Origin of the sequence: Schlesneria paludicola DSM 18645 (assembly GCF_000255655.1) — a bacterium.
GTDB classification, from domain to species: Bacteria; Planctomycetota; Planctomycetia; order Planctomycetales; family Planctomycetaceae; genus Schlesneria; species Schlesneria paludicola.
In genome coordinates this window covers 2,573,095-2,738,569 of the sequence record NZ_JH636435.1, presented here as the reverse complement: position 1 = coordinate 2,738,569, position 165,475 = coordinate 2,573,095, and the positions used below count along the sequence as shown (strand labels likewise).

General features: G+C 55.6%; 106 protein-coding genes and 1 tRNA gene. 44 read left to right on the top strand and 63 right to left on the bottom strand.

The genetic code is table 11. The annotated features are described in order from the left end of the window. A partial coding sequence (locus OSO_RS52135) for a hypothetical protein (protein WP_010586582.1) occupies positions 1-196 on the bottom strand: 196 nt, incomplete at its 3' end. A gap of 422 nt (positions 197-618) precedes the next feature. On the opposite strand from OSO_RS52135, the gene OSO_RS0129635 reads away from it, so the two are divergent. After that, positions 619-936: a polyhydroxyalkanoic acid system family protein gene (locus OSO_RS0129635; RefSeq protein ID WP_010586581.1), complete on the top strand. Its 318-nt coding sequence runs from the start codon at positions 619-621 to the stop codon at positions 934-936. Between the two features lie 280 nt (positions 937-1,216). Here OSO_RS0129635 and OSO_RS0129625 read toward each other — a convergent pair whose 3' ends face one another. The 11 genes from OSO_RS0129625 to OSO_RS0129560 form a co-directional block, all read right to left on the bottom strand. Next, positions 1,217-2,125 (bottom strand): D-hexose-6-phosphate mutarotase, encoded by a 909-nt coding sequence (locus OSO_RS0129625; protein WP_010586580.1) that lies wholly within the window; start codon positions 2,123-2,125, stop codon positions 1,217-1,219. A 772-nt stretch (positions 2,126-2,897) separates the two neighbouring features. Further along, the gene (locus OSO_RS45695; protein WP_010586579.1) at positions 2,898-5,807 is read right to left on the bottom strand and encodes a TlpA family protein disulfide reductase; all 2,910 of its coding nucleotides are present in this window, start codon (positions 5,805-5,807) and stop codon (positions 2,898-2,900) included. A gap of 159 nt (positions 5,808-5,966) precedes the next feature. Next, the gene (locus tag OSO_RS0129605) at positions 5,967-7,007 is read right to left on the bottom strand and encodes a prenyltransferase/squalene oxidase repeat-containing protein (RefSeq protein WP_010586578.1); all 1,041 of its coding nucleotides are present in this window, start codon (positions 7,005-7,007) and stop codon (positions 5,967-5,969) included. Positions 7,008-7,071: 64 nt separating this feature from the next. After that, complete coding sequence (locus tag OSO_RS0129600) at positions 7,072-8,427, bottom strand: hypothetical protein (protein ID WP_010586577.1); 1,356 nt, start codon at positions 8,425-8,427, stop codon at positions 7,072-7,074. 8 nt (positions 8,428-8,435) lie between these two features. Then, positions 8,436-9,377: a hypothetical protein gene (locus OSO_RS0129595; RefSeq protein WP_010586576.1), complete on the bottom strand. Its 942-nt coding sequence runs from the start codon at positions 9,375-9,377 to the stop codon at positions 8,436-8,438. Continuing rightward, positions 9,374-10,408 carry a hypothetical protein gene (locus OSO_RS0129590; RefSeq protein WP_010586575.1) on the bottom strand — a complete coding sequence of 345 codons (1,035 nt, stop codon included), beginning with the start codon at positions 10,406-10,408 and terminating at the stop codon, positions 9,374-9,376. The genes OSO_RS0129595 and OSO_RS0129590 overlap by 4 nt, the downstream gene beginning before the upstream one ends. 87 nt (positions 10,409-10,495) lie before the next feature. After that, positions 10,496-13,795, bottom strand: a complete 3,300-nt coding sequence (locus OSO_RS0129585; protein WP_029247618.1) for a hypothetical protein — start codon at positions 13,793-13,795, stop codon at positions 10,496-10,498. 186 nt (positions 13,796-13,981) lie between these two features. Then, positions 13,982-16,198, bottom strand: a complete 2,217-nt coding sequence (locus OSO_RS0129580; RefSeq protein ID WP_010586573.1) for a membrane protein — start codon at positions 16,196-16,198, stop codon at positions 13,982-13,984. Then, entirely contained in the window at positions 16,195-18,177 is a 1,983-nt protein-coding gene (locus OSO_RS0129575) for an N-terminal double-transmembrane domain-containing protein (protein ID WP_010586572.1), read from the bottom strand. The genes OSO_RS0129580 and OSO_RS0129575 overlap by 4 nt, the downstream gene beginning before the upstream one ends. Further along, positions 18,174-19,085, bottom strand: coding sequence for a DUF58 domain-containing protein (locus tag OSO_RS0129570; RefSeq protein ID WP_010586571.1), 912 nt, complete (start codon positions 19,083-19,085; stop codon positions 18,174-18,176). The genes OSO_RS0129575 and OSO_RS0129570 overlap by 4 nt, the downstream gene beginning before the upstream one ends. 283 nt (positions 19,086-19,368) lie before the next feature. Further along, entirely contained in the window at positions 19,369-20,391 is a 1,023-nt protein-coding gene (locus OSO_RS0129560; RefSeq protein WP_010586570.1) for an AAA family ATPase, read from the bottom strand. Positions 20,392-20,901: 510 nt separating this feature from the next. On the opposite strand from OSO_RS0129560, the gene OSO_RS0129545 reads away from it, so the two are divergent. The 6 genes from OSO_RS0129545 to OSO_RS0129500 all read left to right on the top strand — a co-directional run bounded on the left by OSO_RS0129545 (position 20,902) and on the right by OSO_RS0129500 (position 30,721). Continuing rightward, complete coding sequence (locus tag OSO_RS0129545) at positions 20,902-22,242, top strand: DUF1501 domain-containing protein (RefSeq protein ID WP_010586569.1); 1,341 nt, start codon at positions 20,902-20,904, stop codon at positions 22,240-22,242. A 63-nt stretch (positions 22,243-22,305) separates the two neighbouring features. Beyond that, a complete protein-coding gene (locus OSO_RS0129540; RefSeq protein WP_010586568.1) occupies positions 22,306-23,394 on the top strand; it encodes a cellulase family glycosylhydrolase in 1,089 nt (362 codons plus the stop codon). Between the two features lie 680 nt (positions 23,395-24,074). Then, on the top strand, positions 24,075-24,362 hold the full coding sequence (locus OSO_RS45690; RefSeq protein ID WP_010586565.1) for a hypothetical protein: 288 nt from the start codon (positions 24,075-24,077) through the stop codon (positions 24,360-24,362). Between the two features lie 445 nt (positions 24,363-24,807). After that, complete coding sequence (locus OSO_RS0129515; protein ID WP_157605521.1) at positions 24,808-26,592, top strand: DUF3592 domain-containing protein; 1,785 nt, start codon at positions 24,808-24,810, stop codon at positions 26,590-26,592. 254 nt (positions 26,593-26,846) lie between these two features. Further along, positions 26,847-29,015 (top strand): RND family efflux transporter, encoded by a 2,169-nt coding sequence (locus OSO_RS0129510; RefSeq protein WP_010586562.1) that lies wholly within the window; start codon positions 26,847-26,849, stop codon positions 29,013-29,015. 518 nt (positions 29,016-29,533) lie between these two features. After that, the gene (locus OSO_RS0129500; protein ID WP_010586560.1) at positions 29,534-30,721 is read left to right on the top strand and encodes an acyltransferase family protein; all 1,188 of its coding nucleotides are present in this window, start codon (positions 29,534-29,536) and stop codon (positions 30,719-30,721) included. Positions 30,722-30,793: 72 nt separating this feature from the next. Here OSO_RS0129500 and OSO_RS0129495 read toward each other — a convergent pair whose 3' ends face one another. Beyond that, positions 30,794-31,798 carry a zinc ribbon domain-containing protein gene (locus tag OSO_RS0129495; RefSeq protein WP_010586559.1) on the bottom strand — a complete coding sequence of 335 codons (1,005 nt, stop codon included), beginning with the start codon at positions 31,796-31,798 and terminating at the stop codon, positions 30,794-30,796. 262 nt (positions 31,799-32,060) lie between these two features. Beyond that, positions 32,061-34,799, bottom strand: coding sequence for a pyruvate, phosphate dikinase (gene ppdK / locus OSO_RS0129490; RefSeq protein ID WP_010586558.1), 2,739 nt, complete (start codon positions 34,797-34,799; stop codon positions 32,061-32,063). A gap of 1,055 nt (positions 34,800-35,854) precedes the next feature. Between ppdK and OSO_RS0129475 the strand changes: the two genes are divergently transcribed. From OSO_RS0129475 to OSO_RS0129455, 3 genes are all read left to right on the top strand, one after another. Then, positions 35,855-36,226 (top strand): RNA-binding regulator, encoded by a 372-nt coding sequence (locus tag OSO_RS0129475; RefSeq protein WP_010586556.1) that lies wholly within the window; start codon positions 35,855-35,857, stop codon positions 36,224-36,226. Positions 36,227-36,916: 690 nt separating this feature from the next. After that, positions 36,917-39,049 carry an elongation factor G gene (fusA, locus tag OSO_RS0129465; protein WP_010586555.1) on the top strand — a complete coding sequence of 711 codons (2,133 nt, stop codon included), beginning with the start codon at positions 36,917-36,919 and terminating at the stop codon, positions 39,047-39,049. A gap of 374 nt (positions 39,050-39,423) precedes the next feature. Then, positions 39,424-40,407 carry a zinc-dependent alcohol dehydrogenase gene (locus tag OSO_RS0129455; protein ID WP_157605520.1) on the top strand — a complete coding sequence of 328 codons (984 nt, stop codon included), beginning with the start codon at positions 39,424-39,426 and terminating at the stop codon, positions 40,405-40,407. 156 nt (positions 40,408-40,563) lie between these two features. On the opposite strand, the gene OSO_RS45685 is transcribed toward OSO_RS0129455, so the two are convergent. Then, the gene (locus OSO_RS45685) at positions 40,564-41,907 is read right to left on the bottom strand and encodes a hypothetical protein (protein ID WP_010586553.1); all 1,344 of its coding nucleotides are present in this window, start codon (positions 41,905-41,907) and stop codon (positions 40,564-40,566) included. Between OSO_RS45685 and OSO_RS51050 the strand changes: the two genes are divergently transcribed. The 3 genes from OSO_RS51050 to cnbZ all read left to right on the top strand — a co-directional run bounded on the left by OSO_RS51050 (position 41,906) and on the right by cnbZ (position 44,366). Then, the gene (locus OSO_RS51050) at positions 41,906-42,067 is read left to right on the top strand and encodes a hypothetical protein (protein ID WP_157605519.1); all 162 of its coding nucleotides are present in this window, start codon (positions 41,906-41,908) and stop codon (positions 42,065-42,067) included. The two genes, OSO_RS45685 and OSO_RS51050, sit on opposite strands and share 2 nt — an antisense overlap. A gap of 128 nt (positions 42,068-42,195) precedes the next feature. Further along, entirely contained in the window at positions 42,196-43,536 is a 1,341-nt protein-coding gene (locus OSO_RS0129440) for a DUF1501 domain-containing protein (protein ID WP_010586552.1), read from the top strand. Positions 43,537-43,613: 77 nt separating this feature from the next. Then, positions 43,614-44,366, top strand: a complete 753-nt coding sequence (gene cnbZ / locus OSO_RS0129435; RefSeq protein WP_010586551.1) for a 2-amino-5-chloromuconate deaminase CnbZ — start codon at positions 43,614-43,616, stop codon at positions 44,364-44,366. A 192-nt stretch (positions 44,367-44,558) separates the two neighbouring features. On the opposite strand, the gene OSO_RS0129430 is transcribed toward cnbZ, so the two are convergent. Both OSO_RS0129430 and OSO_RS0129425 read right to left on the bottom strand, forming a co-directional pair. Next, entirely contained in the window at positions 44,559-45,308 is a 750-nt protein-coding gene (locus OSO_RS0129430) for a DUF72 domain-containing protein (RefSeq protein ID WP_010586550.1), read from the bottom strand. A gap of 151 nt (positions 45,309-45,459) precedes the next feature. Continuing rightward, positions 45,460-45,870, bottom strand: coding sequence for a carboxymuconolactone decarboxylase family protein (locus tag OSO_RS0129425; protein ID WP_029247612.1), 411 nt, complete (start codon positions 45,868-45,870; stop codon positions 45,460-45,462). Between the two features lie 201 nt (positions 45,871-46,071). Between OSO_RS0129425 and OSO_RS0129420 the strand changes: the two genes are divergently transcribed. Beyond that, positions 46,072-47,388 (top strand): CehA/McbA family metallohydrolase domain-containing protein, encoded by a 1,317-nt coding sequence (locus OSO_RS0129420; RefSeq protein ID WP_010586548.1) that lies wholly within the window; start codon positions 46,072-46,074, stop codon positions 47,386-47,388. Between the two features lie 3 nt (positions 47,389-47,391). On the opposite strand, the gene OSO_RS48780 is transcribed toward OSO_RS0129420, so the two are convergent. The 3 genes from OSO_RS48780 to OSO_RS0129405 form a co-directional block, all read right to left on the bottom strand. Further along, complete coding sequence (locus tag OSO_RS48780) at positions 47,392-51,600, bottom strand: carboxypeptidase regulatory-like domain-containing protein (RefSeq protein WP_083842999.1); 4,209 nt, start codon at positions 51,598-51,600, stop codon at positions 47,392-47,394. Then, positions 51,597-51,983 carry a BlaI/MecI/CopY family transcriptional regulator gene (locus OSO_RS0129410; RefSeq protein ID WP_010586546.1) on the bottom strand — a complete coding sequence of 129 codons (387 nt, stop codon included), beginning with the start codon at positions 51,981-51,983 and terminating at the stop codon, positions 51,597-51,599. Before OSO_RS0129410 ends, OSO_RS48780 begins: the two co-directional genes overlap by 4 nt. A gap of 129 nt (positions 51,984-52,112) precedes the next feature. Then, entirely contained in the window at positions 52,113-52,973 is an 861-nt protein-coding gene (locus OSO_RS0129405) for an aldo/keto reductase family protein (RefSeq protein ID WP_010586545.1), read from the bottom strand. Positions 52,974-53,424: 451 nt separating this feature from the next. Here OSO_RS0129405 and OSO_RS0129395 point away from each other — a divergent pair, with 451 nt between their 5' ends. Next, positions 53,425-54,726: a C45 family autoproteolytic acyltransferase/hydrolase gene (locus OSO_RS0129395; protein ID WP_010586543.1), complete on the top strand. Its 1,302-nt coding sequence runs from the start codon at positions 53,425-53,427 to the stop codon at positions 54,724-54,726. Between the two features lie 240 nt (positions 54,727-54,966). Here OSO_RS0129395 and OSO_RS0129385 read toward each other — a convergent pair whose 3' ends face one another. Next, a complete protein-coding gene (locus OSO_RS0129385) occupies positions 54,967-55,470 on the bottom strand; it encodes a hypothetical protein (RefSeq protein ID WP_010586541.1) in 504 nt (167 codons plus the stop codon). A gap of 312 nt (positions 55,471-55,782) precedes the next feature. Between OSO_RS0129385 and OSO_RS0129380 the strand changes: the two genes are divergently transcribed. The 6 genes from OSO_RS0129380 to OSO_RS0129330 all read left to right on the top strand — a co-directional run bounded on the left by OSO_RS0129380 (position 55,783) and on the right by OSO_RS0129330 (position 60,505). Beyond that, entirely contained in the window at positions 55,783-55,986 is a 204-nt protein-coding gene (locus OSO_RS0129380; RefSeq protein WP_029247609.1) for a hypothetical protein, read from the top strand. Between the two features lie 837 nt (positions 55,987-56,823). After that, complete coding sequence (locus tag OSO_RS0129370) at positions 56,824-57,234, top strand: hypothetical protein (protein WP_010586538.1); 411 nt, start codon at positions 56,824-56,826, stop codon at positions 57,232-57,234. A 490-nt stretch (positions 57,235-57,724) separates the two neighbouring features. Next, positions 57,725-57,798 (top strand) — tRNA-Arg (locus tag OSO_RS0129360). 337 nt (positions 57,799-58,135) lie between these two features. Continuing rightward, positions 58,136-58,681, top strand: a complete 546-nt coding sequence (locus OSO_RS0129350) for a hypothetical protein (protein ID WP_010586535.1) — start codon at positions 58,136-58,138, stop codon at positions 58,679-58,681. Between the two features lie 967 nt (positions 58,682-59,648). Beyond that, the gene (locus OSO_RS0129335) at positions 59,649-60,017 is read left to right on the top strand and encodes a hypothetical protein (RefSeq protein ID WP_010586532.1); all 369 of its coding nucleotides are present in this window, start codon (positions 59,649-59,651) and stop codon (positions 60,015-60,017) included. Continuing rightward, on the top strand, positions 60,014-60,505 hold the full coding sequence (locus tag OSO_RS0129330) for a hypothetical protein (RefSeq protein WP_010586531.1): 492 nt from the start codon (positions 60,014-60,016) through the stop codon (positions 60,503-60,505). Before OSO_RS0129335 ends, OSO_RS0129330 begins: the two co-directional genes overlap by 4 nt. 961 nt (positions 60,506-61,466) lie before the next feature. Here the strand turns inward: OSO_RS0129330 and OSO_RS0129315 are convergent. From OSO_RS0129315 to OSO_RS0129280, 7 genes are all read right to left on the bottom strand, one after another. Next, positions 61,467-62,903 carry a DUF1501 domain-containing protein gene (locus OSO_RS0129315; RefSeq protein ID WP_010586528.1) on the bottom strand — a complete coding sequence of 479 codons (1,437 nt, stop codon included), beginning with the start codon at positions 62,901-62,903 and terminating at the stop codon, positions 61,467-61,469. Between the two features lie 152 nt (positions 62,904-63,055). After that, positions 63,056-65,233, bottom strand: coding sequence for a serine hydrolase (locus OSO_RS45675; protein ID WP_010586527.1), 2,178 nt, complete (start codon positions 65,231-65,233; stop codon positions 63,056-63,058). A 288-nt stretch (positions 65,234-65,521) separates the two neighbouring features. Beyond that, positions 65,522-66,262: a ThuA domain-containing protein gene (locus OSO_RS0129305; protein WP_010586526.1), complete on the bottom strand. Its 741-nt coding sequence runs from the start codon at positions 66,260-66,262 to the stop codon at positions 65,522-65,524. A 40-nt stretch (positions 66,263-66,302) separates the two neighbouring features. Beyond that, positions 66,303-67,352, bottom strand: a complete 1,050-nt coding sequence (locus OSO_RS0129300; RefSeq protein WP_237729351.1) for a prenyltransferase/squalene oxidase repeat-containing protein — start codon at positions 67,350-67,352, stop codon at positions 66,303-66,305. Positions 67,353-67,704: 352 nt separating this feature from the next. Further along, positions 67,705-68,061: a hypothetical protein gene (locus tag OSO_RS0129290; protein ID WP_010586524.1), complete on the bottom strand. Its 357-nt coding sequence runs from the start codon at positions 68,059-68,061 to the stop codon at positions 67,705-67,707. Then, positions 68,048-69,112: a DUF1559 domain-containing protein gene (locus OSO_RS0129285; RefSeq protein WP_010586523.1), complete on the bottom strand. Its 1,065-nt coding sequence runs from the start codon at positions 69,110-69,112 to the stop codon at positions 68,048-68,050. Before OSO_RS0129285 ends, OSO_RS0129290 begins: the two co-directional genes overlap by 14 nt. Before the next feature lie 314 nt (positions 69,113-69,426). After that, positions 69,427-70,794 (bottom strand): sulfatase family protein, encoded by a 1,368-nt coding sequence (locus OSO_RS0129280; RefSeq protein ID WP_202799989.1) that lies wholly within the window; start codon positions 70,792-70,794, stop codon positions 69,427-69,429. Between the two features lie 442 nt (positions 70,795-71,236). On the opposite strand from OSO_RS0129280, the gene OSO_RS0129270 reads away from it, so the two are divergent. Beyond that, positions 71,237-72,241, top strand: a complete 1,005-nt coding sequence (locus OSO_RS0129270) for a zinc metalloprotease (RefSeq protein WP_010586521.1) — start codon at positions 71,237-71,239, stop codon at positions 72,239-72,241. A 272-nt stretch (positions 72,242-72,513) separates the two neighbouring features. On the opposite strand, the gene OSO_RS45665 is transcribed toward OSO_RS0129270, so the two are convergent. From OSO_RS45665 to OSO_RS0129250, 3 genes are all read right to left on the bottom strand, one after another. Next, on the bottom strand, positions 72,514-73,392 hold the full coding sequence (locus OSO_RS45665) for an HAD-IIA family hydrolase (RefSeq protein ID WP_083842997.1): 879 nt from the start codon (positions 73,390-73,392) through the stop codon (positions 72,514-72,516). A 755-nt stretch (positions 73,393-74,147) separates the two neighbouring features. Further along, on the bottom strand, positions 74,148-75,782 hold the full coding sequence (locus tag OSO_RS0129255) for an arylsulfatase (RefSeq protein ID WP_010586518.1): 1,635 nt from the start codon (positions 75,780-75,782) through the stop codon (positions 74,148-74,150). A 363-nt stretch (positions 75,783-76,145) separates the two neighbouring features. Continuing rightward, positions 76,146-76,907, bottom strand: coding sequence for an RNA polymerase sigma factor (locus OSO_RS0129250; RefSeq protein ID WP_010586517.1), 762 nt, complete (start codon positions 76,905-76,907; stop codon positions 76,146-76,148). A gap of 303 nt (positions 76,908-77,210) precedes the next feature. On the opposite strand from OSO_RS0129250, the gene OSO_RS48775 reads away from it, so the two are divergent. The 3 genes from OSO_RS48775 to OSO_RS0129230 all read left to right on the top strand — a co-directional run bounded on the left by OSO_RS48775 (position 77,211) and on the right by OSO_RS0129230 (position 82,420). Beyond that, positions 77,211-80,303, top strand: coding sequence for a serine/threonine protein kinase (locus tag OSO_RS48775; RefSeq protein WP_010586516.1), 3,093 nt, complete (start codon positions 77,211-77,213; stop codon positions 80,301-80,303). Between the two features lie 200 nt (positions 80,304-80,503). Further along, a complete protein-coding gene (gene ahr / locus OSO_RS0129235; protein WP_010586515.1) occupies positions 80,504-81,532 on the top strand; it encodes an NADPH-dependent aldehyde reductase Ahr in 1,029 nt (342 codons plus the stop codon). 33 nt (positions 81,533-81,565) lie between these two features. After that, positions 81,566-82,420: a class I SAM-dependent methyltransferase gene (locus OSO_RS0129230; RefSeq protein ID WP_157605518.1), complete on the top strand. Its 855-nt coding sequence runs from the start codon at positions 81,566-81,568 to the stop codon at positions 82,418-82,420. A gap of 159 nt (positions 82,421-82,579) precedes the next feature. Here the strand turns inward: OSO_RS0129230 and OSO_RS0129220 are convergent, their stop codons facing one another. The 10 genes from OSO_RS0129220 to OSO_RS50440 all read right to left on the bottom strand — a co-directional run bounded on the left by OSO_RS0129220 (position 82,580) and on the right by OSO_RS50440 (position 97,502). Next, positions 82,580-83,920, bottom strand: coding sequence for a PhoH family protein (locus OSO_RS0129220; protein WP_010586513.1), 1,341 nt, complete (start codon positions 83,918-83,920; stop codon positions 82,580-82,582). A 224-nt stretch (positions 83,921-84,144) separates the two neighbouring features. After that, positions 84,145-85,491, bottom strand: a complete 1,347-nt coding sequence (glmM, locus tag OSO_RS0129215) for a phosphoglucosamine mutase (RefSeq protein ID WP_029247604.1) — start codon at positions 85,489-85,491, stop codon at positions 84,145-84,147. Positions 85,492-85,499: 8 nt separating this feature from the next. Then, positions 85,500-87,077 carry a glutamine-hydrolyzing GMP synthase gene (gene guaA, locus OSO_RS0129210; protein ID WP_010586511.1) on the bottom strand — a complete coding sequence of 526 codons (1,578 nt, stop codon included), beginning with the start codon at positions 87,075-87,077 and terminating at the stop codon, positions 85,500-85,502. 289 nt (positions 87,078-87,366) lie between these two features. After that, positions 87,367-87,864, bottom strand: coding sequence for an ExbD/TolR family protein (locus OSO_RS0129205; RefSeq protein WP_010586510.1), 498 nt, complete (start codon positions 87,862-87,864; stop codon positions 87,367-87,369). Positions 87,865-87,866: 2 nt separating this feature from the next. Next, on the bottom strand, positions 87,867-88,349 hold the full coding sequence (locus OSO_RS0129200) for an ExbD/TolR family protein (protein ID WP_010586509.1): 483 nt from the start codon (positions 88,347-88,349) through the stop codon (positions 87,867-87,869). Between the two features lie 77 nt (positions 88,350-88,426). Continuing rightward, positions 88,427-89,302 (bottom strand): MotA/TolQ/ExbB proton channel family protein, encoded by an 876-nt coding sequence (locus OSO_RS0129195; RefSeq protein ID WP_237729350.1) that lies wholly within the window; start codon positions 89,300-89,302, stop codon positions 88,427-88,429. A gap of 193 nt (positions 89,303-89,495) precedes the next feature. Then, complete coding sequence (locus OSO_RS0129190; protein ID WP_010586507.1) at positions 89,496-90,569, bottom strand: tetratricopeptide repeat protein; 1,074 nt, start codon at positions 90,567-90,569, stop codon at positions 89,496-89,498. Positions 90,570-90,644: 75 nt separating this feature from the next. After that, positions 90,645-94,166, bottom strand: coding sequence for a P-loop NTPase family protein (locus OSO_RS0129185; RefSeq protein WP_083842995.1), 3,522 nt, complete (start codon positions 94,164-94,166; stop codon positions 90,645-90,647). Positions 94,167-94,526: 360 nt separating this feature from the next. Then, positions 94,527-95,426, bottom strand: coding sequence for a hypothetical protein (locus tag OSO_RS0129175; RefSeq protein ID WP_083842993.1), 900 nt, complete (start codon positions 95,424-95,426; stop codon positions 94,527-94,529). A gap of 66 nt (positions 95,427-95,492) precedes the next feature. Then, the gene (locus OSO_RS50440; protein WP_157605516.1) at positions 95,493-97,502 is read right to left on the bottom strand and encodes a zinc ribbon domain-containing protein; all 2,010 of its coding nucleotides are present in this window, start codon (positions 97,500-97,502) and stop codon (positions 95,493-95,495) included. A 246-nt stretch (positions 97,503-97,748) separates the two neighbouring features. On the opposite strand from OSO_RS50440, the gene OSO_RS48770 reads away from it, so the two are divergent. Further along, positions 97,749-99,236: an MFS transporter gene (locus OSO_RS48770; RefSeq protein ID WP_157605515.1), complete on the top strand. Its 1,488-nt coding sequence runs from the start codon at positions 97,749-97,751 to the stop codon at positions 99,234-99,236. Between the two features lie 7 nt (positions 99,237-99,243). On the opposite strand, the gene OSO_RS0129160 is transcribed toward OSO_RS48770, so the two are convergent. Beyond that, on the bottom strand, positions 99,244-100,320 hold the full coding sequence (locus tag OSO_RS0129160) for a DUF1570 domain-containing protein (protein ID WP_010586501.1): 1,077 nt from the start codon (positions 100,318-100,320) through the stop codon (positions 99,244-99,246). Between the two features lie 303 nt (positions 100,321-100,623). Between OSO_RS0129160 and OSO_RS45645 the strand changes: the two genes are divergently transcribed. After that, complete coding sequence (locus tag OSO_RS45645) at positions 100,624-100,977, top strand: hypothetical protein (protein ID WP_050986214.1); 354 nt, start codon at positions 100,624-100,626, stop codon at positions 100,975-100,977. Between the two features lie 307 nt (positions 100,978-101,284). Here OSO_RS45645 and OSO_RS45640 read toward each other — a convergent pair whose 3' ends face one another. Further along, positions 101,285-102,304, bottom strand: coding sequence for an FAD:protein FMN transferase (locus OSO_RS45640; protein WP_040592693.1), 1,020 nt, complete (start codon positions 102,302-102,304; stop codon positions 101,285-101,287). A gap of 94 nt (positions 102,305-102,398) precedes the next feature. Here OSO_RS45640 and OSO_RS0129140 point away from each other — a divergent pair, with 94 nt between their 5' ends. Beyond that, positions 102,399-103,442: a formylglycine-generating enzyme family protein gene (locus OSO_RS0129140; protein WP_010586498.1), complete on the top strand. Its 1,044-nt coding sequence runs from the start codon at positions 102,399-102,401 to the stop codon at positions 103,440-103,442. 87 nt (positions 103,443-103,529) lie between these two features. After that, positions 103,530-104,876, top strand: a complete 1,347-nt coding sequence (locus OSO_RS0129135; RefSeq protein ID WP_010586497.1) for a Gfo/Idh/MocA family protein — start codon at positions 103,530-103,532, stop codon at positions 104,874-104,876. Positions 104,877-105,018: 142 nt separating this feature from the next. On the opposite strand, the gene OSO_RS45635 is transcribed toward OSO_RS0129135, so the two are convergent. Together OSO_RS45635 and OSO_RS0129125 are read right to left on the bottom strand one after the other, a co-directional pair. After that, positions 105,019-105,627, bottom strand: coding sequence for a TlpA family protein disulfide reductase (locus OSO_RS45635; protein ID WP_010586496.1), 609 nt, complete (start codon positions 105,625-105,627; stop codon positions 105,019-105,021). Positions 105,628-105,777: 150 nt separating this feature from the next. Further along, on the bottom strand, positions 105,778-107,295 hold the full coding sequence (locus OSO_RS0129125; RefSeq protein ID WP_010586495.1) for a carboxypeptidase M32: 1,518 nt from the start codon (positions 107,293-107,295) through the stop codon (positions 105,778-105,780). A gap of 252 nt (positions 107,296-107,547) precedes the next feature. Between OSO_RS0129125 and OSO_RS48765 the strand changes: the two genes are divergently transcribed. From OSO_RS48765 to OSO_RS0129100, 4 genes are all read left to right on the top strand, one after another. Beyond that, on the top strand, positions 107,548-108,090 hold the full coding sequence (locus OSO_RS48765) for a CBS domain-containing protein (RefSeq protein ID WP_010586494.1): 543 nt from the start codon (positions 107,548-107,550) through the stop codon (positions 108,088-108,090). Between the two features lie 225 nt (positions 108,091-108,315). Next, positions 108,316-110,382, top strand: a complete 2,067-nt coding sequence (gene uvrB, locus OSO_RS0129110) for an excinuclease ABC subunit UvrB (RefSeq protein WP_010586493.1) — start codon at positions 108,316-108,318, stop codon at positions 110,380-110,382. Positions 110,383-110,655: 273 nt separating this feature from the next. Beyond that, positions 110,656-111,465 carry an SDR family NAD(P)-dependent oxidoreductase gene (locus OSO_RS0129105; RefSeq protein WP_010586492.1) on the top strand — a complete coding sequence of 270 codons (810 nt, stop codon included), beginning with the start codon at positions 110,656-110,658 and terminating at the stop codon, positions 111,463-111,465. Positions 111,466-111,540: 75 nt separating this feature from the next. Continuing rightward, positions 111,541-112,143, top strand: a complete 603-nt coding sequence (locus tag OSO_RS0129100) for a hypothetical protein (protein ID WP_040592690.1) — start codon at positions 111,541-111,543, stop codon at positions 112,141-112,143. Positions 112,144-112,173: 30 nt separating this feature from the next. On the opposite strand, the gene OSO_RS0129095 is transcribed toward OSO_RS0129100, so the two are convergent. Then, complete coding sequence (locus OSO_RS0129095; RefSeq protein WP_010586490.1) at positions 112,174-113,454, bottom strand: peptidylprolyl isomerase; 1,281 nt, start codon at positions 113,452-113,454, stop codon at positions 112,174-112,176. 692 nt (positions 113,455-114,146) lie between these two features. On the opposite strand from OSO_RS0129095, the gene OSO_RS48760 reads away from it, so the two are divergent. After that, positions 114,147-115,274, top strand: coding sequence for a TlpA family protein disulfide reductase (locus tag OSO_RS48760; RefSeq protein ID WP_010586488.1), 1,128 nt, complete (start codon positions 114,147-114,149; stop codon positions 115,272-115,274). A gap of 102 nt (positions 115,275-115,376) precedes the next feature. On the opposite strand, the gene OSO_RS0129080 is transcribed toward OSO_RS48760, so the two are convergent. Next, positions 115,377-116,291: a sugar phosphate isomerase/epimerase family protein gene (locus OSO_RS0129080; protein ID WP_390511470.1), complete on the bottom strand. Its 915-nt coding sequence runs from the start codon at positions 116,289-116,291 to the stop codon at positions 115,377-115,379. Between the two features lie 667 nt (positions 116,292-116,958). On the opposite strand from OSO_RS0129080, the gene OSO_RS48755 reads away from it, so the two are divergent. Further along, the gene (locus OSO_RS48755; protein WP_083842986.1) at positions 116,959-118,047 is read left to right on the top strand and encodes a tetratricopeptide repeat protein; all 1,089 of its coding nucleotides are present in this window, start codon (positions 116,959-116,961) and stop codon (positions 118,045-118,047) included. Between the two features lie 37 nt (positions 118,048-118,084). Here the strand turns inward: OSO_RS48755 and purH are convergent, their stop codons facing one another. From purH to OSO_RS48750, 3 genes are all read right to left on the bottom strand, one after another. Further along, the gene (purH, locus tag OSO_RS0129065; protein ID WP_010586485.1) at positions 118,085-119,668 is read right to left on the bottom strand and encodes a bifunctional phosphoribosylaminoimidazolecarboxamide formyltransferase/IMP cyclohydrolase; all 1,584 of its coding nucleotides are present in this window, start codon (positions 119,666-119,668) and stop codon (positions 118,085-118,087) included. Between the two features lie 355 nt (positions 119,669-120,023). Further along, entirely contained in the window at positions 120,024-121,136 is a 1,113-nt protein-coding gene (locus tag OSO_RS45610; protein WP_237729349.1) for a DUF1559 domain-containing protein, read from the bottom strand. 127 nt (positions 121,137-121,263) lie between these two features. Further along, entirely contained in the window at positions 121,264-121,695 is a 432-nt protein-coding gene (locus OSO_RS48750; protein WP_157605514.1) for a hypothetical protein, read from the bottom strand. Between the two features lie 944 nt (positions 121,696-122,639). Between OSO_RS48750 and OSO_RS0129040 the strand changes: the two genes are divergently transcribed. Next, on the top strand, positions 122,640-123,917 hold the full coding sequence (locus tag OSO_RS0129040) for a purple acid phosphatase family protein (RefSeq protein ID WP_010586481.1): 1,278 nt from the start codon (positions 122,640-122,642) through the stop codon (positions 123,915-123,917). A gap of 402 nt (positions 123,918-124,319) precedes the next feature. Here OSO_RS0129040 and OSO_RS0129030 read toward each other — a convergent pair whose 3' ends face one another. Then, positions 124,320-126,380, bottom strand: coding sequence for an ATP-dependent helicase (locus OSO_RS0129030; RefSeq protein ID WP_010586480.1), 2,061 nt, complete (start codon positions 126,378-126,380; stop codon positions 124,320-124,322). Positions 126,381-127,552: 1,172 nt separating this feature from the next. On the opposite strand from OSO_RS0129030, the gene OSO_RS0129015 reads away from it, so the two are divergent. Further along, positions 127,553-129,787, top strand: a complete 2,235-nt coding sequence (locus OSO_RS0129015) for an efflux RND transporter permease subunit (protein WP_010586477.1) — start codon at positions 127,553-127,555, stop codon at positions 129,785-129,787. Positions 129,788-130,067: 280 nt separating this feature from the next. Further along, positions 130,068-134,030, top strand: a complete 3,963-nt coding sequence (locus OSO_RS48745; RefSeq protein WP_010586476.1) for a serine/threonine protein kinase — start codon at positions 130,068-130,070, stop codon at positions 134,028-134,030. A gap of 235 nt (positions 134,031-134,265) precedes the next feature. Here OSO_RS48745 and OSO_RS0129005 read toward each other — a convergent pair whose 3' ends face one another. Beyond that, positions 134,266-136,032, bottom strand: a complete 1,767-nt coding sequence (locus OSO_RS0129005) for a DUF885 domain-containing protein (RefSeq protein ID WP_010586475.1) — start codon at positions 136,030-136,032, stop codon at positions 134,266-134,268. A 642-nt stretch (positions 136,033-136,674) separates the two neighbouring features. On the opposite strand from OSO_RS0129005, the gene OSO_RS0128995 reads away from it, so the two are divergent. Next, a complete protein-coding gene (locus tag OSO_RS0128995) occupies positions 136,675-137,802 on the top strand; it encodes a serine hydrolase domain-containing protein (protein WP_010586473.1) in 1,128 nt (375 codons plus the stop codon). Positions 137,803-137,877: 75 nt separating this feature from the next. Here OSO_RS0128995 and OSO_RS0128990 read toward each other — a convergent pair whose 3' ends face one another. Beyond that, complete coding sequence (locus tag OSO_RS0128990; protein ID WP_157605513.1) at positions 137,878-139,350, bottom strand: hypothetical protein; 1,473 nt, start codon at positions 139,348-139,350, stop codon at positions 137,878-137,880. 55 nt (positions 139,351-139,405) lie between these two features. Then, positions 139,406-140,695: a GspE/PulE family protein gene (locus OSO_RS0128985; protein WP_010586471.1), complete on the bottom strand. Its 1,290-nt coding sequence runs from the start codon at positions 140,693-140,695 to the stop codon at positions 139,406-139,408. Positions 140,696-141,580: 885 nt separating this feature from the next. Between OSO_RS0128985 and OSO_RS0128970 the strand changes: the two genes are divergently transcribed. After that, positions 141,581-142,789, top strand: a complete 1,209-nt coding sequence (locus OSO_RS0128970) for a pyridoxal phosphate-dependent aminotransferase (protein WP_010586469.1) — start codon at positions 141,581-141,583, stop codon at positions 142,787-142,789. A 135-nt stretch (positions 142,790-142,924) separates the two neighbouring features. Here the strand turns inward: OSO_RS0128970 and OSO_RS0128965 are convergent, their stop codons facing one another. The 3 genes from OSO_RS0128965 to OSO_RS0128955 all read right to left on the bottom strand — a co-directional run bounded on the left by OSO_RS0128965 (position 142,925) and on the right by OSO_RS0128955 (position 145,336). Beyond that, positions 142,925-144,058, bottom strand: coding sequence for a VWA domain-containing protein (locus tag OSO_RS0128965; RefSeq protein ID WP_010586468.1), 1,134 nt, complete (start codon positions 144,056-144,058; stop codon positions 142,925-142,927). A 205-nt stretch (positions 144,059-144,263) separates the two neighbouring features. Next, positions 144,264-144,704 (bottom strand): hypothetical protein, encoded by a 441-nt coding sequence (locus OSO_RS0128960; protein ID WP_157605512.1) that lies wholly within the window; start codon positions 144,702-144,704, stop codon positions 144,264-144,266. A 314-nt stretch (positions 144,705-145,018) separates the two neighbouring features. Then, on the bottom strand, positions 145,019-145,336 hold the full coding sequence (locus tag OSO_RS0128955; protein ID WP_010586466.1) for a hypothetical protein: 318 nt from the start codon (positions 145,334-145,336) through the stop codon (positions 145,019-145,021). A 474-nt stretch (positions 145,337-145,810) separates the two neighbouring features. On the opposite strand from OSO_RS0128955, the gene OSO_RS0128950 reads away from it, so the two are divergent. Beyond that, the gene (locus tag OSO_RS0128950; RefSeq protein ID WP_010586465.1) at positions 145,811-146,782 is read left to right on the top strand and encodes a DUF1559 domain-containing protein; all 972 of its coding nucleotides are present in this window, start codon (positions 145,811-145,813) and stop codon (positions 146,780-146,782) included. Between the two features lie 37 nt (positions 146,783-146,819). Further along, the gene (locus OSO_RS0128945; protein WP_010586464.1) at positions 146,820-148,193 is read left to right on the top strand and encodes a hypothetical protein; all 1,374 of its coding nucleotides are present in this window, start codon (positions 146,820-146,822) and stop codon (positions 148,191-148,193) included. 366 nt (positions 148,194-148,559) lie between these two features. Here the strand turns inward: OSO_RS0128945 and OSO_RS0128940 are convergent, their stop codons facing one another. Both OSO_RS0128940 and OSO_RS0128930 read right to left on the bottom strand, forming a co-directional pair. Further along, the gene (locus OSO_RS0128940) at positions 148,560-149,696 is read right to left on the bottom strand and encodes a hypothetical protein (RefSeq protein ID WP_010586463.1); all 1,137 of its coding nucleotides are present in this window, start codon (positions 149,694-149,696) and stop codon (positions 148,560-148,562) included. Positions 149,697-150,067: 371 nt separating this feature from the next. Next, complete coding sequence (locus OSO_RS0128930; protein ID WP_010586462.1) at positions 150,068-151,345, bottom strand: GNAT family N-acetyltransferase; 1,278 nt, start codon at positions 151,343-151,345, stop codon at positions 150,068-150,070. Positions 151,346-151,973: 628 nt separating this feature from the next. Here OSO_RS0128930 and OSO_RS48740 point away from each other — a divergent pair. Continuing rightward, positions 151,974-153,101: a phosphatidylglycerol lysyltransferase domain-containing protein gene (locus tag OSO_RS48740; protein WP_157605511.1), complete on the top strand. Its 1,128-nt coding sequence runs from the start codon at positions 151,974-151,976 to the stop codon at positions 153,099-153,101. A 379-nt stretch (positions 153,102-153,480) separates the two neighbouring features. Here OSO_RS48740 and OSO_RS0128910 read toward each other — a convergent pair whose 3' ends face one another. The 3 genes from OSO_RS0128910 to OSO_RS0128900 all read right to left on the bottom strand — a co-directional run bounded on the left by OSO_RS0128910 (position 153,481) and on the right by OSO_RS0128900 (position 158,572). Next, entirely contained in the window at positions 153,481-154,488 is a 1,008-nt protein-coding gene (locus OSO_RS0128910; protein WP_010586460.1) for a DUF4339 domain-containing protein, read from the bottom strand. Positions 154,489-154,556: 68 nt separating this feature from the next. After that, positions 154,557-157,190, bottom strand: coding sequence for an alpha/beta hydrolase-fold protein (locus OSO_RS48735; protein ID WP_010586459.1), 2,634 nt, complete (start codon positions 157,188-157,190; stop codon positions 154,557-154,559). A 254-nt stretch (positions 157,191-157,444) separates the two neighbouring features. Continuing rightward, positions 157,445-158,572, bottom strand: a complete 1,128-nt coding sequence (locus OSO_RS0128900) for a DUF1559 domain-containing protein (protein WP_010586458.1) — start codon at positions 158,570-158,572, stop codon at positions 157,445-157,447. 982 nt (positions 158,573-159,554) lie between these two features. On the opposite strand from OSO_RS0128900, the gene OSO_RS0128890 reads away from it, so the two are divergent. Then, a complete protein-coding gene (locus OSO_RS0128890) occupies positions 159,555-164,333 on the top strand; it encodes an SIR2 family protein (RefSeq protein WP_010586456.1) in 4,779 nt (1,592 codons plus the stop codon). An 843-nt stretch (positions 164,334-165,176) separates the two neighbouring features. On the opposite strand, the gene OSO_RS45575 is transcribed toward OSO_RS0128890, so the two are convergent. Continuing rightward, the coding region (locus OSO_RS45575; protein WP_010586455.1) for an ATP-binding protein at positions 165,177-165,475 on the bottom strand (299 nt) is incomplete at its 5' end.

Genomic DNA, 165,475 nt, shown 5'->3' with positions numbered 1-165,475 from the left:
CCGTCAAACAGAATTCAATGAGTCCTGACCCCTTTGTTTTCCCCTCAAAGCCGTGAGCTGTCGGAGGAGATGCTTGCAATGCATTTCCGGCAGGACGATCAAACGCCCCCCTGCCCAGTAGGCAGGCGATGGTCAACAACGTCGTGGCGATGAGCGTGATCGAACCGGCCTTCCATTCTTTGAAGACGTCGCCCATGAGTCCACCCTCCCCTCCCTGACTTACATGATTGCATTTGCTCACGATTTTACATTCAAGAGTTCAAACGATATCTCACCTGCACATTTGCGTCCATTTCTCTTGGTTGGGAAGGTATCCGTTCACAGCCCGAAGAGAGGGGGACAGGCACATTTTCCTGGTTCAATTGGAATCCACAGTTCATCAACTAGGTAAGCCTTCCCTTTACCGCAGGAAAATGAGCCAGTCCCCGGGCGGTGAACGGTTACGGTGGGAAGCGGCGCTCTCTTCACCTCTGGCCGCTTGCAATTGCTTCTACGTCCGCTGGAGTACTGACCATTTCCCTGTTGCCAGGGATGCGACTGTTCTTCTGCGAGACTGGCACGAATAATTCAGGGTGCCTGCCTGCAGGATAACCGTCAGCTACAGATCGCAGAGAGCAGATGATGAGCCAGACTATTGTCGTGAACGTGCCGCATCAGTTGGGCAAGGCTGAAGCCAAGCGGAGAATTCAGGAGGGCTTTGCCGCGGTCAAATTCAGTGATCTGCCGGCCATGCTTTCGTTCGAAAAGCACTGGGAGGGAGACCTGTTTCATATCGAGGCGAGCGGTCTTGGGCAGAAGATCTCGGCCATGCTCGAGATTCTTGACGATTCCGTGAAAATCAATATCGAGATTCCCAGCTTGCTGGGGGCACTTGCAGAAATCATCAAATCGGCCGTCACCAAAGAAACGGTCAAAGCGCTCGGACACTCGAAGTAACTCGGGGTGCCTCAATCGAGTACAGTGGTCAAAACGAACGCGGCGGTCGCAACAAACACGATGGCCGCAGTAAAAGGGTGACCGGTCTTTGACAAAGCCAGACCCATTCTGCCGATTGCTTCTCGTCAATTTCCGCTCGACATATTGATGAGGCAATGAGCAGATCGCCAAGCGGCCTGTTGAAGTTAGGGGGACAGGCACCTTGGCGTTCACGATGTCATGGCGTTTTTGACTCTCGTCGGAGCCAGTCCCCGTTACTTCAACAGGCTGCTAGGCTCGCTTATTTCGAGAGACTCACGAGGGCGCGCATTCGGTGTTGTTGGCCAGGAGCGAGATCGACCGCCGAGTCTGCGACGTTACAGGTTTCGATGCAGACCATCTGAGGCCATTCTTCGTCACCGAAATCTGCCATCGCCTTGGCTTTCTGAATCCAGGGATTCCAGATCACGGTGGTCATCGAGTTCTCCTTGGTGACCTTAATCTCACGGTGCAGAGTGGGATCTTTGAGATTCACTGTCGCGTCGGTGTTGAGGTACACGCGATCGGTTTCGGAGACGATCGCGATCGTGCCGGCTTGCGTTTTCTGTCGCTTCTCATCGACCTTGTCGAGGTATTGAACGCCGGCCAAGCCTTCGAGCCGCACCATTTCGACGTTCCCAACGCGATAATAAGTGTGCAACGCTTCTTCGAAACGGATGGCGTTTGTTCCTGTGTTCGAAACCTCCATCTCCAGAACCAGACTGGAACCGAACGTGACTCGGTAGTTCAGGCGAAAGTCGGCTGGCCACCACTTCTTGGTGGCATCATCGCTTTCGATCAACAGGCTGACCGTCACGGCGTCATCGTTTTGGACGATGGATTCGAGCTGCCATGTGGTGATCCGAGCGAACCCATGCAGCGGTGCGTTGGCATCGTCCTGTTTGTTGGAGAACCAAGGGAAGCAAATCGGGACACCGCCGCGAATGGGACGGCTGTCCGTCCACTGCGATTTGTCGCTGACGAAGAGTACGTCTTCATTCCCTGCGGGCTTCCACGACGTCACATGCGCGCCGTGCAGGTAGATCTCGCCTTGGGCGTGCGGCGATGTGACCATGACCTTTGTCAGTTCGCCCTGCCCCGTGACGATCTTGGCAATCCCGGGGATTTCGAATCGCTGATTGAGCTCTGCCACTTCGAATGCGCGCACCATGAAACTGTCCTGCGCGTCACACCTTAGGCTCAGCATCTTGAATTTGCGAGCGTCAAACGCGCCAACAGACAAATGGTGGCGGCGAGGAATGGTCGTGCCGCGTGCTTATGATGCGTTTTTTGCATTGCGTCGCATCAGACAACTGAAATTGCCGCACAAAAGAACGCAAGAACGTCGTGCAAAGTCTCCATGCCGCAGGGACGCAAGGACTTCCAAGACGATCCTCTTGTTCCACTTCGCGTCTTTGCGACTTCGCGTTCAGTTCTTTAAGAAGAAGACGCGCGTCCCTTCTGGCAGCGCATCATGAGTGACCTCACTCGCCCTCCTCCAACCCAGGCGTCACGGGCTTCCAGCGGCGTGTTGAAGTAAGGGGGACAGGCACTTCGGCATTCACGATGTCATGGCGTTTTTAAACTGGTCGGAGCCAGTCCCCGTTACTTCAACAGGCTGTTAGGGAGAGTGTTCGTTGTCGAGACGCTGACTGAGATCGGTCACGGTCAGTCGTCCGAGTCGCGGAAATTGAATTTCCATGAAGCCGATGAGGTTCTTTCTGTCATTAGCGCTTTAGAGCGGAGCACTGGTTCTGAATTGGTCACGCGGTCGCATCGTGATTGTGCAAGATCGGTTCCTAGGCGGCCTGTTGAAGTAAGGGGGACAGGCACCTTGGCATTCACGATGTCATGGCGTTTTTGAATCGGATCGGAGCCAGTCCCCGTTACTTCAACTGACTGCTAGGCGGCCGTGAAGTCCTATGCTTTGGGCCGTTCGTCGCTCACTCTGCTTTTGGTGTCTCATTAGACAGAACCGCCTTGAGCGCGGCGCGAAGTTGCTCATCAAAACGAGCTCCCCCGCCAACGAACAGGCGGGCGACTTTTCCCTCGCGATCAATAATGACGGTTTGGGGAATCGATGTCGCGCCGTACTTTTCGGCGACACGACCGTCGCGGTCTAGAACGACCGTCGTCGACAATTTCAGACGTTCAAGGGCAGCTTTTACTTGTTCCGGTTTTTCTTCCAGGTTGACCGCATACAGCCGGACCCCTTGCCCTGCAAATTCTTCGGTCACCTTGTCGATCTGCGGCATGACCTGCAGGCAGGGGCCACACCACGAAGCCCAGAAATCGAGGATGACGATATTGTTCTTCTGTTCAGACAAACGGAAGGGTGTGCCATCCAGCGTTTTCAAGGAAAAATCCGGGGCCAACTTGCCGACCATCGATGATTCCATGCCTTCGCTTCCGTCGCCGGGGCTGCCTTCTTTGGGGGTCAGCGGATCGGGTGAATGCTTGAGCTTCCATGTTCCGAACGGAAGTTCGGCCATCGCCGCTTCGATCGACGAGCCGACGTACAACTGGTCGATATTCTCTAGATTGACACGGCAGACCCCGAACAGGTCGCTTCGTCCAATCAGTGCGCTGCCTTCCACCTTTTCCGGGGCGAACGTCATCCGATTCCAGTCGCCACCCGTTTTGTCCGCCGACTCGGTCATCGTCCGCTGGAGGGCTTGAACAAGGTTCGTCGTATCAACGGCAGATCGTTCGGGAACTTTGCCGCCTTCCTGCGACATCACTTCGGGATGCAACCAGATGATTCGGGCGATCCGGTCCCGGCGTACGATTTTTCCTTCCAGACGCAGCTCGATCTGTAGCTGAGCATCGTTCATCGAGATCAGCCGTCCTCGCAAGTAGTCACCATCGACCGATCTGATCAACTGAGTGGGAGGATTGTCGCGCTGCATGCGTGGCAGTGTCAGCAAGCGTTCTTTCTTTTTCGGGTCGATTGTTGCCGAACCGGCGTCTGGTACCAGTTCGAGGGCGTGGATCTGACGATGAGAAATGAACGTGGATTCGGACAACGCTGATTTGAAGGTCAAGCCTTCCTCATCAAGTGAAATGGCTTCGCACGCGATCATGTCGCCTGTTTGAAGATGAAGCATCGCTTCGGATTTGCCCGTGACCTTGCCGGGGACATACTTCCTGACGACTCGTGTTGGTTGTCCTTGCGCCCCCGCTGGGCGAGCCTGCGGGACGCGCGGTTTGTTTGCCTTGGGAGACTCTTTGTAGACGATTCTGGCGGGAACACCGGCGCAGAGGGCGCTGGATGTTGAGCTGCCGTCGGGCTGCCAGACCAGGCAACTGGATTCGTCGGGATTGCTGTCGATCAGGCATCCCTGCAACGTCGTTCCACCGGACTCGAATCGTCCGTGCCGAGTCGGCGACGCGGCAGGTTCGCGCTGTTCGACCAGTGATGTAATCGACTGCAGCGTGTTTAAGGCGATCACGATCTCTGCCTCGATTCCGGGGGATTTCAATGTGAGCTGCTGATCGTCGACGCGTACGATGTCACCGCTGACTTTCATCCCGTTCAGATAAACGACGCGGACGGCGCGTGCCGGAATGTCGGTGATATGCGAAAGAAAAACGTCTTGAACCTGACTCTCGGCAATCTGCTGCGTTTCGGATTCGTGACTGACGACGAACTCGTGTTTTTCCGGATCGAACGCAGTCAGCTGCCCGTATAGAATCGTTCCGTCACTGGAATGGATGCGCGATTTATCGACGTCCACCTCGCGGGGAACATCGCCATTCCATTGACTGATTTGCAGTCGCTCAAGTCGGAGATCACCCTTTCGGTTGGTTAACTGGAGACTGCCGAGAATTTGCGGTTTTGCGGTACCGACGGTGAGATCGGCCAGCAACTCGCCATTGGACGAGTAGACGAGGATTCGTCCCGCGGTCTGGTCGAGAAATGCTTGCAGGTGGCAACGCCCTGCCTGCCCTGACAATTGCTGCAGGCGTTCAACGTTGGCTTCACGTTCGGTTTCACGCTGAACGACGAGTTCATTTTCCCAGACTTCAATCCGAAACGCGCGTGCGACGGATTTTGAGTCATTTGCGTCGAACGCCAGGGCCATTTCGAAATCCGGCTGCGCGGACCAGGAAAGCTCGAACTCGATTCGGACCTGATTGGGCAAAGGGAACGTCCGTTGAAGGGTTGTTCCTGACTTATCTGTCAACAAATGTCCGGCGTCTTCCCGCCACGCGCCTGCCTCGCCAGGCACGTTCCACCCTTGCAACCCACTCGGGCCGACGAAAATCAGTTCGCTGCCGCCTGTCCGGCGATAGATCCGTTCAATCCAGGTCCGGTCGACGTCCAGCGTGCCGATCCCCACCACGTCCACTTTTGCGCGCCGGTCATTCAGTTCCAATAAGGAACCAAACAGAATGTCGCCTTTTCCCAATTCGATCGCATAAGTCCCCTCGGGACGCGGCAATGTTGGAGGGGCAGGAAAGTGAACCGATACGACGTGCTTGAGGTCGAACTGAAACGGCAAGGCGAACAAGGGGGATTGCCAGCCGAGACGATTCGATTCTGTCGGTTGGACAAGCTTGCCAGCGACATGATCGCCCTTCCACAAATGCAGCACCGAATGAGTGGCCGCAGGCGCATTGTCTTTCGCAAAGACGGTCGCGTTGTCTTGCGCAAAGACAGTCGCGGATGTCCAGATTGACGACGTTTGAACCAGGATCACGCTCGCAATCAGCGGAGGTGCCCAGCACGCTTGCAGGATGACCGAAGCGAGAGTTCGATGTTTCTCACGCCTGAACGAATCGCGCCTGGCCGTCGTCGCGTCCGGTGCGAGTGTTTGGGAAGCGAAGGCGTGCGGTGATGGCCTGAGCACGATGGCAGTACCTCAAACGAGGGGAAAATCGATTTGATGCAGAATTCGATGCGGATCAGTGATTTGTCGGATGATCGGACGTCAGGAACCGATTTCGCCTGGTCATGATGAGATGTCAGAAGCGTGGCTCGGCCAGTCCTTGTCATTCTCACAATGTGATTAGCGTTCATAAATCGGCAGGAAGCGGTAGTTCAGCGCCAGTGCGAGGCACGACATGGATGTTCCTACCGAGGCGCCCATTTGACCGGGAATACTGCCATCCGCGGCCTGCGATTGCTTGAGTTGTCGAACCAGGAGCTTGTTCCACTTTTCCCAGGCTTCAACATCGCCTTGAAACAGCGCTTGCGCCTGGTAGTAGCGTCCATATTCGGCCCAATGATCCTGAGAGGTGTTCTCGATACGTTGGGTCAGGTATCCGAGCGTCGCTTTATATTGCGAGAGATCTTTTCGACGTGAAACGGCATAGATCAGGGTTGCAATCGAAATCCGCGGAATCGATTCGTCAAATCCTCCGCCGAACTGGCCCGTATAGCCCACCTGCCCTGCTGGCGACGTCATCTGAGTGAAGTACTTCACCGCGCGATCGATTGCCTCGTCCGGGACTTCGATGCCAGCATTGCGTGCCGCGAGCAATCCCACCAGAACCGCGCCGCTGACGGACGTGTCGGCATCCGTCGCGTCGGGGGAATATCGCCAGCCGCCCAGAGGATTCTTTTTCTGCGAGGTGATCGCCGCCCGGACCGCCAGTTCCAGCGACTGTCCGATCGAGCGGCGGTTCTTATCGGCGTCCGTCCAAAGATTTCGATCGTCGACGGCACCGTAAGCCTCGGCAATGGCCAGCATGGAGAAACCATGGTTGTACATGCTGCTGTTTCCTCGCTGTCCCGCGTAGTAGCCGGTGCTTCCATCCTGGCCTGAGATGATACTTCGAATGGCGCGTCGAACATTATTGCTATAGAGCCCGTAGTTGGGATCTTCGCCCGAGGCCAGGAAGACCATCAGGCACAGACCGGTCACTCCAGGACCGTGCTCGCCACCGTTTTTCCAATCCCCCGCTTCGTTCTGGCTGGAGATGAGATACTGCAGACCGCGGTCATAGATCTCGCGGACGTCTCGCGGCACGACTTCCCCAAACCGAGCGGACGGGGCCTGTGCCAGGGCGGACGACGTCAGGGCGATCAGACAGGACGTCACCAGCATGGCGGAACAGAGCTTTCCGCCGAGAGACGTTGATGGGGATGGCATGTGACAAAACCTCACTGGCTTAATCCTTCCATTGATTTGAGGGCAATGTTGCATCTGCGGCCTGGAGGCTTACTGCGATGCCCCCCACGATCGCGGGGAAGTGTCGCGTCGATGGTTTGTGAATCAGACCGTGGACTTTCAGCATCGGGCGGAACTGGTCGATGCGTGCAAACTCTTGCAAAACTTTGGGCCATTGGTTCTCGTCGAAGAGCGGCTTCAATTGTTCATCCGAGAGCTGCGACAACGAGTATTGCACAACAAGATCGTCAAAGTTACCAAACTGCCGCGGCGGTTGAACTTCTTTCAGCAGCAGTTCCGTCACCGCCTTACGCTGCTCGGGGCGAAGGCGAACCTGTCGTTCGACGGCACGCACGGCAGCGTCGATATTGGCGCGATGGCGGGTGAGCAGTAGTGCGGGATCGACGATGGGGGCTGCCCGGTTCGCGACCGGCATCTGGCGTTCATTCGGCCGTTGATTGATCAACCGTGGCTCAAACACACGAACGGCTCTTACTTCATGCTCGACCAACAGAGGCTGTTCGAATTCCTTGCCTTCGGTTTGGGGCCCCCCTTTGAACAGAAGTCGCCCTCGATCTTGAAAATGTGCCAGCATTTTGGACACACGAGGCCATTCGTTCTTGGCGAACAGCGGTTCGAGTTCGTGGCGGGCCATCATTCCGATTCGATACTTCACGAGCAGCAGATCTCGAAAATCAAACGGCTCGTCCGGCAATGTCTCTTGGAAAACCCGCTCGGTAAACTCCTTGTACGTGTCATCGGAAGCGAACGCATGGCGACCGATGACGTCCAGGGACTTGTCAACATTCGATCGATGACGACTTCGTTTCATGTTGTCGATGGTCATTTCGGGATCGATCGATGGGACGCGCGCCAGAAGTGTCTTTCGTGATTTGGCGAAGAATGAGTTTTGATCGAGCAGATTCGCCTGCTGTTTTCTGAGATCTTGAATCTGGCGTAGGGCCATAGTTTTTTGATTATGGTCATTCTCGGCTTGCTTGAGTTCCGTGCGTAGGTCTTCGATCTTGCGAAACAAACGCACCTTGTCGACTTGGGCGGCCATCTCAATTCGATGACGGATTTGTTCAGGCAGGTCGTATCCCCGGCACGCTTCTTCGATGGCGTTGGCAATCGATTTCTCGAGGCGTTCTTTCGCTGCGGGAATGTCTCGGCCGAAGATCATGGACTCTGCGTCAAGAACTTGTGGCGCGGCAATGATCAACCGCTGTTGAAGGAAGTTCGCAGGCGGCGCATTGGGGACTTCCAGAAGGTCATCATCGGCGGACCGCGCGACTTCGGAAATAATTAGCATCGCAGTCAGCCAGAGTCCTCTAGGAGAGATGGGAAACCGATCCATTGCCCGCCTCATTTCAAGTTCTCAGGTTGGGTCGCATCGGCAGGGCCGATAATGGAACCGATCTTGCGAAGTCGCAGGCGGCGCTGTGGACCATCGACTTCGTTCTGAGGAAGCAGGCCCTGCTCGACCAGAAATTGCTCCGTTCCGCGGAATCGCTTCACATGATTTTGCAGCAGCTCCCATTGGCGTGCATCAAGAAGCGACTTCAATTTGGTATCGGGAAGTCGAGAAATGTAATAGCAAACGACATGTTGATCGTAGGGCCCAAAGGCGGCCGGTGGCTGCGTCTCTTCAACGAGCAGGTTCACGATCGCGTCGTGTTGTCGTTCGCGTAACGGCACGGTCTCCTCAATGGACGTCAGCACGATTTCGACGGAGGATCGATAGCGGAACTGGCGACGTTCGCTGACGATTGTATCATACTTGGCGAACTGTTCTTCCGTGAGTGTGGTCTTGACGGTCTTGGCGAAGAACGAATTGGCCCCGAACAATCCGGCGGCCAGCTTCATCTGCAACGGATGGATCTCTTGCCAGATGTTTTGCCACGCCTCTTGATCTTGTTTTCCTTCTCGGTACTTCTTACGAACCGCATCGACTTCGTCGAAATACCGCTTGATGTCGGTGCTCGCGGCGAACGTCAGTTTCTGACGCTGAATTTCGCTCAATTGACAGCAATGATGCATTTCGTCCAATTGCAGTTTCAGCTTCGACTCAATCCGCTGCCGAGCGATCTTGGCGTTCCCATGGGGAGTGAACAGGTTTGCCTCGAGATTCGCTTCATCCATGACGAACTGTTGTGGTGCTGGCTGCACCGGCTTCGCTGCGGGCACATCATCAGGCGCTGCATGCGCAGAAATGACCGAGGCCAGCGCAGCGAGCGTGAGGACCACGAACCGTACACGCCACCCAGGGCCGCGCACGGTCAGCGCGCTGGTTCCCTGGGGCGTCATCGAAAAATCTCCGTCGCCCGGAATCTTAGATTTCCGGGTTGGCCGTCAGCAGGTGAATCGTCCTGGGCTGGCGGTGAATTCCACCACTCGTCATCGAAGTTTTCTTGCCCCTGTACCATTCGCCAGCCGGGATTCACTTTCTGGATCCCCTGCCAGACGGATTTCTGTTCGGTCGTCAGGTGAGGCGTGATGTAGTGATCGGGAATGAGGGGAAAGAATCGATTGCCGTACATCAGTGACATCATGATCCATTTTTCCCATTCGCTCTGCCAGTTGGCGGTCAGCGATTGCGTGATTTTCTCGCGCTGTTCATGCGTCAATAGAAGTTGATCATCCAGCCGCGAGACGACACTTTGAATGGCCGCTCGTTTTCGGATTGCGTTTCGTGCGGATGCTTCGGCGGCGAATCGCGTCCATTGTTCTTCGGTCAGTGATTCTTTCAGTACGCGTGAGATCGCGACACGGATTTGCGATTGAGGCTCGGCGATCGAATTCACGCGGCCCCCTTGTCCGCGTTGTTGTTGCTGCTGCTGCTGTTCTGCGAATTTTCGCGCGGCCGCCTTTAATGCGACATCTGCCTCTGACTTGATCCTGCGGCGTTGCTCTGGAGTCAGTTCACCACACATGAGTCTCACGAATGCCAATTCCGCATTCCGTGTCGGAATGAGCTGTTGGAAATACTGCTCTTGAATTGCTTTCAATTGAATTTCGACATCCCCCGCATTGGCGATGGGGACTGCAGCAGGGGCGGGGACCGCCACGGCGGGGTGGGCGTTCCCGAATAATGCTCGTAGTGGCTGAAAGATCGCGCCCAGATCCAATGGCGGCATCTCTTTCGCCTGTGTTTTCGCCTCCTTCTTGTGGCGGTCCTTTCCACTCACCGACTTCTCTGTGGCAGGTCTTTGTGGTTCTCCCTGCGTTTGGGGTTGAGGATTTCGAGGAATGGTGGGGTCATCCGCGTGGACGCACGGATGTCCGAACCGTCCGGCGAACATCCCCAGACACATTGCGAATGAAAACAGGATCTTCATTCGATAATTCACGTCGATCGCCTTGAAAACAGATTGGCCCGATGCTGACCAGCTGACAAATGGGACTCGCTATCTTGAACGTCGAAACTATTTCGCTGGATCACGTTCCAGTCGATTGAAGTATTCATCCAGTCCCGAGCGGAACTCTTCGGGAAGTGGCGTCCCCGATTCTCCGGTCGTTTGCGAGATTCCGCGATCTTCGCGGACTTCCTTGTCATTGACGCCCGAGCCCACCATCGCCAGGGCAGAATCGCTGGTTGTGCCATTGCCTCCACCGCCCGGGCTGCTTCCCCCTCCTCCACCGGTCTTCGGTTTGATCTTCTTCGACTTCAGCAACAGTTCAATCGCCTCGGTCTCGGCCCCAATCGCATCGCTGCCCGTGCTGGGGCTGGCCAGAATTTCCGTCGCGTCGTCCATGACGACTTCGACTTCTCCGAGGAGTTTGATCTCCTTGAAGAACTCGGTTTCCGCATCGGGCAATTCGCGGATTCTTTCGATCAACTTTGTGACACGTTCGGACAGGGCATCCTGGGCGAGCGACAGCTTTTTCGCTTGATCACCGTACTCTTCCACCGCGACTGCAGCGCGGGCTTGTTCGGCGACGCGGGTCTCTTCCCGCAGGGCGACTTCGGCTTCCAGAATCTGCATGGCTTCCAGCACGATCGACGGCGGCAAACTGGCTTTGGACTTGCAGCCCGGACATTTTCCACAGCAGGCGGGATCAACCAAATCATCCGCCCAGCGATCAAACGTATCGGACCAGAATTCCGCCTGCGCGATCGAAAAGCCTGTTTCCGTGCGGACATCGTCGCTGAGTTGTCGAATGCTGCCGATCGCATCCTGATCTCGCATGTCATCCAGCACGGTTTTGAAACGCTGGTATCGTCGTCGTTCAAAGTACGACTGCATGTCATCCATGATCAGCGAGACCTCGTGACTGCTATCCAGTTCTTGTTTTGAGATCTCTGACAAGGCATCGCGGACGGGGCCGGCTGGTTTTGATTTCTGTCCGAATCCGCCATTAATTTGCTCGCCGATCTTTCCTGCAACGACATACTGTTTGCGAGAAGCTGCTTTCAGTCGTTTGACGAGGGTACTTCCCTCAAGATTCGCCAGAACTTTGTTCAGCTCGTCGGCGATCTTGTCGAACTCGGCGAGCAAGTCCTGTTGGACTTTGATTGCTTCATCCAGCTTTTCCGCTGCGGGGGCTGGTGGCTGGGGTTTGTTGTCGCCTGCCGTCATGATCGTGGTGACAGGCAATGTCAGCCGCGGATTCGATTTGCTCTTGCTGGGTTCTTCCGGCGGACCATCTTTCTTCTTGGCCGGATTCTGCGAGGATTCACCGTCGGCGACGGTGGGAACCGGTGGCTTCGGTTTGCTGTCATCCGGCGTTTTCGGCTCACCGGCGCCTGGGCTGCTGCGCGACTGACCGGCAACCGGGCCGGTTGGTTTCGGAGTCTGCTCGGCAACTGCGGCTGCGGCCTGAGACGATTGTTTCAACAGGTCAGCGACACTCGGCATTCGGTTGCCAGAGATATCGCGCAGGATCTGCAGCATCTCGGCCCATTTTTCGAGGTGGCCGACACCGAATTCGGGGTTCCGCATCGCCTGGCGGATCAGGTCTTCGCCCCCGTTCACCAGTCCCGTAAGGCGGCGGCCATTGGCACGTTCGGCGTTCGACTGGGTTTCGATTCGTCGGCGATTGTCGGGCTGATCAAGCTGCTCGGTCGACAACATTCGCAGTTCCTGGTTCGTGTGATGCAATTGCATTTCGCGATCGCGCACTTCCAGGGACTGTCGATGCCATTTGCTCAGTTGCTCCGTCAACCAGATCGAATGTTGTTCGGCATTTAAAACGTACAGAACATACGGCTGCGAGTACGTGCGAGGGCGTCCCGGGAAGTAGTCTTCCACGAACAGCCGCACACTTAGTGGCTGAGGTTCAATCTCCAGAGTCTTGGCACAGAAGGTGCCTGTCAGTTCCAGCTGTTCCAGTTCATTACCGCCCGCGGCCAGCATTCGTTCACCCTTCGCGCGTTTTGAGACGGCGGGGTCTTCAATCCCTTTCCATTCGATGCCGACCTGTTTCACGCCAAAGTCATCTTGCGCCCGAATTTTGAAGGTGAGTGTTTCGGAATCGATGATCACTTTATTTCGTGGCAGATCCTCACACGAAAGCGAAGGGACTTCGTCTTCGCGTGCATTCACGGTTACAGTCAATGGTTCTTTTCCCATCAACCCAAATTCGTCTTTCCATTGGAACAGGATTTTCTGCGACGCATCAAATGCGATTGAGGGGCTTTGCATCGTGTCTGACGGTGTGGCGGTACTGCTGACGGCGGCCAGTTTGTCATCGGGCCGATCGGCAGTTCCCCAAGTTCCTTCGACAAGGTTGCGATTAGCGGTGGCCGTCAGTGTGGCATTGCTGCCATTGACGACGGTCAGCACTCCGCCTCGAACGTCTTTGTGCAATGTTTGCGGTCGTCCAAGATAGGCAGGTAGATGGATATCGGCGGTGACGTGCGTGAGTTCTGGACGCAGCATTGGTTCCAGGCGGACATGCTGTTGTGCATCGCCGATGTTCAGATCCAGTCGCCCGGCATCGATTTGCGGCGGAAGCGAGAACGCGTACTGCCGTTCGTTCAGCTCCGCCGTGACCGGCAGTTGACTTCCAATTCGGACTGTTCCCCGGGTTGGCTGCCACGGTGATTGATCAACCAGGCGCACGGGGACAACCACCGGTTCTCCGTGCGGCACGACGAGGCGATCGTTCAGGGGTTCGACCTGGGTGAACGTATAGCGGGAAATCGGTTGCCAAGGTGTGACGAACCGGGCCCACGCATTGGAGGCCGCCGTCGGAAACGCGATCAGTACTGCGGCCGCTACGACGGTCGGAATTCCCGCCATCCAGGCCCAAAGCCGATGTCGTGGATGGGGGACCGCATCTTGAAAATTGCGTTTCGCCGCGACTTCAGCGACTTGTTGAATCGCCGCCTCGCACAGGGCACGGGAACGCTGTTGTTCGAGTTCGTTACGAACGAGTTCAATGATCCCCAGCATTTGATCGCCGATACTGGGATGCCGTCGGCTGAGCAGTCGGGCCAATTGTTCCAACCGTCGATGGCACCAGATCCAGCGATGCAGATAAATTGGAACGAACGCACATCCTGCGACTGCGACCGCGAAAATGGCCAGGCGCGCGACTGCGGGCGTATCGATGACACGGTCCAGGCCGAAGACTATCAGGAACGAGACAATGACGCCGAACAATGCTCCGCAAGCCGCTTCGATGGATTTGATCGTCCAAACCCGGCGACGAAAATCATGCAACTGTGTTTGCAGCGATACCGGCAGTTTCAATTCTGAATTCGGCGGTGAGGAACTCATCTCGATTATCTCCTGGAAACCGAACCGATCACAATCTCGATTGTTCGCGTCGTAACTGCGAGGCGAAATCTGCTTGTTCAACATCTTCAGCATCTGTGCAAATCGTGGTGATGGGTCTCAACGATGTCTTGTCGACAAGAACCCTACCGCTTTCGAGATGCTGTTCCATCTGACTTCCACAGATGGCTAAATCAATCCGACAACTTTTCGACCAATCCAGAACGCCCCCAGCAGCAACACCAGCACCGAGGCGACGAACGGATGACACCACAACTGAACTCGACGAACGGACGGCGGTGGCTCCGGCAACGCCGCCAGTGTTTTGAGTACCTGCTCTAGCCGATCAAGCGTCATCGTCTGGCCTTGCGAGACTCGAGCGATCTCTTCCAGAACTTCCGGTCGCGCGGCACGTCCGATTCGTTCGATGGCCGATCCCTGCACAAAGAACGTGGCATCCAGAACGGCACCCGTTTGTTTACACGTGAGCGTGACTTCATGCTTACCAGGCTCTTCTGCCGTGAAGCGTGAAGCGAACGCCCCCCACTCGTCGCCTGAGGACGAAAAGCGAACGGTTTCGGCCTTACCTGACGGAGCGACGATGCGGGCGGTGACATCACCTTTCGGCAATGGTTCGCCGCTTTTTTCCATCACATTGGCACTCAGGGCGATCGTTTGACGAACCTGAGGCTGTTCAGGTGAGTAATACAATCGCATTGTCTCGCCCTTGGCCATGTTCCGCTGATAGGCCATCCAGCGTACCACCTGTCCCCAAAAGCGATAGTGGTATTTGTCTTCGACCCCTTTTCGCCAGCGCCAGGCACCGTCGGTTCCCATAAAGAGAACCTTGCCGGCCCCGAACGTGCGTGTGGCCAATAGCGGTAACCGGCCGAACTCGTTGGAGACGTCTTTATGGACCGCCAGAACTTCGCAGCCGGCTTTGGCACGCAGTGCGGGGGCATACCATTGGAAACCGGGTAATCCTTCCCAGACTTCGATGTTGTCATCTTGGGTATCGGCCAGTTTCGTCAGCAGACTGCGTCGACCCAGTTCGGTCAGTTCGAAGTGACTGGCGGTGCGTGAACCCCAGCCGCCGGGTTGCGAATGATCGAAGACAACCGGACACAGATCTCCCACTTCGCTCTCCACGAGTGATGCCTGTTTTCCCTGCCAACCGGGCATGAACACCAGGCCGCTTGCCTGGTGTTCGACCAATCCCTTCAGCAAGCGGCAATCCTCGGCCGAGAGCTGTCCATCTTCCATGCCCACATCCCCCAGAAAGACGACGTCGAACTTGGAAAGTTCGTCGAGACCTTTCGGGAATTGCTTGATGTAATCTTTGTTGCCGCCCCCCGCTTTACTCAACCCGGGATGAAACAACAGGCACGAAACTTCGACACCCGGATCGCGCGAAAGCGCATTTCGCAGATATCGATATTCCCATCGTGGCAACGATTCGACGACGAGGACGCGCAATTTCTCTTCGCGAATCGCGATTGGCGTCGACAGTTTGTTGTTGTCGGGAACCAGTTCATCGGGCTGTTTCGGGATTTCGAGCGACAGGGTGTAATCGCCGGTGGTCTTCGGCTTCCAGATCAGCCATTCACTGGTGCGGCCCATCGGGGCGATGCGAATTTCTTTGGTGACTTCGTCTCCATCGGATGTTTTCAAGACGACCGTCGTGACATGCTCACGCGGTAGTGTGCTGTCGATGGTGAATGGGATACGAATCGACTTTCCGGTGATGCCAAAGGTCGGCGAGTCGAGACTCAAGAGCTCGACGTCTGGCAAGCGGGATGAGCTGCCGACGGGAATCGTAAAGACCGGGATGCCTTTCAGACGCAGCGCCGATGCCGCCTGGACGGGTGGTTCCCCTTCGTTCCAGTCACCGTCTGACGCCATCACAATCGCCCGCAGATTCTTGAATTGTCGCGGCGCTTCGGCGAGTGGTTCGTTCAAATTCGTACCATGAATCGCCGCACTCGCCGAATTGGGGTCGGCGCCACCGAACGACTGGATCACGACGCTTTGTTTCTGTTGCAACGAGCTCCAGAACTCGGGTTGCGTCAGTTGCTGGATCGCTTCGCGGCGCGTGGTCACCGTCGTCGAAGGTGGTTCCGTATTGGTCACGTCGCGTGTCTCCATGCTGGCCGAATGGTCCCAGAGCACGGCAATCGTCGGCTTTTCTTCAGGACGGAATTCTTCGACCCATTCCGGCTGATTGAACAGTACCGCGACGAGACAGACGATCGAGAATCGCAAAAGTTCCAAAATTCCGATTGAACGTCGGAATCCGGTGCGTTTCCACGCGAGGAAACAAAGTCCCGCCGTGACTGCGACGACCAGGACGGACGCCACAATCACCCATGGTGCCCAGATAAATGTGAGTGAGCGAACAGTGTTCATGCGGCGGCCCTCGTAAGGCGAGCCGGTTTTGGCATGCACAGGATCGCTTCGGCAACCAGTGAGATTAACATTGTCAGCAAAAAGACCCGCCAAATTTCTTGAATGAGCGACATCAGGCTGCCTGCCTGATCATCGACACGCGCAAAGTTCAGGCCTTTAAAGAGTTCTGCCACGCGACCATCCGTCAGGACGCGGGCTTCGTCTTCGATTTCCGGCCGATTGACTGCTAGCAGTCGATCGTTGGAGCTGTACACGCCGCGATGATACAGCGATTCGGTGGAAAGCCCTTGATCGCCCTCGGCCAGCGGCGTCCAGGTTGAAGGGGATTCTCCTGCTGCGTCGCCCGCATTGAGTTGCCGTGCCTTTCCCAGCACGAGTGCGCCCGCTGCGAGCGCCCTTTGCACGAAGGCATACAGAACTACACCACCGCTCGCCATTGACGAATCGCGCGGCGCCGGCGTTGTGGCCCAGAAGTAGACCCCGCCCTGCTTCGTCGGGACGCGTGCCAATAGTGGAGCTCCACCCCTGAGGGTTGCGAGCGGTGTGTGTTCGCCCGTCATTCCGCAGTACTGATGAATCTCCAGTTGGCCGACCGGCAGCGCGGCACCGCTGAGTGTCCGGCTGAGCAGATCTTCGTCTCCGCGCCAGGTCTCGATGGGAATATTGTCATTCGATGCGGTCCAGGTGTCCCAACGCATGCCGAACAGTTCATGCTGAGTCGGATTTCGTGGTGGCAGAAACACAGCCTGCCCCCCCCGATCGACATAATTCTGCAGGATTTCTGCGTCGCCGCCGTCTGGAAGTGACGCCTGCCACAGCACGAGCGACACGGTTTCCCATTCGACGGACTGCAGTTGTTCCACACCAATCACTTCCGCTTCACAGCGGATCGTCGGTTCCGGGGCGATCGCCGCCGCGAGTTGCAGCGGCCGTTCAACCTGGGGATCTTCAGCGACGATGATTGTTCTTCGCGGCGGTGGATTGTCGAAGACAAAGTAGAAATCATCATCCGATGGATTCGCGTCGGCAGGGATCGAAACGCGTCCCCAGCCTCGTTCGCGGGTTTTCTCAAGGGGAATCCGGTGATGCTTGAGTTCGGCGGTCGCACCATTCAGTTCGACGCTGACGACGGAACGAGCCCCTTCGATGTCGAATTCCACCGGCACTGTGAGTTTTTCTTCGTCGGAGCCGTAGCGGGTCAACTTCAATGAGACGACCAGTTCAGCACCGTCGCTTGTCGCTTGTCGACTGACTTCCGTCACCCGGATCGACATATTGGTCGCGGGCAATTGGGGATAGGCCAGCAGATGAAAGCGAACCCCTTGCGGGAACTCGAGAAACGCGTCGCGTAGTGTCGACCAGCGACCGCTTTCGGATGTCCAGTCGTTTTCCCGTAAGTCAGAGCAGACCCAAATCTCGGTACGGCCAGCGCGATTCCCACGAATGTAGTCATGGGCCGCTTGAAGCATCATCGGCAGATCGGCGGGTGAACTGGCGGGGCCGGCGTTCGGTACATTCATCAACGCGGCGGGCGAGTCCAATTCTTGCGGCTCGCGCGAGGTACTTTCAATCAGTACCCAGCGTTCAGAGCCCAGCGTCTGCAACGTGTTGACAAGTTGCTGCTTGCCCGTGTCCAGCTTGGAACCACCCGTTCCCGCTCCACGCTGCTGCATACTCGGCGATCGATCCAGCAGCACGATTGTCGTATCCGCTTTGCCGCCCGCGGTCAGTCCCAGCCAGCCACTCGCCAGCGGTCGCGCAACGGCAATCAGAAGTCCCGCGACGGCCAGCATGCGGAACGCCATGATCAGCCACTGCCGCAGTCGGGAATATCCGCGCGCCATGCGATGGGCGGCGAGCAGAAACATCATGGCCGCCCATTGAATCGTCTGGAACCGCCGTTGGTTGATCAGATGGATAATGATGGGCAGCGCGATCAGTGGCAGCGCCCACAGCATCCAGGGATGCAGAAAGCTCATCGCATCCCCTTGGCTTGGGCCCGGCCGACGAGAAAGCGAGCGAGCACTTGTTCGTAATTCTCGTCGATCGTCACTCGGTGATAATCGACAGCCGATTCGAGCATCACTTGTTTCAGTTGCGTCAGGTACAACTGCAAAGCCTTATCATAACGATCGGCGATATCGTTCGGTTCGGCAAAGATGGCGGGGCCGCCCTCCATATCCAGAAATCGCATCGGACGACGGAACTGAAAGTTCAGTTCGAGCGGATCGAGGAGATGGAACACCGCCGCATCGTGATGACGGAATCGCAGGTGCTGAAAGCAGCCACGCAGCAACTCGGGCTCGATGAACAGATCCGACAGGATGACGACCAGTGCACGCTGTCGAATGGTCTCGGCCAATTCGTGCAGAACGTCGGCCAGCTTGGTTTCCCCCTTGGGTTGCGCCTGCTCCAGCATGTCCAGAATGAGTCGCAAGTGTGCGGCATTCCGTTTGGGGGGAAGGTTTTGGACGATCCCCTTCGAAACGCATGCGAGCCCGACGGCATCCCCCTGCTGGCAGGCGAGGTATCCGAGGGTTCCGGCGATCCGCCGGGCATACTCAATTTTGGTCACCCCCGTCGATCCAAAATTCATAGATCCGCTGGTATCGACAACCAAACAGCACCGCAGATTCGTGTCGGCTTCAAATTCTTTCACATAGAAGCGATCGGATCGCCCATAGGCGCGCCAATCCAGCCGTCGCAAGTCATCGCCCGGGACATACTTCCGGTACTCGGCGAATTCGACGCTGGAGCCGCGATGTGGACTGGCATGGCGTCCCGAGACATTGCCCTGCATCGGTCGCCGCGCGAATAACGGAATCCCCGCCAGCCGTGACAACACTTTCGTGTCAATAAAACTGCGTGACTGGCGATCAGCAAGCATTGACGCCGCTCTCCTTTTTTGCGTTCGCCAAGGTCCACAGGGGGCTCGACGTTTCAACCGATTTTACCGTCGCGCGTCTGGCCACCGCTTCTTGACTTTTCGTGAGAAACGGTTGGGCGTTCGTGTTGTGTGCCACACCTGATTCTTCGTAACGAGGAATCTTCATTCTTGTATGCGACCGGCACTGCCCATTGCACACAAGAATGAACCTGATTGTGGACTCACACGCGACGAAACCTCGGTATGGGGATGAACATCCTGATTGGTAACGAAACCTGCTGAATTATTTTTCTTCCATCGACTCACCGATCAGTCGTTTGACAATCTGCTTGGCGTCAAGTCCTTCGGCCTGGGCGGCGAACGTCGTGATGACACGATGGGTCAGAACCGGTATGGCGACTTCATGGATATCTTCAAGGCGAACCATGTAGCTGCCGTGGAGTGCCGCCCGGGCCTTCGCACCCAGGATCAGGAATTGGACGGCGCGGGGGCCCGCCCCCCAAGCCACCAGCGGCTTCAGCCATTCAGGAGCCGTCGCACCGCGGGGCCGCGTCTTACGGACCAGCTTTGCCGCATATTGGTAAATATGATCCGGTACGGGAACACGACGAACCAGATGCTGATGCTCGATGATTTGCTCGGCCGTCAACAAGTGACTCAACTCCGGCAACGCATCTCCCGTCGTCGTTCGTGCAATCTGGACTTCTTCCTCTTCCGAGGGATAGTCCAGTTCGATCAAAAACATGAAGCGGTCGAGCTGTGCTTCGGGCAGCGGATATGTTCCTTCCTGTTCCACCGGGTTCTGAGTGGCCAGTACGAAAAACGGCGATTCCAGTTTAAAGGTCTTTCCGACGACGGTCACCTTTTGTTCCTGCATCGCCTCAAGCATCGCGGCCTGCGTCTTTGGTGGGGCGCGATTGATTTCGTCGGCCAGCACGATGTTGGCGAACACCGGCCCGCGAACAAATTGAAATTCGCGTCGCCCTTCCGCATTGTCCTGCAGAATGTCCGTTCCGGTGATATCCATTGGCATCAGGTCGGGCGTAAATTGAATGCGGCTGAAGTGCAGCGACATCGTTTCGGCCAGCTTGCTGACCAGCAGTGTCTTCGCCAGACCCGGCACGCCCATCAGCAACCCGTGACCACGCGCAAACATACAAATGGCGAGGCGTTCGATCACATCGTTCTGGCCGATGATGACGCGGGATAGCTCTTTCCGCAGGCGACCATACGCGTCTCGCAGACGATCAATTGCACCAACATCATTATCGCTCAGGCCTGTCACCGGGCTCGTCGAGTCTGCCATGCGAACTTCCTTGAAGTGGACAATTGACGAAAAGCCATTTCAGCGCGGTCGATCCGAACAATTTTCACCGCCGAAATCGATGTGAATGGATCGTCTCGTTCAATTGAACTTAGACAATCAGTCTATACTCATACCAAACAAAATCTGAGAAAAAAAGAGTCCAATTCGCAATATTCAGGATCAATCGAGTCTCGCGGGCGGCTTCGGTTTCTGGAATAAAACATGCAATGAATGTTTGAGAAACGTTTCCATCGAATGCGCGGGGGCTAAGGCGACGTGGCATTGCGGTCCTGCAAGTCTCCCTTCGGTGGTGGCAACGCGTGACGTGAGCCGTGTGCCCCAAATCATGAAGCATGCCAGTCGACTTGACAGAGCGGCATGACGCACAAGAGGATGCTGATGTGATTCTGGCCACGACGTTTTGGAACGCTTTGCATGAGAGTCTCTAAATCCGGCTCTGTTCCGCCCTGCTCCGGACCGATTTCGCGTCGTGAGTTATTGCGTTTTGGGATGGCGGGACTGGGAAGTCTGTCACTGCCGGGGTTGTTCCGTGCCCGCACCGTCACCGCGAGTGAGATGAAACCGCAGGAACGAACAGCACTCATTGTCGTCTGGTTGCCGGGCGGTGCCAGTCACATTGAGACATATGATCCAAAACCCGATGCCCCATCCGAGTTTCGCGGTCCCTTTTCAACCATTCCGACGAACGTCGAGGGTCTGCAGATTTGCGAGCTGCTGCCGCGGCACGCCGCCATTGCCGATCGGTTCACGGTACTACGTTCGCTGGTACATACGGGCTTTTGTCATCAACAAGGGACGCAACAACTGTTTACCGGGCACGAAGTTCGCGAACTGCGAAATCGCCCCGATCATCCAGATTTTTTGAGCATCGCCCATCGTTTGCGGTTTGACAGTCGGCGGACCATTCCGAATTACATCGGGGTTCCCGCCGTCAATTACTCAGGTGCTGCCTATCTGGGGCCCAGCTACGAGCCGTTTGCCGTGACGGGTGATCCGAACGCTCCTGAATTCAAAGTGCCCAATACGGCGGTGAGTGATCAGGCCAAACTGGATCGTCTGGGCGATCGTCTGACTCTGCGGAAGAAGTTCGACCTGTTTCGCCGCGACGCCGATCGATTGGGGAACATGGCGGCTTTCGATTCGTTCGAATCACAAGCCTGGAACATGCTTTCCAGTCCGGCAACGGGCGAAGCCTTCGATCTGTCAAGAGAAAGCGAATCCACGCGAGACCGTTACGGTCGGAACTTGTGGGGCCAGCGCTGCCTCTTGGCACGAAGGCTCGTCGAAGCCGGGGTGGATCTGGTGACGGTGCAGTTCGATGGTCCGCTTTGCGGTCGAATCGGCAACTGGGACGACCATGCCGTAAATCATGATGTCTTTGCCGGAATGAAGCATCGGACGCCGTACTATGACCACGCCGTGTGCTCCTTGATCGAAGATCTCTACGACCGCGGACTGGACCGTCGAGTCATGGTTGTTGTTTTGGGGGAGTTTGGGCGAACTCCGAAAATCAACTACGACGTCAGTACCGGCGAGGGAACCGCCAGTGCCCCGGCAGGAACCAAACAACCTGGTCGCGATCACTGGCCGCGTGCCACGTCACTGATCTTTGCCGGTGGCGGGATTGCGACCGGGCGAGTCATCGGCGCCACAGATTCTCGCGGCGAAGACGTCACCGATCGAATCGTCGGTCGAGGCGATTTTCTTGCCACAATGTACCGCCATCTGGGTATTGACCCCGAACAGGTCGCCTTCACCGATCACTCTGGTCGTCCGATTCCCATTATTCAAACGGGTGCGGCCATTCCCGAACTGGTGTCAGCACGCTAACACACTGTGGCAGTCCCTTCGTTTCCACAGGTTCTCGTATCGCGGATAAGTAAGGTGCCTTTGATGACTGACGTGTCTCCTGTTCTCAATCGACGTGACGCGGTTCGGATCGGCACGGCGGCCCTGGTGGGGGCATTCGTGTCGCAGTCGCCGCCGCTTGCTGCCGCGGAAACAGCCGGACCATCACTGCACGTCTACCCCAACTATGGCTGGTTGCGCGGATTCACCGTCGTTCCGTCGTGGGGGGCTCGCATTGAAGAGGCGTGGTGGCGCTACGATGGGGCTCGGTTCCGGGAAGAAGTCGCGCTGGCCGCGACGGTCCATGCCAATTGTCTTCGATTGTGGATCGACTTTACGGCCTGGATGGCAGATCCCGAGAAGGTGACCGGAGATTTCTTTGATGCGGTCAAGGCGATCGACGAACAAGGGATGAAGACGATGCCCTGTCTGTTCAATCGATGGCATGATGTTCAATGGGACTATGGTGGGCAGTACCTGGACGACCTCACCCGAGACTGGCGCCCGAAACTGGAATATGTACGGACGCTGGTTAAACCTCTTGTGGCGGATCATCGGATCCTGATGTGGGATCTGTGCAACGAGCCCCAGGCGGCGAATCTCAATGAAGACTGGTGCAAACGGGAATATCAGTGGCTGCTCGAAGTCGCTGCGACCGCGCGCGAGTGTGGTGCACGTCAGCCGATCACCATCGGGACCGCGACAGTGGGAGGTGCCTCGAACGTCGACGTCTTTGCGCCTCTGTGTGATGTCATTTGTGCTCATCCTTATGCCCACACTGCGGGAGAGCTTCACGACTTGATCGCCCGGTATCAGGACACCAGTCAAAGGCACCGCAAAGTCCTGCTTGTCAACGAAACGATACCTGGTTGCCTCAATGACCAGCGACGAGCCGAGGTGGCAAAGTTCTATACGGAGATGCTCAGCAAAGCGGGGTTGGGATGGATGGGTTGGGCCTTGCGGGAAGGGAAAGCCATCTCGACTCGACGCGATCGATACGACAGCAACGGCATTAACGGCGAAGGCTTTCATCCGTTTTTCACGAGTGCTGGGAAGCTCCGCGATGGACTCGAGTTTCTTTGTACGAAGCCGACGATTCTGCCTCCCTGGACAGCGGCCAGTGGCACGCGCTGACGAGGGTCTTCGATCTCAGGCGATTCGATGATTTGATGTCGATCTTGTCCGCCGTCTGATTTCTGATGACCGACCTTTCACGTCATCCTGATTTGATGCGATTTTGCTCCCAGTCCGCGCGTCAAGCTCGTACCCGGACAGACGTCGATCAGACCCGCGCGAGGAAAGACGCGAGCATTACTGCTCTGCTTGCGGATCAATTCTTTCCAAATGGAAAGACGGTTTTCGTCGACACTCGTTCATGTGGGGATGGTTGGCATCACCGATTCGCGAAACCGAAGGAGATCGTCTCAATTCCTCGCTGAGGAGTGGGGCTGTCCGCAGAATTGACCGGACGCACCGCCGTGCGGGTGATCTCTCTGTTGGTTCGCTTACAAGTCAGCCAGACTCCGTCAACCACATCTCGACGCTGTCGATCAAAGTGATATGGTTCCAGCGTCGCACGTGTGATGCGGCCACGAGCATCAGCGTGACAAGGGAAATCGATCGCTGATTGAGTCGATCCGTGTGTGCGTCATCGACACTGCGCGATTGAGGTGCCAGCGGATTCGTTGAACGTTGAAACGCTGACGCGACCCGGGTCAAGGTCCCTCTGCTTGACGCAGTGGAAAGACCTGCAGCTTCATGCCTGTCGTTCTCGGAACGATGGAGCTTTTCGATCTCTGTTTCAAGGAGCAATCATGTTCAGTCCCGTGAAGTTTTCGGAGGCTGTTATTCCAATCCTGATGACGTCGGCTGGTCTGGATCGACCATTTCGAACAGGCACGGCGCGCATTGCGAGCATGGAAGGCACGAATGTCTATCACAGCACCGCAAGTGATCCCGGACATGCGAGTTCGCTGGTAACGCCTTTGCACGCAGAGGCCATGTCGAATGACGACAGCGCGATCTGTTCTCACACGACCGCCATTCATATCGAAGTCGTCGGGGACGGCGATTTGCGAGTCTGGGCCACGGATGACGAGTGACGCTTCAATGCGGAATTGACACGTCGATGAACTCGTTGCGAGCAGACCAGCGAGTGATGTTCGCGAACCTCACAGGACCGATTGGCGGTGCCACGAGCCGGTTTGTCGATCGTCATTCAATTGGGGGAAACTTTTCCAATTTGTTCATCGGCGGATCACGATCGAGTGAGTTGGCTTTGCGAGTCTATTGGCTTTGATTGCATCGGCCCGGACCGCCTCAAACTCACTTTTTGCGGCTTGGCAATCCGAGATCCGCGCGCACGCGGGTCTTGTGGATTGTGTTTCTGATTGGTATTCCAAGACGTGGTTTCATTCGAACGAAGATCCGCCCGTAAGCGAATTTCGGTTCGCCGTGAGGTATCGCAAGCGGGGTCGCTACGTCAGTTCTGTCTTCGGGCAATCGTCCCAAAGCCGCGCCACCAGTCTTTTCGCAGAAATCGAGCCCATGCCCGAGACGAAGTCCGCGGCCAAGACGACCGCCACAAAGAAATCCTCGGTCGTTGTCTATTTGCTCTTGGCATTGTTCGGTCTGCCATTCGCCGCAGTGGGGATACTATGCGATTTTCAGGTCTTGCAGTCCGGAGTCAAAGATCTGCGTGTTCAATTCTGGAAAGAGACTCCGTGCACCATCGTGTCGGCGGATCTGCTTGAAGAACCGGGGTCAGAGGCGATTCTCTATCGGGTGAAGGCGACGTATCGATATGACTTTGCGGGCCAGAATCATGTGGGAACTCGCGTCTCAGTTTGGGAGCCCGTCGACAGTCAGAAGTCGTTTCACGAGCGAATCTACGCGATCTTAGACGAGCATCGCGCGGCGCAGAAGCCGTTCCCTTGCTTCGTCGATCCTCATGATCCCACTCAGGCGATTCTGTTCAAAGACAGTCAGTTCTGGATGGTTGCCATGCAGACCTGGATGGGCCTGTTATTCACGGCAATCGGGTTGGGATTGATCAGTGTCGTTGTGGCGAGTTGGAGGGACGAACAGTGGACATCGCACGACTCACAGGGGCCTGCGTGGGCCAGACGCGCGGATTGGAACGCGGGGGAAATCAGGCATTCTGATCGTCGTGCGTCGCAGGTTCTCGTCACTGGCGCGTTTGTGCCACTGATCGTTGGTCTGCCCGGCGCGATCATTGGCGTTCGGGAGCTGATTCACGGCGGGGATGCGTGGGCGGCTGTCGGATTCCTTCCTCTAGGGATTGGATTGCTAATCTTGCGGTCTGGGCTAAGGCGCTGGCTGCGTTGGCAACGGTACGGCGATTCGATCTTTCAGATGGCTTCGGTGCCAGGTGTCGTCGGTGGATGCCTGACGGGCGTCGTGAGGACGGAACGATCTGTCGAGTCTGACGAGGGATTCCGGATACAGCTCACCTGCACTGAAACGGCACGCACGTCATCGGATAGTGATCATCAGGCGACGTCCAAGGTGCTGTGGGATGACGAGCAAACGATTGTCAAAGTGGTCCCGCTGACCGACTCGGATGGAATTGCCATTCCCGTCCAGTTCGTGATTCCCTACGACCAGCCCTCGTCAAACGATGATTCGAAACATGACGAGGTGAAATGGACGATGACGGTGACCTCGATCTCGCCGGGGGCAAACTATCGCAGTGAGTTTGTGGTGCCCGTGTTTCGAACGGATCGTAGTCGTCGAGACGCCAAGCCGGATCAAACCGCGATGGCCCAGTATGCGGCTCCCGTCGAGTCGATGGCCTGGTTGAAGTCTGCGAAACTGACTGTTGAGCCCCTTCCGGAAGGCGGCCATCGATTCATTTTTCCGCGGTCACGGAATCTTGGATTTGCAGCATGCATGATGTTCCTTCAAGCGATTTTTTCCCTTGTGCTGGTCGTGCTCAGCTATCTGTACTGGCACGCGGCATGGCCGTATGTCGCCGGATTGTTCGGTTTCAATCTGATATATGCGGTGATGGATCTCTTATGCTTTCGAAGCGAGATCGACGTGACTTCGGATGGGCTGACGGTTCGGTCAGGGGCATTTTTTATTGGGGCCGATCGTCAATTCGACTCTGGGATGATCCGGAAATTCGCGACGAAATTTGCCGGTTCGGCGGGGAATGTGGCCGCAGTCGATCTCTTTTGCGAACTGAACGACGGGAAGCGCGTGCTGCTTGCCAAACGGATCATTCCCGCACGTGTCGCGGATGAGCTTGTGAAACAACTGACCAAAGAATTGGCCCTGCCCCAGCAACCAAATATTAATGGCGACTGATCGGGCGTGTTGCCCCGTTTCGGGATGTGCAGCAGACCCTCCAAACCGTGCTGTTCGGGGCTTGGGATGTGTATCATGCCCGACACACTCGGACGAGATCGTCAATCTAGGGTGATCAGGCGTTTCTGACAGGGTTTGCGGTTCAAATCTTAGTGGTGTCTCTCAAGTTCGTAAGCGTTGGTCTTGCCGAAATTGATCGATAGAAACGATACTCTTCCGATTCCATCCAAAGCTGTTTCCTCAAGGCCTACCTGATGTCGCGTGGCGAAGGTGAACCGAATGAAGGTCCGTTGAATGCGGCGGAGTTTCTCTGTCGGATTATCAACGAGATTGGTTCGAACATCGGTGCGATCTGGGTGGAGCGCCAGGGGGTGCTCAATCCCGTTCTGACGATTGGTCTGGACGATTGTCAGTTGTTTGAAGGCGTTGAAGGTAAGAAGTTTCTGCAACAGATTCTGGCAGACACCTTGCGACAGGGACGGGCGCAGACATTTGATACCGAGGGACTAATTGAGCCGAAGTCCTTCGGGCACGCGACCTTGTTCGTGGTCCCCCTGCTGATTCCGAATGCATCGCCGGGTGTCATCCTTGTTGGAGAACGTCCCAATCTCCCGCAGCAACAGCGGTTGGGAGTGATGCGCCACATTGATATGCGTTGTCGAGAACTGGCCCGCCAGTTTGCTCGAGCGGCAACGCCCCCTGCCGATCTCGGTTTCGAACCCGATTCGCCGGATGCACCCTCGTCAGCATCACCCCCGACCCTTGATCTCACCGAAGTGCCGACGCTTGAAGCACTGCTACCCGAAGCCCAACCCGACCTGGGGCGCGTTGCGCTGGCTGCAGAACCGTCACTGTCGATGCCTCATCAGCCGACAGCGGCATCGCAGATTGCGCTCGCATCCGCGGTGGCCCCAAGCTCGCCACGCGCGGGAATGAACTCGCGCGCGGTGCTTGACTTTCTGTTGTCGATCCAGCGCAGCCTGGATTTGAATGAAGTGGCCAACGTCGCGGTCAATGACGGGCGAATCCTGTTTGGTGTCGATCGCGTGAGTCTGGCGCTGAATCGCGGGCGGATGGCGGTGATCAAAGCGGTCAGCGGCCAAGAATCAGTGCATCCACGAGGGAACTTGATCCGGACCCTGCGGACTCTGACACGTAAGGTCATTTCGGCGGGTGAGCCCTTCCGGTACGACGGCACGCTGAATGCCGTCCCGAAGGAACTGGAAGAACCGCTGGCGGAGTTCATCCAAGAGTCAGGGGCACGGTTCCTGTTAATCGTTCCGCTCTTGCAACCTGAACGCCTCGTCAAACCGGACGAAGCCTCGGAGTCGGCCAGATCCACTCAGCGGCCTCGCAAGACCATTGGCGCCTTGATTATCGAGCGGATGTCGAGCAGTGAGCCGACTCCCGAATTGAAAAGCACGCTTGATTCCGTCACCGATCATATTGCGGCCGCGACGTTCAATGCCCGCTCACACAGTTCGATCTTTCTCTTGCCGCTATGGCGAACGCTCGGCGGATTCTTCGAGTGGTTACGGGGGCGCCGGCTGGCAATTGCCATCGTCAGCCTGATTGCGCTGGCTGGCGCAGGTGCGGCGATGGTGCTTGTTCCCTGGGAATACCGCGTTGACGCCAAAGGGCAACTGATGCCGATCATCCAGCGCGAAGTGTTCGCGCCATGGGATGGGATCGTCATGGAGTTGCTGGTCGGAGACGACGAGCGTGTTGTTGAAGGACAGCCCCTGCTTCAACTGAGAAATGATGAGCTGGAAGCGGAGATCGTGAAAACGAAGAGCGAAGTCGAAGAGAAACAAAAGTTTCTGATCACTTTGAAAGCTCAGTACGACGACGCCGACAAGAATAATAAGACCGAAGAAAAACTGAGAATGAAGGGGAAAAGCGTTGAAACTCAGGTCGAGCTCGAGGGGGCTCGGCTGCAATACGAGATCCTCAAGAAACGCCGTGATCGGCTGACGGTACGTGCCCCCATTGCGGGGGTGGTCACGACGTTTCAGTTGAAGCAGCTCTTGCAGAATCGGCCCGTTAAACGCGGCGATGTGCTGCTCGAAGTCATGGATGAAACTGGCGACTGGCAGCTTGAACTGGAAATCGCCGAACATCGCGTCGGACGAATCCTGAAGGCGCAGCAGGTGCTCTCGCCGAATCTTGACATTGAATATCGACTGTTAACCAGCCCCGAGCAAAGTTACGAGGCCAAGCTGAAATCCCTGTCAACGCGAACCGTCACAGCAGAGTCCGATGGAAGTGTTCTGGAGGCCCGTGCCGCTCTTGATACCAGCAAGCTTCCTGCGTGTACCATTGGTGCGCAGGTCCGAGCGCGTATCGGTTGTGGACAGTCTTACTTGGGCGACGTCCTGTTCGGGGATGTGATTGAATTCATCCAGAAGTACTGCTGGTGGTAGTCGCACCGCGACTCTGGACGGGCAGATCGCTCGCCCCGCCGTGTGCGCTCTGAGTTTCGAAACCGCGTCAGGGCTTGGTGTCTTTGATTTTAAGCGGCGATTCAAAGAAACCGCCGCTCGACGAGAGCATTTCCTTTGTTAGAAGCTCAGATAAAACTGGCGGGCGGATGAGGCGCAGAATTCATGATGCCGAAAGGCAACATGATGTGGCAAACTCGCAACAGGGATGCAGGACGAGAACGGCACGAACAATCACGATCGTCCGTGCCATTTGACGGAATCCCACGGAGATGTGCTGAGAAGTCGATGTTTCTTGCCGTTCTTGCAAAATCGCGCTGTAAAGTTGTGGCGAGCATCCAACGCGTGGCGTGGCCGGCCGCGTGACGCGGGCTGCTCGTCATCCATTCTGTCTGATGGAGACAGGGGAACTGGTCCTACCACGCTTTGACAACGACATGCAAATCATCACGCCGAGGGGACCGTCCCCCAAACTTCCATCGGACTGCCAGAGCCCTTTTATGGCCCACGAAACATCTCCGATCACGACGCACAGCGCTGCCGCATGTCTCGAGACATGTGTTCCGGTTGAGTCATCGGTCGGGCCTACCGCACTCGATTCATCGAGGCCGCAATGGCTGGATCGTGGGCAAATTCCCGGATTGGATGGTCTGCGGGCGATTGCGGTGTTGCTTGTTTTGATGGTGCATGCGTATCAGACGGTCGGCTTTCCCGATTGGCCTGTCGCCAAAAAGCTGTTTCTTGAAGGCGCTATCGGCGTCGACATCTTCTTTATTCTGAGTGGTTTCCTGATCACCACCTTGCTTGTTCGTGAACTGGAACGCGACGGGCATGTGCAACTGAAACGGTTCTATCTGCGGCGTACGCTACGGATCATTCCCGCGTACGTCTGTTTGCTGGCGGTGGTTGCGATCTGCCAATACGTTGGGTACTTCCAGTTGCAAAGGCGCGACTGGATCGGGGCACTGACTTACACCACCAATTTCCTGTATCACCCGAGTTGGGAACTGGGGCATTCGTGGTCGCTCTCGGTTGAAGAGCATTTCTATCTGCTCTGGCCCTTCGTCCTGTACGCTGGCGGAGTGAAAGCCGCTTGGCGGGCGGGTGTGGGATGTCTGGTCGTCTGCTGGCTGATTCGATGCGGGATTGCGTTTGGCCTATCGAAATATGTTTTGCCCGCAGACTCGGGCTGGCCAGACGTGGCGATTTGCACCGTGATGGCCGAGAGCTGGACAATTACCCGGCTCGACACCATCACCATCGGCAGCTTGATGGCACTTTATTGCCGTTCGACGAATGGTCGCAGCGTTCTTGATCGATTGACCACTTCGCCGAAACTGTGGCTGTTGTTTGTCGTCCTGTGTGTTTCGATCGCCCTGACCCGATCATCCAAATACACACTCTGCGTGGCATATACCGTGAATGGCCTGTGCCTGGCTTTGCTCATGTGGGGCATGATCCGTTCGCAAGTGATTGGCCGGAAGATTCTCAGTAACCCCGTCTTGCGTGTCATCGGCTTGGGGTCTTACAGCATCTATCTGTGGCAACAGCTTTTCATTCATCCACGTCATCCGGGCTGGATTCACGAATTCCCCCAGAACATTGCCTTTGCTTTTGCTGCGGCATTTCTTTCGTTCTGGTTGATTGAGCAACCGTTCAATCGCCTGAAGGATCGCATCGCCAAGTAATCTCACCACGAACCGTAGTGGGCCGCACACCGTGAAATCGAGTTGTGACGCCCGCTTCACGTGACGCGCAAATCATTCCTCTTCCTCTGATTCTGCGTCATGGGAGGGATCGTCCATCGGTTCGAGATCGTGGTCACGGCGATGATTCAAGCCTTTGCTGGCGATGTTGTAGGTGAGGATGGCATCAATCGGGTGTTCAATCAGGAAGATGAATCCGACAACGAGAAATCCTTCAAGGGGATCGTGTCTGGTGAGCTTGATGGCCGCGACGATCCAAGTGGCCACGTAGCCAAACAGTTTGACGAGCGCCAGTCCATAGTGCTTCATGCACACATCGCCCCACGAAGGGAAGATCAGGCTGCGCAGGGCAAGATCGCGCGGCCGCCAGTATTCGGCCCCGCAGTGCTCGCAAAAAAACTCGCCTTTGTGAATCACGTGAAAGCAGCGGCAGCAAAGCGTCTCGCGTGATTGCGACGTGTGCGGCGTGAATTCCAGGCGGCGATAGTTCTGGAACGCTTGTTGAAATATCACCGGAATCGACTGACGGTCGATTTTGGGGAACCCTGTGAACTTCAATTTCTTCTGGTCGTGCAGTTTCAGATTCAAACCGCCGGTCCAGTTCGCTTTGAATTCTAGGATCTCGCTGTAGTAGATCACCCAGAACATCTCGGACGGTTTACCGCTGCTATTCGATCGCATCATGAGCAGGCGGGCATTGGTGAGAACGAGCACGGATTGATTCATGAGCGCGGCGAACGCCCCGAACAAATAGTTTTCAGCGAGCGTGTATTGTACGCCCTTGGCGACGTAAAGAACTTCTTCGTCATCGAACAACATTTTGACGAGCGTCGGTTCCACCAGCCTGATCAGCTTATGCCGCCGCTTGATCTCACCCTTTGCACCCCAACCTGTAACCTTCGGAAACAGGCTGTCGAGCTGATATGCGATCTGATCATTCAACGTCAGTTTCAGTTCACGCAAACGCGTCTCAACCAAATCGGATCGAGACTGCGCCGTAGCAGTGTCTGCCTGGGTGATGCGCGGTAGGCCTTCGTTGAATAACGCGTCATTCGACATGAAGTATGACTTCGAAGTAGTTCAAGAACGACGGAACGGTGACAGCAGGATACCGATTGGAATCGAGTCGCACACTCCATCGACAACAGATCACATCGTCCCGCTACGACGGGCACGCTGGCGATGTTCTCTTCGCGAGGTTTGGAAATCCAAGGCAACGAAAAACCCCTCATCCCGATTTCTCGGAATGAGGGGTCTAATTTTTCCAAGCTCGGTCTTCACGGAAGGACGATGCCGTCTGTGAAGGTCGACCGAATGACGATTACTTGGCGGTTGCCAGAGCTTCTTGCGCCGCAGCCAGACGAGCGATGGGAACTCGTCGTGGCGAACAGCTGACATAGTTCAGGCCGATATCGTGGCAGAACATGACCGAGGATGGCTCACCGCCGTGCTCGCCGCAGATACCAATCTTCAGGTCTGCACGAGTTGCACGGCCGCGATCGACACCGATCTTCATCAGTTCGCCGACGCCTTCCTGATCGATCGTTTGGAACGGATCGTTCGGGATGATGTCGTTTTCACGGTAGAAGCCAATGAACGGCCCGTAATCGTCGCGGCTGATGGCCAGCGTCGTTTGCGTCAGGTCGTTGGTTCCAAAGCTGAAGAACTCGGCGGCAGAAGCGATCTGGTCTGCTCGCAAGGCAGCGCGAGGCACTTCGATCATTGTGCCGACCAGGTATTCCACCTTGACGCCCGTTTCTTTGAAGACCGCTTCCGCCGTCGCGCGGATGATCTTTTCCTGGTGCTTGAACTCGGTCAGATAACCGGCGAGAGGCACCATCACTTCCGGAACGACGCTGATTCCTTCCTTCTTCACCAGGACGGCCGCTTCGAAAATCGCGCGGGCCTGCATGGCCGTGATTTCGGGATAAACGATTCCCAAACGGCAACCGCGGTGGCCGAGCATCGGGTTGGCTTCGTGAAGTTCTTCCACACGTCGCGTGACCGCTTCGATGGTGGAATTCGTCCAGCTTGCCAGCTTCTGAGCCAGATCGGGTTGCTCTTCCAGGTGACGGTCCGAGAGGAACTCGTGCAATGGCGGATCGAGCAGACGAATCGTCACCGGGCGACCATTCATGCTTCGGAACAGGCCCGCGAAGTCCGCTCGCTGGAACGGCAACAGCTTCGCGAGGGCTTTCTCACGAGTTTCCGTCGTTTCGCACACGATCATGTGACGGATTTCGTCGAGATGATCGAAGAACATGTGCTCGGTACGGCACAGGCCGATCCCTTCCGCACCGAACGCCACGGCTTCATCGGCCTGACTTGGTGTATCGGCATTCGTTCGCACACGCAGCTTGCGGTACTTGTCCACCCAGCTCATCAATTGTTCGTAGCGGCGATAGGTCTCCGAAGCTTCAGGCTTCAGCGATTTTTCAACCAGAACCTGGATGACTTCGCTGGCCTTGGTTTGCACCTTGCCTTCGAAAACTTCACCGGTGAAACCATCCATCGAGATGAAGTCGCCGGCTTTCAATGTCTTGCCTGCGACCTTGACGGTGTTGGTGGTGTAGTCGACGTCGATCGCCGAGCAACCCACGATGCACGCCTTGCCCATTTGACGGCTGACGAGAGCAGCGTGCGAGCTGGCCCCACCGGTGGCCGTCAGGATTCCCTTGGCGGCTTTCATACCGCGAAGATCTTCAGGGCTGGTTTCTTTACGAACCAGAACGATATCGATGTTCGGGTTCTTTTCATGGAACTTTTCGGCTTCATCGGCGAACAGGCAAATCACGCCAGAGGCGGCGCCCGGACCGGCGTTGATCCCCTTCGCCAGGAAGCGGCCTTCTTTCGTCGCGGCACTCTTGGAGGCCGGATCGAAGATTGGCTGCAGCAATTGGGCGAGATCGTCTGCGGGGATACGGCGTTTCTGCAGCGCTTCCTTGTCGGTGATCAAACCTTCGTTGACCAGGTCGACGGCGATACGAACGGCCGCGAAACCGGTTCGCTTGGCGTTGCGGGTCTGCAGCATGTAGACCTTGCCGCGTTGAATCGTGAACTCGATGTCTTGCACTTCTTTGTAGTGCTTTTCGAGCTTCTTGCCGATGTCGTTCAATTGGTTGTACGACTCAGGCATGTCTTTCGACAGCGTTTCTTCGATTCGCTTTGGTGTGCGGATACCGGCCACCACGTCTTCGCCCTGAGCGTTGATCAGGTAGTCGCCGCAGAAGCCCGGGGTTCCCAGTGCACAGTCGCGGGTCAGGCCCACGCCGGTCGCACAGTCATCGCCCAGGTTTCCAAAGACCATTGCCTGGACGTTGGCGGCTGTACCCCACTCGTGAGGAATGCCATACGTACGGCGATAAACCATGGCTCGGTCGTTCATCCAGCTACCGAACACGGCACCAATGGCGCCCCAGACCTGTTCCATCGGATCGGTCGGGAAGTCTTTTCCAGCACGGGTCTTGATCAGTTGCTTGAATTCAACGACCAGTTCTTTCAGCTGTGCGACGGACAGCTGCGAGTCTTCTTTGACTCCGGCCTTTTCTCGCTTGTGTTCCAGGGCGACTTCGAATGGATCGCCTTCGGTCTTGTCTTTTGGCTTCAGTTCGAGCACCACGTCGCCGTACATTTGCACGAAGCGGCGGTAGCTGTCCCACGCCGAGCGCTCGTTGCCGGTCTGCTTCGCGAGAGCTTCGACAGTCGTGTCGTTCAAACCGATATTCAGAACGGTGTCCATCATCCCGGGCATCGATTCACGCGCGCCGGAGCGGCACGAGAAGAGCAGCGGGTTGGTTGCCGAACCGAATTCGGCCTTCATCGACTTCTCGACCTTCTTCAGGGCGTCGATGACTTGCTGCTTCAGTTCTGGAGGGAATGTGCGATTGTTTGCATAGTAATAGGTGCAGACTTCGGTCGTCAGCGTGAATCCAGCAGGGACTGGCAGTCCAATCTTGACCATTTCCGCCAAGTTCGCGCCTTTGCCACCCAGCAGGCTTTTCATGGTCGCATCACCGTCGGCCTGGCCGTCACCGAAAAAATATACGTATTGGGTCGACATGTGAAGTCCCTCAAAACCGGCCGCAACTGCGGCCACTGACTTGGAATTAGCCCGCTCGAAATCGAGCCGACTCGGCGGCGACAACTCTGCGCGAACAATCAGCGCTCAAGCGACCGCTCGTTGACGAGGCCGGAACTTACCGTCCAACTCGTCGAACTTCAAGTGTCACTCTGCAATCGCCAGTACCTGTGTGTCAGAACGCGTCGTCGACTGACTTTGGACCACGTTTGCGAGGTTGTCCGCGAGGTATGAATGGTTCGGGACGCGGTTTGAAACGTCAGCCAAGCCAGGTATCTAATGTCACGGATTTCTGGTCGGGATTTCCGCGAATGACAATCTGTCAGAATTTTTACGGAGAAAGTCTCCTGGTTTTCGATGCGTTGAATTCCGCGCCAAACCGTTCGAGATTGCGCTGGCGGGCGGGTTTGCTCGCCGGTCTGTTCACCACCTGGACCTTAAATGCAACTGAATCGGTGTCTGGGGCAATTCAGGAAGCGCAAGCGTTAATTGATATCTGACTTCAGGTTAGTGCGAAGAGTGTGTTTGAGTGGTTGTGAGCGTTGTTGTCAGTGGCGGAGTGAATTTGATATTGCAATCCTGAAAGGTCTTGATCTTGGCCACGTTCCGCGGCGGATTTGCCGCGAGGTTACGTCGAATCACGGCAGAGAAAAACTTGGAGAATGCTCCCGTTTTTCTGGCAAAAACCGAAGAATCAGCGTTTTCTTTTTTGATCTAACGTGCAATAACACTTCTCACTCCGGCGGGCAGGGGCTTGCCGGGGTAGGAAGATGATCGCCACTTCGCACACCGTATTCTTGCTTGCCCGCTGTCCTGAGTCCTCTCTTGCCGCGTCCAAGTCAGTCAAACCCGGTGACGCTCCTCGGCAACCGTCAGGTCCGTTTGCTCTCGAGAAACAAGAAGCCGTCGGGATGGTTTCTTGGCGCTCTCGATGCCGCGGTTTTGAAGTCGCTGATTTGGCGGGAGTCTTCCCTGTTGCAGTATGTAACAGCCTATGACCTGTTTCAGAGAGCCATTAGGGCTCGCAAAGGACGACGATGAGCAAGAATCTGTATGTGGGTAATTTGTCTTACAATTGCACGGCTGATGACCTGCGCGAGCTGTTCAGCCAACACGGCAATGTAAGCTCGGCGCAGGTGGTGTCGGATCGCGAAACGGGCCGTTCACGCGGTTTCGGCTTCGTGGAAATGTCTGACGGTGGCGAAGCAGCAATCGGCGCACTGAACGGAGCGGAGTTCCAGGGCCGAACGTTGACGGTGAATGAAGCTCGTCCTCGCGAAAGCGGTGGCGGTCGCGGTGGATACGGCGGCGGAGGAGGTGGTGGCGGCGGCCGTAGCGGCGGCGGCGGCGGCGGTGGACGAAGTGGTGGTGGTGGTGGCTACGGCGGTGGTGGTGGCGGTCGTTACTAAACCGTAGTTCGCCCCGACTGTTGGCAGTCTTGACGCCTTCCGCCCCGACCGGAAGGCGTTTTTTATTGCCTCACTTTTGCCGCGACATCGCGTCGTACGGGCGTGAGGATAGATGTACAGCCCCGAAGGGCAATGTTGTGCCTCGCCATGTGACACACGTTTCACGTAACTCGCGTGGCGGCACTCTCAACGAACGAGAAAAAACGTTCATCATTTGAAATCGCTCTTCCCGAAATCTGGGTCAATTGCTAGGATAAGTGAACATTTAAGGATGAATGCCGATCAGTGCATGAATGCAGCAGGTACGCTCGCCCTCACGATTTTGCGTGAAGGCACCCGACGTGGCATCTTCGAGTTGACTAGGGAAGTTCGTCGTACTGTTACGATCAATCGCGATTTCACGACGGAATTTTAAGGACTCGCTCATGCTCCGGGAATGCACGATTCGGTCAGTTTGCTAAGGTTCATCGCAGTGGCCTCTCTGTGGTGGACCATCTATTAGCACTCTCGCTCTGGGCGTTTCACGAGGCATTCTTCAACTCTCTTTCGCACAACTCTTGACAGTGGGTCCGTGTGAGTCGAAGCCTTCTAGCGGCTTTGGATGTCACGGAACTGTTGTTCCCCGATTAGGTCTCGGCAGACCGTCTCCGAGATCGCACTGTTCCCCGACCGCGTTTCAACAGCATCACCATGAACCTCGAAAAAGTCCGCAACATCGGTATCTCGGCTCACATTGACTCGGGAAAAACGACTCTTACCGAGCGAATTCTGTTTTACTCGGGACGCATTCATGCGATCCACGAGGTCAAAGGGAAGGACAACGTCGGCGCGACGATGGACTTCATGGAACTCGAACGCGAGAAGGGAATTACCATCACCGCCGCGGCAACGCAGGTGAAATGGGCGGACCACATCGTTAACGTGATCGATACGCCGGGCCACGTCGACTTCACTGTAGAAGTCGAACGCTCGCTGCGCGTGCTCGACGGCGCCATCCTGGTCCTCTGCTCCGTCGGTGGTGTGCAAAGCCAGTCGCTGACCGTCGACCGCCAGATGAAGCGGTACAAAGTTCCACGTATTGCGTTCATCAACAAGATGGACCGTACCGGTGCGAATCCCGATAAGGTCATCAAGCAGATCGAAGAGAAACTGCACGTCACCCCGGTTCCGCTTCAGATTCCGATGGGGCGCGAATCGGCATTCCAGGGCGTGATCGACCTCATCACGATGAAGGCGATCTTCTTCGATGGTGACGATGGCGAAAACATCCGTCACGAAGAGATTCCCGAAGAGTACAAGGAAAAGGCGGTTGCCGCCCGTGCGCACATGCTCGAACAGCTTTCGCTGTTCAGCGATCCGCTGATGGAAATGCTGCTCGAAGAGAAAGAGCCGCCCGTTGACGAAGTTCGCAAGATCATTCGTACGGCAACCCTTGCGCAACAAATCACCCCGGTCATGATGGGCTCGGCCTACAAGAACAAGGGTGTGCAAGAGATCCTCGACGCGGTTACTTACTACCTGCCCTGCCCGCTCGATCGCAAGATGACCGCGATCGACCAGAGCAAAAAGCCGAAATCGGAAGAGGAAAGCAAGGAACCAAACTGGAACCGCGTCACCCTTGAATCCGATCCCAAGAAACCACTTGTCTGCATGGCATTCAAGACGGTCGTGGAAGAATACGGACAGTTGACCTATACCCGACTCTACCAGGGCAAGATTGTTAAGGGCGACAGCTACATCAATACCCGTACGGGCAAGAAAGTCCGTTTCGGTCGGTTGGTGCGGATGCACGCGAACGATCGTCAGGACGTCGATGTCGCCGAAGCCGGTGATATCGTCGCTCTGGTTGGTGTCGATTGCGCGTCGGGGGATACGTTCTGCGGTGATGGTGTGAACTATTCACTCGAAAGCATCTTCGTTCCCGATGCTGTGATTCGTCTGAGCATTGAGCCCGCGAAACGCGACGGTGCCGACAAGCTGGGGAAAGCCCTGGAGCGATTCCGCCGCGAAGATCCTACGTTCCGTGTTTTGACCGATGAAGAAACTGGTCAGACGCTGATCGCCGGGATGGGGCAGTTGCATCTCGACATCTATGTGGAACGCATTAAGCGTGAATACGGCGTCGAATGTATCATCGGTCAGCCCCGTGTGGCGTACCGTGAAACACCGACGAAAGAAGTTGAATTCAACTACAAGCACAAGAAGCAAACCGGTGGTTCGGGGCAGTACGGTCACGTTGTCGGCAAGCTGGTGCCACTGCCAGAAGACAGCGCGATCGCTTACGAATTCGTCAACGATGTCACCGGCGGTCGTATTCCCAAGGAATACATCAAGCCGATCGACGAAGGTTTCCAACGAGCGTTGGTGAAAGGCCCGTTGTGTGAATGTGAAGTCGTGAATGTTCAGATGATCCTGCAAGACGGTAGCTACCACGACGTCGACTCGTCTGAAATGGCGTTCGGCATCTGTGCATTCGACTGTATGCGGGAAACGCTGAAGAAGGCGGCAATCGGTTTGCTGGAACCGATCATGAAGTTGGAAGTGGAAGTTCCCGACGAATTCCAGGGGAACGTCACCGGTCACATCTCCAGTAAACGAGGTGTCGTCGGTGCCACCGAAACGAACATGGGCGTCGCCACGATCGAGGCCGAAGTGCCACTGGCCAGCATGTTCGACTACGCCAACGAACTTCGTTCGATGACGCAGGGTAAGGGAACGTTCACCATGGAATTCTCTCGCTACTCCATGCTGCCGCGTGGTCTGCAGGATGAAGTGGTGGAAAAACGTAAGAAAGACAAAGCCGAACGAGCTGCGATGAAGTAATCGCTCGATCTGCTGAAATGTTCGAATCACAGAGCCCGGCTTGTTCTCAAGCCGGGCTCTGTTCATGGTGTGCCAAACTCGTTCCCTCGTTTTCTGTCGAGCGAAACGGTGACCTGAGATCGTTCTGCACGCTGTTCGTCTTCGCCAAGCCCTGCTGGCAACGCTTCCGACGCATCCGAAATGACGCGAGAGAGGAAGCGTTGCGTCGTTAACAAGAGGTAACGACGGGAAATCCATCTGACCGCGACAACCGCTTGCTGAACCAGTGTAGATCAATCACTGTTGATGCCTATCGCCCCCCTGCACTATCCTAGCAATGCCAAGGTTCGATCACGTCTGCTCATCGTTCTCTGACACGTGGGGGTTCTCCGCCGATGCTCACCGCTGATATGTATGCGCCCGGAAAGATTCGCCTGATCGATGTTCCTGAACCGGTCCTCGATCCGACTCCGCCAGCGGGAATGTCCGGGCAAATCATCTTCCAACCGGAAACGACCTGCTTGTGTGGGTCGGATTTGCCTTACTTCAACGGGTGGGACGAATGGCCGATCGAACAAGGACATTCGCTGCATGAAATGATCGGCACGATCACTGCCACAAACGGCAAGCGATGGCGCGTTGGTGAACGCGTTCTGGCCGTACCGCTGATGCAGCAGGGATTGTCCGAGCGCTTCGTTTTGGATGAAAACCGGGCGATTCGCATTGCGACAAATGTTCCCGAAGAACAAGCACTGATGGCCCAGCCGTTGGGAACGGCCATCTACGCCCTCAAAAAACTGCCGAACATGCTCGATCGGGATGTGGCGATTGTCGGACAGGGTCCGATGGGACAGTTGATGAACGCGGCTCTCAGCAATATGGGGGCGCGTCGCGTGATCGGCATTGATCTCATCGAAAGCCGGCTTCAGGTCAGTCGGAAGATGGGTGCGACCGATACCGTCTGCAACTCCAAGGTGGATGCGGTCGATGCGGTGAAAGAGATTCTGGGCGGAGACCTGCCCGATGTGGTTGTCGAGTGTGTGGGACACAAAGACCAGCAACTCAATCTGTGCATCGATTTGTGCAAACGCGACAGCCAACTGTTGTGTTTTGGTGTTCCACCCCAGTTTCTGAATGGATTGCGCTGGCGCGATCTCTTCTTCAAGAATGTCACCGTTTACACATCGGTAAACCCCGACTTCCACCGCGATTTCCCGCTGGCGATGCGATGGATCGAAGAAGGACGCATCGACGTCGCACCGATCATCACACACACATATCCGCTCGCCAAACTGCAGGAAGCCTTCGAACTGTTCCGCGACCGTAAAGATGGCGCCATCAAAGTCATCGTCAATTTCCCGTCGAGAAAAGCACAGTAAGCTTGCAGCCCACCCCTTTTCTTCTCTGTGTCTCCGTGCCTCTGTGTCTCCCGTCCTCCAATGTGGTCCCTAAGTGCGTTCCGCGTACTTGTGGGGCCAGTGGGGGTGAAAGAGACACAAAGGCACGGAGACACAGAGAAGGCAGAGTTTTCAGCGTTACTTTGCGAGAGATCGTCGGGAATCGATGCCTGGCGCTTCGGGGGTTTCTTCCGTGACGATTTTCCATGAGGCACCCATTTCACGCATCGCCCTGTAGTCGGTCGGCTGGTATATCACGTCCAGTTGCGGGGTTGCCCGCAGTTTGTTCTGCTCGAAGTGCGAATCCATGGCCGCGGCCAGCATCCCCGTCACGAGATGCGTTCGTTCAACGGGGTATGGGGCCTTCCCTTCTCGGAAGAAGACTTGAATGGCGTGCGACAGGGCTTTGAAGAGATTGCGATTCTGCCACGGGCCGACATAAAAGCTGGTTGCCAGCGGTTCCGGATTCCCCGCGACTTTGCAGGCAAAACACCATCGTGTGGCGCTGGCACCGATTCGCACGACGGTGGCTTTCAGGCCATCGCGATAGGTGATCAGGATCACGTGGACCGGATGCTGCTGTCCGGTTGCGGGTTCGACGAATGTTCGCAGCGGCCCGACTTCTTTTCCTTCGGCCGCTTTCATCGCTGCTGCGGCGAGCGATTCATTCCAACGACCCTCGTCTGCCGCCTTCCAGACGGCGTCGCCTTCCAGGACCTGGATCTCTTTAACTCCCGTCTCGCCTCCCTTTCTCGATTCGACCAGCGATTGCAGGACCTCCATCGCGTGGAAGTCATAAGACTCCATCCCACCGCTATGAACGCTGACGGCCTCTTCGATGACTGCCTGGGATGGCATTTCAAATGGAGGGCGACGCTGGGCCAGCGGAACGGAACTTCCGGCCATGAATGGAATCTTGAGTTCCTGCGCGGTCTGCATCATTTCGACCGACCAATCCCACCGATACGAAAGATGTTTATCGTTGAAGACCGGAACCGAGCGGCCGCTCTGACGGAACACTGCGGCGATCTGGTCAAAGAATTCCTTTCGCGGATACATCTGCTGACCGCGTTCGTTGATGGGATATTTTCCATGCTCGCCGATTGAGAGAACGGCATCCACGGCCAGTTTGTCACCGCCACATGTTAGCGCTTCGGCAATCGTGGGGTAGATTTTGATTCCGTACCTCAGAGCGATGTCGCGTGCCAGGTCGCGACCTTCTGGGAATTGGTCGACGTACATGCATGGCACGTCCATCCCCGATTCCGTGACTTGCCCATTGAATAGATAGGGTTCCAGAAAATTCTCGAGAATGACGTGCGCATGGCTGCGATAGGTAAACTCCGTCAAGACGGCCGCCACGCGCGGACGTACCGCCGCCGCTGCCGCCAATTTGCCTGTTCGACCGAGTGTCGCGAGTGATAATGCGCCTGCTGCTGTGCCAAGCCATTGCCGTCGATTCAGTTGTTGAAAGTCGTGCATGAAGGCCTTGTTTCTTTCTGTTGAGCACGGCAAATGGGCTTGCGAACGCAATACTTTTGAAACCTGGCCGCGTTATGGTTTTGTCATCGCTCCGATGCGCGGCCACATCCGTTCCATCGTGACAACAGCAACTGCGCAAGCGAATTCCGAAAAATCATGACATCTTCGTATGTTGATGGGTAGCGACGGGAATGGATCTGAGCCATGATTTCGGATCAAGGAAGTATTCCTGTTTGAGCCGGGTGGCCGAAGTGTGCACTCGCACGAGGAAGCGGGAGAGAGATTGAGATGTTGACGATTCAGGGGCATCGATTTCAGTTGTGTGATCAACTGCCGCGGCGAGACTTCCTCTCGATTGGATCACTCGCACTGGGGGGGCTGACGCTGCCTCGCCTGCTGCGGGCTGAACAGGCTGTCGGCATTCGCCAGTCACACAAGTCGGTGATCATGGTTTACCTGACCGGTGGGCCGCCGCATCAGGATATGGTCGATCTGAAGCCAGACGCCCCGGCCGAGATCCGCGGTGAATTCAAGCCGATTGCCACCAACGTCCCCGGCATCGAAATCTCGGAGCTAATGCCTCGGGTCGCCACAATGATGGACAAGTTCGCCTTGATCCGCTCGATCGTGGGTGCGGAAGAACGTCATTCCTCCTTCCAGTGCGTGACCGGTCGAACTTTCCGTTCACAGCCTCAGGGTGGTTTTCCCGAGCTCGGTTGCGTGCTGTCGCGACTTCTCGGACCCGTTGACCCTTCGGTTCCGGCGGCGATCGATCTGTCGATGCCCATGCAGCATCTACCGTACAACCTGCCCGGTCCTGGTTTTCTCGGATCGGGGCATGCGCCTTTCAAGCCGTCCGGCGACGGGCTTGAAGATATGGTCCTTAGCGGTGCGAACTTGACGCGATTGGATGATCGTCACCGGCTGATGTCCAGTTTTGATGAATTTCGCCGTCGCGTTGATCATCGTGCTGTTGCGGCAAAGGATGACGAACTGACACAGCGCGCGCTGGGAATTCTGACGTCGAATCGATTGGTCGAGGCCCTGGACCTGACACGAGAAGACCCCAAAGTCCGCGAACGTTACGGTCAGGACGATCCCAACTGCCTGCCCTATTCGAACCTGGGTTATCAGGCGCACATGTCCAAATTCCTGACCGCTCGAAGGCTGGTCGAAGCGGGGGCTCGCTGCGTGACGGTCGCGTTCGCCGACTTCGACTGGCACGGAAACAACTTCGTCAACGGACGACGAGTGATCCCGCTCTTGGATCAGGGGCTGGCGGCGCTCGTGTCGGACCTGCACGAACGCGGTCTGGATCGAGATGTCTCTGTCGTCGTCTGGGGAGAATTCGGTCGAACTCCGAAAATCAATGCCACCGCTGGTCGCGATCACTGGCCCAACGTCATGTTTGCCCTTCTCGCGGGCGGTGGAATGCGAACGGGTCAGGTGATTGGTGCGACCAACCGCAATGCCGAAGTCGCAATTGCGCGACCGGTCGACGTTCCCAGCGTCTTTGCCACGCTCTATCACAATTTGGGGATTGATCACACGACGACCACGATACCTGATCTCAACGGTCGACCGCAGTACGTGGTCGACGCACAGCAGCCCATTCCCGAATTGATTTAATCCTGCTCTTGTGAGATCAACCCGCGATCTGATTTTCATCCGTCCGAAGCACAATCCTTTTCACTCCAGAGACACGCATGGCCCTCACCGATCATCCGACTGGCAACTACCGATTCCTGCCAGGCATCGCCCCGTACTCTTGTGGAGTCGTTTCGAGTCCCGGTCATGAAGTCGCGCACGTGACATTTCAACAGCCGGTTCCTTATCGTCAGGGATTTGAGCAGATCTCTCAATTCCTGGCCGCTCGCAACCGACCGAAGGCAGCGCTGTGTGGAATCGAACTCCGCTCGCCCAAGCCGTTCACGTTTCCTGGTTTTGCGGCATTCAATGGCGAGTACGGAAAGATCCTGCAGGATTGGGGCGTTTTTGTGAACGGTGTCAATCCGATCGCACGCACAAATGTCGCACCGGTGCTGGTTCCCCCGACGGAACCCGTACTGTATGGATTTTCGTTCTCACAGCCCTGCCCCGCGAGCCAGCCAGCGACCTTTGTGGTGGCGGGCGCGGGAGAATTGCCCGAGGGCGTTCTCGAACGCGATGGGATCATTGCTCTCGGTGACACCTCGCCCAGCGGATTGATAACCAAAGCCCGTTACGTCATGGACTTGATGGAAGCCCGTCTGAAGGGGTTGGGTGTCAGTTGGTCCATGGTGAATACCGTCGACGTCTACACCGCCCATTCACTGACGCCACTGCTTCCTGAGATCGTCCTTGGCCGAATCGGCGCCGCCAGCATTCATGGTGCACTCTGGCACTACACGCGTCCGCCCATCGAAGAGATCGAATACGAAATGGACCTCCGAGGCACCCGCACGGACTATGTGATCTAACCCCCCCCCGCGCCGCCTTCTCTGTGTCTCCGTGCCTCTGTGTCTCTTTCACCCCCCACTGGCCCCACAGGTACGCTGAACCTGTTTAGGGATCACATTGGACGAAAGGGAGACACAGAGGCACGGAGACACAGAGAATCAAAACCAACTGTGCTATTGCAGGGGCGGTCGGTTCATGACCTCCGGCCGCTGTTATAGAGGTGTGGGGCGACAAAGTTGTGTGAGTTCCATCGCGTTTTCGATGGCGGTGCCAAGTGTCGTGTTATCGAAAATGCACCACGTCGTTTTCCGCGATTGTGACAGGTGTCTCAATTGATCCGCCAGTTGCGTCAAGTGAAACGGGTCATGCTGTAATGAGTACACTCGAGGTGTTCCGGGCAATCGGATGTAAGCGATTTCAGTCCAACCCCCATGGGATTTTCCTCGCCCTGAATGCAACGCATCAGGATTGGAAGCCACGAGAGAGACTCGGAAACTGGCGAGCTGTTGATCAACATCGTCATTGAACCACGAGACATGCCTGGGTTCGCATGCGACGGGAACATCTACCATCCGCCGCAACTGTTCGAAGAATGAACCGACGATGGCGGGGTCGTAGTGAAGTGTGGGAGGGAGTTCCAACAGCAGGCAGCCGAGCCGATCGCCCAGACGGGTGCATTCGGACAAAAATTCCTCAAGCAGATGTCCCGTTCCTCGCAAGCGAGCTTCGTGAGAAATCTCTTGCGGAATCTTGACGGAAAATCGGAAGGAATCCTCCACGCTGGCGGCCCACCGAGCATACGTCGATTTTCGGTGAGGCCGATGAAACGAGCTGACAATCTCGACGGCATTGAAGTGACGTGCATATCGCTCCAGATGACTGTCCTCGCCTGGTAGCTGATCGCGCTGACTGAACGGAATTGACCACCCGGCACAGCCAATCAACAAGTTCCCCACCATCATAAACGCTCTCCGGACCTCACAATGCGACGAGCTTGTTCGTTCGAACATCCTTACCCACGCGCTGGTGATACGAATCGCGTTCCGGTTCTTCAGAAAATTTAGAGATTACAATTTTCGATCGATTCCCGTCAGATCGACCCTCTCGCGGCTACTACTTGGCGATCACGGTTGGTTGCTTGAATTTGTCGTCAACAGGAACCTGATAGCCGTTGGCCAGTCGATTCGTCATGTTTGCGGCGGCAACGACGCTCAGCAATTCGCCGAACATCCCCTGCGTCATTCCTTTGGAGATCGCGGCCGCTTGATGTGAGGCGATGCAATAGTCGCACCCGTTCGTGACGCTGACGGCGATGTAAATAAGCTCTCGTACGAGCGGATCGAGTTCTCCCGGCGAGCCCATCACGTCTTTCAGCGTTGCCCAGGTTCGTTGTAGCGTCGGTGGATGATTGGCAATCGCTTTCCAGAAGTTGTTGATCTCGTTCGTTTGACGTGTCGCGCGGATGTCATCGAAAACCTCGCGGACCAGTCCCTGGCTGTGTTCGTATTCGATAAGCGGCTGCATGGTGTGTTCCTTTGCTGAATCCTCAAAAATCGTCAGAATCGACTTAAGGAAGTTTCGCAGATTGATGATGCTCGTCCAACACTCGACATGGTGGCGTGCTCGTCGATCTGCGAGCCGCATCAATTTTGTTCGACCTGAGACAAGTTTGAGCCTAAAAGCGATCGCGCCCTAGGTACCAGTTCCTGTTTCTGAGGATGTTTGATGATCGTCAATCGTCGGTTTCGCCCGTACTGCTTGGGGCTGGTCGTCGTCACGATTTTCGCGATGGCGATCGGTCTATCACGTCCAACACGCATGGAGCAGGCCACGGCCGATACGCTTCAGGCTGCGGGCCCGCTGAAATGGTTTCGCGGGAATCTGCATACCCATTCGCACTGGAGCGACGGAGACGACTACCTGGAGATGATCACGCTCTGGTATCGCGATCACGGCTACGATTTTCTGGGCTTCACTGACCACAATACGCTTGCCGATCGTGATCTGTGGAAACCGATCGAAAAAACCAAGGGTGGGCAGAAGGCGTATGACAAGCTGAAAGCACGCCTGCCCGACTGGATCGACGAACGCACCACGGATGGCACACCGGAAATTCGGCTCAGGCGGTTTGACGAGGTATTTGCGAAGTTCAATGTCAAAGATCAGTTCCTGCTGATTCAGGGTGAAGAGATCAGCGATGCCTTCGCAAAGCGTCCGATTCACCTCTGCGCGACCAACCTGTCATCCGCGATTCCGCCGATGCACGGATCGAGCGTTGCCGAGGCGATTCAAAACAATGTGGATGCCTTGATCGCTCAGCGCGAACGAACACAACGGCCGATGATGATTCACCTCAATCATCCCAATTTTGGCTGGGGCATCACCGCAGAAGATCTCGCTCCGATTCGTGGAGAAAACTTCTTCGAAGTCTACAACGGGCATCCCGGCGTGAATAATTCGGGTGATCCGATACACGCGTCGACTGAACGGATCTGGGACATCATCAATGCGCGGCGGCTGACCGAACTCGACCTTCCCCTGCTCTACGGTCTTGCCACCGACGATGGCCATAACTATCACGAGATTCCCTCGCGAAAGAGCGAACCCGGTCGCGGCTGGGTCATGGTGCTCGCCGATCAACTCGATCCTGCCGCACTAATTCATTCGCTGGAAGCAGGGCGATTTTATGCTTCATCAGGTGTCACACTCGACAAGATCAGTGTCAATGCGCGAAGCCTTGAAGTGATGGTTCGTCCGGATGCCGACGCAACATACAACATTGAATTCATTGGCACGATGAAGGGGTTCGACCCGACGAGCGAACCGATCCTCGATCAGGAAGGGAACGAACTTCCGGTCACGCGCAAGTATTCCGATCAAATCGGCAAAGTCTTGAAATCCGAGTCCGGAACATCCGCGACATACACCTTCACCGGCGAAGAGCTTTATGTGCGGGCGCGCATCACATCGTCGCGTGCCCATCCGAATCCGTCCGAGGTCGGCGAATCCGAACGAGCATGGACGCAACCCGTCCGGCCGTGATGATCAATCTCGATTCGATTTCTGTGCATTCAGCGTCTTGGTAATCTCCTCAAGCGAAAACGTGTGTGCGGCGATTTTGCCCTTGGGATCGATCAGTACATACGTGGGCAGGAAATCGACTCCGAATTGACGCGGAACGTTCGATTTCGACCAGTCGCCCAGAAACGCTTGCGGCCACGAGATGTCTTTGGACTTGAGTAGCGACCGGGCCTTCTCGGGATTCTCATCCAGGTTCGCGCCGATGACGACCAACTGGTGTGATTGCTCGAACTGTTGGCGTAGTTGTTCCAAGTCATTTATCTGATTCAAGCCGTAATCGGACCAGCTCGCCCAGAAACTGATCAGCCGATACTTCTCCTGTTCCGAGGCGAGGCTGCGCTGCTTGCCGTTTGCATCGGTAAATTGCAGATCGGGGGCCGTGTCACCGACTTTCGCGATGGGGTGCGCCGGGATGACGAACTGACCTAAGTCGACTTGCCTTTGACCGGACTTGATCGAAACAGGAATCACACGTTTTGCGATCGGATGATTGAATCCGCGATCGGACGAACCGTGCAGAGCGATCAACAGGTCGTACTCGCCAGGGGCAACGCCAGAAATGCGAATTTTTCCGCTCGCGGTGGGCTTAACAAGCCAATGGTCGAGCAATCTGAGATATTGAGTCCCTTCGACTGTGCCGAAGAGATATTCGGACCAGCCAAGTCGTTGCTCAAATCCCTTACCCGTGAGCGATGGAGGAGGAACCACGCCGGGCCGCTTTGCAATCAGATAACTGCGCGAGATCTGGTAAGGAAACGTCTTTGGTTGCTGCTCGACGACAAGCTGCCCGGTGATCTCGGCCCCTTCCTCTCCAAACGCGGCGTAGACCGTCTCGCCTGGAGCAGGATTCATGGGAAAGGATCGGCTCGATGTCAGGATCGAATTCTGATTGAAGTGCGTGCGAGGACTAACAGAGCTTGCGGTCGGGGGAATCCGTTCGAAGACGAATCGGCCGTCGGCGTCGGTGACCGTAGTTTGCTGATTGGCAATGTGCGGTATCCCCTTCGCGTAGACATCGATCGTGGAAAAATCGATCGTGAAATCAGGAACTGGCTTGCCAGATTGGACAAGCCGTCCAGTAAGTTTCGCCCATCGTTTGAGGTGAATCTCTCCCGGCACCTCAGCGGCCTTTCGGGTCACTTCGGCGTATCCCTCATTTGCGATAACGACAATTGAGTAATCGTCTCGTTGCGGGACAATCTCAAATCCACCTGCGGAGTCCGATCTGACCACATAGTTCTGCTCTTCAGCACGAATTCTTTGATCAAGATTGTGGATTTTGATTTCCTGACTCGCTGTGCCGATGAAGGCGTTGGCGGCTTTGACTGGATTCCCTTCGGGACTTATGACGCGGCCTGTGTATTTCCCAATCGGTTCGAGTTGCACGTCGAGCACGTCGCTCTTGTCGCCGAGTCGATAGCGGCCTGATGTTCTGAAGACGCGGTAACCGGGCGCCTCGATTTGTAGATCCACTTTGATGTCGTTACGGAACAGACTGTATGCGAACTGGCCTGCAGTGAAGGCGCGCGCATTTGTGCGTTCGAGCAACGAGCTATGTTCGTCGAAGTGGTCCACCGGAATCATGAGAAACCTGTCAATTCGTGTACCGGTCGTCGCGTCACGAACGATTCCCGAGATCGTTGTGGCACGAGGGGCCGAGTTGCGAAGCACGATGGTTTTAGGGCTTGCGTCGCCAGCGACAAGGGTTTGGGATGTCGGTGAATATCCTTCTTTATAGAAGACGTACGAGACGCCATCATCCGGTGCCCAATCCCATACGAACACGCCCTGCCCGTCGGTTTTATTTGGAATCTGCAAATCTAGAGCTTCGGATCGGTTTGAATTGTAAAGGGCCTTTGATTGGCGCCATCGTTCGATCTCGACGTCGACGTCGCTCAACGGTTTGCCTGTCGAATCGACGGCTTGAACTTTCAGCGGCTTGCCCTGTTTCAGTGAAATGTCATAGTCCGGCATTCCCGGCCTGACCGCGATGATTCGGCTATCGGGCATCCAATCTTTGGCGACGACCGTCACGCGAATTCGTCCTGGAGGGAATGCAGGAATTCGGTATCGTCCGTCCGCGTCTGAACGGACTTCTTGTCGGCCGGGTTGCATCACAGGGTCTTCACCCCAGATGACGACCGCATTTGCCACAGGTTGACCTGCCGGGTCAAGGACCCTTCCGGTCACGGAAGTACCGCGTTCGAGCGTAATGGTCGCGGTCTGATTGCGAAGTGCCTCTAACGTGATCTTTTGTTTGTTTTGAATCCCTCCCCAGTGCTGATCGCTAATGTAGTCGGGGTGTGTCAGGAAGAGATTGATCTTCGCATTGGTCTCTGCCGGAACGTTGTCGAGGGTCCATCGTCCCTGATCGTCCGTGAACCGCGGCCCATTGACCTGATCGATCTCCGGACTCTCGCCGTCCGCCAGAGCACCGTTGTACCGGTATTGGTGCTTATTCTCGTTCGCTTCCAGCTCGAAGTGAACTTGAATTCGAGCGTTGGCAACCGGTTGACCATCACTGTTTTTGATGAACCCTGCGATGGTGGTTCCTTTTTCCATCGAAAAGGTGAATTCTGCAGGAATCTGCTGTTCGTCGGGACGTTCCTTCGGCCACCATTCGATGAACAGCGGACAATGCCCTTCCTGGCTGACCCAGACGCGCAGGATCGTGAGCGTCTTTGGTAGCCTGATGATGCAGACGCCTTCGTTGTCAGTCTCGTAGCCGTGGTTGCCGAATCCTTTTTCGTCCGTCCAGATCGAGGCATGTAGTTTGGAATTCGGTAGAGGGTTTCCGTCAGGTCCAACGACGCGAACGCGCATGGCACCTGTTGTGGTGGCCTGTGGTTCGATCAATTCTTGAAGTGGACCTGCATCTGTGGGGAAATCCAGGTGCATCGACATGGATTGAGCCCCCTGGTATGCATCCAGATCATTGAGGCCCGCTACCGCATCTTCTTCGTCGTCCGGCTTCGATTCGTCTGACGTGGAATCGGATTGTGAGACTTGCGAGTCCGCGACCGCCGTTCTTTCTGGTTGCAGGCAAACTCCTGTCACAATGCCGCACAGCAAGAGCAATGTGAGACCCGCCATCCAGCGCGCGGGATGTGCCGGTTCAGGGCGTGCGACTCCAAGAATGCGTTGCAATCGTTCTACGAGCAGTCCACCGCTCGCGGCAGGCATGATCGTCGGCGTTCGCACCCCGGCCACGGCGGCTAGGGCCTTCGCATAGACAGTGCGGTCCTCGGTCAGCCGAAGGGCGAGATCGTCACAACAGTGTTCCCGCTCGATCCGAACCTGGCGGGAGATCCACCAGACACCGGGGTGATAAAATAAGAGAGTTTCGATGGTCGTCTGTAAGAGATTGATCAAGTAGTCCTGTCGCAGCACATGAGCCAGCTCATGTGCCAATAATGCTTCGACCTGATCCGGCGGAAGCTCGAGGATCAGTGAAACCGGTAACAGAATGACTGGCTTCCAGGCCCCAATGACCACTGGTGATTTGACGATCATCGACTGGAGGACTCGAACAGACCGACGCAATCCCAGGTCGAATGCCATGCGAGCGACAGCTTGTTCGATGTGAGCCGTCACGGGAAGAATTGCCGTACGTGTCAGGCGCTTCGCCGCGAACCATGCGGCGCAGTTCCATATCGACAGCAGCAAGACTCCCACGAACCAACTCGCCACAATCAGCGGAAACCACGCATGGCGTGGCCCGAGGTTATTTGAAGGCGGAGCGGTGGTCGCTTCGGCGATGAACGCGTTGACATTATCCGAGATCGGTATGGGCAGTTTCGATTGCTGCCCTTCTGACTCGAGTTCGATGATGGGACGCTCTGCGGCGCCTATTTCGAAAGTGACTCCAATTTGTTGACCTGATAAAACTGGAGTGGTTTCGAGCGGAGGCTGCTGCGTCACGAAGCCCCTTGAGGCTTCATTGGGCTTTGCCGTGCTAAGACACATGACAAATGTCATAACAAGCAGGGACAGGCTGAGACACAGGGCCAGACAGCACACGACTGAGGTGACCTGCGGGCCATGTCGTCGCAAAGCCGGCAATCCCGCGACGAGCACCAGGGTGATCGCCAGCACTTGCCATAGCGAGTGCACAATGGCCCAGCCGAGACTCACGACGAACAACGATTCGAGCCATGTATCGGGCGACATCATTTGAGTCCTTTCAAATTGTCGAACAGTTTTCGAATCTCGGCGAGTTCGTCTGTACTCATCGATTCGGTTTGCACAGCGTGCATCACCAGTTTGCGGACGGAACCGCCAAACACTTTCCGAATGAGATCGCCAACAATTTTCTGTTGTGTCTGCTCTTCAGGGACCGCGGGCGAATATTGCTGGGGTCGCTGCGAGTCATCGCGTTTCAGCAGACCCTTTTCGCACATCACCTGCATCATCTTCAGGGTGGTGGTGGGGCCGCAGGTTCGTTCGGTTTGAAGGACTTCATGCACTTCCCGCACGGTACAGGATTTCAGCTTCCATACGACTCGCAGGATCGCTAGTTCGACATCGTTGGGCTGGCTCGACGGGCTCCGCGGCATCAAGACGCTCCTTGTCAGGATGAACGAATATATTCGTGTCGACGCAGGTTAACGAATATGTTCGTGAAGTCAATCCGAGAGTTGCTCGTTGAGCATCAGGAAAACACGGATTGGATTGGGCTCGCCCGCTCAGCCGATCGCCAGCAGTTCTACCTGGCGGATTTCGTCGGCACTCAGTTGAAAGTCGAAGACGTCAAGATCTTCCCTCATATGGAGCGCATCGGTCGTGCCGGTTAGCGGAAGCATGTCGACGTGCAGCGCAAAGCGAAAGACGATCTGGTTGGCGGTCCGCTGATGTCGTGCTGCAATACCCCGCAGTGTGGGGTGGTTGAGCCATTCCACGTTGGCGGTGAGTAGCGAAAAGCCTTGATAGGTGATTCCATTCGAGCGACAGAATGCGCGTGTTTGTTGGTCCCACCCCTGTACCGCATAGCAGCGGTTCTGGACAAACCGGGGCCGGACCCGTGCTTCGAGACACAGCGATCGCAGTTGCTCCGGCGTGACATTACTGATCCCGAGGACCAGGATGCGTCCTTCGTCATGCAAGGCTTCCATGGTATGCCACGCGTCCCAATCGTCGACGGTCAATCCCACACGCTGTGACGGTCCATGCAGAACATAGGAGTCGAGGTGATCTGTTCCCAAGTGTTCGAGCGAGCTCTCAAAGGATTGCCTGACCTGTTCGGGGATGGACGCTTTGGAATCGTAGGGCAAGCGATGATCTTGCCCTCGCTGAAACGTGAATTTGGTTTGCAGAAACAACTCGTCCCGCGTGACAAGGTTCTGAGAGATCGCGGACTGGATTCCTCGTCCGACGGCGGCTTCGTGGTAATGCTTCCGTTGATTTGCCGTGTCGATCGCTCGAAAGCCTTGTTTCAAAGCAAGTTCGACCAGTGCCTGCGTCCGGTCTTCTTTCCAGGCCGTCCCATAGATGAATGCGGGTTGAGGTTTGGAGCTGGAATGGGATTGTGGTTGTGCGGTGTCATTCATCGAGTGTTTCCGAGTATCGGTCGTGTGGCGCGTGCAGAACGAATTACGTTTGCATCAAACGGATCGGCAAGGGTTTGTGATCGCCGACACGACGAACAACGTGATCGATATTCATATCATAACTGCCGGTCAAATTTCAGATGATCGCAACCGTTCACAGGCCGGGGACTGGCTCATTTTTCCGCGGTCAAGGGAAGGATAACCCTATTGGATGCACCTTGGATTCCAATCTAACCTGGAAAATGTGACTGTCTCCCTCTCTTCGGACTGTGGACGGTTACCAGATGATCTCAGGGCGATGAAGTCATCCTGGATTGTTACAGGACTTTTTCACACGGCTTTCGTATGCTGTTGAACGGTTTTCAAGTACACATCCTTGTGTCATCACGGCGGGTTCTTCCGCAATCGGATCACTAGTTCTCTCGTTCAGACGAAACTCAGGAGATTCTGCATGAGCTGCAAAGGCCTGTTTTTGAACTGTCAGCGTGGACGCAAATTGATTCGTGGGATTTCGTTCTGCCTGGTTGCCAGTTTTGCGGTTTCCAGTTCGTCGTATGGCGACGACAAAGCCGCTGTCGTCCGAGGTGAGGCTTCCAAGGTTCCGACGCGGACGATTTTTGCCCGGCCCGAGGCGAGCAAGCTGACGGGAAACAAGATTCTCGTTGGCGAAGGTGATGCAAAACTTCCCCTGGTTGTTGTTCAAGGCACGCCCTACGAAATGGGACGACAGCTCGGGCAGATCATGCAGCAGGAAATGCACGCGTTTCTTCCGGCCGCCATTAAAGGAATCGCGGATGAACTGAAGGTTTCCGAGGCCGATCTGGTGGAAGTCTGGTCGCGTTCGGCTGCGTTTGCGGATGATCGGGTCGAGCAGGAACTCGCGGGACTGGCGGATGGATCAGGTTTGCCGTTAACTCTGTTACAGGCGGCCCATTCCGTTCCGCTGCTGATGCCTTACTCGTGCAGCAGTATTGCCGTTTGGGGCAAAGCCACGGTCGATGGTCATCTGTACCAGACTCGAAATCTCGACTGGAGCATGGAGGTCGGGGCTCACAATTATCCGGTGCTCGTAATGTACCTGCCTGATCACGGAAATCCTCACGTCGTTCCGACATTTGCAGGGGTGATTGGTGCACATACCGGGATGAATGCCCGTGGAATTGCGCTTGCGGAAATGGGAGATGCCCCAGGCAAAGAAGCCCCATACCAGATTCACGCCCCGCATTTCACTATCTTTTTTCGAACCATGCTGTACGACGCCGATTCGTTGAGCGAAACGCTGAAGATCTTTGGTGCTCAGCCAATGACCAAGCGGTATCACTTTGTGTTTGGCGACGGCCAGAAAGAACACCGGGCCGTCAAGATTCGTGCGCACGCACCAGAAGCTGCCGGTCGACAGGTGGCGATCTGGAACGACAATGATCCCAGTGATGAGTTCGCTCCGAATGTGGCTTCATGCCTGGTGTACAACGACGAAGGCCGCGGCGCTTTTCCTACTCTGACCAAGTCCTACGGAAAACTCGACGGCGAAAAGATGGTCGCACTCGCCAATCAAATCCCCATTAAGGGCGGAAACGTCGTCAATATCGTTTACGACACCACCGCGCTGCGGTTCTGGGTTTCTTACGCCAAAGGCACTCAGGAAGCCTATCTGCGGCCCTACGTCTTCGTGGATTTGAAAACCATCGACGCGAACCACAACGGCACTCCAGATCTTGCGGAGCATGCGAAACAGCCGCTGGCGGCCAAGTGAGTCCATTTCATGCATTGGTCGTCATTGCACACTGCGGCGAACATCAATGATGCTGATCGATTCGAGCGAACGGAGGGGGGGGCGTTTTTGTGTCCCCCTTTCGGCTTGAGATGCTGGTTCGTTCTTTGCGCTCATTAAATTTAAATGTGAAAAGACTGCCCTTCTCGATTGCCGTTGCTCGGGACGGCAACGGCATCTCACTAAAACGAACATCGCGAAAAATTGCGGCAACCAACTCGATCAATTCGCCGGAACTTTGTCTTTAATTCTCTTGAGCACGAACAGCCTTCGGCCGTCATCTTTGGACGTTGTGAACTCTTTTAGAGGCAAGCGACCGATGCAGACCGTGAGTGTGTCGCCATCGTCTGAGAGCTTGTAGATTCCCGTATCCCAATTGCGTACGTCCGTTTCAATCCGTCCCGTGAGGGATGAGTGCTTGTGCTTGAAATAGATCTGATGAGGGTTCCAGGTGTCGTTGATGCTGCCTTCACCGCGAATCTCACGCTTCGAATCACGCCACGTGTAGTTTCCGTGAGTAAAACTCCACTCCTCATCGGATTCAACTTTCTCACCAGAAACTTCGACCTCGGTGATTTTCCAACGTCCCTCAAGTTGCTGAAACAACTTTGTAATACGACCATGATCATCTTTGGCGAGCACCAATCCTGACAAGAGGATTGCTGCAAATGCGATCTGCGCTAGTGTGTGCGCAAGCCGATAGATGACGCGCGTGTTCCACAGCATGACGAATCTCCGCAAACGGCATGTTCAAAACTCCACCGAAATTGTATCTAAGTCATCACGCGTGACACAATGTCTTAAAGTCATGAATTGGACGGGGCGATCCGCGCGGAGAAGGAGGCGGTGGCGTTGAAGTTCTTTCATTCTTGGAAACGTAAGTTTGGCGTCGTCAGTTTGCTGCTGGCATGCCTATGCTTGTCTGGCTGGATTCGGTGCCGGTCGTATGAAGATTGGGGTTTTGTACGAGTAGGTGAAACCGTGTTTCTGATAAGGTCGGACCGCGGAGGGTTCTCATGCAATCGATGGGGTGGACCTTTGCCGAAGCCGCCCTGGTTTGGATCGCAACCCGTGCAACAGATTACGGTTCTGGGTTTGGGAACCGGCGTTGCTCCGCGAGACGCCCTCTTCATCGACTATTCTGTCAGCACCATCCTCTTCACAATTCTGTCCGCTTGCCTGCTGCTCGGTAAGTCGCGACGGACCCAAGAACTCGCAAATGCCAGGAGTGAAACGCCATGACATCGTGACCGCAAAGGTGCCTGTCTTTCTTACTTCCACAGGTTGCTAAACGTTCCCCAATAGATCCCGCCGCCCCAAAGATGAAGCACTGATTGAGCTCCCTCGCTTCAGTGTTGCCGAATACTCAAAATGGTAGTCCGTTCTTAGGCTGGGGATGACACATTTCCTTGACAGAGCACGCTGCCGTCACAACTGTTTTTTATCCGTGAAAATGGGGCTGTCCCCCCTCTGGCCCGTGACGATCCACTCGCCCTTGCGTCCTCCTGTTCGCGATGGCAACCTACAGCGAATGCGTTTCGAGTCATCCGCGAGTCACACCATGCGAGATTTCTTCAGGAGTTGGAAACGCAAGCTTGGCATTGTGGCGCTACTGATCGCGTGCGTTCTGATGGGCGGATGGGCGAGAAGTCGATGCAATCGTGATTGCATTGAGTTGCCAATCAACACTCACAAAACCGTTTTCGGGTTCTCGAGTAACGAGCGGCTTATTCTTGCTACAGAGTTTGATCCGACCATGACAGAGGTGCGGCCATCAGCAAAATGGACGACGCGCGTCATGTCCTCGTATGCGGCCGCGCGATTGAAAAGCGTTGTTCTTCTCAAGGAAAATTTGAACTTCGCCATTAAAGACTTGAGACGTTCGGCAATGGTCGCCGGGAGCACGTCGAGCTCTGGTTTGACGTACGATCCACCACTGGAGAGGGGTTATTCGATTGCGATCTGGATCATTCCGTACTGGTCGATCGTGATCCCTCTGGCCCTGATGTCCGCTTGGTTGCTGCTCAGCAGGCCACTTGGGCGAGGGATTTCGTCGCCACGTCGAGGGGGCGAGTTGCCATGAGTCACTTCAAATGTCCGAAGCGCATGCTTGGCCTGGTGACGCTGGGACTGGCATGCATGTTTGCTACGGGATGGGTCAGGAGTTTACGAGGTCGTGATTGGATCGATTCTCGTCAGTTCACTGGAACTTCTCGCGGTCTTGTTTTCGAGAGCGATCACTCGTCGTTTGCCTTATTGACCGTCGAAGAAATCGTGACGCCGCGGCCTTCAACACCAACAATTGTTCCACCACCAGTTGTGGTGACGAACCCGGACGGCAGCACGTCAACGTCGGTTTATCTGGCTCCCTCCTCAATCGCGGATGCGGCCAGAGAAATTGTTGCCGCACCTTATTGGTCATTCGTGATCCCACTGACGCTGCTGTCCGCCTATCTGCTGCTCAGCAAGCCGCGGGCGAAAGCGAAGTGATCGGATCAGGCGTTGCCGATCAGGATGGTGGACTCCGTCTCTTTCGCAACCGTCTCTCTCTGCTTCGTTTCGCAACGTAGGCCGAGAGTCTTCTTCAGGGACGTCGCGGTAAATCGCGGCCATAGCGCGGACATTATCAGGTTGCTTCGGCTGTGGAATGCCTTCGGAATAGGGGCTTCGCGTGCAGGAATCATTCGACAAGATCTCGGGCAGGCGCACGAGGAAAGTCACCACGGATTTCTGGGTACGCTTCCGGCTTGCAGGTCGTCCCTTTGATCGAGATACTTGTGCCCGGCAGTTGTGGGTTTGGCCCACGGGCCGAAATGGCAAATCTTGTCCCGAACTTTTTTCGTCTATGCCGTTAGGGGGATGGCAGTTCTGGGAAAAGTTTCCAAGACTTGGCTGCTGGATTTGGATCGGAATTTCACGAACCACGTGTCGTGATGGGCCCCCAAATCGAAACGCGAAAAAGCACCTTGAATGCAATTATGCTCCCGTAGCTCAGCTGGATAGAGCGACGGTTTCCTAAACCGTAGGTCGTGGGTTCGAATCCCGCCGGGGGTATTGAGTTACGTCAAATCAAATCGCTACATGTCGCCAATTTTGATTTTCTCGGTTTATCGTCACTTCCGCGTCTCGGCTGGCAAAATTCGGTCGAACTTCCCGGCCGTGCCCTGACGCGTGGACGGAAGACTGTGCGAGTCGATGTCCATCGTCAATTGGATCGACGAGTGGCTAAGCCACTCCTGTACGACTCTTGGGTGAACTCCCGCGGAGGGCGCATTGTGGCGCTCGTGTGTCGCAGATCGTGGAATGTGAACGTCCTGATCGTCATCCCGCTAACGTTGATTTCCGCCTACCTGCTACTCAGCAAGCCACGGATAGTAGCCAAAGTGCCAGCATGAACGGCTATTTCATACCACGGAATCGTAAGAACGGTGTCGTAACGCTGTTCGTGGCGTGCATCGCAATGAGTCTTTGGTTCCGAAGCGATTGGATTGCCGACACGTTCACAATTCCATATCGAGCGGACCATTACTTTCAGATTTCTCTTAGTGCACGCAGCGTGAATCTCGGATTGCTCTCGATCAGCGGAAAGACTGATCAAACCAAAACGCGGCCCTATTTCTGGATGACGGATGCTGCTGAACCTGTGCGATCGATCCCTGGAGTTGGTATCCATGCCACACCGGGCCGAGGCGTGCGTCGGTTCTTGGATTTTGGGGATACCTCAGTCTCGACCGCATTCGAACTTCAACCGTTCAGTGTGTATTTATCGACGCCGACAATGAGGACTGCGTCCGGTGGAGAGTATCCGATTCAGTTTTCTTGCCTGACAATTCCGGGTTGGCCAATCGTCCTTTCGCTGGCCCTTTCCTCCGCCTACCTGCTGCTCAGCAAGTGGCGGGCGAAGCGATCCACGCCGAATCAGGACATCCAGACATGAACGGCTACTTCAAGCCTCTGCAACGCAAACTGGGCGTGATCACGCTGGTGATGGCTTGCGCGTTTGCGGTGGGTTGGTTCAGGAGTCAGTCAGAGAATGATACGGTTGCTTTTCGTTTCCATGACACCGCGATCTACGAAGCGATCTCTAAGCGGGGCACGGTGTGCTTTCAGCATAAGAGTGGCCCCCTGGTTCGCTTTGGGACTCCAAAATTCTTCACGAGTTCAAAGTTTCTGTACCCGCCTTCGAACATCAAATTCGATGACCACCCATTTCAAGGATGTCGAGACGGCACCAAATGGCGTTGGAAGTGGGGTGGGTTTGATATCGGAAAAGGAACTGAATCCCCTGCTCCGCTGAATCTGACTGCTTTTCAGATTCCATACTGGTCAATCGTCCTCCCCCTGACCATTCTCACCACATGGCTATTGCTGTCGAGGCCTCGACCAGCAACGCGAGCCTAATCGCCGCTCGCCATTTCGAATTGAGGACCGTAACGTGAGCTACTTCAAGTCATGGCGACGAAAAGTCGGAGTGGTAATGCTGGCGATGGCGTGTGCGCTCACGGCGGGGTGGATAAGAAGTTCAACGGGGATGGATAATGTTCGATTCGGCGATATCTTGTTTATGTCGATGGATGGGCAAGCACACCTGACTGCAGGCTCGAGTCCTCCTTTCCAACCACTGATTGCGCACTCCAATTCGCGTGAAACAGAGTCGACTGCTGCACGGGCAGTCCAAGATAGGACAAAATGGCAGTTCCTCGGCTTTGCTCGCTCCGAGTTTGACATCGTCGATACGGCGACTGATGGAACGACTTCGAAGATCAAGTGCACTATGTACACCGTGCGTTACTGGTCGATCGTTCTCCCGCTGACCCTTCTCTCCGCATTGCTTCTGATGTCGAAACTGTGACAGACTAAGCGAGTCGAATCACCAATTTCCACCCCGAATTGAGATCGACAGCATGGGCGATTTTTTCAAGCCGCTGCAACGAAAGATGGGCGTGTTGACGCTGGTGTTGGCGTGTGTGCTCACGGCGGGGTGGGTCAGAAGTCCGCATATTGGAGACAAGATCGAATTTCCACTTGGCAGCGGTGAGTTCGTCGTGGCTCGTTCAACGCCTGATGGAATAAACCTTTCGGGCCGTCGGCCGTTGTTCGACGCTCGATTGGTGCAAGTGCTTGCTACGGGATTGCCTTGTACTCTCCTAAGCAATTGGATGACAATTCCCTACTGGTCGATCGTTCTTCCGCTGACAGTGCTCTCCGCCTACCTGTTGCTCAGCAAGCCACGTATGACGCGATCCGTGCCGAATCAGGGCCTCCAGCCATGAACGGCTACTTCAAGCTTCAACGGCGCAAGCTCGGCGTCGTCACGCTGCTGATGGCATGCGTGTTGTTGGCTGCCTGGACCCGAAGTCGAACACATGCCGACTGGATTCTTCTATTCGGCAATACGGTTGTCGTTTCCGGCCATCAGAGCGTTTTTGTATTGAATCGACCCCAGGCAGCGATCGTTACCATTGAATCCACTAGACGAGCCCCTGAAGCAGATTATGGCCCAGGTGCGTCAATGACACGGAGAATCGAGACGGCTTTGGCGTTTCAATACAGTCTTTCGGATCGATTTGGCTGGGGATATGCGACACCCAATGGAATCATCACAAACTTTGGGATAAACACCGGTCACCCTAAACTGGTCAGGGAGATGATCCCCTATTGGTCGATCGTCATCCCCCTGACTCTGATTTCCATCTGGCTACTGCTGTCGAAGCCTCGATCGGCAAGGCGAGCTGAATCACCGCTCACCACTTCGAATTGAGGACCGTAACGTGAGTTACTTCAAGTCATGGCGACGAAAGGTCGGAGTGGTAACGCTGGCGATGGCGTGTATGCTCACGGTGGGGTGGGTGCGCACGATCGGAACAACTGGTGAGCAATACCCCATCGGATCTAGCCTGACCCTCCATTCAGCACATGCCGAAATCTATATCACGAAAATCCGTTATGTTGATAACAAATTCTTGGCCTACCGAGCTGATGACGGTTCACCTGTGTTTATTGAAAAAGGCCCTCGTACGATCTGGGCTGAAGTGCTTCGGTTGCCCTACTGGTCCATCGTCGTCCAGTTGATTGCGTTGTCGTGTTATCTCCTGCTCCGTAATCCACGGATTATGAACAAGCCAAAAGTCCTTGAATCTACACCACCAAGGGGGTGTGACTCATGGTAGGCTCATCAAAAGACTGGCGCCCCAATTTGGGTGGGTGGCTGGCGATGCTCAATTGCGCCGGATGGCTGACAATAATTGCAGTAGATTCACTTGCCGGTCATCGACAAGAATCGCCTTACACGGAGTGCGGGATTGTGCTGGCTTTCGGACTCAGCGTTCCTTTTGCCTCGTTTCTTTTTTTCCCGTCTCCTGGCACGCCCTCACCGACAGTCGAAAGCGTCGCGTTTGGTGCTGCGTTAATTGGTTTGAATAGCTTTGCCTGGGAATATTGCTTCGCGGCAATCTTGCGTTGGATGGCGCGCTCAGGGCAGTCAAGCAGCAGTTAACTGGTGACTCGATTCCGGAATCTTGAATCATGCAAGAATTCTTCAGCGGTTGTCATGAAACCGACCCTCTGACGGAGGGTGTCTGAATTAAAGAACGAATCTCTTCAGACTTCCTGGCACATCAGCGACGCACGCTCTCCGCGTACTGTGTATCTGAATGGTCCGAGGCTGAGTTTGGAGCGACGGTTTAGGAATTCGTCGCTCAACCAATCCGCATCAAGGCCGGTTAGGCGATAATTTCGGTGATCGGTTCGCCGCCGTGTGAGATCCCGATCGGGCGGCCGGTTTGGTCGCGGACGGTCAGGTGAGGATCGATTCCCAATTGCTGGTAAATTGTCGCGACCAGGTCGCCCGGCGAAACGGCGTGGCTGATGGGATATGCCGCTTGTTTGTCGGTTTCGCCGTAGACGAATCCACGTTTGACACCTCCGCCAGCCAGTAGGCTAAAACCGCATTGTGGCCAGTGGTCACGGCCGGCTTTGGAGTTGATCTTTGGGGCACGTCCCATTTCACCCATCACAATGACCAGCGTGGAATCAAGCAGCCCGCGCGAATCCAAGTCTTCGATCAATGCGGGAACGCATTGGTCCAGGATCGGTAAGTTGTAGTCCTTGAGCATCCCGAAATTGTTCTCGTGCATATCGTAGGAGTGCCCATACTTGCCGAAGATCTCGGCGTGGACACTGATAAACGGCACGCCCACTTCCACCAGTCGACGGGCCACCAGCATGCTGGAACCGCTCAGGTTCCGTCCATATCGATCGCGCGTGTCAGCGGATTCTTGCGAGAGATCAAATGCGTCACGTGTCTTGCTGGAGGTCAGCATGTCGAATGCGGTCTGCTGAAACAGGCTCAGTCGATCGATTGAGCCCGACTGCCGCGTTTTGGCGAATTGTGTGTCGAGTTGATCAAGCATCGATCGGCGACGGCTGAGTCGATTCACCGTGATGTCGGGCAGCTCGTCGACAGACGGCAATTGCGGGTCACCGATGGGAAGGACCGGATCGTAGAATTTGACTGTTGGTTCGCGTCCGAATTTCGGATCGCAGACGGCGAATAGCGGGTCGTACTGGCTGCCGAGAAAGCCGCCATAGGGGCCGGGGCGACGCAGGCCGGCGTACATCGAACTCTCGCCCCACCCGGGATAACAAGGCAGGCAAACCGCTCCGGGCAAGTTGCGTGGGCCCAGTCCTAGATACTGGCAGATTGCACCGACATCCGGTGGATCAGTGGGATCAGCCTTCAATTGTCCGAAATTGCCGCCGGTAAAGCCGGTCATGATCGGCAACGGATTGTGCGCGTTGTAGCCGTGGCTGACCGTGCGGATCAGTGTCGTCTTGTGCATCAGCTTTGCCACGTTCGGCAAATGCTCACAGATTTGCAGTCCGTCGACGGATGTGGCGATCGGCAGGAACTCACCGCGCACTTCGACGGGTGCGTTCGGCTTCAGATCGAACATATCCATCTGACTCGGACCACCGAGCAGATTGAACAGCACGACTGACTTCGCGCGACCGGGGCGCGTTGTTGCCGACGACTCCGTCGCTCGCAAATATCCCGGCAGACTCATGCCGGCAAAGAGTGACAATCCACCGACGCGCATGATTTCGCGTCGCGTGACCCCATCGCACAGTTTTGCCGAATCGCCGAGAACCGTCAGCATGCGATGCCTCTCATGAATGACAGCCGAACATATCAGCGATAGCTTATCATAAGATCGGCAGGTTGACAGCCACAGCTTGCGATGGATCTGCGATTCCTTGCGAGCGACTGAGGTGATTCTCGCGAACCGGCCAAAATCGAATGAATGTGCCCCTATTTCCCGGTCGGCAGGAATGGGCGAACGGCTTCAGCAAGGACGCGGTAGCCGTCAGGGTTTAGATGAAGCATGTCCGGTACGAACAGGTCTTTTCGGGCCTGGCCTTGGCTGCCAAGCGTGATATCGAATGCGTCGACGAATCCTACGCGAGGAAGATCCAAGGCGGCTTGCCGGATCAGCGCATTCAGGGCGCGATATTTGTCTGTTTCACCCCATCGTGAGGGGGCCGGACTGACTGCGATGTAGTAGATCTCGGTCTTTGGCAGACGAGAATGAACTTTCTGCACGAAGTCGACAAAGTCCGAGGCCACTTCTGCGGGGGTGCGTCCTCCGTGGATGTCGTTTCCACCGGCCCGCAGATAAATCTGTCTTGGCTCGTAGGGAAAGATGATGCGATCCGCAAAATGGGTGGAATCAACAATTTCAGAGCCGCCAAAACCGCGATTGATGACTTTGTGATCGGGAAAGTCTTCTACCAACGATTTCCAGAGCAGGATCGTGGATGACCCGATAAACACGATTCCTCCTTTTGGAGGCGGATTGGTTTGGTCTGCCTGTTCGTAGGCCGCGATCGCTTTCTCCCATTTGGCGAAATCATGGGGTGGTCGCGACCCAGAGGTGTTGGCTGGCGCTGCGACCAATTGAACTTTTTCGGGTTCGATCGGTTTCACATCGGTGGTGAGCGGCTTCGCTGCAGCGGGAGCCACTTCACCCGCGATCCCCAGAGCTTCGAATTCGTGCTTGGGGCCGAACTCCAAATTTGGCTTAGAGTGGCAACGAATTTCGTTCCCATCAAATTTCAAAGTGACCGTCGTGACGAACGGTGTTTCGACGAAACAGAGTTTGGCTGTAAAGGTTCCCGGCGCGGTCCATGCCCCGCATGCGGCAACAGGCTGTTCTGGCATCAAACCCCAGCGGGTTTTTCCCGCCACCCAAGTCTTCCGCCCGCATTGGATTCGATGCTCGACGCCATCGAAGCGTGCAACGAGGGTGACATCGCCGCTGTCATCGCCCAAGTCGAGTGTGATCGCTTCCAGCTTGCTGGGACTCGGGGAGAAGACAAACTTCTTCCCCGAGACTTTCGCGGGCTCGGCGGTCCCTTCAACTTTGCGCAAGGCCAAGCCGCGCAGAACATTTTCAAGTTTCCCGCGTGCGTCGTCGTCGGCTGGAAGTGTCGAATCCTTGATGGCAGGCAGAAGTTTGTCCCACACTAAATTCAGCACTGCCTGCATATCTTTGACGCCACTGGTGATGGCGATGACCGCGTCCAACTCGGGCAGGACGATGCAAAACTGGCCGAAGGCACCGTCGCCTCGATAGGCCCCGTGACGGCCGCGCCAGAACTGATAGCCGTACCCATGGTCCCAGTCACTGACAGGATCGCTGCCGGTTGCGGTTTGGCGCGACGTCGCCTCGGCAATCCACTCGGCGGGAACCAGTTGCTTGCCCTTCCACAGCCCTTTCTGAAGGTACAGTTGACCAAAGCGTGCGATGTCTTCGGTGCGGAGATTCAGGCCGTACCCGCCGATGCTCATCCCTTGCGGGCTATTGTCCCAGGTCGGGTTTTCGATCCCCAGCGGTTCGAACAGGCGCGGCTTCAAGTATTCGTGCAGGGTTGCGCCGGAGACTTTCTGGACGATGGCGGACTGCATGTGAGTTGCGGGGGTGTTGTAGAGGAAGTGCGATCCGGGCTTGAATGCGACGGGATGCGACAGGAACGTTTTCACCCAGTGTACGTCGTCGGCGCGTGAGGGTTCGGTCTGGTGTCCTGTCGCCATTCGCAAGAGATCGCGAACCCGCATCTTCTTCAGATTTTCGCTCGGTTCCTTCGGGGCGTCGTCGGGAAAGAAGGGAAGGACGAGATCGTCGATGCCCAGTTTTCCTTCGGAAATGGCGATTCCGATTGCGGTCGACGTAAAGCTTTTACTGAGTGAATACAGCGAGTGACGCGCCTCCGCGTGGTACGGTGCCCACCAACCTTCGGCGACGACATGACCATGTCGCACCACCATGATGCTGTTCAGTGAATCGAATTGCTGATCAGCGGTCTCGACAAACTTGAGAAGTTCAGCCGATGAAACGCCTTGGGATTCAGGTGTGCTACGAGGCAGGCCTTCTGCGCGACTGACCGTCAATGTCGCCATTACCAACAGGATGCTGCAAAAGAACTTCATAGACGCAGTCTCGTGAAAGTTGAAGTCGTTGGACAAACGTACTCACCAATGGACCTGGCTCAACGTATCGTGAAGGCGGGGCAGGCTCGACGCAAGCGTAAACCCGACATGGGTGAGGCTTGTCACCGTTCACAGCCCGGGGACTGGCTCATTTTCCCGCGGTAAAGGGAAGGCTTACACTCGTTGATGCACCGTGGATTCCCATAGACACTGTGGATTCCCATCGAATCGGGAAAATGTGCCTGTCCCCCTCTCTTCGGGCTGTGAACGTTCACGTGAGGCTTCAATTCAGGGAGTTTTCAATTCCACATCGCGCTTGGCGGTCCAGAACAGGGCATTGGCCAGCATTCGACGAAAGTCCGTTTCCTGGAACGTTTCTTCACCTCCAAGCGAGGTGTAGAAAAGTCGTCCACCGTGATGAGTTCGCGTCCATGCTAATGGCTCAGTTGGCTGGCCGGGGATCGTGCCATTCAAGAGCACCTGAATGTCAGCGGCATGGTCCGAATTCTTATAGAGCGACTCGGGCGCCGCGGTGAGTTTTACTCCCGCCAGGATGGGATGTGTTGCGGCGTTGCCCGCAATGTCGATGTTTGTGACCGGCCCATTTGCGTGGTGATTTTGATAGTTTCCGCCCAGAATCTGGCGATCAAACTCTAACCAGGTTTGAACGGCGTGGCTGGCGGTGCGAACACCGACCAGGGGACGACCAGAGGTCACATATTTCTGGAACCGTTCCAACTGTTCACCCTTCAATTTCATGCGTTTGAAAAATACGAACGCGACATCGCAATCCTCCAGTTGTTCCAGCCCTGGTAGATCGTCGTCAGCAACGCGAACAAGACGCGTCGTTGTCACGTTGTAGTTCTTCTCAAGAAATGTCTGGAAATCGGGCAAGATCTTCTCGGAATGGTAAGTCGGACAGCCGGAGAGAAAACAGACTTTCAAGGGTTTCGAATTTTCGGCCGCATTGATGAATGACAGCATCAAGCTCCAGATGAAGGCGACCATGAGCACTGGCAATTTCTGCATCGGATGTTCCTGAAGTGTGACAGTTCGTGCGTCGCGCGAATCACGGCGCTGATTCTTGCGTTGGGGGCAATGCGATTGCGAGCGCTGTCGTGGCCCAACTGGCTGCCGCGATGGAAATGAATTGATCCTTCCCGTGAGGGTATCCGGATTCAAAATAGGTTTGAAATGGTTTGCTGTGAGAAACGACGTGCCATGAGCCATCGTCCAGTTGGTTGGAAATCAGGTACTGAAGTCCGCGGCGATACGCTGGGGCTGTTGTGCTGACGCCGCCGACATCATGAAGTGCGACGAGCGTTGTACCCGTGGCATAGGTGTCGCTCGTCATCTCGCGCGTCTGACTCCACCCACCATCTGGTTGTTGGGTGGTCACAAGATCCTGCGTGGCCTGTTGAAGGACGTCGCTTGGCGCGTCGATTAAGGCGAGAGCCCGCAGCCGAAAGACGCGATCTTCAGTGTCGGCAGGTAATGTCCTGAGCAGCCAGTTTCGTACTCGTTCCACCCGCGCTTCGATTCGTTCGCGTTGCTCCGGCACTCCGAACACTTTCAGGCCCCGAAGTGCGACGTATGTCGACGTGAAATAACTTTGCTCGGCCGGCGGTCGATTGGCGTCTGATTCCCAGTGCTCCTGGTCGTGTTGTTTTATCAAGAGATATTCGACGACGGCGGCCGTGGTGTCATCCGGCTTCCAGCCTCCTTCATCGAGAGCCCACAGGGCGTAGCCCGCGGTATCGACCTGCCCCCCTTGCCCTTCACCGGCGCGATATCGATCTTGATTACGTCCCAGAAAATCGAACGTGAAGCGGACCTGCTGCTGGATATGTTTTGTATCGATTACAAAGCCACGTTTCTCGGCAGTTTGCAGGGCCATGAGCGGCAGCCCCTGATTGTGGCAGTTGAAACACTGCTTTCGGAGCTCGAGTGATCCTTTTGCTCCCCTTTCCAGCAGCGGCACTGATTTGAGAATCGCGGTTCGAATCGCATCGTCGCTCAATTCGGGTTCAGCAGCGCGAGCGATGTCCGAACCCTGCAGCAGGCAGAGGGCTAGTGATACGACGACGATCTGGACAGATTCGATCGGGTTTATCGTCACAACTCTCATCAGACGGAATGGACTCGATCACATCCGCGGCAGCGGAAATTCGTCTGCCATGAAGATATCGCTTGGTGAGTTGAATTTGAAACACCAGCGATGCGCGAGCTCGAAGTCGTTGATGAGAGCGAATGGAATCGTCTGCCTTTCAGTCATGCCCGCGAGTTGCTTGGGGCCCATGAAGCAATCAAAGCCGCGTGCTCGTTTCTGGTCACGCAATCGATGGTATCCAACGAAATGGAATCAAGAACACGGGGATGGCGTGTTGCTTCTCAGTGTTTGGAGAGTCGATTACAAACAGGCAAACGACGGGTGTCTTCGCGCGGTTGACACCCGTCGCTTGAGGTCTGGATTATGATCCGCGGCGCTGGGCGAGCATGAAGTCGTACAGCGTTTTGGCGGACGATTCCCATTGGCCCGACTGTGCCTGATGGATGATCGCGTCGAGTTTTTTTGCGGCGGACTTGGGGATCGATCCTTCGTCGCGATACGAGTCAAGACGCGTCGCGCAGTCGCTGAGACGCTTTGAATCACGGGTCGTCAGTGCGGTGAAGAGTGCGTCGACCGTTGTGAAGACCTCTTCGTTTGACGTCAGTTGTGGCTGCGACCAGAGTCCGCGAATGAGAAGTCCCAGCAATACCACGGCGAGCACGCTGGCGGCGATGATGATGACGCGGCGGCGGTCGTCGGAGGAATCAGTTGTCCCCATTTACGACCTCATTTCCATTTCGTGTCGAGAGCGCGACCCACACATTGCCGTCCGTGAAGGCGGTGTAGTAGCGAACCGATCCGTCACCGAACAAGACGTTGCAGCCCGCGCCGTGTTCGCCCCACATTTCATCGGTGTGGCCAAAGGGATTGTTGGGGGCGTGGATGATCACTTGTGGATGGTCGTGGACGTCGGGGCCGCTGTGGCAACCGACCAGATCCGTGGCACCATTGTTATCCGATGCCCAGGGCCGCAAATCGAGCCGCGGTGAAACAACCGCGGTGGGGACGACGCCGACCCAGGTGTTATTGCAGAGAATTGAACTACGTTCGCCAATAAAAATGGTGTTCGACAACCCGTCCGTGACGTCGGCGATTCGTGTGTGCGAGTTCGGATAGAACGGACCGTCAATGATGCAATCGGGCGCCCCAGGAACAGGCTCGGGGGTGTCATAGTTGTAACAGTAGGCTGTGACACGTCCCCAGGGCTGATTGATGCCGGCGTTGGTCACGTAATGGCTGTGCGAGAAGAAGATGTTACTGCCGTCTGATCGAGTCAATGGGACACCGTGCCGATTGTCCGCGCCTTCCCTCTGAATGTTGAACCCGTCGCTGCCGCCCGTGGCGGACGGGCACAGAAACGCGGCCACTTTGGTGCGGGCCGGCAGGGCGTTCACGGGCGCCCAGCAAGGTACGTTCATGTCGAACGTGTTGTACAAATTGGTCTGCTCGAGGAATGGCAGAATCGTGACCCCCCACGCGAAGCCGGGAGGCGCGACACGGTGGTCGTCTCCGTAGGTGACTCCGAACGAGGTTCCATCCAGATAGGGGTTGAGAATGCACGACGGCGGAAAGACGCGGTGCGTACTTTCATAGTTGTGAAGTGCCAATCCAATCTGTTTGAGATTGTTCTTGCATTGAGTTCGGCGGGCTGCTTCACGGGCCTGCTGCACCGCAGGAAGCAACAAGGAAATCAGGACGGCGATAATCGCAATCACCACCAGCAGTTCGATCAGCGTGAACCCCGGACGGGTTTGTTTGGTCTTACTCATTCGTTTTACCACAAGAAAAGCATGTTTTTGCAGAACTCAAATACGATTTTGAGTACTCAAAATCTCTGGTTAGCAGAGTATCCATCGAACTGGTTCGCGTCAAGTCGAACGAAAACTTGGGGGCACTCAATGAGGATGGCGGAGTGGTGGCGTTCCGCGCATGACTCGCTATTGGAGTTCAGGACAATCGGCGTCAGTGACCGTGATGACCGGATTCCAATTTTGGTGAGGATGGCGGCGGGATTGAACTGTGATTGTCGCCGAAAATCACAACTCGCACTGCGTACGCACCCCAGTTTTGGGCGTGCCCTGCTCTACGGCGTATCGGGTGACGTACCTGCCTGCGGATTCCAGCGTTGATCGAGTAATCGGCTCAGCTCCGCGACCTGAGCCGCGTCGGATGCGGCTCGATTCAGTCTCTCGTGCGGATCGAGCTTTACCTGATAAAGTTCTGGGCTTGAGCCGGACTTCATGGGAACGATCAGTTTCCAGTCGTTGTGGCGAATCCAGCGATGGGTGACACTCAAACGGGGCTTCCCCAGCTCGACGCAGTCGTGGAAATAGATCTCACCGAACACGTCGTGGCGCTCAAGTGTTTTGCCCTCTCGGACAACGGGCAGCAGATTGAGACCAGGCAGGACTTGCGGGGCGGCGGCTCCGCAAGCCGCGAGAATGGTGGGGGCGAGATCGATTGTCGAGACGAGTTCCGTTTTGCGGCTGGCGGCGATCCAGCCAGGGCAACGCAGGATGACTGGGGTGCGTACTCCATCTTCGTAGGGGGTGTTTTTGCTTCGTGTCAGGAATTGTTCGCCGTTTCGGACAGGTCCGTTTGTCTGCAGCCAGCCGTTGTCGACGACATAAACGATCAAGGTGTCCTCGCGCAGTCCATGATCATCGATCCATTGGACGAGTTCGCCGCAAGTTTCATCAAACCACTCGCACATGGCCCAGTACTTGGCGATTTTGGGTTCACGGCCTGCCACTTCGTATTTCTTGAGAATCCGTTCGGGTGGATCGTGCGGCTCATGTGGCATCATCGGCGCATACCACACGAAGAAAGGCGAGTCGCCACACGACGAGATAAAGTCATAGATCGGTTTCATCGTTTTTCGGCCGATGACCAGTCCATCATCTCCGTGCCGGCCTTTGGTGGTTAAGCCTTGGGTAAATCCCCCGTTGGAATAGTGCCCTTCCCAGAACTTGCCGGACTGAAAGCTGCGATATCCCCGATCCTTGAGCAAACGTGGAATTGTCGGGGCGTCACGCAGGAATGGCAGCATTTCGGACCGATCGACGCCTTGCGGCGGATCATTGCAGCAAATCTTGTGTTGGCTGGCATACAGGCCGGTCAGCAAGGTCGCGAGACTGGCCCGGCACAATGATGTTGGTGTATAGCCACTGGGGAAAAGTGCGCCCTCGCTGGCGAGCCGATCCAAGTTCGGGGTCTTGATCGCTTCGTGACCCATGAAACCGTAATCGGTCCAGCCCATATCGTCCCCGACAATCAGCACGACATTTTTGGGCTTTTCGGCCTGCACGGCCATCGTACTGACGAAGATTGCCCACCCCAAGGTTGCGATTCTGACGAAACGATTCCAAAACATCGGCTGGCTGCTGTCGGCGTCACAAGGGCGATCGATAGAAGTCGTACCCACAAATGCCGCGTCGTCTCGTTGCACCATTATTGTCCTCGTCGAATTCGGAATCTCGAAGATCACACCAGACCGATTCATTTCGATTTATCTTGGCCCATTTCGTTAGTCCCTGAGCCAAAGGCGACGGCGGCCTTCTTTCTACCATTGCTGGTCGGACAACATGCGGATCGTGAAACGAATTGAAAACCATCTTCGTTGTTGGCTCATTGTGAAACGAAGATGGTGGACTGTGGAAATCATTAAAATGAGAATGAACAGTCTTGGCGACGCCAAGGCCAGTCAAGATATCGAAATCGAGTGACCGACGGTGTGGCACTGCCGCACGGCAGCATCTCTCAAACAGCACCTCATATGCGGGTAAACTGCGCTTCACAGTCGGATCATATGGACAATTGGCGCATATGGCAGTACGTTGCGACGACATTTCCGAATTGCACTTCCGATTTCCCTTTCAAGAGGAGGAACGGCCATGGTCGCGGCACCCGCAGTACTTGAGTACAAAGTCAGCGGAGAGACGACAACTCACACGGTGATGGGGCCTGCTTACTTCAACTCATTCTTGGATACAACCGGTATCAGTTCGACAAAAAACGCGACGCTGACGATCACCTTACGAATCGGGATGTGCAAGATCGGTCCGGGCACAGATATGGATGATATGGCGAAGTGGCCGCGTGGCGCGACGAATGGGCGAGTGAAAAATCTGTGGGATAACAGTTGGACCATCTGCACGGAATGGAACGATGCCAGCTACAACCAGTTTTGTGCACAGGTGAAGAAGGAAGCCGAGTCATTCTGGAGTTGCTCGGACGCCGCTTGGGGAAACAAGGGAATCACGCTGATCAACATCTCCAAGGATTGGAGTGGGTTGGATGTCCCGCTGGGAATCAACGCCACGCATCAGGCGAACGTAGAATGTGATTTTCATATCGAGTGGGCCAAGTCCGCCTCAGACGCGCATATTCTGATTTACGCGGCCCGGCTGCCCGAGGGCGCGTCAAAGATCTGTTCCTGGATGACGCCTGGAAAAACAAATCGTCCCGGAAAAGGTTTTTTGAGCACCGGCAGTCTGACTCTCGAAAAGTCGGGCTATTGCGGCGCATATACCACGGGCGGAATTTGTTCTTCCAACGCCGTTGTTGCACATGAGATTGGTCATGCGCTGGGGCTGCCGCATATTGGTTTGATGAACGTCGGCAGCACATGCACGCGTGAGATCCAGGGCGGAAAGATTGATCGCATTCTGCGTGCCCTGAACCTCAAAGGTTACGACGGAAACATTGAATCGTGTTACGCGGGAGAATCGCCGGCGGACACGGCCAATGTGATGGGGAAAGGCAGCACGATCAGTATTCAGAACACCGATCCTTGGCGAATTCGTATCGCCCAGCACACGCACACGCCGGTGGGTGATTGGGCCGTGGTTCCTGATCGTTGGGGGCCAATTGAATTGGCGCGATTTAAAAAGCTGTAAGAAACGACGCTGGTTTGGATGAGGAATTGGAATGCGCGTCGAATGCGAGGGCCTTCTGCGTCACGCAGGATAGTTCGAGTGTTGACCGGCGTGTAGAAAAAAGGGGGACTGGCTCCGCAAGGTGCCTGTCCCCCCTTTTTTCTACCTGATGCAGCTTGGATCGGCATTTCCTTCGGTGTTTTTTAAACGGAGCACGGTGAAACGGAGCACGGTGGCGAGGCGTGATCCTCTGCCACCGTGCTCTGGAAGTCCCATACGCGTCGGAGCATCCCCTACATCTGAGCGACGGCGGCGCCGGTGTAGATCCGTCGTGATTCGAACGTGAGCGGAGTCGCCACTTTTTCTGCGCGGGCGAGGTGGTTGGGCGATTGCCAATCGTTTTCGTCGAGCAGGTCCAGCAGTTCCGCCAGAGACGAGATAATCAGGTCGGGCCGGTACGCGTAGCGGGACAGATCTTCCAGTTTGGCGCCGCCGCTGAGGACCAGCACGGAGTGAAAACCGAGCTGTACCGCGCCGAGAATGTCGGTTTCCATTGTGTCGCCGATCATGGTTGTTTGATCAGTCATGAGCCCAATTTCTTTGCGGGCAGCACGCATCATGATGGGGCTGGGTTTGCCGACGCTGAACGCTTTGACGCCGGTGGCCACTTCCAATGTGGCGACCAGGGCGCCGCAGCCGGGGCGCATCCCACCGTTTTGAGTCGGGCAATTCGGGTCGGGATTTGTCGCGATGAGCTTCGCCCCGTGCATGATCATTTGCACGGCGGCTTCGACCATTTCCAAGTTGAATGTCCGTCCTTCGCCCACAACAACAAAGTCAGGATCATGATCGACGATGGCAATGCCGTTCTGATGCAGGGCGGTCAATAGTCCCCCTTCACCGATGACGAATGCGGTACCCGAGGCCTTTTGCTGGGCGAGAAAGCGGGCCGTCGCCATGGCGCATGTGAAGATATGTTCTTCTCCGACTTCGATGCCCAACCGTGCCAGCTTCGTCACGACATCCAGTCGGGTACGCTGACTGTTGTTGGTCAGAAAACGGAACGGGATCTTTCGGCGCAGCAATTCGGCGATGAACCGATCTGCACCAGGAATGAGCTTTGCCCCACGGTAGAGGACTCCATCCATGTCGATCAAATACCCGTGCTTCATAATCAAACTTCTTTCAAATCAAAACAAAGTCTGCTCGCGTCCCTTCAATGAAGGGACAGCCCACGCTTCGCCACACTTTTTCCGCGCCGAGCCAGCGCGAGGAATTCCGGAATTGCTCATTCAGACTGACGTTCACATCCTTGTCAGACCTCACGGCCTGTTTCTCGGTCGCTTGCCCGACGCGCGGAACGCGCGAAGCGTTGGCAAGTCGATCTCATCTGACATACGTTTCGCCGATTGGGAACAATCAAATCCTTTTTGTATGGCCAGTCTCGGCGTACTCCGTTCAGGAGGAGTCTCAGAACGGAAAGCAATTCGCGCGCCACAACGAAATGGATGTTGCGGGCGACCGCGATCAGGCTTCGTCTGTGACGCGTAGAGTAGTAGCTGATTGAGAAGATTTTGCGACCAGAACTTCAAATTCAGAAGAAGTCTGGTGAATTGTCGCAACAATGGTTCAATCGAGATGTCAAAGGCTTTGCTTGAAGCCGACGAGAATGGCTCCTTCGCCTTTCCACACTTTGTAAAACCGGCAGGCCGCGCTGAGCATGACAACGAATGAGCGCTCAAATTCCGCAGGAGTGTCGCAGGAGTGCGCTCGCCAATTCAGATGTGATCTGCGCGCGGGTCACCGTTGGGGGCGGACTCTTCTTCATCGGCAACGGGTTGTCTGGTGGCGAATGACTCGCTGGGCGTCGCGCGCTGTCTGTGATGAAAATGCGTCTGTCCTCAACGCGTGGTGTTCACTGAGTTGATCAATCTTTGGCATCCTTCGGTAAGTCACGTTTTGCCAGTTCCTGGAATTCCTCGAGCTTGGATTTCCACGCCTGTTCCATCTGTCGAACCTTGCCGGGCAACTCTGCTGCCAGGTTGTGCGTCTCACTGCGATCGGCATTCAAGTCGAACAGTTCCCACGGCCCCTGCTCTCCCCATGAAACCAGTTTCCAGTCACCAATTCGGATGGCTCGATTGCCCGAGTGATACCACCACAAGAAGTCGTGCGGCACACCGACGTCACGTGCCAAAGCCGGAACGAGACTCTTGCCCGGCGGTGCAGGAACCGGATCGCCATTCCAGGTTTCAAACCGATTCGCTCCTGTCACTTCAAGAATGGTGGGAACCAGATCGATCAGATGCGACGCCGTTCCACGCAGTTCCCCCGTGGTCGTGAGTCCTTGCGGCCAATGCACAATCAAGGGCGTAGCGATACCGCCTTCATGAACCCAGGACTTGTGCATGCGAAACGGTGCGTTCGAGACGGTTGACCAACCCGGCCCCAATCCCAGGAACGATTTCGCCGATCCGGCCGGAACCGCGGGATCGTGGCCATCGCCACGGATGAGCTGTTCGGCGCTGGCGCCATTGTCGGACAGAAAGAAGATCAAGGTATTCTCGAGGACATCCATGGCGCGCAACTGATCGATGACGCGCCCGACCTCGCGGTCCATGCGATCGACCATGGCCGCATGAATGGCCATCTTGTCGGCCTGAAACCGCTTCTGTTCCTCTGTAAGATCCGTCCAGGCCACAGCGCGACCAATCTCGCCCGGGCCGATGCGCTCTCTCAATTCGCTCTCAGGAGGATTCCAAGGCGGAGAGGTCTTTTCGGCACGTGGTGCCAGTTCGCAGGAAAGAAGCCCCAGTTCTCGCTGTCGCGCAAATCGACGTGCGCGGATCACGTCCCACCCCTCCGTGTAGCGATCTTTGTATTTCGCGATGTCTTCGGGAAGTGCGTGTAACGGAAAATGGGGCGATGTGAAACAAAGGTAATGGAAGAACGGCTTGCTCGCATGTTCGAGCGCATGCTCGCTCAGGCATTTCAGGCAGTGGTCGGCGATTGCCGTCGTGGCGTAGTACCCTGAACCAAGCTCAACCGGAGGGAGCGGTTTGTCGTCTTCCGTGTGAAACTGTGGCGAAAAGAATCGGTTGTGATCGTCGAGCGTGTATGCGTGATCGAAGCCATTCTTGAGCGGCAATCCGTCGATATGCCACTTCCCTGAGTGATAATTGCGATACCCGATGTTCCGGAGCATTTCCGGAAGCAGTCGCGCCCATGCGGGGCGGTTCGCGCCTCCACCGGCACTCGGCAACTGAGGCAGCGAATCACGCCGGACTTGTTGTGCGTAATATCCAGTCATGATTCCAGCGCGGGTCGGCCAACAGCGCGCCGTGTTGTAGAACTGAGTGAACTTCAGTCCGCGGGCTGCCAACTGATCGAGGTTCGGAGTTTCAATTTCACCTCCGTAGCAGCCGAGGTCCGAAAATCCCAAGTCATCGGCCAGGATGATCACCACGTTCGGGGGTGTCTTGTCGGCGGCAAGGACAATGCCGAGCAACGAAGACCAGACAAATAGACCAATCGACAATCGGAACACGGCGGAAGAGTTCATACAGCATCCTGGATCGAATTCACCTGACGCTACTCAGACAGTCAGAGTTGTCGGTTCACGGTGAGGCCGGATTTTACGCGGTCACTGTGAAGATGTCTTGCGTGGGCCGTGTTGAAACGAAGGTGAAGACGAGGAGTGGGGACTGGCTCCGTCAGGTGCCTGTCCCCATTCCTCGTCCTCATTCCTGTGCTCCCGCAGGGGAACGCCCCTTGCGATCTCGGTTTCTGCAGAGTGAAAAGGAGATCTGAGATTCTCTTGCACTCGACTTCTGGGCATACGAAGCGTTCCCAAGTTCCCGCTTGGTTGAAGCACAGGGGCTGAGATAAAGGGGACAGGCACCTGGCGGAGCCCGTCCCCTTTATCTCACGACGAACTGAGTGCGATGAAGAGTTGTTGCAACTCATCCTCGACTTCGCTGGGGCTGGCGACTGTCTGGGCGATTTCATTTCGCAGCAGGTCCCGATAGCGTTTGCGAAGACGGTGTGTGGCGACACGGATGGCTGAATCCGTGGCGTTGAGCTTCTCCGCTGCATCCGCGTAACGAGCCTGTTCACGGTCGGTCGACAGATACGGTTGCAGCGTTTCGAAGAGTGATAATTTGCCCAAGTCGATATACTCATCGCGCAGTCGCTGCAGAACCCGATCCAGAACCGCAAGTGCCCAGCGTCGCTCAAATTCGCGTTCAGGCGTCAGGTGATGTCCCGGTTCCATCTGATACTTCGATTCACCGGATTCCCAGTCGAATGCCCGCACATCCAACGAGAGGATGGCCTGTCCCCCGCCCCGTTTGAGGGTGTTTTTCCGATCCCATTCATTGGCGAAAAAATGGTTCACCGCGGCCAGCAAGAATGAACGGAACCGGCCCCGCGCCGGATCGACGCTGTCGAGGAATGCCTTTTCCAGAAGCTTGGCAAAAAAGCTTTGGGTCAAATCTTGGGCTTCGTGGCTATTGCGACTTCGTCGCCGAAAGAGTGCATAAATTGGATACCAGTAAGCCCGACACAAATCGGCCAATGCCTCGTTGGCACCGACGAGCGGTCGTTCTTTCGCTTGCAGGACAAGGCTCCAACGTGTCGTTGCGAACCGTGGAAAACGTCCCTGAGCGACGGGAAAATCGAAGGGCATGACCACACCTTGGAATTGGCATCAGGTTCAATGTGAATCACACCATAAACGTTTCTGACGTCGGCGACTACATCGTGTCTCGATGATGTTGAAATCAAGGAGACGAACTCTACCAGGTGCCAGTCTCGTTGATTTCAACACCAACAAGCATCCCGGCTTGCCGAAGATCGATTCGCAAGTGGCCGCAATTTTTTCACTTCTCGTGTAACGTTTGTTGAAATTCACTTCTTTTAATTGGTAGAGCGTTTGAAATGACGTTTGAAGTGAACCGATCGTGATGGATCTTTTTGTTGGAAGCGGACTATGAACGATGCCACGAGATGTGCGCAGTGCGGATGTGACGTGCCGGTCGGATTTCCGCCCGGTGTTTGTCCGACCTGTCTGCTGAAACAGGCAATGTCCCCCAGCACATTCAATAGCGCGGCGGAACGTCGTTCTCCGTCGAATCGGCGGTGGATCCCCCCCTCGCCTGCCGAACTTGCCCCGCGCTTTCCCCAGCTTGAGATCGTCGAGTTGCTGGGCCAAGGGGCGACCGGTGCTGTCTATAAGGTGCGGCAACTCGACCTGGATCGCTGGGCCGCGTTGAAAATTCTCTCGGACGAGGTGGCCGAAGATTCGTCATTTGCCGAGCGGTTTCAACGTGAAGCTCGTGCTCTGGCGCTGTTGGGGCATCAGCACATCGTCATCGTCTATGAATTTGGACAACGAAATGGGGTCTATTTTCTGCTGATGGAATATGTCGATGGTGTCAATCTCAGACAGGCCATTCGTGCGCAGGAGATCACGACGCAAGAGGCGCTCGCGATCGTCATGCAGATCTGTGACGCCTTGCAGTTTGCGCACGAAGAAGGTGTCATCCATCGAGACATCAAGCCCGAGAATATTTTGATCGACAAACGGGGCCGCGTGAAAATTGCCGACTTCGGGTTGGCTAAATTGTTGGGACGTTCGTTTGAAGTTCCGACACTGACCGGCACGCATCAGGTCATGGGCACGCCGGTGTATATGTCACCTGAGCAGATGGAAGGCACGCGTGCCGTCGATCATCGCGCGGATATTTTTTCGCTGGGCGTGGTGTTTTATGAGTTATTGACGGGCGAGCTGCCATTGGGCCGTTTCGCGCCGCCGTCGCAGAAGTATCAACTGGATGTGCGGCTAGACGATGTTGTGCTCAGGTCACTCGAGAAAGAGCCTGATCGTCGTTATCAGAAAGCCAGCGAAGTCCGTCACGATATTGATTCGATCCGCACGCAACAGCCCGTCTCGTTCGTGCCTCCAGTTCGATCCCGTTCTCTGATGCAGGGATGGCAAAGCTGGCAGGTGCGAACCGCCCTGTTGGGACTGCTGCTGGTCGGCATCGTCGTTGTCGCCGACTTGATCGAGCCCAATACCTCGGATCCGCAAAATCGGATTTTGACATCAAAGGGCATCGGCAATCAGGTGGCTCATGAAGCAAATCTGCAACACGGGCCAATGATGGACTTTATTCAAAAGTCCGGTCAGGCACCCGTTCATCATTTGGGGGGGGGCGGTGGCGGGATGTTGGGGGCTCGTCTGGGTGGCGACGAGGAAGATTTCTTGGCCAGGAAGCGGCCAGATACAAAATGGAGCGTCATGGTTGTGCAATTCGACGAAGGCAATGCCAGCTTGAATTCTCGCGTGGATGGGGCAAACTGGGGATTCGTCGAGATTACTGAATCGCAACGCATGACGATCGATCGAATCCTGACGGAAATTCATCAGAAGTATCTGGAGGTCGAGAGGCAACACACTCATCGAGTCATCCATGAGGATGGGACTCAGGAATCGATTATCTCCGACTTGTCCCTGGACCGAGCGAAGTTGGAACAGGAATTTTGGTTGATGGTGGATTCCGAGTTTTCGGCCGAGCTTCAAAGATTCATTCGTCGGGTGATCCCGCTCTACAGCGACGTTCAGCGGCAGCAACCCGAGATTTTCATCAATAGCTTGAGAGACGCGGATGGTACGTTCTATCAGGGGAAAGGGTCGCTCGAAGGTGAATTGATCTTTCCATTCAAAATGAGGGACCCGCAGATCTTGGGCTGGAGACAGGTTGGGCAGGAACTGCATGTTTCCATCAAACGCACGGCCACGGGATTTCGCTGGAATCTGACGTTCAAGTTCCGTGAATTTGTTGATACCGGCGAGGCTCGGGTTTTACCCGTCGGACTGCGTCGTTTTTGGAATGCCACGAACATTCCCCAAACGAATTTTTCAAAGCCGCCTCTCGGCAAGGCCGCGCCGTTTTGGGAGGAAGATTCAGATCTGCCTCTCAAAACTCACAATCCGTTAGAATTGGACGAGTTCGATGACTACAAGCGACGGATGAAGCTGGACTCGTATCATGAGGCTGCCGAATCAATTCCTCAGTTGGAATCGTCCTTCGATGGCGACGGTTCTGCAATCGCGCACCCTGATTCGGCGGACTTGAGTGACGTTCTTGACATGACCGACTCCAACCGCGGTGTCGATCTTGGGGCTTCTGACGACGTTGCAAAACCTGTCGGTCAAGACAACACAGACATCGGACTTTACGATGATGTTGCCGAACCGCTCGATCAAATCGATTCAGAAAAACATCTGGACAAGAGCGACGTGTCGCTCGGTCTGGTGCTGGAAAAGCTTGATCATTGGATTCTCGACGATGTCGATCTGCCTCAATTCAACCGTCAGATTGATGTGCTGCTGGTGCGCTATCCCAAGCCCCTCGATCAAGGGGCCGTTCGTCTGAAGGCGGTTCAGGTCATTGTCAGACATGTCCATCTGCAGCATTCAGGAGACTTCTCGAGTCACATCCCAGAGATCTACAAGCATGCCATGGAAGGACTCAAGCGACTTAGAGACCCATCCGAACGCAGTGAGCTCTTTCTGATACTGGGCCAAATCGCGGGCCGAGCGCCTGAGTTTCTTGAAAATCGAGCGACCTCGGCGCGTTGGTATCTGAAAGGTTACGCCGAACTGCTGCCGTTTCAGCTTCCTGAGGCAATGCCTCCATTGCCGATTGTGGAGGAGCGGGCCGCGGCCGTCGCATCTGCACAGTCGCCAGAGAATTCGACGACAAACGAGGCCTTGGCAGAATCGGGCACCGTTAGTGAACTAACTTGGGAGCAAGTCGACTTTGAAGTGCGCCGCGAGATTCTGGAAAAGAGGCGAGCGCAGGTGGAAGTCACTCGCGGCTTAGTCGGCCGGCGGGATGAATATGTCGCAGGCATAAAGGCGCTGGTGGTTCGAAGTCGTCAGTCCGACTCTCCCCCCGATGATCAATGGCTTGAAAAGCTGGCGATGTCGATCTTGCCGACAATGGAGGACGTCACACGGTTGATCGAATCGATTGGGACGGACCCTGAAGGATCAGTCGACGCTCGCCAGAAATGACATTGGATACGAGCCACCGACTTCTTGAGCCGAGTGTGTGACGGATTTGTCTGTGGAGGCCAATACGAACCGCTCAGGCGGTGCGGTCAGGGGTCGGTTGAGCGGATTCCGATTGGTCGACGTATTCAGGATGGCTATGATCTCGTGTTACCGGACCGGATGGCGGTCCGCGTGTGTCACCTTCGCGAGAAGAGAATTCTATGGCCACCACATTCAAAGCCTATGCCGCCACCGAAAAAGGGGGCGAATTGAAGCCGTTCGAATTTGATCCTGGTCCGCTTGGGGAAGATCAGGTGGAAATCGCGGTCAGCTATTGCGGGGTTTGTCACTCGGACCTGTCGATGCTCGAAAACGATTGGGGGATGAGCAGGTATCCATTTGTGCCGGGCCATGAAGTTGTCGGAACCGTGGTTGCGGCGGGGCCCCGGGCCAAGAATGTCAAAGTGGGTGACCCGGTTGGGCTTGGTTGGTCCTCAAGCAGCTGTCTGTCGTGTGACCAATGTTTGTCAGGTAACCATAACCTTTGCTCGACAACGCCAGGTGCCGAGGCAACGATCATCGGACGTCATGGCGGATTCGCGAACCGTGTGCGGTGCCATTGGGTATGGGCGACGCCGCTGCCAACGGGGCTAGATCATGCGAAAATCGGACCATTGTTTTGCGGCGGTGTGACCGTCTTCAATCCACTCATTCAATTTGGTGTCAAACCAACCGATCGAGTGGGAGTGATTGGAATTGGCGGCCTGGGACATCTTGCCCTACGATTCCTCAATAAATGGGGCTGCGAAGTCATCGCATTTTCGTCGAACGAATCCAAAACGGAAGAGGCCAAATCTCTTGGCGCACATCGAGTCGTGAACTCACGCGATGCCAAGCAATTGGCTTCCATGGCGGGCCAACTGAATTTCATCCTTTCGACGACCAATGTGCCCCTCGATTGGGAAGCGTACTTAAAGTGTCTCGCGCCCAAAGGACGTTTTCATACCGTGGGAGCGATCCCCGAGCCCATGTCGATTCATGCGTTCTCACTAATTTTTGGCGAAAAGTCCGTCTCTGGCTCGCCCACCGGAAGTCCTCGTACGACGAAGCTGATGATCGACTTTTGTGCCCGTCATCAGATTGAGCCGGTCACAGAACTGTTCCCGATGTCCAAGGTGAACGACGCTATCGAGCATCTTCGCGCGGGGAAGGCCAGATATCGGATCGTTCTGAAGAACGATATTGCGTGATGTCGTGCCCGCTCGCTGGAACGATCGTCCTCGGTGAGTTCACAGAAGGGGCAAATCGGGCGGATGAAGCCACCGGGACGGGTGCCGTTAGACTCTAAGGCGGCGATGACACGTGACGGTCAAGGTGCCTGTCCCTCCTCTCAATGTCGAATGGCCGCTATGGATCGCGTCGAAGACCACTATCGGAATTTTTTGGCTCCGTCATACAGTTGGATGAGCGGTGGGTTTGAGTCGAAGCTGGCTGAGAACGTTCAGTTTTTTGCATCAATTCTGGGCAAACCCATAACTCATACGACTGCTCTCGATCTGGGGTGTGGCTCGGGCTTTCAGTCAGCGGCTCTCTTGTCCTTGGGGTTCGATGTTGTCGCCGTCGATTCCAGTGAAATATTGATTGCGGAACTTCGCGAGCGTACGGCAGATCCGAAGTTAACCACTTTGATTGCGGACTTTCGACACGCCAGCATGTATGCGGAATCTGGTCCTTTTCAAGTGGCGGTGTGTATGGGAGACACGCTCGTGCATCTCGCGACTCTGGAAGAAGTCTTGCAAGTTCTGCGAGACGTTTTTGCCGCTTTGATCCCACAGGGCTGGCTTGTCTTGGGTTTTCGCGATTTGACACAGGAACTGAAAGGAATTGATCGAGCGATTCCCGTTCGATTGGACGAACACCAGTTGATGTCGACTTTCCTGGAGTTTGAACCCGAACATGTCGTTGTGAACGACATGATGTTTGTGCAGCAGGACGGTCGCTGGACGATGTCGAAAAGCTGCTATCGCAAGTTGCGACTCGCACCTGCGGTGGTGATTGAGCATTTGGAGCGGATTGGATTTCATTCGATCGAGCTTAAGTCCGAACGCGGGTTTTGCACGATCGTTGCGCGGCGATGAAAGGCCGTGGACGGAAGACGGTGCTGACGGTCTTCACAATCAGCGGCCGACCCGTCTCTCGTGAGCAAACCCGGCGCGCCAAGCATCGTGATGCGTTTGGTCACGGCCGGGGATGAATTGGATCTTGGCGATTGTGAATGCGCCACAGCAAATCGAGTCTTACAGCAAGTTGCTGGCGAGTTCGGCAAGGGCTGAGCGTTCGCCTTTTTCCAGCGTGATGTGAGCGTAGATCGACTGTCCCACCATGCGATTGATCAGATAGGTCAATCCGTTGGACAGCGAATCCAGATAGGGATGATCGATCTGCTGGATGTCGCCGGTCAGCACAATCTTGGTTCCCTCCCCTGCTCGCGTGATGATCGTCTTCACTTCGTGCGGAGTCAGGTTTTGGGCTTCATCGACGATAAAGAACACGCGTTGCAGACTGCGACCGCGAATGTAGGCCAACGGTGTCACTTCGAGCCGATACTTCACGAGCAGATCGTCAAGTTTCGTACGCACATCGGATTCACCCAATTGAGCGCACACGACAGCAAGGTTGTCGTAAAGCGGCTGCATGTATGGATCGAGTTTGGCGTTGACGTCACCAGGCAGAAAACCGAGATCGCGATTGCTGAGCGACACGACGGGGCGTGCGAGCAGCGTTTGTCGATATCGGGACCGGCATTCCAATGCTGCGGCCATCGCCAGTAGCGTTTTTCCAGAACCCGCTTTGCCGCCGATCGTGACAAGCTTAATCGAATCGTCCATGAGCGCGCTCAGCGCGAACGCCTGTTCGGCATTGCGGGGTGTAATCCCCGATGCGGAAATCTTCTCGAGCCGCGAATAGACCTTTTCATCGGAATGGTATGTGGCGAGGACTGACTTTGAACCATTGCGCAGAATGAAATTCTCGTTGGCAATCGGATCCTCCACCATCGGCAAGTGCGTTGTCGGGACGTCACCGCTGGCTGTGAAGAATTGGGAGATTACGTCGGACGGCAGATCAACGACCAGCCGTTTGCCGGTATATAGCTTTTCAAAGCTTTCGACCTTGTCGCTGTTGTAGTCCTGGGCCGGTAAGCCCATGGACTTGGCTTTCAGCCGCAAGTTTGTGTCTTTGGTGACCAGGATCACCGAGCGTGGTTGCTCGTGGTCTTGAAGCGTCAGGGCGATATCGAGAATGCGATGGTCTGGTGCATCGCTGAAGAACGCTTGCCGTAGCTGTTCACCGTGGTCCCCTCGCAGGACGACGCGAATCCGCCCTAGTCCCGAACCCAATGAGGTGCCTTCTTCTGAGAAGACGTCGCTGGTAAGTTCATCCAGTCGGCGAAGAAACGCACGGGCCTGGAAGTTGATCGCCTCGTTCCCCTTCTTGAACTTATCCAGTTCTTCGAGAACCGTGATGGGAACCGCGATGTCGTGTTCTTTGAAGTTCCAGAGGCACCCGGCATCGTGCAGAATGACGTTCGTATCAAGTACAAACAGCTTCGAGCGAGCGCTCGGCAGAGGTGCCGTCATCAAGTCCTCCTTGACCAAGTGTCATCCGCGATCCGCGGTTCCAGAGATCAAGATTCTTCCCCGGGAAGAACTCTGATCGAACTGGAGGTGACTGTCCGTTCCGTCTGGTCAAAAGGCTAAACGGATCACGTCAATCGGTCAATCGAGTTCCCGACAAATCCACCAGAACAGATCCGTTCTCGTGGATTTGAAGTGGGCGCAGCCTTGCTATTGAGCGGCCTGCTTCACTGCGTTGCCTGTTTGGCGAGTTCCACTGCTTCCGCACAAAGAGCCTTTGCTTTGGAATCATCCGGGGCTTCGGCAATGACACGGATGATCGGTTCGGTATTGCTGGCGCGAACCTGGACCCAGCGATCGGGCCAGTCGAGTCGCAAGCCATCTCCTTCCGTGGCCGTGGCGGTGGCATACGCGGATCGCAACGCGGCACACGCTCGATCGACACGTTCACGCGGACAATGCAGCTTATCCTTGACGATCGTGTAGCGAGGCAATGAATCGACCCAGGCCGCGAGGGGTGTTCGGCGGACGACCAATCCATCGAGGACATAAGCCATGCTGACAAAGCTGTCGCGGACGTATCCGACGTGCGGTTCGATGACGCCTCCGTTGCCTTCGCCACCGATGAGTGCGCCAACTTCCAGCATCTTCGCCACAACGTTGGCTTCGCCCACGTGCGAGCGATGAAACTGGCATCCGTGTTTGGCCGCCAGATCCGCCGTGACACGACTGGTTGAGCCGTTCACCACAACGGCCCCCTTCTGTCGTGAAAGGACATGATCGACGGCGAGAGCCAGTGTCAATTCTTCGCCGATATAGCGGCCAGTGTTGTCGACGATGGCCAGGCGATCGGCGTCGGGGTCCTGTGCAAACCCGACGTCCGCACCGTGCTGAACGACGGCCTTCATCAGCGTCGTCAGGTTCTCTTTCAACGGTTCGGCCGGATGTTCGAACTGTCCGTCGGCGGAACCGCCCATCACGATCACTTCGCAGCCGAGGTTACGCAGCAATTGCGGTCCCAGCAGGCTGCCAGAGCCGTGATTGCAGTCGAGCACGACCTTGAAATGTCGGGCCTTGATCGCGGCGACATCCACGAGCTTGAACACCCGACGCTGATGTTCGCTGGTCGGATCGGCCACAATTTCGACCGTACCCAGTTCGGACCAGCCGCGGTACCGAGGTGTGCTGTTGATGACACTGAGAAGTTGCTCACCAGTCGCTTTGTCAAAGACCGATCCACGTGGCGAGAACGGTTTCAATCCGTTCCATTCGATCGGATTGTGGCTCGCCGTCAGTTGCAACCCGCCCGCGGCGTCCAGCGCCGTCACCATCACCCCGCAGGTGGGGGTGGAGGCGATTCCCAGGTCGAGCACTTTGCAGCCAGTGGCCAGCAGTCCCGACAGCACGGCGTGCCGCAGCATTTCTCCAGTCGAACGACCATCGCGTGACAGGACCACTGTTCCGCCGTTGGCCACGGTCCCCAGCGACGCTGCAAACCGCGTCACGTATTCCGGATCCAACCCGTCGCCGATGATCCCTCGTAAACCAGAAATACTCAGAATGCGTTCGGCCATGTGATCCGTCACTCCCATTCGATGGTGCTGGGTGGCTTTGAGCTGATGTCGTAGACGACGCGGTTCACTCCGCGAACCTCGTTGATAATCCGGGTCGAAATCCGCTGCAAGACGTCGTGGGGCATCGGGTACCAGTCGGCCGTCATGAAGTCATCGGTCGCGACGGCTCGCACTGCGATCACTTCTTCGTATGTTCGGCCATCGCCCATCACGCCTACGCTTTGGACGGGCAACAACACGGCGAAGGCTTGCTGAATCAGGCGATACAGTCCTGCCGACCGCAATTCTTCCAAGACGATGGCATCGGCCTCACGCAGCTTGGTCAGGCGGACATCGGACAGTTCACCCAGGCAGCGGACGCCCAATCCCGGGCCGGGGAATGGGTGACGCCAGACCAATTCTTCGGTCAGGCCCAGTTCCAGACCCATACGGCGTACTTCGTCTTTGAACAGATCCCGCAGTGGTTCGATCAGTTCGAAGCCGAGCTGTTCAGGCAGTCCGCCGACGTTATGGTGGGCTTTGATTGTTGCGGCCGGACCATCAATGTTCGCGCCGGATTCGATGACGTCGGGATATAACGTGCCTTGTGCCAGGAACTTCGCGTCCTGGATCGATTCGGCTTCTTTGCGGAAGACGTCGATGAAGACGCGTCCGATGATTTTCCGCTTTTGCTGAGGATCGGTGACACCGGCCAGTTCATCAAGGAACTGCTTCTTCGCGTCTACCACGTGCAGGTCGGTCTTGAAGTGGTTTTCAAAACGATCTCGGACCTTGTCGGATTCGCCTTTTCGCAGCAGACCGTTGTCCACAAAGATGCACGAGAGTTGTGACCCAATGGCCTTGTACAGAATGGCCGCGACGACCGACGAGTCGACGCCGCCGGACAGACCACAGATCACGCGGTTCGCGCCGACACGGGCCCGAATCGACGCGACTTCGCGGTCGATCAGCGAACTGATTTTCCAGGTTCCATGACAACCGCAAACTTCTTTGACGAAGTTGGCCAGCAGTTGGCCGCCATGTTCGGTGTGCGTCACTTCGGGGTGGAATTGCAGTCCATAGATCGCTTGTGAACGATGTTTGACGGCGGCGAAGGCACAGGTTGAAGTACTCATCAGGGAAGTAAACATTCCTGCGGTGTCTTCGATCTGGTCACCGTGGCTCATCCAGACGGTCATTGACGCGGGGAGGCCCGTGAGAAATGGGTCGGCGGCAACGATCTGGCATTGGGTTCGGCCGAATTCTCGTTTCGAGCCCGGCGTCACGCGTCCGCCGAGGGTCTGACAGGCGAGTTGCAGGCCATAGCAGATCCCCAGGATCGGGATTCCCAAGTCGAACAACCGAGCATCGACGTGCGGGGCGTTCTTTTCGTAAACACTGGCTGGGCCACCGGAAAGGATCAATCCTTTCGGTTTCAGTTCACGGATGCGCTCGATCGGCAGATCATGTCGTACCAACTGACAGAACACATTTTGGTCGCGAACGCGGCGTGCGATGAGCTGCGCCGTTTGGCCACCAAAATCGAGGACGAGAATGAGCTCTTCTTGAATGGACGGGAGTCCGTTCGAATCAGCCGGGACAGTCATAAAACCAAAACCGTTGAGGGGGGATCACAGGCCCTGCACCGGGTCAGGGGGAAGGGGCCAATTGTATCGACCTGACGGCTGAACGTGAACCGCACGCGGGGCGGGATTCTCGGGAATGACTTCCGAGCGGGTGGCGAGGCGAGGAATTCTTATCTCTGTAATTCGCCTGTCTTCTCTGCGTCTCCGTGCCTCTGTGTCTCGCACCCCACCGCTGGGTCCACCTGAATGCAACGCGTACTTCGGGTACTCAATGGGTCGGCAGGAAGACGCAGAGAAGACAGGCAAAGGACTATGTTTTGGGTTTGTGGGGGGCGGCGAATTTAATCTTTTCGACGTAACGAGCGATCTGTTTAGTGTTTGGATCAAACTTGCCGGTGCATTTCGAGATGGCACGAACGACGTATTTGTACTGCGTTTCAAAGTCGGCATCGATTTCGACTTCGACCTCTTTGGTCAACGGATTTCCGGGTCGACCGATGTAGGTCAGGATTTCCTTATTCAGTTGCTCGAACGCGGCGTCGTCATTGCCCAGATTTTTGGAACCAAAGGTAATCTGAGTCAAATTTCCATCGCGATCGGAATGCAGGCCGACCTTGATTTCAGGCAGGCCCTGATCGGCGGCGGCGGACGGCGGACCGATGGGCATGTTGATGTTGAAATTGCCCTCGGGCGAGACAATCTTCAGGTTCAACATGAAGAAGATCAGCAACTGGAACACGATGTCGATCATCGGTGCCATGGGAATGTCGACTTTGGATGGACCAGACCAGCGCTTGCTGAATTTCATGGTTAGATCTCCTCCGCTGTCGCGCGAAGCGAGAACTTGGAAAAGCCCGCGTCCTGGCATCGTTTGATCAATTCTTGCACCAGTCCCGTCGGGATCTCGGAATCGGCTCGAATCAAGACCGTGACATCCTTGATGACGTCGGGGCCGTGCAGTTGTTCCATCACACGACGTTCTGTTTCCAGATCCTTCGAGATTCGTCCCACTTCTACGTATCGTTCGTTGTAAAAGATTTCCGGGAATGGTTTGATGCGAGAACCCGTTTGCGGATCACGCTGGTAGCCATAGTTCAGCACCAGTTCATGTTCGGGTTTGACGACGGGGGGCTTGGCGAGGGCATCTTTGGGAAGTTTGACGCGTTCATCTGCCTTGGTGTTCTCAAAATTGATCGCAATCATAAAGAACGTCAGCAGTTGAAAGACGATATCGATCATGGGGGTCATATCTGGTTCGGTAAACCCCATTTCGATTTTTCGCATCTTCAACATGGTCCCGGTCTCCCTACGCGCCCGTGTTCCGTCGTGCAACGAATTCGTGCTCGTCGCTTCTCACATCCTTGTGGTGATCATTCGGAGCGTGGTGCACTCGGCGCACCTGCTGGTGCCGCACCACCTGGACGGCCGGCTGCGGTCGCGGGTTTGGTCATTCCCTGGAAATTCTTCATCAGGTTGTCGGCGACGAAACCGCATTCCATCAGGAACCGGGCCAGGCGATTCTTGTAGAGCGAATAGAAGATGATCGCGGGAATGGCGACGACCAGGCCTTCCAGAGTCGTAAAGAGCGCGGTTGCAATTCCGTCAGCCAGTTCCGACGGCTTGGGGGATGTCGTTGAATTGGCGATCACCTGAAAACTGAGCACCATCCCCTGCACCGTTCCCAGTAGTCCCAGCATGGGTGCGATGGAACCGATCAATGCCAGATAGCCGATTTTGTGTTCCATCGACATCGTTTCGTCTTCGCCGACCTGCTGCATCTGTTCGACGGCTTCTTCGTAACCTCGCGAGAGACGACCCATTCCGGCGGCCAGAATGCGGCCAATGAACGAGTCACTGGATTTCGCGGATTCGTAAGCGCCCTGATAGTCTTTCGCCTGCAGTTGCTGTTCAAATTCTTCAATGAACGAGGCGGGAAGATAGTTCTCGCGGCGAAGTTGCAGCGCGATCATCATGATAATCGCAACCATCGCGAACGAGACCAGCATGATCAGAAAGCCAAAGATCCCGGATGCGCGAATCATCCAGCTCAGGAAGGTCTCGGGCAGCTTCTTCGCATCGGGCGACTTTCCGTCGGCGCCCGGCTTAAAGTTGTCATCGACTGGCGTCGACTTTTCCAGCTCGTCCTGAGCGTGCGATACCGATGGCCACGGAGTGACAGACATCCCTCCCACGAGCATCGCAAGAACCAAACACCACCAACGGCTGTAAACGATCGTCTGGTTCATGGAGATCCCTTTCACAGAACTCATTCCTTTTTTGAGAGCGTCGCCTTCCAAGCTTCGCCAGTTTACCGATTCTAAATGTCCGATACCGTGGTTGCCAACTTACTGGCACGGTGAAAACGGGGACTTCGCACAGTTTCAACAAGGAAGAATGGTGTCACAAGGCGATTCGGAGAGTGGGCATCGGTGTCGGAGGCTATTTTTCTTCGCTTCCATCCAGCTTTTTCCGCCATTCACTATTCGGGTAATTCTGGACAAGTTTCGCCGCCGCATCGGCGCTGCGTTCGGGGTGCTGCAACTGTTTCCAGACCCGACTGAGTTGATAAAGGGCTTCGGCGTGAAATTCACCCTCTTTAGGAAACAGAACATCCACATGCAGAAATGCGAGAGCGGCTTCCTTATTCTTGCTGCTTCCTAACCCCAGCAGTGCCTCACCCTGCAGGACGTAGGCCTCGGCCTGAATTGCGGAGTCTTCCACGGGGCCTTTGTCTGTGACGACATCGAGAATCTTGAGGCTGTCGTCGTATTTGGATTTCAGCAGAAGTCCGCGGGCTTGTCCGAGCATCGCTTCATACTTGCGAGCGACTTCAGCCGGCGATTGACCTGCCGCCTTCGCGGCCGCTTCGAAACTGGCAATGGCCTCGTCGAGCTTTCCTTCGGTGACTTCAACCCGAGCTTCCGCGATCAGGGCCGCCAGTCTGAGTTCATTCCACGGAGCCTTCTTCAATGTTTCGGCCGTGGCCCGGACGCCTGACGCGTCTTTGGTGAGAAGTTGTAATTGGCTGAGCAACAACATCGAATCGTAATAGCGGATATGTTCCGAATATGTTTTTTGCACTGATTGCAGTTTTTGGATCGCGGCGTCTCGCTTGTCCGGATCGGTCAGCGCCTGTTTCCCCTGGATCCGAGCGAGCACATATTCGAATTCCCCTTGCAGGAAAGGACTGGGCGATTTGGCGTCAGCTTTGGCTTTGGTCAGACTCTGGATCGCGGCATCATAGCGCCCGCCATTTTCGTGGGAATAGGCAACCTTCAAGTCGGGCGTGGCGGCTCCCCATTCGATCACTGCGATCTCATTCGCCTGAATGATCTCTTCGCCTTGCGGACGTTTGAGCGTCAGTTCGGTTTTTGTCATCGCCGAAATATCGCCGTTGACGCGTTTGGCATCACCTTTCTTGGTGATGATGTCTGTTGCCGCTTGAACGGATGTCAGCGACAGAATCAGGATTGTTGCGGTCAGACACACGATTCGATTCGACAGCATTGTCATATTTCATCTTCCACACTGCGAAGCAAAGGGCGGTTTCAGAGGCGAGTGAGTGTCAGGTCGAGACCGGCGATCTCGTCACTCGGTGCGTGGGGGTGAGGGTGGTCGAGGTCGAGGCGGCTTTGGGGCCGGTACCTGCCCTTCAGGACGCGTGGCCGGTCGCGACGGAGATGTTTGCGCGGGGCCGGCTGATGGGGGACTCGACGGTTTGGCTTCGGGTTTCGGCCGAGGCTTTGGCGTCGAGGGGAACGAGAATGCGGGGGTGTCTTCGTCATCCACCGCAATCCCCGTGAATGCCGCCGTCGATGCCGCAGCAGCCGCACGTCGAATCGACGATTTGGACTTCGGCTTTGGTTTTCGACTGGCCTGGATGACCGCTCCAAAGACGACAATCCCGGCAATGACGCAGCCCAGGAACATCATCCAAGTTGTCGAGTCCATTGAACGCGCCGCGGTTGCGTTAGGTGCGACAGTCTCCGTGGAGCTCTGTTGTTTTGGTGAATGGGGCGATGCTTCGGCTGCGTCTTTGTCTGCAGGTAAGGCCGACACGATTTCTTCATTTCGCGGCAGGTCGACGACCTTGCGGCCGAGCTCCTTCATCGTATCACGGTACAGACGATTCAATTTTTCCCGTTGTTCGTCCGGTAGCGATTTCATGATGGACGCGGAACCGACGAGTTCCATCGCGCACAGTTCCAGCGTTTTCTGCTTCTCTGCCGCGGGCTGTCCTTTGGCAAATTCGAATCGGCAGGCAGACACGTTGTAACGGGCATCCAGAAAGGCTTCGACCATTTCCGGCCGATCCGAAAAATTCTTTTGCTGCTGAATTCGCTTGGCAATTCCGCCCCAGCCCCACAGCCCAATTTCGCGCTGCCCCACGATCGCCACGATGAACTTTTTGGGATCGCTTTCTTTTCCCCAATCCTGATAGACCGACGCTCCTTCCATCTGCGTTCTCAGGTCATTGCCGCGTGCCTTCAGCACTTCCGTCAGCAATTTTTCCGCGTCAGGAAAGCTTCGCTTAAACCGTAGGCATCGAATCAGCCGCACCTTGACGTTGAGTAACTGGTCGGGTGTCGCGAAGCTCGGATCTTTCTCTGCACGCGTGAAGATTCCCTGGAACGCTGCAGCGGCCCGGTCGTAATACGAGGCTGATTTCTTGTGATCGGTCGCGATTTCGCCCAGGGCGATGAACGTTTCACCGATCCAACTGAGCGAGCCGATCGTCTGCCCCTCCTGCTTTTTAGACATATCATCCAGGAACGATTCGAATGCTTCGCGTAGTTTCTCGAAGCGTGCGGTTTCGCCATTGCTGCGGAATCGTTCCAGCTCGGTTTTCAACATCCGGCCGAGACCCACATACAGGTCTGTCAGATCGGAATTGGTGTCACCCGCTGCGATCGCTTCCAGAGTTTGCATGGTCTGCCGGGCGTCGTTCAGCTTATCCGCGCCCATCCCGATATCGGCGCGCAGCAACAGCGTGTAGACACTTTTGGCGACGGAACGACTTTGAATTCCCTTCTCCGGCCGCACGCTTTCATCTTCGACGGTGATCGCCTTGACCACGGACTGCGGATCGTCTTTCAGCAGTTTTGCGGCGGCCGCTTCCTGACCCTGGTTGAGCAGAATTTCTGCCAGATAGATTTTCGCACTAACGAGTTCCTGCGGGACAGAGCCCTCGACGGGTAGCGTCGCCGACAGTCGCGCGATACCGTTTTTCAGGTAAGTCTCGGCGGATGCCTTCCAGTTGGACAGAATCTCGGTGGTGGGGCGCGCCGTGGGCGTCTGTCGTGTCGCAGCGCCATAGGCGGCCCAAAAGGCCTGACCCGCAGACAATTGAGCTTCCGGGAATTTCGGGTCGCTCTCTGGCACCTTGCTGAACCATTGAGCCGCTTCGATCGGTTGCTTGGCCGATCGATAGAGACCGCCGAGAACCATTCGTGCTTCATTGGCGCGTTCGCTTTCCGGCCAGCGGTCAGTGATCAGATTTGCGGCTTTGATGATCAGCCACATGTCGTCCATTTTCCGTTCGGGCTCAACTTTATGTTCGTTGTACTCCTGCACGAACGCCGCCATCGCCATGTGTGCCGCATCAATCGCGATGCTCGTATCGTCCTCTTTCGACGTTCGAGCAATGTACTGGGCCAGAATCGCCGCTTCGTAGTTTTGATGAAGGTGGTATTTGGTATGGGCGAGTAGTAATCGCGCGGTTGAAATGTCTTTCAAACTGTCGCGGCGGTTTGCCAGTGCCAGCGAGAGTTCCAGATTTCGTTCGGCGTCGCTAAGCAGATTCTTCCAGTCCTGCTGCAAACGAGCCAGGTCTTCTGCGGCAATCCGCGACTTCGTGCCCTCATCGAGTTCTTTTCGAACTTCCATCGCCGAGTTGAATGCCTGTCGCCCCAACCCATAGGCTGCATCAAAGTCTTCCGGCTTACGCTCTTTGCCGCCCAGTTTCGTTTGCATCCTTTGCATCATCGCAAGCGAAACATCTTTGTATTCACCGGGGAAACGATTGATCTGCTGCGCGACGGTTCTTGCCTGTCGCCAGTACCGTTCCTGATCCGGCTTGGGAAGACTTCGATTGTCACCGAGAGCCTCGTAAGCACGCGCCTCTTCCCACTGAATTCCCAGGCCGACGGACGTTCGTGAATCCGTCGCGTTCTTTTTCTGCCAGTCTTCCGCCAGATCGATTGCCAGCTGGTAGTCGCTGCGCGCGTACAGGCAGATCAGTTTGAACTGCAGGGTCTGCGATTTCAGGCTGCGAAGCGACGGGTTGTCGCCGGGATGTTCGAGCAGTTCGTTGTAAATCCCAAGTGCTTTCTGCAGATCCCCTTGTTCTTCGAAACATTTTCCCTGCCAAGCACGGGCCGTCAGTCCCCCGACGTACGTTCGGTACTTCTGGTGCACCGTTTCAAATTCATCGGCCGCCCGGCCGAGCAATTGTTTGAACTCGCGGGCCGTTGCATCGTACGTCTGTGCTTCCTGATACGTGCATTTTGCGAGGCTTAGGGACTCGTGAACCAAGTTTCCCAGGATCGCTTCGCGCTCGGCGTATTGCGTTGGTTCTTTCTGTTCGTCGATGAAGACAGGATATTTTTTGAGGGCGGCGTCATGTTGATCGAAGGCGGTCTTCAAGACGTCACGCGCTTTCGCGACGAGCTCGCGACCCCGGCGCTGGAACGGCAGTTTTGATCCTTTGTTTGCGGGCGACTTCGACTGAAAGATCTCGACGTCGGCCTTCTGGAGCAGGATCTGGGCTCGATCGGAATTGGCGTCGGCGGTGCGGGGATGATCCGGATGTTCGCGCACGAACTGTTCGAGGTAGGCCAACGCCTGGTCGAGCTGTTCTTGCTGCTTTTCAGGATTGCGGAGTGCCTTGGCCGACTCGCGCAGTGTCACCGCCTTCTCGTAGGTCAGAACCTGACGGACGTCATCGGGGACGGAAGCACGTTGTCCGAGTTGATCCAGATAGAGAATCGCATAGTCAAAATAGCCTCGCTCGCGCAGCCCACGGACGAAGTCGAGATACCGCTCTTCCGCGTGCACCGCCTGCGCGAGGACCACGATCAGGATCGAACTTATCAGCAACCGCAAGTTCATCGATTGAACCTTCAAGAAGCAGGAGCAGTCATTCAGCAGGACAGTTTTGACAGATTGAAGGTCGCAAGTGAAGGATTACAAACGAACGCGAAGATGGGTTTGCCGATCAGTCAGAATGATGTCCCTCGATTTTGCGAGAATCCATTCTATGGATGCACGCGCATGATGAACGGAGAACTGGGGGGAATCGGCCGCAAACAAGTACAAAAAAAATCGGTCGATCGCAAAGGACGATCACCGCCACGACGATACCAACAAATTGCCTGAATGTGTGATGAAGCGGATCTCAAAATCAACAGCTTCCCCGAGGTCGCCAAGAATTCCGCGAACGGGCGGCGGGCTCAATTCCCACGCGGTCCGTTAAGGCTCGAGCATCGGCCTTTTCGGACGAAGCCTGAGCCCGGTGGTTTCAATCTCGATTTGCCAGCTTGCCTCTTGAGCGACCGCCCTGATGACGTCGCCGACGGTCGTGTTCTTGAGTTCGAACGAAACGTGTGCTTCCAGTTGGTCCGTCCCTAACTCGTCCGCGTCATAGCGAATGGGAGCTCCCAAGTATTCTGACAGAGCTTCAATCAAGTGCCGGCGGCTGACTTTTGGTTGTTTGTACGAAACCAGCTTCTGCGCCATTTTGCCGACGACATCGATCACGACCGGTGCCGGGGTTGGGGTAACAGAAGGATTCGTCTGTTCAGGTGTGGTTTGCTGGGGTGGCCAGATCAGGGGGCCGTCTGTATTGGCAGGTTCAAGTGCCGACAGACTTTCGCTGTCATCAATGAATTGCGATACAACCGGATCAGTACCCGCCGAGGCTAGCGGCTCTGGATCATCGAAATCGCGGGGGGCCATTGGCGTGATTGTTTCGGATGGCGATTCGGGAATGACGCGGACAGGAGTTGTTCGAGGCGAGAACAGCCGCAGTTTCGGCTTGAATCTAAGCACGATAAAGAACGCGATCATCCCGATGAGCAGCAAGCAAGCGGCTGTCAGTGGTGAACTGAGGATTCGAGCGAACCTCGCGCCGACGGTGATCTGGGGCGACTTCTGGGGTGGTTGCGGATGCCCCTGGGGCTTGCGGCCGCGCCCGACGTTTTTCAATTCCTCTGGCTTCAGCTTCCGAATTGAAAACCCGGCGTCCTCATCGAACGACTCAATCCGCAGGGGCGTCTTACATTCCGGGCAACTGACGCGTCGTCCCACGAACGAGCGGTCACGAATCCGGAGGATCGTGCCACAATCGGGACAAGACGAACTGCCAGTCATGTTGACGAATCCCTTTTCGACATGAATCTGCACTGTGTTGCCAACGCGTCGAGGTTGCCAACGCGTCTAGTTCAGCTTGAACGCTTTCAGGCTTTTCCGGTCTGCGAAGGCCTGTGTTGTAATCAGTATTCGCTGATTTGCGTCGTCGACAATCAGAACCAGGCACTTTTCGGGATTGTTTTCGACACTTTTTGATTCCGAAAAGATCTTCGCGATCACGTCTTGTGCGCGTGCCGAGTCCATGCGGAACGACTGCTTGATGTTCTTCGTGAATCCGCCTGCCTTGAGCGCGTCACCGTCGATCTCGATCGCCGTTTTGATTTCCCCGCTGAGATACGCGAACGCCTCATTCATGGGAGTCGCGCGGAAATCGACATCAATGGATGTTGCGAGCCGATCCGGTATCGATCGTACGCCGCCGGGCGCATCGGTTGTGCTGCGGCGGGTGGCCGTGAAATCCGTGCGCGTCGATTCATCCCACGCAAGCAGCGTCCCCAGGAACAAGTTCGGCGCGGCACGATCAGGAAGCGGTGTCACCAATTGGACGTGATGCGGTCCGCGTTTGATGATCGAAGCCATGCAGCAGACTTCGACCATGGCGGGAACGCGTCCGATAATCAGACGCTTCCCCTGCTCGGATGGGTTCATCCGTTCAAACCAGGGCACCAGGTCACCCGCGAGTCGGCTGACCCGCTCGTGGATTTCGCGTTCAACCAATTTGGGCTGTTTGCCTTTCACATGCAGGATCAGGTCTGAGTAGAACAGCTCATCGGTGAAGTGCATGCTCCACGACGCCGCATCGATTGATTCGGGAAACCAGTCGAGCGAATTCCTGACAAACGAACGAAGGTTTTCCGCAAACCAGGCATCATGGAGCTTGAGCGTGAGTGGATCGAAAATCACCGTCAGATGTCGATCTCGGTCCGTCATCGGCAACAGCGGGTCAAGCAATTCTGCCGGATGACTGGTCTCGACCGCTTTGACCATCTCGTCGACTTGCCCCCGCGGACCGGCGACGAGCGTCTTCGAGTCGGGGATCATGTAAGCCGTTTCGGCTGTCGCGTAGACCGATGGTTCGAAACCATCGAGTCGGGGGCCGAATTGTTTGATTCGTGCGTTGCGGTCCTGGTCTTCAACCGTACGGACAACGACCGCGACGTCGGGGGGGTTGCCGCGTTGAGCGGGAATCAGGCAGATCAAAAGTTCATCGACTTCAATTGGTTGAAGTCGAAACCACGTTTCGAGGGTCTGTTCAATGATTTGGGCAAGCGGCGGTACGCAACGACGAATCTCATCGCCTCGACTTTGTTCCTGCCAGAGTTCGGCCGGTCGAAGGTGGATCACCACCTGTGTCCCAAAGGGGATGTATTTCAGGTCGATCGGTGTTCCGTGGGTGGGCGATCCCCGTTGGGCATATTCTGTCAGGTTCGGATCGACGCTGCCCTCGGCGATTTCCTCGCTTGAGGAAGACTCGGCATTCGTCGCGTCGGTGGTCGCCAGTTTTGGCCGTGAAGCGGTCTCGGTCGTGCGGGAAAGAAAGACCGCAATCCCGCCGCAGGCGACCAGGATCACGCTTCCGATGATCAGCCCCATCCGTGTTCGCTGCTGACGCGCTTTCTGTAACTCTTTGAGCCGCGCCGCGGTGCTTTGCGGTCGTGTCATCGGTTCAAACGCGGCAAATTCCGGTGCGAACGCGGGGGCTTCGGTGGGAAATGTGAGCTCGATATGGGACGTCGGGGTCGGTTCAAGAGGCGGCGTTGGCGTGGGCTCTGCAGATGGAATCGCACTTGGCGGCGTGAACGTTGGCTCGACGACGTTTGTTGGGGCAACATCGGTCGGGGCGACAGGTGTAGGGCCAATAGGGCGTGGCTTCTGAGCCGCGGGAGCGGGCGGCGACGCGGGAACCGTTGGTGGCGGCGGCGGCGGCGCGAGCGGCGATGTTTCGGGCGCGGCGAGCGGCTCCGTCAGAATGAACGCATGGCTGCACTTGGGACACTTGCCTTTACGTCCCAGCAAACTGCGATCAGGCAGTTTGAGTTCGCGACCACATTGCGGGCATTGGATTCGAATCGACACGGTAAGGTTCGTCGCTCCACAAAACGATCTATCGGTCATCTCATTCATCGTAGAACACGCCGGGAAAGTTTGCCAATCGCGAAAGCGGCATGTTCCCTCTTCAAGGGCAACGGCGATCACGCGGAATTCACGATCACGATTCGCTATGCGTCGTGGCCTGATCCTGCAAGAATCTTCGCGCACGCCCCGCGCGAGGTGTCTCGTTCAACACATGATGTGTCCCGTTTGCCGGAAGGTTCTGCCACGATGAGTGTCGCCGCGAGTCAGAATGGTCACCCGACATTGTTTCACGATCGCAGCTTCTGGGGGTTGAACCTCACGCAATTTCTGGGGGCCTTTAATGACAATCTGTTCAAGCAACTCGTGATGTTGCTCTGCCTCGATCAAGTCAGGCATGGCGGACAGGATCTTCAGGGATACGCGTTGATCCTCTTCGCGGCGCCCTTCATTGCGATCTCGGGCTACGCCGGTTTTCTGTCCGACCGATATAGCAAGCGAACGATTATTGTCCTGTGCAAACTGGCCGAAGTGATCATCGTGCTGCTGGGCATGGTGGGTTTCATGAGCGGCAATTTGCTGGTCTTGTTGGGTGTGCTCTGCCTGATGGGCGTTCATAGCGCCTTTTTCGGTCCGTCCAAATACGGAATTCTTCCTGAAATGCTACGGCCCGAAGATTTGCCGCGTGCGAACGGAATGATCCTGATGGCGACATTTCTGGCGATCATCTTTGGGCTTTCTGTTGCCGGTGTCGCGATGGAACTGTTTTCGTCAAAATTGTGGGTGGCCAGCCTGCCCTGTTTGTTGATTGCAGTGACGGGGCTGGTCACATCATTGGCCATTCGGCCGACACCGATTGCACAGCCCGGCTTGAAATTCCAAATCTCCTCGATTGCGGTGGCCCCTGAAACGCGGCAACTGCTCTGGAACAATCCCACGCTGTTGGGGGTGTTGATCATGTCGTCTGTCTTCTGGTTCGTCGGTGGTACGATTTATCCTCCGGCGATCAATGCGCTGTGCAAAGAACAATTTGGTTTCAAAGATACGCTTGCGGGGCTTCTGGCAGCGAGCACCGGCGTCGGGATCGCGATCGGGTGCGTTGCCGCGGGGGTTCTCTCGAAGGATCGTGTGCGGGCCTGGATCGTTCGACTGGGCGCCTGGGGATTGACGCTCAGTCTGTTGGCGCTCGCTTTGCCAGGGCCCGGATGGAAAGCCGTATACGAAGAAATTCGCATCAAGCGGCAACTCGCCATGAATCCTCCAGCAGCTGTTGCGTCCGATCAAATTGATGGCGAAGACGAATCGAAACCCGATTCAGACATTCCTATGCCAGTGGTCCCCGTGAAGGTGGACGCGAAGCCCGCCAATTCCTTTCGTGATATTCCTGGGCAGAACACATTCTACCGGGGAACGCTACTGGGGCCGATTGGGAGTGCGTTTGCATTGATCGCGGTCGGCGTTTTCGCTGGCTTTTACAGCGTACCGCTTCAGGTGTATCTGCAATCGCAGGCCCCGACCGAGCAAAAGGGGCGGATTATTGGCGCCACGAATTTGATGAACTGGTTCGGAATTTTCGGTGCCGGCATCGTCTATACGATCGGCCGTCTGATCTTTATCGACTGGTTGATGTTACCGCAGGCAGTGATGTTCGGATTCGCCGCCGCGTTGATGTTGCCGGTGGCCATTTTCTACCGCCCGCCAGAAACGACTGTTGAGAAAACGCCGACGGCAGTGTGATGCACCATCAGTGCTGAGCGATTCGTTTGATGAACCGCAGATACATCATTTCCAACTCGGCGAGGTTCGGACCGAATGCTTTCGTGAAATCGGCCAATCGCGAGGCCGCCTCGTACGGCGCAAACGGATCTCGTTCACTGAGCCGACTCAGGTACTGCGAATAGTCGGCAGGACGCGTTTCGAGCAGAAAGAAGCTAAGCGCCCAGGCTTCGCTGTAGGCATCGAGCGGTGACGATGTGAACAACTGATCTTCAGAGACAAATTGCGTCAGCGAATCCCCTGCTCTTCGTGTATTGGCGTAATCGCGGAACCATAAGAATCGTTCGCGGTTCATACGATCTGCGGGTGACGTTGTTCCCAGCCGGGACCGGATCCCATCGGCTTCGCACATCGTCGCCAGGCCTTCGACGACCCACTTGGGCTGGCCCGCGATCCGCGAATGGATTCCCGTGTTAAACGCGACCTGATGGATCGCTTCATGAATCACGGTATGGTCGACATCGGCGGCACCCGCTCGTTCGAAGAGCGCGACACGATTGGACGACGGAAGATAGAATCCCACCGTTCCGGGTTGGATGGGAGTCCGTTCGGCGGCGCAGTACTTCAAGAAACTGAGTTGGTCAGGAAAGACGACGGCCACCAGCGGAAATTCCGAATCAACAATCGTCAATCCGCGTGCGCGGAACAGTCTGACGAATTCGCGATAGATACGATCGAAAAGGCCGGCATAGGCCTCGGCCGACCCTGGACGCGCCACGACGACATAGTGACCGGCAGTACGGACTTCGAAGTTCTTCCCGAATTCTGTTTGCAGCTCCTGTTTGAATTCAATGGTGGACTGAGGACGGAAGCGTTCCTTTCGTTCCTTGAACTGACTGACATGTGCCAATTCGAGCTGTTTCAGTCGTCCATCCCGACGTTGAAACCAACAGGTCTGGTCGTTGTGCGCGAAGACGCGCCCCGTCAGTTGATGGTCTCCCACGGTCAGGTCGAGCAGCGGCGCGAGCTCGCCCGCTTCAATGGGGGCGAGAACGCATCCGCAAAGAATCAGGGCAACGACTAGTGGCAACCGGCGGGAATTCATGCCTCAAGCTTAGGCCAGATCTGTGTGGTTTCTGGATCCTTGTCTGGATTGAACGTTCCGTGAAGGACGAGTGTCGTTCCGAAGATGACGCCTGTAGCGACGAGAGCGAGCTCGGCGCCTTATCGGATTCTGCGAAGGACCGAATCGGCAAAATTCGCTGAACTTCAAACGGATCGAAAAAAACTCGTGAAAACGCCATGTGAAATTCGAATTAAGCACAAGATCGCCACCAGCGGTGAACGGACGCGGTTCGCACGTTGACGCGTTTTTGAAGATCACAACTCAACTGTTTTTTGAGGTGGAATGATGCGATTGTTGCGACTGGCTGCGTTGATTTCTTGCGTCTATCTGGGCGCCCACACCACGGTTCAGGCAGACTGTCCGCCGTGGCGTCCCTGCGGGCCAGGCAATAGCTGGGGTGGAAATCCCTTCATTCCCCAAGGTTTCTACGGCGCCGATTTCCGCTCCGCGTGCGCGGCCCATGATGCCTGCTATCAAAGCTGCGCGGATCGTCGCGATTGTGACCGACAGTTTCTGTACAACATGCAATCGGCCTGCGAATGCTCGTCCAATCCGCGCGCCTGCCAGCGCAAAGCACGTTGCTATTATCTGGCCGCTCGCCTGTTCGGCGGGGTCGCCCGGCATACCTCGCGGTGATGTTCTACGATTCAAGACGTTGCCACATCGTCTGACTGGTGTGTCATGGGGCGATGCCCGTGGTACACAAATGATGTTGAAAATATTGATCTGAATTTCCACGTTGCTTGTATTTCCTCGTTACCAAGCTCCCGCTTGGTAACGCCTCTTCACACGACTGTTCCCATCGCGGAAGGACCTGGCGCGGTCGATCCTGTATGTTTCCGATTTTGGAAGGCATCGATAAGCGGGAGCGTGCCAATGCGGAATTCCCGGACACCCTCACGCGGGAGCTTCGCAGCAAGGGATGCTGCCTGCCGACAACACCCTATTCCTTCTTCCATTCCAGTTGTTTGAATCCAGACGTTTCGATGACGCGCGTTCCCTGCTCTGTGGCCTCCACAATCAGGGCCTCGATCTGTGGGCTGGATTCGGCAAGTGACAAGCCTTTTTCGGGGCCCTGCACACAGACGGCAGTTGCCAGCGCGTCCGCCACCGCTCCGTCTCTGGCCACGATTGTGACGCTGCTGCGCTTCGTCAGTCCCAACCCAGTTTGCGGGTCGACGATATGCGAATACCGGATGCCGCCGATTTCCACAAACTGGAACGCGTCGCCCGAGGTTGAGATCGCGCAATTCTTCAAGAGCAGCAATCGGCTGGGGGAACTTTGTTTCGCGGCGAGTGGCGCGACGCCGACTTTCCAGCCCGCGGCTTTCGGGGGCGCGTCACCCGCGACAATGTCGCCGGCGACAGCGACCAGTGTACAATTGAGACTGTGTTCACGCAGACGGCGGCTCATTTGCTGGGCGATGTATCCTTTCGCGACCCCGCCAAAATCCAGCTGCATTCCCGAGCGTTTCAATTCGACGGTCTGATTTGTCGCGTCGAGTGCCACATCCTGCCAGCCGACAGACGCTTTTGCGCTCGCAATCTCTTCGGGTGTCGGCAATGTTTTTTCTTTTCGCGCACGCCGCCAGAGCTTGATCAGGGGGCCAACCGTCACATCAAATGCACCGTCCGACTGTTCCGCAATCCTCAGTGACAGTTCGAGTTGTTGAAACAGCTCGGGGCTGACTTTCACGGGGCCGCGCGAGCCCGCGTCGACGCACAGACGCATGACTTCGCTGTCCGATTTGTAATCACTGAAGATTCTGTCGAGTTCCCCAAGGCGGGCATAGGCGGCTTTCGCAGCCTCATTTGCGACCGTTTCTTCGGGCGCGTATAGTGTGATTTCCACAATCGTACCGAGATGTGGTTCGGCAAATGAGAATCGTTCAAGCGACTGAGCGGATGTCGAAGAGGCCACCCACAACAAGGCGATGAAGACCGTTACAAACCTTTTGCACATTCGAGCTGCTATGTTGTCCAATTGCTTTACGCACATGCTGTCCTGCCAATCGACAAAAATATTCGCTGCCCCGGCTGGCAGGCGATTTTTCAGTTTGCTGGTCACCGCTCTTGCTCTGCCGCTCATGGCTGTCGCTCAGGATGATCCGAGCAATGCCAAGACTGAAGCGGCGATGAAGCCGTACATTCAAAAGATCCGCAACACGGAAATCGAGTTTACGATGGTACCGATTCCGGGGGGCGAATTCCTTATGGGAAGTCCCGATTCGGAAGCCGGACGCAACGCCGACGAAGGTCCGCAGCACAAGGTCAAGCTCGAGCCTTTCTGGATGGGAAAAACGGAAGTCACCTGGGACGAGTTTGAGCTCTGGTCGATCCGTCTGGAAAAAGCACTGCGTTCGTTCGGTGGGGCTGAAACGGGTCCACTGGAACAGGCGGCCGATGCGATTACGAAGCCGACCAATCCCTATACGGATATGTCCTTCGATATGGGTAAGGACGGCGGATATCCCGCGATCTGTATGACGCAGCATGCGGCGAAAACCTACTGCGAATGGTTGTCGGCCAAAACAGGGCATTACTATCGGTTGCCAACCGAAGCCGAGTGGGAGTATGCCTGCCGCGCGGGGACGACGACGGCCTATTCCTTCGGCGACGATGCGGCCCAGCTTGGCGAGTATGCCTGGATCGAAGGAAACAGTGCTGAAAAGGGAAGCCCTAAGTACCACAAGGTTGGCAAGAAGAAGCCGAATCCATGGGGCCTTTACGACATGCACGGCAACGTCGCAGAATGGACGCAGGATCGATACGAAGCCGATTTCTACAGCAAGTTCAATCCAAATCAGGCGGTCAAATTCCCACTCTGTCTGGCCGACGACGAGTATCCTCGCGTGGCACGCGGTGGTGCCTGGGATCGTGGTCCCGAAGCCGCCCGCAGCGCCGCTCGCATGGCGTCGGATGCGGAATGGAAGCAGCAAGATCCTCAGAATCCCAAGAGCGCGTGGTACATGACCGATGCCCTGTGGGTTGGTTTCCGCGTCGTTCGTCCGCTCAATGAACCCACCGCAGAGGAACGGAAGAATCTGCGATTGGACGCCGTCGTTCCGAAAGGCGTTAAACCTCGCGTGACCATCGAGTGATTGTTTCACTTCGCTCACGCTACACGGATCTTGTTTGTCGATTCAACATTGTTTGTGCGCCCGTGCCCGCCCACTAAGGAGTTGAGTATGAACCCGTCCAATCAGCCTCACACATCGACCTCGCGCCGCGAGTTTTTGCGGACATCGGCCTTGGCCGGTGCCGGTGCGGCTCTGGTCGTTCCAGCTGGATTCAGCAGCAGCTTGTTTGCCAGCGGCGACGACACGATCAAGGTCGGACTGGTCGGTTGCGGTGGACGTGGAACGGGGGCAGCTGGTCAGGCTCTTTCCACCAACGGGAACGTCAAATTGACCGCGGTCGGTGACGCATTTCCCGAGAATGCCAGAAACGTGGTCGATGCCGTGAAATCGGGATTGGGTGCCAAGGGCGAGCGAGTCCAAGTGGCCCCTGATAAGATTTTTGATGGACTGGACGCCTATCAGAAAGTCATCGATAGCGGCGTCGATCTGGTGATTCTGGCGACACCTCCCGGGTTTCGGCCGATTCACTTCGAATATGCGGTCAAGGCCGGCAAGCATGTCTTCATGGAGAAGCCGGTCGCCGTCGATGCCCCCGGCGTCCGACAGGTCATTGAAGCGAACAAGATCGCCAAGGAAAAGAAGCTGAAAGTCGGTGTTGGACTGCAACGACATCACCACGCCGGCTATCTGGAAACGATCAAACGCATCAAGGATGGCGCCATCGGTGATATCATCGCTCTGCGCGCCTACTGGAACGGTGCCGGTGTCTGGGATCCACGTAAGACCCGCGAGCAATGTAAGTCGGAAATGGAGTACCAGATCCTGAACTGGTACTACTACAACTGGTTGAGCGGCGATCACATTTGCGAACAACACATCCACAACCTGGACGTCTGCAACTGGATCAAGGGCGGCAAGGACAAGCTGGCCGATTATCCCGTCAAGGCGAACGGAATGGGCGGTCGACAGGTTCGCACCGACAAGAAGTACGGTGAAATCTACGACCACTTCTATGTCGAGTATGAGTATGCCGACGGTGCCCGCATGTACAGCCAGTGTCGCCACATCCGTGGCTGCTGGAGCTCGGTCTCGGAATCGGTTGATGGAACCAGGGGATCCGCGAACCCTGAAGGTTCGATTTCCGGCAAAGGGATCAACTGGAAGTATCCCGAAAAGAGCAAAGACCCGTACCAGGTTGAACACGACAACATGCAGGCCGCCATCCGCAAAGGCGAAGAATTCAACGAAGCCGACAACGGCGCGAAGAGCACGATGACGTCCATTCTGGGTCGTTTGTGCGTGTATTCCGGAAAAGAAATCACGTGGGACGAGGCCTTCAATTCGAACGTGAGCTTGTCTCCCAAAACGTACGCGTGGGACGCTGAGCCCCCGGTGAAGGCCGACGCCAACGGCGTCTATCCGATCGCCGTGCCCGGCTTGACCAAGGTTCTGTAAGAACGTCAGGTCGCGACAATACAAAAGCTCGTCGAGATCATCTCGACGAGCTTTTTTCACGCCATCGGTTGTGTACTTGGAGGACCATTCGGACGCTCTGCCGAGCGGCGGTGGACATCGTCCCGTTCGTGGCCGTGACGAATCACTGATCCTGTTTTTTCGGTTCGGCCGTTGCTGCGGGGGTTGAAACCGTCGCCAGCGCGTCGACGATCGCCTGTTCGAGCCCTGCCGCAGAACTGGGGCTCCAGCCAGCCTGGTGGAAGGTGATTTTCTTTTGAGCGTCGACGACCCAAAGCTGAGGGATTCCCTCAACTTGCAGTTGGGTCAGAGTTTTGTCGGCGCCGTAGCCGTTTGGCCATGTCATGCCCTCTTCCTCGACGGCTTTGGTCGTTTGTCCCAACGATTCGGAATCGGAACCTTCCGACGTCAGTCCGATGAACTGAACGCCGCGGTCTTTATATTTTTCGTGCAGCTTGACGAGTGTCGGCGTCAAGGCGCGACAGGGGCCGCACCAATAGGCCCAGGCGTCCACCACGAGAACTCGACCTTGCAGATGGCTTTCATCGGGGGCGGGGCCATTGATCCATCCGACCGCCTCGATCGTGGGAAACGATGTGCCGATGGCCGCCGAGGGTGCTGGTTGAATCCCGGATCGGATCGCCAATGCGAAGGCGACTGCCAAGGCGCAGACAATCAAAAACGCGACGGGAAATCCCTTTTGACGCGAGGCAGATTTAAGCTTGTCAGACATAGAATTGCCATTCTCCGAAAGCGATCGACAGAGGATTTCGTCGAATGATCAACCGGCCGACAACCTGATACAAACATGTGACCGTGATCACTCGTCCTGCGTGTGGCCGCGCGGTCTTGTCGCGGCCACACGTCTGCGGATGTGATTATATCAGAGCTGATAGAGTTCGGAGTACTTCGTTCGCAGATGCGTCATCAACGCCTCATGCGACAAGGTTTCACCTGTCACCAATTCCACCAGGCGTCGTGCCGAATAACGCCGTCCATGTTTGTGAATTTTCTCGTTGAGCCATTCTTTCAACGGCTTGAAGATGCCACGCGTGAACTGTTCGTCGAGGTCACCCAAATCGCGCCGGGCTGCGCCAAAGATCTGAGCGGCATACAGATTTCCCAGGGTGTACGTTGGGAAGTAACCCAGTAGTCCCGCACTCCAGTGAATGTCCTGCAAACAGCCATTGGCGTCGTTGGGAATCGACAGCCCGAAGTAACTGCTCATTTTTTCGTTCCAGACCTCGGGCACATCCGTCGGCTTCAAGTCGCCCGAAACGAGCTGCTGCTCGATTTCGAACCGCAGCATGATGTGCAAGTTGTAGGTGACTTCGTCCGCCTCGACGCGAATGAGCGATGGTCGCACATCGTTGATTGCAAAATGGAACTCGTCGCCCGTGACATCACCCAGTGCCTTCGGGAATGCAGATTGAGCGGTCGGATAAAAGTAATTCCAGAATGAACGACTGCGTCCGACAAAGTTCTCCCACAGTCGCGACTGCGATTCGTGAATTCCCAACGAAGTGGCCTGACCGACGCCCAAACCGAAGCTCTCACCCGGCAGTCCCTGGTCGTAAATCCCATGACCTGATTCGTGCAAGACGCCGAAAAAGGCAGAATTAAAATGGTGATCGTTGTAACGGGTGGTCAAGCGGCAATCGCCCGGTCCAAATCCGCTGCAAAACGGGTGAGCGGATTCGTCAATCCGGCCTGCGTCAAAATCAAATCCAATCGCTTTCGAGGCGCTTTCCGCCAGGACGATTTGGGGTGTCTTGGGGTAGTGACGGGTCAATACATCGACTCGCGGTCGGCGCGGCGACGCCTGGATCTGGGAGACCAGTTTGACCAGTTCGTCGCGCAAGGGAGAAAACGTTTGCTGAATCTCAGCAGCGGTCATTCCCGGTTCATAGTCGTCCAAAAGTGCATCGTATGGGATGCCCGCGCCATAGCCGACCGCCTGAGCTTCTTCGCGCTTCAGACCGATCATTTTTTCCAGCCACGGCAAGAACGCGGCAAAATCGGAATCTTCTCGAGCTTCTGCCCAGGCTTGCTGCGACATCGTGGTGGTTCGTGACAATTCTTCCACTAGCCGTCGGGGCAATTTCGTCTGACGGTCATAGGCCCGTCGTGCTTCTCGGACATTGGCGGCGCGGTCGCTGTCGGCAGGTCCCAGGTCCCCCTGCTTTTCCAGCTCGGAAAGCAGTTCTCCAATTCGGGGCGAGGTACTTCGTTCATGCGCCAGACCCGCGAGCAACGCCGTTTGCTCGGCACGGAACCCGACCCCCTTCTCGGGCATGTAGGTCTGTTCGTCCCAGCCAAGCACGCTGCAACACGAGTTGAGCAACGCCGCTTCGCGTAACAATGAAGTCAATGCCGTGTAGAGTTCATCCGTGCGAGACATAAGATTCCTCGAATGTGATGCGGGTTCGGCGGGATGATCCCACAGGGCCACCCCGCATTCAAGGCATCGTCGTGACGACGCGTATCGCGTGCATAACCGCTACGGTGAGTTTGCCGGCTGCAAAGACTTTTAATTTCGCGTTGAGTTTTCGCCTCATGATGCCGAAACGCAACCTATGTTCTGGAATGAACCGAGTGCGACGATTCCCTTCGTCGCCGTTCAATTGACTCACTTTCCAGATGGAGTGGCACGATGAGGATGACCGTCGCCGATCTGATGTGCGAAATGCCCGTCACCGTAGGTCCCGAATGCACGACCGATGAAGCGCTCGAAGCGTTTTACGAACACGAAACACCCGAGCTGTACGTCGTTGACGAATCAGGCTTCTTGTTGGGTGTTCTTCCGGATTACGAATTGCTGAAGGCACAACTGAGCGGTGAGTCCAAAGGGGCTTGCGTCGAGCAGTTGATGTCGACCTCGGTTCCGGTTTGCCGGTCTTCATCCGACGCCGCCGGGGTGGCGCGTGCATTCCGCGACAGCCAGTGCAACCGGATGCCCGTTGTCCAGGCCGGCCGATTGGTTGGCGTCGTGACGCGTGCCGACGTCTTGCGATTGATGGCCGTGCTGCGACGGATTGAAATGCCATCAATTCAAACGAAGTCTGAGCCCAAGCGACCAAAGCATCTCGACGCTGCCAAGTCGGGAACAGCGCGCAATGCCCGCGCCAAGACGGTCAGTCGCAAAGCCGCCACGGGACGAAGCCGCTCAAAAACGGCCGCCCGCTCTGCTCGATAGTTGATGGTATCCGCGACCAAGGTGGGTCGAACAGATTCTCAATGATGATGCCGCAAAGTCGCCCTTTCGCACCGCCGATTGGGCGACTTTGTGCCTTTGCAAGCACGTGACATCCTTCGGTTTGTACAGTGAAGTTGTTCACTCTCTTTGTGATCGGGGCTTTGCTCGACGACCAGACTCGATAAGATTCCTGGATCTCCGGAAATCTCAAACGAGTTGGGTCCTATGCCTGAATTTCAGATCGCCAGCCCTTTTCAACCTGCAGGTGACCAGCCCAAAGCGATCGAGTCGCTGGTACGGGGCCTTCGTGAAGGCAAACGTGATCAGGTGTTGCTGGGGGTGACCGGTTCGGGCAAGACGTTCACGATGGCGAACGTGATCCAGCAGATGCAGCGCCCGACGCTAATTCTGTCACACAACAAGACACTTGCCGCACAGCTTTACGGCGAATTTCGCGAATTCTTTCCGAACAACGCCGTGGCGTACTTCGTCAGCTACTACGATTACTACCAGCCCGAGGCGTACATTCCGCAGCGCGACATCTACATCGAGAAGGACGCCTCGATCAATGAAGAAATCGACCGCCTGCGATTGCTCGCGACCAGTGCACTCGTCAGCCGCCGTGATGTGATCGTCGTCGCCAGCGTGAGCTGCATCTATGGCCTGGGTTCGCCCAAGGACTATCTCGAGATGATGGTTCCGCTTTCCGTTGGTGGAACCATTGATCGTGACGAACTGTTGCGAAAACTGTGTGATATTCAGTATTCGCGAAATGATGTCGCCCCGGCCCGCAGCAATTTTCGAGTGCGTGGTGACGTGGTGGAGGTCTGGCCGGCCTACGAAGAGTTCGCGTATCGGATCGAGCTTTGGGGGGATGAAGTCGAAAAGTTGTCGATCATCAATCCACTGACGGGTGAAGAGGCTCAACGTCTGAACGACATCTACATCTACCCTGCCAAGCACTATGTTCTGCCAGAAGACCGAATCGCGGACGCGACGACCGAGATTGAAAACGAACTGAATACCCAGCTCGAGAAATTCCAGCAGGAGGGAAAATTACTCGAACGTCAGCGGTTGAATGCCCGCACGCGGCATGATTTGGAAATGCTGCGCGAAGTCGGGTTCTGCCCTGGAATCGAAAACTACAGCCGGGCGCTTTCCGGTCGTAAGCCGGGTGAAGCTCCATTCACGTTGCTGGACTTCTTTCCCGAAGATTTTTTAATGTTCATCGACGAATCGCATGTGTCGACCCCACAGATTCGTGCGATGTACAACGGTGACCGGGCTCGCAAAACGACACTGGTCGATCACGGTTTTCGGTTGCCGATGGCACTCGACAATCGACCGCTGAAGTTTGAAGAGTGGAACGCACGTCGGAAACAGACCGTGTTTGTTTCGGCGACGCCTGCAGATTGGGAGATTGAACAAACGGGTGGTGAAGTCGTTGAGCAGGTGATTCGCCCTACGGGGTTGCTCGATCCGACGATTTCCATTCATCCCGCGCGCGGCCAGGTGCCCCATTTGTTGGAACAAATCAAGACGCGTACTGCAATGGGCCAGCGGACGCTCGTCACGACGCTGACGAAGCGATTATCCGAAGACCTGACGAAGTACTTGACGGAAGAAGGCATCAAATGCGCCTGGTTGCACTCAGAATTGGATGCGTTCGAGCGTGTGGAAGTTTTGCGAAGTCTGCGTGAGGGGAAATACGACGCGGTAGTCGGCGTCAACTTGCTGCGTGAGGGGATCGACGTTCCTGAAGTCTCACTCGTCGCGATTCTGGATGCAGACAAAGAAGGGTTCTTGCGCAGTGCGACCAGCTTGATTCAGACCATTGGGCGTTCCGCGCGAAATGTGAACGCCGAAGTTGTGCTGTACGCAGATTCCGTGACAGACAGCATGCAGCAGGCGCTCGACGAAACCGCTCGTCGGCGTGTGCTCCAGGCCGAGTACAACAAGAAGCACGGGATCACTCCGGAAACGATTCGCAAAGCGATTCGCCGTGGGATCGAAGAAGAAATCGAAGCCAAACGCCTGAACCAAAAAGTGATCGGTGTTGAGAGCGAAAGCCAATATGTCACGCAAGAGTACTTGAGCGAGCTGGAAGCCGAGATGCTGGCCGCTGCCGAGGCATTGGAGTTCGAACGGGCCGCTAAGCTGCGCGACCGGATCGTGCAGTTAAAACAGCAGATTGGAAAACCTGTTCCCACCGAGGACGCATCTTCGCCGCAGAAATCCGGTGGCCGACGCGGCCGCAAAGGCGGCAGTCGCAAGCCAAACCCTCACCGGTAACCCGGGGCTTCCTGCTCTCGAATTCGAGAACTTCGCATCGACGATTTCTGCTCGACGACCAACTCGGCCCACGATTTTGCGTTGCCTATTACTGGGTACAGTGGACAAACAAGAGGCACAGAGGCGCGAAGACACAGAGAAGGCGAACACGGGTCCGGAAAAGCTCGGTGATGGTTGCAGAGTTGGCTTGGAACTTGGATGCTTTGATTTCCCTGCGAGGACGATTGATCGATCGCAGCTTGGGGCCGTGGAATCAAACTGAGGAATGACGTTGTGGGTGATGTGCTGGCAGGGAAAGTCGCTCTGGTGACGGGTGGCGGGCGAGGATTGGGGCGCGCGTTTGCCGAACGATTGGCATCGATGGGTTGTGCCATCGGTGTACATGGGATGCGCGAGCATGGTCCAGCCGAGTATGGCGAAGGGACGACGCTGACCGATACCGCGCGCGAGATCGGCGAAACGTATGGCGTGCGAACTTTTCGAGTCCTGGGAGATTTAACGGTCAACGGCGATGTCGAACGGATCGTTGGTGAAGTGACCGAGGCGCTCGGGCCGATCTCGGTTCTGGTTCATAACGCCGGCGGTGACATTGCCGCCGCGGGTGGTAAACCCAATCCGAATGATGCCGTGATGGTCAAGGAAGTCGACGTGCGCGCGGTGCTCGATCGAAATCTGCTCAGTACGATTTTCACATGCCAGCATGTGGCCAAGGGGATGATGGAACGACGCTGGGGACGAATCATCACGATCAGCTCGATCGCGGCGTTCAAGGGGAATGACACAAGTTGTATTTACTCGACAGCGAAAGCCGCGGTTGTGGAATATACACGATGTCTGGCAGCCCAGCTTCGCCCGTACAATGTCACCGCCAATACACTCGCCCCGGGGGATACCCGCACGGGGCGTTTCCTGGGCACCCGTCCGGTGGCGTCCGAACGTCTTGTGACCGATGGAACGCTGGATCGAGTGGGAATCGTTGACGAAGTGTCACGTGTCGTCGAGCTGTTCGCCGGGCCGATGGGAGACTTCATTACCGGACAGGCGTTGCGAGTCGATGGCGGCAGCCAGATCTGGCCCGCCTGACGAACCGGCATGCGTGACTGGTCACGATTCGTAAATTTGTTCGCCCATGATCATGAATTTTTTTCGGGTACGACCATGCTTAGTAAACGATACTTCGCCTGTATTCTGGCGGGACTGGTTGTTGGTTGTGATGCCGCTCAATCCAGCAAAGACACCGCAGTCCCGACTCATAAGGCCACCCCGCGTGATGAGGCATCCAATACCGATGCAGGCTCACGCGTGTTACAGGAACCGACCGAAAAACTGATCGCTGGGATCAAGTTCGAGATTCCCGCGGGATGGGAAGAGAAAACGTTGTCGAGCAACATGATTGCTGGCGAATATGCTCTGCCCGGCGATGCGGGACCGGGCCGTCTCACGCTGTCCACGGCAGGCGGCGGGACAGCGGCAAACATGGAACGCTGGAAGGGGCAATTTCAGCGAGGGCCTGCCGACCCAGAGCCAACTGAAACGCCACTGACCGTTGCTGGCAAGAACGCGACGCTGATCGAAGTGCATGGGACCTATACCGACATGTTCGGTGGTGGGGGCCCAAAATCGAGCTGGCAGCTTTTGGGTGTTGCGATCCCCATCGATCAGGATCACAACTACTTCGTAAAACTGACGGGACCGAGCGAAACGCTGGCGGCGCGACGTGACGAGTTTCTGAAGTTCGTCGAAAGCGCCCGTTTTGAATAACGGCGTCGCCGACTCGCGATTTGTCGTCGGCTATTTGTGACCGGGTTTGTCTTCGGGGATGAAGTTCGGCAGCGAGTACTGAGACTCGATGACGACATTCGTGAACAGCTCTTTGAACAGCTTGTTCTTGCGGCGTTCGTTCTGTTCGTTCATCAGGATTTCACGAATCTCGTCCTGGACTTCGCCGAGCGGCTTGCGACCGTCGGGCTCGCGTGCGGTGATTCGGACGATACAGAACGACGTCGGTCCTTCATGAATTTCGCTGAACTGGTTCAGCGGCATCGCGAACAACTTTTTCTCGAGCTTGGTGTCGGCGAGATTTCCCGCTTCCATCCAGTCCCACTCGCCGCCATTTTTGACAGAGGGGCCGTCCGAGTACTTCTGCACGACCTTTTCGAACGGGACGCCGCGTTTGAGTTCCGCGATGGCTTGTTCGAGTTTCTCTCTTGCTTCCGTCTTATTCAGTTCTGGTGTGACTGACACTTGGATCTGCTGCCATTTGACACGCGCGGCGACCAGGAACTTGTCTTTGTGCGATTGATAGTACGCACGCAGGTCGGGGCGATCGATGGGCTCTGGCTTGTCGGACTTGATGGCCACGCATTCTTGAGCGAGGCGGCCCAGGGCAAAGTTGTCTTTGACGGTCTGCAGCGACGTCCCCTGCTTGTTCAACGCCAGTTCCAGCTCAGTCCGATTCGTGACGTTGAGCTCCTTCTTTAATTTGGGGATCATCTCTTTTTCGAAGGTCTCGTCGATGTGACCATCCATCAGCTTGAGCTGCTCGGGCTTCAGCCCTGCTTTGAGGTGTTCAACGAGAACCTTGTTCATCACATAGCGAGGAATTTCCTGCTGGATAATCGAATAGCGAATTTTCTCATAGTCTTCTGGAGTTCGGACCGGTAGAGCTCTCGCCAGTGCAGGGTCGCTGTAGGACGCACGCATTTTTTCGCGAATGTCTTTCAGCTTCATCGTATTCGGATCGAGGATATCACCATTCAAAATGGGAGCCCCGTTGACGGTGGCCGCCACCTGCGAATTGAAGATCGTCGTATCGTCTTTCCATTCATCCCACGGATTTTTCGCCAGCGACATCGAACCGACCTGTTCGATCTCGGTTCCTTCACCGTGTTTCTTGGGGTCATAGGCCTCCGCCTGAGCGATGTCCTCGTCTTCAGGGTCTTCCTTATCGAGTTGTGCGACCCGCTGGGGTGCCTGGATCATCACGGGATGGTCATGTTTCTTTTGGAGGCTGTTGCACCCCTGCAAGAAACAGCTCAACAGGATCGGCAACAATAGCAATGCTCGATGCATAGTGCCTGCGATGTCCTGGAGGATGGAAGTGATGACCGTACAAAATGATTGGACGCCAGCTCGTGCTGACGTGAGGTTACCAATACGAACAAACGTCGTGATCAAATCGCTCGAGACGCCGAGCCTGGAAGCCATTCGGCGCACGGGAGAGGATCTGAAACACGACGAGCGGCCGAGGGTTGTAGTCGGAGTCTGGATTTTGAGGCAAGACCGATTCTGCAACGTTTTGCTGCGATTGTTGTTGCCGTGACGGCGAGCGGCAGAATGTACCGATCGACGCGACGCGAATTGTCTTCATGGCGAGCCTATCAGCCTGTTGAAGTACGGGGGACAGGCACCTTGGCACTCATCGGAGCCAGTGCCTGTTACTTCAGTAGGCCGCTAAGCCACGGTTCGCAGTCCGGGACTGGCTCATTTTCCTGCGGCAAAGGGAAGGCTTGCTCTGGTCGATGCACTGTGGGTTCCAATGATCCGGGAAATTGTGCCTGTCTCCCCTCTCGTCAGACTGTGAACGGTGATCGAACCTGAAGAATCCTGAAATCGTGACTGGCCGCGGACCTTCGTACGGATAAGCTTATCTTGTTCGGTTTTTGACGCCCCGCTAACCTTTCGATCAATAGGTTTGCTCGCGTCAGACTCTGCCAGCAGCAACCGCTCGTTTATTCTTCGGAAAGGCAAGGTTCTCACAACATATGACGAAGACTCTCATCGCGGCCTGTGCCCTGCTATTGGTATTTGGCCAATCTAGTGAAGTCAGGGCCGACGAACTGACACTGGGATCAAAAGCGCCCAAGCTGGAAGTGGAAAAGTTCATCAAGGGCGACGAAGTCAAGAAGTTCGAAAAAGGCAAAACGTATGTTGTCGAACTTTGGGCCACCTGGTGCGGCCCCTGCCTCGCCACAATCCCGCACTTGACCGAGCTTCAGAAGAAATACGAAGACGTCGTGTTTATCGGTGTGGCGGTTCTTGAAGAAGACCGAAAAGCGGTCCCTGATTTCGTCGAAGAAATGGGGGCGAAAATGGAGTATCGCGTCGCCATTGATCAGGTGCCCGAAGACAGCGAACCGGCGGAAGGTAAGGTCGTCAAGAACTGGATGGAACCTGCAGGTCTGCAAGGGATTCCTTCCGCGTTCATCATCAACGGTGAAGGCGTCATTGCCTGGATTGGCCATCCCGCTCAGATGGAAGAGCCACTTTCCCAGATTGTTGAAGGCAGGTGGGATCTTGTCGCCGAAGCGAAGAAGATTACGGAAGCGAAAGAGTTGCAGAAGAAGATGGTTGCCATCTTCACCAATCTGCAAAAGCTGTATGCCGAGTTTAACAACGACAACGAGCCCGACGAGTTGCTGAAGGCGCTGAGCTCGGCCGAGAAAGAGATTCCCGAACAGGCCGTTCAGTTCCAGCTCATTCGATTCCAGGTGTTGTCACTGACGAAAGACCGAACGGCCGATGCGATCGAGACGGTGAATGCTCTGCTCGAATCGGACAAGGCGGACGACTGGCAGTTGCTGAACAACATCGCCTGGATCATCGTGAATCCTGACCGAGATTCGAAAGCCGATCCCAAGCTGATCAAGTTGGCACTGAAAGTGGCACTCAAGGCGGATGAACTGACGGACAAAGAGAATCCTTCGATCGCCGACACGCTGGCGAAGGTTTACTTTGATAACGGAGATCTCGCCAAGGCCGTGAAAACACAAGAACGCGTAATCGAGCTGGCCGAAGGCTCGCAAATGGCCGCGGACCCCAGCGTCAAGAAACGGCTGAAGCAATATAAGAAGGCGTTGGAAGCGTCGACCGCGAAGTCAAAAGCGGAATAGTCACCACCTGGGACACCACGTTTTGCCATCACGCTGCAGAGGTTGCCATCGCGACCGCTGCAGCGTGATCGTTTTTAGTGCCCGCGGTGCTTGGTGACGGTGTCATTTTCGTCCCAGCATCCGATCCAGCGAATCGCCGGTCTGATAGATCAGCGCTTCGGGCCAATGCTGATAGGGGTGGAAGTACTCGAACGTCAAATAACGGCGATAATTGTGGGCATCAAGTGCATCCAGGACCGCCGGCCAGTTCGTGGTTCCGTCGAGCAAGGGGCGAAACGATTCCAGCGAGGAATCGGTGCCCTTCTTTGTGAACTCTTTCAGGTGGACGTTGCGAATTCGTGATCCCAGGTACGTAATCCAATGTTCGGGAAACTGATACTGCATGATGTTCCCCGTGTCGAAATGGACCTGCACGAATTCGGAGTGAAAGCTGTCGACAAAGGCGGCCATTTCCATGGGCGTCATCAGAAATCCGTTGAAGAAAATATTCTCGATATTCAAATGGATCTTCAGCTTCTCGGCCTGGGGTAACAGTTTTGTCACCGCCTCTTTCGCACGTCGCTCGCACAGATCATTCGCGACGGGTTCATAATCTGTGCGCCAGGGAATATGGACCGCTCCCGGGACGACGAGCAGGTTTTCCGTTCCCAGGTCGTGTGCCGCTCGAGTCATCAGACCGGCCAATTCCAGACCTCGCGCCAGTTTGGCGGGATCGTGGCTGGTGAGCGGATAGGGCCAGAAGAGAAACGAGCACAATCCACTGATCGCGATCCCGATCTTGTCGGCCAATTGCCGGATTGCCGCAAACTCTTTCGAACCCGACTTCGGAGACAGTTCGCTGTCCAAGTCAAAATTCAGCTCGATTCCGTCGAAACCCGCTTCTTTCGCCAACCGCAGGCATTGCTCCAGCGACATCTTGTCGGGATACGGAAACGCCCACAAATTGATCGACTTCTTCATGTCATAGCGTTTGCCGGAACCTGTCGGCCCGGCTGCCGCAGCCGCGACGGACGTCATCCCCCACGGGCCGTGCATGGCGGCCGTCGCACTTCCGGCAACCGTCAGTGCCGTTCCCAGCATCGCACGCCGACTTAAACCATCAAGACCTTTGGACATGTTCGACTCGGACATGATGATGATTCCTCTTGCTGATGATGACCCGTCCACTTCCATCGCGGCACAGCCACTCTGCCCCGGCAGGTCGGCGAACATTGTCCGCAGGCTCGTGGGCCTGATCGTAGACGAGTTCATCAACGTATCAATTCAGGTTCGAAGAGTCACAGGATATTGATCCATTGTCCCAGAATGAACCGAGGAACTCGTCTCTGGAAGAACTTCGTTGCAACTGGAAGTCATTCAACGCCACGAATCAGTTGAACTGTTCAGTTGTGCCGTAAGTGACGTTTGGTAAATGGATTGCAACGAGCTCTTGTGTAATCGGAATAATCAACAAAGTCGACTCAAGTTACCGGTCGTGGTTGGCCGATGGATGATTGATACCAGGCGTCATGTCTCGAGTTCTCGATCATCCCGCCCGTTCCTTTCCAGACAATCGATCAACCCGTCGCACCACACAATCACACCACGTGACAATCACAGCACGTGAATTCGATGGCAGTCGCATCCGCCGGACGCTACGGCGGGCAGCACAGGCTCTGTCGACGTTTCACCAAGGATTTCGGTCATGCGAGCATTGATAGCAACCTGCCTCATGTTGGTCATGGCTTTTCAGGTGGGATGCACCACGGCGGCAATCAAGACAACGCATCAGCAGCACGAAGTCAAATCTAAAGTTGCCAAGCGGTACCTGGCCGCGCGTCGTCTGGAGTCGCGGGGTAAATTCGAGCCCGCACGCGAAATCTACAGTGACCTGCTGCTGGAACATCCGCGGAACCCAGATATTCAGCACCGGCTGGCGGTCGTCTGCACACGGCTGCACCGATACGGGGAAGCACAAAGCCTTTATACGCGAGCCCTGAAACGTGATCCGAAGAATGCCAGCCTGCTGACCGACATGGGATATTACTATTACTTACGCGGTGATGCCGTTGAAGCGGAATTGATCTTGGGGCAGGCCCTTCATCTACGCCCCGATGATGTCCGAGCGACATCCAATCTTGCGCTGGTGGTTGGGCGGCAAGGACGCGTGGACGAATGTCTGAAGCTGTTGCGGCAAGTCCATGATGAACCGAATGCGCTCTCGAATCTGGCCTACATTCATCACTTGCGGGGCGAAGAAGGCCTTGCCAAGCAACGGTACCGCGAAGCAATTGCACTGGAGCCGAAATTGGACGAAGCCAGTGTTGCGCTGGCCGAGCTGACAAAGCTTTATCCCGATATTACCGTTGCGGACTTCGTTCTTCCGGTCGAATCCTCGACCGAACCTGCTCGCCTGCCGATGCCTTCGGACATTCAACAGGTTAATGCGGTGGTTGGATCGAGCCCGGGCGGCGTTTTCAATGCGAGCTTCACGAGCGAAGCGGCTGAAGACGACGAACCGGCAGCAAAACCTGGGCGATTACGGGCCATGACTTCACCTGATGAGTCACCCGCAACCTTTGAAACAGATGAAACGTTCCAGGAACCACGTAAAGTGGATTGGCCCGAACGTGATGCTTCAAGTGACACGGATGCGGAACACGACTGGAACACCGACAAGTCGGATTCTGACAAGTCGGCGGGCGGTTCAACGCCACGTCGTGTCATGGACTGGGACGATGAGACGACGCAGGAAGCCGATCCCTTCGACGTGAATGCCGATGCCTCGAACTGATTGCATCGGCATTCCACCGTCGATGAAGGTTCCGAAATCAATGTCGGAAATGTCGGCATCCGGTCATGATCATGGCGATCCCGTGCTCGTTGCAGGCGGCAATGACTTCGTCGTCACGCTTTGATCCTCCGGGCTGGATGACGGCCTTGATTCCCGCGGTTTGAATCTGGTCGATTCCATCCCGGAAGGGGAAGAACGCGTCAGAAGCGCAAACGCCGCCGCGTGCCCGGTCGCCCGATTTGTAAGCGGCGATATACGACGAATCGAGGCGACTCATCTGCCCTGCCCCGACACCGACGACCTGTCCGGACTTGGCGAACAGGATGGCGTTTGATTTCACGTGTTTGCAGACCAGCCAGGCGAATTCCAAGTCGACCATTTCTGCTGCCGTCGGAGCGCGCGAGGTGACGACGCGCCAGTCTGACTTCTGTTCGACGGATTCATCCCGATCTTGAACCAGCAGTCCGCCAGTGACGCGGCGAAAGTCCTGGCTCAGCGGGCGCGATTGCATCATCGCGGGACACTTCAGCAGGCGCACGTTGTTTTTCCATTTGGGAATCGTCGTCAGTTTCTCAAACGCCGTTGTCGAGAAATCCGGGGCGATGATCGCTTCAATGAAATGTCCCGGAGCACACAATTGATCGGCGGTGGCTTCGTCGACAGGTTGATTGAAACTCAAGATTGAACCAAATGCACTGACGGGATCGCCGGCGTCGGCCTTGAGGTAGGCATCTGACAATGTTTCCGCGATCGCACAGCCACAAGGATTGTTGTGCTTGATGACGACCGCTGCCGGCTTCTGAAACTCACGTACAATCTGCATGGCGGCGTCGAGATCGAGCAGGTTGTTGTACGAGAGCTCTTTACCGTGCAGGATTTGTGCGGCGGCCAGCGAAGTTGGCGAGGGATTCGATTCAACGTAGAAGGCCGCACGCTGATGGGGGTTTTCACCGTATCGAAGTGACGACCGTCGTTCGAACTGAAGTGCCAGCTTCGCGGGAAACTCGGCGGGAGCGTCTTCTTTCGTTTCGGTTGTGATGCCAGCCATATAGTCGGCGATCGCCCGATCGTAGCGGGCGGTCATTTCGAATGCGGCGGCGGCCAGTTTCCGGCGGAATTCGAAGCTCAAGGCTCCGCGTTCCAGTTCGCTCAGGACTTGATCGTACTGGCTTGAACTCGTCACGACACCGACATACTTGTGGTTTTTGGCCGCCGAACGCAGCATGCTCGGCCCGCCAATATCGATCTGTTCGATCGCGTCTTCGGGCGTGACATTCGGTTTCGAGACGGTCTCGACAAACGGATAAAGGTTCACCACAACCAGCTCGAACGGGGTGATCCCGTGTTCGCTCATCGACTTCGCGTCTTCGGCCAGGTCGGGTCGGCCCAGCAGTCCCCCATGAACTTTGGGATGCAGAGTCTTGACACGGCCGTCCATCATTTCGGGGAAGCCCGTGTAGCCCGCGACATCCAGCACGGGGATTCCAGCCTGTTCAAGAGACTTACGGGTTCCCCCTGTGGACAGGAGCTCAAATCCCAGTCGGACCAAGCCTTGAGCGAACGGAATCAAACCCTGTTTGTCGCTGAGGCTGATCAGCGCACGACGAGCGGCAACGGCCATGGAACAACTTTCCGCGTTTCCTACTCCTTGGGCGACAATCGACGAAACTGCCTGGGGGCACCGTCAGGCCGGAATGGGGTTCTGCACCCGTCGCGACAAGGAAAAGCAGCATCATTCTGGATGGTCACCGACACGGCGTCGCGGAAATCCGATCCGCCGTGATGCCCCACTTCGGTGAAATTGACTGTCGAGAAGTGACGGCCAATCAAGACTTGGATGCTACTGATGCCGGAGTTCAACGTCAAATCGCCGGTCCGGGAACTCTTCGATGGTCAATTTGAAGAACGAACCCGGTCCGGTCTGCGATGGACACCTGAACTGACGATTTTACAAGGGTTTGTGAATGGTCGTGCCCTCAGAATTCCCCAACGGTTGTTCCGTCGGCGCGGTCGCCCAAACTCTGCCATGTGCCAAGGTTGATATTGTCGGAAATAAAGCGGACCGAGCCGTCACCCATTGAGATCTGCACCCCACCAACGTGTGCACTTCGTGCAGCGTAGGCGGCTTGCTGCCAAGGCGTTGAAGTGCATTCCATGTTCTCGGCAACAAAGGATTTGTCGTTGGGCTTTAGCAGCGTGGTAAATGACCATGATTGCATTCCCTGGGCATAAACCCAGCTCCAGCCACGTGGTTCGTAGCGGTTGTTCGACGCACCCGTGGCGGTGTATGCACACGGCGCATAAGTCCCGGAATTCGACGAGCACCACGATGTGGCCGGGGTCGCGGTTCCTGATTGACAGCCCGAATAGTTGTTGTCCTGCTGGACGTAGGGAAACCCGACACGCGATTCCGCGACAACCATCGTGTTGGACAGGCCATCTGTCACATGCGCGATTCGAACGGCACTCATCCCATAGATCACGGCGACGCCTTCATTCTGGCAGGTGATGGAGTTGATTCCGGAATAGTTCCCCAGCGAATCGGCACACCAATTGTCGGTATTGCCAACGCACACCATGTAATTGATGGGGCCTGCCAGTTTCACGGCCTTGGCGGAATCAGACGAATCCGAAGGGCAAAGGAACACCGGCAGCGCGGTGCCTGCCACGGCGGCGTAGGTCGTCATGGCAGGGTTCGCGGGATAGGGAATCGTGTCGGCCCAGGCCGGTTCCGCATTGAAGTTGAACAAATTGTAAAGGTTTGCCTGGTCGAGAAATGGCAGAATTCGAAGCGACCACGCGGCGCCGTTGCTATGAGTCTGCGTCGGAATGTTGGCGCCCGCCGACCGTCTGACCATGGCAGGTGGAAAGATTGTAAACGTGTCGTGGTAGTTATGGATTGCCAGGCCAATCTGTTTGAGATTGTTCTTGCACTGTGTTCGTCGCGCCGCTTCACGAGCTTGTTGGACCGCGGGTAACAGCAACGCAATCAGCACTGCAATGATTGCAATGACCACGAGCAGTTCAATGAGTGTAAAACCGCGATGTGTCGAGGGTGTTGAGTGGTCACGTTCGGGCCGGTACATCATTCGTTCACTTTCTGAAAAGAAAAACTTCTGAGACAAGGAATGAAAAGCAAAAAGTGGCCCGCATCGCGGAAGCATAAATCGTAACTGTCCCCGTCTCTTCGGGATGTGAACGGTTACGCATGAATCATCAATCGGTCAAATTGAAATCTTCGGTGTTCGCTCCACCCTTCAAGCTCACTTTCAATTTGGAACTGGAGTTGAACTTTTTGGGAAGGTACTGACGTTCTTCGACAACTTCGGGGGCTCCTGGTTCTGGGATGAAGCGCCGGCCGGTGTCCTGAAATGCAGAAATCATGACCAGATACTTCCCGGCCATCATTTGTTTTTTCGTAAGTGAATAGCGGCCGTTCGTAATGGGGCCGAGATCGCCCTCTCCCGGTGTGCCGTCCTCGGTCACAAACCGAATCGCCCCCTTCTCAATCGGTTTTGATTTGTATGTGACGCTGCCTTCAACCGTGCAGGGTTGATTGCCGCTTCCACATCCCGCGACCATCGACATCAACAGCCCGCAGATCATGCTCACGCGGCAGTTTGACTGTTGTCGGTCTTGATGAGTCATGCCGTCGGATCCCAGTTTGGATGTGTCGACAACGCCGTGTCGCGCGGATCGCGGAGCGCACGCAGGGATTAACACAAGATTGATCTTGTTCAATGTCTAATCCTCACATTGAAACGAAAGAATTGAGTTGAGAGAAAACAGCTCGTGTCGAAGTCTCAAAACACGCGCAGGGCAAAACAATCGAATGACGAAAGTCAATTCGAGTACAGAAACAAAAGAGTGAGTCGATGAATTGCACAAGCGGATGCGTGACCGCCGCCCGTTTGTGATCCAAGCCAAATAGAATAATGCAGAGTTGTAGGGAGTGTTTACTTCATACTGTTCGTACGATGTGTAAGTAAACATTGCATTCTTGATGTTGTCAAAATGCTACGGAGACAGCATTAGCATCACAAGTCATAAATATGAAAACGACCTGAAAACTAGTGAAATTACGAAGATGTAAGAAGTGTTGTCGGTGTTCATGTGTTGTTTCAATGTATGTGTTCATTTGGATAGTTGTTGTAGAGGTTAAATTAAGGTGGCTCTGGACCGTTGTTGCTTATCGGTTTCTCAAATGGGCGAGCGTCAGAGTGTCGTGCTGGTGAGAAACTGCGCGTGTTGCCAACCGGTTGGGCAGGCTGTCGACGGCGGCCTGACGAAGTGGGGCCATCCCGCTCGATGCGCGAGAAATGTCAAGGCGGTTGCGGCTTTGAGTCGATTCCGGTGGCTCGGCACATCGTCCAAACGGACGCGTCAGAAGTCGCCCGACGGTTTCAGCACAGTGAGTTCTGCGGTATTGTTAAGCATTGCAGACGCCACGGTATGTTTCCTGGCCTGCCCGATGCAAAACGCATTGCGGTGCGTTTTGGGGAATGGCTGGCATGACAGGTGGCGTCGGGCATGATTCCCGCAAGTGGTTTCGTTTTTTCGATTTTCCGTTTTGTTTGAACTAGGACACCGCCATGTCTTCCTTGCATCGACGTGAATTTCTTGGCTCTTCCTTGGGTGGATTCGCTGCGGCGTTTGCCTTCGGCCCATCGCTATTTGCTCAAGATACGGTCACGGCAGCTGCGATCGCAGATGCGGCGAGCCTCAGTTTTGCACCAGACACGTTGTTTCTCTCGTGGCAGCAAGATCCTACATCCTCAATGACCGTGCAGTGGATTGGGAGTGAAACGCCTGCTGATGTGTCGGTTAAGTTCGCGACGGTGGACAATCCCCTTTGGCAGCTCGCCAAGACCATCACCAAGCCGTTTTCGACAACAGACTTGAAGGTCTTTCGCACGCAGCTGACGGGATTGAAGGACGGAACCGAATATCAGTTCCAGATTGGGAATGCGGCGAAAATTTATCGGTTTCGCACGATGCCACAGAAGGCAACCAATACCATTCAATTCGTGTCTGGCGGCGACGCCGGGGTCGACGAACATGCCGTCAAAACCAATATTCTCGCCGCGAAGCAAGAACCGTACTTCGCCTTGATTGGGGGCGACTTGGCATATGACAATGGCAAATCGCCCGAGACATTCATCAAGTTCCTGCAGAATTATCATGGCCACATGATCGACGCCAAAGGTCGTCTGATTCCGATGCTGAGCTGTATCGGCAACCATGAAGTCAACGGCAGTTACAAGATGAAGCGGGATAAGTCACCGAATTACTTGAGCGTCTTCGACAATCTGTTTCCCGAGAAGACGTTCGGCGTCCTTGATATTGGTGACTATTTGAGCCTGGTTCTGCTCGATACAGACCACCTGGAACCGATCGCGGGCGAGCAGACCTCATGGCTCGAGAAGACTCTGGCCGATCGACAGGACCGTCCGCACCTGATGGTCGCGAACCATGTTCCTGCGTATCCGTCGTACCGGGCAATGGAAGGGGCCAACGGTGGAAACGGCACCGGCCATGAACAACGCGTGCATTGGTGTCCGTTGTTTGAGCGTTATAACGTCGATGTCGTGCTTGAACACCACGATCATACGTTCAAACGTAGTCATCCTTTGACAAATGGTCTGAAGGATAAGAACGGTGTGCTGTATCTGGGTGACGGTTCGTGGGGAAAATTACGCGCTGCCAAGACACCGGAAGAACGCCCCTACCTCGCGGCAACCAGCTCCGCGTACCACGTGACAGTTCACCGGTTGGAAGGGGAACAGCGATTCCACATGGCCCTGGAAGAATCCGGAAAAGTGGCGGATGTCTGCATGACCACGAACAAGCGGCCCGCCCGCCGCGGATAATCCGCAGTCGCTGGCACGTGAGTTCGTCACGGTAAGTCACGAACCTGAAGCCCGCCCTACCCTGGGTGGGCTTTTGTTTTTTTGTTAAGGACGCCTGTTTACGTGCCGTCCGACGAGCAGAACGACGTTTAACGCTGTGACGGGCCTGATTCGGCGATTGCCCTGTGCAACTGGCTCTGCTAGTGCCCGATCCGCATTGATTCGTAGCAGGGCAATGAAGGTCGTCGAGAGACCTTCCAATAAGTGTTTTTCTGAAAGATGATTGCCGTTCGATTCCCACCCCACGGTGTTCCACATTCCGTCATCGACTGGCGCGGGTACGGCCAGTGGCACACAAAACCAATGAAAAAACTTGTCAGCGCTCCTCGTCAGACTGCAATGTGATCGATCGGTGCTTACGGCTCATTCGCGGATCGCGCGCTGCATTTCGACCAGAAACCGTGAAGGCTTGGTGGTTGAACGCTTGCCCCATTTCATGCGTGTTTGCGCGTAGCTGATCGTCAAGACGTCCTTCGCTCGTGTAATTCCCACATACGCCAGTCGGCGTTCTTCTTCGATTGCCGCGGGGTTGTTCTCCAATTCATCGGTAATGGATCGCTTGTGGGGCAGCAATCCTTCTTCCAGACCGACAAGATAAACTCGCGGGAATTCAAGACCTTTGGCGCTGTGCAGGGTCATCAGCTTCACGGCGGATTGTTCGAATGAATCATCTTCGCCGAAGCTGCGATCGTTGCCGTTGAGCGACGTTTGATCCAGAAACTCTGTCAGACTGGGTTTGGCCGACTTCTGTTCGTACTCGCGCAACGCACTGATGCATTCATCCAGTACGGCCGATCGGGCCAATTGTTGATCGGCGGCCTTGTACTGCTTTTCAATCTCGCTTTCGTAGTCGATTTCGTGCAGCAATTGCTGAAGCGTCTCGCCAAGGCGGGCGCCGCTCGCATTGAATCGCTGATGATAGCCCACCATCAGGTGGCGAAACTGTTCAATCGCTTTGGCGGTCTTCTGTGTAATCTCTTTCTCGGCGAGTGCATCGGGAATTACGTCCCAGATTTTCCGACCGGATTTCACGGCGCGATTCAGCAGTTTGGACGTCGATGCGTCGCCAATCCCACGCTGCGGAGTATTGATGATTCGCAGCAGTGAGACTTCGTCCTGAGGGTTCGACAGCACCTTCAGGTAGGCCATGACATCGCGCACCTCTTTTCGATCGAAGAACGACTGCCCGCCGACGAGCTGATAGGGAACGCGCACGCGGCGCAGTTCCGTCTCGAACAGTCGAGGTTGTTCGTTCGTTCGAAACAGAATGGCGATGTCTTGCGGCGGAACTTTCAGTTCTTTCACCAGGTAGTTGATCTCACGCACAACGCCTTCGGCTTCGGTCTGCTCGTCCGCGTAGGGTTTCACGCAGGGAGTCGGTCCGTCTTTGTGTGCGACCAGTGTTTTGTCGTGACGGCCGCGGTTGTGTTTGACGAGCTGGTTGGCCAGGCGAATGATTTCGCCGGTGCAGCGATAGTTATCCTGCAGACGGACGACCTTCGCTTCGGGGAAGTGCTGTTGGAAACTCAGAATGTGCTTCACTTCCGCACCGCGCCACCCATAGATCGACTGATCGTCATCGCCCACGACGCACAGATTGCGATGGGGTTTGACCAATGACCCGATAATCTGGAACTGCATCTCGTTCGTATCTTGATACTCGTCGATCTGCACTTTCTCGAATTTTTTTTGTTGCCGCGCCAGCACGTCTGGAAACTGATCGAACAATTGCGCGGTCAGCAGCAGCAGGTCGTCAAAGTCGACGGCACCTGATGCGCGCAGGCTTTGCTGATAGCGACGATATCCTGACGAGGCGAGAAATCCCTTATCGTCGTCGGCATACTCTGCGGCCAGTTCCGGAAGGACGCCCACCATTTTCCAGCGGCTGATTTGGCCCAGCAGGTCTGCGGGTTTCAGAGCGGCGTCGGTCACCTTGATGTCGCGGAGTGCCTTTCGCGCCGCCGATTCCTGATCACCCCGATCGTAAATGACGAATTTACTGGGGTAACCCAGTGCTTCGATCTCTTCGCGAAGAATTCGCACACACAACGAGTGAAACGTCGAGATCACAGGTCGGCTCGACGGGCGCCGGCCAAGAAAATGCGACATTCGTTCGGCCATTTCCTTGGCGGCTTTGTTCGTGAATGTCACCGACAAGATTCGATTCGGATCAATCCCGCTTCGGATCATTTCGGCCATGCGAAATGTGATCACGCGGGTCTTTCCTGTGCCCGCACCTGCCAAAACCAGCAACGGGCCATCCAGCGTTTTGGCGGCATCGCGTTGTGACGGATTGAGTTCATCCAGCGACGCCCCGCCGGGACGTTGCCCGCCGCCCGCGGCGCCACTGGGTTTCGGTGGTGGAGTGAATCCAGGCTTCGATGCTGGTGTGCTGAGAAAAGGTGAATAGGGTGTCGACGACACGGATCATCCTTGAAGGCTACAACGGATTGAGAATTTCGATCCAGGCTTGCCGCGATGAGATCGTACGCGAGCACCTGAACTGGCGAACGGATTTCAATACCAATGCGAAAACCGATTCCGTCCCGAACCGATTCCGCTGACGGTCTCTCGATATCGGCTTGGCGGCCGCAAAGATCGAAAATAATGATTCGAAACGTTCATGTGACTTTGACCGAATGAAGCGCGATCGAAGTTCCATCGTCGCCCTAGTTCGCAGTCTATCAACACTTCTGCTTCGGCGGGCATCATTGCCATTTCTTCTTACGAATTCCAGAACCGCGGCCACCGAAAATCGATCGCCATTTCGAATCGCACAGATGGCGCGATCGAATCGGACAGGCTTTTTTGTCAGGTCCAAAACGTCCTAAGTCCCCGGTTTCGGTTTCCGTGAAAACCGCGACCTGGGTATCGGGGCTCTGTACGTTGAGAATGCTCGAACAGGTAAGAGGTTACGGATCGTTCTGACGCCGGGAATCCGTCGCGATTCGTGCGGATTTCCACTCGCCGTCCTTTGGGCTTAGGTGTTTTGAACTCTTCGGCTCGCATTACCGAACACGAATCAAAACTGGCTGTTTGAATCGACCGGCGCCGCGTCTCGGTCGAAGTTTGGCGTGTCCCTCAGAATTCCATGTGCAGTTCCGGATTTGCCGACGGTCGGTCGCGGCAACCCGATTTGCGAGCCGTGAAGAATTTCTGAGCGTCCGGAAAAGTCTACGCCTTGCGGTCATCCGTCGTGGAACTCCATTCCTTGAGCAATCGTTAGTGTGAAACGATCAAACGACGCCCCTGAAACCGTCGAGAACATGTAGAGCGAGTGACGCAACGTCCGTCAGACCACCTGAGCGACGCCGTCACGACGCATTGGAACGCGAGTGGAACTTCGAATCTGAATTGACACCTCGATGAACGTGCTGCGAGCAGGCCACCCTGCCCGCGGGCGATGATCGGGAACCGTCAGGACAGAGTCGCTGTGCCACGAGCGGGGAAAATTTTTGCGGGCCGATCGGCGACGAAAACGCGGCGCTCGGCTGAAGTCATGGATTTGACGCGAGAAATCTCATGGATTGATGATGGAATTTTCGGCCAGATTTTGAATCCAACGCCGTTCATTCGCCAGAAAGACGCCGGACGAGATGATTTCGCACTTCTATCGACGATATAGCGTCACAATTCTCTGGCTCGTAGGCCTGTCGTTCCCCTGGCTTTGGTACCAGTCGGAACAGATGCGTTCCAATAACGACATCGAGACCTGGCTGCCACGTGATACGCCAGTACGACAGCTTTACGAGGAGTTCAAGCAGGACTTCGGCGCCGAAGAAGTCATTGTCATTGGACTGCCGCAAAAGCTTGCCACGGCAAAGCTGGTCGAAGCCTTCGCGGGCCGACTGGAGCGTCTGCCTGGCATTCGCCATTGCTGGACCCCCGACCGCATGATCGGGCGGATGAATGAATTCGGTGTCGAGAACGCTGCCGCGCGACAGCGCCTGAATGGCTTATTGACCTCGCAATCCGGCGATTTGATCGGCGTCGTCTGTATGCTCTCTGAGTTGGGAGTCAAAGACCGCGCTCAGGTCGTCGAAGATGTGAAACAGACCTTAACGTACTGTCAGTTCCCACTCGAATCGGTCGCCCTGACGGGGGCACCGGTCATCGTGACGGAGCTGGACCGATTGGGCAGCCAGAAATCCAGCCGACAGTTCTTTCTGTTGACCTGTGGAATCAGCCTGGGCCTGTTGTACTATTCATTCGGACATATGGGGCTGTCGCTGGCGACGCTGGGCACGGCGCTATGGGGAATTTTCCTCAACCAATCGATCATGCTGCTGTTCGGCGGCGAAATGAATTTCATCATGGGATCGCTGGCGATCATGGTGATGATTTTCACGCTCTCGATCTCGGTGCATGTGGTCAGTTACTATGACAGTGCACGGAAGGAAGGGCATCTGGAGCCACTAGCCGCCGCAGTGAAAGAGTCATTCAGTCCCTGCATGCTTTCGACGCTGACGACGCTGCTGGGGCTGGTTTCGCTGAATGTCAGCTCGATTCTTCCCGTCAGTCAGTTCGGATATGCCGCCGCGTGTGGTTCGATTGTGGCGCTGTTCGTGGGGCTGGGGGTGACCCCCGCTTTGCTGACGGTCTTGCCGAATTGCACCGTTCGGTCGACTCGCTTTCATCTCGACTTCCGCAAATGGGGGACCGCTGTCGCGGCGAACCGCTGGCGGATTCTTAGCAGCGCGGCCGTATTGTTGGCGGTGACGGCGATCGGCATCCTTCAGTTGAAGCCCAGTATCAACCCGACCGAATTCCTGCCCAGGAAAAGCAAAATCCTGGCGGACTTGAATCGCATCCAAGACGATTTGACGAACATCGATTCGATTGAAGCGGTGGTGGATCTCGGCGGGGACAAGCAGGCGTTTGTGGATCAGCTTCAGAAAGTACGTGCGATCGAAGCGAAGATTGCGGCGCACCCCGGCGTGCGTCATACGTTGTCGCTCGCGATGTTCTTCCCGGAAGAAATGCCAGATAACACACGCGCCGCGGCCCGTATCTTGAATCTGGCCAACTCGTACTCAGGTGATGAAGGGCTTGTCGCCGGTCGCCAGCGACTTTGGAGGATCTCGGCCCGAATCCGGCACGATATTCCGCAAAGCCCGGTGGAGGTGCTGAATGATTTGACGGAGCAACTTGCGGACGAACCTGTTCAGTTCACAGGACTGACCCCGCTGTTGAAAAATGCACAGCAGCAGATTTTCGATGGCTTCTGGCAAAGCTTCACGGCCGCTGTACTGACGATTTCACTGGTGATGGTCTTGTCGCTGCGGTCGATTACGGCTGCCGTGATTGCCATGATTCCCAACATCATTCCGATCTGGCTGGTGTTCGGCGGCGTCGGATTTCTAGGAATGCCGGTTGATATTGGCATGATGATGACCGGCAGCATCGCCCTGGGAATTTCTGTCGATTGTACCTTCCACTTCCTCGTGAAGTATCAGGCCGCCTATCGACAAGGAGCCTCATCGACCGAAGCGGTGTGTCAATCCCTTGAACACTCCGGCGAGCCGATGTTGGATTCCACCTTGATTTCGGCCTTGGGCATGTTGGCGTTGTGTTTGAGCAGTTTTGCTCCAACAGCCCGCTTCGGCTGTCTGATGGCTGCACAAATGATGGCATCATTGCTCGGTGAACTCGTGCTTCTGCCCGCGATGCTCAGTTGTCGGCCAACTCGGCGAGTGAAAACGGGGGCGGGAAAGCCGGGGACATTCGGACAATCCGGTTCGGCAAATGCCGACACCGAACTCGAGCCCGAAATTCATCCCTTCCCTGCTGAAGTCCCTTCGGTTCCCCGCCGGATTCGAACCGCTCAGTAATCCCGATCCGATGTCGGCCGTGAACGATCATGTCCACCGATCGTTCACGGCACTGTCATAATCGGAATCTCTCACCAACTTCTGCTGATGCTTTTGACGCCCGTTTGCGTCCTTTGGTACACTGCCCCTTCAGATGAAGAGATCAAGAATTCGTTCGCATGCAATTATCAAATGACGGCCGCGGAGAATCGGGTCACTTCGCGTCCTTCACTGGAGGTATCTTGCACGGACCGTCGGGAGGCGAGCGTTTCTGCGCGGGCGAAGTGACTGGAGGATCGCAATGACTGGCGAATCCGATGCGACGACGAGGAAGAACGACTCGAATCAGCCTCTTAAGTCGCTCGGCAAATATCAGATCGAACGGAAGCTGGGGCAAGGCGGGATGGGAACCGTCTATCTTGCGAAGCACACCGATCTGAAGAAGCTGATTGCGCTCAAGGTCTTGCCGCAAGATAAGGCAAAGAATCCGATCCTGGTTCGCCGGTTTAAAGCCGAGGCACAAGCGGCCGGGCAGCTGGAACACCCCAACATCGTTTCGGTCTACGATACCGGCGAAATTGACGGTCATCTTTTCATCGCGATGGAATTCGTCGACGGAATTGACCTGTTTGAGTATTTGCGCAAACACAAAGTCGTTCCCGTCAAACGTTCGATCGAGATCGTGAAAGAAGTCGCGTCGGCACTTCAGCACGCGTACGAACAAAACATCGTTCATCGTGACATCAAGCCGTCGAACTTGCTCGTGCGCCGTGACGGGACGGTCAAGATCACCGATTTGGGGCTGGCGAGGTCGATCGATGACACGCTCGAAACAAATATTACGCGGGCCGGCACAACGGTCGGCACGGTCGACTACATGGCGCCGGAACAGGCGCGAAACAGCAAGTCCGCCGATATTCGCAGCGATATCTACTCGCTGGGGTGTACCTGGTATCAGATGCTGACGGGGCTTCCCCCCTACCCCGATGGCAGCATGACCAACAAGCTGCATGCCCATTCGACAAAGCCTTTGCCAGATCCTCGGGCGCAGAACGAAAACATCCCCGAAGGGGTGTTCGCCATTTTGCAGCGGATGACGGCGAAGAAGCCAGAAGATCGATATCAGACTCCGGCCGAACTTCTGGAAGATATCAATCGATCCAAGCTCACCAGAGCGGCGTTTTCCAACGAAATTCTGAGCGATCTGACCGACGATGGTGAATCGGGAACGACAGTTCCTGTGTTCGACGATGCCGTCGAGGCTGACCCAAAGCGAGTGAAATCACGCATCGAGGACGAACTGGATGCGGTGCCTCCCGGATCGACGCGAATCGAGCGAACACGTCCCCCAGAGAGTCAACACGATTCGGCGGTTCCTACAAAAGGTCGCTCGAAGTTGCCCTCCAAGTCGCGTCCTGACGACAACGAGGGGCCGTCGCATCGCAAGCCCAATGCCGTCGAGACGTCCGACAAGCGTGTGGGCAAAAATGCGCCGAAACCACTGCCTCCCAAGCGTCAGCCGATTGTGACCGAGACGGCGCCACCGTCGGGCGTGAATCTCGAGATGATTAAGCAGATTCTCATCGCAACCGCGCTCTGTGCGGGGGCGATCGGTATCGGCTGGTTCGTGTTTCAGTGGAGCTCCCAGTTTGATTCCGGGAATCCGCCACAGGCGGTTCAGCCCGTGACCAATCCACCGGAAGCGGTACCGGTTCCACCCAAATTGCCAGAGAAGCCCGAAGTCGTTGCCGCCCCGCCGGTGGTGCAACCGACCGTGGCGTTCGATATCGTCAAGCAGACACCGCCTGACTGGTCCACAGCGACCCCAGACGATGGAAAAGACCTGCCCGTGTTCGTGGTGGGGCCGGGAGCGATGGACGGAATCCATCTGCCCAATTTGAACGAGGCTTTGCAAGCGGCAGAGAAAACCGGCGGTTCGATCAAGTTGCTGGGCAGCGGGCCATTCGTGGTGAACAGCATCGAGCTTGGGAATGCGAAGCGGATCGTGATCGCGCCGGGCCTTGAGGATGATCGACCGCTCATTATCGTTCGTCCTTCAGGGCCTGATTCGGCGGCCGGAATCTCCTTGAAGAACGGAGTGCTCGACCTGCGGGGGATCCACTTTCTGCTCGACCGCAGCGGCAACCCCTCCGAAACTCTCAAATCGATCCTGACAGTGACGGACGGACAACTTCTTGTTCGAAATTGCTCGTTCACGGCGACCGGTTCTGATGCGGTCCCTGCGTCCGCGGTCGTCTTCAGCAGCGTTCAGGACTCTCAAAATGCACCTTTGATCGAACCGCGGCTCCTGCTCGAGCATGTTGTCATCCGTGGAAATGGTTTGGCAGGCGTTAGTGTGCATCGCGCGAATGCGGACGTCCTGATTGCCGATTCTCTGATCGCAACCGGGACGGCCCCGGTATTCGACTTGAAGGGATACCTGGTTCCTGGGCTCGCGGATGGGGTTACGAGCAAACCCCGTCGAATCATTCGAGTTGTTCGCTCGATCCTGAGTGCTCGCAAGCATGTCCTGGATCTTGCCGTCGAGAATACCGAGAAGCCTCCTTCGACAGACTTCCTGTTTTTGGATTCGATTTGTTCCGCGGAAGGTGTCGGCAATGCGACCGTCCTGGTCTCCGCATTGCAATGGCCCAGTGTATCAACCCGGACCGGAAGCTGGCTTACCAATTTGAATTGGACGTCCGTGTCGTCGTTGTATCTGGGGTTCGAACAGTGGATGGAATCCAAGTCGAAATTCAAAGTCACGGGGATCGAGGACTGGGAACGAGTCTGGAATAAGAAGTTTGACGCGGCGCAGTTTCAGTCGATCCTGTGGCAGGAAGCTCCGTTCGCCGATCTCAGTTTGGTGATGCCCAGCGACTTTGATTTGGCGAAGCTGCCCTATCGAGATGTCAAGACGGCGCGCGGCGAGTTGCCGGGATGTCAGATCGATGGTTTACGGGTGCCCGCCGAGATTTCACAGTCTCGACTTTTTGCCACCAGCCAGCGACCAAGACTTCCCGAGATCGTCCGTGCCGGGACGGATGTGCCCTCGATTCGAATTGATCTGGCCAAAGACGACTTGGGATTGTTCCTCAATCGAAACGACTGGCCCTCTGGAAGTGTCATTGAGGTGACCGGATCAGGGTTCAAGAGCATTACGCCCATCAAGATTGTGAACAAATCGGTGCGCCTGATTTTCCGACAGGCCGAGGGCCATGGTCCACCGCTACGAATTCATCCCAAGGTCACGGATTCAAAATTGAAACATGACACCACCGCCATGTTTTTCATTGAGAATGGGGTTCTGGAACTTCAGTCTCTGTCGCTTGAGATCCCGACCTCTGCGAAAAATCTCGTATTTCCCTGGATGATCAATGCCAAGAATGCCAGCCTGGTGCTGAAGGGTTGTCAAATCAAGGGCCCGCAACAACATGACGTCGAGGGTTTCAATGGCCTGATTCAATGGGAGATAACGAATGCATCACCGCCCGCAACTCGCACTGAAACCCCATTTCTGGCGATTGTTGATAGCCTGCTGCTGAGTATGGGGCATGGCATTCAGGCAAACTGTGATTCAGGGAATCTGTTCCTGCGGAACAGCATCGTTGCCACGCGTGGCAACGCCCTGAATTTCATTGCGACAAATCCGCAAAGTCCAACATTGCCGCTCGTCGATCTGGAACACGTGACGTTTGCCGCGTTGGAATCTGCGATTCACGTCGAAATTCCAGACGACAAACCCGATGTCGTGTCGGCACCGGTTCGGCTGTTCGTCGACTTCTGTGCGGTGTTGCCGCCTCCGGAATTCAAAGAAGGATCGGCGTATGAGCCGGCGTTTGTCGAGTGTTCCAGTCCATTAGTGGAACGGAAGCGGATTGAATGGTGGGGCAACTCCAACGGTGTCGCAAAAGAGGTTCAAACTCTGATTCGGCGAACCGGGGGAGAGCCAATTAAGGCGGTCTCAGATTGGCACGGCGCTTGGGGTGAAACCAACGACGTGCGGTTATTGACGGGACCGAAGGGGGTTGTGTTGGCATCGTCGCCGCTTGGGAAATGGGCGACGATGAAGGCGATTTCGTTCATGCTTGATTCCGAGTCGACTGGTGCGACTTGGGCGGATGGAGCGCGCCCCGTCGGTGCGGACTGCCGCCGCTTGGATGAGTCACTCCAGGCGAAAAGAACGAACAAAGATTCAAAGTCGCCAAGCAATAAATCCAACCCGTCGAAATCGAATGCGAACCGCAACAATCCGGGGTTCTGAACCGACACTCTGTGTCCGTGCATCTGTTGCACAGCCAAACACATTTCTCTCTCGTTAGCAATCAGGAACTCGATGAGTTCCTTGAATTCCTGGATATATTCCTCGTTATCAGGCGGGAGCTTGGTAACGAGGAATATATCAAAATGCGACTCGTAACAACCTGGGATTCTGAACGGGCGCCCGTTCATGCCTGTGTCGGAGCCTTGCATGTGACCAGGGCCAAGACGGTTTGCCGCTACTTCACGTGTGCGATCCAATCGTTGACGAGTTGTTCGAGGATGTCGAGCGGCACGGCGCCGTTTCTGAGGACGACGTCGTGGAACTGGCGAAGGTCAAATTGATCTCCCAGTTTTGTCCGGGCGCGCTGACGCAGTTCTTTGATTTTCAATTCGCCGATTTTGTACGCCAAGGCTTGTCCGGGCCAGGCGATATAGCGGTCGATTTCGTTGACGATATCCAGTTCCGTCTTGGCGGCATTCTCTTTGAAATACTGAATCGCTTCCTCACGTGTCCATTTCATCGAGTGCATTCCGGTGTCGACAACCAACCGGACGGAACGCCACACTTCATACGTCAATTGCCCGAATTTCGCATAGGGATCGTCGTACAACCCCATCTCGTCACCCAGGCTTTCGCTGTAAAGTCCCCACCCTTCCACATACGAAGTGAAATGCGAGTGTTTGCGAAACTCGGGAACGTTCCCCATTTCTGTCGCCAGAGCGATTTGCAGATGATGTCCTGGTACGGCTTCATGCAATGACAACGCGGCGATCTCGTATTTGGGTCGCGTTTCTGGCTTATAGAGGTTCACGAAGAAAGTACCCGGACGTGATCCATCCGCCGATGGGGGGCGGTAGTACGCGGTCGTGGTGTCGGCGGCCATCTGCGCGGGAATCGCATCCAGTTGATACGGAATGCGCGGCAGCGTTTTGAAGATTCGAGGAAGCTGGGGATCGATCCGCTGGCAGAATGTCACATACGCCTTCATCAGGTCGTTGGGATCGGTGAAGTGAAACTGGGGTGCAGTTCGCAGGTGTTCGAAAAAATCCGTCAGTGAGCCGTTGAATCCCACCTCATTTTTGATTCGTTCCATCTCGATTCGAATCCGCTTCACCTCCGCCAATCCGATCTCGTGAATCTGCTGGGGTGACAAATTCGTCGTCGTATATTTCCTGGCCAAAAACGCGTAGAACTCGGTGCCCTGCGGCCATTGCGAGGCTCCGATGCCGCGCAGACACGAGGGATAATACTCACGCTCGAAGAAGCCGAAGAACTTTCGATAGGACGGAACAATTCGTTCGCGAATGACGGCCTGCGCTTCTCGCTGCAAGCGTTCGCGGTCTGCAATCGCAATTTCGGACGGGAAGGACTTGAAGGGCTTGTAATACAAACTGGCCGTGGGCTCTTCGACGATCTGACGCTTGATCTGTGCAGGAAGTCGTTTCATGACGACTTGAGGCTGGACCATGCCTGCAGCAATTCCCGCTCGCATCAACGCAATGGTCTGGTCCATGTATTCGGGAAACGAACGCAGTCGTGCGAGCCAATCTTCAAAATCCTTCACGGACTGAAACGACATGGCATCGGCGACGGAGCTTTCGTCTTGAATGCCTTCACGCTGATTGAGCGGCACCAGGTACCACTGAAATGGAATCTCGTCGAGTTCGATAGTCAACTGACGACGAAACAGATCGACATTCAATCGGTCGCTGTCCGACAGCTTCGACGAATCGATCGTCGCAAGATGGGAGAGAACAGTACGCTGGTGTTCGTGCCGTGCCTTGATCGCCCCCAGGCTGACATCGGGCCATTTGTCGTTGTACCGTTTGTCGCCCAGGTACGATGCTTCAATCGGTGATTCGCGGAGTTGGTACTGCCATTCGTCATCAAACAATGCCTGTAGTCGTTCGGTCGCGGATTGGGCGAATGTCACCGATGCCGCGGACCCAATGATCACCGACAGCAGCAGAGTTCGAACAACGAATCCTAACTCAACACTCATCAATGCGATTCCTGAATTCAGGGACGACTCACGGCAAAACAATGGTCCCGAGGCATGACGCAGGTGGTACGGACCCCTCTCGACATGCTGAGGATATCAGGATTCCGAGAAAAATTGAGGACGTTCTCGCGAGACGCGCGCACCAATCATCCCCAATGGTACCTGATCCGACGGAATCGCGTTTCAGCAGATATCGTTCCATCGACGTTTCCGATCGTCATTGTCGTGGTCTTGCTCGAATCGTTGCCGACGGATCGCCGCCAATGTTCCTCGTTGCCAAGCTCCCGCTTTTGAAGTTGCGCGGTTTGGCTCATCGCGCGAAAAATACGCTGCCCAGGTGGGAGCTTCGATCGGGCGTCAACTCGTCCCAGAGAGAGGTGTTTCTCAAGGAGCGCAACTTCAAAAGCTCTCGCTTGGCAACGCCCTCGAGCATGACGAGGCACCAATGAGACTGTCACTCTGTCCAGACCGTTGACGAAGCCACCAATGGTTCGCGTTCGTAACACGGGATCCCGTTCCGCAATTGAATCGGACTGATAGACTTGTGCTTGAAGCGATTGCTCAATACACCCTCAGCACCCCTTCCTTCATGATTCACGCTTGATGGTTCCCTGCTCCATCTGACAACCACGGAACGCGAAAATGTCAAAAACGATTCGACAACTTCATCGCGGTCGCTGGCAGTCCGCCATCGACTTGGCCACACGGTTGTGTGACTCGCAAACGCTTCCCTGCGTCGCGATCGCGACCGGCACCGAGTACGAAATCGAGGGGTTGACACATGTTGGACGCCAGCGGCTCAATCACGAAGCCCCGCTGCGCGACGACGCAATTTTCCTGGTCGCGTCGATCACCAAACCGATTGTGGCGATGGCAGCCCTGCTCTTGATCGAACGTGGTGAGTTGGCACTTGCAGACCGGGTCGTCGAAACCATTCCTGAATTTGGATGCCAGGGAAAATATGGAATCGAATTGCGGCATCTGCTGACCCATACCTCGGGCCTGGTCGACATGCTGCCCGACAATCTCGAACTGAGAAAAAATCACGCAACGCTTGAACAATTCGTTCAGCGAACCTGTGAAGAGTCACTCACCTTCTCGCCTGGTCGTGGCGTGCAGTATCAGAGCATGGGCTTCGCGATGCTGGGTGCGATTATCACGCGGATCACCGGGAAATCCTGCGCACGGTTTCTGCACGACGAGTTCTTTGTACCACTGGGCCTGAATGATGCCGCGCTCGGCGCGACCGACGATTGGTTCAATGGCCCGTCGAACAAGAACGAACGCATCCCGGACGCCCTCGTTCCCGAAGGACATACCGAAGGTGCCGACTGGAATTGGAATAGCCGGTATTGGCGGCAACTGGGGGCCCCGTGGGGCGGTTTGTTGATCTCGGCCAGAGATTTGGCGACCTACGCTCAGTTCATGTTGCGTCACGGCCGATCATCAGACGGCCAGCGATTGCTTTCTCCTGCCGCGATTGCAGCGGCAACCCGCAATCAACTGGAATGCATGCGTGACGTTCCCGAAATCGAACGACGTTGCCGACCCTGGGGACTTGGCTGGCGATTGGACTGGCCGGCACATAGCGCCAATTTCGGGGACCTCCTGAGCACTCACACGTATGGTCACTGGGGTGCAACCGGAACCGTGATGTGGATTGATCCCGAGGCCGGAACGTTTGGCATCGTACTCACCACGTTGCCTCAAGAACCGTCCGGAAAATATCTGTCACGACTTTCGAGTGCGATCGCGGCCGCCTGGGAATAGTGTTCCGACGACGCGAACCGGAACCGGACTTTATCACCGTTTAAGGGGCAGTCTCTGGCCCATGAACGGTTCACCTCACTTCGCCGTCGCCCACAGTTTTTGGAAGGCCGCCAGCGTCTTTTCGACCAGGATTTGTCCCCCTTCCGGGCCGACCTCGTTGCTTTCGGCAATCGCGCTATAGCCACCGCCTTCGACCGCACGTTGTGAGGGCAAGTAGGTGCCCGGACCGGCCAGTTGAATGACAAATGTCTGCAGCGCGGGGCTGCGTGCTTTCATCTGAATTCCGAAGTCGGTGTACAGTTCAAAGGGATTCGTGGCGATCGCGATGTCGCCCAGCCGAATCGTATGCAGTTCCATCGTGTAGGGTTTCGCGGTGCCCGCTTGCTGCTGTTCGTATCGTCGAACAACCCCGCCATGCCACCAGAGGAGTGTCTGCATGCCGGTCTGCTTCGACAGATCCGCCAATTTCGCCTTGGCCAGTTCCCACTCGCGCCCAGTCACTTCCCGTCGCGGAAGTTCTACGATGTCCCGCTGATGGATCAGCGGGACATCAGACAGCTTTTCGAGCTTGGCTCCGTCATAGGCTTCCTTCCAGGCAGCGACCAACCGACGCGATAGTTCCTTCAACCGATCGAGTCCGCGGAGTTTCATCATCCGTTCTTCGGCCGCCTTGCGAAACATCAGGTGGGGCGACTGATCCCCTGCCGCTCCCGTCCAGGCGAGGACATGCAGGTCGCTGCCATGTTCCGCACGCAGTTTCTCGCGCACGTCATGCCAGAGGTCGGCATTGACGAAGGAACGTCCCTCAACTTCCTGTGCGGGACAGGCCAGATTGATCGCCGTGGCGATCAACTTATCGTCGGCATCCCAGCAGCAAAGCACTTCGACACCGTGATCTTCGTACCCCTCAAACATGCGGAACTTGTTCTCGGTGGTCCTGCCATACATGGCTGCGGTGCCGTCATCGAACACCGCACGGCGGTTCTGAGCGACGACGGCATGCCCCAATCCCCATCCCACTTTACCCGGCTTCCGCTTCGTCCAGGCGGACACGATCGCCGCGGCCACCCGCTCTGCAAAAAAATGGACATACTCGGTCGGCTGCATGACTCCCGTCGGGGGAATGGCATAAATCCCCTCGTTCATGACGGGGCCCGTGTGGGTGTGCGTGGCGCTGAGGAAGATTTTTGCGACCGGAAACTCGGGAACGAGTTCCGTCACCCGCTGGCGTGTTTTCAGCAATACCTCGTCAGGGATCGCGACCAGATCGCAGGCGACCATGATCGACTGTTCGGTACTTTGGCCATCGCGTCGCGATTCAAGTGCCAACACTGTGGCCGTCACGGGGCTTTCAACGCCCGCCGAAATTCGTGTGCTCATTTGACCCCAGAGCGCGACTGGTTGGTCTGGGGTCACACTGACCGTCGCGCCGCCTATCAAAATTTCGTCTGCCAGGCACGAACTGATGGTTCCCATCGACAGTGCGATCAGGGCGATGACCGTCTGAAGGGTATCACCGATCCGGGAATGGCTGATCGTCAAGTGCATGCTGACTTCCTCAAGACGTGATGGTGTGCCACACGGGCGCATTGTGAGTTCGATTTTATCCATCGGAACGAGCCGATTTCGTGGTTTCGGGGTCACGGCGTAATCCGAGGACTCGGCGCACTTCCACGGGACTAGTCGTTCCCGCTGTGATGGCGGCCACGGCTCGCAGGCCAACGGTCTGATAACCCTGTTGCATCGCCAGCCGTTGAATTTCATCGGCTTCGCGATGATCCAGAATGGCGCGCCCCACGATCGAGCTATCAGGACGCAGCAGTTCAGCGATCACAAATCGGCCGCGATAGCCCGTTCCGGCACACTGATCGCAGCCCTGTGGGATTCGCACACGCGCGACGTTGAATCCCAGTTTGGCCGTTTCCTCAGTAGTCCACGCGGCACAGTCGCACAACCGACGCAGCAGTCGTTGACAGAGAATGGCGCGCAGCCCCGTTCGCAGCAGATAAGGTTCAATTCCCATGTCGCCCAGGCGACTGACTGCCTCGACCGCGTTTCCCGCGTGGTAGGTCGAGAGCACCAGATGCCCCGTCAGGCAGGCCTGAAAAACCGTTTCCGCCGTTTCGCGATCACGAATTTCGCCGACCAGAATCACGTCGGGGTCTTGCCGCATCAGGGACCGCAATCCTGTCGCATAGTCGAAGCCTGCCGTGCGATTGACGGGTGACTGAGACACTCCGCCAAGAACGGTTTCAATCGGATCTTCGAGCGTGACCAGACTCTTTCCCACGCCGAATTCACGCTGCAGTTCGCGCAAGCAGGCGTACGCCGTGGTCGTTTTTCCACTGCCCGCGGGACCCGTGATTAAGATCGCACCACGGGTTTCGTGCAGCAACCCCAGCAGTTCTTCGAGCAGCTCCTCGGGCAGTCCCAACTCCTGCGGAAGCTGAAATCGGCCGGAACTGGCGAACAGCCTGACAACCGCTTTCTCACCGTAGAGCGTCGGAAACGTACTGAGTCTCATTTCGACGTCAGACGTGGATTCTCTAAGGCGTCCTTCCTGCGGAATGTCGGTCCGGTACGTCAGCAATTCGGCCATGACCTTCAGGCGCGCCACAATGTTCGGTGTGAGTGATCGTGAGTACGCGGCGATGGGCTGCAGCACGCCATCAATTCGCCAAAGGACCTGGAGTTCCGATTCTCCAACGCTGAAATGGATGTCGCTGGCCCCAGCCTGACTGGCGGATCGCAAGAGGCTCGCGACCAGTTCCGTGACATACTTCGCGCTCGAGGGATCAGACTGAGGCGCATCGCGTGCGAATTGGTCGGCGAGTGACCTCGGTGTCGATTCGTCGAGGCTTTGTGGACGCGCGGCAGGCGAGTTCTGCGACATCTGCAATCAACCTTCATCACGGTGAACGCGGATCAGGGGTGCAGAAGATGATGTCAAAAACCGCGGCCCAAGGCACTGATGGTGAGCAAGATAATTCGCGCCGCCGACGCCAAACCCGTAAAGCACAACAAGCCGGAACAATGTTCCGGCTTGTTGGGATTGTTGTAGCAAATCAGCCAGGAAGTTTACTTCTTGGCAGCGGGCTTGGCCTTTGGAGACTTGGCGGCTGGCTTGGCCTTGGCCGACTTGGCTGGCTTAGCGGTCTTCGCGGCGGCGGTCTTTGGGGCAGCTTTCTTCGTGGCCATATCCGTGGCTCCTTTAGAGAAGAACGTCGGGCGCCAGTTCGGGAAACTTGTTGTCGCTCTTTGGCACCCAAGTCAGAGAGACAACTCGAAATCGCGACACTCTACGAGTAGAGCGTTAATTCGTCCTTGAATACTTCTACTGACCGAACGCCGCGGATCGTAGGCGTCTTGGTCAAATGCGTCAAGCGGAATCTGTTGAAGCACAATGCTTTGTCCAAACTGTGCTCTCCGCAACTCGACCATCGCTCAACCTGAATCGACACGCTCATTTTTCGCGACACTCACTGTTGGTAGGACGTGAATCCTGACGGTCACATGATTCGCTCAAGAAACCCATCGGCTTCAGCAAGTTCAGGTTTGCGTTCGGCACAGATTTCATCGGCATGAGAAGCCTTAACGATTTGGCAAATTTCAACGGTTATTCGTCAGAAATGTAAAAAAAGTGTCTTTTCGTGCAGGTAGGACCTCGGAATCGCCCTTCCGAGTGATTCGCAGCCTTGACGCCCCTGCGCCAGCCCAGAACAATCGGGCGCGGTTTTCGTCGCTCGTTCGATTCAGTCCGTCTGCGGAAGTCTGATTTATGTCTTCGATTCGTTTGTCACCTGCTCTTCAGAAGTTGAAGCCCTCCGCGACACTGGCCGCGGCTGCGAAAGCGAAGGAGCTGAAAGCAAAAGGGATCAATGTTCTCGACTTCACCTTGGGTGAGCCTGACTTCATTACTCCCGAGAACGTTCGTCTCGCGGCAACGGCTGCGATGAACGCGGGACATACGCATTACACGGCATCGGGCGGAATCGTCGAACTGAAGCAAGCGGTCTGCGCCGCGTATCAACGTGATTACGGCCTGCAGTTCAAGCCGGCTCAGGTGCTGATTTCCTGCGGCGCAAAGCACTCAATTCACAACGTCCTGTCATCGCTGTGCGGGCCAGGTGATGAGGTCATCATCCCCGCACCGTATTGGGTCAGCTATAGCGCACTCGTCGAACTCGCTGGCGCGACTCCCGTGATCATCGATACCACCGAAGCCAGCGGATTCTGCATGTCAGCCGAGCAGTTCAAGGCTGCGATCACTCCGAAGACACGGCTGCTGATGCTCAACAATCCGTCGAATCCAACCGGCTGCGCCTATCCCGTCGCTCTGCTGGAAGCTCTGGCCAGAATTGCGGTTGAGAAAGACATCCTCGTCTTGTCGGACGAGATCTACGAGAAGCTGATTTATCCCGGCGCCGAGTTTCGCAGCTTTGCGAGTTTCGGGCCTGATGTTGCCGAGCGAACAATCATTGTCAGCGGCGTCAGCAAAGCGTATGCAATGACCGGTTGGCGAATCGGTTGGACGATTGGTCCCGTCGATGTCATCAAGGCGATGGACAATCTACAGAGCCAAGAGACCTCCAACCCCTGCAGCATCAGCCAGTATGCCGCGGTTGAAGCCTTGAATGGACCCCAGGACAGCGTCGAGGCGATGCGCGTCGAATTTGAGAAGCGCCGTGACTATGTCATGGAACGGATGCGGCCCTGGAAGTCACGGTTTGGGATCACTTTCGCCGAACCTGGTGGTGCGTTCTACGCATTTTTCAACGTTAGCTCTTGCTTCGGTCGTCCGTTGGCCGGCGGAACAAAGGTCGCCGACGCCAGCGAATTCTGTACGGCGCTGCTCGAAAAGGCACACGTCGCACTGGTGACGGGCGACGCCTTCGGTGCCCCGGGCTATGTCCGCCTGTCGTTTGCAACTGGCCTCGAACAACTGAAAGCCGGCTTGGACGCGATCGAAGCCTTCATCGCAGGCTGAGCATTTGTCCCTCCGTCTTTCCCCTGATTCTCTCGTGCTTTCGTTTCTCTCGTTGATCCTCTCGTTACCAAGCTCTGCTTGGTAACGCTTCTCAGATTTCCTCGTTGCCAAGCTCCCGCTTGGCAACGCCCCACATCAGGGACGCGGACTCTTCAGATCGACGTACCGGTGTGTTCCTCGGTTCTGACGAGCGAGCTTTTTTAGAAACGAATCTCGAGACAAATCCGGGCCGAGTCCAAATTCCACGGCATGGATCTCGGCCTGTCGTTTGTTGCTGCGCCGAATCTTCGACAGGTCTTGAGCATTCAGTTCCGGCGCATCTACGTCCGTCAGCACGAACAGGATCTCGGGATCAAACCCGAGTGCATGCGTGATGGCCAGCAGGCGATCGGTCCCCGAATCGGGACGAATGCCGACCATGAACTGTTTGGCCAGCCGTAAATGCGGCGACGTCGCAGTCACCAGTCGATTCTGATTTCCGGCGATCGAGAAGGTGTGGCATTTCAAATCGAAGAACACGATTTGAAACTGGGACGTCGATTTCAGCTCGCTCAGACTGCGCCACAGTTCCTCGCGTGCGAGATCGATGGCGCGATGCTGACGCATGCTGTCCGAGGCATCAATCAGATAGACGACACGTTTCCCTCGCGCTTGAATCCCGAAAAACTCGACTCGATTTCCGCCAGACCCGGGCGAATCGTTCCCGCCGACGACCCCTTCTCCATCGACGTCCTCGCCCTTCCCCGAGCCCTTTCCACGAACATGGGCCGCTGGTGGGGGCGATGTCGCAGATCCGTGATTGTCTTGGTCCGAAGACTCGAGCTCCTGATTGGCCTCTTGAGGCGAATCGGCAGAGCTCTGCTCAGGACGTCTTGTCCCGCTCCCATCCACCAGCAACGGCAGTGAAGTCTCTTCCTGGCCGTTAAAGACCGTCTGAGGTTCATTCTCGACGACGAGCTTGGTGGTCGACTGAACCGTCGAAGCCGATGACGTCGTCGCCATCGCAGGCTCGATGGCTCCCAGGTCCTCGTCACCAGGAATCACCGTATCGATGGACCCCTGACGCCCCGACGAATTCCCCGGAATCCAGGTAAGGGACAATCCCTCGTCGCCGCTTGAGCCAAAGACGTGCGTTCCATATGGCGTCCCGCTATTCATCAACAGCAGCACAGGGATAATCAGCGCGTGAACGAACAGAGACGCAATCAGCCAGGGGCTGAACACGGCATTTCGTCGTTTTCGCGAGATTCGATTCACAACCGACAACATGAGCACGTTCAATTCGACATCAACACGTCCGCTATTCAACTACGGCGGGGGCTTTGCCGAGACACATCCCGACCCATCCGCTTGAGGGCATGTCATATGTCCCAAATCTCTGCTGTCCAGGGAAGATCAGATCGATTGAGGATTTCCACAGAATTTCGATCCAATGTTCGTTCGATTCGTGGAGGTTGCTCCAAATCGCGCCGCGTTACGCAATAACCTCAATCTGCTCGCCGGGCATTAAAAAAGGATGGGGCAGGCCTGTCTCCCTTTCCACTTTCCGAGTGAAAAGCAGACATGCCGAGAGCAGCGTAATTGGAATGACGATTAACGAGTAAGGGGCGATGAAATAGAAGCATCGGCGATGGTACGGGTCCATTGAACTGGATTTGCCGATGCCCAATCCGCATCCAATCAGATACCAATCAACAATGTCCCCCTCGCCCGTTGGGAGTGGGCGCTCAAAGAGATCTTCTGAAGTGCGCTCTTCATCGTTGAGTCTTGCTGTGTCCCAAGCCGACCATTCGCATTCCTCCCAAGGGTTGTCACCGCTCCATCCAAACCGGCATGCGATTGAACGAATTCCTGATGCGACGGTGACGGCGTTGTTGTTGCCGAGCGGAATATTAAACACGTCGCGGGTTCGCATGGCTTTGACCCATCCTGCCGCAAACACGCACGCCAGCGCCAGCGTCGCGATTCCGACCTTTCGACGCCACGGATTGAGGTATTCCCGCACGATTCCATTCTCGCTCAGCTAGCCGTCTGTTGAAGTCACGGGGACTGGCTCCGGCCAGCTTAAAAAACGCCATGACATCGTCAACGCCAAGATGCCTGCCCGCCTTACTTCAACAGGCTGTTAGCCAATGCGGCCTCAACTCCAACTCGATCATTTTTAGTCACATCACCCGCCGATGAGCAGTTTCGTTTTCACCCCTTCCCTCGCAAGTTGTTCCTCGAGGTCTATTCGTTGAGCGGATACGTGCGGAAGTCGAGAAATACTACTGGATTCTCCGCACCGACCTCGCTCATGGCCGCGATGAATGCGTCAGGCACTGAATTTTCTCGAAGACGTGTTTCACACGTTTCAACCTCCTCGACGTCCACCAGCCGCAGACCTGTCGCTGCAAGCGCGGTTTCGACAACTGATCGGAACATGAGTTCGCTAGCGCACCAAGCAATCGTGGTAACGAAAGCCGCGCGACCGATTCCCAGAATTTCGATTCCATCGTCTTGTTCGACCTGAACGAGACCAACCCATTTCGTGCGGGTACTTTTCATTGATGTCTCACCATCCCGTAGAGCAATACCGTCTCACCCTTGTCTCAGAGACATCAACGTTCGCGACGCCTTCATCAATACGTGGCGATGGCGAAGGCACTGGCGCGTCCGATGCCAATTCCAGCACACATAGGAGTCTCTTTGCAACAGAGATGCCCTACCCTGCTGGAGTGCCGTTTTGACGCATAATTTGCTGCGTGAAGTTAATACAAGTTGTTCATCTGTTTGGGTTTCGGTAAATACTTACGAAATTGACTTGATTGAGTTGGACTCACTGCTAAAATCTCTGACTCCAGACGGAGTGAGACTGAGTCTCAGTAGGCTGGCCACCGCTTTCTTTGCGGAGCCAACAGCCTTCCGATTCTGAAATTGTCGCTCCATCTCCTGTGCTCTATCGCAAGGAGGTGTTGTGAGCGCGCGGTCAATCTGCATGGTTTGACGCACGCCCCTCTGTTTGCATTGAGGATTCGTAATATGCAGCGCGTCACCAAGCGCTCCTCGGCCCGAGTTCGGGCGGGGTTTACCCTGATCGAACTACTCGTTGTCATCGCCATTATTGCGGTTCTCATCGCCCTGCTCTTGCCGGCCGTACAGCAGGCTCGAGAGGCGGCACGGCGCATGCAATGCAAGAACAATTTGAAACAACTTGGCCTGGCGATGCACAACCATCATGAACAGTATGGAGCATTCCCGAGTACGATTTCGACGACCTTTCATTCCTGGAGTGCGCAATTACTTCCATTCGTCGATCAGAACCCTTTGGCCAACATCTACGACTACAAATCCAACTCGACGGATGCGGCGAATAAGGACGCCGTCCAGTTTCAGCTTCCCTTCCATATCTGCCCGTCCGTGCCGGGAGGTCCGCGGCTTGACGTTCGGTTTACAACGGGCTGGCCTGCGGCAATGTCAGATTACGCGGGCAGCTATGGTCCGGAAACGACTCGCATGTGGACCGCGCCGGTCGTGACGACCGTTCCCAAACCCGACACCACGGCATCGGCTCAGACAGGCTTCTTTTCCGGAACAGCAGCGCTCGGGAGCCGCGGACGCCAGTCGCGCGATATCACCGACGGGCTCTCCAATACGATCATGTTTTTTGAGCAGGCGGGAGCTCCCTATGTCTATCGCAGAGGGGTCAAAGAACCGGGGTCTGGTGAGGCCACCGGAAGCCTTTACATCAGCTTACGCTCCTGGGCTCGTACGAATTGTTCCCTGGTTCGTGCCTACAAGGCGACTGCGACGGCCTATGCCGCTGCCGACTACACCGGCGGCACACGCACCATCAACCATACGAATAATATTTCGATCTACAGCTTTCATACAGGGCTGGCAAATGTTGGTATGGGGGACGGATCAGTCCGTAGCGTGAACGAAAACATCAGTCTGGATGTCATCATCGGCTTGCTGACCGCTCAAAACAGCGAAGTTGTCGGCGAGTTCTGATCTCATCCGAAACAATGAGTAACACAGGGATTTCTTCATGGTTCGAGGGATTGTCTGGGGATGCCTTCTCGGCATTTTTTGCTTTGCGGCACAAGGGATCGCCGTCGACGCACCGGTCGCGGTGCGATTTCCCGTCGGGCACCAGGATGCTGGACTTCCTACTTCCGACCTCCCGTTGGCAGCTTACCATGAAAGCCCGGAACACCCCCTGAACCGGCTCCATCAGCTCCTGTTCATGGCGGATCTGGTTCCAGAAGAAATCAATGGTGCGCTTCCCCGTGAAGTCGAAGCGAAAACGGATGCGACCAAGCCGTGGTACTTCCGCAAGCGGGCGGGCACCGCGGCGGATCGTAAACTGTTCGGAGGGGATGTTCGTGTTTCGCCGGTGTTAACGTGGCCGACGGATCGAACCGCGTCATTGCTGGCCGTGGCGAATGAACTGCTCGCGATGCCGTGGGCGCCGTCGGAATCCGGTTTGTCTCCTCTCAATCGTCTGATGCTGCAGTGGGATCTGCTGAGTGTCTGGTGGCGTCTGGAACAGCAGGCCGACACGCCGCCAGAAGTGCTCCATGCGCTCGCCAAGCTGATCCAAAAAACCGCGCAGCCTGCGAGCGTTCTTCGGGCGCTCCCGACGGGATGGAATGAGGGCCACGCTCAATTCGCGACAGCCAATGAATCCACTTCGGCTGCAACCCCCTATTTTTCCGCCGCAGACATTCTCGCGGGAAAGGATGGCTGGGTCGAGTTGTCCCGCCGTTCCACCAAGCTGTTTGTCTCGCCGCAATCGATGCGAAGTTCGCGAGTGTTCCTCAGGCTGCCCCCAGGCACCGACCTGCCTGCCTGGATGGAGACTCAGTCTGTCGCGTCCAAACATCCGGAAAAGCGACCGCCCCAGCGGATCGAAACCGCTATGGTTCTTTCCCTGATCGGAATGACTGCGGAACTGGAACCCGTTGCAACCCCCTTCATCGACGAAATCCGCTTCCGTACGGTCTTTGGCGCAGATGAAGCGGTGGATGTGTCACAGACGACGACCCGGGATGGATCCAATCTCTGGTTGTACTTAGTCGATCGGCAGCAAACCTTTTCAACTGGAACGCCGAGCTATCGATTCATCGCTGACGAAAACCAAGCGATTTTTCCCGAATACGGCTCCGCCAAACACGCCACATACGCGGCTCAATGCACGTTGTGTCATCGTCTGACGAACTCTGGCAACCAAACATTGGCGGGCGTGCGCACATTGTCGACGATCGCCAAAGCTCAGGTGTCCGATCAACCCCAACATCGCCATCGCCTGGCGGAATCGCAAATGCAAGTCGTGACCGAACGCCTGAAGCTGCGACTGGAGCAAGGCTCCGCTTCTCTGCCCGCAGCGACGTTCGACTTTCGTTCATTGCCAGCCGAATAGTCCCCGTTGGCCCACCTCTTACGGTCCAAGTCGAGCTTAAGCTTTCATGACGGCGTGATGAAAATCCTGTTGAAAAAACGGGAACCGGCTCTGCACAAGGGACAACATTCACAATTGAGTGGATGAGACCCAGACCGCAAATTGTCGATAGGAAAATTGTCCACTCACATCATCACACTGTCAGAGTTCCGTCGCCGCAATCTTTCCAATCAAGTCCAAGTCAATCGATAGATTTCCCCGTGGTCTTCCTTTGCGTCCTGGCGCCTTCGCGCCTTAGCGTTAAATTCCCCTCCTGGGCTTTCTACACCAGGCACAAACGGGATTTCGCTCACCACCACCACAGGCCCTCAATTCGAAAAGTCGAAATCAGCGAGTCCTGGCATTTTTGATCTTGTTGATCGCAACTCGTCTCGCGAAGAAAATTGCAACGACACTCACCAAGACCACGAGATTTCCGACGAGAAGCCACGGAAACCCACCGCGGACGTTCGCCTCGTTGACCTTGATGCCGCCGGCCGTGCTCGGTGGATTCGGGGCTTCCGTATGAGTCACTTCCGGAAGCCCGAACGCGGTGAGTAACAGTTCGCTCTGCGGAATGTCACGAACTTTGAGATTGTCGATTTCGCACTCAGACACCGTGCCGTCTTTTCCATCCAGCGAAGCACGTCGATATGTCACGTGTTTGATGACGGGTAGGTCTTCGGCCCCGAGACTGCCGTACTGAAATGTTCCGGCCGATTGAAATTCGAACGCCGAAGTCTTGCCGAGCTCAACATTCGCCACCAGATCATATTCTTCGATCCTCCAACACGACGCAGGATTGAGGAGCGCGCGACCGCCTTTGACTGTAACACTCGGCGAGCGATTGCCAGCACCTGGAGGTTGATTCTCAAGCGGGAATGCCATGTCGAACGCGATCGTAACACGCCCTCCCTCGGTTTCTTGAGCACGGCGTAACTGGCATTTGCCGCTGGCCAGTGCCGCGGACAAATCCTGGCCGACAATGGTCCATGGTGCCTCGAGATACCGCAAAAAGCCCACTTCCCGAGCGAGAGCATAAGGGTTGCTCGGTTCTTCTGTGCCAACTTGCAAGAGATTCCACTTTTCGTTCTCGGCTTTGCGCGACAGTGAAAACGAGTACTTCAAATTGCGGCCACCGGCGCTCGAGGGACTTGTTTGCTCGATTGGTGTTTTTGTCGTGTCGATAAACACGAAGGACGACTGGTTCATCTTGAAGTCAATCTGTCGGATGCGAGCCTCGCCCTTTCCATCAATAGAGGTCTCTTTGATTGTCGCCCGTCCTTCGACGGCGGAGACGGCCTCTTTCAGCTTTGCCCAACCGAGCGGAGCTTCGTCGAGAACACGCGGGACGAGCGCCGTCGTCGTGTCATCATCCGCGAGAATTTCTAGCTGTGGGACGAATGCGATCTGCAACAAACCGACCGCAAGGCAACTGCCGATCATCGTTGATAGTGTGTGTCGTCTCGCTCGCATCGAACTCATACGATCGCGTCTCCAATACGAGAGTGACTGGCCGCGGCTCGCAAGCATCACGTTCCTTTGGCATTGAATCCATCGCTGGTTGGCACCTGTTGAGTGTGCTCACTTGACCGGTCTCACATCGTCAAGACGTTGCTGATCCGTCGAACAAGACTCACAATTCGATTCTCGAAAATCAAGCTGACATTGCCGACAAGAATCGAGCTCCACGAAACGTAACCGTTCACAGCCCGGGGACAGACTCATTTTCCCGCGGTCAAGGGAAGGCTGAGCTTAGCAGCCTGTTGAAATTACGGGGACTGGCTCCGGCCCGCTTAAAAACGCCATGACCTCGTCAACGCCAAGGTGCCTGTCCCCCTTCCTTCGACAGGCTGCTAGGACAATCCGCCAGCTGATCCGCTTGTGGCGGCCGTTTCCGGTGCGAGAAATTCGGACGTGCCGTTTGTCGTGTTCGCTTCGCCAAAAAACGGATGCGCGGGGAAGAGCTGATCAAAAAAGTTCGTGATCACCCATTTGGCGATCGGTTTGACGGCCATGACGTACATCGAACGTCGCGCCTGAACGGCGCCCAGCTTCACGTGTTTGACGTAGTCCGAATTCTGGCCAAGATCAATTGTCGATGCTTGATGTTGCGTTCCGTTTGCGACGGCCTGGAACAATAAATTGAAATAGACGTGCGATTTCTCGTTGATCGATTCGTCGTACCCGATGTAAAGCGATCGATATTCCCTTCCGAACCAGAGCGACATGACAAATCCACGAACGCGATCCCCTTCCATCGCAAAGGTGAATTCGCACGAGTCCCCTAGCTGACGGGCCATCTCCAGAAAGAACTCTCTGGTCAGATGCTCAAATTTCGTTGCCGATCGCTGGAAGACGAACTCGTACATCTGATGTGTTTCTGGCGTGTACAATCGCTCGATCGTCGAATAGTCAGACGTGGTCACCAACCGCAGCCCGTTCGCCGTGAACTTCTTCCGCGAGACGTTGATCTTGCCTCGCCGTTTCCAGCCGAGCTCATGCAGGAAACCTTCGAACGAGCCGCTGTTCGGATGAATCAGATTCGTGGGCAAACTGTCTGCACGGCGATAGCCCAATGCTTCCAGTAGCTTGAGCTGTGTGAGCTCTGCGTCGGTGAACTCCTTCAGAACAATGATTTTCACGCGATCTTCTCGTGCCACCCGTCGCATCGTTTGATCGAGCCGTTTTAAGACGGCCGTGGTATCCGCCCCCTCCGCAAAGCGCAAGGCACTTTCGCATCCCGAGAGTGGCAGTCCACAGAAGTGAATCCGGAACGTCACGAGCTTGCGTGAAATGTGACGAAGGCGATCCAGAATCCAGCGAGCCCACGGATCATCGGTCAGGACGCCGATATCCACCTCAAATGTGCAAAGAACGGCAATTGCTGCCGGTTCGCCAACCGAATCGCGATAAAGGACATACCGAAACTGGCAGGTCGGTCCCAGGCTGGTTTCGGTCGCCTGCAGCAGTCGTCGATCAAGCGACGAGTCAGACGGCAAACGGACCTGTTCCCAGGCCTCTGCGTCGATTTCGTTTGCCGAAAGCCAAACCTGTTCGCTCAAATGCTGTGCACTGAATCCTAGAGCGGATGTACGTACCGCTAATGCCGAAACACCATTTTCGTCGTACATCTGCACTTCCTTGTCGCTGGGATGGCGCTGCCTCGTGCGTTGTCACCGCTCACTTTTCGAATTCACGGTCGTGCTTGCCGGATTGTGTCATGCCGGCTTTGCGAGTGACGTTCTGATGCAACTTGTGTTCAACAGCCTGTTGAAGTAACGGGGGCTGGCTCCGACCGGAACCGTTCACAGACCGGGGACTGGCTCATTTTCCCACGGTAAAGGGAAAGCTCACCCTAGTTGATGCACTATGAATTCCAATTGAACCGGGAAAATGTGCCTGTCCCCCTCTCTTCGGGCTGTGAACGGTTGCGCTCCGACCAGATTAAAAAACGCCATGACATCGAGAATGCCAAGGTGCCTGTCCCCTGTCTTCAATCATCGCGCAGGGCTCTCTTCTGTTACGGAATTCTCCCCTCGCGATCTTGAGGGCTTTCTCCGGATTCACTGCGAAAACAGAGATCACGTACAAAAGTCTGTACGCGGCTTTCGTCCTATTTTATCAGTTATTCCGATCGGTCAGACGGCTGCACGCGCGTTGGTGAAATCGACAGAAGCAGCGTCTGCATGCATCACAATTCGACGAACTGGAACCGAAACGTATGAGGATTACGCCACCTTCATCTCGTTCGTGAATAAAATGCAGACACAAACTCATCGGCCACACCTCCACGGTTCCGGCCACCACCGAGTTCGTACATTTCAAAGGCCCATCAACGAACGCGAACTTGCCGAAAAATTCGCGTTCGAGCATGGGCAAACGTACGATTCGTATCTCGCCTGCGAAGCCGACCGGAAGTTCTTTTTTTCTTCCGATCGCAGGGGCGCCGTCTCGTACACGGTCGTTTTGGGGCACGTGAAAGTCGGTGGAGGCCTGTTGGCTGCCCCTGATGATCGGCCGCGACTGTTGGGCGAATTCTTGCGCATGGTCAAAAGGAACTACAACTCGGCCGCGTTCTTCAATATCACGGATGAGGATCTTGACCTGTTCCGGCGATTTGGAATGCACGTCACCAAATGGGGCGAAGATGCCATCCTCAACTTGTCGACGTGGGCTCCGACTGGCGGTGCGTTCGAGTGGCTACGGCGACAAAAAAACTTCTGTCAGCGAGCCGGTCTCGTGACGGAAGAATGGTTTCCGACACCGACCAATGTTCTCGATCAACTCCGCACGCAAAACGAACTTCGCATCGTGGAATTGGAGTCGATTCAGGACAAGCCGCAAGCCTGCACGATGCGCTTCTTCGAAGGACAGCTCGACTTCGCTCACCTGGACCGAAAGCGAATTTTTATCACTCGATCTGAACAGGGACGAATCGAGGCCTTCGTCGTGGCAAATCCGTATGACGACGGACGCGGCTGGGCGTTCGAAATGTATCGCCATCGCGCGGACTCGGTCCGAGGAGCCGTTCCTTTCACGATGTTACAGGCGATCGACACACTACGCGCAGAGGGAGTCGACCAGGTCTCACTCTGCTTGCTTCCAGGCCACAATTGTGGCACCCACGACCGTCAATCAAGCCGCCTGATACAGGGGCTATTAAAGTTCGGCATCGCACGACTTCAATGTTTGTTCGACGTCGCCGGCCTCTGGCAATTCAAGACACGGTTCCGACCCAACCTCGACAGCCGCTACATCTGCACGTATCCACGAGCCAACGTCTTGACGATCGCCACCAGCGTCCACCTCCTCGGAGTCCTCTACGTCTCCCCGATGAAAGTCGTGAAACGCTGGCTGCAAATGCGATCAAGACCAAAGGCCGCCTAACAGCCGTTGAAGTAACGGGGGCGTGAGCCGGATAGCGCATGGCGTGGGTCGGTGTCATGCGGCGCATGAACGACTCAGCTCTCCATCGAGGCTGGGTCGCAGGACAAGGTGCCATTGATGGAGCATCCGTTGAACGCAAATGAGCGTGGCATCATGCGACTCGAGCCCTTCTGCAAGAATTGTCCCATACGTGGCATCGTCCTCAGGCTTGTAGAAATCTCCTGACATCCGTTGCCTCGATTCAAAACACGGGGCAATCCGCCTGGTGCCTTTGATTTCTCTGGGGGGTGCCGACAAGACATCGCGATCAACCTCGCGGTGGACCAGACTGATACCGTCATGGGCGTGGCAATCGCCAACATTGAATGGCCCACATGGCTCAATGTCGAGCGAATCCCGCGGACCACCAGTGCTTTGAGAAAAAAGCAATTGCCGCACAGGCCAACACAAGATCAAAAGCGACAATTCCCATCGTCCAGTAGTCAACCGGCGGCCTGGACCGGGCCGGCTTCTCGAGTTTCACTTTGACACTTGCCAACAGCGTGCTGATCTTATCGTCCGTTTCCGCGGATTTCCCCGCGCGGTCCCGAATCGCAACTGGAATATAATCCCGCGCAAGCCACAATAAAGACATCGACACGGGGTCGTCGATCTTTGCGTTCCTTTGCAACATTGGCAACAGCTCTGTGACCTGAAAGTTTGACCTCTGCTCAAACCTATCCCAGTCATGGGCCGTGGGGTTCTTCAGTCGAAATTCTTCTAATTCCGCCACAATTTGTGCCAACGTGGAATAGACGTGCTTTTGAGTCGTCCAGGTAATCGGCAGCTTGGGGATGGCGAAGATCACGATGAGCGTCGCAACCGACGACCAGACGATCCATGAACGGAGGGCACGAGCGGCAAATGGCCAGGCATTCTCCGCGACTCCGGTCGCAACGTCCATCGGGTACGAGATGATCGATTGCAAAAGAGGGACGAGCGAATCGCCAATAAGGCTGCGACGCCGGATAGGTTGCGGTCGAACGGCTCCTTTTGCGGGCTTGGGCGTCTTCGATTGTTGGCGATCGACGCATTCTGCGAATAATTTCAACATTTCGTTATTCGCGGGCGCAAGAGAATTCTTTTTTGCCGAACGATCCAACGTTGTCGAAGAGTTCTTGTCCGTCGATGGACGGCTTGTGAATTCGAGTCCTTCAATTTCGGACGCCTTCATCCACGCCATAGAATTCTTCAATCGAACGAGGGTACTTGGCGAGACAACTCCCGCCTGAACGGCCTCCATGAATTGCTCAGTTGTGATCGGGCCGACGTTCCCGGTTGAGGTTTGATAAATCCAACACGCATCCGGGACTTCTGCCGCATTCGAATCGATAACACCTTTTGACATCGTAAGCTCGCTTGTTGCGAAATTCTTTCTTTCGAACCTGCTGTCAAACTAGGGGAACTCTCCGCGAGTCAGCAGCCTTCGGACGACGACAAAGCCTTCTTCTTGGCGAGCGTTCTTGCAATGAACACGAGCCGAAAGAGAAGCGTCAAAGTTGCAGCAGCACCGACGTAAAAACGCCACGAATATTGACTGAACAACGAAACGCGTTGATGGAGTTGCTTGCCGAGCACAAGCACTTTCACTTCATAAGGGGTTAACGGTTTTTGTTGGTCAGCGGCAGTTTGCCGCGCCCATTCGTTTGTCGCCTGATCAAACACGATTGCACCAACAGGAATCTTGCTTGGTAGAGGGGAGTCTTGCTGCAATCCGTCGACAATGCATTCCACATTCTTTGCGGAACCGATTTCAAACACCAATTCGTCGCCCGGAAACCGTTCTTGCACAGCGGGAGCGGGGTCGTCAGGTCTGGCAATCAATTTCCACGACTTGGGGATCCAGTGCTGATGTTTGTCTTGAAGGTATTCGATATCAACTTGCGAGCGGAACTCGCCAACAACCGTCGTGGTCGCCCTCAGAATCACAAACTCGCGAAGCGGGTCTAACCAGAATCGCCGATTGAATGAGCTTGCGTTTGAACGCGTTGTTTCCTCAATCACGATCGTTTGACAACCCGCCACCTGAGCACTCGTGGAAATCAGCTGACATTGATCCAACTGGCAATGGATGCCGCGCGCCGAGAGGGGATGCAAGGCCAAGGCGGGAGCATGCCAAGAAACTTCGTCCAAGTCACCCGGCCGGTCATTCCAAATGTCGATACCACTGAATTGGACTGCACCCAGTCCTCGATCATTGTCGGTCAGTACGACATCCGTGCGCTGGTCGATGGTGCAGTGGACATTCCATCGCAAAGTGCCGAATGGATGCTCGTCGGGAATTTCAAACTTTGTCGCCAAAGCTTGCTTAAACTCGTCTGAGCTGGATAGGCATTCGACGCGACATTTGCGCCAAAGATTCATGAGTCCATATGGCCAAACTGTCGAGTAACGCAATGCCTCTGGTGACAAGCTTAGTCGGCTTACCGTTTGGCTTGGATTTTGTGGTTGGTCGGTGAGGCCGGGGCGAAATAACTCCGATGCAAAACGGCACTCATCGCCTTCGTCCCAAGTCACTTCGATATTTGCGAATGCGGCCTCGCGTTTTTTCCAGGCGGTGCCGATCGATGCCATGTCAACGGTTTCGAATTGATTCACGGCTGTCGAGGTGGGTTCGGCAGCCGTGGCCTCACGATTCGTGGTGCTTTCCGCCGCAGGGTCTCGCCGAATGCGGACATTTCGGATCTGCACACTCGTGCCCGGATCCCCAACAGCCACAAATCCGATGTTCGCGTCAGGGGTCGACAACGGAACGTGACGAACCAGATTCCAACCGTTCAGATCAACCGAAATATGCTCTGAATCAAATGAAATTCGAAGATCGTTCCACGCGCCGACACAAATTGCCCGCTCAGCAAACGGCGATGCGGACTGAAGACAGCGGGAACTGGGCCAGGAATACGCACCACTCGAACTCAAATCGTCGATTGCCAGGTCAATAACGTCTCCCGCTTCTGGGGCGTCTCCCGTTCGTCGGCCCAATAATCCGATGCCAAATCGCTTTGTTCCCGCTTGAGGCAAGAATTCCAGATGGACCTCTTTGACACCTCGAATCGATACTTCGCTAAGAGTTGTTGGATTTCGAATGACCGAGTCAGACGGTGCATCGACCTTTTGTTCTGCCGATTTGAACGACAAGCCTTGATCTTGCGATGAACTGACTCTCGATGGGAATGCGGAGGGTTCAAGAAGTTCAAACGGTAAGCTTCTCACCGCTCGACGGCTACGAGTCTGGTTGGCCAGCCAACGATACAGGCCTCCATTCCGATAGGCAAAATCCCAGCCATTGTGGACCCATTTCGAAAACACTTCTTTGATGCCCAGCTCTGTGTAGAACGGACTTTGGCCATGTTTTAGAAAACCGAAGTGAGCCGTCGAATTGGATTCGGCAATTTGATTCCCGTCGAGATCAACGGCATAGCTCCAAATTGGCAGTTCTGATTCGGAGATTCTCAAAACGTCCGCATCGCTGACGTGTGCTGAAATCGGAATTGCCGCCGCGATGCGATCTGGATGAGCGGCTGCGATTGTCCATGCCCCACGACCGCCAGTCGATATGCCACTCAGAAATACTCGATCGGGATCGGTACGAAACTCGTTTTCGACTTCAGTGGCAATCAACATGGCAAGTTTGGTTGATTGCGACTCGCTACTCCAAACATCGCCCTTCTTGCATTGCGGCCAAATCACCACAAACGGAAAACGATGTCGTGATTCCCAAATGATTGGCGCCACTCCGTCCTTAAGCGGCAAGATTCCATCACTGCCATTCGCACCGAATCCATTCAAGTAGATGAGCAGTGGCAGTCGTTCGTTGGGAAGTCGGCGATAAGGGACGAACATCATGTAACGATGCGCCACTCCTTCGGAATCGATGTAGGTCCTGTTCTGAAACCCCTTAGTCCATTCGGCGTGTTCGGAAGATTCACGTGAGCTGCTTGTTGACTTGGGCTTGGCAATTGCAAACTGGCTGTAACTTACCGCGCACAGGATCGTGCTAAAAATTCCAACGAAGATGGCGACTCGATCGGGGATGCAAAGCCGGAACATGTTTTGGGAGACCGCATCTTGGTGTTAGACAGTCGTTTCGCTGCGCGGATCAGGAATCACTCGTCGAGCAAACACGCAACCGTTCACAGGCCGGGGACTGGCTCATTTTCCCGCGATCAAGGGAAGGCTTAACCTAGCAGTCTGTTGAAGTAACGGGGGCTGGCTCCGGCCAGCTTAAAAAACGCCATGACATCGTCAGCGCCAATGTGCCTGTCCCCCTCTCTTCGGGCTGTGAAATTCTTACCACACACTCTTCAGAATCCGGCACTAAACCCCTTGGCGGGTTCACGATTGTGCATATAGAACCAAACATCCGGGTTGACTGTATCCGCAACAAAATGGACTGATCCGTCCGCCGCGAGAACATTCACACCCGCTGGATGCATGCTGCGTGAGGTGGCCTGACCATTCATCTCGGGATCACCCGGTTGGCCCTGGAGTCGGCAGGGCATTCGCAGCTTTTCGAGTTTGTCCGCACCGAGAGCTGCGATTGTTTTTCTGCATCCGACGATTTGCTCGACCTCGGGGTTTTGGTTGTTCGGTCCGTTGTCTCCTTCGCTCAACAAGCCGTGGCGAGCTGTGAGGCTCGACCCAATGAAGCCGAGCGCCCATGAACCGCGAGAGTCCGTTGGCGCCACTCCAGCGCGAATCTCGTCCACGAGGACGAAGTTCGAGGCCCCGCCCGTACAATCCTTAAGGCTGAATGATTTGTTGACCCCCCCTGCCCCACTGCCCCACAGCACTGAGTTTTTGTTTGCCAAATCAGGATCATCCACGTGAAATCCATCAACACATTTCGGATCCATTTCGTGGATGCAGTACCGCCCCGGTCCCATATTCATCGCATAGTTGCCCCGAGCATAAGTTTTCTCCGCCCCCATGAACTGACCGCGAGAATACGGCGTCGAATTGAAAGGATCGTCAGGACACTTAAGGATCGCAATGGGAGTCGAGCAAACGGCTGCGTTTGCCGTGTCTGCAACGAGCAGATTTGAGTTGAATGAGTTCCACACCGCTGATTCCCCCAATGAAGGCAGCAGCATGATCAACCAATTCGCATGAAGACGATCAGCATCCCTGGATGTCAGTCCAAGCGCGATTCGATCGATGACTCCAATGGGAATTCGATTGCGCGCCAATGGCTCACCCGGCGGCCCCGCCCAAACCGCCGCCGGCGGAAAGACGCTGAACTGATCGTGATAGTTCTGAAGAGCGAGCCCAATCTGCCGCAGGTTGTTGCTGCAGCTAACCTTTCTTGCGGCCGACCTTGATGATTGAACCGCAGGCAGGATCAGCGCGACCAGAAGTGCGATGATCCCAATCACGACCAACACTTCGACGATCGTGACTCCCCGACGTCTTGGTGTGTGTTTTTGATGCATGGCTGTCTTCTTAATCTTGCGTGGTTGTAAATGATTCAGTCGCCTTGAGGGTAGCGTATTATTGTGCATTTTCAACTCGAGGGTATCAGAAACACGAATCCACTGCCTAACAGTCTGTTGAAGTGATGGGTCTGGCCCTGGCGAGCTTAAAACGCCATGACATTGTCAACGCCAAGGTGCCTGCCCCCTGATTTCAACAGGCTGCTATGAGGGCTGGCGAGCGACAAGGCTCGCTTGCTAAGCACAAATGGCGTCAATGGCTTATAAGGCTATCGCGTGTGATTCGTCGAGTTGCTTTCTCGGTCTCAAGTGATTCGTATTGCTGCAGAATTGCCGCCGGCTCCTTTCCTGATGTCTGGCTTAAAAAATCACCCAGAACACTGCTGGAAAGTCGACGATGTTCGAAAAAAGGAACGAGAGCGCTCCCCAAAGCGAGGAAACTCACCTCACACCGAGCGTGATTGAGGGCTGCGGTTCACCCTACGCTTTCGCTTGGCGCGTGGTCGGGAGCCCGGTGGCGCAGGATGTGGGGCGCGGTAACAGCCATGGCAAACGTGACGAACGCGTCCAGCGGCACACCCGGCGGAGTCAAAGACCACAAGCACGATCGGAAACATTCCTTACGGAAGCTGGAAGATCCCGGCGGCATCCATGATCTTGAGGGTGGATTGGTCGAAGAAGGCGAGATGCGACAACGTCGGCATGCACGTCACCGAATAACAAAGGTTCCTGACATCTTGTTCATTCCCCGTTCTCAGAGGCTCGGGCGTGCTCGTGGTGATGTGTATCAAGCGAGTTGTGGATTTATGGAACATGCGTGCAGTGTTGAGTTGTTTTTGATGCGGTTTGAGGGTATGTTTTTAACACGATGTGTATGTTTGTTCATTTTCTTGCGCGACGTGTTTGCGGCACAGTTGCGAGATTCGTTTCGTCGCATCTGTTTTCATGCATGTGACTTACACTTATTGATGGCTAGCAACTCATGCGCATCGACGACGAAGACTTCTTTAATGTCATTAAGATCGCCTGGAGGAATGGACGCCCCATTGTTCCAATTATTGGAGCGGGCGCGTCAGCTGACTCTGGATTTCCACCGCTTGCTTCGATTGTTCGCTACATTGCAAAGTTAAGTTGCTATCTGACGCACAAGCTCTATCTTCCGCCGTCCGCGTCCGAGTCTTTGTTTCGGACACAAGTGAAGCTATTTGCTGAACGCCCAGATGAATTCATTTCCATTTTTGGGTGGCCGGATCGATTTCAGCTCAATGCAGATCTGCGAGCACGCATTGGCGAAATGGATGCAAAGGCATCGCCAAGAAAGGAATGGGAAATCGATCCTCGGCGTGGCTCACGCGGTTTGATGGATGCGGCGCTGAGTCACGCACTTGACGCGCTGGCGCAAAAGATCAACCCCGGTGGTTACTGGCATCTTGATCGGTATCTGAGCAACTCCATTCGAAACACGGCGACAGCGATCGAGTCCGCATTCAAGGCAAATCGCATTTCATCGTCGCTTCGGGCAAAGCTCCTGGAGTCGTTACAGGAACCCTCGGACATACAAAGCTTCCGCTATCAGGTCGTTGGCGACTGGAAGCCGCTGCTTCGCCATGTTACGTGGTATCATCCGGAGCTTGTTGATGCGCTGTTCTCTCGTCTCGCTCGCAACCGGGCACCGGGCTCGACACATACAATGTTGGCTCATCTATCACACTTGCTTCGCATACGCGCTCTCTTCACGTTCAATTTCGATCCCTTCATTGAAACCGCACTCGCTCGCGAGAACGTGTCTCATCGTGTTTTTGCAATGGAGCACGGTACCGAATTGCCTTCGCGGCATCATCTTGACGATTCTGTATCTGTGATCAAGATGCATGGAAGCACTCATAATATCCTTGTCGATGAACGAGTCGACTATCGCGTTTCTGATCGGTACAAACAGCAGTTTCTGCAACTCATCGGCGAGAATCCGCTTTTACTGGTGATCGGATGCAGTGGAAGTGACAGGCGCCTCGTTGACCTAGTCAGTGATGTGATGAATGACGTCTCTGATGCGACGGCCGTTTGGATGCATCACTCGAAGCGTGACGATGTGCCGGCAAGTCTACGTGACCGCAGAAGACTTTCCCACTATGCAACTTATGACCTTGGGCGCTCCTTTCAACGGCTCTTCGAAGAACTAACAGAAAGATTGCCGAATTCAACCGCTCCTTACGTCGCTCACATCGATCGGCCCACAATCCCGCAGAGCGGTCAGAATGGCAAGTCGCAGTACGAAGTTCATAAACGCCCGATAACAATCTTTTCTGCCATTCCCCGCGCTGTCGCTAAGGACTTTCCGTCGACCAGCAGGGACTTCCTATACGCACTTGCCGAAGTGCCACAAGGTTATACGATCGTTCATGTCGACTTGGAGGAGCATCATACGTTAGAACAAGTGGCTGCCGAGATTGTGGATCAGATCAGGAGGGGCGACACGGCTCTGCCGCCATTTGTCACTTCCGGCGGCATTTCTGAACAAGATAGTGGAAATGATTCCTGTTCGTATGCAATCAGCGCTGCCGATCGAGTTGTAAACGCGCTTCGTCGAAGTCGATATGCACTTTGCATTTCCGGCATTGATGCATTTCCCTTTAGGCCGACGACTCATCACGGAGTCACGCGCGAGTTCTCGCCGAAAGACAGAGCAAGGTTTCGCCTGCTGATCGAGTTTCTCTTGCACATTACTCGCAAAGTATCCGGTGATTGGACTCTGGGCGATTCTTTTGTCGTACTTGCCCACGAAATGGCATATGGGCGACATTGCCGCGAGGACTTAGAGCGTGCTTCTCAAAAAGGTCTTCAACACTCCCTCAATGACTGGCTGAATCGGTCGAGACGCATCCCTAAGGTGCTCCTCCATGTGCCGAAGCTTGATTCGGACCGTAGTCTCTGTGAAGCGACCGAAAAGGAACAAGTCGTGACCATGGAAGAGCTCAAGGCACCATTCTACTCACCAGCTGCTCTCCGCGATTTTAGTCTCGTTGGCCGGTCTGAGAATGACGCTGTTGCATCAGAGATCGAGTCCGCAAAGAGCGGCATATCACCAACCCAGGGGCTTACCGTCGCGGTCATGGTAACGGCGGTACTCGCCTTTCATCGACGTACGCGTACGAAATTGGGCATCAAACATTTAGTGAGTGACATATTCCGACAAGCGAGTTATGCATCGGCCGATGTGTCCAAGCCCAACGGCCACGTCACTCAGATCACTTTACGTCTTAAAGATGCTTCGAAATGTCCTCATTGGATGTCGTGGACGAAAGAAGATGGTCTATGGTTAGACAGGCCCGCACGCGATTGGATTTACGACTTCAACACCCGATTCACGACAGAAGGGCAGCTGTCAAAACGAGATGAGCACCCCCGTGCCTTCCTCCAAATCGTAATGGCGGCGATCATCCATGATCGAATTGCTCGCAATTATTACTTAAACCAGTTTCTTCCATCTCGAGATCCCTTTTTTTTCATGGAATACGTTTATCATCGAATGTCAACATTGCGCTACCTGGCACAATTACAGGCGATGTCATTTGATCCTCAATTCGCTTCCACTGTGACCGCCGCTCATACGATCCATCCGCTATTCGCAGATTGCAACGTCGACGATCATGCTGCAGGATGTAAATCCGAACCTACTGGAATACTTGCCTTTTACGCTGATGGATCAGACTGGAAAGAATTCTTCGCCTCCATCGCGGATGTTGCACGGAGTGTGCAATATGGCCCGAAGCTACAGTCGACTGTTCAACGCTCGGTGCGGGCGATTCGCGGAAGATGCGTTCAGGGACTGACGGAAACTTGGGTACGAAGTGAATCCTATATCAGGCAAGCGCTACCACCCGAGCAGGTCGTGACATGGTGCGAAAATCTACTCGATTACAATTTGGGTGAGTCTTCCATTCCCCTAGAGAAACGCAATGCGAATGATAGGACCAGTGCATTGCACGCGGGCCTGGTTAAAGGTTTATTTACAGCGCGCGACAAGCGCAGCGTTATTGCAAAAAAGAATCTTCAAATTGCTGAATCAAAGAATGAAGTGACTCAGATTCGCCGAGGCCTTGTCGATGCCATCAAAAACACGCTATTCCGTGGCATGTATGCTCATGCAAGTTACCTGAAGATTGTCGATCACGAATGGCTGTTTTCTGGGTTAGACCAAAGTAAAAGTGATGCACGCCACTGGGAACTAAATCGATCGGTTGCGCGGCTATGGGCCTGTAACTGTCGAGGAGACACGATTCCGGGAACTCGAGGTGAGCATAAGTTTAAGCAGTTGAGCACGACGATCACGGCACAGGCCATGAAGTTGCGTCGGAATAAGCGGCTTTGGGGGCAGGGATCCGAAGCGAGATTGCGTGCATTCTACTTGGAAGCGGAAGCAGCGCTCGCGCCTTTTTTTGTGACTGATGGATCATTTTCATCTTTTGGACTGCCTGTGCTTCAATTAAACATCGATCAAAGCCGTTTGTTGGAAGTGAGGAATAGAGATCAAGATGAAGTGCGCGCGAACGAAAAACGCATCGCCAGCTTGAATGAAGTAATCATGCATCTCGTTTCAGCGATCGAAGAAGCGAGAGAGGAGAACAGAACAATAGGAGATAATATGCGAAATCCGCTGCTCGAGCCGACGGCGGATCGTGGGCTGTTTATTCCTTATCGATCTCTTTTTCAGATTCAACTAGGCCGAACGAATTTGTTCATCGCAAAACTATTGTCAAGTAGTGCGAGAATCGAAGTTGAGCTCGCGAGGATTGACAATGCATTGAACGGGACTGAAATCGCGACATCATTCGAAAAGGCTGCCAGTCTGATGAGAAGGTCCCGCGAGCATCTCACGGCCGCCTATCGAGATCTTGCGTACGCAAAGCATGGAATCGGAATCGAAAATTCTGCACTACTGGCAATTTCGGATTTGTGTTGTGCTGAAGTCGGCCTTGCTGGTAGCGACCATGAAGTCGCGTGGCTCTACCGCAAAGGGTGGGATTATGGTGAAAAGATGGTCAGAAGGTCCCAGGCAAAGCTGCAGACAGCTTCTGGCTACCTCACCAGGTCTTTATCCCGGTTGGTTCAGGGGCCGCGTATGATCCTGCTGTGGCGACTGTTTCATATGACTCAGGTGCACTACCATATGCGAAGAATCGCTACGATTGCTGATGAAGTTACATACAAAGCAAAGATGGCGAAGGAACGAATGGAAACGTCTCCTGACGAGGATGGTGACGCTTGGACAGCAAGAAAAGTGGGCGAACTTGTGCGACGTGTGCGTCTCGCGGTATTGGGTATCCGCTTCGGAATTGATTACTCAGTTGGTGAGGACGCTTCCCAGTTTCGGAAGCGGTTTATAAGGCTATGGGCACAGGTGGCGGCAACAGCACTCTATTGTGCTGCTGTTTTGGCACATGCTCGCCAATTTGTTGATAATTCATTGCTGGATACGCTTTTATCTGGATGGTTTGATATCAATCAATCAGAAGGAATGTTTGCATTTCCGGACACGTCGATAGCAAATCGTGTACCTGACAATGTTCGATCTATGTTGGCAAGTCGGCTCGCTGCATTTCGGGAAATCGTAAAGAAGCCACTGGATCGGATGCTGATTATCTGGGATGACATTCACGATCTTGGAGGGATCGTCTTTATGCGAGACCAGATGTGGAATGAGTTCACAGCCCCGATCCACGAATTTGTAATCACGGGGGAAGGCAAAGATTGGATTCGGTAGAGGTGTACCATGGAGCACAGCAGCTTCATCGTATCGATTGAAATTCGATTCAAGAAGTGTTTTCTTTTGCTCAGTGTGATTGAAATGATTCTGCTGATAAAGGAACGCTTGTCATGATTCGCCTGTCGCGGGGTGGGGCAGCCACAAGACGCTGCACATTTGAACCAGGCGAGATGTCAGCTAGTTGTGTGGCGCAGCTCACGCCAGCGGTCAAGACAGGTTCGTGAATCCATAGGCGACATCTCGCTCGCGCAGCGGTACGCGTGGGTGTGCGAGATACTAAAAGTCGTTGAATGGCATTATATGCGACGTGGGTCACCCCGCCAGCATCAGTCAGTGCCTGGACGACATCGGACAGGAACTCGGCAAGCATCATTGATGGAAAAACGCGGCGTGGCTGCTTCGACAAAGCCGCGGGGAAGAATCCTCGGCATCTGGTGTCGGCGACGCCATGCGACACCCGATTAACATTTGGGCAGGTGGCGACGGACGCCAAATCCAACGATGTCACGGCTATTGCCCCTTCTCGTGGCGTCTGCCAAACTCAAGACGCGTTGTCTAATAGTCTGTTGAAGTACGGGGGGCAGGCATCTTGGCATTTACGATGTCATGGCGGTTTTTCATCGGATCGGAGGCAGTTCTCGTTACGTCAACGGGCTGCTAAGTGACCTTTAGGGCTGGAGATCGCTGTGTGGGAATTCTTGAGGGGGTGGAAGCGCAAAGTCGGCATGGTGACGCTGTTTCTTGCGTGCTTGTCAATTGGCGCTTGAAACAGTACCACTCGTTTGCACTTCAAACGGTACCATTTATCGGTTGATGTCTTTAATGGTACTGTTTGCCCTTCTATTCTTCGGCTTTGGACCCGGTGGGCGCTTTGGTATCGTTTGAACTTTTTTTCGATTTCTCTAAACGATAACTCTTGCCGGTGATTTGCACGACTTCCGCTCGATGCAGGAAGCGATCCAAGATGGCAGTTGCGCTGGGAACGTCGCCGATCAATTGGCCCCAATCGTCCAAGGGTCTGTTGCTGGTCATCATCGTGGAGCGAAGCTCGTGTCGCCGCATGATGATCTCGAACAGGTACTCACCTGATCGCTTGGGTAACTGCTTCATCCCCATGTCGTCGACGATCAGCAGATCCG

Excerpts from the sequence above, each read along its gene's own strand:
- OSO_RS0129635 (WP_010586581.1), top strand. The coding sequence starts at position 619 with ATGATGAGCCAGACTATTGTCGTGAACGTGCCGCATCAGTTGGGCAAG.
- OSO_RS0129625 (WP_010586580.1), bottom strand. The coding sequence starts at position 2,125 with ATGGTGCGCGCATTCGAAGTGGCAGAGCTCAATCAGCGATTCGAAATC.
- OSO_RS0129605 (WP_010586578.1), bottom strand. The coding sequence starts at position 7,007 with ATGCTGGTGACGTCCTGTCTGATCGCCCTGACGTCGTCCGCCCTGGCA.
- OSO_RS0129600 (WP_010586577.1), bottom strand. The coding sequence starts at position 8,427 with ATGGATCGGTTTCCCATCTCTCCTAGAGGACTCTGGCTGACTGCGATG.
- OSO_RS0129595 (WP_010586576.1), bottom strand. The coding sequence starts at position 9,377 with ATGACGCCCCAGGGAACCAGCGCGCTGACCGTGCGCGGCCCTGGGTGG.
- OSO_RS0129590 (WP_010586575.1), bottom strand. The coding sequence starts at position 10,408 with ATGAAGATCCTGTTTTCATTCGCAATGTGTCTGGGGATGTTCGCCGGA.
- OSO_RS0129585 (WP_029247618.1), bottom strand. The coding sequence starts at position 13,795 with ATGAGTTCCTCACCGCCGAATTCAGAATTGAAACTGCCGGTATCGCTG.
- OSO_RS0129580 (WP_010586573.1), bottom strand. The coding sequence starts at position 16,198 with ATGAACACTGTTCGCTCACTCACATTTATCTGGGCACCATGGGTGATT.
- OSO_RS0129575 (WP_010586572.1), bottom strand. The coding sequence starts at position 18,177 with ATGAGCTTTCTGCATCCCTGGATGCTGTGGGCGCTGCCACTGATCGCG.
- OSO_RS0129570 (WP_010586571.1), bottom strand. The coding sequence starts at position 19,085 with ATGCTTGCTGATCGCCAGTCACGCAGTTTTATTGACACGAAAGTGTTG.
- OSO_RS0129560 (WP_010586570.1), bottom strand. The coding sequence starts at position 20,391 with ATGGCAGACTCGACGAGCCCGGTGACAGGCCTGAGCGATAATGATGTT.
- OSO_RS0129545 (WP_010586569.1), top strand. The coding sequence starts at position 20,902 with ATGGCGGGACTGGGAAGTCTGTCACTGCCGGGGTTGTTCCGTGCCCGC.
- OSO_RS0129540 (WP_010586568.1), top strand. The coding sequence starts at position 22,306 with ATGACTGACGTGTCTCCTGTTCTCAATCGACGTGACGCGGTTCGGATC.
- OSO_RS45690 (WP_010586565.1), top strand. The coding sequence starts at position 24,075 with ATGTTCAGTCCCGTGAAGTTTTCGGAGGCTGTTATTCCAATCCTGATG.
- OSO_RS0129515 (WP_157605521.1), top strand. The coding sequence starts at position 24,808 with ATGCCCGAGACGAAGTCCGCGGCCAAGACGACCGCCACAAAGAAATCC.
- OSO_RS0129510 (WP_010586562.1), top strand. The coding sequence starts at position 26,847 with ATGTCGCGTGGCGAAGGTGAACCGAATGAAGGTCCGTTGAATGCGGCG.
- OSO_RS0129500 (WP_010586560.1), top strand. The coding sequence starts at position 29,534 with ATGGCCCACGAAACATCTCCGATCACGACGCACAGCGCTGCCGCATGT.
- OSO_RS0129495 (WP_010586559.1), bottom strand. The coding sequence starts at position 31,798 with ATGTCGAATGACGCGTTATTCAACGAAGGCCTACCGCGCATCACCCAG.
- ppdK (WP_010586558.1), bottom strand. The coding sequence starts at position 34,799 with ATGTCGACCCAATACGTATATTTTTTCGGTGACGGCCAGGCCGACGGT.
- OSO_RS0129475 (WP_010586556.1), top strand. The coding sequence starts at position 35,855 with ATGAGCAAGAATCTGTATGTGGGTAATTTGTCTTACAATTGCACGGCT.
- fusA (WP_010586555.1), top strand. The coding sequence starts at position 36,917 with ATGAACCTCGAAAAAGTCCGCAACATCGGTATCTCGGCTCACATTGAC.
- OSO_RS0129455 (WP_157605520.1), top strand. The coding sequence starts at position 39,424 with ATGCTCACCGCTGATATGTATGCGCCCGGAAAGATTCGCCTGATCGAT.
- OSO_RS51050 (WP_157605519.1), top strand. The coding sequence starts at position 41,906 with ATGAAGGCCTTGTTTCTTTCTGTTGAGCACGGCAAATGGGCTTGCGAA.
- OSO_RS45685 (WP_010586553.1), bottom strand. The coding sequence starts at position 41,907 with ATGCACGACTTTCAACAACTGAATCGACGGCAATGGCTTGGCACAGCA.
- OSO_RS0129440 (WP_010586552.1), top strand. The coding sequence starts at position 42,196 with ATGTTGACGATTCAGGGGCATCGATTTCAGTTGTGTGATCAACTGCCG.
- cnbZ (WP_010586551.1), top strand. The coding sequence starts at position 43,614 with ATGGCCCTCACCGATCATCCGACTGGCAACTACCGATTCCTGCCAGGC.
- OSO_RS0129430 (WP_010586550.1), bottom strand. The coding sequence starts at position 45,308 with ATGATGGTGGGGAACTTGTTGATTGGCTGTGCCGGGTGGTCAATTCCG.
- OSO_RS0129425 (WP_029247612.1), bottom strand. The coding sequence starts at position 45,870 with ATGCAGCCGCTTATCGAATACGAACACAGCCAGGGACTGGTCCGCGAG.
- OSO_RS0129420 (WP_010586548.1), top strand. The coding sequence starts at position 46,072 with ATGATCGTCAATCGTCGGTTTCGCCCGTACTGCTTGGGGCTGGTCGTC.
- OSO_RS48780 (WP_083842999.1), bottom strand. The coding sequence starts at position 51,600 with ATGATGTCGCCCGATACATGGCTCGAATCGTTGTTCGTCGTGAGTCTC.
- OSO_RS0129410 (WP_010586546.1), bottom strand. The coding sequence starts at position 51,983 with ATGCCGCGGAGCCCGTCGAGCCAGCCCAACGATGTCGAACTAGCGATC.
- OSO_RS0129405 (WP_010586545.1), bottom strand. The coding sequence starts at position 52,973 with ATGAATGACACCGCACAACCACAATCCCATTCCAGCTCCAAACCTCAA.
- OSO_RS0129395 (WP_010586543.1), top strand. The coding sequence starts at position 53,425 with ATGAGCTGCAAAGGCCTGTTTTTGAACTGTCAGCGTGGACGCAAATTG.
- OSO_RS0129385 (WP_010586541.1), bottom strand. The coding sequence starts at position 55,470 with ATGCTGTGGAACACGCGCGTCATCTATCGGCTTGCGCACACACTAGCG.
- OSO_RS0129370 (WP_010586538.1), top strand. The coding sequence starts at position 56,824 with ATGAGTCACTTCAAATGTCCGAAGCGCATGCTTGGCCTGGTGACGCTG.
- OSO_RS0129350 (WP_010586535.1), top strand. The coding sequence starts at position 58,136 with ATGAACGGCTATTTCATACCACGGAATCGTAAGAACGGTGTCGTAACG.
- OSO_RS0129335 (WP_010586532.1), top strand. The coding sequence starts at position 59,649 with ATGGGCGATTTTTTCAAGCCGCTGCAACGAAAGATGGGCGTGTTGACG.
- OSO_RS0129330 (WP_010586531.1), top strand. The coding sequence starts at position 60,014 with ATGAACGGCTACTTCAAGCTTCAACGGCGCAAGCTCGGCGTCGTCACG.
- OSO_RS0129315 (WP_010586528.1), bottom strand. The coding sequence starts at position 62,903 with ATGCTGACGGTTCTCGGCGATTCGGCAAAACTGTGCGATGGGGTCACG.
- OSO_RS45675 (WP_010586527.1), bottom strand. The coding sequence starts at position 65,233 with ATGAAGTTCTTTTGCAGCATCCTGTTGGTAATGGCGACATTGACGGTC.
- OSO_RS0129305 (WP_010586526.1), bottom strand. The coding sequence starts at position 66,262 with ATGCAGAAATTGCCAGTGCTCATGGTCGCCTTCATCTGGAGCTTGATG.
- OSO_RS0129290 (WP_010586524.1), bottom strand. The coding sequence starts at position 68,061 with ATGGGGACAACTGATTCCTCCGACGACCGCCGCCGCGTCATCATCATC.
- OSO_RS0129285 (WP_010586523.1), bottom strand. The coding sequence starts at position 69,112 with ATGAGTAAGACCAAACAAACCCGTCCGGGGTTCACGCTGATCGAACTG.
- OSO_RS0129280 (WP_202799989.1), bottom strand. The coding sequence starts at position 70,794 with ATGGTGCAACGAGACGACGCGGCATTTGTGGGTACGACTTCTATCGAT.
- OSO_RS0129270 (WP_010586521.1), top strand. The coding sequence starts at position 71,237 with ATGGTCGCGGCACCCGCAGTACTTGAGTACAAAGTCAGCGGAGAGACG.
- OSO_RS45665 (WP_083842997.1), bottom strand. The coding sequence starts at position 73,392 with ATGAAGCACGGGTATTTGATCGACATGGATGGAGTCCTCTACCGTGGG.
- OSO_RS0129255 (WP_010586518.1), bottom strand. The coding sequence starts at position 75,782 with ATGAACTCTTCCGCCGTGTTCCGATTGTCGATTGGTCTATTTGTCTGG.
- OSO_RS0129250 (WP_010586517.1), bottom strand. The coding sequence starts at position 76,907 with ATGCCCTTCGATTTTCCCGTCGCTCAGGGACGTTTTCCACGGTTCGCA.
- OSO_RS48775 (WP_010586516.1), top strand. The coding sequence starts at position 77,211 with ATGAACGATGCCACGAGATGTGCGCAGTGCGGATGTGACGTGCCGGTC.
- ahr (WP_010586515.1), top strand. The coding sequence starts at position 80,504 with ATGGCCACCACATTCAAAGCCTATGCCGCCACCGAAAAAGGGGGCGAA.
- OSO_RS0129220 (WP_010586513.1), bottom strand. The coding sequence starts at position 83,920 with ATGACGGCACCTCTGCCGAGCGCTCGCTCGAAGCTGTTTGTACTTGAT.
- glmM (WP_029247604.1), bottom strand. The coding sequence starts at position 85,491 with ATGGCCGAACGCATTCTGAGTATTTCTGGTTTACGAGGGATCATCGGC.
- guaA (WP_010586511.1), bottom strand. The coding sequence starts at position 87,077 with ATGACTGTCCCGGCTGATTCGAACGGACTCCCGTCCATTCAAGAAGAG.
- OSO_RS0129205 (WP_010586510.1), bottom strand. The coding sequence starts at position 87,864 with ATGAAATTCAGCAAGCGCTGGTCTGGTCCATCCAAAGTCGACATTCCC.
- OSO_RS0129200 (WP_010586509.1), bottom strand. The coding sequence starts at position 88,349 with ATGTTGAAGATGCGAAAAATCGAAATGGGGTTTACCGAACCAGATATG.
- OSO_RS0129195 (WP_237729350.1), bottom strand. The coding sequence starts at position 89,302 with ATGAACCAGACGATCGTTTACAGCCGTTGGTGGTGTTTGGTTCTTGCG.
- OSO_RS0129190 (WP_010586507.1), bottom strand. The coding sequence starts at position 90,569 with ATGACAATGCTGTCGAATCGAATCGTGTGTCTGACCGCAACAATCCTG.
- OSO_RS0129185 (WP_083842995.1), bottom strand. The coding sequence starts at position 94,166 with ATGAACTTGCGGTTGCTGATAAGTTCGATCCTGATCGTGGTCCTCGCG.
- OSO_RS0129175 (WP_083842993.1), bottom strand. The coding sequence starts at position 95,426 with ATGACTGGCAGTTCGTCTTGTCCCGATTGTGGCACGATCCTCCGGATT.
- OSO_RS48770 (WP_157605515.1), top strand. The coding sequence starts at position 97,749 with ATGAGTGTCGCCGCGAGTCAGAATGGTCACCCGACATTGTTTCACGAT.
- OSO_RS0129160 (WP_010586501.1), bottom strand. The coding sequence starts at position 100,320 with ATGAATTCCCGCCGGTTGCCACTAGTCGTTGCCCTGATTCTTTGCGGA.
- OSO_RS45645 (WP_050986214.1), top strand. The coding sequence starts at position 100,624 with ATGATGCGATTGTTGCGACTGGCTGCGTTGATTTCTTGCGTCTATCTG.
- OSO_RS45640 (WP_040592693.1), bottom strand. The coding sequence starts at position 102,304 with ATGTGCAAAAGGTTTGTAACGGTCTTCATCGCCTTGTTGTGGGTGGCC.
- OSO_RS0129135 (WP_010586497.1), top strand. The coding sequence starts at position 103,530 with ATGAACCCGTCCAATCAGCCTCACACATCGACCTCGCGCCGCGAGTTT.
- OSO_RS45635 (WP_010586496.1), bottom strand. The coding sequence starts at position 105,627 with ATGTCTGACAAGCTTAAATCTGCCTCGCGTCAAAAGGGATTTCCCGTC.
- OSO_RS0129125 (WP_010586495.1), bottom strand. The coding sequence starts at position 107,295 with ATGTCTCGCACGGATGAACTCTACACGGCATTGACTTCATTGTTACGC.
- OSO_RS48765 (WP_010586494.1), top strand. The coding sequence starts at position 107,548 with ATGAGGATGACCGTCGCCGATCTGATGTGCGAAATGCCCGTCACCGTA.
- uvrB (WP_010586493.1), top strand. The coding sequence starts at position 108,316 with ATGCCTGAATTTCAGATCGCCAGCCCTTTTCAACCTGCAGGTGACCAG.
- OSO_RS0129100 (WP_040592690.1), top strand. The coding sequence starts at position 111,541 with ATGCTTAGTAAACGATACTTCGCCTGTATTCTGGCGGGACTGGTTGTT.
- OSO_RS0129095 (WP_010586490.1), bottom strand. The coding sequence starts at position 113,454 with ATGCATCGAGCATTGCTATTGTTGCCGATCCTGTTGAGCTGTTTCTTG.
- OSO_RS48760 (WP_010586488.1), top strand. The coding sequence starts at position 114,147 with ATGACGAAGACTCTCATCGCGGCCTGTGCCCTGCTATTGGTATTTGGC.
- OSO_RS0129080 (WP_390511470.1), bottom strand. The coding sequence starts at position 116,291 with ATGACGTCCGTCGCGGCTGCGGCAGCCGGGCCGACAGGTTCCGGCAAA.
- OSO_RS48755 (WP_083842986.1), top strand. The coding sequence starts at position 116,959 with ATGCGAGCATTGATAGCAACCTGCCTCATGTTGGTCATGGCTTTTCAG.
- purH (WP_010586485.1), bottom strand. The coding sequence starts at position 119,668 with ATGGCCGTTGCCGCTCGTCGTGCGCTGATCAGCCTCAGCGACAAACAG.
- OSO_RS45610 (WP_237729349.1), bottom strand. The coding sequence starts at position 121,136 with ATGATGTACCGGCCCGAACGTGACCACTCAACACCCTCGACACATCGC.
- OSO_RS48750 (WP_157605514.1), bottom strand. The coding sequence starts at position 121,695 with ATGACTCATCAAGACCGACAACAGTCAAACTGCCGCGTGAGCATGATC.
- OSO_RS0129040 (WP_010586481.1), top strand. The coding sequence starts at position 122,640 with ATGTCTTCCTTGCATCGACGTGAATTTCTTGGCTCTTCCTTGGGTGGA.
- OSO_RS0129015 (WP_010586477.1), top strand. The coding sequence starts at position 127,553 with ATGATTTCGCACTTCTATCGACGATATAGCGTCACAATTCTCTGGCTC.
- OSO_RS48745 (WP_010586476.1), top strand. The coding sequence starts at position 130,068 with ATGACTGGCGAATCCGATGCGACGACGAGGAAGAACGACTCGAATCAG.
- OSO_RS0129005 (WP_010586475.1), bottom strand. The coding sequence starts at position 136,032 with ATGAGTGTTGAGTTAGGATTCGTTGTTCGAACTCTGCTGCTGTCGGTG.
- OSO_RS0128995 (WP_010586473.1), top strand. The coding sequence starts at position 136,675 with ATGTCAAAAACGATTCGACAACTTCATCGCGGTCGCTGGCAGTCCGCC.
- OSO_RS0128990 (WP_157605513.1), bottom strand. The coding sequence starts at position 139,350 with ATGCACTTGACGATCAGCCATTCCCGGATCGGTGATACCCTTCAGACG.
- OSO_RS0128985 (WP_010586471.1), bottom strand. The coding sequence starts at position 140,695 with ATGTCGCAGAACTCGCCTGCCGCGCGTCCACAAAGCCTCGACGAATCG.
- OSO_RS0128970 (WP_010586469.1), top strand. The coding sequence starts at position 141,581 with ATGTCTTCGATTCGTTTGTCACCTGCTCTTCAGAAGTTGAAGCCCTCC.
- OSO_RS0128965 (WP_010586468.1), bottom strand. The coding sequence starts at position 144,058 with ATGTTGTCGGTTGTGAATCGAATCTCGCGAAAACGACGAAATGCCGTG.
- OSO_RS0128960 (WP_157605512.1), bottom strand. The coding sequence starts at position 144,704 with ATGCGAACCCGCGACGTGTTTAATATTCCGCTCGGCAACAACAACGCC.
- OSO_RS0128955 (WP_010586466.1), bottom strand. The coding sequence starts at position 145,336 with ATGAAAAGTACCCGCACGAAATGGGTTGGTCTCGTTCAGGTCGAACAA.
- OSO_RS0128950 (WP_010586465.1), top strand. The coding sequence starts at position 145,811 with ATGCAGCGCGTCACCAAGCGCTCCTCGGCCCGAGTTCGGGCGGGGTTT.
- OSO_RS0128945 (WP_010586464.1), top strand. The coding sequence starts at position 146,820 with ATGGTTCGAGGGATTGTCTGGGGATGCCTTCTCGGCATTTTTTGCTTT.
- OSO_RS0128940 (WP_010586463.1), bottom strand. The coding sequence starts at position 149,696 with ATGAGTTCGATGCGAGCGAGACGACACACACTATCAACGATGATCGGC.
- OSO_RS0128930 (WP_010586462.1), bottom strand. The coding sequence starts at position 151,345 with ATGTACGACGAAAATGGTGTTTCGGCATTAGCGGTACGTACATCCGCT.
- OSO_RS48740 (WP_157605511.1), top strand. The coding sequence starts at position 151,974 with ATGCAGACACAAACTCATCGGCCACACCTCCACGGTTCCGGCCACCAC.
- OSO_RS0128910 (WP_010586460.1), bottom strand. The coding sequence starts at position 154,488 with ATGTCAAAAGGTGTTATCGATTCGAATGCGGCAGAAGTCCCGGATGCG.
- OSO_RS48735 (WP_010586459.1), bottom strand. The coding sequence starts at position 157,190 with ATGTTCCGGCTTTGCATCCCCGATCGAGTCGCCATCTTCGTTGGAATT.
- OSO_RS0128900 (WP_010586458.1), bottom strand. The coding sequence starts at position 158,572 with ATGCATCAAAAACACACACCAAGACGTCGGGGAGTCACGATCGTCGAA.
- OSO_RS0128890 (WP_010586456.1), top strand. The coding sequence starts at position 159,555 with ATGCGCATCGACGACGAAGACTTCTTTAATGTCATTAAGATCGCCTGG.